Source organism: Candidatus Zixiibacteriota bacterium (assembly GCA_034003725.1).
Classification (GTDB): Bacteria; Zixibacteria; MSB-5A5; order GN15; family FEB-12; genus WJMS01.
The window spans coordinates 57,672-288,357 of the sequence record JAVEYB010000003.1; the positions used below are offsets into that span (position 1 = coordinate 57,672).

Annotated in this window: 195 protein-coding genes, 2 tRNA genes and 1 pseudogene (2 of these 198 only partly in view); 122 read left to right on the forward strand and 76 right to left on the reverse strand. The window is 59.5% G+C overall.

The annotated features are described in order from the left end of the window. Together RBT76_05020 and RBT76_05025 are read right to left on the reverse strand one after the other, a co-directional pair. Positions 1-232: the 5' portion of a response regulator gene (locus RBT76_05020; protein ID MDX9857128.1), read on the reverse strand. It extends 170 nt beyond the left edge of the window; 232 of the gene's 402 nt are visible here — the first part of the coding sequence; it begins with the start codon at positions 230-232; its stop codon lies beyond the left edge, outside the window. Positions 233-322: 90 nt separating this feature from the next. Next, positions 323-721 carry a response regulator gene (locus RBT76_05025; protein ID MDX9857129.1) on the reverse strand — a complete coding sequence of 133 codons (399 nt, stop codon included), beginning with the start codon at positions 719-721 and terminating at the stop codon, positions 323-325. Positions 722-905: 184 nt separating this feature from the next. Here RBT76_05025 and smpB point away from each other — a divergent pair, with 184 nt between their 5' ends. The 4 genes from smpB to RBT76_05045 are packed head-to-tail and all read left to right on the forward strand — an operon-like array spanning position 906 to position 4,363. Further along, the gene (gene smpB, locus RBT76_05030; protein MDX9857130.1) at positions 906-1,376 is read left to right on the forward strand and encodes an SsrA-binding protein SmpB; all 471 of its coding nucleotides are present in this window, start codon (positions 906-908) and stop codon (positions 1,374-1,376) included. Then, positions 1,377-2,882, forward strand: a complete 1,506-nt coding sequence (locus RBT76_05035) for an N-acetylmuramoyl-L-alanine amidase (protein MDX9857131.1) — start codon at positions 1,377-1,379, stop codon at positions 2,880-2,882. Positions 2,883-2,895: 13 nt separating this feature from the next. After that, positions 2,896-3,711, forward strand: coding sequence for a glutamate racemase (gene murI, locus RBT76_05040; protein ID MDX9857132.1), 816 nt, complete (start codon positions 2,896-2,898; stop codon positions 3,709-3,711). A gap of 28 nt (positions 3,712-3,739) precedes the next feature. Beyond that, the gene (locus tag RBT76_05045) at positions 3,740-4,363 is read left to right on the forward strand and encodes an XTP/dITP diphosphatase (protein ID MDX9857133.1); all 624 of its coding nucleotides are present in this window, start codon (positions 3,740-3,742) and stop codon (positions 4,361-4,363) included. Positions 4,364-4,430: 67 nt separating this feature from the next. Here the strand turns inward: RBT76_05045 and ligA are convergent, their stop codons facing one another. The 8 genes from ligA to RBT76_05085 all read right to left on the reverse strand — a co-directional run bounded on the left by ligA (position 4,431) and on the right by RBT76_05085 (position 11,733). Next, positions 4,431-6,443 (reverse strand): NAD-dependent DNA ligase LigA, encoded by a 2,013-nt coding sequence (ligA, locus tag RBT76_05050; GenBank protein MDX9857134.1) that lies wholly within the window; start codon positions 6,441-6,443, stop codon positions 4,431-4,433. A 45-nt stretch (positions 6,444-6,488) separates the two neighbouring features. Then, positions 6,489-7,016, reverse strand: a complete 528-nt coding sequence (locus tag RBT76_05055; GenBank protein MDX9857135.1) for a hypothetical protein — start codon at positions 7,014-7,016, stop codon at positions 6,489-6,491. A gap of 4 nt (positions 7,017-7,020) precedes the next feature. Then, a complete protein-coding gene (gene ybgF, locus RBT76_05060; protein ID MDX9857136.1) occupies positions 7,021-7,797 on the reverse strand; it encodes a tol-pal system protein YbgF in 777 nt (258 codons plus the stop codon). Positions 7,798-7,836: 39 nt separating this feature from the next. Next, positions 7,837-8,352: a peptidoglycan-associated lipoprotein Pal gene (gene pal, locus RBT76_05065; GenBank protein MDX9857137.1), complete on the reverse strand. Its 516-nt coding sequence runs from the start codon at positions 8,350-8,352 to the stop codon at positions 7,837-7,839. Between the two features lie 193 nt (positions 8,353-8,545). Further along, the gene (tolB, locus tag RBT76_05070) at positions 8,546-9,862 is read right to left on the reverse strand and encodes a Tol-Pal system beta propeller repeat protein TolB (protein ID MDX9857138.1); all 1,317 of its coding nucleotides are present in this window, start codon (positions 9,860-9,862) and stop codon (positions 8,546-8,548) included. A gap of 10 nt (positions 9,863-9,872) precedes the next feature. Then, the gene (locus tag RBT76_05075) at positions 9,873-10,619 is read right to left on the reverse strand and encodes a TonB family protein (protein ID MDX9857139.1); all 747 of its coding nucleotides are present in this window, start codon (positions 10,617-10,619) and stop codon (positions 9,873-9,875) included. A gap of 2 nt (positions 10,620-10,621) precedes the next feature. Then, positions 10,622-11,044 (reverse strand): biopolymer transporter ExbD, encoded by a 423-nt coding sequence (locus RBT76_05080; GenBank protein MDX9857140.1) that lies wholly within the window; start codon positions 11,042-11,044, stop codon positions 10,622-10,624. Next, complete coding sequence (locus RBT76_05085) at positions 11,041-11,733, reverse strand: MotA/TolQ/ExbB proton channel family protein (protein MDX9857141.1); 693 nt, start codon at positions 11,731-11,733, stop codon at positions 11,041-11,043. Before RBT76_05085 ends, RBT76_05080 begins: the two co-directional genes overlap by 4 nt. 233 nt (positions 11,734-11,966) lie before the next feature. Here RBT76_05085 and RBT76_05090 point away from each other — a divergent pair, with 233 nt between their 5' ends. Next, entirely contained in the window at positions 11,967-12,236 is a 270-nt protein-coding gene (locus tag RBT76_05090) for a hypothetical protein (GenBank protein ID MDX9857142.1), read from the forward strand. A gap of 70 nt (positions 12,237-12,306) precedes the next feature. Here the strand turns inward: RBT76_05090 and RBT76_05095 are convergent, their stop codons facing one another. From RBT76_05095 to RBT76_05105, 3 genes are read right to left on the reverse strand one after another with little or no spacing between them, the layout of a single operon-like run. Beyond that, a complete protein-coding gene (locus tag RBT76_05095; GenBank protein MDX9857143.1) occupies positions 12,307-13,428 on the reverse strand; it encodes a hypothetical protein in 1,122 nt (373 codons plus the stop codon). Positions 13,429-13,453: 25 nt separating this feature from the next. Then, positions 13,454-14,200, reverse strand: a complete 747-nt coding sequence (locus tag RBT76_05100; protein ID MDX9857144.1) for a hypothetical protein — start codon at positions 14,198-14,200, stop codon at positions 13,454-13,456. A gap of 44 nt (positions 14,201-14,244) precedes the next feature. Next, positions 14,245-16,104, reverse strand: coding sequence for a glutamate mutase L (locus tag RBT76_05105; protein ID MDX9857145.1), 1,860 nt, complete (start codon positions 16,102-16,104; stop codon positions 14,245-14,247). A gap of 439 nt (positions 16,105-16,543) precedes the next feature. On the opposite strand from RBT76_05105, the gene RBT76_05110 reads away from it, so the two are divergent. From RBT76_05110 to lipB, 24 genes are all read left to right on the forward strand, one after another. Then, a complete protein-coding gene (locus tag RBT76_05110) occupies positions 16,544-17,800 on the forward strand; it encodes a fibronectin type III domain-containing protein (GenBank protein ID MDX9857146.1) in 1,257 nt (418 codons plus the stop codon). 1 nt (position 17,801) lies between these two features. Further along, the gene (locus RBT76_05115) at positions 17,802-18,449 is read left to right on the forward strand and encodes a hypothetical protein (GenBank protein MDX9857147.1); all 648 of its coding nucleotides are present in this window, start codon (positions 17,802-17,804) and stop codon (positions 18,447-18,449) included. A 1-nt stretch (position 18,450) separates the two neighbouring features. Continuing rightward, complete coding sequence (locus RBT76_05120; GenBank protein ID MDX9857148.1) at positions 18,451-19,461, forward strand: hypothetical protein; 1,011 nt, start codon at positions 18,451-18,453, stop codon at positions 19,459-19,461. A gap of 17 nt (positions 19,462-19,478) precedes the next feature. Then, the gene (locus RBT76_05125) at positions 19,479-20,126 is read left to right on the forward strand and encodes a hypothetical protein (GenBank protein MDX9857149.1); all 648 of its coding nucleotides are present in this window, start codon (positions 19,479-19,481) and stop codon (positions 20,124-20,126) included. Positions 20,127-20,140: 14 nt separating this feature from the next. Beyond that, positions 20,141-21,397, forward strand: coding sequence for a fibronectin type III domain-containing protein (locus RBT76_05130; protein ID MDX9857150.1), 1,257 nt, complete (start codon positions 20,141-20,143; stop codon positions 21,395-21,397). Positions 21,398-21,399: 2 nt separating this feature from the next. After that, positions 21,400-22,077 (forward strand): hypothetical protein, encoded by a 678-nt coding sequence (locus RBT76_05135; protein MDX9857151.1) that lies wholly within the window; start codon positions 21,400-21,402, stop codon positions 22,075-22,077. Continuing rightward, a complete protein-coding gene (locus RBT76_05140) occupies positions 22,074-23,033 on the forward strand; it encodes a hypothetical protein (GenBank protein ID MDX9857152.1) in 960 nt (319 codons plus the stop codon). The genes RBT76_05135 and RBT76_05140 overlap by 4 nt, the downstream gene beginning before the upstream one ends. Then, positions 23,030-23,833, forward strand: coding sequence for a hypothetical protein (locus tag RBT76_05145; protein MDX9857153.1), 804 nt, complete (start codon positions 23,030-23,032; stop codon positions 23,831-23,833). Before RBT76_05140 ends, RBT76_05145 begins: the two co-directional genes overlap by 4 nt. Positions 23,834-23,878: 45 nt before the next feature. Continuing rightward, positions 23,879-25,492, forward strand: a complete 1,614-nt coding sequence (locus RBT76_05150; GenBank protein ID MDX9857154.1) for a hypothetical protein — start codon at positions 23,879-23,881, stop codon at positions 25,490-25,492. Between the two features lie 13 nt (positions 25,493-25,505). After that, entirely contained in the window at positions 25,506-26,156 is a 651-nt protein-coding gene (locus tag RBT76_05155; protein MDX9857155.1) for a hypothetical protein, read from the forward strand. A gap of 12 nt (positions 26,157-26,168) precedes the next feature. Further along, positions 26,169-27,044, forward strand: a complete 876-nt coding sequence (locus RBT76_05160) for a hypothetical protein (GenBank protein ID MDX9857156.1) — start codon at positions 26,169-26,171, stop codon at positions 27,042-27,044. 6 nt (positions 27,045-27,050) lie between these two features. After that, complete coding sequence (locus RBT76_05165) at positions 27,051-27,860, forward strand: hypothetical protein (protein ID MDX9857157.1); 810 nt, start codon at positions 27,051-27,053, stop codon at positions 27,858-27,860. Between the two features lie 435 nt (positions 27,861-28,295). Then, on the forward strand, positions 28,296-28,649 hold the full coding sequence (locus tag RBT76_05170; protein MDX9857158.1) for a hypothetical protein: 354 nt from the start codon (positions 28,296-28,298) through the stop codon (positions 28,647-28,649). A 135-nt stretch (positions 28,650-28,784) separates the two neighbouring features. Then, positions 28,785-31,619, forward strand: a complete 2,835-nt coding sequence (ppdK, locus tag RBT76_05175) for a pyruvate, phosphate dikinase (GenBank protein ID MDX9857159.1) — start codon at positions 28,785-28,787, stop codon at positions 31,617-31,619. Positions 31,620-31,840: 221 nt separating this feature from the next. Beyond that, on the forward strand, positions 31,841-33,952 hold the full coding sequence (locus tag RBT76_05180) for an acetate--CoA ligase family protein (protein ID MDX9857160.1): 2,112 nt from the start codon (positions 31,841-31,843) through the stop codon (positions 33,950-33,952). 64 nt (positions 33,953-34,016) lie between these two features. After that, positions 34,017-34,745: a DUF3566 domain-containing protein gene (locus RBT76_05185; GenBank protein ID MDX9857161.1), complete on the forward strand. Its 729-nt coding sequence runs from the start codon at positions 34,017-34,019 to the stop codon at positions 34,743-34,745. Continuing rightward, entirely contained in the window at positions 34,742-36,196 is a 1,455-nt protein-coding gene (gene gltX, locus RBT76_05190; protein MDX9857162.1) for a glutamate--tRNA ligase, read from the forward strand. Before RBT76_05185 ends, gltX begins: the two co-directional genes overlap by 4 nt. A 16-nt stretch (positions 36,197-36,212) precedes the next feature. Beyond that, positions 36,213-36,713 carry a ferritin family protein gene (locus RBT76_05195; protein MDX9857163.1) on the forward strand — a complete coding sequence of 167 codons (501 nt, stop codon included), beginning with the start codon at positions 36,213-36,215 and terminating at the stop codon, positions 36,711-36,713. A gap of 55 nt (positions 36,714-36,768) precedes the next feature. After that, positions 36,769-36,963, forward strand: a complete 195-nt coding sequence (locus RBT76_05200; protein MDX9857164.1) for a hypothetical protein — start codon at positions 36,769-36,771, stop codon at positions 36,961-36,963. An 18-nt stretch (positions 36,964-36,981) separates the two neighbouring features. Beyond that, positions 36,982-37,506: a peroxiredoxin gene (locus RBT76_05205; GenBank protein MDX9857165.1), complete on the forward strand. Its 525-nt coding sequence runs from the start codon at positions 36,982-36,984 to the stop codon at positions 37,504-37,506. 58 nt (positions 37,507-37,564) lie between these two features. Further along, a complete protein-coding gene (locus RBT76_05210; protein ID MDX9857166.1) occupies positions 37,565-38,668 on the forward strand; it encodes an NAD(P)/FAD-dependent oxidoreductase in 1,104 nt (367 codons plus the stop codon). A 2-nt stretch (positions 38,669-38,670) separates the two neighbouring features. Continuing rightward, entirely contained in the window at positions 38,671-39,750 is a 1,080-nt protein-coding gene (gene nadA, locus RBT76_05215) for a quinolinate synthase NadA (protein MDX9857167.1), read from the forward strand. 113 nt (positions 39,751-39,863) lie between these two features. Then, positions 39,864-41,258 (forward strand): dihydrolipoamide acetyltransferase family protein, encoded by a 1,395-nt coding sequence (locus RBT76_05220; GenBank protein MDX9857168.1) that lies wholly within the window; start codon positions 39,864-39,866, stop codon positions 41,256-41,258. Positions 41,259-41,269: 11 nt separating this feature from the next. Next, positions 41,270-41,974, forward strand: coding sequence for a lipoyl(octanoyl) transferase LipB (gene lipB, locus RBT76_05225; GenBank protein ID MDX9857169.1), 705 nt, complete (start codon positions 41,270-41,272; stop codon positions 41,972-41,974). Here lipB and lgt read toward each other — a convergent pair. The 4 genes from lgt to RBT76_05245 are packed head-to-tail and all read right to left on the reverse strand — an operon-like array spanning position 41,971 to position 45,201. Then, the gene (lgt, locus tag RBT76_05230) at positions 41,971-42,771 is read right to left on the reverse strand and encodes a prolipoprotein diacylglyceryl transferase (protein MDX9857170.1); all 801 of its coding nucleotides are present in this window, start codon (positions 42,769-42,771) and stop codon (positions 41,971-41,973) included. The two genes, lipB and lgt, sit on opposite strands and share 4 nt — an antisense overlap. After that, positions 42,761-43,672 (reverse strand): phosphatase PAP2 family protein, encoded by a 912-nt coding sequence (locus tag RBT76_05235; protein MDX9857171.1) that lies wholly within the window; start codon positions 43,670-43,672, stop codon positions 42,761-42,763. Before RBT76_05235 ends, lgt begins: the two co-directional genes overlap by 11 nt. Beyond that, positions 43,669-44,382, reverse strand: a complete 714-nt coding sequence (gene rsmI / locus RBT76_05240) for a 16S rRNA (cytidine(1402)-2'-O)-methyltransferase (protein MDX9857172.1) — start codon at positions 44,380-44,382, stop codon at positions 43,669-43,671. Before rsmI ends, RBT76_05235 begins: the two co-directional genes overlap by 4 nt. 9 nt (positions 44,383-44,391) lie before the next feature. Further along, positions 44,392-45,201 (reverse strand): NAD+ synthase, encoded by an 810-nt coding sequence (locus RBT76_05245; GenBank protein MDX9857173.1) that lies wholly within the window; start codon positions 45,199-45,201, stop codon positions 44,392-44,394. A 123-nt stretch (positions 45,202-45,324) separates the two neighbouring features. Here RBT76_05245 and RBT76_05250 point away from each other — a divergent pair, with 123 nt between their 5' ends. Together RBT76_05250 and RBT76_05255 are read left to right on the forward strand one after the other, a co-directional pair. Then, positions 45,325-45,756, forward strand: a complete 432-nt coding sequence (locus RBT76_05250) for a single-stranded DNA-binding protein (protein ID MDX9857174.1) — start codon at positions 45,325-45,327, stop codon at positions 45,754-45,756. A gap of 193 nt (positions 45,757-45,949) precedes the next feature. Further along, positions 45,950-46,528 (forward strand): hypothetical protein, encoded by a 579-nt coding sequence (locus tag RBT76_05255; protein MDX9857175.1) that lies wholly within the window; start codon positions 45,950-45,952, stop codon positions 46,526-46,528. Positions 46,529-46,534: 6 nt separating this feature from the next. Here RBT76_05255 and lpxD read toward each other — a convergent pair whose 3' ends face one another. The 4 genes from lpxD to rplU are packed head-to-tail and all read right to left on the reverse strand — an operon-like array spanning position 46,535 to position 50,963. After that, positions 46,535-47,557 (reverse strand): UDP-3-O-(3-hydroxymyristoyl)glucosamine N-acyltransferase, encoded by a 1,023-nt coding sequence (gene lpxD, locus RBT76_05260; GenBank protein MDX9857176.1) that lies wholly within the window; start codon positions 47,555-47,557, stop codon positions 46,535-46,537. Beyond that, entirely contained in the window at positions 47,550-48,089 is a 540-nt protein-coding gene (locus RBT76_05265; GenBank protein ID MDX9857177.1) for an OmpH family outer membrane protein, read from the reverse strand. The genes lpxD and RBT76_05265 overlap by 8 nt, the downstream gene beginning before the upstream one ends. Positions 48,090-48,125: 36 nt before the next feature. After that, positions 48,126-50,630 (reverse strand): outer membrane protein assembly factor BamA, encoded by a 2,505-nt coding sequence (bamA, locus tag RBT76_05270; GenBank protein ID MDX9857178.1) that lies wholly within the window; start codon positions 50,628-50,630, stop codon positions 48,126-48,128. A gap of 18 nt (positions 50,631-50,648) precedes the next feature. Continuing rightward, entirely contained in the window at positions 50,649-50,963 is a 315-nt protein-coding gene (gene rplU, locus RBT76_05275) for a 50S ribosomal protein L21 (protein ID MDX9857179.1), read from the reverse strand. Positions 50,964-51,176: 213 nt separating this feature from the next. On the opposite strand from rplU, the gene uvrB reads away from it, so the two are divergent. From uvrB to RBT76_05290, 3 genes are all read left to right on the forward strand, one after another. Beyond that, the gene (gene uvrB / locus RBT76_05280) at positions 51,177-53,225 is read left to right on the forward strand and encodes an excinuclease ABC subunit UvrB (GenBank protein MDX9857180.1); all 2,049 of its coding nucleotides are present in this window, start codon (positions 51,177-51,179) and stop codon (positions 53,223-53,225) included. 28 nt (positions 53,226-53,253) lie between these two features. Beyond that, a complete protein-coding gene (locus RBT76_05285; protein ID MDX9857181.1) occupies positions 53,254-54,177 on the forward strand; it encodes a hypothetical protein in 924 nt (307 codons plus the stop codon). A gap of 186 nt (positions 54,178-54,363) precedes the next feature. Beyond that, positions 54,364-55,179 carry a prohibitin family protein gene (locus RBT76_05290; protein ID MDX9857182.1) on the forward strand — a complete coding sequence of 272 codons (816 nt, stop codon included), beginning with the start codon at positions 54,364-54,366 and terminating at the stop codon, positions 55,177-55,179. 87 nt (positions 55,180-55,266) lie between these two features. Here the strand turns inward: RBT76_05290 and RBT76_05295 are convergent, their stop codons facing one another. Next, complete coding sequence (locus RBT76_05295; GenBank protein MDX9857183.1) at positions 55,267-56,424, reverse strand: acyl-CoA dehydrogenase family protein; 1,158 nt, start codon at positions 56,422-56,424, stop codon at positions 55,267-55,269. Positions 56,425-56,662: 238 nt separating this feature from the next. Here RBT76_05295 and RBT76_05300 point away from each other — a divergent pair, with 238 nt between their 5' ends. Continuing rightward, entirely contained in the window at positions 56,663-57,274 is a 612-nt protein-coding gene (locus RBT76_05300; protein ID MDX9857184.1) for a DUF1579 family protein, read from the forward strand. 58 nt (positions 57,275-57,332) lie between these two features. Here RBT76_05300 and RBT76_05305 read toward each other — a convergent pair whose 3' ends face one another. From RBT76_05305 to RBT76_05315, 3 genes are all read right to left on the reverse strand, one after another. Then, positions 57,333-58,070, reverse strand: a complete 738-nt coding sequence (locus tag RBT76_05305; protein MDX9857185.1) for a class I SAM-dependent methyltransferase — start codon at positions 58,068-58,070, stop codon at positions 57,333-57,335. A gap of 89 nt (positions 58,071-58,159) precedes the next feature. Next, complete coding sequence (locus RBT76_05310) at positions 58,160-58,816, reverse strand: TusE/DsrC/DsvC family sulfur relay protein (protein ID MDX9857186.1); 657 nt, start codon at positions 58,814-58,816, stop codon at positions 58,160-58,162. An 80-nt stretch (positions 58,817-58,896) separates the two neighbouring features. Beyond that, complete coding sequence (locus RBT76_05315) at positions 58,897-59,595, reverse strand: porin family protein (GenBank protein MDX9857187.1); 699 nt, start codon at positions 59,593-59,595, stop codon at positions 58,897-58,899. A 199-nt stretch (positions 59,596-59,794) separates the two neighbouring features. Here RBT76_05315 and RBT76_05320 point away from each other — a divergent pair, with 199 nt between their 5' ends. After that, complete coding sequence (locus tag RBT76_05320) at positions 59,795-60,760, forward strand: CPBP family intramembrane glutamic endopeptidase (GenBank protein MDX9857188.1); 966 nt, start codon at positions 59,795-59,797, stop codon at positions 60,758-60,760. A gap of 3 nt (positions 60,761-60,763) precedes the next feature. Here RBT76_05320 and acs read toward each other — a convergent pair whose 3' ends face one another. Beyond that, positions 60,764-62,731 (reverse strand): acetate--CoA ligase, encoded by a 1,968-nt coding sequence (gene acs / locus RBT76_05325; protein MDX9857189.1) that lies wholly within the window; start codon positions 62,729-62,731, stop codon positions 60,764-60,766. Between the two features lie 498 nt (positions 62,732-63,229). Between acs and RBT76_05330 the strand changes: the two genes are divergently transcribed. Further along, complete coding sequence (locus RBT76_05330) at positions 63,230-71,227, forward strand: T9SS type A sorting domain-containing protein (protein ID MDX9857190.1); 7,998 nt, start codon at positions 63,230-63,232, stop codon at positions 71,225-71,227. Between the two features lie 69 nt (positions 71,228-71,296). Here the strand turns inward: RBT76_05330 and RBT76_05335 are convergent, their stop codons facing one another. From RBT76_05335 to dtd, 8 genes are read right to left on the reverse strand one after another with little or no spacing between them, the layout of a single operon-like run. Then, complete coding sequence (locus tag RBT76_05335) at positions 71,297-71,764, reverse strand: 23S rRNA (pseudouridine(1915)-N(3))-methyltransferase RlmH (GenBank protein MDX9857191.1); 468 nt, start codon at positions 71,762-71,764, stop codon at positions 71,297-71,299. Further along, positions 71,757-72,152 carry a secondary thiamine-phosphate synthase enzyme YjbQ gene (locus RBT76_05340; GenBank protein ID MDX9857192.1) on the reverse strand — a complete coding sequence of 132 codons (396 nt, stop codon included), beginning with the start codon at positions 72,150-72,152 and terminating at the stop codon, positions 71,757-71,759. Before RBT76_05340 ends, RBT76_05335 begins: the two co-directional genes overlap by 8 nt. Continuing rightward, on the reverse strand, positions 72,152-73,075 hold the full coding sequence (gene ftsY, locus RBT76_05345) for a signal recognition particle-docking protein FtsY (GenBank protein ID MDX9857193.1): 924 nt from the start codon (positions 73,073-73,075) through the stop codon (positions 72,152-72,154). Before ftsY ends, RBT76_05340 begins: the two co-directional genes overlap by 1 nt. Continuing rightward, positions 73,072-76,746: a chromosome segregation protein SMC gene (smc, locus tag RBT76_05350; GenBank protein MDX9857194.1), complete on the reverse strand. Its 3,675-nt coding sequence runs from the start codon at positions 76,744-76,746 to the stop codon at positions 73,072-73,074. The genes ftsY and smc overlap by 4 nt, the downstream gene beginning before the upstream one ends. 18 nt (positions 76,747-76,764) lie before the next feature. Further along, on the reverse strand, positions 76,765-77,352 hold the full coding sequence (locus RBT76_05355) for a hypothetical protein (GenBank protein ID MDX9857195.1): 588 nt from the start codon (positions 77,350-77,352) through the stop codon (positions 76,765-76,767). Further along, entirely contained in the window at positions 77,349-78,317 is a 969-nt protein-coding gene (locus RBT76_05360) for a DUF4115 domain-containing protein (protein ID MDX9857196.1), read from the reverse strand. Before RBT76_05360 ends, RBT76_05355 begins: the two co-directional genes overlap by 4 nt. 10 nt (positions 78,318-78,327) lie before the next feature. Next, positions 78,328-78,942, reverse strand: coding sequence for a Maf family protein (locus RBT76_05365; protein MDX9857197.1), 615 nt, complete (start codon positions 78,940-78,942; stop codon positions 78,328-78,330). After that, positions 78,932-79,375, reverse strand: a complete 444-nt coding sequence (dtd, locus tag RBT76_05370; protein ID MDX9857198.1) for a D-aminoacyl-tRNA deacylase — start codon at positions 79,373-79,375, stop codon at positions 78,932-78,934. Before dtd ends, RBT76_05365 begins: the two co-directional genes overlap by 11 nt. Positions 79,376-79,592: 217 nt before the next feature. Here dtd and iorA point away from each other — a divergent pair, with 217 nt between their 5' ends. From iorA to RBT76_05395, 5 genes are read left to right on the forward strand one after another with little or no spacing between them, the layout of a single operon-like run. Further along, the gene (gene iorA, locus RBT76_05375; GenBank protein ID MDX9857199.1) at positions 79,593-81,374 is read left to right on the forward strand and encodes an indolepyruvate ferredoxin oxidoreductase subunit alpha; all 1,782 of its coding nucleotides are present in this window, start codon (positions 79,593-79,595) and stop codon (positions 81,372-81,374) included. A gap of 3 nt (positions 81,375-81,377) precedes the next feature. Continuing rightward, positions 81,378-81,983 (forward strand): indolepyruvate oxidoreductase subunit beta, encoded by a 606-nt coding sequence (locus RBT76_05380; GenBank protein ID MDX9857200.1) that lies wholly within the window; start codon positions 81,378-81,380, stop codon positions 81,981-81,983. Between the two features lie 8 nt (positions 81,984-81,991). Next, a complete protein-coding gene (buk, locus tag RBT76_05385; GenBank protein ID MDX9857201.1) occupies positions 81,992-83,059 on the forward strand; it encodes a butyrate kinase in 1,068 nt (355 codons plus the stop codon). Then, a complete protein-coding gene (locus tag RBT76_05390; protein MDX9857202.1) occupies positions 83,056-84,075 on the forward strand; it encodes a phosphate acyltransferase in 1,020 nt (339 codons plus the stop codon). Before buk ends, RBT76_05390 begins: the two co-directional genes overlap by 4 nt. Continuing rightward, positions 84,072-85,007, forward strand: a complete 936-nt coding sequence (locus RBT76_05395) for a phosphate acyltransferase (GenBank protein MDX9857203.1) — start codon at positions 84,072-84,074, stop codon at positions 85,005-85,007. The genes RBT76_05390 and RBT76_05395 overlap by 4 nt, the downstream gene beginning before the upstream one ends. Before the next feature lie 158 nt (positions 85,008-85,165). On the opposite strand, the gene RBT76_05400 is transcribed toward RBT76_05395, so the two are convergent. Further along, a complete protein-coding gene (locus RBT76_05400; GenBank protein MDX9857204.1) occupies positions 85,166-85,759 on the reverse strand; it encodes a hypothetical protein in 594 nt (197 codons plus the stop codon). 187 nt (positions 85,760-85,946) lie between these two features. On the opposite strand from RBT76_05400, the gene RBT76_05405 reads away from it, so the two are divergent. Together RBT76_05405 and RBT76_05410 are read left to right on the forward strand one after the other, a co-directional pair. Beyond that, positions 85,947-87,113 carry an ImmA/IrrE family metallo-endopeptidase gene (locus RBT76_05405; GenBank protein MDX9857205.1) on the forward strand — a complete coding sequence of 389 codons (1,167 nt, stop codon included), beginning with the start codon at positions 85,947-85,949 and terminating at the stop codon, positions 87,111-87,113. After that, positions 87,110-87,610 carry a DUF4411 family protein gene (locus tag RBT76_05410; GenBank protein ID MDX9857206.1) on the forward strand — a complete coding sequence of 167 codons (501 nt, stop codon included), beginning with the start codon at positions 87,110-87,112 and terminating at the stop codon, positions 87,608-87,610. Before RBT76_05405 ends, RBT76_05410 begins: the two co-directional genes overlap by 4 nt. Positions 87,611-88,121: 511 nt before the next feature. On the opposite strand, the gene RBT76_05415 is transcribed toward RBT76_05410, so the two are convergent. Next, positions 88,122-88,808 (reverse strand): hypothetical protein, encoded by a 687-nt coding sequence (locus tag RBT76_05415; GenBank protein ID MDX9857207.1) that lies wholly within the window; start codon positions 88,806-88,808, stop codon positions 88,122-88,124. A gap of 175 nt (positions 88,809-88,983) precedes the next feature. Between RBT76_05415 and RBT76_05420 the strand changes: the two genes are divergently transcribed. The 28 genes and pseudogenes from RBT76_05420 (at position 88,984) to RBT76_05555 (ending at position 118,001) form a co-directional block, all read left to right on the forward strand. Beyond that, positions 88,984-90,063, forward strand: a complete 1,080-nt coding sequence (locus tag RBT76_05420; protein MDX9857208.1) for a sugar phosphate nucleotidyltransferase — start codon at positions 88,984-88,986, stop codon at positions 90,061-90,063. Beyond that, entirely contained in the window at positions 90,038-90,676 is a 639-nt protein-coding gene (locus tag RBT76_05425; GenBank protein ID MDX9857209.1) for an SPOR domain-containing protein, read from the forward strand. The genes RBT76_05420 and RBT76_05425 overlap by 26 nt, the downstream gene beginning before the upstream one ends. Beyond that, on the forward strand, positions 90,594-91,808 hold the full coding sequence (locus tag RBT76_05430; GenBank protein MDX9857210.1) for an L-threonylcarbamoyladenylate synthase: 1,215 nt from the start codon (positions 90,594-90,596) through the stop codon (positions 91,806-91,808). The genes RBT76_05425 and RBT76_05430 overlap by 83 nt, the downstream gene beginning before the upstream one ends. Then, positions 91,795-92,631: a DUF3108 domain-containing protein gene (locus RBT76_05435; protein MDX9857211.1), complete on the forward strand. Its 837-nt coding sequence runs from the start codon at positions 91,795-91,797 to the stop codon at positions 92,629-92,631. Before RBT76_05430 ends, RBT76_05435 begins: the two co-directional genes overlap by 14 nt. An 81-nt stretch (positions 92,632-92,712) precedes the next feature. Beyond that, positions 92,713-94,215: a glutamate formimidoyltransferase gene (gene ftcD / locus RBT76_05440; protein MDX9857212.1), complete on the forward strand. Its 1,503-nt coding sequence runs from the start codon at positions 92,713-92,715 to the stop codon at positions 94,213-94,215. A gap of 3 nt (positions 94,216-94,218) precedes the next feature. Then, entirely contained in the window at positions 94,219-95,055 is an 837-nt protein-coding gene (locus RBT76_05445) for a PHP domain-containing protein (protein MDX9857213.1), read from the forward strand. Between the two features lie 8 nt (positions 95,056-95,063). After that, the gene (locus tag RBT76_05450; protein ID MDX9857214.1) at positions 95,064-97,160 is read left to right on the forward strand and encodes a hypothetical protein; all 2,097 of its coding nucleotides are present in this window, start codon (positions 95,064-95,066) and stop codon (positions 97,158-97,160) included. Beyond that, positions 97,157-97,693 (forward strand): hypothetical protein, encoded by a 537-nt coding sequence (locus RBT76_05455; GenBank protein ID MDX9857215.1) that lies wholly within the window; start codon positions 97,157-97,159, stop codon positions 97,691-97,693. The genes RBT76_05450 and RBT76_05455 overlap by 4 nt, the downstream gene beginning before the upstream one ends. Beyond that, entirely contained in the window at positions 97,681-99,720 is a 2,040-nt protein-coding gene (locus RBT76_05460; GenBank protein MDX9857216.1) for a hypothetical protein, read from the forward strand. Before RBT76_05455 ends, RBT76_05460 begins: the two co-directional genes overlap by 13 nt. Positions 99,721-99,743: 23 nt before the next feature. Then, positions 99,744-100,361: an HDIG domain-containing protein gene (locus RBT76_05465; GenBank protein MDX9857217.1), complete on the forward strand. Its 618-nt coding sequence runs from the start codon at positions 99,744-99,746 to the stop codon at positions 100,359-100,361. Further along, the gene (locus tag RBT76_05470) at positions 100,361-101,698 is read left to right on the forward strand and encodes an MFS transporter (GenBank protein ID MDX9857218.1); all 1,338 of its coding nucleotides are present in this window, start codon (positions 100,361-100,363) and stop codon (positions 101,696-101,698) included. The genes RBT76_05465 and RBT76_05470 overlap by 1 nt, the downstream gene beginning before the upstream one ends. Then, positions 101,679-102,764, forward strand: a complete 1,086-nt coding sequence (locus RBT76_05475; protein MDX9857219.1) for a histidinol-phosphatase — start codon at positions 101,679-101,681, stop codon at positions 102,762-102,764. The genes RBT76_05470 and RBT76_05475 overlap by 20 nt, the downstream gene beginning before the upstream one ends. A 2-nt stretch (positions 102,765-102,766) precedes the next feature. Further along, a complete protein-coding gene (locus RBT76_05480) occupies positions 102,767-103,162 on the forward strand; it encodes a hypothetical protein (GenBank protein ID MDX9857220.1) in 396 nt (131 codons plus the stop codon). Positions 103,163-103,359: 197 nt separating this feature from the next. After that, the gene (locus RBT76_05485; GenBank protein ID MDX9857221.1) at positions 103,360-103,716 is read left to right on the forward strand and encodes an NADH-quinone oxidoreductase subunit A; all 357 of its coding nucleotides are present in this window, start codon (positions 103,360-103,362) and stop codon (positions 103,714-103,716) included. Then, positions 103,707-104,171 (forward strand): annotated as a pseudogene (locus tag RBT76_05490) (NADH-quinone oxidoreductase subunit B family protein). The gene RBT76_05485 and the pseudogene RBT76_05490 overlap by 10 nt, the downstream one beginning before the upstream one ends. A gap of 134 nt (positions 104,172-104,305) precedes the next feature. Next, entirely contained in the window at positions 104,306-104,800 is a 495-nt protein-coding gene (locus tag RBT76_05495) for an NADH-quinone oxidoreductase subunit C (GenBank protein ID MDX9857222.1), read from the forward strand. Continuing rightward, complete coding sequence (gene nuoD / locus RBT76_05500) at positions 104,800-105,975, forward strand: NADH dehydrogenase (quinone) subunit D (protein MDX9857223.1); 1,176 nt, start codon at positions 104,800-104,802, stop codon at positions 105,973-105,975. The genes RBT76_05495 and nuoD overlap by 1 nt, the downstream gene beginning before the upstream one ends. Then, a complete protein-coding gene (gene nuoE / locus RBT76_05505) occupies positions 105,972-106,448 on the forward strand; it encodes an NADH-quinone oxidoreductase subunit NuoE (GenBank protein MDX9857224.1) in 477 nt (158 codons plus the stop codon). Before nuoD ends, nuoE begins: the two co-directional genes overlap by 4 nt. Next, the gene (nuoF, locus tag RBT76_05510) at positions 106,445-107,782 is read left to right on the forward strand and encodes an NADH-quinone oxidoreductase subunit NuoF (GenBank protein MDX9857225.1); all 1,338 of its coding nucleotides are present in this window, start codon (positions 106,445-106,447) and stop codon (positions 107,780-107,782) included. Before nuoE ends, nuoF begins: the two co-directional genes overlap by 4 nt. Before the next feature lie 8 nt (positions 107,783-107,790). Continuing rightward, positions 107,791-110,340 carry an NADH-quinone oxidoreductase subunit NuoG gene (nuoG, locus tag RBT76_05515; protein MDX9857226.1) on the forward strand — a complete coding sequence of 850 codons (2,550 nt, stop codon included), beginning with the start codon at positions 107,791-107,793 and terminating at the stop codon, positions 110,338-110,340. A 4-nt stretch (positions 110,341-110,344) separates the two neighbouring features. Further along, complete coding sequence (gene nuoH / locus RBT76_05520; GenBank protein MDX9857227.1) at positions 110,345-111,349, forward strand: NADH-quinone oxidoreductase subunit NuoH; 1,005 nt, start codon at positions 110,345-110,347, stop codon at positions 111,347-111,349. A gap of 22 nt (positions 111,350-111,371) precedes the next feature. After that, positions 111,372-111,878, forward strand: a complete 507-nt coding sequence (nuoI, locus tag RBT76_05525; GenBank protein MDX9857228.1) for an NADH-quinone oxidoreductase subunit NuoI — start codon at positions 111,372-111,374, stop codon at positions 111,876-111,878. Further along, on the forward strand, positions 111,875-112,462 hold the full coding sequence (locus RBT76_05530) for an NADH-quinone oxidoreductase subunit J (GenBank protein MDX9857229.1): 588 nt from the start codon (positions 111,875-111,877) through the stop codon (positions 112,460-112,462). The genes nuoI and RBT76_05530 overlap by 4 nt, the downstream gene beginning before the upstream one ends. Before the next feature lie 2 nt (positions 112,463-112,464). Next, a complete protein-coding gene (gene nuoK, locus RBT76_05535) occupies positions 112,465-112,767 on the forward strand; it encodes an NADH-quinone oxidoreductase subunit NuoK (protein MDX9857230.1) in 303 nt (100 codons plus the stop codon). A gap of 13 nt (positions 112,768-112,780) precedes the next feature. Beyond that, positions 112,781-114,718, forward strand: a complete 1,938-nt coding sequence (nuoL, locus tag RBT76_05540; protein ID MDX9857231.1) for an NADH-quinone oxidoreductase subunit L — start codon at positions 112,781-112,783, stop codon at positions 114,716-114,718. A 3-nt stretch (positions 114,719-114,721) separates the two neighbouring features. Beyond that, positions 114,722-116,302 (forward strand): NADH-quinone oxidoreductase subunit M, encoded by a 1,581-nt coding sequence (locus RBT76_05545; GenBank protein MDX9857232.1) that lies wholly within the window; start codon positions 114,722-114,724, stop codon positions 116,300-116,302. Continuing rightward, positions 116,299-116,511 (forward strand): glutaredoxin family protein, encoded by a 213-nt coding sequence (locus tag RBT76_05550; GenBank protein MDX9857233.1) that lies wholly within the window; start codon positions 116,299-116,301, stop codon positions 116,509-116,511. Before RBT76_05545 ends, RBT76_05550 begins: the two co-directional genes overlap by 4 nt. Before the next feature lie 38 nt (positions 116,512-116,549). Further along, positions 116,550-118,001: an NADH-quinone oxidoreductase subunit N gene (locus RBT76_05555; GenBank protein ID MDX9857234.1), complete on the forward strand. Its 1,452-nt coding sequence runs from the start codon at positions 116,550-116,552 to the stop codon at positions 117,999-118,001. A gap of 70 nt (positions 118,002-118,071) precedes the next feature. On the opposite strand, the gene purF is transcribed toward RBT76_05555, so the two are convergent. After that, positions 118,072-119,469, reverse strand: coding sequence for an amidophosphoribosyltransferase (gene purF / locus RBT76_05560; protein ID MDX9857235.1), 1,398 nt, complete (start codon positions 119,467-119,469; stop codon positions 118,072-118,074). A 275-nt stretch (positions 119,470-119,744) separates the two neighbouring features. Between purF and RBT76_05565 the strand changes: the two genes are divergently transcribed. Continuing rightward, on the forward strand, positions 119,745-120,524 hold the full coding sequence (locus RBT76_05565) for a histidine kinase dimerization/phospho-acceptor domain-containing protein (protein MDX9857236.1): 780 nt from the start codon (positions 119,745-119,747) through the stop codon (positions 120,522-120,524). On the opposite strand, the gene RBT76_05570 is transcribed toward RBT76_05565, so the two are convergent. The 3 genes from RBT76_05570 to RBT76_05580 form a co-directional block, all read right to left on the reverse strand. Then, positions 120,482-121,330: an alpha/beta fold hydrolase gene (locus tag RBT76_05570; protein ID MDX9857237.1), complete on the reverse strand. Its 849-nt coding sequence runs from the start codon at positions 121,328-121,330 to the stop codon at positions 120,482-120,484. The genes RBT76_05565 and RBT76_05570 overlap by 43 nt on opposite strands. A gap of 113 nt (positions 121,331-121,443) precedes the next feature. Next, positions 121,444-122,160: a hypothetical protein gene (locus RBT76_05575; protein ID MDX9857238.1), complete on the reverse strand. Its 717-nt coding sequence runs from the start codon at positions 122,158-122,160 to the stop codon at positions 121,444-121,446. Positions 122,161-122,196: 36 nt separating this feature from the next. Then, positions 122,197-123,345, reverse strand: coding sequence for an FAD-binding oxidoreductase (locus RBT76_05580; protein ID MDX9857239.1), 1,149 nt, complete (start codon positions 123,343-123,345; stop codon positions 122,197-122,199). A gap of 182 nt (positions 123,346-123,527) precedes the next feature. On the opposite strand from RBT76_05580, the gene RBT76_05585 reads away from it, so the two are divergent. Together RBT76_05585 and RBT76_05590 are read left to right on the forward strand one after the other, a co-directional pair. Beyond that, complete coding sequence (locus RBT76_05585) at positions 123,528-125,267, forward strand: chloride channel protein (GenBank protein MDX9857240.1); 1,740 nt, start codon at positions 123,528-123,530, stop codon at positions 125,265-125,267. Between the two features lie 70 nt (positions 125,268-125,337). Beyond that, positions 125,338-127,650: an HlyD family efflux transporter periplasmic adaptor subunit gene (locus tag RBT76_05590; GenBank protein MDX9857241.1), complete on the forward strand. Its 2,313-nt coding sequence runs from the start codon at positions 125,338-125,340 to the stop codon at positions 127,648-127,650. Positions 127,651-128,277: 627 nt separating this feature from the next. Here the strand turns inward: RBT76_05590 and RBT76_05595 are convergent. From RBT76_05595 to RBT76_05685, 19 genes are all read right to left on the reverse strand, one after another. Beyond that, a complete protein-coding gene (locus RBT76_05595; GenBank protein ID MDX9857242.1) occupies positions 128,278-131,256 on the reverse strand; it encodes a serine/threonine-protein kinase in 2,979 nt (992 codons plus the stop codon). A 12-nt stretch (positions 131,257-131,268) separates the two neighbouring features. Further along, entirely contained in the window at positions 131,269-133,071 is a 1,803-nt protein-coding gene (locus RBT76_05600; GenBank protein ID MDX9857243.1) for an ATP-binding protein, read from the reverse strand. Positions 133,072-133,167: 96 nt separating this feature from the next. Further along, positions 133,168-133,785, reverse strand: a complete 618-nt coding sequence (locus RBT76_05605) for a DUF4390 domain-containing protein (GenBank protein MDX9857244.1) — start codon at positions 133,783-133,785, stop codon at positions 133,168-133,170. 40 nt (positions 133,786-133,825) lie between these two features. Beyond that, complete coding sequence (locus RBT76_05610) at positions 133,826-135,574, reverse strand: BamA/TamA family outer membrane protein (protein ID MDX9857245.1); 1,749 nt, start codon at positions 135,572-135,574, stop codon at positions 133,826-133,828. A gap of 130 nt (positions 135,575-135,704) precedes the next feature. Then, on the reverse strand, positions 135,705-137,048 hold the full coding sequence (locus RBT76_05615) for a sigma-54 dependent transcriptional regulator (protein ID MDX9857246.1): 1,344 nt from the start codon (positions 137,046-137,048) through the stop codon (positions 135,705-135,707). A 3-nt stretch (positions 137,049-137,051) separates the two neighbouring features. After that, on the reverse strand, positions 137,052-138,485 hold the full coding sequence (locus RBT76_05620; GenBank protein ID MDX9857247.1) for an ATP-binding protein: 1,434 nt from the start codon (positions 138,483-138,485) through the stop codon (positions 137,052-137,054). A gap of 5 nt (positions 138,486-138,490) precedes the next feature. Continuing rightward, entirely contained in the window at positions 138,491-139,060 is a 570-nt protein-coding gene (locus RBT76_05625) for an NUDIX hydrolase (protein MDX9857248.1), read from the reverse strand. Further along, positions 139,032-141,308: a PP2C family protein-serine/threonine phosphatase gene (locus RBT76_05630; GenBank protein ID MDX9857249.1), complete on the reverse strand. Its 2,277-nt coding sequence runs from the start codon at positions 141,306-141,308 to the stop codon at positions 139,032-139,034. Before RBT76_05630 ends, RBT76_05625 begins: the two co-directional genes overlap by 29 nt. A gap of 38 nt (positions 141,309-141,346) precedes the next feature. Continuing rightward, positions 141,347-141,769: an ATP-binding protein gene (locus RBT76_05635; protein MDX9857250.1), complete on the reverse strand. Its 423-nt coding sequence runs from the start codon at positions 141,767-141,769 to the stop codon at positions 141,347-141,349. 89 nt (positions 141,770-141,858) lie between these two features. Beyond that, entirely contained in the window at positions 141,859-142,200 is a 342-nt protein-coding gene (locus RBT76_05640) for an STAS domain-containing protein (GenBank protein ID MDX9857251.1), read from the reverse strand. A 232-nt stretch (positions 142,201-142,432) separates the two neighbouring features. Then, a complete protein-coding gene (locus RBT76_05645) occupies positions 142,433-142,870 on the reverse strand; it encodes a 4Fe-4S dicluster domain-containing protein (GenBank protein MDX9857252.1) in 438 nt (145 codons plus the stop codon). Next, on the reverse strand, positions 142,867-143,646 hold the full coding sequence (locus RBT76_05650) for a 2Fe-2S iron-sulfur cluster-binding protein (GenBank protein MDX9857253.1): 780 nt from the start codon (positions 143,644-143,646) through the stop codon (positions 142,867-142,869). Before RBT76_05650 ends, RBT76_05645 begins: the two co-directional genes overlap by 4 nt. 10 nt (positions 143,647-143,656) lie before the next feature. Next, on the reverse strand, positions 143,657-145,513 hold the full coding sequence (locus tag RBT76_05655; GenBank protein MDX9857254.1) for an NADH-ubiquinone oxidoreductase-F iron-sulfur binding region domain-containing protein: 1,857 nt from the start codon (positions 145,511-145,513) through the stop codon (positions 143,657-143,659). 1 nt (position 145,514) lies between these two features. Further along, positions 145,515-145,970, reverse strand: a complete 456-nt coding sequence (locus tag RBT76_05660) for an NAD(P)H-dependent oxidoreductase subunit E (GenBank protein ID MDX9857255.1) — start codon at positions 145,968-145,970, stop codon at positions 145,515-145,517. Further along, positions 145,967-146,542: a 2-oxoacid:acceptor oxidoreductase family protein gene (locus RBT76_05665; GenBank protein MDX9857256.1), complete on the reverse strand. Its 576-nt coding sequence runs from the start codon at positions 146,540-146,542 to the stop codon at positions 145,967-145,969. Before RBT76_05665 ends, RBT76_05660 begins: the two co-directional genes overlap by 4 nt. Beyond that, positions 146,542-147,312 carry a thiamine pyrophosphate-dependent enzyme gene (locus RBT76_05670; protein ID MDX9857257.1) on the reverse strand — a complete coding sequence of 257 codons (771 nt, stop codon included), beginning with the start codon at positions 147,310-147,312 and terminating at the stop codon, positions 146,542-146,544. Before RBT76_05670 ends, RBT76_05665 begins: the two co-directional genes overlap by 1 nt. A 3-nt stretch (positions 147,313-147,315) precedes the next feature. Beyond that, the gene (vorB, locus tag RBT76_05675) at positions 147,316-148,443 is read right to left on the reverse strand and encodes a 3-methyl-2-oxobutanoate dehydrogenase subunit VorB (GenBank protein MDX9857258.1); all 1,128 of its coding nucleotides are present in this window, start codon (positions 148,441-148,443) and stop codon (positions 147,316-147,318) included. A 19-nt stretch (positions 148,444-148,462) separates the two neighbouring features. Beyond that, complete coding sequence (locus RBT76_05680; protein ID MDX9857259.1) at positions 148,463-148,696, reverse strand: 4Fe-4S binding protein; 234 nt, start codon at positions 148,694-148,696, stop codon at positions 148,463-148,465. 30 nt (positions 148,697-148,726) lie between these two features. Next, positions 148,727-149,440, reverse strand: a complete 714-nt coding sequence (locus RBT76_05685; GenBank protein MDX9857260.1) for a hypothetical protein — start codon at positions 149,438-149,440, stop codon at positions 148,727-148,729. Between the two features lie 237 nt (positions 149,441-149,677). Between RBT76_05685 and RBT76_05690 the strand changes: the two genes are divergently transcribed. The 3 genes from RBT76_05690 (at position 149,678) to RBT76_05700 (ending at position 152,121) form a co-directional block, all read left to right on the forward strand. Continuing rightward, positions 149,678-150,541: a hypothetical protein gene (locus RBT76_05690; protein ID MDX9857261.1), complete on the forward strand. Its 864-nt coding sequence runs from the start codon at positions 149,678-149,680 to the stop codon at positions 150,539-150,541. Between the two features lie 23 nt (positions 150,542-150,564). Beyond that, on the forward strand, positions 150,565-151,329 hold the full coding sequence (locus tag RBT76_05695) for a citryl-CoA lyase (protein MDX9857262.1): 765 nt from the start codon (positions 150,565-150,567) through the stop codon (positions 151,327-151,329). A gap of 402 nt (positions 151,330-151,731) precedes the next feature. Beyond that, positions 151,732-152,121: a hypothetical protein gene (locus RBT76_05700; GenBank protein ID MDX9857263.1), complete on the forward strand. Its 390-nt coding sequence runs from the start codon at positions 151,732-151,734 to the stop codon at positions 152,119-152,121. A 1,092-nt stretch (positions 152,122-153,213) separates the two neighbouring features. Here RBT76_05700 and RBT76_05705 read toward each other — a convergent pair. Next, the gene (locus RBT76_05705; protein ID MDX9857264.1) at positions 153,214-153,603 is read right to left on the reverse strand and encodes a DUF5684 domain-containing protein; all 390 of its coding nucleotides are present in this window, start codon (positions 153,601-153,603) and stop codon (positions 153,214-153,216) included. 70 nt (positions 153,604-153,673) lie between these two features. Here RBT76_05705 and RBT76_05710 point away from each other — a divergent pair, with 70 nt between their 5' ends. The 15 genes from RBT76_05710 (at position 153,674) to RBT76_05780 (ending at position 172,747) form a co-directional block, all read left to right on the forward strand. Beyond that, positions 153,674-154,843: a Xaa-Pro peptidase family protein gene (locus tag RBT76_05710; GenBank protein ID MDX9857265.1), complete on the forward strand. Its 1,170-nt coding sequence runs from the start codon at positions 153,674-153,676 to the stop codon at positions 154,841-154,843. Further along, positions 154,840-155,658, forward strand: coding sequence for a fibronectin type III domain-containing protein (locus tag RBT76_05715; GenBank protein ID MDX9857266.1), 819 nt, complete (start codon positions 154,840-154,842; stop codon positions 155,656-155,658). Before RBT76_05710 ends, RBT76_05715 begins: the two co-directional genes overlap by 4 nt. Positions 155,659-155,784: 126 nt before the next feature. After that, positions 155,785-157,341: an OmpA family protein gene (locus tag RBT76_05720; GenBank protein MDX9857267.1), complete on the forward strand. Its 1,557-nt coding sequence runs from the start codon at positions 155,785-155,787 to the stop codon at positions 157,339-157,341. A 74-nt stretch (positions 157,342-157,415) separates the two neighbouring features. Next, positions 157,416-158,654 carry a BamA/TamA family outer membrane protein gene (locus tag RBT76_05725; GenBank protein MDX9857268.1) on the forward strand — a complete coding sequence of 413 codons (1,239 nt, stop codon included), beginning with the start codon at positions 157,416-157,418 and terminating at the stop codon, positions 158,652-158,654. A gap of 2 nt (positions 158,655-158,656) precedes the next feature. Next, complete coding sequence (locus RBT76_05730; GenBank protein MDX9857269.1) at positions 158,657-160,396, forward strand: hypothetical protein; 1,740 nt, start codon at positions 158,657-158,659, stop codon at positions 160,394-160,396. After that, positions 160,386-161,654 (forward strand): hypothetical protein, encoded by a 1,269-nt coding sequence (locus RBT76_05735; protein ID MDX9857270.1) that lies wholly within the window; start codon positions 160,386-160,388, stop codon positions 161,652-161,654. The genes RBT76_05730 and RBT76_05735 overlap by 11 nt, the downstream gene beginning before the upstream one ends. Before the next feature lie 4 nt (positions 161,655-161,658). Further along, positions 161,659-162,510, forward strand: coding sequence for a phosphatase PAP2 family protein (locus RBT76_05740; protein MDX9857271.1), 852 nt, complete (start codon positions 161,659-161,661; stop codon positions 162,508-162,510). Positions 162,511-162,842: 332 nt separating this feature from the next. After that, the gene (gene hppD / locus RBT76_05745) at positions 162,843-163,982 is read left to right on the forward strand and encodes a 4-hydroxyphenylpyruvate dioxygenase (GenBank protein ID MDX9857272.1); all 1,140 of its coding nucleotides are present in this window, start codon (positions 162,843-162,845) and stop codon (positions 163,980-163,982) included. 36 nt (positions 163,983-164,018) lie between these two features. Beyond that, positions 164,019-165,182 carry a homogentisate 1,2-dioxygenase gene (locus RBT76_05750; GenBank protein ID MDX9857273.1) on the forward strand — a complete coding sequence of 388 codons (1,164 nt, stop codon included), beginning with the start codon at positions 164,019-164,021 and terminating at the stop codon, positions 165,180-165,182. 119 nt (positions 165,183-165,301) lie between these two features. Next, positions 165,302-166,414: a histidinol-phosphate transaminase gene (hisC, locus tag RBT76_05755; protein ID MDX9857274.1), complete on the forward strand. Its 1,113-nt coding sequence runs from the start codon at positions 165,302-165,304 to the stop codon at positions 166,412-166,414. 32 nt (positions 166,415-166,446) lie between these two features. Then, complete coding sequence (locus RBT76_05760) at positions 166,447-167,466, forward strand: fumarylacetoacetate hydrolase family protein (protein MDX9857275.1); 1,020 nt, start codon at positions 166,447-166,449, stop codon at positions 167,464-167,466. A 4-nt stretch (positions 167,467-167,470) separates the two neighbouring features. Then, positions 167,471-168,436, forward strand: a complete 966-nt coding sequence (locus RBT76_05765) for a flavin reductase family protein (GenBank protein ID MDX9857276.1) — start codon at positions 167,471-167,473, stop codon at positions 168,434-168,436. Between the two features lie 52 nt (positions 168,437-168,488). After that, on the forward strand, positions 168,489-170,432 hold the full coding sequence (locus RBT76_05770; GenBank protein ID MDX9857277.1) for an acetoacetate--CoA ligase: 1,944 nt from the start codon (positions 168,489-168,491) through the stop codon (positions 170,430-170,432). Between the two features lie 113 nt (positions 170,433-170,545). Further along, entirely contained in the window at positions 170,546-172,402 is a 1,857-nt protein-coding gene (locus tag RBT76_05775; GenBank protein ID MDX9857278.1) for an aromatic amino acid hydroxylase, read from the forward strand. A gap of 15 nt (positions 172,403-172,417) precedes the next feature. Further along, positions 172,418-172,747, forward strand: coding sequence for a 4a-hydroxytetrahydrobiopterin dehydratase (locus tag RBT76_05780; GenBank protein MDX9857279.1), 330 nt, complete (start codon positions 172,418-172,420; stop codon positions 172,745-172,747). Positions 172,748-172,815: 68 nt separating this feature from the next. On the opposite strand, the gene RBT76_05785 is transcribed toward RBT76_05780, so the two are convergent. The 4 genes from RBT76_05785 to RBT76_05800 form a co-directional block, all read right to left on the reverse strand. After that, positions 172,816-173,508, reverse strand: coding sequence for an SDR family NAD(P)-dependent oxidoreductase (locus RBT76_05785; GenBank protein ID MDX9857280.1), 693 nt, complete (start codon positions 173,506-173,508; stop codon positions 172,816-172,818). Beyond that, positions 173,505-174,728 (reverse strand): 6-carboxytetrahydropterin synthase, encoded by a 1,224-nt coding sequence (locus tag RBT76_05790; protein ID MDX9857281.1) that lies wholly within the window; start codon positions 174,726-174,728, stop codon positions 173,505-173,507. The genes RBT76_05785 and RBT76_05790 overlap by 4 nt, the downstream gene beginning before the upstream one ends. A gap of 17 nt (positions 174,729-174,745) precedes the next feature. Further along, on the reverse strand, positions 174,746-175,315 hold the full coding sequence (folE, locus tag RBT76_05795; GenBank protein ID MDX9857282.1) for a GTP cyclohydrolase I FolE: 570 nt from the start codon (positions 175,313-175,315) through the stop codon (positions 174,746-174,748). Between the two features lie 186 nt (positions 175,316-175,501). Continuing rightward, positions 175,502-178,360 (reverse strand): FlgD immunoglobulin-like domain containing protein, encoded by a 2,859-nt coding sequence (locus tag RBT76_05800; GenBank protein ID MDX9857283.1) that lies wholly within the window; start codon positions 178,358-178,360, stop codon positions 175,502-175,504. A gap of 512 nt (positions 178,361-178,872) precedes the next feature. On the opposite strand from RBT76_05800, the gene gatE reads away from it, so the two are divergent. From gatE to rfaD, 3 genes are read left to right on the forward strand one after another with little or no spacing between them, the layout of a single operon-like run. Continuing rightward, positions 178,873-180,873, forward strand: a complete 2,001-nt coding sequence (gene gatE, locus RBT76_05805) for a Glu-tRNA(Gln) amidotransferase subunit GatE (protein ID MDX9857284.1) — start codon at positions 178,873-178,875, stop codon at positions 180,871-180,873. Then, positions 180,866-182,251 (forward strand): Glu-tRNA(Gln) amidotransferase subunit GatD, encoded by a 1,386-nt coding sequence (gene gatD, locus RBT76_05810; GenBank protein MDX9857285.1) that lies wholly within the window; start codon positions 180,866-180,868, stop codon positions 182,249-182,251. The genes gatE and gatD overlap by 8 nt, the downstream gene beginning before the upstream one ends. A gap of 48 nt (positions 182,252-182,299) precedes the next feature. Next, positions 182,300-183,256 carry an ADP-glyceromanno-heptose 6-epimerase gene (rfaD, locus tag RBT76_05815; GenBank protein ID MDX9857286.1) on the forward strand — a complete coding sequence of 319 codons (957 nt, stop codon included), beginning with the start codon at positions 182,300-182,302 and terminating at the stop codon, positions 183,254-183,256. Positions 183,257-183,320: 64 nt separating this feature from the next. Here the strand turns inward: rfaD and RBT76_05820 are convergent, their stop codons facing one another. Next, positions 183,321-184,586 carry an arginine deiminase family protein gene (locus RBT76_05820; protein ID MDX9857287.1) on the reverse strand — a complete coding sequence of 422 codons (1,266 nt, stop codon included), beginning with the start codon at positions 184,584-184,586 and terminating at the stop codon, positions 183,321-183,323. 732 nt (positions 184,587-185,318) lie between these two features. Between RBT76_05820 and RBT76_05825 the strand changes: the two genes are divergently transcribed. Then, the gene (locus RBT76_05825) at positions 185,319-189,827 is read left to right on the forward strand and encodes a DUF4397 domain-containing protein (protein MDX9857288.1); all 4,509 of its coding nucleotides are present in this window, start codon (positions 185,319-185,321) and stop codon (positions 189,825-189,827) included. A gap of 110 nt (positions 189,828-189,937) precedes the next feature. Here the strand turns inward: RBT76_05825 and RBT76_05830 are convergent, their stop codons facing one another. Continuing rightward, positions 189,938-191,179, reverse strand: coding sequence for a mechanosensitive ion channel (locus RBT76_05830; GenBank protein MDX9857289.1), 1,242 nt, complete (start codon positions 191,177-191,179; stop codon positions 189,938-189,940). Between the two features lie 336 nt (positions 191,180-191,515). Here RBT76_05830 and RBT76_05835 point away from each other — a divergent pair, with 336 nt between their 5' ends. The 4 genes from RBT76_05835 to RBT76_05850 all read left to right on the forward strand — a co-directional run bounded on the left by RBT76_05835 (position 191,516) and on the right by RBT76_05850 (position 195,624). Continuing rightward, positions 191,516-192,040, forward strand: coding sequence for an Rrf2 family transcriptional regulator (locus tag RBT76_05835; GenBank protein MDX9857290.1), 525 nt, complete (start codon positions 191,516-191,518; stop codon positions 192,038-192,040). Positions 192,041-192,069: 29 nt separating this feature from the next. After that, positions 192,070-193,002, forward strand: coding sequence for a hypothetical protein (locus RBT76_05840; GenBank protein ID MDX9857291.1), 933 nt, complete (start codon positions 192,070-192,072; stop codon positions 193,000-193,002). Then, positions 192,995-194,608: a (Fe-S)-binding protein gene (locus tag RBT76_05845; GenBank protein MDX9857292.1), complete on the forward strand. Its 1,614-nt coding sequence runs from the start codon at positions 192,995-192,997 to the stop codon at positions 194,606-194,608. Before RBT76_05840 ends, RBT76_05845 begins: the two co-directional genes overlap by 8 nt. A 122-nt stretch (positions 194,609-194,730) precedes the next feature. Beyond that, complete coding sequence (locus RBT76_05850; protein ID MDX9857293.1) at positions 194,731-195,624, forward strand: hypothetical protein; 894 nt, start codon at positions 194,731-194,733, stop codon at positions 195,622-195,624. Positions 195,625-195,718: 94 nt separating this feature from the next. Here the strand turns inward: RBT76_05850 and RBT76_05855 are convergent, their stop codons facing one another. Further along, complete coding sequence (locus RBT76_05855; GenBank protein ID MDX9857294.1) at positions 195,719-196,729, reverse strand: metal-dependent hydrolase; 1,011 nt, start codon at positions 196,727-196,729, stop codon at positions 195,719-195,721. A 229-nt stretch (positions 196,730-196,958) separates the two neighbouring features. Between RBT76_05855 and RBT76_05860 the strand changes: the two genes are divergently transcribed. Both RBT76_05860 and RBT76_05865 read left to right on the forward strand, forming a co-directional pair. Further along, complete coding sequence (locus RBT76_05860; protein ID MDX9857295.1) at positions 196,959-197,663, forward strand: SIMPL domain-containing protein; 705 nt, start codon at positions 196,959-196,961, stop codon at positions 197,661-197,663. A gap of 328 nt (positions 197,664-197,991) precedes the next feature. Continuing rightward, on the forward strand, positions 197,992-198,438 hold the full coding sequence (locus RBT76_05865; protein MDX9857296.1) for a hypothetical protein: 447 nt from the start codon (positions 197,992-197,994) through the stop codon (positions 198,436-198,438). Positions 198,439-198,493: 55 nt separating this feature from the next. Here the strand turns inward: RBT76_05865 and RBT76_05870 are convergent, their stop codons facing one another. Beyond that, the gene (locus tag RBT76_05870; protein MDX9857297.1) at positions 198,494-199,210 is read right to left on the reverse strand and encodes a DUF1573 domain-containing protein; all 717 of its coding nucleotides are present in this window, start codon (positions 199,208-199,210) and stop codon (positions 198,494-198,496) included. Positions 199,211-199,398: 188 nt separating this feature from the next. Between RBT76_05870 and crcB the strand changes: the two genes are divergently transcribed. Continuing rightward, complete coding sequence (crcB, locus tag RBT76_05875) at positions 199,399-199,749, forward strand: fluoride efflux transporter CrcB (protein ID MDX9857298.1); 351 nt, start codon at positions 199,399-199,401, stop codon at positions 199,747-199,749. A 207-nt stretch (positions 199,750-199,956) separates the two neighbouring features. Further along, a complete protein-coding gene (locus RBT76_05880; protein MDX9857299.1) occupies positions 199,957-202,494 on the forward strand; it encodes a serine/threonine-protein kinase in 2,538 nt (845 codons plus the stop codon). 16 nt (positions 202,495-202,510) lie between these two features. Here the strand turns inward: RBT76_05880 and RBT76_05885 are convergent, their stop codons facing one another. From RBT76_05885 to RBT76_05905, 5 genes are all read right to left on the reverse strand, one after another. Continuing rightward, positions 202,511-203,242 carry a hypothetical protein gene (locus tag RBT76_05885; GenBank protein MDX9857300.1) on the reverse strand — a complete coding sequence of 244 codons (732 nt, stop codon included), beginning with the start codon at positions 203,240-203,242 and terminating at the stop codon, positions 202,511-202,513. Positions 203,243-203,429: 187 nt separating this feature from the next. Beyond that, positions 203,430-204,203, reverse strand: a complete 774-nt coding sequence (locus tag RBT76_05890; GenBank protein MDX9857301.1) for an SDR family oxidoreductase — start codon at positions 204,201-204,203, stop codon at positions 203,430-203,432. Between the two features lie 108 nt (positions 204,204-204,311). Next, positions 204,312-204,385: transfer RNA gene (locus RBT76_05895), tRNA-Arg, on the reverse strand. A gap of 102 nt (positions 204,386-204,487) precedes the next feature. Beyond that, on the reverse strand, positions 204,488-206,431 hold the full coding sequence (locus RBT76_05900; GenBank protein ID MDX9857302.1) for a methylaspartate mutase subunit E: 1,944 nt from the start codon (positions 206,429-206,431) through the stop codon (positions 204,488-204,490). After that, on the reverse strand, positions 206,428-207,168 hold the full coding sequence (locus RBT76_05905; protein MDX9857303.1) for an amino acid racemase: 741 nt from the start codon (positions 207,166-207,168) through the stop codon (positions 206,428-206,430). The genes RBT76_05900 and RBT76_05905 overlap by 4 nt, the downstream gene beginning before the upstream one ends. 829 nt (positions 207,169-207,997) lie before the next feature. On the opposite strand from RBT76_05905, the gene RBT76_05910 reads away from it, so the two are divergent. Further along, entirely contained in the window at positions 207,998-208,498 is a 501-nt protein-coding gene (locus tag RBT76_05910) for a c-type cytochrome (GenBank protein ID MDX9857304.1), read from the forward strand. A 31-nt stretch (positions 208,499-208,529) separates the two neighbouring features. Here the strand turns inward: RBT76_05910 and RBT76_05915 are convergent. Then, positions 208,530-208,603: transfer RNA gene (locus RBT76_05915), tRNA-Pro, on the reverse strand. Between the two features lie 125 nt (positions 208,604-208,728). On the opposite strand from RBT76_05915, the gene rlmN reads away from it, so the two are divergent. From rlmN to RBT76_05930, 3 genes are read left to right on the forward strand one after another with little or no spacing between them, the layout of a single operon-like run. Continuing rightward, positions 208,729-209,787, forward strand: coding sequence for a 23S rRNA (adenine(2503)-C(2))-methyltransferase RlmN (gene rlmN / locus RBT76_05920; GenBank protein ID MDX9857305.1), 1,059 nt, complete (start codon positions 208,729-208,731; stop codon positions 209,785-209,787). Next, the gene (locus tag RBT76_05925; GenBank protein ID MDX9857306.1) at positions 209,777-211,180 is read left to right on the forward strand and encodes a hypothetical protein; all 1,404 of its coding nucleotides are present in this window, start codon (positions 209,777-209,779) and stop codon (positions 211,178-211,180) included. Before rlmN ends, RBT76_05925 begins: the two co-directional genes overlap by 11 nt. 3 nt (positions 211,181-211,183) lie before the next feature. Then, a complete protein-coding gene (locus RBT76_05930; GenBank protein ID MDX9857307.1) occupies positions 211,184-211,636 on the forward strand; it encodes a hypothetical protein in 453 nt (150 codons plus the stop codon). Between the two features lie 74 nt (positions 211,637-211,710). Here RBT76_05930 and RBT76_05935 read toward each other — a convergent pair whose 3' ends face one another. Next, positions 211,711-213,522 (reverse strand): S41 family peptidase, encoded by a 1,812-nt coding sequence (locus RBT76_05935; protein MDX9857308.1) that lies wholly within the window; start codon positions 213,520-213,522, stop codon positions 211,711-211,713. Between the two features lie 348 nt (positions 213,523-213,870). On the opposite strand from RBT76_05935, the gene RBT76_05940 reads away from it, so the two are divergent. The 4 genes from RBT76_05940 to RBT76_05955 are packed head-to-tail and all read left to right on the forward strand — an operon-like array spanning position 213,871 to position 216,977. Continuing rightward, positions 213,871-214,656: a hypothetical protein gene (locus RBT76_05940; GenBank protein MDX9857309.1), complete on the forward strand. Its 786-nt coding sequence runs from the start codon at positions 213,871-213,873 to the stop codon at positions 214,654-214,656. Beyond that, entirely contained in the window at positions 214,656-215,324 is a 669-nt protein-coding gene (locus RBT76_05945; GenBank protein ID MDX9857310.1) for an HAD family hydrolase, read from the forward strand. The genes RBT76_05940 and RBT76_05945 overlap by 1 nt, the downstream gene beginning before the upstream one ends. Continuing rightward, positions 215,321-215,824: a methylated-DNA--[protein]-cysteine S-methyltransferase gene (locus tag RBT76_05950; protein MDX9857311.1), complete on the forward strand. Its 504-nt coding sequence runs from the start codon at positions 215,321-215,323 to the stop codon at positions 215,822-215,824. Before RBT76_05945 ends, RBT76_05950 begins: the two co-directional genes overlap by 4 nt. Before the next feature lie 52 nt (positions 215,825-215,876). Continuing rightward, entirely contained in the window at positions 215,877-216,977 is a 1,101-nt protein-coding gene (locus RBT76_05955) for an aminopeptidase (protein ID MDX9857312.1), read from the forward strand. A gap of 80 nt (positions 216,978-217,057) precedes the next feature. On the opposite strand, the gene RBT76_05960 is transcribed toward RBT76_05955, so the two are convergent. Further along, positions 217,058-219,436, reverse strand: coding sequence for a S8 family serine peptidase (locus RBT76_05960; protein MDX9857313.1), 2,379 nt, complete (start codon positions 219,434-219,436; stop codon positions 217,058-217,060). A gap of 358 nt (positions 219,437-219,794) precedes the next feature. On the opposite strand from RBT76_05960, the gene RBT76_05965 reads away from it, so the two are divergent. The 9 genes from RBT76_05965 to mtnA form a co-directional block, all read left to right on the forward strand. Continuing rightward, the gene (locus RBT76_05965; protein ID MDX9857314.1) at positions 219,795-220,301 is read left to right on the forward strand and encodes a prepilin-type N-terminal cleavage/methylation domain-containing protein; all 507 of its coding nucleotides are present in this window, start codon (positions 219,795-219,797) and stop codon (positions 220,299-220,301) included. Positions 220,302-220,588: 287 nt separating this feature from the next. After that, positions 220,589-221,638: a type IV pilus assembly protein PilM gene (gene pilM / locus RBT76_05970; protein MDX9857315.1), complete on the forward strand. Its 1,050-nt coding sequence runs from the start codon at positions 220,589-220,591 to the stop codon at positions 221,636-221,638. A 6-nt stretch (positions 221,639-221,644) separates the two neighbouring features. Then, positions 221,645-222,391, forward strand: a complete 747-nt coding sequence (locus RBT76_05975) for a PilN domain-containing protein (GenBank protein MDX9857316.1) — start codon at positions 221,645-221,647, stop codon at positions 222,389-222,391. Between the two features lie 12 nt (positions 222,392-222,403). Continuing rightward, positions 222,404-223,027 carry a type 4a pilus biogenesis protein PilO gene (gene pilO / locus RBT76_05980; GenBank protein MDX9857317.1) on the forward strand — a complete coding sequence of 208 codons (624 nt, stop codon included), beginning with the start codon at positions 222,404-222,406 and terminating at the stop codon, positions 223,025-223,027. A gap of 14 nt (positions 223,028-223,041) precedes the next feature. Further along, positions 223,042-224,403 (forward strand): hypothetical protein, encoded by a 1,362-nt coding sequence (locus RBT76_05985; protein MDX9857318.1) that lies wholly within the window; start codon positions 223,042-223,044, stop codon positions 224,401-224,403. A 38-nt stretch (positions 224,404-224,441) separates the two neighbouring features. Further along, complete coding sequence (locus tag RBT76_05990) at positions 224,442-225,716, forward strand: secretin N-terminal domain-containing protein (GenBank protein ID MDX9857319.1); 1,275 nt, start codon at positions 224,442-224,444, stop codon at positions 225,714-225,716. A gap of 129 nt (positions 225,717-225,845) precedes the next feature. Continuing rightward, positions 225,846-227,936 carry a hypothetical protein gene (locus RBT76_05995; protein MDX9857320.1) on the forward strand — a complete coding sequence of 697 codons (2,091 nt, stop codon included), beginning with the start codon at positions 225,846-225,848 and terminating at the stop codon, positions 227,934-227,936. A 134-nt stretch (positions 227,937-228,070) separates the two neighbouring features. Further along, positions 228,071-229,777: an AMP-binding protein gene (locus RBT76_06000; GenBank protein ID MDX9857321.1), complete on the forward strand. Its 1,707-nt coding sequence runs from the start codon at positions 228,071-228,073 to the stop codon at positions 229,775-229,777. A gap of 120 nt (positions 229,778-229,897) precedes the next feature. Further along, positions 229,898-230,686: the 5' portion of an S-methyl-5-thioribose-1-phosphate isomerase gene (gene mtnA, locus RBT76_06005; protein MDX9857322.1), read on the forward strand. 213 nt of this gene lie beyond the right edge of the window; 789 of the gene's 1,002 nt are visible here — the first part of the coding sequence; the start codon lies at positions 229,898-229,900; its stop codon lies off the right edge, out of view.

A 230,686-nucleotide genomic window follows, 5' to 3' on the forward strand; every position in this document is an offset into this window, starting at 1 on the left:
CTTTTTTGAGTTCGTTGCAGATGCTGTAGCCGTCGACCTGCGGCATCATGATATCGAGCAGGACGAGGTCGGGTTTGAATTGGCGGATGGTGTTCAGCGCGTTCTGGGGCGCGTTTTCGACACTCACCGCGTAGCCCGACTCGGTCAGAAAGGTTTCGACGATATCGGTGATTTCCGGCTCATCGTCGACAACGAGAACGCGGGCCTGCTGTGTTGCTACGTTGTTGGCCATCTCGGATCCTTACTGGTCTGATGCAGGACAGTCCCTTGTCTTTCCTTGTTTATATCGGCGGCTGGGCGCAGACACTTGAGGCGTGATCGGTCAGTCCGAAACCGACATCAGGGTCACCCGGACGAGGTCCTTGAGCTGCCTCGGGGAGAACGGCTTCCGTATAAACGCCAGTCCCCCAGTGGAAAAGGACCGACCGCCATCCTCCGCCGGCGGGCGTCCGGTGAGGTATATCACGGGCGTATCACGGAGCGCCGTATCCTCTTTCAGCTGCCGGGTAACCTCGTATCCCGACATGTCGGGCATGGTGATGTCGACAAAGATGAGATCGGGCGATAACGCGCGAGCCTGCGACAGCCCCTCGCGTCCGCCGTTCGCCGTATGGATGACATGACCGTCCGATTCAAGCACGGTCGCCACCAGCCGGGTGATCATCGGATCGTCGTCGATGACCAGGATCGATGCTTTTTTCGCAGCGGAGTCCTGACGCATGCTCGCCCCTCCTTGGTCGTATCTCGATGGAACTCGTGTCCGTATCGATTTTTATCGACAGGGCGCCGGATTTCCTGACACGATTCGGCAGTTTCGTTCGATTTGCGGCGTTCTCCTGCCGCGCGGCGATGTCGTGGGGGCGTTTTACATTGCCAAGCAGGGCCCGTTTTTCTATTCTCCGTCGATGGAACAGCGGACGCCACAGATTCGGATGATCGCCCAAAACCGGCGCGCCCGGCGGGATTTCGAGATCCTCTCGACGGTCGAAGCCGGCATAGAACTGCGCGGCAGCGAAGTGAAGTCGCTTCGCGAGGGCAAGGTCAATCTTGCCGACGCCTACGCGGCGATCGAAGGCGGACAGGTTGTCCTGCGCAATCTGCATATTCCGAAGTACAAGATGGCGACGCACGATACGCTCGATCCAGACCGTCCGCGACGGCTTTTGCTTCATCGGCAGGAGATCCGCAAACTGACCGCGCGGACGGTGCAGCGGGGCATGACCCTGATACCGCTGGCGTTGTATTTCAAGGGCAAGCGCGCCAAGGTCGAACTGGGACTGGCGGTCGGGCGTAAAAAGTACGATAAGCGCGACGCGATCGCCAAAGCCGAGGCAGATCGTCGCATCAAGCAGGCACTGAAAAAGGACCTTCGATAAATGACTCCTTTCGTGACGCGGTTGTTGTCGTTGCTGATGGTCATGGCGCTGTCGGCCGGTCCGGCGTTCGCGCGGGACGTCAAAGTCTCCATTTCGGGCGGCTATGAAAAGGTGGAGGCGATCGAAAACAACCGGATCATTTATGTCTCGCTGTCGCAGCTGTCGGAGATACTGGGCGGGTCGCTCGACTGGGAGATGATCGGCCATCGCGTGATCTACACGCAGAACGACGTAGCGTTCACGCTGATAATCGGCGCGCCGTACTTTCGGATGGCCGACAGCCTGTTCAACCTGACCTACCCGGTGGACTTTCGCGACGGGCAGGTGTACGTGCCGGCGATGACGTTTATTCCGTTCCTGGACCGAGTCGTGGCGCAAAACGTGTCGTGGAACTCCGACAACGAGACGATACGAGTCGACTCCGACTATTTCAACGTGACCGATCTCGGGATCAGTCCGAAAGCCAACGGCTTGTTGATCGAGATTTTTTTGTCCAATGCCCTTGCGTACGAGCTGTTTGTCACCGAAGGGAACTGGGTGAACGTGTCGATCCGCGACGCGCGGCTCAACCGCGCGAGGATCGAGTCGCGACGCGACAGCCGGTACATGTACGATCTCAAGACGCACCAGGTGGAAAACACGGGGCAGGTGTCGTTCCGGCTTCGCCGGGGGATCGGCACGCTGAACCACAAGCTGGTCTATAATCCGCCGCGCATCCAGATTTCGATCGCCGATACCGATTTCGAATTCGATACGACGCCGAAACCGGCGGTGGGGCCGGACGACAAGATCGACGTGATCGTTATCGACGCCGGTCACGGCGGCAAGGACTACGGGGCGGTCGGGGCGGACGGCACCCGCGAGAAGGATGTGGTGCTCGATATTGCGCGGGAGCTGGCCAAGCAGATCCGCAAGGAGAAAGAGTTCAAGGTCATCATGACGCGGGACCGGGACAAATATGTGTCGCTGGACGAGCGGGCGAAAATCGCCAACGAGGCGGGAGCGGATTTGTTCATTTCGATTCACGCGAACGCGTCGCCGAAAAAAAATGTCCGGGGCTGGAACGTCTTTTTCCTCGCGCCCGCCAAAAACGACTCGGCGCGGGCGGTCGAGCAGTTCGAGAACTCGTTTTTCCTTCGGGAACTGGCCGACTCGCAGGACCGCGATCACGACGAGTCGTTTTCGCCGGGGCTCGATCCGATCAGCGATATACTCAACCAGATGATCATGACCGAATTCCAGGTCGAGTCGCATGATTTTGCCATGATGGTCGACCGGGAGCTTCGCCGTCGCCTCAAAAGCCCGGCGCGCGGCGTGGACCAGGCGGGGTTTTTCGTGCTCAATAAAGTGTATACGCCGTCCATCCTGGTCGAGGCGGCTTTTATCTCGAACAAGACCGAGGAGAAGCTGCTCCGCGACGGCGATTTCCACAAGGACGTTGCGGACGGCATCTACCAGGCAATCAAACGCTTCAAGGCCAAGTACGAGCTGGCCGCAAAGCAATAACACGGTACAACGCATGGATGCACCAATCGGCATTTTCGACAGCGGTGTCGGCGGACTGACGGTGGCCCGCGAAGTTTTCAAGCTGCTGCCGTACGAGGACGTGGTTTATTTCGGCGATGTCGGCCGCACACCGTACGGTCCGCGTTCCAAGGAGATTATCACCCGGTTTACGGCGCAGGATATCGCCTTTCTTCTGGAGCAGAAAGTCAAGTTCATCGTGTGCGCCTGCAACACGGCGTCGTCGGTGGCGCTGGACCAGATCGCGGGAAACTACACGATCGATATGGTGGGGGTCATTCATCCCGGTGTCGCGGCCGCGCTGGAGAAAACGAAAAACGGCCGGATCGGCGTTATCGGCACCAACGCAACGATCAGCTCAAACGCCTACGCGCGCGTTATCCATGAAAACGACCCGGATATCAAAGTCTTCTCGCTGGCCTGTCCGCTGTTCGTGCCGCTGGCCGAGGAAGGATATATCAAAAAAGCGACCTACCTGATCGCGCAGGACTACCTGCAGACGATGCACGATGTCGAGATCGACACGCTGATACTCGGCTGCACGCATTATCCGTTGCTGAAGGACGTGATTGCCGAGGTGATGGGGGACACGGTCGTGCTTATCGACAGCGGCGAGGAGACCGCGCGGGTGGTGTACCGTCGGCTGACCGAATCCAGCCTGCTGCATTCGCGCGCGTCGCAGCATCCCCGGGTGGAGGGGGAGCACAAGTTCTACGTGTCCGATGTTCCGGAGAAGTTCACGCAAGTGGCGAGCCGGTTTCTGGGGTGGAATATCGACAAGGTGACGCGGATAGATATAGGGCAGTACTAGGCAGAGTCTCGATTACACGGAACCGTAGATGCAACTCGTTCTGGCGACGAATAACAAAGACAAAATCCGGGAGATCAAAGACCTGCTCGATGATCTGCCGATCTCGATTTTCACCCGCGATGACTTTCTCGAGTTTCCCGATCCCAAAGAACACGGCGCGACGCTCGAAGAAAACGCGATTATCAAGGCGACCGCAATCCGCGACTTCTGCGGGATGCCGTCGCTGGCCGATGATTCCGGGCTCGAGGTGGACGCGCTTGACGGGGCGCCCGGCGTGTACAGCTCCCGTTACGCAGGGGAGAACTGCACCTATGCGGACAACAACCGCAAGCTGCTGCGCGAGCTGACCGGGGTGCCGGACCGCAAGCGCACCGCCCGATTCTGCTGTGTGATCGCGATTGCGTGGGTCGACGGTTCGGTGGAGACGGTGGAGGGGGTCGCCGAGGGGAGAATTGCCGAAGATGTGACCGGCCGCGAGGGGTTTGGATACGATCCCGTGTTTTACTATCCGCCGGCCAAGAAGCGGTTCGCCGAAATGACGCTCGACGAGAAAAACCTCGTCAGTCATCGCGGCATTGCGCTGGAGAAAGCACGCGACCTGTTGATCGAGCGTCTCAACGAGAACCTTCCCGACGACATCTACGAACTCTGATGATCCGGTGACGTAAGGCGGGGGAGAGGACGCTAGAGGTCTTTACCTTGATGCGCGTAAGGGGGGATCACTTCAGCAGCTTTTCGAAAGCGTCCTCGTCGAGGACGGTGGTCCCGAGTTTTTTCGCCTTGTCGAGTTTGGAGCCGGGGTCGGCCCCGCACAGGAGATAGTCGGTATTCTGGGAGACCGAGCCGGTGACGATGCCGCCGTTTTGCTCGATCACGTTTTTGAAGTGGGAGCGGGGGCGGGAGAGGGTCCCGGTGATGACGAAGGTCTTGCCGGCGAGCGGCCCGCCGGAACGAACGCTTTTGTGCTCAGGGAACACGACGCCGCCATCGCGCATCTTTGCAAGCATTCTGCGGGTATCCTCGTGGGCAAAAAACTCGTGGACCGTGGCGGCGATGACCGGACCGATGCCGGGAATGGAGACGAGGTTTTCAGCTGTAGCATCGGCGAGTTTTTCGATCGTCCCGTACTGCGCCGCGAGCAGTCGGGCGGCGGCCTCACCGACACCGAAGATGCCGAGGGCATAGACCACGCGGGGCAGGTCCGCGCTGCGGGAATGGTCTATTGCGGCGATCAGGTTGGCGGCGCGTTTCTCGGCCATCAGGTCAAGCGGCAGCAGTTGTTCTTTGGTGAGGTAGAACAGGTCGGCAGGGTCTTTCACCAGCCCGGCGAGAATCAGCTGGCGGGCGAGTTTGTCGCCGAGGCCCTCGATATCAAAGCCGCCTTTCGATGCAAAGTGAATCAGCCTGCCTTCGACCTGCGCCGGGCAGGCGAGGTTGAGGCATCGCCACGCCGCTTCGCCTTCGGGGCGGACAAGCTCGGAACCGCACGACGGGCAGTTTTTCGGGAATATGATGGGCCGGGCGTTTTTGGGGCGTTTTTCGCGAACGACTTCGACCACCTCGGGGATGACATCGCCGGCACGGCGAATGACCACCGTGTCGCCGATCCGGGCGTCGAGCGCATTCACCTCGTCCTCATTATGCATGGAGGCGTTCGACACGGTGACCCCCGCCACCCGCACCGGTTCCAGCTTGGCGACCGGCGTTACCTGCCCGGTGCGGCCGACGGAAAACTCGACATCGTTGAGCACGGTTTCGGCAAGTTCGGCGGCGAATTTCCATGCGACGGCCCATCGCGGCGCGCGTGAAATCTGTCCGAGCGTTTCCTGATCGGCGAAATCATTCACCTTGATCACCATGCCGTCGATCTCGTAATCCAGCGTGCGGCGCCGGTCGGTGAGTTGTTCGAATACTCGTTCAACCGCATCGACACCTTTCGGGTAGGCGACCAAATCATTCACACGGAATCCCTCGTCGGCCAGGAACGCAAACACGTCGCGCTGTGACCGCAAACCATCGAGACGCCAGTCGGAAATGCCGTACGCATAAAACAACAACGGCCGTGACGCCGTGATTCTGGGATTGAGCTGTCTGAGGGAGCCCGCCGCGCCGTTGCGTGGATTAGCGAGCGGCGGTTTGTCTTCGGCGCAAAGCTTCTCGTTGATACGATGGAAATCGGACAGCCGCAGGATGACTTCGCCGCGCACCTCCAGGAGGGGATACCGTCTGGCGGCCGCATCGGATAACCGCAGCGGGATGCTGTGGATCGTGCGGAGGTTGGGGGTGATATTCTCACCCGTGGCGCCGTCACCCCGGGTCGAGCCGAGTACGAACACGCCGTTTTTGTAGACCAGTTCCACGGCAAGACCGTCCAGCTTGGGCTCGGTGACGTACTCGATGTCATCCGTCCGTTCCAGACCCTCGGTCACTCGACGGTTGAAATCCTCGAATTGCTCCCGGCTGGTCACTTTCTGGAGGGACAGCATGGGCACCCGGTGTTCGACCGGTTCGAATTTCTGCGACGGCTGGGCGCCCACCCGCTGAGACGGGCTGTCGGGCGTTACCAGTTCCGGGTATTGCGACTCGATTTCGAGCAGCCGGTCGAACAGCCGGTCGTACTCGGCGTCGGAGATACTCGGGTTATCCTCGACATAGTAGCGTCGGTTGTGTTCGTGGATTTGGGCGCGCAGTCGTGCGAGTTCATCGCGCAGTTTCTTGTCGGGGGATGCCATGCCGTAAAGTATCGACGGCGGTCGGGGGTGTCAATCACAAGTCGTTTATGCCTGCGGAGGGGGATCGGGCCGGCTTTTCCGGAAGGCGGCGATGTCCTGCCCGGCGAGATCGTCGACGATATCGGTGACCCAGATGCGGGCCACGCATCCGGTGTCATCGCAATCGACAATCACCGACCACGCGGGCTGATAGCTCGATGTGGCGGGCCGGTCGCTGAACTCGACCATGAGCAGGTCGCGGTCCGGATTGGTGAAGAAACGCGCCGGGGGCAGCGCCGCGCGGAAGTCCAGCCACCGGATATCGGACGGCTGCGCGTAATGGGGGACGGTCAATTTCTCGACCACCTCCCAGCGTCGCCGCGCCTCGCGAATTTCCACAAACAGCAACATCCCGTGTTTGTCGAGGTCGAACCGGATGAGATCGGACTCGAGGTAATTGAAAAAGCGGTGCGCCGGATCGTACGGGGCAAGCTGGACGTACAGCGTGTCTTCTTCCAGTTGATAAAAACCCCGGCCGATGGGGATTTCATCGGCCGGGGGCATAATGCTGATTTCCAATCGCCCCGTGTCCACCGGGTTATAACTCCTTGAGACGGTCCTTCGCTTGTGGCGCTTCAGGAGACTCGGGATAGTCGCTGACGATCTTCTGAAACAGGGTACGCGCCTCATCCTTCCGTCCGAGTTCCTGCTTGGCGCGTCCGATCTTGTACATGGCCGAGACCAGCTTGGATGACTTCGGATAGGTCGCCACGAGGTGTTCGAATTCCGGCACGGCCCGATCATATCGTTCCTGCCGGTAGTAGCATTCGCCGATCCAGAAATAGGCATCGGATACGTTGCTGTGCGTGCCGCACTCGGCCAGGAAGTTCCTGAAGCCGTCGATTGCACGGTCGTACTGCTCGGCCCGGACAAGCAGGAATGTCTCATCGTAGGTCGAGTCGCAGTTGTACAGAGTTGTCACCGGCGGCGGAGGCGGCGTGCCCGGAGCGGCGTTGGTCGGGCCGGTGTGGGTCGCATCGCCGACCGATCCTCTCAGCACCCCGCGTGACTCGAGTTGCCGCCGCATCTGGTTCAACTCGTTGACCAGCTGGTTGTAATTTTCCAGCAGGGTCGAAATCTGCTGCTGCAGCTCGGCCATCGAAAGGCGCACGTCGGAGCGAAGCGCGTTGTTGGATGCGGTCGACGTCGCGATCAGTGAGTCCACGCGCTCGACGATATTGGCGTTGGTGCGATTCTGGGACTCGATCCGCGTCAACTGGTCTTTGATTTCTTCGACGTCGCGCTTGGTTGCGCACGAGGAGAACAGCAGGCCGACAAGAAGAACCGCCGTCAGGACGACGGCGGTTCTTGGCATATGTCTTACACTAAACATGATTGCCACCACAAATCGTGGCTACTGCGAGATAATGCGGAACTCGACGCGACGGTTCTTGGCCCAGGCGGCCTCGGTGTGGCCGTTGTCGGCCGGACGCTCTTCGCCATAGCTGATCGTCGACAGGCGAGCCGCATTGATTCCGCGGTCCACGAGGTATTTCTTCACCGCGTTGGCGCGTTTCTCGCCGAGCGCGATGTTATACTCGACGGTGCCGCGCTCATCGCAGTGTCCCTCGAGCATCAGCATCGCATTCGGAAATTCCACGAGTTTCTCGTAGTTTTTATCCAGCGACGTCATTGCATCGGGGCGGAGGTTGAACTTGTCGAAATCGAAATACACGGTTTCGAGCTGTGATTCTTTCAACTCCGGCGGCGGCGGTGGCGGCGGCGGCGGAGGCGGCGGCGGTTCCGGAGTCGTATCCTGTACTACCGGAGTAGGTTCTTCGGGCGGCGGCGGAGGGGTCTTCCCCGGGCAGCCGGCGAGAACCGCCATCAGAAAAGTGGCACCCAGTAACAGAAAAAGCGCTTTCTTCATACTTCCCTGCCCTTCCTAGCGGGTATAGCGTAAAGTTATCTGTGTCAAGCCAATAACGGCTCGAATCTATACAACGAGCACGTCCGGGTCAACAAAAATCGACCAAACATTCCCCCCCGGGACAGTCTCTGCGTCGGGATACCTCGGACCCCGGAAGGCGGCCGAGGGTACCGACAGGCGCCCCTGCGGCGTGTCACCGCCTCGGAAGCGGCCCCCAGGCCGGATTTGTGACGTTTCCTTCGGAAGTCAGTCGCCGCTGGTTGCGTCCCGACAAATCCATCGTAAAAATATCTCCTCCGCTCAGGCGTGTGGAACTGAAGACGATGTGCTTGCCGTCGGGGGAGAAGTGGGGATTTTCGTTCGTGCCGAGCTGGGTCATGATGCGGTAGTCGTATCCTGACGTATCGATCGAGGCCAGGTCGAACCGTCCGCGCGGCGTGCGAGAGACAAAGGTGATTCTATCACCGCGATGCGACCAGATCGGCGAGTCGTTATATCCTCCGGCGAACGTCAACCGACGCGTCTCGATACCGTCGGCGTCCGAAATGTAGATCTGGGGCGATCCCGTCCGGTCCGACGAATACGCGATATAACGACCGTCGGGGGACCAGGTGGGAGACGACTCGATTGCCGGATGTCGCGTCACACGCTTGATGATACGACCTTCGAGATCCAGCACGTAGATTTCGTGGTCGCCGTCTTTCGAAAGTACACAGGCGATTTTCTTGCCATCGGGCGAAACGGACGGCGCGGTTACCGATCCCGGGAAATCGCCGATTTTCCGTTCCTCGCCGGTATTCACATCGACCCGGTACAACTGCGGCGAACCGCCTTTGTAGCTGGTGAAATAGACGTGTTCGGCGTCGGGGGCGAAGGCGGGAGACACGTTGATCGATTTATTATTGGTCAGTTGCTTTTCGTTGGCCCCGTCGTAGTCCGCCATAAACAGCTCTTTGGCCTGGCCGATCTTTTTGATATACGCGATCTTCGTGCGGAAAATGCCCGGGTCGCCGGTCATTTCCTGCACCACCTGATTGGCGACATCGTGAGCCAGCAGTCGCCAGAACTGGCGATGATAGTCGAAATGACCGTCGGCGATCTCCCGTCGAGAGCGAGTATCATACAGCCGCCATGTGACGCGCATGTTGGCGCCGGGGAAGGAGCCGTCGAGCTTCACGACATAATCAGCGCCGAGGCGCTGCCATCCGCCGATATCGAGCTCGGTCAATTCGTACGTTTCCATGTAGAACGGATCGAGCGGGATCAGCTCGAAGTCCGCGTAGAAATCCAGGTCGTTTTGAATCACACGCACCACGTACTGCATCAGCAGGGAGTCGTCGGCGGAGATCGGATCCGAGGTCGCGGGTTTCATGTTGTCAACCGCCACCGGGATGGCACGGAAACCGCCGGAGATGGTGTCAAAGGGAATGGTGCGGACGCTCGTGTCCTGAGCGGCTGCGCTGCCGGCCAGGATGACGAGTGTTGCCCAGACTGCCAGACCGAATTTCATTACGAGTCCTTTACCTGTTCGTAAACGGTACGGTAATCCCGATGATTTCGTCGCGGAATTCCCTCGGGAGCGGGGTGAACGGTTTGGAGCGCTCGATCGCCGCGACGCAGGCGTCATCAAAGGCCGGGACGCCGCTGGGCGTCTGCACTTTGATTTCGAGCACCCGGCCGGAGCGAATAACCTGAAAATAGACCACGCACACGAGCTTGGCGTCGGTATTGATCGGGTTCTGGAAATTGTTCGCTATCTGTGTGAACGCCAGGTCAAACCAGTACGGATAGTCGAACGAGGCGTTGTCGACGCGAGCGCCGGCGAACGGCGATCCGGAGGCGCTCACTTCGACATCGGTAGAGCCGTCGGCCGTGCCCGCGCGGCGCGTATCGCCGGTCACGGCGTCGAGGTTTTTCTGTGTCTTGTCGGGTTTTTTCTGTTCCGGCTTTTTGACGGGCGCGGGCTTCGTCTCCGGGATTTTCACCGGCTTGGCCGTGACCGGGTCATCGATCGGAATTACTTCCGGTTCCGCTTCCATCGCTTTGGGAATCGTCAGCGGCTTGATCGGCTGCGGCGGGGCGTCGGGCTGGACCGGCAGCGGCGGCGCGGAGATCAGTCTGACGGAGATGACGTTGCCGAGCGTGTCGGGCCGCGAGGCGAAGGTCACGGGAAGAAACGTCGATGCGACGATCATCACGTGCAGGATCACCGACAGCGTGATGTCTTTCGAGGAGAGGTCGGTGCGTATGGAGGCTGCTTTTCGCACGGCTATTTTCGCCCGCCTTCCTCGTGTCCGGTGACCAGGCCGATCGCCTCGATGCCCATTTCTTTCATGCGGCCGATGATGTCGATCACCGCCCCGTACGCGACCGCGGAGTCGCCGCGCACGTATACCGACCCGGTGTTCTTACTGACCATTTCCGCTTTGAGGCGCTCTTCGAAATTGGTCGGGTTCGAGAAAACGTCGTTGATATACACGCCGCCTTTCTTGTCGACCGTAATCACCACGCCTTCGGCTTCTTCCTCGATGGCCGCGGCTGTCGTTTTCGGCAGGTCGATTTCAATACCCGACTGCAGCAGCGGCGCGGAGATCATGAAGATGATCAGCAGCACGAGGACCACGTCAACGAGATTGGCGATATTGATATCGGCCATGGTGTGGTACGAGCGGATATGGCGCCGACGGATCATCGCGATTCCTTCTTTGCGCGGGCGATGAAATCGAGCACGAAGGCGTTGGTGTGGTCGGTCAGCTGTCGCATGAAGTTGTTCGCCCAGTTGTAAGCGATCACGGCGGGGATGGCGGCGCCGAGTCCGACGATAGTGGCCAGCAGCGCTTCGGCAATACCGGGTGCGACCACCGCCAGCGACGCCGACCCGCGCTCGCCGATCGACCAGAACGAATCCATGATGCCGACGACCGTACCGAGAAGGCCCATGAAGGGGGCCGAAGATCCGGTGGTGGCCAAAAAGACGTTTCGTCGTTCGAGCCGCGACAATTCATCGGTGCCGACCTTCTGCATGGTCATCTCGACGATCTCGAAGTCATCGTTGTCGAGTCGATCGAGTTGGTTCTGGAGTCCGCCGCCCTCGTTTTTGAGTTCGCGCAGCCGGGTCATCTCTTCATAGCCGGCGGTATACATGGTGGCCAGCGGAGAGAGGGCGTACGATTTGGCCTGACCGATCGAATCCGCCAGGCGTCGCGAACGGCTGAACTGGGCGCGGAACTGCGCGTCGGCGTGCGACACGGCGCGAAACAGGCGCCACTTGTGTCCGATAATGGCCCATGACACCAGTGACATGGTGACCAGCACAATCAGGATAAAGACGCCGAATGTGGACGTCTGTTTGATAATCTGCCAAATCGAGATGCTCTCCATACCGGTTCTACACGCCTTTCAGAACAAAGTTTACGCCGCGACAGGCGGGCGGCGGGAAAAAATTACCCGAATTGTAATCATTAGACTCATGTGCAAAGACTGTCAACAACAATAGCCGAACCGGCAAAAAAAGTCCGCGGGTGCGACTAAAAACTTGACTTGTTTTGCGGGACGGTCCTTTTTGACGCAGTTAGTTGTAAACTGTCTCGTTCAGTCGTAAGGAGTCCGTACCCATGAAGAAACTGCTGATACTGCTGTTTTGTTCAGTGCTGGTGATCGCCGTGGTTGCCAGTTGCGGTCAGAAGAAGACCGAGGACGGCGACATGTCCGCCGGCGGTCACGCCGACGAGATGGCCGATACCACGCGGATGCACGAAGGTGTGGTTGACTCGCTGATCGGCGAAGGGGAAGCGCTGCTTGATTCCGCCGCCGCTGCGGGCGAGCAGATGATTGACTCCGCCGCTGCAGCGGGCAAGAAGATGATCGAAGGCGCCGGACACTAAGAGCGAACTACCGAAATTGAAAGGCCTCCCGTCATCAGGCGGGAGGCCTTTTTTCATTTGATCGATCGAATCAGCCTTCGATCATCTCCACGTTGGCGCGTGGTACGATTGCCCGGGAGCCGTCGGCAAACTCGACTTCGAGGATTCGCGCGCGTGATTCAGATTCAAGCGTCTGGAGCGGCGCCGGCAGATCGGTGACGAGGCCCAGTCGGCCGAAGTGGGGGTGGCGGATGACGCGGATGGGCGACCCTTTCTGCAGGCCGAGTACCTCGCCGCTCTGTTCCGCCTGCGCCACATGTTCGGTCTTGGTGGGGATGACCACTTCCGGGCGAATCACGCCCGCCCTGATCTGGGTGGCCCCGTTCATACAGGCCAACTCGCCCTCGTGACGTTTCAGAAGGGAAAAGGTCTTCTGGGCCATGTCGATTTTGCCGAATCCTTCGGTCACGACAAGCGTCACGCCGATCTCTTCGGAGCCGGTGATGGCGACCCCGATGTCGTAGCCGAGGAAGTCGCGAAGGTCTTTGTCGTCGAATCCGCCGGTGACGATTCCCTTGACGCCCGCCTTGATGGCCTTCTTCAGCGCGGCCGCGGTGACCTGGGAGCCGCCGACGATGATTTTGCCCTTCATGCTGTCGTTGATCATGTTTTCGTCGAGCACGGTCGAATTGTCCGGGGTGGCCATCATAATGGGGCCGAACGTCTCTCCACCGATGCCGAAAATGCCCTGAACGAAGGACCCGATACAGGTCACGACCACGCCCTCGTTGGGGATGACTTCGGTCACTTCCCCTTTGACGTACGCCTTGACTTCGACCGGAGTCGGGTGCCCTCGCTGCAGCACCTGGCCGGTGACGCTTGAGACGGACTCGATAGAGCCGTCGATGGTCGCGGCACAGCGCGACTTGAATATCCACAAGGAGACCGACAGCGCGATCTCTTCGCCTTCCTTGATCGGATCGCCCGCCTTTTTGGTCATCACCAGCTCGAGGTCTTCGGGCGGGACGCCGAGTTTGTTGGCGACGTTGATCGGGACCACCTGACCCGGCAGGTGCGTGCGCGCGACCACCGTCTGCGGCTCGACCTTGTCACCGACTTTGACGATTACATCACCCTTGAGCGGGAGAATGCGCTGCTTTTTGATGACGACTTGATCCGTTACTTTCAGACCGGGCGTATACGCGTGACCCATGGGGGGTACCCTTCCCTATATCGAACTACTCTTTCTCGTGTTGGTTGCGTCGTTTGCGACGCGCTGCCAGCGCGATGATGATGATCACCACCGCGGCTGTGGGTATCACCACCGTCGTTTTCGAGACCCCGGAGGCGCCGTCCCGCTTCTGCAGGTGCTCGGGGTCGGCCAGCTTGACACTTTCACGCGGCATTCGCTGAGCCACGTCTTCGGTGGAAAACGACATGAGGATGTCATAGAACTGCGGACGGTATTCGTCAAAGGTCGAGTCGGGCGCAAAGAAGTAGAAATGTGCGGTCCCCTTTTCGTAGAACCGCAGGCAGTAGAGGTGCTTCTTGAATCCCTGCTGTTCATCGCCTACGTCGGTCAGACGGATGAACAACATCCGATCCCGGTCATAGGCCGGGCGATCGACCTCCAGCGCCGCGAAAGACTCCTGAATTGGTCTGTATTGGACTTCCTCGCCAAACAGGTCGGCCAGCTCGGCAACGACAGAATCGCGCGCCCGCCGATCCATTTCGCCGCTCGTGTCCACGGTGACGATGAGGTACTCATAGTCGTGGAACGGTGCGAGCTTGCGGGCCGAAAACACGGCGTCGTAATCATAGGTGTCGGGGTCGGCCTGAAGTTGCTGCAGGTAGTAGTCTACCGTCTGGTAGTCGACCTGCCACCACTGATCCGGGTACTCGATGTAGAACCCACCGTTCAGCGAGACGAACACTTTGGCGAGTGCGCCGGTCGAGAGTACGATGACAGCGAGCAAACCGACCACAACAGCAAGCCGGCTTGTTTTCCGTAGGGGGGAACTCTGCGTGCTCATTTTACGTGCTTCAGAGCTCCTTCGGGGTAAATATTCAGTTCGGTGGCCCAGGAGACGAGATGCGACACGCGCTCGTGTTCGCTCAGCGACGACAGGTCAAACGGTCGTCCGCGCCCGTCGAGAATGATACCGACCACGCCACCATGAATTTCGCGCTCAACGGTTTTGCCGGGTCCGGCGCCGACATCGAAGTTTCGTTCCGGTTCAAACCGCGCCTTCGCCCTCAGCGGCAGGCTGTCCGGTCCCATCCCGAGTTCAAACCGCTTCATTTCCAGGAAGTTGAGCGTGCCGCTCACCTGGCCGGAGGGGAGGTCAATCGAGTACTTCATGACCGGTCCGCCCTTTTTGGACACCCCGGCGGGGGCGATGCAGGTGCCGAGGTGAATCAGGCAGTCTTTCTCGAACACTTCAGTCGCGGCTTTCGGCTGAACCTCGGTGAGTACGCCGAGCTGCGGCATCATGAAGATTGAATCCACGGCGAGCCGGGTGATCCCCTCGGGTAAGAAGGAATCGATCATCATGAGCGCCGACTGCTGGCGGCGCGGCGCGTGTGAGAGCACTCCGCCGGAGCCGATCAGCATGTCGAGCGTCATCATATTGACGATCGTTTTTCCGGAGGAGCTCTGGTCGAACGCGTCGGCGATCGTCCGTTGCTGCTGGACGCCTTTCAGCACGGTGGCGAAGTTCTTATGCTGGACGAAGGCCAGGCGCAGCGCCTCGCGCGCAATGGCCTGCTCGAAAATCAACTCTTCCATCGACTGCGGAATGGTCGTCGGGCGAATCATTTTGTTTTTCACGCGGTTGCGCAGGTCGCGCTCATCCATGATAAACGGAACCCATCGCATGACCATCGGCAGCGTCGCCTCGGCAAACACATTCGAGATCGAATAGGACATGCCGAGGTTCGCCGATACCGTGCGGTTGAAGACCGGCTGGTCGTCGGGACGGAAAACCGAGAACACGTCGGTTGTCGCACCGCCGATATCGACCCCGACCGCTTCGATGTTATATTGTCTGGCGATAGTCTGGATGATCAGGCCGACCGCGCCCGGAGTCGGCATGATCGGGGCGTCGGTCCACGACATCAGCTTTTTGTATCCGGGCGCCTGCGCCATCACGTGCTCCATAAACAGCTCGTGAATCTCTTCGCGGGCAGGTCCGAGGTTTTCACGCTCGAGGACGGGGCGGAGGTTGTCGACCGACCGGAGGTCCACTTTATCAGCCAGCACTTTTTCGACATCTTTGGTGGCGTCCCGGTTACCCGCATAAATGATCGGGAGCTTGTAGGATGATCCCAGGCGGGGGCGCGGGTCGGCCGCCGACACGAGCTCGGCGAGTTCAACGACGTGAGTGGTCGTTCCGCCGTCGATACCGCCGGACAGAAGGATCATGTCGGGGCGCAAGTGCCGGATACGTTCTATTTGCTGATGCGGCAGGCGCTTGTCGTTGGACGCGATCACGTCCATGACAATCGCCCCGGCCCCCAGCGCGGCGCGTTCAGCGGATTCGGCCGTCATCGACCGCACCACTCCCGCCACCATCATCTGAAGACCGCCGCCGGCCGACGACGTCGAGATATACACGTCGGTGCCGACATCACCTCTCGACGGTGTGATGAACTTACCGTTTTCGTCGAGAATTTTGCGTCCGGAGAGCTCCTCGAGTTCGCCGACCGCGTTGAGCACGCCCATGGTAACGTCTTCGAATGGCGCCTCAACAGTCGTCGGCGCTTCGCCACGGGTGGTCTGGCGATACTCGCCGTTGATATACTCAATGAGAATGGCTTTGGTGGTGGTGGATCCGCAGTCGGTTGCAACGATGATCTTAATGTCGTCCGGATTATCGAATTTAGCCATCTGAAAACCGCTATGTGAGAAAGTGTATTGTTCTTCTATCTTATTGTCTCTCTTCGAGGTATAGGCGGTTGTTGCCGCGTTACCCCGACTGAATCAGACAACGAGTATAACATACCCTGCAAAGTTTGTAAAGCGCCATTTTACCTCGGAGGCCCGCTTCAGTCGGAAGAGCCGGAGGCCCGGAGTCATGGCGAAACGGACCCGCAAGCTGTTGTGTGGCAGGAAGATGGCGGCGACAGCCGATTTTTTCGCTTGACTTGGTGGTGGAGCGCTTCTTAATTACCACCTTTCGCTGGGAACGGTAGTGCAATTCCCCGCTGGTGAGGCTGACGGGACCGGGGCACTTCGGTTAATCACTGTTTGATAAACGGTCCGGATCAGCCGTCTCTCCAGAAAGTGCCGGCACGTGCGGACTGATATTCGGTAAGGGAGCCTGAGCTTGACATTGCCACCTACGAGGTCCACCTCCCGCGCGATTGTTTCGCTTCTACTGGCGATTGTACTCGCCTGGGCCCCGCCATTGGCCGCTCAGGATCAACCCGGCGTTCCTTCCGACACTATTCTTTCAGACACTACTCTGCAGATTCTTCTGCCGCGTCCCGTGCCCGCGGTGACCGTCAAGGATACGCAAGACGACGGCGGCGGCTCGATCACGGTAACCTGGGAGGCATCGGCCGATGACGGCGATGGCGGGATCATTAACCGGTATGTGATCTACCGGGCGACATCGGCGGAAGGCCCTTTTGAAGAAGTGGGCGATGCCACCAACAACGCCACGACCTTTTCCGACGGGAGTGCGGAAGACGACGTGGCGTATTTTTATCGGGTAGTTCCGATGACGCTGGCGCTGGCCGGCCAGCCGGTGCCCCCGGCGCTGGTCGAGGGCGCGATGGTTGCCGGTCCGGTGAGTTCGTCGGCCCAGTGGCTTGACTGGCGGCGGATCAACGTACTGGTTGGCGTGCTGCTGCTGTGCGTTTTCATTATCTACTACATCAATCAGGCGAAAGCCGGCAAGTCGTTGTTTATCCGCAAGATTGCCGGACTGGAAGCGGTGGACGAAGCGGTCGGGCGCGCCACCGAGATGGGCAAAAAGATTTACTATATCCCCGGCACGCAGGACATGGACAATGTCCAGACGATTGCGGGCGTCACCATTCTGGGCCGGGTCGCGGAGCTTGCCGCTCAATACGAAACATATCTGCAGGTGCCGGTTTCGCGTTCGCTGGTGCTGGTCACCGCTCGCGAAATCGTCAAGGAAGCCTACTCGAAGGCGGGGCGCCCGGATGCCTTTCAGGAGGATCAGGTTCATTACCTGACCGACGATCAGTTCGGTTATGCCGCCGGTATCGACGGGATGGTGGTGCGGGAGAAGCCCGCCACGATTTTCTTCATGGGAGCTTTTTACGCCGAGTCGCTGATTCTCGCGGAGACGGGCAATTCGATCGGGGCGATTCAGATTGCGGGCACCGGGATGCCGTCCCAGTTGCCCTTTTTCGTCGCGGCGTGCGACTACACGCTGATCGGCGAGGAGTTGTTTGCGGCCTCGGCGTATTTGTCGCGCGAGCCCAAGCTGCTTGGATCGCTGAAAGGGCAGGATATGGGCAAGGCGGTCATACTTATCGCGATAGTCGTCGGGCTCGTTCTCGAGACCTTCGGTATATGGAGCTTCTCCAGGCTTTTTTCGGTGATACAGTAGCATGCGTAGAGAAATTCCTCTGATCATAACGGGCATCGTGGGCATCGTGTTCGTCGTCCAGTACTTCATTCCGCACTGGCCGTTCAACCGCATGAATGCCTGGTTTTCGGACTGGTTCTCTATCGTGCAGGCGTGCGCAATCTGGCTGGGCGCGCTGAACCTGCTGAAGATTTCGCTGGAGAAAATCGCGCGGCGCAAGTCAGACTGGGGCTACGCGGTCGTGATCATCGTGAGCTTTTTGCTGATCGCGATTATCGGGTTCCTCGAAGGCGAGGCGTTCCGTGACCCCGGCACCAAGTTTACGTGGCTGTACGATTTCGTGTACACGCCGCTGTCGTCGACCATGTTTGCAATCCTGGCGTTTTTTGTCGCGTCGGCGTCCTACCGCGCCTTCCGGGCGCGCAATTTTGAGGCGACCCTGTTGCTGCTGGCGGCCTTTTTCGTGATGCTCGGGCGGGTGCCGGTCGGCGACGCGCTGACGGCGTTTATGCCCGAGGGATGGCGATTGACCGACCTGGCCACCTGGATCATGAACTTCCCGCAGACGGCCGGACAGCGCGCCATCATGATCGGTATTGCGCTGGGCATCGTGTCGACTTCGCTGCGGATTATTCTCGGGATCGAGCGGTCTCACCTCGGAGGCGATTGACATGAGCACTCGCGTGAAAGAAATCCTTGTCGTCGTCCTGGTGTTGCTCTTCAGCGCCGTGATCTATGCCGGCAAAGTCTCCGGCTGGATGACGGGGGTCAGCTTCTCGCCGGCGGTGTCTGTATTAGTGATCGTCGCACTGGCGGCGTCGCTGATCGTGATCCTGGTGATGACTATCAAGGGCCGGCTGGTGGGCCGGCGCACGGTCTTTTTGTATGTCGGCTTCGCCGTGGCGCTGCCGTTGTTCATGTCCATCAGCCAGTACATACCGACATCGCCCGAGGTTCGTTCGCTTTACGAAGGGCTGGAGTCGCTTCCCGACGGTTCCAAAGTGCTGGTTTCATTCGACTACGATCCGCCGTCCGCGCCCGAGTTGCAGCCGATGGCGGAGTCGTTTTTCCGGTACGCGTTCGATCGTAAGTTCAAAGTCATCATCATGGGGCTCTGGCCCCAGGGACCGCTGCAGGCCAACCAGGCAATCGAGCGCGTGATGCAAGACGAGAAGTACGCGTCGCTCGGCCTGCAATACGGTGTGGATTACTGCAACCTGGGTTTTCAAACCGGGAACGAATTCGTCATTCAACGCATGGGATCGGACTTCCGGTCCATGTTTCCGACCGACTACAGCGGGACGCATTACGAAGACCTGCCGATCGTGAGAAACGTCAAGAATTTCTCGAACGTCGATTACGTGTTCAATCTCTCGGCCGGTTACCCGGGGACGATCGAGTGGGTGCAGGTGGCGGTTGACCGCTACGGGGTCAAACTCGGCGCAGGGAACACCGCGGTGCAGGCGCCCCAGTGTTATCCGTACCTGCGGTCGGGACAGTTAATCGGCATACTGGGCGGGATGAACGGCGCCGCCGAGTTCGAGAAGATGACCGGTCATGAGGCGAAGGGCACGAAGTTTATGCTGTCGCAGTCGTTTTCGCATATGATCGTGATCGCGTTTATCATCATCGGCAACGTCGCGTTTTTCATGGGCGGCCGGAAGAGCAACCTGTCGGCATGACGGTGGAAGGTCAGTAGATGTTCTGGGAACACTTTGCACTCTGGGTCGCCGCGTTTCTGACGCTCGGGATCTACTCGTTCCTGTACAAGGACAACCCGTGGTACAAGCTGTGCGAGTCGATCTTTGTCGGCATCTCGGCCGGCTACTGGTTTGTCACGCTGTTCTGGGATAACATCTACGGCAAGTTCTGGGTCGGCGTGTTCCCGACCGGAGACGCCCAGCCCGATTACTGGCTTTTGGTGGGCGCGGCGCTGGGGCTGTTGATGCTGTTGCGCCTGATTCCGAAGATCGGCTGGGTGTCGCGCTGGTCGCTGGCCTTTATCGTGGGTGCGACCGCCGGATTTTACCTGATCAATTATTTCTCCTCGAACGTCATGCGCCAGGTGCAGGACACCGTGATGCCGCTGTTCGGGCCGGGCTTCAATGCCTCCGCGTATGTCATCATCGGCAACATCGTCGTGGCCGTGGGCACGTTTACCGGGTTGGTATATTTCTTCTTCTCGAAGGAGCACAAAGGGGCGTTCGGGGCATCGGCGAAGATCGGGATATTCTTTCTGATGGTCACCTTCGGCGCGTCGTTCGGCTACACGGTGATGAGCCGTATGTCCCTGTTGATCGGACGTATAGACTTTCTTCTGAGCGACTGGCTGGGGTTGATTCGCTAGTGCGATTCGCGCCGATGACAGACGGGGGACGTCGCACTCGCCTCACGGTCGTTGTCCTCGCAGCGTGCTTCACCATCAGTATTATCGCCGTCTCCGTATCGGGGCAGTCGGAGACCGTTTCCATCGCGCCCGCCGATACCGCAATCGCGGTTCGCCCGCCCGCGCCTCCGACCTCGGTGGTTGCCGAGGACTACAAGTACGACAACGCCAAGCATCTCGTCTTGTCGTGGGTGCCCTCGATTGACGATCAGCCCGGCCGCACGCTGGTCCTGGGCTATCGCATTTTCCGTTCGTCGGGCGGCGGGGCTTTTATGCCTGCGGGCTCGGCGCTGCCCGGCGCGTCCTCGTTCCGCGACGAACGATTGAGCAAAGATTCCAGCTACGTGTACTATGTCGCGGCGGTATCCGCCACCGATACGGTGGCGTCGATCAAAACGCAGGCGATTTCGCCGAAGCGCGAGTATCTGCATCTCGATCTGGTCTGGCTGTTCGTGATCGCGTTCTGCATATCTTCGTCGGTCATCTACTTCATCTGGAAAGCGCGCGCGGGCAAGAAGCTTTTTGTCCGCAAGATTGCGGGGTTGGACGCGGTCGACGAGGCCATCGGCCGCGCGACCGAGATGGGCCGCCCCATACTGTTTATTCCAGGCATACAGGACATGGACGACGTACAGACGATCGCCGGGCTGACGATACTGGGGCGGGTCGCCAAGCAGATCGCCGACTACGACACGCGCATCCGCATGCCGGTGTCGCGTTCGCTGGTGATGACGGCGGCGCGAGAGACGATCAAGGCCGCCTACCAGATCGCGGGCCGCCCCGACGCGTACTCCGACGACATGGTGAATTACGTGACCGATGAGCAGTTCGGGTACGTGGCCGCGGTGGACGGTATCATGGTTCGCGAGAAACCAGCCACGATCTTTCTGCTCGGCGCGTTTTTCGCCGAATCGCTCATTCTGGCCGAGACCGGAAATTCTATCGGCGCAATCCAGATCGCCGGCACCGCGCGACCGGCCCAGCTGCCGTTTTTTATCGCCGCGTGTGACTTCACGCTGATCGGCGAAGAGCTGTTTGCGGCGTCGGCGTATCTTTCCGGCGAGCCCAAGCAGCTTGGCTCGCTGAAGGGTCAGGATGTCGGCAAGGGACTGGCCATGGCGGCCATTCTGCTGGGTGTGCTGTCCGTGACGCTCGGGCAGGCGTTTGATATCGGCTTCTTCAACTGGCTGGCCGACGGTCTGTCGACCATCTTCTCGGCGGCGGTGGAATAGTCATGAAACGCCAGGTACCCCTGTTCATCACGTTTTTCGTGGGCACGCTGCTGATCGTGTCGGTGTTCAGCCCGCCTATCGAAACGCTGGGCGAAGATTTCTCCGTGTTTTTCGATATCATCGCGGTGTTCGCCTTTTTCCTCGGCGGCGGCAATCTGCTGCGCGTGCATTTGACGAAAATCTCGCGCCGGAAGCACGACTGGGCGTACTCGATCGTCACGCTGGTCGGATTCGTCGTCATGCTCTGGGCCGGGTTGTTCAAGGTGTGGAACGAGGGCGGCATCGCCGCCTCGGTGACGGCCGAGGAGTCCCTGTTCGGGATGATTTTCAACTCGGTGCTGATTCCGCTTCAGTCGACCATGTATTCGCTTCTGGCGTTTTTCATCGCCTCGGCGTCCTATCGCGCGTTCCGGGCCAAAAACCGTGAGGCGACGATTCTGCTGGTGGCCGCCTTCATCATTCTGCTCGGTCGCACCGCGTTCGGCACCATGTTGACCGCGTGGATGCCGTCGAGCCTGTCGGCGATGGAGATCCCGAATCTGGCTATCTGGATCATGAATTCACCAAACCTGGCCGGACAGCGTGCGATCCTGATCGGAATCGGGCTGGGTGTCGTTTCGATGTCGCTGCGTATTATTCTCGGCGTCGAACGGACGTACCTGGGGGATGACGGCAAATGATCTTCGACGTCCCCCTGCTGCTGCTGGCCGCCGGTAGCGAGGCTACCGCAGGTACCTATGTGTCTCTGCTCGTCATCGGGCTCGGCCTGCTCGCGCTTCTCTACGTGTCAATCAAGGCAATCGAAGTCGACCGCCGCGTCATCTTCTTGTTTATCTTCCTATCCGTTTCCGTGCCGATTCTCTTTCCGATCACGTTCGAGGAACAGGCGACGCCGGTCGTAAAGCGGGCGTTTGACCATATCGAAAACCTTCCCGAGGGTTCGCGGGTGCTGCTGTCGTTCGACTTCGATCCCGCCATGGCGCCCGAAGTACAGCCGATGGCGGACGCAATCATGCGCCATGCCCTCGCGAAGAATCACAAAGTTATCTTCATGTCTCTCTGGGCGACGGGGCAGGGGCTGCTCGATCAGACCATGCGTCGTATTCTACCTGTCGAGTTTCCCGACAAGATCGACGGCAGAGATTACGTCTCGGTCGGATACACGGCCGGCAACGAAGGCGTTCTGAACGTGATCGTATCGGATTTCAAGAAGATGTTCCCGTCGGACGTCAACTCGGTTCCGCTCGACAGTATCGAGATTTTCGAGGGTGTTTCATCGTGCCGTGACCTTGACCTTGTCGTCACCTTCGGCGGCGGAAAGCCCGGCGCCAAGGAGTGGGTGCTTTTTGTCGGAGACCGTGCCAGCGTACCCGTTGCGGTCGGGGTGGCCGCCGTGGTGGCGCCGCAGATGTACCCGTATTTCCCCGACCAGGTGGTCGGCATTCTGGGAGGCATCAAGGGTGCGGCGGAGTACGAGTCTGAACTGATCAAGCAGTATCCGCAGTTCGCCGAGCGCGGCACGCCGGGTCTGGTGATGATGGGGCCGCAGACGCTGGCGCACGTCGTTATCATCGCCTTCATCGTATTCGGCAATGTCGCTTACTTCGTTGGGCGAAGAAGGGAGATGAAACGGTGAAACGGTCATCGATCGTCATCCTCAGCGCCGTTGTCGTTTTGTTTCTGGTCAGTTGGATTTTGAAGGGCGCATCGTTCAGCGGCGACGACAATCCCTATCTGCGCGGCTTCCTGACAACCGCGGCGGCGTTTTTGACGTTGGCCGTGTTTTCGTTCCTGTACCAGGACAATCCGTTTTACAAGTTTGCGGAGCACCTGTTTGTCGGCGTTTCCGCCGCCTACTGGATGGTGCTCGGGTTCTGGCAGACGCTGGTCCGCAATTTGATTCCGCGTTTGTCCTCCGATTTGGCGGCCTGGTTCGAGACGCCGTCCAAAGACATCAGTCTCTGGTACATCATTCCCGTCATTTTCGGGTTGCTGTTGTTGATGCGACTGTCCAAGTCGGCCGGCTGGATCTCGCGCTGGCCGCTGGCGCTGATTATCGGATACACCGCGGGAATCAACTTCGTCGGCTACATGCGCTCCGACTTCGTAAATCAGATTGCGGCCACGTTTGTGCCGCTGCTGGTGAACTGGCAGGGGACAGGAGCGTTTTTCAGCGACTTCTCGCTGGCGATCGACGGGCAGTTCGTCATGATGCTGTCGAACTGGGTGATTTTTGTCGGCGTCATGTGCGGTTTGATTTACTTCTTCTTTTCCAAGGAGCATACGGGCCTGTTCGGATCGGCGTCGAGGGTGGGCATCTGGATTCTGATGATCACGTTCGGTGCGTCGTTCGGTTACACCGTCATGGGCCGCATCTCATTGCTGGTGGGACGGCTCACCTTCCTGTTCAGGGACTGGCTGGAACTGATCGGCTGATTGAGGATATTACACGCAGGTACTCTTCATGACTGTGGAGGGACTATGACATATGTGCTACGGGCGTTCCTGGTCTTCGTGTGCCTGACGGGCACCGTGATCACGGCGCAGACCGACCCGCCGCCGGTGGATACGACGGCAGTGGAGGTCGCCGCGATCGCGCCGCCGGCGCCGGTGACCGGGCTTGTGGGCCGGGACAGGAACAACGATCACGGCCATGCCATCGACCTGAGCTGGACACCGTCGGTCGACGATCTGGAGAGTCCCGATGGGGCGAAGTCGGTCGTTCGGTACCGGATCATGATGTGGAAGCCGGCGTATGCGTATCACGTGGATACGCTCCGCCAGATGTACGAGATGGCGCGCAGCAGCCTGCCGCCCATTCGCGTCTACAAGCCGCTGGTCGACTCCGCCCTGTCGCTGCTCAGCAAGGGCGTCGCGAGTGTCGCCGAACTGCCGTTTGCGGTCGCACTTCCCGAGGGGGTCGATTTCTCGGACACGACCGTGAACTGGATGGACCAGGTGCGGAGGTCGCTCGAGGACACGCTGGCCGCGATGACCGGCGAGGTTGAAATATCCAAGGATTCCGTCAAGAGCTTCCGTCGGGCCTTTCTCGCGGCGGTCGACTCGTTGCCGGCCGCCTACGGCGCCGCCGGCCCGTCGACCGGAGGCGGCCGCTGGGATTCGGTGGGGGCTGAAGTCCCCGGTGCGACCGGTTTCCGGCACTCCGGTTCCAAAGACGAGGTCTCACCGGATTTCCTGCCCGATTTCACCGACCTGTATTACCGGGTCGACGCCGTGACGTCGGATGCCGCCATCTTTACGCCATCCGAGGGGTACGGTCCGGTGCAGGCATCCGGACAGTGGTATAACACGGGGCGTACGGTGGTGCTGATTTCGGTGCTCATTTTCACTATTCTGACGGTGACGTTCGTGTCCCATGCGCGCGGCGGCAAGCAGTTGTACGTTCGACCGCTGGCGGGAATCGAAGCGGTTGACGATGCGATCGGCCGCGCCACCGAAATGGGCAAACCGATCCTGTACGTGCTTGGCCTCGGCACGGCGGCCGATATCGCGACGATCGCGTCGTTCACGATTTTGAGCCGCGTCGCCAAGCGTGTCGCCGAGTACCAGACGCAGTTGATCGTTCCGACCTACGACCCGATCGTCATGACGGTCGCGCAGGAGGTCGTGAAGTCGGCGTATCTTGACGCCGGTCGACCGGATGATTACAACGAAGATATCGTGTACTTCGTAACGCAGTCGCAGTTCGCGTACGTGGCGGCGGTCAACGGCGTGATGCTTCGCCAGCTGCCCGCGACGAACGTGTACATGGGACGGTTCTATGCCGAGTCGCTGATTCTCGCCGAGACCGGCGCGCTGGCCGGGTCGATCCAGATTGCCGGCACCGACGAGATCGCGCAGATTCCGTTCTTCGTCGTCGCCTGCGACTTCACGCTGATCGGCGAGGAGCTCTACGCGGCGTCGGCCTACCTCGGCGGCGAGCCGGTGCTGCTTGGATCGCTCAAGGCGCAGGATTACGCCAAGGCGCTCTTTGTGACCTGTGCGGTGCTGGCCTTTGTCGCCCTCGTAGTGGGGGATCTCACCGGCGCCGAGTGGATCGCACAATTCAAAGACTGGTTCAGAGTGTCGGATTAGGAGGACATGACTGATGAGACGACAACTACCTTTCATACTTGTCTTCCTGGCCGGCTTCTTCATGATCTTCCAGTATTTCGTGCCGCACGAAAGATCGGAGTTCGTGTACGAGTTTCTGCTGGACTGGTTGACGATTATCGGCGGATTCGCCATGGCGCTCGGCATCTGGTCGTTGATCCGTGTCTCGACGGACAAGATCAGGCGCAAGCGTGAAAACTGGGGCTATTCGATTATCACCCTCGCCGGTCTGTTCTCTATGATGTTTTTCGGCATCACGAACTGGGAGGACGGGTCGTTCGGGTTCTACATCTACACGGCTGAAGGCCTGAGCAATTCGATGTTCCGGCATTTCTTCGATTATATCCTTATTCCGATCCAGGCGACGATGTTTTCGCTGCTGGCGTTTTTCATCGCCTCGGCGGCCTACCGCGCCTTCCGCGCCCGCAGCGTGGTGGCGTCCTTGCTGCTGCTGGCGGCGCTGATCGTGATGATGCGGTTTAATCCGATGTTCGGGGCGTGGATCGAGACGGTCGCCAACTGGCTGATGAACGTGCCCAATCTCGCCGCCCAGCGGGCGATCGTGATCGGCATCGGGCTCGGCATCGTGGCGACCGCGCTCAAGATCATCCTCGGGATCGAACGCGGCTACATGGGACAAGGGTAAGGAGAGAAGACTATGAACTTTTTTGATCGGTTAATGAGACTTGACCGGCGCTGGGTCTTTCTCTTCCTCACCGTGGTGTGTGTGGCCGGCTATTATGTCGACTACTCCATACCGATCCGCGTGACCAAGGAGACCCGGTCCATCTACGACTTCATCGATTCGTTGCCGCCGGGTGATATCGTGTTTGTCGCGATCGACTACGATCCGTCGAACCAGGCGGAGCTGCACCCCATGACCTACGCGATCATGGAACACGCATTCCGCAAGAACCTGCGGATCATTTTCACGGCGCTCTCGCAGAACGGCCCCGGCATGGCGGACCAGGCGATTCGGGACATCACTGACTCGGTCGCACTCGACCGGACCTACAACGGGATCGAATACAAGGGACGGCAAATCGTCAACGGCGTCGACTACACGTTTCTCGGATACAAACCGTACTTTTCGATTATCATCCTGAGTATGGGGCAGAACTTCCGGATCTCGTTCCCGACCGATTATTACGGGACGCCGCTGGATTCCATTCCGATGATGCGTGGCGTGCTCAACTACGACAACGTGGCCTGCCTGATCGACCTGTCGGGCGGCAATATCACCGATGCGTGGATTTCGTACGGGCAGGGGCGTTACAATTTCCCGCTGGCGCTCGGTCTGACCGGCGTCATGACCGCGCAGTACTATCCGTACCTCAATTCCGGGCAGGTGTTCGGGATTATGGGCGGTATGCTTGGCGCGGCCCAGTATGAAAGACTGGCCGATAATCCCGGGCTGGCGATTGACGGTATGCGGGTGCAGCTGCCGGCGCATATCGTTATCCTGCTGTTTATCATCATCGGGAACATCGGCTACTTCGTCACTCGGCGCAAAGTACAGCTGGAAGGGAGGTAACGAGGTATGGACTTCACAACATTCTTGTGGACGACCCTGGGCGCCTTCCTGACGCTGGCCACGTTTTCCTTTTTGTATAAGGACAATCCCTTCTACAAGCTGGCCGAGCATCTGGTTGTCGGCGTGTCCGCCGGGTATTTCGTGATAATCGTGTGGCACGGCACCATGGTGCCGAACCTGTTCCAGAAGCTGGCCGACGGCGACTGGTTCATGTTGTGGCTGAATTCAACGCAGCCGTGGTATATCGTCCCGGGGATCCTCGGCATTCTCATGTGGACGCGCTTCTCCCGGAAGTACGGCTGGTTGTCGCGCTGGCCGATGGCGCTGTATATCGGTATTGCTGCCGGTGTGGCAGTGCCGCTCGAGATGTCCAACAAGGTCAACAAGCAGCTGGTCGCGACCATGGTGGACATCAACTGGTCCAACTTCATGGGCACCGGCTTTTTTGATCCTTTCTCCGGACTGGCGAACCTGCTGATCTTTATCGGGGTCATCGCCGGGCTGATCTACTTCTTCTTCTCGAAAGCCCACACGGGCGCGGTCGGAGGAGTGGCCAAGCTTGGGATCTGGACGCTGATGATCGGATTCGGGGCGTCCTTCGGATTTACCGTGATGGCGCGTATATCGCTGTTTATCAACCGTCTGCAGTATCTGGATAAAAACTGGCGGGAGGCGGCATTTGATTCGTCGAACCCGAACTACGGCGCCGGATTCCAGATCGTGTTCTGGCTGATAATCGCGCTGATTGTGGTTTACGTCGTGCGGGAAATAATGACTCACCTGAGTCACAAAAAGGCCAATTCGGCGACTGAGTAAGTCCTCGCACGGAAAAACGGGACTGAAAAAAACTGCCCGGAAATAGTACCGGGCAGTTTTTTTATGTGGCATTTTTGAATCAGTGGAAGTATAAGATTGAGGTTTGAGTGTACTGACGGGCCGATTCCCCGATCGGCCTACGGGGGGCAGGCGACGGGCGGCCGGGCAACATCTTGGGCCGCAACGCCGTAGCGAGAAATATCGCCATCCCGTAACAGGTTATCCCACAAGAGCTTACGACCGGATCAACTTCCTCTCGTGGGAACTCATTTACAGTCTGGGAGTTACCCGACTTTTTTTCGCTGTCAAGCAAAAAAGTACTTGACAGTCCGGCAAATTTTTCCTACCATGGCGGCGGAGTGAGGGACCTTCACAAGACAACACTTTAGCCACGGAAAGGGTAGCAACCGCAACACATGGAAAGTGAGGTGGCTCATGCCGCGGACGAAGAAGAGTGCCGAGGCCGAAGCCCTAGCCGACTCCGTGTCAGACGGCACTTCAGCCCAGGATGAGCAGAAGCCGAAATCAAAATTGTCGACCGCAGAAGCCCGACGCGAGTATCAGCGGCGGTATTATCAGATGCATAAGGAAAAAGCAAAAGAGTACCAGCGGCAGTATAACCTGACGCACAAGAAAAAGGCGCGCGGACGCGGAAAATCCAGTTTTTCGGCGCCCCGTGAGGTCGTGCGGTCTACTTTCAATACGTCGGACATCATGCACGCACCCGTCGAGAAGACGGTTCGCATGTTGGAGCAGATCATCCGGGGTGATCGATTCTTCACAATGTGAGCTGGGTTGCGACAACCAGATCTGAGGCGGCCGGAATCAGGAGGTTTCGGTCGCCTTTTCTGTTGCCTCACAACGTTTTTTTCTTAGATTGTTGGGACTTTACCAGAGTTTTTAAGTCCTAACTTGGGAGAACGTATGCCCGCGAAGAAAGGCGCCACTGCCAGGAAGGCATCGGCCAAACCAACAGGTAAAAAGACGGCGAAAAAGGCCGCGGCTAAGAAGCCCGCAGCCAAGAGCGCTGACACAAAGACCGCCTCAGCCGCATCCAAAGTATCGGCTGTCAAAAAGGCATACTACTTCTTTGGCGGCGGTAAAGCCGAGGGTCGCGCCGACATGAAGGACCTGCTCGGCGGCAAGGGCGCAAACCTCGCCGAAATGGTGAATGCGGGAGTTCCTGTCCCTCCGGGGTTCACGATCACCACGGAAGTGTGTACCGCGTACTATGAGAACGGTATGGAGGTGCCGAAGAAGATCGACGCCGAGCTGGAGTCGATGATGGCGAAGATCGAGAAAGAGACCGGCGCCAAATTCGGCGATGCCAATAACCCCCTGCTCGTATCGGTCCGCTCCGGCGCCAAGTTCTCCATGCCGGGCATGATGGACACGGTTCTCAATCTCGGATTGAACGAACAGACGGTCGAGGGCCTTGCCAAAAAGACCGGCAATGCACGTTTCGCCCTGGACAACTACCGCCGGTTCATCCAGATGTTCGGCAACGTCGTGCTTGGCATAGACAAGGACCAGTTTGAAGAAGTCATCTCGAAGCTGAAGAAGGATCGCCGTATCAAGCAGGACAGCTCGCTTCAGGAAGGCGATCTTCGCGAGATCATCAAGAAATTCAAGGGTATCGTAAAGCGCAAATCGGGCGAGGCGTTTCCCGATGATCCGTACGTGCAGCTTCGCATGTCCCGCGACGCGGTGTTCCGTTCGTGGAACAACCCGCGTGCGATCACGTATCGCCGGCTCAACGACATTCCCGCCGATCTCGGCACCGCCGTCAACATACAGGCGATGGTGTTCGGCAACATGGGAACGACCTCGGGCACGGGAGTCGGGTTCACGCGCAATCCCTCGACCGGCGACAAGGAGTTCTACGGCGAGTACCTGACCAACGCGCAGGGTGAAGACGTGGTGGCCGGCGTGCGTACGCCGCAGCCGATTCGCGAGCTGGCGACGGATATGCCCGACATCTACAAGCAGCTCAACGCGATCACCACCAGGCTGGAGAAGCATTACCGCGACGTCCAGGATTTCGAGTTTACCGTGCAGGAAGGCAAGCTGTACATGCTGCAGACCCGCACCGGCAAGCGCACGATCCAGGCGGCAGTGAAAATCGCGGTGGACATGGTCAAGGAGAAGCTGATCACCAAGGAAGAAGCGCTGATGCGGATCGATCCCACTCAGATCGACCACCTGTTGCATCCGCGCATCGATCCCAACGCGAAATACGACGTGATCGCCAAGGGGCTGGCGGCCTCGCCGGGCGCAGCCTCGGGTAAAGTCTATTTTACCGCCGAGGAGGCCGTCAAGCACAGCGCCAAGGGCCCCGTGATTCTCGTGCGCGAGGAGACCAATCCCGACGATATCGAAGGGATGTCGGTTGCGAAGGGTATCCTGACCGCGCGCGGCGGTATGACGTCCCATGCGGCCGTGGTCGCCCGGGGGATGGGAAAATGCTGTGTATCGGGCGCCGAGTCGATCCGTGTCAGCGCCTCGAAAAAGCAGTTCCAGGTCGGCAAGCTCACGGTCAAGGAAGCCGAGATGATCACCATCAACGGCTCGACCGGCGAAGTGATTCTCGGCGAGGTATCCACGATCGACCCCGAGTTTTCGCCGGAATTCAACGAGTTGATGACGTGGGCCGATGAGATTCGCACGCTACGCGTCCGCACCAACGCCGACGTTCCGCGCGACGCCCGACAGGCGATCGAATTCGGCGCCGAGGGGATCGGCCTGTGCCGCACCGAACACATGTTTTTCGCCGAGGATCGTATCCCGATCGTGCAGGAGATGATTCTCGCCGACACGCCCGAGGACCGGCAGGCGGCGCTCGACAAGCTGCTGCCCTTCCAGAAGAGCGATTTCAAGGGGCTCTTCGAGGCGATGGACGGATTCCCGGTGACGATCCGCACGCTGGACCCGCCGCTGCACGAGTTTCTGCCGCGCCGCGACGAGATCCAGGCGAAGATCGACAAGCTCGACAAAAAGAGCGATGACTACGAAGAGGACCTCGAGCGGCTGCAGAAGACGATCAAGCGGATCGACGAACTGCAGGAGCTCAACCCGATGCTCGGTCATCGCGGCTGCCGGCTCGGTATCGTGTATCCCGAGATCACCGAGATGCAGGTGCGCGCCATTATCGAGGCGGCCTGCGAGCTGACGAAGGCCGGCAAGAAGGTCAAACCGGAAATCATGATTCCGCTGGTCGGACACGTCAACGAGTTCAAGAACCAGAAGGAACACGTGCACCGGGTCGCGACCGAGGTGATCAACCGGTACAAGATCCGCAAGCTCGAGTACCTGGTCGGAACGATGATCGAGATCCCGCGCGCGGCTTTGACGGCCGACCAGATCGCGCAGGAAGCCGATTTCTTCAGCTTCGGGACCAACGACCTGACGCAGATGGCCATGGGCTTCTCGCGCGACGACGCCGGCAAGTTCCTTCGCTACTATGTCGATCACGGAATCCTGCCGCAGGATCCGTTCGTGTCGATTGACCGAGAGGGTGTCGGCCAGCTCGTGCGCACCGGCAAGGAACTCGGTCGCAAGGCTCGTCCCGATCTCAAGATCGGTATCTGCGGAGAGCACGGCGGGGACCCGAAGTCGATCGATTTCTGTCACGAGGTCGGTCTCGACTATGTGTCCTGTTCGCCGTTCCGTGTGCCGATCGCCCGACTGGCGGCGGCGAGAGCGGCTATCCAGCAGGGCGCCGGGTCGACCGGAAAGAAGACCGGGAAACCCAGGAAATAGTCCGGTCATTTGTGCGCTTATTTTTGCGGGCTGTCGCCGTTCGGCGGCAGCCCGCTTTGCTTTGGGCCGAAGCGGGATGTTTCGCTTGACTTTCAAGGGGCTTTATGTTCATTCGGTGTGACATCGCCGGCCCGGGGCGCACCGCTGCGCGATAACTCGGCCTCGCCGCCGGAAGCGTCTATGAACGGAGCAGTACCGGCCGTACGGGCCGTTGGTCTGGTATGAGACACGAACTCGATTACATTTTCAGTCCTCGTTCGGTGGCCGTGATCGGCGCATCGACCCGCAAGGGGAGCATCGGCCGCGAAACGCTGCATAACATTCTGACCGCGGAGTACAACGGCAAGGTGTTCCCGGTCAATCCGACCACGCAGGTGATCCATTCCATCAAGGCCTATTCCACCGTGCTCGATGTTCCCGACGCGGTCGATCTCGCCATCATCATCATTCCCAAGGAAGGCGTTAAAGACGTCGTCCGGCAGTGCGGTGAGAAAGGCGTGAAAGGACTCGTCATTATCACCGCCGGTTTTTCGGAGACCGGGCCTGAGGGAAAAGCACGCGAAATGGAAGTGCTGAGAGTCGTACGCGATCACCACATGCGCATGGTCGGACCGAACTGCTTCGGCGTGGTCAACACCGATCCCTCCGTCAGCCTGAACGCAACGTTCGGCAAGACGTTTCCCAAACAGGGCAAGATCGGCTTCATCACCCAGTCGGGCGCAATGGGTGAAGCGATCATGAGCCAGGCCAAGGAAATGGGGATCGGCTTTTCCGTGGTCGCCTCGATCGGCAACAAGGCCGACATCTCGTCGAATGACATGCTGGAGTATTTCAAAGACGACCCCAATACGGACGTCATCCTGATGTACCTCGAGAATTTCGGTAATCCGCGCAATTTCACGCGCATCGCGCGCGAAGTATCGCAGGTGAAGCCGATCGTGGCGGTGAAATCGGGACGTACGAAGCTCGGCGCCAAGGCCGCATCGTCTCACACCGGCGCGCTGGGCGGTCTCGACGTGGGGGTCGACGCCCTGTTCGAACAAACCGGCATCATGCGAGTCGACACTGTCGAGGAGTTGTTCGACGTTGCGATGGCGCTGTCGTCGCAGCCGATTCCCCGGGGCAATCGCGTGGTGGTGGTGACCAACGCCGGAGGACCGGGGATCCTTGCGACGGACGCCCTGATCAACGAAGGCATGGAGATGCCGAATCTCACGCCGCAGACGATCAAGGAGCTTCGCACCTTCAGTTCGACTGAAGCGTCGTTTTCCAACCCGATGGACATGGTGGCGGGCGCCGGACCAAAAGAGTTCCGGCTCACGCTCGAAGCGATCAAGAAAGACAAACATTTCGATACGATCCTTCCGATATTCGTGCCGCCGGTGACGATCGATCAGGCCGAGGTGGCGCGCAATATCAGCGAGGCGCTCGAAGATACGGACAAGACCGTCCTCGCGTGCTTCATGGGGGCAGGCGGAGGGTCGGCCGGTATCGAACATCTCAAAAACCACGGCATACCGGTTTATATTTTCCCCGAAGCGGTCGCCAAGACGCTGGCCACGATCCACAAGTACAAAGAGTGGCGGTCGCGCAAGCGCGGCAAGATCCTGACGTTTGACGTGGACACGGACCGGGTGCAGAGTATCGTGGCGCGGGCGCTGCACGGCAAGGAGGGAGCTATTGTCGGCGACGACGCGATCGATATTCTGGCCGCGTACGGTATCCCGGCGGCCTCGTATCAGTATGCGTCGACCGTGAAGGATGCAGTCGCGGCCGCCAACCGGATCGGCTATCCGGTGGTGCTCAAGATCGCCTCGCCCAAGATTCTGCACAAAACCGAGATGGGCGGCGTGAAAGTTGACCTTCGTTCCGACGCCGAAGTCCGCAGAGCCTACACGGAGCTCGAGACGGCGGTCGGCAAACTGAAAAAAGGGCAGTCCTTCTCCGTGGCCGTACAGCAAATGATTTCGGGCGGAGTCGAGACCGTGCTCGGCATGACGACCGACCCGTCGTTTGGCCCGCTGATCATGTTCGGACTCGGCGGGATCTACGTGGAGATCATGAAAGACGTGGCCTTTCGCATTCACCCGCTGACCAATCGCGGGGCGCGCGAGATGATCGAGTCCATTCGCTCGTATCCGCTGTTGACCGGGTTCCGCGGCGCGCCGCCGGTGGATCTGGCAATTATCGAAGAGACGTTACTTCGACTTTCACAGTTGGTGAAGGATTTCGACAACTTTTTGGAGATCGATATCAATCCGTTTATTGCCTCGCCCGAGCCCGACAAGTGCAAGGCGGTGGACGCCCGGTTTATCGTACGCGGCGCACGCTAGCGACGGCGCCGGGTCGTTTCGGGTGTGGGGGCAAATGAAGCACGCCACGTGTTGAGACAAGCCTATGCGGTATGAAATTCGCTCTATCAGTGTCTGGACCACGATCAAGGTCGGTTTCTTTCTCAATTTGATTACCGGCTTCGGGCTGGGTGTCATGTACGCATTTTTCAGCATGGTTACGCTGGCGGTCAGCTCCGGGCTGATGGGGTATGCGATGGGATTCAGTGCGATGACGCCCGAGCAGATGCTGCTGATGCTTCCGCCGCTGTTCGCCTTTGGGAATGCGTTTTTCGGAACGCTGCTTCTGGCGTTTATCGCGCTGTTTTACAACCTGATCGCGCGGCTGCTCGGCGGCGTCGAATTGGTTTTGGTGGCGGATACGGAGCGCTCGGTCGCGTCGGCGCCTCTGCGCCGCCCGGCCGCTGAGACGACACGATCAGCCGTGTCCGGCAGTTTGATGACGCCTCCTCCTCCTCCTCCTCCGGTGATCGGTTCCCGCCGCGACACGGGCGAGACACGGTCCGAGGCACGTACCGCCGAGACTCCGCCTCCCTTGCGGCCGGCGATTGAGACATCGACGACCTCAGGCACGCCGGACACCGTTGAGAAACCGAACGATCCTCGCCCGGACGAAGCGACCTTCACCTGGCCCGAGCAGGTGAGCGCGATCGAGCCGGGCGACCGCGGTGCCGAGTTGTCGCAGGAGGATGTCACCGACGGTGCGGAAGCACCTCGCGAGGACGACGAAGCCGGGAATTCGGCCGACGACGAGGACAGGAAACACCACGAATGACTGAGAGCGCGCCCGTTCGAGTCCGCATAGCGCCGTCGCCTACCGGCTACCTTCATGTCGGCACGGCCCGCTCGGCGCTGTTCAATTATCTGTTCGCCCGCCACCACGGCGGCAAGTTTCTCGTTCGGATCGAAGATACCGACCTGGAACGTTCACGGGCGGAGTTTATCGAGCCTATCCTCGACGCTCTTCGCTGGCTCGGACTGGAGTGGGACGAGCAGATCGTCTACCAGTCCCAGCGGCTGGATTTGTATCGATCGTACGTGAACACCATCCTGCAGTCCGGCCATGCGTACCGGTGTTTTTGTACGGTCGAAGAGCTGGAGGCGGAACGCGAACGCGCACGGGAGGCGAAACTGCCTCCGCGATACAGCGGACGGTGTCGGCATCTCACCGAGGCGGAAATCGAAGATCGACTCAGCGCGGGGATGCCGTTTACGGTACGTGTGAAAATCCCGGAGGGCGTGACGACATATCGTGACATGGTTTCCGGCGAGTTGAGCCGGCACAGCGACGATATCGAGGATCTCATAATTGCCCGCTCTGACGGTTCCGCGACCTACAATTTCGCGGTGGTGATCGACGATCACGAGATGGGTATTACGCATGTGATCCGGGGCAACGACCACATCACGAATACCTTCAAGCAGATCCACATTTACCGGGCGTTCGACTGGGCGGAGCCGCAGTTCGGCCATGTGCCGCTGATTTTGCGCCCGGACAAGAAAAAGGTCTCTAAGCGGTTGGGGGATAAGGACGTAGGCGAGTATCGCAACGACGGTATTGTCCCCGACGCCATGTTCAACTATCTGTGCCTGCTGGGCTGGAACCCGAAAACGGAGCAGGAGATCTATTCGCGCCGGGAGCTGATTGAGCGTTTTACCGAGGACAACCTCAATCCGTCCAACGCGGTGTTCGACGAGGAGAAGTTGATCGCCTTCAATAAGGCTCACATCATGCGGATGTCGGACCATGACCTGGCGGTCCTGGTTGCGCCTCTGCTGGTGGAGGCAGGCGTCACCACGAAGTACTGGCTGGAGACGCGCTGGGAGTATCTTCGATTAGTCATCCGACTGCTCAAGGAGCGGGTGCGAACGCTGCACGATTTTGTCGGGCTGGGTGGATATTTCTTCAGTTTTGATTATACTTACGAGGAGACCGCGGCCGCGAAGCAGTTCGTGCCCGAGACCGCGGAGTTGCTTGCGGCACTGGCGGCCCGTTTTGAGGCGCTGGCTGAGTTCAGTCACGATACTCTCGAATCGGCGCTCAAGGGTCTGGCTGCGGAGCGGGCGGTCAAACCGGGTGTCCTGATCCACCCGACCCGCCTGGCGGTGAGTGGGATGTCGATCGGTCCCGGCCTGTACGACCTGTTACAGGCGTTAGGCAAGCCGATTGTCCTTGATCGGATGAGAAAAGCAGTGGAGTTTATAACCAGGAAGAATCCGGCCTGACGGCTGGTGAGGGATTATGGCGACGACGAAACAACAAATCGGCGAAGTGCTGAAGCGGGCCATTAAGGGCGAAGAGGACGGCCACAAGTTTTACGATCTTCTGGCCAAAAAGGCAACCAACCCGGACGCGCGCCGCAAGCTGGAGAATCTGCGTGACGACGAAATCCGTCACAAGCAGACGCTGATGGAAATCTACGCCACGCATGTCGGCGGACCGATGGGCGAGCTTCCGGAGCACGGGATCAACGCGCTCGCGCAGGTGTTCCGGAAGGGTCGGCTCGAGGAACGGAAGACCGAAATGGAGTTCATCAACCTCGCCATCGAGGCGGAACTGGCGGCCACCAGGTACTACCAGGCCGAGCGGGATCTGGTCGATGACCCGACTTTTCGGGAGATATTCGATCAACTCGCCGAGGAAGAGCACCTGCATTTCGAACTGCTGCAGGCGGAAAAGGACGCCCTGGGCGGAAATTACTCGTGGTTCGGATACGATGAAAGTACTCCGCTGGAACACTGACACCCGACGGTGAACCGGCTGCCGGAAGCAAAATAGATGTATGACAGGTGACCCCATGGATCAGTGGATGTGTTCGATTTGCGGCTACGTGCATGATGATGAAGAGCCGCCGGATATGTGCCCCATTTGTGCCGCGCCGTCAAGCAAGTTTGTCGAGTACCTGCCTGATGAGGACGATGAAGACTCGTTCCGTCGCCCGGGAAAGCCGGACGATGACGACGAGTTCTATGGTGAATTCGACGAACCGTAAACGGCGGCGAGCTCTTTCATGACGACCAGCGTCAGACACGCGACAACCACGCTCGCGATCGGAGATCCGGCCCCCGATTTTTCGCTGCCGACTCACAACGAAGGCGAGCTGAATCTCGGGTGGTACCGGGCGCGCAAAAATGTCGTGCTTGCCTTTTACCCGGCCGACTGGACACCCGTCTGTGCCACGCAAATCCCGGGCTACCAGCAGATCATCGACCAGTTCGACAAGTACGACTGCCAGCTGCTGGGCATCTCGGTGGATTCGGTGCCCAGCCATATGGCCTGGGCCAGGTCGATGGGCGGTCTGTCGTTTCCGCTGATGTCGGACTTCTGGCCCCACGGCGAGATCGCCCGGCGTTACGGCGTGCTGACGGCCCGTGGATTCGCCGAACGGGCGGTCCTCCTGATCGACAAAGCGGGAATCATCCGTTATATCGAGATTGTCGATCCGGCCGTGCTGCCCGATACGAAGAAGCTGTTTGACGCCATCAAGGCGCTTCCGTCGGGACCCGAACGAACCGACGACTTTCTCCGCAAATGACCGGTTCCCGGGCACATCGGGCCGGTTCACGTGTTGTACTAAAGCTATGAGCGACGCAATGACGCGAACGACAGCGGAAGACGGCCTGTACGATATCACATTCGTGGGGGCCGGTCCCGTTGCCCTCTACGGGATGTATTATGCGGGCCTGCGCATGACCCGATTCAAAGCCATCGACATGCTCGACGAAGTCGGCGGCGGTCTGATGGCTCTGTACCCGGAGAAATATATCTACGATGTCGCCGGCTTCCCGAAAATCCTCGCCAAGGACCTCACCCGCCAGATGCAGCAGCAGGCGACCCAGTATCCGCACACGATGTGCCTCGGCGAGAAAGTGGTGCACATACGGAGAACGGACGCCGGCATAATCGAATTGACCACCGACAAAGGCATGCACCTGTCCAAAACCGTGATCATCTGCGCCGGGCTGGGCGCGTACATCCCCAAGAAGCTCGACATTCCCGAAGTGCACGAACTCGAAGGGCGGGGCATCTTTTACTCCGTACGCCGTATCCGCGATTTCGCGGACAAAAACGTGCTGGTGGTCGGCGGCGGCGACTCGGCGTTCGACTATTCCATGATGCTGGAACCGGTCGCGCGCAAAATAACGCACATTCATCGCAACGACTTCTTCAGCGCTCACGAAGATTCCGTACGAAAAGTGCGGGAATCCTCGGTTGAGTTGCTCGTTCCGTTCTGGGAAGTGAAGCGGATCGAAGGCGACGACTGGGTCTCTCGCGTGACGATCGTGCAGACGCGAACGGGCGAGGAACGGGTGCTGGATGTGGACGCGATCGTGTTTAATATCGGCTTTCTCACCAATCTCGGCCCGATCGAGCAGTGGGGATTGAAGCTGGATAAAAACGCCATCGCCGTGGACAGCCGCATGCGTACCAATATTGAAGGCGTCTATGCGGCCGGTGATATCGTCACTTACGACAGCAAGTTGAAACTGATTTCGACCGGCTGCGGCGAAGTGGCGATTGCCGTGAACAACGCCAAGAACTATTTGAACCCAAAAGCAACCGTGAGCCCGGGGCACTCGACCGACAAGCATGAACTCGCCCAGCAGAGATGGGCCAAAAAACAGGCGGCGGCCCAGACTGCTCAAAAATCGGAAAACCCGCCGTCGACCCCGACATCTCACGAGACCGGAAGATAACCGTGTATTTTGCCCTGCCGAAAGAATATCGCGAGGCGCCTGTCGATGAGTTGAAAGAGCGCATCACCGCGGCCCGACAGAAACTCGGCAGCCGCCTGATGATCCTCACTCACCATTACCAGCGGATGGAAGTCGTGGCGTTCGGCGACCACGTCGGCGACAGCTACGGTCTTTCCAAAATCGCCGCGGCCCGCAAGGACGTCGAGGTTATCGTTTTCTGCGGCGTGCATTTCATGGCCGAGTCGGCCGATATTCTCACCGCCGACCACCAGACGGTCTTTTTGCCGAATCCGCTGGCGGGCTGTCCGATGGCCGACATGGCGGAAATGGCCGACGTGCTCGAGGCCTGGGAGTATCTCAAACCGTTCGGCGCCGAGCGGACGATTATGCCCGTTTCGTACATGAACACGGCCGCCGGCTTGAAGGCCTTTACCGGCAAGTACGGCGGGTTGATCTGCACGTCGTCGAACGCCAAAGCCGCGCTTTCGTACGCCTTGTCCCGCCGGGAAAAAGTCTTCTTCTTCCCGGACGAAAATCTCGGCTACAATACCGGCCATGCGTACGGTTTGAAGCCGGACGAGATGGTCATCTGGGATTTCCGTAAAGACCGCGGCGGATTGTCCGAGCAACAAATCGAGCGGGCGAAGATCATTCTCTGGAAGGGCCACTGTCACGTCCATACGAATTTCACGGCCGCGCATGTCGCGCAGATGCGGATGGACTATCCGGGCGTCAGGGTTGTGGTTCACCCGGAGTGCCCGCCACCGGTCGTGCAGGCTGCCGACGCCAACGGCTCGACCAAATTTATCGTCGAGTATTGTCGCAAAGCCGAACCGGGTTCCGTTATCGCGATCGGCACCGAAATCAACCTGATCAATCGGATGGCCCACGAGCATCCGGACAAGACGATCCTCGAACTGTCGGGGCAGACCTGCCCGGTCTGTGCCAATATGTACCGCACGACCGTGAACGATTTGGCATATTGTCTCGAGAACTACGCCGATCTCAAGCCGATCCGGGTGCCGGAGCCGACTCGCTCCGAGGCGTTGCTGGCGCTGGAGAAAATGCTGGAGATCGCGTAGATAATCGGTCCAAATTGACGCCGCTGCTTGACGGGCGCGCGTATGAGAGTGTATATTCAAGTCTGTATTACATTTCCGGCGAAAACAACCAACGTACGATAAGGAACTCGGTTATGGTGTCAGACGTCCTCGTCCCGCAGATGGGCGAATCAGTGCTGGAAGGAACGATCCTCGAGTGGAAGGTCAAGGTCGGCGACAAGGTCGAAATCAATCAGCCGCTCGTCGAGCTGATGACCGACAAGGTCAACGTGGAGATTCCCGCCGAAACCGCCGGCGTCCTCACCCAGCAGTTTGCCCAGGTCGGCGAGGTCGTGCCGGTAGGGTCGCGAATCGCGACGATCGACGACGGCAAGGAAAGCGCCGCCGCGCCCGACTCCAAGGGGGGCGCAACCTCGGCCCCGCCCAAACCCTCGGCAGCGGCAACAAAGGCCGCCGCCCCGCCGGCTAGCCGGCCGGTCGTCCCGCCTCCGCCCCGTCCTGAAGTCAAAGGGACGGCGGCCGCCGGCAAGGGAAAGATGTCGCCGAAAGTCAGGATGCTGGTTCGCGAGTACGGGGTCGATCCCAAGGCTATTATTCCGACCGGCAAGGACGGCCTGGTGACGGTTGATGACGTCATGCGGACGGTCGAGGATCGGTCGGTATCGGCCGGGTTCACGATGGGTCCGATTCCCGCGCCGCCGCGTCCGATGACGATGGGTGTCGCCGCCCGAGAGGCTGCCGCACCGGCCCCGGGAACCGCGCCGGCCGCGCCGCCGAAGCCGAAAGTCGACGTGACTATTCCGAAGTTCGAACCGCTTCCGGCCGCCCAGCGCGAAACGCGCAAGCCGCTGGTTGGCGTGCGAAAACTAATCGCCGATCATATGGTGCGGTCCGTGCAGATTTCGCCGCACGTTACGACGTTCGAAGATATCGACATGACGGATCTGGTCCGTTACCGCGACGAGATAAAAGCCGATTTCAAGGCGACCTACGGGGCCAACATCACGTTCATGCCGTTTATCATCAAGGCGGCCTGCGTGGCGCTTAAGGAGTTCCCGACGATCAACGCGTCGCTGACCGAAAAAGAAATCATCCTGAAGAACTACTACAACATCGGTATAGCGGTCGCTCGCGATGAGGGGCTGATCGTTCCCGTCATCAAAGACGCGGACAAGAAAACGATTGTCGAACTGGCGGTCGAAATAGCCTCGATCGGCGAGAAGGCGCGTACCAACAAATTGACGCCGGACGACGTATCCGACGGCACTTTCTCGCTCACCAACGCCGGGATGTTCGGCGCGACGGCCTCGACACCGATCATCAGCCAGCCGCAGGTGGCCATTCTCGGCATACATCAGATTGTCAAGCGGCCGTGGGTCGTCGACGGAGAAATTGTCATCCGCGACATCTCCAGTTTCGGCATGTCGTTCGACCATCGGTTGATCGACGGTCACACGGCGGTGCAGTTCCTCCACCGCGTGCATGAATATCTCGCCGATGCGCGCCGGCTTCTGATGAACCTGCGCTGAACAGACGGGGCATGAAGACGGTTTCCGCCGAAACGACATACGGGTGGGTACTGAGACTGGACCGGGCCGACTACGGCCGGGTCCTTTCGTTTCAGCGGGGGCTCGTGCGGATGCGCAAGGACGGTTTCGCGCGCGATACCATCATATTTGTCGAGCACCCGCCGGTGGTGACCGTAGGGCGCAACGGCCACGAGGAAAACTTCAAAGGGCTCGCGGTAGAGCCCTTTTTCATCGAACGCGGGGGAGACGTCACCTACCATGGACCCGGGCAGCTCGTGGTCTACTTCATCTTCAACCTCGCCCGCCGCGGTCGCGACCTGCACCTGTTTATGGATCAGATACAGCAGGGCGTGATCCGGGCTCTCGCCGAGTACGGACTCGCCGCCCGTAAAGACGACACCAATACGGGGGTCTGGGTCGGCGACAAAAAGATCGCGTCAATCGGAATCGCCGTAAAAAACTGGATCACGTATCACGGAACGGCGATCAATGTCACGACCGATCTCGCCGACTTCGCGGCGATCAATCCGTGCGGGCTCAAAGCCGACGTCATGACCACGCTGGCCCGGCTGACCGGCAGGGACGTGACGGTCGATCAGTTTGCCGACGTCATCCTCGCCCGCTACAGCGACATTTTCAGGACGGTGTTTACGCCGGTGACGCTCGAAGAACTGGCCGAAGATGTAGAGAGCCAGACGGGCGGCAACGAAGTCTAAGGGCGCCGAGCCGCCCGCCGCTGCACCAGGTAGATCGCCAGTCCAAGCAGGAACAGCGAGATCGATATCGCCTGGTTGTAGGTCGGATCGAGTCCGAAAATCGAAAAGTACATCTCATTCTCGTAATACCTGACGTACTCGATTCCGAAGCGGAAGACCGCCTCAACCATAAACAGAACCGCCACGACCTGCCCGCTGAACGACTGGTGTTTCAGCATCTTGTGCAGCACGAGAAACAGCCCCAGACCGTACAGGGAGCTGTAGATCTGTGCCGGGTGCAGGTGAGCGTCTCCGAAGACGTAGTAGGGGATCGAACTCGCCGGGAATGACACCCCCCAGGGAAGGTCGGTCGGCGTGCCGAAACAACAGCCGTTGCAGAAGCAGCCGATGCGCGTGAAAAACAGGCCGATGCCCATGGTGGGCGAGAAGTAGTCGAAGACCTCCAGCACCGACAGCCCTTTGATACGGCAGTAGACGAAGGCCCCGACTATCGCAAGGACTACTCCGCCGTACAGGTTGAGACCGGCGATGCCGAATGAGCCCGAATGGAACGGGTTGATCGCCGCGCCCCAGTTACCCGCGAACTCCTCCAGATGGAAAAGCACATAGGCAAGCCGGGCGCCGATAATGCCGCCGAATATCAGTATGTACGCTATCGCGAGGTATGGCTCGAAACGCTTGCCGTCCCGCTGGGTTGCCCGGTACACATAGTAGACTCCCAGCAGAAACGAGACGGCCAGCATGAGGCCGTACATCCGGATCGGAAACGGGCCGATTCTGAAGAGCTCAGGCAGCATGTGACACTGGTACCTTCGATGTTGAGTTTTGTTTCCGGCCGACCGGGTCCCACCGGTCATACCATTTCCAGACGACAACGGTACAGGCAACCGCGATAGCGACGCCGACAACGACGTCGGAGACATAGTGGAACCGTCCCCACACGGTGCCGATCGCGAGCCCGATATTGATCGGCAGCAGCAGCCATCCGAGCCGGCGGTAATGCCTGAAGCAGAACAGCAGGATTACCAGGGCGACGGCGACATGGGTCGACGGCACGCAGCCGCCTCGGACGGCTCCGTTTTCGATGACGATGTTGACCAACTCGCGAAAGACCGGCCCTTCAACGGCGTGCGTATACTCCTCGGCGAAATGCCAGCGCGGCCCCTGGACCGGGTACAGGAAGAACAGCGGGTACGACACGAAAAACGTGAGGCAAATCGCCGATATGCCGCGCTTGAGGATCTCGTAGTCCTTTCGAAAGAAGGCATACAGCGTGAAGCCCGGGATCATGAAATAGTAGCAGAAATAGCAGAACATTACCGCCTCGGTAAACCATACCGCAGGCAGGAGCCGGTCGATGTACATTGTCGGATTTACGCCGAAAAGCGCTTTTTCGAATTCCGTAATCCGCCCGTCGAACCACCCCTCATGCAGAAGGAAAATAGTGCCGCCGGTCATTTTGTAGAAAAACGTAAACAGAAGCACCGGGTACGCATAGCGAACCAGTGCCATCAACCGACCCCGTGACGGGTCGACAAAGCGAGCGACCGCAAACGGCAGCGCCGCCATTAGTCCGTAAAAGGCCAGCTCGTCGACGTAGCCCGGCAGCGGCCGGCCGACGATCAGCAGCAGCAGCGCCATTCCGACGCTGTACCCGATGACGATTATATCAGTGGGGAGGAGGCGCCGAAACGTCATGTATGATCCTGCGTATCGATCAGTTTCGGGTTGTTGCCGGCCACCACGACCACAATCTCACCCTTGACGCTTCGCCCGGCGAATCGCTTGATGATATCCGAGAAGGAACCGCGCGCATACTCCTCGAATTTCTTGGAGACTTCCCGGGCCACGCAGGCCGGCCGGTCACCGAACACCTCGCGCATATCCTCGAGACATGCGAGCAGCCGGTGCGGTGATTCGTAGAATACGAGCGTGTGCGGGTAGTCGTGCAATTCGCCGAATCGGCGCTTGCGCGCCGACGTTTTCGGCGCGAGGAACCCCTCGAAATGGAAGCGGTCGGTGGGAAGCCCGGAGGCCGTGAGCGCGGGCAACAGCGCGCTTGCGCCGGGAAGCGCAACCACGTCGATGCCGGCGTCGATCGCGGCCCGCACGATCCGGTACGCCGGATCGGAGATTCCCGGGGTGCCGGCGTCGGTCACCACGGCCACGGATTTCCCTGAGGCGATTTCCTGCGCCAGCGACCCGGCCTGCTGCCGCTCGTTGTATTCGTGGTAACTGATCAGTTTCTTCTTCAGGTTGAAATGAAACAGCAGCTGACCCGTTGTCCGCGTGTCTTCACACGCCACCAGGTCAACCTCGCCGAGCACGCGGAGCGCGCGCTGCGTGATATCTTCGAGATTGCCGATCGGCGTCGGCACCAGATACAACTTGCCTTGTTCGGAGTCCACCACGCGTCCTTACGTGTCGAGATTGAGTCGCTCGGGGACCGGCTTTTTGCCGAGCGGCGCGATGTCCGGCAATCTTCTCTTGAACGCCGTACGATTGAGCATCGACACGACCCTGCTGGCGTCGGCGCCGGACAATCCGGCCGCTTCGATGTGCGCCAGCGACGTCACCCCTTCGTCCACCAGCATCGTCAGCAGCCTGTCGATGGTGTCGTACGTCACACCGATCTCTCCCTCGTCCGTCTGCCCCTGCCACAAATCGGCGGTCGGCGTTTTTGTAATGATGCTGTCGGGAATGCCGATCGCCTTTGCAATCTCGCGCACTTCTGTTTTATACAGCTCGCCGATCGGATTCACCGAACACGCCGAATCACCGTACCACGTGGTGTATCCGAGACAAATCTCCGTGCGGTTGCCTGTGCCGAGGACCAGTCGATTGGTTTCGTGAGCGATATCAAACAGGATGCTCATCCGTTCGCGCGCCATCTTGTTGCCCGCCCGTACGCGGTTGGACTGGTCGATGGTCGGGAAATACGCGTCGATCATCGGCGAAATATCCACGCGGCGAAAACTGATGCCGAGCTGATCGATCAACGCGCGGGCGTCCGCTTCCGATCGAGCGGACGACGTCCGGTAGGGCAAAAGCACCGCGAGCACCCGGTCCGCGCCGCAAGCTCGCACCGCCAGCGCGCAGGAAACCGCCGAATCGATCCCCCCGGACAGCCCGACCACATACCCGCTCAGGCCGGAACGCAACAGCTGCCCCGTGATAAACCGCTGCATGGTCGTGATGGCCGAATCACGATCGAACCTGTAAGTCATTGTCACACTCCGTTGATTGCAGACAATAGCCAATTCACCGGGGGCTTTCAAGTCAAATATGCGATTGACAAAGCCCACGATTGCCTCTATCGTTTGCTATTTCCAAAACACGGAGAAGCGACCATGAGTGTAAACAAAGCGATCCTTATCGGACGGCTGGGCCGGGATCCCGAGTTACGGTATACCCCCGGGGGGAAGGCTGTGGCGAGCTTTTCGCTCGCGACCACGGAACGCTGGACCGGTCAGGATGGTCAGAAAAACGAATCCACCACCTGGCATAATATCGTCGCGTGGGGACGGCAGGCCGAAGTAATGAAAGAGTATCTCGCCAAGGGACGCCAGGTGTACATCGAGGGGAGGATCGATAACCGGAGTTATGAGGACAAGGAAGGCAACAAGCGGTACATTTCCGAAGTGGTCGTGCAGAATTTCCAGTTCCTCGAGTCCCGGGGCGACTCCCGCGGCGGGACCGCCTCCTACGATCAGACCCCGCCCCCCGATCTTCCGCCCGACCGGGGAGCCGGCGGCGGTCAGGATGATGACCTCCCGTTCTGATCACGGCATGCACAGACAAACCGCTAAGGCCCCATCGGATGGGGCCTTATTTATTGCTCAAATTCCGCGCCCGGTTTGTTCAAGAGTCGGGCTCAGTTTGGCCCTCCGGTCTGCCGTCTTCCATAATAGATAACAGTAGTGGCACGGCCCGGCTTTGTGTTGCCGGCGCCGGAAGATGGAGGTTGAACCACCTATGTCTGCTCAAGTACAACCGATTGACTCCCCGGCCCAGATCAGTGCGGGCAAGCTGCAGCTGTACAAGGCGATCGTACTTATGGCCGGTACCGCCGTATTCGTCTCGGCGGCCGTGATCATCTACTTCGATCAGATCGTCTCGCAGCAGGTCACCGAAGGGCTGGCCGGCCGGCTGAACCTGCTCGCAATCACCCTGATGCCGTACCTGATTTCCGCGGCCGTCGCGGCCATGACGGCGATCGGGATTCTCGCCCTGCTGCCGTCTGCGCGGCTGTATGATCCCGCCCAGACTCTGCTTCTGCGGCTGCGGGAACTGCGCCATGGCGATCTGTCCAGCAGGGTCGCCCTGACTCATCCGCAGCTCAAGATTCTCGCCATGGAACTTAACGACGCGGTCGGAACACTGGGCAGCCAGTTGACCAGTTTGAAGGTTCTCAACCGGCAGCAGTGGGAAGTCCTCGGCCGCATTCGTGCCGCAGCGGAGATGAACGGTTGCAGGGAGGTTCTTTCGCACGTGGAAGAGATGGAACGCAACTGGGCGAGGATTGCCGAGGTCGAAGAGCGCCTGATTACCTGAGCGAACTCAGCCGCCGACTTTCTTCTCGAGGGCGGCGAGACGGCGCGCGAATTCCGGGAGCCGGGACAGCGACGCCTCGATCCGTTTCGCCTGCATGAACTCACGAGCCGGGGAACCGAACACGACGGTACCCGGCTCGACGTCTTTGGTGACTCCGGATTGCGCCGCTACCGTTACCTTGTCGCCCAGTTCGATGTGTCCTATCAAGCCCACCTGCCCGGCCAGGATGACGCCGTTGCCGATCTTCGTGGAGCCGGAGATACCTGCCTGCCCCGCAACGAAGCAGAACATGCCGATCTGCACGTTGTGGGCTATCTGCACGAGATTGTCGAGCTTGGTGCCCCGACCGATACGCGTTGCGCCGAGCATGCCGCGATCGACCGTCGTATTGGCGCCGATCTCCACGTCGTCCTCGATCACCACCGTCCCGACATGCTGAATCTTGTGGATCCCGCCCTCGCCCGGGGCGAATCCAAAACCATCCGAGCCGATCACGACGCCGGGTTGAAGAATGACGTTGTTTCCGATCGTGCACCGGTGGAGTATGCGCACCCCGGGATGAAGCACGCAGTTCTCTCCGATTGTCGTCTGGGGACCGACGTGAACCGATGACACCAACTGGGTGCCGGCGCCGATGCGCGCCCCGGCCTCGATCACACACAGCGGACCGATACCCGCGTTGCCGTCAACCGCCGCGGACCCGTCAACCACCGCCGACCCGTGGATACCGGCGGGGACGATCCGGGCGACGGGGTGGAGGATGTCGATGATGCGGGCGAACGTCAGGTACGGGTTCGGATGCCGAAGAGCCGGACGCCCCGACGAGTCGGTCTCTAAATCCAAAACCAGGGCCGAGGCCCTGGTTTCGGGGATGAACTTCCGGTATTTCTTGTTGTGAACAAAACTCAACTGCCCCGGCCCGGCGTCGGTAATGGTGTTGACGCTATGGACGGCGACACTGCCGTCGCCGTCGATCCGGGCGCCGACCCGATCCGCGAGATCGGCCAGCGTATGCGATCGCTTATTCATCGAGTGTTTCGAGACGCTCGAGTACTTTGTCCGTGAGGTCGTAGGTTTCCTTGATGTAGCCGAGCCCGCTTTGCATGGTGAAAACGACGTCGTAATTCCCCTCGACCGCGATCAGCTCGATCGCCTGGGTCACCCGCTCCAGCAGCGGAACAATCAGCGTCTGCTGCGTCCGCTCGGCCGTGCCGTTGGGGCCGTATATCTGGCGCGTGTAAGCGTCAAGACTCTCCTGCTTGGTGCGGATCGCTGCTTCGCGCTCCCGCCGTTTGTCTTCGGACAGAATGAGCTTCTGTTTCTCATACTCGGTCACCATGTCCTGCAGCTCCTGCTGCTTGGTCGACGCTTCATCCTCCCACGCCTTCTGTTCCGTCTCCCATTGCTCCTGTGCGCGCTGCCAGGCCTTGTAATTGTCTTTTATGACGTCGTCGCGGACGAAGCCGATTTTCATGCCCTGGGCCTCAACCTGCGTCGAGAGACCGACTATCACGCCGGCTGCAACAAGGAGTGCGATAAACGTGCGCTGTACGAGTCGCATAATTCTCACCCTCTGTATTCCTGTTTCTTTGTGTCGTTATCTAAATGTGGTGCCGACCTGGAAATGCGGCTTCCAGCCCTGCTTGTCATTGCCAATAAACTCATCAAGCGGGTACCCGAAGTCAAACCCAATTGTACCGATTCCGGGCACGAGCAGCCGGAACCCGAATCCAAGGCTCTTATACAATTTTAACTTCGTGTTGAGGTCTTCGTGGCGCAAAAAGGCATTACCCGCGTCGAAAAATCCCAGCAGGTACAACTGCTGGGGAATGATCGGGAACTGCAACTCGATATTGGTAACCCACATGTAGTTGCCGCGCACGCGCGTGCGGAACGAACCCGGCAGAATCGTGGAGTCGGGAACACCACCGGGAGTGAGCCGGTAATACACCGTGTCCCCCTGCGTGACGGTGGAGTCCGGCGTCAGCTCGCCGTCATCGTATCCTCGAACGATCCCGTCATAGGCAGTGCCGCCGGGGGTGAACCGATCCGAAAGCAAAATCCGGTCGTCTCCCTTCGGCGCGCGGATAGCCCCAAACTCGGTCTTGGCGGCCAGCGCCAGATTCCCCCAGATCGGGATGAATTTGGCTATCTCGAGCTGATGCTTCTGGTATTCCCAGAATCCGCCCAGCGGACCGCCGGTCTGCTCAAACGTGTACGAAATGCGTGATCCCGAAGTCGCGAACTCCGGCAGGTTGCGGGAGTCCCGCAGGATCGTCAGCGAAATGCGCGAGGCCGAGTTCCATTTCTCGTCGTACTTCAAAATCGAACCGGGATAGGGGCCCAGGCTCGTGGCAGTGAGGGTGTCGGCCTTGTACACGGTATTGCCCTCGGAGTCGAGGCTGTCCGATCGCTGCCAGCCGACTTGTCCGTTGGTTTCGATCCAGTCGTATCGGGTGAATGAGTTTTGCGCTACGAAGGCGTCATCGAAATCGTCATAGCGGGTGCGCTCCAGCCGGTACGCCGCATATACCCGGAAGTAGTTGTCCGGCCATCGCAGTCGCCGACCCACCCGAACGGCTCCGCCCTGCCGCGCTTCCGTGTACTCGTCGTACCACCGTCGGTTAATCGAGTACAAGTCGGTGCCAAGCGATGTCGGGCGACCGAACAGCCACGGTTCCGTAAACGACACCGAAAACGAGTTGCGGTTGCTGCCGAACTCCACATTGAAACTCAGGCTCTGACCCATGCCCCGGAAGTTGGGTATCCCCATGCCGACCGTGCCGACCACCTTGTCCTGGCTGTTGTATCCGGCGCCCGCCGAAACCTGCCCGGTTTGTTTTTCCTCCACCTGGAATTCCAGATCGACATCGCCGTTGGGCAGATCGACCGGCACCGGCGCGACGTTGGCGAAGTAGTTCAGCGCCATGACGTCACGTACGGAACGGATGAGCAACGAGCGGTTGAACGTCTGACCCGGATACGATTTGATCTCGCGGCGGATCACGTGGTCCTTGGTGCGGGTGTTGCCGACGATTCGGACCATGTTGATTTTCGACGGCAGTCCTTCGCTGACCGTGTACGTGATATCGAGGATGGAATCGGCCCGGGTCGTCCGCTCGTCGTTTATCCGGACATGCAGATGACCGATTTCCTGGTATGCCGTATACAATTCGAACAGCGACTCTTCGTACACCTCGCCGTTGAACACCTCGCCTTCGTCATATTTGAGCTTGTCGCGAAGCAGTTTCTCGGGCAGGACGGAGTTCTCCGCAAACGTCGCGTTGCCGAAGTAGTACTGTGGCCCTTCGTATACCGTCAGGAAGATGGTCATCCGGTTGCGGACGCTGTCGATTGACATCGAGTCATCAACGAGGTAGGCGTCGATGAACCCCCGCTTGTTGTATTCCGCGATGACCTTCTCGAGATCCTCTTCGTACTTGTCCTGTGCGAAATCGGACGAGCGAAGGAACCCGCGCTTGCGGTTTCGCATCTTGCCGACCAGATCGCCGTCCCGGACCCGTTCGTTGCCGAGTATCTCGACATGCTCGACTTTGACCTTGGACTTCTCATCGATTTCGTAGACGAGGGTGGCTTCGGTCGAGTCGGCGTTGTACTTGAGGACCGGGGTGATCTCGGCCTGGAAGTACCCCTTCCCGGCGTACAGCTGCCGGATCTCCTCCATCTTCTGGTGAATGAGGTAGGGGGAGATATAGCCGCCGACACCCAGATTCAGTTTCTCGCGAAGATCGTCGTCGCTGATTTTGCCGTTGCCGTCAAAGTTCAGGTTCGCCAGTTTCGGCAGTTCGCTGACCACGATATAAATGTGCAGTCCGCCGGGCACTTCCTCGGCATCGATGCGAACATCCCGAAAGATGCCGAGCGAATAGAGCCGGTGGATAGACTCCTGTACGGCGGTGGGCGACAGAGGGGAACCGAGGTCGATCGCCGCCACCCCCAGAATCAGCGATGGGGTGGCGATGCGATTGCCGATCACGTCGATTTTGACCACCCGGGGGCTTTCCTGGGCCGCCACCCCGGCCGACAGGACGAAGAGCGACAGGCAAATAACGAGTAGAGCTTTCCCTGCTCCCAGCCTCATGCGGGCATCACAATCGCGTTAAGGGGTGACAATCTTGTTGATTTTGATCTCGGTAAAATCCTGGCGGTGGCCCTGGCGGCGGCGATACTTGGTCCGGCGCTTATATTTGTAGATTTCGACCTTCTCGCCTTTGCCGTGCCGAAGGACTTCGGCCTTGATGCTGGCGCCTTCGACAAACGGTGTACCGACGGTCGCGGCGTCCTTATCCTGTACCAGGAGCACGTCGGTCAGATCCAGCGATTCGCCCTGACCGACTTTCTGAAGGGGAATCTGAAGGACCTGGCCTTCTTCCGCCCGATACTGAAAGCCGGATACCTGAAACACTGCGTACATGCATATCCTCCAATTAGGTAGAAGTCGTTACCTGCTTTCGAGATAGACCACGCAAGGTAGCACATCCCACCCGCAAGTCAAGGCCTTTCTTTCGCCGCCTGACTGTTGTTATACCCTGGCGCCGGTTAGTCCGTTTCCGTTTAACACGGAGCGGGAATGTGATTTGGCGACCACGGGAACGTTTTGTATACTAACACGGTAGTAGCTACTATCATGAAGTCGATGAAACCTCTCTCACACCCAACCGGGCCGGCAGGCTCGGCCTTTCAACTTAAGACCAGCTACGAACCGCGGGGTGACCAGCCCCGTGCGATCGAAGAGCTGACGCGAGGAGTTCTCGACAGGCGGCCGTACCAGACTCTGCTCGGCGTCACCGGATCCGGAAAAACGTTCACCATCGCCAACGTGATCGCGAACGTCGGCAAACCGACGCTGGTCATATCCCACAACAAAACTCTGGCGGCGCAGCTGTACGGCGAACTGAAGGCCTTCTTCCCCAATAATGCCGTCGAGTTTTTCATCAGTTATTACGACTACTACCAGCCGGAAGCGTATCTGCCCACGACCGACACGTATATCGAAAAAGATACGGCGATGAACGAGGATATCGACCGTCTGCGCCTTCGCGCCACGGCATCGCTGCTCGAACGCGACGACGTTATCATCGTGGCGTCGGTCTCCTGCATTTACGGACTGGGTTCGCCTCAGGAGTACAAAAAGCAGTTGCTGTTTCTCGAAGTCGGCGCCGAACGGGACCGGGACGAAGTGATCCGCACCCTGATCGGCATACACTACAACCGGAACGATATCGATTTCAGCCGGGGCAACTTCCGCGTGCGCGGCGACACGATCGAACTGATTCCGGCCTATCGCGAGACCGCGATCCGCATGGAGTTTTTCGGCGACCAGATCGAGCGGATTACCGAGATCGATCCGCTGACGGGCGAGATTATCGCCGAGCGGGACCGGGTCGCGATCTATCCCGCCAAACACTTCGTTACCTCGAAACCAACGCTCGAATCCGCCATCGAAGAGATCAAGCAGGAGCTTGCCGAACAACTGGCCCTGTTCCGAGGCGAAAGCAAACTGCTCGAGGCGCAACGATTGGAGATGCGCACGAAATACGATATCGAGATGCTGCAGGAGATCGGGTACTGCGCGGGCGTCGAGAACTACTCGCGCTTTCTGACCGGCCGCAAAAAAGGAGAGCGTCCGTACACGCTGATCGACTTCTTCCCGGACGACTTCCTGACGATCATCGATGAATCTCATCAGAGCGTGCCGCAAATCCGGGGGATGTTTGCCGGCGACATCAGCCGCAAGGAAGTGCTCGTCTCACACGGTTTCCGTCTGCCGTCGGCGCTGGACAACCGGCCGCTGTATTTTGACGAGTTTGAGCGACTCGTGCCGCAGATCATTTTCGTTTCCGCCACCCCGGCCGACTACGAACTGGAGAAATCCGAGGGTGTGATTGTCGAGCAGGTGATCCGTCCCACCGGGCTGCTCGATCCGCTGATAACCGTGAAACCGCTCGGCACGCAGGTGGACGACCTCATCGAGCAGTGCAAGCAGCGCGTGGCGCGCGGGGAGCGGGTCCTGGTGACCACCCTCACCAAGCGCATGTCCGAAGACCTGACCGACTACCTGTCCAAAATCGGTATCCGGGTGCGCTACCTGCATTCCGAAATCGATTCGATCGACCGCACCGAGATTATCCGCGACCTCCGGCTGCGCGAGTTCGACGTGCTCGTGGGCATCAATCTTCTGCGCGAGGGGCTGGACCTTCCCGAGGTGTCGCTGGTGGCGATTCTCGACGCCGACAAGGAGGGGTTCCTTCGGTCGGAGCGGTCGCTCATACAGACAGCCGGTCGCGCCGCTCGAAACAAGGGGGGCGAGGTCATTTTTTATGCCGACAAGGTCACGGATTCGATGCGCAAGGCGATCGAGGAGACCAACCGCCGGCGCCTGAAGCAGGCCGCATACAACGAAGAACACGGTATCGATCCCGAGACGATCTTCAAGACCCGCGACGAAATTCTCAGGTCGACCCTGTTCGCGGACAGCAAAACAATCGAGGAAAAGACCTTTGAGAAGCCCGACCATTTTGATATGATGTCCCGTGAGGACCAGCTGGCGTTTATGCTGAAGGCCATGAAAAAGGCGGCCGAAAACCTCGATTTCGAAACCGCCATTGCCATCCGCGACGAAATCACCCAGCTCAAGGCCGACATGAAAAAGTCTAAGACGAAAAGGCGGAAGTAACCGTCAGTACTGACGGAGGCACACGCACATGAACCGTACCCTCGGACTCATTTCCGGCGCGCTGATCGCGCTCGTTGTCCTGCTGTCTGCCGGATGCGACGAGCGCGATGTCGAGGGTGTGCTCGATGCCGATGAAATCCGTCGATTCATCGCCACCACCGAGATTGGCCGGGAGCTGTTTCGCACGGACAGTCTCATCGTGCCCGACCCGTACCTTCGGCCCGGTGACACCACAATCTATTCCGACACCGTTATCGCCCTCGAACGGACCATCGACATCGATACGATATCGTCCGGCGCATCCGGTAGTGACCTCGCCAACTGGGGAGCGCTCGGGCTGCTTCGCGAAGGTGTCGCCACCGTGCAGGACCGCTTCACCGTCGTTACCCGCAAACTCAATATCCCCGGCGCCGCCGCCGACACCACGACCCGTACGTTGGTGCGAATGGGTCTGTTCCTGAAGCTGCTCAACGACAGTTACCCGTATCTCGGCTGGGACCTCTGGGCGTTTAACGGCACCGGTACGGTGTCCTCGAGCCAGACGCCTCTTCGAGTCGGTGTGACCGTTGAGAACGACGCCGGGGTCGAACTCGACCAGTTCCGCGGCGATGAAGACGCCTACACCATCTCGCCGCGAAAGATTCGCACGACCGTGCGGTTTATCGAAACTCGCCAGATTCCCGTCACCGTCGGCGGCGTGCGGTTTATTGTCGACACGGACATCCGCAACACGCAGTCTCCGACCCGCTACTACAGCCTGCTGTCGGGATCCGGACCCGATCGCATCTCCATGCAGATGATGAATCAGATCGATCGCGCCACCTATCTTGACACCGTTTTCTCACCGAGTCCCAACCCGCGCCTGTGGAATATCATGTTCCTGCAGGCGATCAACGACACGATACACCAGTTCCAGCGGAGTTGGGTGATACCGTATCGAGTGCCGCAGTAGTGCCGGCGCGGTCAGCCGCGACTGCAATTTTCCGCCCGTTGCGACGCTTTTCTCTCACCTGTCTCAGAACCATCACGCCCTTCGCCCGATTTTACTTGAATACCGACTCCGTGCGGGTGTATCTACAAAGAAACGCACGATGAGACATTTCTCAGGACACTGTTATATCATGAGGAGGAAGAGACAATGAAAAAGGAACGGATTCGCGCACTGCCCGTGCTGATGGTCGCATTGGCAGCCCTGCTGATGGTTGGGTGCGGCACCCAGGTGCCGTCAGGACACCGGGCCGTGTTTTTCAGCAAGTTCGGCGACGGTACGGAACTTGGCAAGATCTATCCGGAAGGGTTCAACTGGCACATGCCGTGGAACTCTATGATCGTGTACAAGATTCAGATTCAGGAACAAATGGAAAACCTCACGGTGCTGTCATCCGATGGCGCATCGATCCAGATGGAAGTCTCCATCTTGTATCGTCCGATCATGGAGAAGATCGACTCACTTCAGGTGACGATCGGACCGGGCTACTACGATGTCAAAGTTGCGCCGACGCTGCGGGCGATCGCCCGGGGTATTGCCGGACGTTACAAGCCCGAAGAAATCTACTCCACGAAACGCGAGGAAATGGCCAACGAGATTCGCGACGCGCTCATCACCCAGATGCAGAATAATTTTATCGAGATTGAAAATGCCTTGATTCGCGATGTCCAGATTCCAGCCAAAATCAGCGAGGCGATCAATTTCAAGCTGACTGCCGATCAGGAAGCCCAGCGCATGCAGTTCACGATCGAGAAGGAACGGCTTGAGGCTGAACGGAAACGAATCGAAGCCAAGGGAATCTCCGACTTCCAGCAGATCGTCTCTGCCGGCATCACGCCGTCGCTGCTGAAATGGAAAGGGATCGAGGCAACCATGAAGATCGCCGAGTCGCCCAACACCAAGATAATCGTTGTGGGCAACGATGCCGGCTCGCTGCCGATTATTCTGAGCGGGGAAGACAAGTAGCGCAAACCGGTCTCAAAAGAGAAACGGGCGACCTGCCGTCTGGTCGCCCGTTCCCCAATGCGTCGAGTAGCTAACTGTGCCTTTCGGCTACTTTTCTACCGCCAACTCCTTCAATAGTTCCCGGGCAATCACGATTCGCTGTACCTCGTTCGTACCCTCAAATATCTCGCAGAGTCGGACGTCGCGGTAAATCCGTTCTACGTTGTACTCGTGGGTATAGCCGTACCCGCCGAGGATTTGCATGGCCTGATGTGCGATTTCCGTTCCGACCTCAGAGGCGTACATTTTGGCGATCGCGGCGTCCTTGATGACCGAAAGCCCTTGGTCTTTTCTCCACGCCGCCTCATACGTAACTAGCCGTGCAGCATGGAGTTTAGCCTGCATATCGGCCAGCTTGAACTGGATCGCCTGGAATTTTGCCAATTCCTGACCAAACTGCACCCGCTGCTGTGCGTAAACGGTGGCAATTTCCAGCGCCCGCTGCGCCATCCCCACTGACTGCGCACCGACCGAAATCCGGCCGTGGTTCAGCGTCTCCATGGCGATATTGAACCCCCGGCCGACCTCGCCGATTCGGTTAGCCTTGGGCACCCGGTACTCGTCAAAAACCAGTTCCGAGGTCGGGGAAGCCTTGAAGCCCATTTTGACCTCGTTTTTCCCGACCGAAAAACCCGGCCGGTCCGTCTCGATCACAAACGCCACAATCCCTTTGGTTCGGTGCTCTTTGCCGATCGTGGCGAAAACGATGATGTAATCGGCGATCGAGCCCTGCGTCACCCACAACTTGGTTCCGTTGAGTACATAATCGTCGCCGTCCTCGGTGGCCAGAAGCGACAACGACGCCGCGTCGGAACCCGAACCCGCTTCGGATAACGAATACGCGGCCATTTTTTCTCCCGCGCACACGGGCGGCAGGTACTTCTTCTTCTGATCCTCGGTACCGAATTCGAGCAGCGGCATGGCGAACAGCGAACCATGGACAGCGGCCACCAGCGCGTGCGAGGCGCAGCCGCGCGCCAGTTCTTCAATGGAAATCGTATACGCGAGGTTGCTCAAGCCCGTGCCGCCGTACGCTTCGGGCACCTTCACGCCCATCAGCCCCAGCTCGGCCATCTCGCGGATCACGTCGCGGTCAAGCTCGGCGTTTTTGTCGAACTCCCCGGCTCTCGGAAACAACCGCTCGTCGGAGAATTTGCGTGCGACATCACGTACGTATTGTTCTTCTTCGGATAAATTGAAGTCCATACGGCTCTCCCTGATTGGTGACGATTATGCTCATACGCTATATACGCAACCGAACCCGCACGCACCAGTCTTTTGCGCGCCGGTGAATCGTGGAGGCAAGGCGCGGTCCCGGCCGAAATCGGTTGGACAACCTTCGTCCATTTGTGCATATTCCCTGCGACCGGAGACTCTGCCAATCACTACCGCTCATTCATTCGTGTCGTCGGAACGTGAAAACAAGCCGCGGAAGGAGACGTTTATGCACAGGTCGAGAATCACACTCTGGCTTTTTGCCGTTCTCGTGATCATGGTGGCGCCGGGAAGCGCACAGGAATCGACGAGCGAACAGGAGATGCAGGCGATGTACGAGCGGGCGATGATGCTCGCGCAGCCGGGACCGGAACACGAGAAGCTCGCCCGCTATGTCGGGACCTGGAACATGGAAACCAGATACTGGGCGTCCCCGGGAGCCGAGCCCATTGTCAGCGCCGGCGTTTCCGAATCGAAGATGATCCTCGGCGGCCGATTCCTCGAGTCCGTCTGGACCAGCGGGGAAGGCGAGACGGCGGCGGAGGGCAGGTCTATCATGGGGTTCGACCGCCGTCACGAGGAGTACACCGTCGTCGGATTTGATACCTGGGGAACCTACTGGGTGTCCGCTCAGGGGCCGTACGACGACGAGACGAAGACGATCACGATGTACGGCGAAGACAACGACCCGGTCTTCAAGAGCGTCCAGCAGTACGATTTCCGCATGACCGAGATTGACGACGATACCTTCACGTGGGAGGTGATCTTCTACAACCCGGAGATTACGCAGGGCAGAGACGAATTCAAAATGGCAGAGATTCTCTATACGCGAAAGAAGTAGCCGTCGCCCGCGGCGCGCCGCGTGTGCCGCCCCGGCGAGTCCGGGGCGGCCGGTCTTCTTATACGGATCCCGCCGCGTTCCCTTTGCGCAGCACTATCGTGTAGCCGGTCTTCTCGTAGGGATAGACGCCGAGCGCGTCGAGCACGCGCTTGGGTACCTGAATCAGAAGATCGAGCCACCGGTACCGCGAGCCCCAGCCGTCGTTCATATCCCGCCTGGACAGATAGCGGAAGACCAGGTCGGCGACCGTGTACCCGGTGGAGATTGACTCCGACGAACGGTTGCGCCCCGGATCGCAAAGATAATGGATGAAGACTCCCGGATTGTACGGCCGGACATGGCTCAGGTCGCTGTAAAAGCCCGCCCACAACATCGGTGTCGATATTACCATCACGCCTCCCGGCAGCAATACCCGATCGATTTCCCGGAGCAGGGCGAGCAGCTGGTCGGGACCGAGGTGCTCGACCATATGGCTGCTGTGTACCAGGCTTACCGATCGGTCGTCAAACGGGAGCCGATCGGGCGCCCGGTACAGGAGTACACGCTCAAAACGCGATGACAGCGCGCGAACCGTTTCCGGGTTAGCGTCCAGCAGATATGTCCGGTCGTTTCGTGCCGTCAGCTTCAGATGATCGACAAAGCCGCCGTCGCCGGAACCGATATCCACGATGATCGCCTCCGCCGACGCCGGCACATACCTCGCCGCGATCTCGTAGTACCGCCGCCGATCCATCGTGCTGTACGTCGCGCGCTGGCTGTACCCGGCGCTCCAGGATTTGACCTTGTCGGATAACATCGATCTTCTCCCACGCATTGAAATGGTAAATCAGCGCCGCAGATGATCTTTTCCCGTTGCCCGGTAACTAATGATTCAGATACTAGTATTTATCGGACGTGAAGCCCGGCGATCTTCACCGCTCCCCGGTGGTACCCGTCGGGAAACAACCGCTGAAATCTCTCCAGGTTGAGTCCGTTGTCCGCGCAGGTTTCATAGATCGTCGGTACCGTGCCGGTTGCGGTGAACCTGTCCCGAAGATAGTAGATGATCTGCCAGTGATATTGTGTCAGGTACTCCGGCATCTTCAATTCGTACGCCTTCAGCAGGGCGAAGCGCTCGTCCCACTGGCTCGGGTCCGTGAGAAACCCCTGGTAGTCCACGTTGTACGTCTTTTTCTCGTAGACGTACTCGTGATGTTTCAGGTTTTCCTCGATCCAGTAATGCTGGAACATACCTTCGCGGTAGGTGATACCGGCCAGTTTGCAGGCGCCCCGCAGGTAGCCGGTGGGGAAGAGCTTTTCGAGATCGCCCAGCCCGAGGTCGTTGTTTTTGCAGGCCACATACACCAGCGGGCAGATATTCATGCGGTCGAATTCCTGCCTGATGAACCGTATCACGCGCCAGTGCGCCTCGGTCAGGCCGCCGGTGATCTTGACGGACTCCGCCATCCCCTCGGCAAAGCCCTCATCCCAATCTTCCGGATTCAGCAGAAATCCGTGAGAGTCCACCTTATATTGCTTTCCGGAATGTTCGAATATGGCCATCGGTACACCTACCCAGTTGTGTTGTCGCAACCATGGCGGCGTCGCGACCGGCCAAAGCCGGCCTCCGTCGCGTCGCCGCTCTAGAACGTATATCCCAGCATAATCAGAAACGACTCGTTTGTCACCTCAACCGCGCCGCCCGAGGCGGCGTCACTGAAATCAAACTGGTAAACAAACTCGGCGACTATCGCGCCGACCGGTCCGTAGCCGTACTCGAGTCCGATGCCCGCCGATCCGCCGTACACAAACGTCTCGTACATCCGGGCAAGTATCGACGAGGACTCGGAATCGTCGTTGATCTTCCAGTCGATCCGTGGACCCGCGAGCACATACGGCCGATACTTCGCCGCCGGCAGAATTGCTTTAACATGCACGGGAAACACGATATAGTCGACGCGGTCGTCGAGCTTCAGTGATCCGATCGGCTCTGGCGATGTCTCCGACGTCCGTATCAGCTCGACAGAGCTGCCCCGCTGGACGAACCCCAGTTCGGGCTGAAGCGAGAGCACCGGTGTGAGATTGAATTCCGCCAGGACCATCACGGCCAGACCGGTTCGCGGATCACGCTCGAATGCAAGTGTGCCGTTGTCGTACTCGTAATCCTGGTTTGAGATTGACAACCCCGCCTTGGCGCCGAAAATGACGGGCCCGGCGCCGGCCGGCACGGCCGCAGCGCCACAGGCCAGTGCGACGAAAACCAGTGCCCTGGTCATTCGACGAGTACGACTCGAGCGGCTGCCGCTCCGGCCGCGCGGATTGGAATCGTTGGCGTTTTCCATTGTGCACCTCCCGGCGACAGTGTAAGAATACCCCGTCTGGTTCCGTTGTCAACAAGTTATAGACGAATCGACTCTCGTCTCGACTTATCCTTGTTACGCGCGTGATATTTTTGTTTTACGCGGTACACGCAGCGATTATCTTCGTTCCGGTTATCGCGGCGTCCTGACTCCATTTTAGCGAGCTATGGGACAAGCGCATATGAGTGAACAAGTGCCTCACAGCGGGTCGACCGCGCAGGCGGACATGCCGCAGGATTCAACTGTCCGCCCCGCCATCCCGTACGGATGGCTTCGCGCGTTGATCTATTTCGTGGTCTACCTGGTTGCCACCATCGCGATGTCCATCGTTGCGGTTATCGCCACCGGAGCAACCTCCAACGAGGAATTCGTGGCCCTCCTGGACAAGCCCGTGATGATCGGGCTCGAACTCATGCAGATAGTGGCGGCGCTGGTTCTCACATGGCTGTTTCGGCGGTTTCTCGACCGCCGGAGCTTCGTGTCACTCGGGTTCTCTCTGCCGCGCTGGGCGAGAATCGATCTGATTGCCGGTCTGCTCTGGGGCGTCGGTTTGGTGACGACAATCTTTCTGATTCAATGGATTCTTGGATGGGTGCGTGTGGTCGGGGTGTCGTGGCCGGTGGGTTCGCTTGCGATCATGGCGCTGGTCATCGCGATGGCCGCGTCACGCGAGGAAATCATCATGCGCGGCTACATGCTGCACAACGTCATGCAATCCGCCAACAAGTACGTCGCGCTGATGCTGATAGCGGCGCTTTTCGCGCTCTCTCACGGTTTGAATCCGAACATATCATTCATCGGGCTGGCCAATATCGTAATCGCCGGGTTGCTGCTGGGAGTCTACTATATTCACCGCGGCAACCTGTGGTTCCCGATCGGCCTGCACGTCGGCTGGAACTACTTCCAGGGGGCGGTCTGGGGCTCGCCGGTGAGCGGTATCACCCTGCCGGGTATCGTGCAGATCGAGTTCACCGGGCCCGAACTGTGGACCGGCGGCTTGTTTGGTTTCGAAGCGTCGCCGATCACGACAATCGTCACCGTGCTGGCGACCATCATGATTCACGTTCGATACCGGGCGGAGGCCGGTGTCGGCGCGATTGCACCGTCGCGACAAGACACTGACACCCCTCCGCCGATGCCTCGTTGATCGTCAGTCTTCTTCGTACTGCCGCTTCAATCGGTCGATAACCGCCGGATCGGCCAGCGTCGTGGTGTCACCCATCACTCGACCGGTCGCGATATCACGGAGCAGCCGACGCATGATCTTTCCCGAACGCGTTTTCGGCAGGTCCGGCGTACATACCATCTGGTCGGGTTTGGCGATCGCGCCGATCTTGCGCGTGACGAAATCGACGAGCTGGTGACACAGACGGTCGTTGCGTTCAACCCCGTCCTTGAGCGTTACGAACGCCGCCAGCGCCTCGCCTTTGATCTCGTGCGGCACGCCCACGACCGCGGCTTCCGCCACCGACGGGTGTCCAACCAGCGCCGACTCGACCTCCATCGTCGAGATACGGTGCCCGGCCGTATTGATCACGTCGTCAACCCGGCCAAGAATCCAGTAGTAGCCATCCTTATCGACCCGCGCGCCGTCGCCGGGGAAATACACGCCGGGCCATTTCGACCAGTACGTGTCCACGAACCGCTGGCGGTCGCCCCAGATGCCGCGAAGCATGCCCGGCCACGGTTTGGTGATGGCAAGGTAGCCGCCGCCGTTGCCGATCTCGTTTCCGTCGTCATCGAGTATCTTCGCCTCGATCCCCGGAAACGGCTGCGTGGCCGAGCCGGGCTTCGTGGACGTAACGCCCGGCAGCGGCGAGATCATGATATGCCCGGTCTCGGTCTGCCACCAGGTATCGACGATCGGACAGTTCTTGCGCCCGATTACGTCGTGATACCAAACCCACGCCTCGGGATTGATCGGTTCGCCGACCGTGCCCAACAGCCGCAGCGATGACAAATCGTGCTTGTCGGGCCACTCCCGACCCCAGCGCATGAACGCGCGGATAGCGGTCGGCGCGGTATAAAACACCGAGACGTTCATTTTTTCGACAAGCTGCCAGAAGCGGTCCTGGTCCGGCCAGTCCGGCGCGCCCTCATACATGACCTGCGTCACGCCGTTCGCCATCGGACCGTAGACGATATACGAGTGCCCGGTTACCCAGCCGCAGTCGGCCGTGCACCAGAAAACATCGTCCGGCTTCAGATCAAATACCAGTTTACTGGTGGCATACACGCCGGTCAGGTACCCGCCGCAGGTGTGCACGATCCCTTTCGGCTTGCCGGTCGTCCCCGACGTGTACAGGATGAACAACGGGTGCTCGCTGTCGACATACACCGGCGGGCAGTACTGATCGGCGTCCTGCATGAGACGGTGAAACCAGTGGTCGCGGCCTTCCTTCACGCGAAGCAGGAAATCTCCGCGTTTGATGATAATGACGTGCTCGATCGACGGGCAGTCGGCCAGCGCGACATCGGCGTCGTGTTTCAACGGAATAATCTGCCCGCGCCGGTAACCGCCGTCGGCCGTGATCAGCAGCTTGCACTGCGAGTCGTTGATCCGCTCCCGCAGCGACTCCGGCGAGAAACCGCCGAACACCACCGAATGAATCGCGCCGATCCGCGCGCACGCCAGCATCGAGATCACCAGCTCCGGAATCATCGGCAAATAGATCGCGACCCGGTCACCTTTGGATATCCCGAGCGACTTCAGTGCGTTGGCCAGCTTGTTGACCTGGCGATACAGGTCCCAGTAGGTGAACGTCTTGCGGTCGCCCGGCTCGCCTTCCCAGATCAACGCCGCCTTGTTTTTGTTGCCGTTGGTCAGTTGACGGTCCAGACAGGACTCGGTGACGTTCAGCTTTCCCCCGACAAACCACTTGGCGTCCGGCGCCTTCCACTCCAGCACCGTGCTCCACTTTTTCTTCCATACCAGCTCGCGGGCCATCGTGGCCCAGAATGCCGTCGGGTTTTTGGCCGCTGTACGGTACAGGTCGGTCTTGTTGACGAGGGCCTGTTTGACGAATGAGGGAGACGGTTTGTAACGGCGATTCTCTTTCAGCAGCGTGTCGATCGTCGCCGGTTTGGGGGCGGACTTGGCGCGGGACGCACGGGGCATAGCGATCTCCTGTAACTCGGGTTTAGCGAACAATATGTATATATCTTGTCCATATTGTCAAGTCCCTCGGGGAGACGCGATACGGGCTGGCGAATCATCCGAGATCGGGCCCCGGCAGCCCGCCGTCACCACCCGGTTAGGCAACGGTTAGCACATTTTAGAACGGCAACTTCATAATCCGTCCGTCCCGGACGCGGAATCGTTCTGAACTTGTTTGACGGCAGACAGATAAGGGACAGGTACGGGTTGGCCCGGTTCTTGCAGTGAAGGGGGCGAACTCAAGGCTCTTTCGCCTTGACTAAGATGGTCTTTATGATATATTACCAGCGACTTAGGAGAGCTCGTTTACCACAACGAATTACTGCATTTTTTCAAAGTCTTCGGTTAACAGATCAGACACCATGCCGCAGTTATTGCGGAAGTGGGGGCCGCACCCGCTATCAGTCTGTCCCGAAGGCCATTAGTGCGAGTTAGACATTGATCTCATCTGGAGGAAAGATGAAGAGGTTAGGGTCATATCTTGCCATCCTCACCATTGTATTTTTTGCCTCTGCCGGCATTGCCAGCGCCGATCCCGAGTGGGTTCCGAACCTGACCGTTCCGAACGACAGCTCGGTTGTTTTTTGCCTGCCCGATTCCATCTGTTTTGAAATCGCCGGCTACGACGAGGATGTCGAGGATACACTGCGCCTGACGATCATTCAGCCCGACGGCACGCGGCTGTATGAAAAGTACAACACAAACGCCTTTACGCGCCAGATCTGCTTCGAGCCGGATACCGCCGGCGTCTACATGTGGCGTTTCAGACTTCGCGACCGTTATGATCGCTGGGTGGAAGACACCGTTTCGTATACGGTGTCGTTCAACGAACCGCCGACTATTGTCTGTCCGCAACCGCAGACGTTTTATACCTGTACCGTCGATACGTTCTGCTTTACGGTTGACGCGATGGACCCGGAATTCGGCCTGCTGACGTTTAACGTCCTGTCCGGTAACGCGACGATCGATGGCAAGACGGTCTGCGTGATCGGCGGCGAGGACGCGCAGTTTGATGTCGTGGTTGAGGTGGTTGATGAGTGCGCTCACGCCGACACATGCGTCGTGCCCGTGACCATCCAGGGCAACCGCCCGCCCGTAGTCAGCCTGCCCGCCGACTTCGAAGTTGCACTCTGTACGGGCGAGGAGATATGTATCCCCAACGCCTACGCCGATGACCCTGACTTCGATCTCGAGTCCGTGTTTACCAACGTCGGGTACTACGACGATCAGTCGAACCGTGTCTGCTTTACCGCCGACACCACCGGCCTGTACACCATCACGCTGACCGCCGTGGATTCCTGCGGCGCTCAGGATGAAGACACTATCCTCGTAACCGTTACCGTTGCCCCTTCACCGGTGATCGACCTCGGGCCCGACCGCTCCATCACGTTGTGCGAGTCGGGTGAGATCTGCCTCGATGGAATCGTCATTGACGGCGACTTCTCAACGCTGTCGATCGGCTACGGTGAATATGATCCCGAAGCCGGTACGATCTGTTTCGCGCCGGACACGTCGGGCGTGTATACGATTTTCGTGTTCGGCCGCGATCAATGCGAACGCGAGGTGGCCGACACGGTATACGTCACGGTCGAGCTCAATGCCCCGCCGACTATAAGCGATTTCGACGATATCGCGATTCACCTGTGTTCTCCGCAGCAAGTCTGTCTTGAGCCGACGATATTCGATCCCGACGGCGACATCGTGTCGGTCGTCCCGAGTGTCGGACAGTATTCCGACGGAAAAGTCTGTTTCTACCCGTACAGCAAGGGCCTGTATACGGTCGTCCTGACCGTTACCGATTCCTGCGGCCACGTCACAACCGACACCGCGCTCGTCACCGTGACCACCGATCAGGACATAAACCTCGTATGCCCCGGCGACACGACCGTCTTTTTGTGCAGCCCGGACACGCTTCGGTTCCCTGTCGGCGGCATCCCTGACAACGCTACAGTGACGGTCGGCGGCACCAACGCCAACTGGGACCCCGAAACCAACGAAATCTGGTTCTACTCCGACTGCTGCCTTGAAAACGAGTTGACGGTCACGGCGACCACCGAGTGCGGCTCCTACTCGTGCAGTTTCGTCGTGTATGTCCAGACAAACTCCGCGCCGCTCGTGACGCTGCCGCAGGATACGTCGATCGTCGCCTGCGACCCGCTTGACGTTTGCCTGCCGGTCGGTATCGGCGATATCGATAACAACATCGAGTCGGTCGTCGTCTCGGGCGTCGAAGGCGCCTATTACGATGACTATCGCGGAACGATTTGCTTCAGCGCTCCGGAATCCGGCGTTTACTCCTTGACGGTGGAAGTCACCGATGCATGCGGCGAAGCGCGCTCCCGGTCCATCGACGTTACGGTCGCCCTGAACGGAGCGCCGTCCATCAGCGTCGAGAATACGCAGGTGACTGTCGTCCAGTGCGAACCCGCCGAAGTTTGCGTGCCGTTTTCGTACACCGACGACGGCTCGTTCGAAATCACCACCTCGTTCGGTGAACTCCAGCTCACCGGACCGGGGATGGGCCAGATCTGTTTTACGCCGGAATCAATTCCCGGTACGTTTCCCATTGGCCTCGTCATTACCGATGACTGCGGATCCGCGGACTCGGTCACCGTTACTGTCACTATCGACCAGGCGCCGTCCACCGAGATTACGTGCCCCGTCGTAGAGCCTGTCTATCTTTGCGATACCGCCACCCTCACTGTCCCGGTCGAGATCACCGGCTACACCGGAGATGTCACCGCCACATACGGCCAGTGGGCCGACGGCGTCCTCAGTTTCCTCGCGGATACCAGCGGCACCTATGAAATCACCATCGTTGCCAATGCCGACTGCAACACCGACACGTGTCTGCTCGTGGTGACGGTCGATATCACCGACCCCGTGGAGATCGTCTGCCCTGAGAACCGGAATTTCTTCTTCTGCGAGTCGCCGCAGACAATCGAAATCCCGCTCACGATTAACGGCGTCGCCGATGACATCACTATCCTGCCCGAAACGGCTGAGTATGTCGACGGCATGATTCGTTTGAACGTGACGGAAAGCGGCGAGTATGGATTTACGGTCATCGCCTCGAATACGTGCAATACGGATACCTGCGAGTTCACGGCGACCGTCGACTTCAATGTCGCTCCGCAGATCGTGCTGGCCGATGACACGACAATCGTCCTGTGTGAACTGCCCGCCGAGATCCAGTTTCCGTATCACGTGATCAACCCCGACGACGGCCTGATCGAAGTGCGTACCACCCTGGGGATCGTCAATGACAGCATCATCCGGTTCAACGCCAACGAAGCAGGCGTGTATGAGATGATCGTCTCGGCCATTGACGACTGCGGCCTCGTCGCCAAGGATACCGCGTATATTACGATTGAGCTGGGCGAGACGGTTGTGCTCGACTGCCCGCAGTCCCCGATCAATATCGATGTAGTCGTCCCGGAAACCATTCGCGTGCCCCTCCTTGGACTGTCGCCCGCTGATGCCGTCGTGACAGTATCCAACGGCGGAACGTACGACCCCCAGACGGGCGAGCTCGTGTTGCGCATTGAAGAGTATGGCACAACCGTGTTCGCAGTCTCCGCGACATCACCCTGCGGCGAAGCGAGCTGCGAGATTGTCGTCAATGCGGGCCAGTATATGCCGCCGATGGTCTTTTGCCCGGACGACGTCGACACCGCTCTGTGCTTCTCCGAAACGACCCAGGATGTCTGTCTGCCGATTACTATCAGCGGAATGTATACCGATATCGTGATCGATCCGATCGGGACTTACGTCGACGGCGCCATCTGCATCCCGGTCGACACGCTCGGCACGTATCTGATTTCCGTGAAAGTGCTCAACGACCGTGACACCGCCTCCTGCAGTTTCACGCTGACCAACCGCGAGGGAATCCTGCCGGCTATCGAACTGGTCGCTGAGTATACGGCCGAATTGTGCGGACCGGATACTATCTGTCTGCCCTATTCGATTACGGCCGGAGATTTCCCGATAGAGTCCGTAACCCCGACCGGCGGATACCTCAGCGACGGCAACCTGTGCGTCGTGATAGGAGAGACCGGCACCTACAACGCGAGCATTGCGGTCGTCGACTCCTGCGGTAATCGGGTCACCGCCAGTGTTACCATTACCGCCGAGGTAAACCAGCCTCCGGTCGTACAGCTTCCCGACGACTTTGAGACCCTGATCTGCGCCGGTGACAACCAGATTTGTATTGATGCGGTTGTTACCGACGGCAATCTGACCGATGTCACAACCAGCCTCGGTACGTACGACGCTCAAACCGGACAGGTGTGCTTCATGACCGAAGGTCCCGGGCAGTACACTGTATTAGTGACGGCCACCGACGCCTGTGGGGCTACGGCTTCCGACGAAGTAGTCGTTACGGTCAGCACCAATACCGCTCCGACCGTCAGTATCGACCCGTCCGATACCACCATCTTCGTGTGCAGCCCGTCGCAGATTTGTCTCGACGTCGCGGTAGACGACGCGGAAGGGAATATCGCCTCGGTCACGACTAATCGCGGTAAGTACGCCAATGGCCAGGTCTGTTTCTTCCCGTATTCAATGGGTACCTACCAGATCATCGTGACGGTAACCGATGAGTGCGGCGAACAGGCCGTGGACACGGCCACCGTGCAGGTCCAGACCGAGCAGAACGTCAACCTGAGCTGCCCCGGCGACACGAGTGTCTTCCTCTGCGAACCTGATACGATTCGCTTCCCGATCGGTGGAGTCCCGGCCGGCGCTCAGATCACCCTCCAGGGAACCAACGTCCACTGGGATGCCTCGACCAGCTCGGTATGGTTCTATTCCGACTGCTGTATCGAGAACACCATCCGCGTCACTGCCACGACGGATTGCGGCAGCTACCAGTGCGAATTCACCGTGTACGTGCAGACCAACAGCGCGCCGCTCGTGACGTTGCCGCAGGACACCACCATCGTCCAGTGCGAACCGGAGCCGATCTGTATCCCGGTCGGCATCAGCGATATCGATGACAACATCGTCTCCGTGTCGGTGAACAACCCGGCCTTCACCTACGACAGCTACAACGGCGCCATCTGCTTCACCCCCGACACGGCCGGCATGTACCTGCTGGCGGTGACGGCTGTCGATGATTGTGAAGTGTCGCGCACCGCCACCATGAGTATCTCCGTAGCGGGCAACCGTCCTCCGACCGTGGTTTTTGACGGCCAGACGACCCAGTTTAAACTGTGCGATCTCGAGCAGATCTGCCTGCCCGTCGTGGTTGACGACCTGGATCTCAACATCGTCAGCCTGACTGTATCGCCGTCCGGGTTCTACAACGGTGAGAGCGGAGAAATCTGCTTCACGCCGGCCCAGTACGGTAATGTCTGTGTCTCCGTGACGGTCACCGACGCCTGCGGCCTCAGGGCGACTGATACCCTCTGCATCGAGGTTATCCCCGGCGACTCCGTGCATTTGGCCTGCCCCGAGCAGCCGTACCCGACTGTCTCCCTCTGCAGCGCCCGCGATGCCTGCGTGCCTCTCGAGATCGTTGGAGAGAACTTCGCGGTGGAGACGTCGTTCGGAAGCTGGGTGGAGGGCATGCTGTGCTTCCCGGCCGACACGAGCGGAGTCTACACCATTACGATTTCGGCCGACGCGCAGTGCAACAGCGAGCAGTGTCTCGTGACCGTTCCCGTTGAGATCGTGGAGCCGCTCACCCTGACCTGTCCCGACAACGCGGCCGAGTTCCTGTGCGGTCCGGATACACTCTGCTATGAATTCGAGGTTTCCTCGTCCGCAACGGCGGTATGGGCTGACGGCGGGGCGTTTATCGAAGGCAACACCGTCTGCGTCCCCGTACTGGAGCCGGGCGCAAGGACAATCAGCATTACTGCCGCGAACGACTGCGATACCATCACCTGCTCGTTCACCCTGCAGTCGACCTTCAACAGCGCGCCGGTTGTCGTTGATCAGCAGGACATCACGATGGTCGAGTGCAGCCTGTTCACGGTTTGTCTGCCGTACGATGTCGAGGATGTCGACAACAACATCGCGACCGTCACCGGCCCGGCATTCGGCCAGTTGACCGACTCCGGATTCTGCTTCACGCCCTCCGCGTTCGGCAGCTACGAAATCACTATTGTCGCGACCGATGAGTGCGGCGCCGCCGATATCGGCAGCTACACGTTCACCATCACCGAAGGCGAGTATGCCGCGATCGGTTGTCCCGATGATCCTTACGTATCCATTTGCGGCGCCACCACCGTGTGCATTCCGGTCATGATCGAGCCGGCCGACGCCGAGGTCACCATTCTTCCGGCCTCCTACGACGGCTACTACGACGCGGAAGACCAGACCGTCTGTCTGAATATCAATCAGGGCGGCGCGCATCCGATCACCGTGATTGCCGCAGCCCAGTGCTATACCGATACCTGCAGGTTTACGGTCAATGTCGATCTGCAGCAGCCGCCGGTCCTGACCTGTCCGGGAACGATCGATACCCTGCTCTGCCTTGCCGATCCGACCCAGGTGTGCTTCCCGGTAGGCGTGCAGGGGACCGGGGTGCAGGTTACGGTAAAACCGATCGGCCAGTTCTCCGCCGGTCAGGTCTGCCTGCCGGTAGACACGGCCGGAACCTACAACCTGACGATCATCGGAACCGGACCCTGCGGCGTAGACACCTGTCTTACGACCGTCGTTGTCACGGCGGACCAGGAGCCGGTCATAACGCTGCCTGAATTCATGACCTTTGAACGGTGCCCTGAAGATGAGGACGCCATCTGTATCTCCGGTTTCTCGGCCGCTGACGCCGAGTCGGACGTGCAGTTGAGCCTTACCTGCGGTACCGCCGACTTCAATCCTTCGACCGGTATTCTGTGCTTCGTGCCCGACTCACTGGGCATCCACGAGTTCTGTCTCACCGCCGATGACGGCTGCCACACGGTCACCGCGACCTATCAGGTGGACATCACGCTTCGGCCCGACTGCGACGTCTGCGTGCGGTTCTCGATCGACGGCGGTCAGTGTACCCCGGTCGGCATGCGCAAGCGCGTGGCCATGAACGTCGAGACCAATGACGAAATCGGCGGTTACGACCTGCTCGTGAGCTACGATGCGTCGGTCCTGACATTCTCCGGAGCCACGATAGCCGGCACCGAAACGGAAGACTGGGAGTATTTCCGCTATTCGCTCAACAATGCGGCGTGCGGCGGCGCCTGTCCGTCGGGTCTGGTCCGGTTTGTCGCTATTGCCGATCAGAACGACGGGCCGAACCACCCGCCGTCCGGCGCTTACACGCCCCAGGGTGTGCTCTTCTTCATGGAATTCCTGGTGGCCAATGATCAGAATCTCGGCAACAACTTCATACCGATCCGATTCGTGTGGTATGATTGCGGTGACAACGCCGTATCCAGCCGCACCGGGCAGATCCTCTTTATCGACATCAGGATGTACAACTCGGAAAACATCCTGATCTGGGATGAAACCGACGACGTCGCGTATCCGGAATCATCGCGGCCGTTCGGAATGGGCGCCGAAGACGCCTGCCTCGACCTGAGCGATAAGGCGGAGCCCCTGCGGTGTATCGAGTTCTTCAACGGCGGCATCTGTATCATCGATCCGGAAGAAATCGACGATCGCGGCGATGTGAACCTGAACGCTATCGCCTATGAAATCGGCGACGTGGTGACCTTCACCAACTACTTCATCTACGGTCTGTCGGCTTTCAAGATCAGCATCCCCGGACAGACGGCGGCGACCGACGTGAATGCCGACGGCCTCACGTTGACCGTGGCCGACCTGACCTACCTGATCCGTGTGGTTGTCGGTGACGCCTTCCCGATCCCGAAGACGAATCCGTACGATGACGCGCTTGAAATCGTCACCACGCAAAACGGCGGCGTCGCGACCGTCAGTACCGACGCGGTGTCGACGATCGGCGCGCTGCATCTCGTCTATGAGATTCCCGACGGCGTGGCTGTTGATGCTCCGGCGCTGGCGGCGGCAGCAGCGGGAATGACGCTGGACTACACCGTCACCGACGATGAAGTTCGATTGCTCATTTACGACGTCGGTCACGATAGGATCGAATCGGGCCACCATACCATTCTGACTATTCCATATTCGGGCGCCGGTGAACTCGTGCTGACGACGGCCGAAGCCGCCGACTATAACGGACAGCCGTACGTCACGCAGAAAGGCTCGGCGCTGCCCGATGGATTCATGCTCAATCAGAACTACCCCAACCCGTTCAACCCGACCACGACCATCAGTTTCGATCTCCCGGCTGCGATGGCGTGGAGACTGGAAATCTACAACATCACCGGGGCGGCGGTCCGGTCCTATGAAGGATCGGGAGTCACCGGTCAGGTCCAGGTCGTCTGGGATGGCTGTACGGAACGCGGGGAACAGGTGGCCTCGGGCGTGTACCTGTACCGTCTGCAGGCGGGAGAGTTCTCCGAAACGAAGAAGATGATGCTTCTGAAGTAAAAGTCCCTCCTTTCTTTCCTCCTCCAGGAAAGGCGCCTCGATCCGGGGCGCCTTTCTTATTGACGGCTCTTACTTGTGGTAGTCGGTTCCGTGAAGGATACTGAACCCGCGATAGAGCTGTTCCAGAAGAACGAGCCGAACCAACTGATGGGAGAAAGTGAGGGGAGATAGCGAAAGAACTTCGGTCGCCCCCGAAAGAATTGACTCGTCAAGCCCGTAAGCTCCGCCGATCAAGAAGGTCACCCGCCCGCCGCCGGTTATAGAATACCGCTCGACCGTCTTCGCAAATAGAGGCGAGTCACAAATCTTACCGGTGTCTGCAAGGGCGATACAGACGCCGTCACCGAGGTGCGGCCGAAGCGCGTCGGCCTCGAGTCTTTTGACTTCGACGGGGGAGAGGGAAGCGGCCGTTTTTACGACAGGCGTCAGTATTCTGACCGAGGCCCATCGCGAGAGCAGCTTCGTGTAGTGTGCGACGCCGTCGCTGACCCACCGGTCCTTGTCTTTGCCGACGGCTACAATCGTTATCTTAACCACCGCTGATCTGAACGTACGCCGTCCGGCGGCGCGGACCGTCGAATTCGCAGAAGTAGATCCCCTGCCACGTACCGAGCCGGAGATGTCCGCCTTCTATGATGACTGTTACGGAACTCCCTATCAGAGACGCCTTGACGTGGGCGTCGGAATTGCCTTCGCTGTGCAGGTAGCCGTCCTGCCGGGGGAACTCCGTGCCCAGCTTGTGCAGGATGTCACGCGTGACGTCGGGATCGGCATTCTCGTTGATGGTGATACCCGCCGTCGTGTGAGGTACGAAACAGACGGCCAGCCCTTCGCTTACACCGCTCGACATCACGACATCATGTACCGCGCGCGTGATATCGAGCATCTCCTCCCGCCGTGAACTTGTCACTGCCAGTGTGGTCATCAGGAAAACAGGGCGTCGGCGAACCGCTGCGGGTCGAACGGCTGCAAATCGTCGATTCCCTCGCCGAGCCCGATAAAATCCACCGGGACGCCGAGTTCCTCGGCAACGGCGATCATAACACCGCCCTTCGCCGTGCCGTCCAGCTTCGTAACGATCAACCCGTCGCAACCCACAGCGTCGGTAAATACTTTGACCTGCGACAACGCGTTCTGACCGGTGGTGCCGTCGATAATGAGCTTGCTGAGCACCGGCGCGCCCGGCGCCGCCTTTTCAACTACCCGGCGGATCTTCTTCAACTCTTCCATCAGATTCGCCTTGGTATGCAGCCGCCCGGCCGTATCCACCAGAAGAATATCCACACCTCGCGCTCGTGCGGCGCTCGCCGCGTCGAACGCGACCGAGGCCGGATCGGCGCCGTGCTGCGAGCGAATCATCTCGACGCCCGACCGCTCCGCCCAGATGCCGACCTGTTCGATCGCAGCCGCCCGGAACGTGTCGCAGGCGGCTATCATGACCTTTTTGCCTTCCGTGGAAAACCGGGTGGCGACCTTGCCGATCGTGGTCGTCTTGCCGACCCCGTTAACGCCGACAATCAGCCAGATCACCGGTTTCGAACCCTCGGCGGACGCCGGCAAGCGCCCGTCACGCGCCAGAATCGCCGTGATCTCTTCCTTCAGCAGTCCGATCACGTCGTCTCCCTCCGTCAACCGACGTTCCCGGGCCTTTTCCTTGACGGCCTCGATCAGCCGCATGGTCGCCTTGACGCCGACATCGGCCTCAATGAGAATCGCTTCGAGTTCGTCCAGCAGGTCGTCGTCGATTTTTCTCCGCTTCACGACCTGCGTGATCTTGCCGACGAGCGTATCCTTGGTGCGGGAGAGCGACTGCCGAAGCTTTTCGAACGGATTGAAGGCAGCGGTCACTCGCGCGGCTCCTCGTTGGGCTGAAGCGTAACGTTCGACGTCATGCGATTTCTGATCGACTCGGGGATCTCGTCGCCGTCCGCCCCTTCCGCCGTGTCTGTTGATGACGCGTCAGCCTGATCGACCAGGTCACCGCCTTCGTTGAATCGCACCGCAACGAGCTTCGACACGCCCGGCAACTCCATCGTTATGCCGTACAGATTGTCGGCCGCTTCCATCGTGATTTTGTTGTGAGTGATCGTGACGAACTGTGTCTGCCCCGAAAATGCCCGGATCATCTTGAGGAACCGGTGGCAGTTGGCGTCGTCGAGCGGTGCATCGATCTCGTCCAGAATGCAGAAGGGCGACGGTTTCACCAGGTACAGCGAAAACAGCAGCGAGATCGCCGTCAGGGCGCGCTCGCCGCCCGACATCTGCGCGATCGACAAAAGCTTCTTGCCGCGCGGCCGCGCGACGATGTCGATCTCGGATTCCAGCGGGTCGGAAGGATCCACCAGCGTGATATCCGCTTCACCGCCCGAGAACAGTTCCACGAACAGATTCTTGAAATGTCCCCGCGCGACATCGAACGTCTTGAGGAACAGCTCCTTCGCGGTGACGTTGATCTTTGAGATCGTTGCCTGCAGATCCGACTTCGCCGCCTGCAGATCGTTTATCTGCTCGGACAGGAACTTCTCACGCTCCGCCGACGTGCGGTACTCTTCGAGCGCCAGCAGGTTGACCGCGCCGAAATTCCGCAGCCGGTCCTTCTGCTCGTGCAGGTACTCGGCGGCCTCATCCACCGTCATCGCGTCGTTTGGCCGCGTGACGTCGACCGTCAGGATATCGAGCTGATACTCCTCCAGGAGCCGGTCGCGGATCGTCTTGATCTCGTTGTTGATCGTGTTGATGCGGATCTCGAGCTCGTGCACCTGCTCCGCGAGCGACTCCCGCGCGTCGCGCACCCGCTTGATCTCGCGCTCGCGCGAAGTGACCTGTTCCATGATCTCGGCCTGCACGCCGCGCAAGCTGTTCTGCCGCTCGGCGAGTTTCTCCCGATGGTCGAACAGCTCTTTCAGCCGGACTTCGCCCTCGGCCACGCGCTGGTCGCACAGGCCGATCTCCTCGGTCGCCGTCTCGATTTCCTCGGACTTCACCGCGATCGAGTTGGTGATTTCCGAAAGCAGCTCGCCGGTGTGTTTAATCTGACTCTCGATTTGTTCTGCACGGCTGCGCGCTTCGATCACCGCAACCTGAAGGTGCGACACCCGTTCGGCCGTGGTGGCGGCGGCCGCTTCAAAATCGCCCAGACGGCTGCCGACTTCGTTCATGCTGCTGACCAGCTCGTCCTTGAGAGACTTCAGTTGCCCGAAATCGAGCCCCAGCGACGTCTGGCGACTGCGAATAGTCTCCAGCTTGCCCATCAGCGTCCGCCGCTCTCGCTCGAGCCGCTCGAACTCGCTGACCAGACTGCGGCGCTCGAAATCGAACTCGCCCACCCGCTTCTGCGTCTCCTCGATCTGCTCGGCAAGCTCTTCCTGGCGCGTGACGAGCTCCGACGACTCCGCACGCAACGACGCCATATTCGCGATTACGTGGTTTCGGTCGTCGCGCACGCCGCCGAGCCGCACCGTGAACTCATCGATCATCTGCTGCTGCTGCTGAACCTTCTCGCGACGGCGGAACAGCGGGAAGCTCTCTTCCGAGCCGCCCGTGATGAGATTGCCGTGGTACAGCATTCCGTCGGTCGTTACCGCTGAGAAGCCGAAGGGGAGATGCGGGAGGATCTCGTCGGCATTCAACCCCGGCTTGAACACCGCGGTTCGGGACAATATCGCGCCCTTGAGCGTCTCGAGCCGTGGCTCCGCCGACACCAGGCTGTCGAGCCAGCCGACGAACAAATCGTGCTTGATCTCGGGCCGTTTTACCGCCGCGTTCAGCGTTCCCGGATCGGGCACGAGTATGCCGATCTTGCCTTTGTTTTCGCTTCTCACGTATGCGATAATCGAGGCCGCCGTCGACCGGTCGACACAGATCAGGCACCGGGCCAGATCGCCGAGCGACCGCTCCAGCGCCGTTTCCAGCCCCTCCTGCGGAACGAACGAATCGGCAACCGTCCCCACAATTCCGTTCCAGCGTTCGCGCTGCTCCATGACCGTCACCAGGCCCGCGCCGTGTCCCTCGAAATGCAGGATCATGTCCTCGAGCAGCTTGCGCCGCGCCTCGCAGGCTTCGATCGACGCCGTCAGCGTCGCGGTTTCTTCCGCCAGTTCGTCGCTGCGCGTCCCCAGCGTTTCCATCTCCTGCTTCAGCGCGGTCTGGCGTCTGACTATAGCGCTTCGTTCCGCCGTCAGCCGGTCGAGCTCCTGCTGGTGACGCTCCAGTTCGCCGAGAAGCATCGTTTGCTGCGGAGAGTTGGACGTAATCTGTCCCTCGATCTTCTCAATCTGGGTCGACAACTCCGTCTGCTGCTCCTGGAGATTACTCACCTCGGTCCGGCCCGATGAAAGCCTGCCCTCGAGTTCTATCAGGCGCTGGTTCTCCTGCTCACGGGCACGACGCACCGCCAGCAACTGCCGGTCGGCCTCGTCCTGCGCGGACTCCGCGTCGTGAAGCTGTGCTGTCAGGCTCTCCAGCTTCGACCGCACTTCCGCAAGTTCGCCCGTGAAACGAGTCGACTGCTCGCCCAGAACTTTCGAGCGCTCTTCCAGCGCGGCGATATCACTCCGGTTCTTGTCGATCAGATGGGTCGCATTCGAACGTCGCTCCCGGTCAACCGAGATCTGCCGCTCGATAGCGTGCACGTCCTCGGTCACCTTGTACACGGCCTCGCCGACCTCGCTCAGGTTGCGCTCGATATCGAGCTGCTCCTTGCGCGCCGCCTCCAGCTCCGCGCCGTACTGGGTAAGCCCGGTATCGCTCTCCTGGCGTCGCGTGGTCAATTCATCCAGCCGCGCTTTGTGCTCGCGGCGATCCTGGTCGAGTTCCCCGATCCGCTCCTTGCCCAGGAACAGCTCCCACTCCTTGATCTCGTCGCGGATGCGCTGGTATCGCTCGGCCTTCTTGTGCTGACGATACAACGAATTGACCTGCGTCCGCACCTCGGCGTGAATGTCCTTGAGCCGCAGAAAATCCTGCTCGGTCGCCTCGAGCTTCCGGAGCGCCGCCTTCTTCCGCTGCTTGTACTTCGTGATGCCGGCGGCTTCCTCGAACAGGAAACGCCGCTCCTCGGCCTTGCTGGACAATATCGCCTCGACCATGTCCTGCTGGATCACGGAATAGGAGTGCGCTCCCATCCCCGTGTCCACGAACAGGTCGATGATATCCTTGAGACGGCACGGAACCTTGTTGAGAAGATACTCCGAATCCCCGGAACGGAAGAGCCGCCGGGTCACCTGCACCTCGCTGTATTCGGTCGGAAGCACGCCGCGGTTGTTCACCACGGTGAGTGTGACCTCGGCCATGCCGAGCGGCTTGAGATCGCGGCTGCCGTTGAAGATCACTTCTTCCATTTTGCCGCCGCGCAGCAGAGAAACTTTCTGCTCGCCCAGCACCCAGCGCAGGGAGTCGAGTACGTTGGTTTTGCCGCACCCGTTGGGGCCGACAATGGCGGTCACGCCGCTGGAAAACGCAATCGTCGTCTTCTGGGCAAATGATTTGAATCCCAGTATATCGAGCCGCTTGAGATACACGTTGCCTCCGTTTTCGGTCTAGTGCCGTACCTGGCTGGCGCCGGCAGTGTCAACCGGGCGCTTCATGATCGATCCGAGCGTCTCCAGAAGCGAGCGGTAAATGTTGCGCTCGTCGCGAAGATACCGGGTCTTGATTTCGAGATTGTAATACGGGATACCGAGATGATTGCCGCGACCGACCCTGACCGCCGACGGGAAATTGAGCAATATCGCGGAAGTGAAAAACGATCGATCCAGATTCAGATCGAGTATCATGTCGTACTTGTAGTCGATCAGGCTCGTAAGAAAACTCTTCTTCGGCAGACCCGACCAGGTCAACTGGTCGGCCGTCGGCATGAGGATTTGCACCCCCTTGCGCGGAAACATGTCCGCGACCTTGACCCCCGGCACCGACAGCAGCGTCAAATCCGCCGACTTGAACAACGTGTTGACCGCCGGAAGCAGCGACTTGACCAGCGTCAACTCGCGAAGGTTGCCCGGCAGACACACCAGCACATGCTTGGGTGAGAGCAAATCAGCCGGAAAACTGAACTGCGCCGGCTGCATCCGCTTGCGCATGCCGCTGATCTGCCATCGCGCCACCATATCGCGAATCTTGTTCATCATTGCTGCCCGCCCCCTCCGGCGTCCTCTCCGCCGGTCCCGCCCGCTGACGGCGTTGTCGTCGCCGTCGTATCACGGCCCGGGCCGGGTCGCGGCGACTGCTGCTGCACAGGGGTTGCCGGGCGGCTCTCGCGCGGCTCAGATGAGGGCTGCGTCACCTCGCTCTCGTCGAGCGTACGCTGAAGCAACGACGCCAGGTTCACCTGGTCGATCTCGACACGCGAAATCCGTCGCGACACCGGGTCGCGGAGATCAACAGCCTGCCCGTTCAGCGAAATGTCTACCACGTCGGGATGCGCTACCGACGCCATGATCCGATACCGCGCCTCGACTTCGTACTCTCGCCACGGCACCAGCGATCGAAACACCACCGTATCGCCGTCCGCCAGTACCGTCGCCCAGCTCTCTCCGCGAGCCCGCATGACCATTTTGATCGGTTCCGGTTCGCCGGACGGCGGTTCGTCGAAATCATACTCGGCCAACGCGACCTTCACCTGTTCTTCCTCCGGAGCCGTCGCATTGGAACCCGGGGCGCCGGGCAACGAAGATCCCGTGACGAATAGCTTGTAGAGCGCTATAAACAGCGCCAGCGCCGCGATAATGCCGACAAAAAGCCAGATCAGCTTTTTGCGAAAACCATACTTGGCTTCCTGCAAACGGCGCGCCTCCTCGGCCGCTCGGCGAGCCTTCTCCTTTTCGGGAGCCGCCGTGGCCGCCTTCTGCTCCGCGATATCATCGGTAATCGCCTGAACGGTCGCTTCGAAGTCTATTCCCAGAGCTTCCGCATACGACTTCGAAAACATCTTGAAATACAGCTCCGCCGGAAGCTTCTGACTCTCGCCGTTTTCGATAAACTGGAGGTTTTCCTCGGAGATCTTGAGGCTTTCGGACAGATCGGGAAGTCTGAGACCCTTGCGTTCGCGCTCAAGTCGGAGCAGCTTGCCGAGCTTAACGTATATTTCATTCATGGACAGAGGGTTACCTCTTTCTCAATTTTATCAGGACGTCCCTCGCCAAGCTGTCCAATAAGTTACGGGGGAGACCGATCACAGTATCGAGATTTCCGTCGATTCTGTCAACCAAAAAGGAGCCCATTCCCTGTATCCCATAAGCCCCGGCTTTGTCCATCGGCTCGCCGGTCCCTATGTATTCCTCTATCTGCCGGTCGGTGATCTCGTTAAAGAAGACCTTTGTCGTATCGTATGCCGACACCAGCAGCCGCTCCTCTTGTACAAACGCAAGCGCCGTACAGACGACATGCTGTTTTCCCGAGAGCGTGCGAAGGCACCCAAACGCTTCGTTTGCGTTCGCGGGTTTCTCCAGAATGCTGTCACCCAGCACGACCACCGTGTCGCAGCCCAGCGCTATCGCACTGGGAAGCAGGCCCCGACCCACCATCAACGCCTTGTCCTCGGCCAGCCGCACCGCGTAATCAAACGGCGGCTCCCCCGGATCGCGGACTTCCTCGAGGTCGGGCACAATGCGCTGGAACGGAATGCCCAGTTCGGTCAACAGGTCGAACCGGCGCGGCGAACCCGACGCCAGCACGAGTGGATGCGAATGAGCCAGTTCCCGCAGGTGTCTATACGTCATGTTCGAGAATGATTGTCACCGGGCCGTGGTTGTTGAATCGTATATCCATCCGGGCCCCAAATACACCGGCGCCGGTCCTGAGTCCCGATGCCGCCACCAGCTCGACGAACCGATCGTACAGCTTCTGCGCCTCGACCGGATCCTGTGCCTGGTCGAACGATGGCCGCCGTCCTTTCCGGCAGTCAGCGTACAGCGTGAACTGACTGACGACCATGATTTCTCCGCCGACATCGAGCACCGAGCGATTCATCTTGCCGTCGTCATCCTCGAATATCCGTAGATTGACGGTCTTGTCCGCCAGCCACCCGCACGAACCTTCGATGTCACCGGCCTTCGTGCCGAACAACACAAGCAGACCGGGCCCGGTTTTACTGTGGCAGGCGCCGTCGATCCAGACCTCGACTCCCGATGTCCGCTGAATGACAAGTCGCATAGTTTGTCAGTACCGTTCTCGCAATCCCGCGGAATATACGGGGGAGAGGAGCAAATACAACGGTTTTGTACGGAGTGCAACCAGCCCCCGCGCCCTGCCGACCAAAAATCGGTTGCCCGGCAAGCCGATGAGCCGTATTATTCGTGAAAATATTCACAGGCCTTCGGGCCGGATCCGCGCAGGAACGAATGCTGCAGCTACCAATAGAGGGTCACACATGAGAGAACTGATGTCCGGCAACGAGGCGGTCGCCCGAGGCGCGTTTGAAGCCGGGGTCAAACTGGCCGCCGCTTACCCCGGGACCCCCTCCACCGAAATCCTGGAAACCCTGAGCGCCAAATACCGCTCGATCTACTCGCAGTGGTCGCCCAATGAGAAAGTGGCGTTTGAAGTCGGTATCGGCGCCTCCATCGGTGGAGCCCGGGCGCTGGTCACTATGAAACATGTCGGCCTCAACGTCGCCGCCGACCCCCTCATGACGTTCGCCTATACCGGCGTCAATGGCGGGTTTGTGCTGGTGTCGGCTGACGATCCCGAAATGCACTCATCGCAGAACGAGCAGGACAATCGCTATTTCGCCAGGTTCGCGCAGATTCCCATGCTCGAACCGTCCGACTCGCAGGAGTCGAAAGACATGGTGGTCACCGCGTTCGAGATGTCGGAGATTTTTGACACGCCGGTCATGCTCCGCATGACCACGCGTATCTCGCACTCCAAAGGAATCGTGGCTCTCAACGAGCCCGTCGCCGGGCCCGACAAACGCTTCGTCAAGGATCCGGCCAAGTACGTCATGATCCCGTCGAACGCCCGCATCCGCCACGTCGTGGTCACCGAACGCCTTGAACGGCTGCGTCACTTCACCGAGGAAACGCCGTACAATTCGATCGAGGACAACGGGTCACGCGTCGGTATCATCACCGGCGGCGTCTCCTACCAGTACGCCAAGGAAGTTGCCCCCCATTTTGACTATCTCAAACTGGGATTGAGTTACCCGCTGCCTCTGAAAAAAATCGAGCAGTTCGTCAAAAGCCACGACAAGGTGATCGTGGTCGAAGAACTCGAACCGTTCTATGAAGAGCAGATAAAAGCCGCCGGGATCAAAGTCGAGGGAAAGAAGTTTATGGGACAGCTCGGCGAGCTGTCTCCCAAACGGGTAGCCGAAGGCTTCCTCAAGGCGGGTGTGATCGACCACGTCAATGTCGCTTCCATCTCGCCCGAGCAGGACATGTTTCCCAGGCCGCCCGTCCTGTGCCCCGGCTGTCCTCACCGAGGCGCTTTCACGGCCTTGAAAAAACTCAAGGTCACCGTCACCGGCGATATCGGATGCTACACCCTCGGCGTGATGAAACCGCTGAACGCGCTGGACACCTGCATCTGCATGGGCGCCTCCATCGGCAACGCCATCGGCATGGAACGGGTCCAGGGCTCCCAGAAGGGAACGGTTGCCGTCATCGGCGACTCTACCTTCTTCCACTCCGGCCTGACCGGCATTCTCGACGCCGTCTATAACCAGAGCAACGTCACGACTATCATCCTCGACAATCGCGCCACCGCCATGACCGGCGGTCAACAGCATCCCGGCACCGGTCTCACCCTGATGGGTGAGCACCCCGGGCGCGTCGAGATCGATGAGGTTGTTCGCGCGCTTGGCGTCAAGAATGTACGCAAGCTCGATGCGTACAACCTTGATGAAGCGCTCGATGTTATCAAAGAGGAAATGGCCAAGCCCGGACCGTCCGTCATCATTACGACCCGGCCGTGCGTGCTGATGCCGAAACGCATCATGGATGAACCCTACGTGGTCGACCAAGACGCCTGCACCGGGTGCGGCGCGTGCTTCCAGATTTCCTGCCCCGCCATTTCCGCATCGGAACGAACCAACAAGCACGGTCATCCCCTTGCGGTGATCGACGACACCACCTGCACCGGATGTACTCTCTGCGCACAGGTCTGCCCCGAAGAGTGCATTATCCTCAAGAGCCACTTCGTGGAGGCATGAGAGATGACAAACGAAACCACACAGAATATCCTCATCGTCGGGGTCGGCGGACAGGGCGTGCTGCTGGCCAGCGAAATCATCTCCGCCGCGGCCATGAACGGTGGACTCGATGTCAAAAAGTCCGAGGTGCACGGCATGTCGCAGCGCGGCGGAGTCGTCTCCTCGCACGTGCGGCTCGGCCCCCGCGTCTACTCCCCGGTGATCGAATACGGCCAGGCCGACATACTCATGGCGTTCGAGCAGGCCGAAGGGCTCCGCGCAATCGACTGGATGCGCTCCGACGGTGTTGCGGTGATCTCTCTGACACGACTGGTACCCGCGATCGTCACCTCGAGCAAGGCGTTCCATTACCCCGAAGACCCGATCGCGGACATGCGACGCAAAGCCAAGCACGTCATCGCGGTATCGGCGGACAAGATCGCGGCCGAACTCGGCAACCCGCGCCTCGTCAACACCATCCTGCTCGGCGTGTGCTCCAACTACATGCCGTTTCCGACCGAACTCTGGCAGGACATGATCCGGATGAAAGTCAAGGACAGGTTCGTCGACATAAACCTCCAGGCATTCGCCCGAGGTCGCGAGGTGAAACTGGCGGCAGCCGGCGCGTGAGGGCGGACGTGACCAAGTACATGCTCATCATCAATCCGGGATCGACATCGACCAAGATGGCGCTCTTCGACGGCTTCCTCGAAGTGTCGTCGGAAACCATCAGGCACAACCCCGAAGAACTGACCGGATTCGACAACGTCGCCGATCAGTTCGAGTATCGCATGAAGGCGATCGACCCCTGGATAGAGTCGCTCGCGACCCCGATGACTGAACTGAGCGCGGTCGTCGGGCGCGGGGCGCCGGTAAAACCGCTCGAAGGCGGCTCGTATGCGATATCTGATCGGATGATCGACGATCTCAAGACCATGCGCTATTCCAACCACGCCTCGAATCTCGGCGCCATCATCGCCCGCCGTCTCGGCGAGCGCTACGGCGTCCCGTCGCTCATCTCCGATCCGATCACCGTCGACAACTTCACCGACATAGCCCGTATCTCCGGCGTCCCCGAAATCGAACGCAAGTGCCGCGTGCACGCCCTCAACATCAAGGAAGTGTCCCGGCGCGAAGCCGCAAAAATCGGGCGACGCCTCGACGAGGTCAACTACGTCACCGTCCACATGGGCGGCGGCGTCTCGGTCGCCTCCCTCGAGAAAGGACGCGTGGTCGACGTCAACGACGCCCTGCTCGGCATGGGACCGTTTTCTCCCGATCGCGCCGGCGCCCTGCCGATCGGCGGACTCGTCAAGCTCTGCTACAGCGGCAAGTTCACGGAAAAGGAACTCACCGCCAGGCTGTCCAAACAGTCCGGCCTGGTCGCTTATCTCGGCAAGGCGGACCTTCGCGAGGTGGAGCAGATGATTGACTCAGGCGACCAGCGCGCCCTGCTTTACTTCCGCGCGATGGCCTACCAGATCGCCAAGGAAATCGGCTCCGCCGCGACCGTGCTCAAAGGCGATTTCGAAGCTATCATCCTCACCGGCGGCATGGCCCACTCCGGACGGCTGGTCGCGGAGATCCGCTCGTATATCGATTACCTCGGCGCCGTCATCGTTGTGCCGGGAGAGTTCGAGATGGAAGCTCTCGCTGCGGCCGGCGTCCGATTCCTCAACGGCGAGGAGCACCTGAAGGAGTATTGACGGCGCGGGCACGGGCCGCGCGGCTCGACAACCACACTCTGTTTATCGAGGACTACATGGCGTTCAAACCCATTCACACGGCCCGGCAGCTGATCGACCACGCGATCCTCATCGCCGAACAACACCGCCGCACCCGGGTTGCGGTCGCCGCGGCACAGGACGCCGATGTCATCAGCGCCGTGGCCCAGGCGCAGCGCGACGGTTTCCTGAGCGCCGTACTGGTCGGCGACGCCGACCGGATCAAGAGCATCGCCGCCTCCGAATCGGTCGACATCTCCAACCTCGAAGTGGTCAACTGCGTCGACGTCTCCGAGGCCGCGCACGAGGCCGTGCGGATCGCCGCCAACGGCGACGCCGACGCCATCATGAAGGGCTTTCTACCCACCTCGGCGCTGTTGAAAACCGTCCTCGACAAGGACTACCACCTGCGCGCCGCGAACACCCTGTCGCACTGCGCGGTGCTGGAAATCCCCGGATACCACAAGCTGTTGAACTTCACCGACGGCGGCATGGTGGTCAAACCCGATATCGAGCAGAAAGTGCAGATTCTCGAAAACGCCGTCCTCGTGGCCCGCGCGCTCGGCCTCTCGCCGGTTAAAGTCGCTCTCTCCGGCGCCAGCGAACGGATATCCGACGCCTTTCCGCACACCTTCTCCGATGCCGAGTCGGTGAAACCGGAGGCCGGTCGCCGACTCAAAGACGTCGTCATCCAGGGGCCGCTCCCGTTTGATCTGGCCACCTCCAGAACCGCCGCCGAGTATCGCGCCTATGAAGGCCCGGTGCTGGGCGACGCCGATATCTATCTGGTCGACTCGATCGAGGAGGGCAATATCGTCGCCAAGAGCCTGATCCAGTTCGCCGGCGCGATTTTCGCCGGCGTCATCGTCGGCGCCAAAGTCCCCGTCTCGCTGGTCTCGCGCACCGACACCGTCATGAACAAGAAAGCCTCGCTGGCGCTCGCCTGTGTTGTCGCCGACTACTACAAACGCGAAAACGTGTGGGGAGGCAAACGATGAATCCCGGTTTCCATATCCCCGAGGTCCACACCTTCGCGCAGATTCTCGAGCGCGCCAAAGCCAAAACCGCCGAACGCCGCGTGCGCGCCGCATTGGTCGATATCAACGATATCACCATCCTCAAAGCGTTCGCACGCGCAGAAGCCGAAGGGCTGATCGACGCCGTCATCTTCGGTGACAAAGGCCTGCTCGAAAGCACCTGCGAACAACAGCAGATCGCTTTCCGCAACGTCCGTATCGAACACGCTTTCCAGCGCGATCTCGCCGTCATCAACGCCGCCAAGATGGCCTTTGACCACCATATCGACCTCATCGTCAAGGGCCGAGTCCTCACCGCCGATATGCTCACCGTGCTGTTCGACCTCGGCTCCTACTTCCTCTCGCGCGAGAGGTGCGTTTCCCATGTCGCCGTGCTCGCGCCCGAAAAATACGCCAAGCTGCTGCTGCTGTCCGACAGCGCCGTGATCGTCCAGCCCGATATGAAAACCAAGGTGCAGATGATCGGCAATATCGTCTCGGTCGCACGGATGATCGGTATCGACATGCCGCGCGTCTCGCTTCTGGCCGCGGTCGAATCCGTCTATCCGCAGATGCCGGTCACGACCGACGCCGCCATTCTCTCCAAGATGGCCGAGCGCGGCCAGATCAAGGGATGCTATGTCGACGGTCCGCTGTCCTTTGACATGTCGGTCGACATGGCCGCCGCGCACGCCAAGGGTGTGACGACCTCGATGGTCGCCGGACAGGCCGATGCCATGCTGGCGCCGAATATCGAAGTTGCTAACGGCGTGTACAAAGCGATGTCGCTGTTCGGCAAGTGTGCGATCGGGGGGGTGGTGGTCGGCGGACGCGTGCCGATCGCGCTCGGCTCCCGGGTCGACTCGGTCGATGCAAAGTTCAACTCCATCGTCCTCGGCGTCCTTGCGGCGTAGTGGGCGGATGTGGGGGACAAGCTTCGGGGTTCTGAGAATCGGCGGCCCGAACTGAAGGGGTCTGGGCCAGCCGAATCCAAAACTAAAAAGTCATTGTACAAGGCTGATTACCTTGTGATTACGGGGAAATGGCTTTGTTTTGTCATTTTAGGGGTTCCCTAGCCTTTCTTTTCTTTCCGTTCTCTTTCCTCGACAGCTTGCTGCCGTCGGCGACGGTATTGAATCTGGTTCAGAAGCCGATGGGCACGAGTGAGTTGGCGATCGAGACGGAGTTCGTACCGGAGGAGCCTGACGGACTCTGAGTCGGCGGGGAGCTGGCTGGAGTTGATGAAGTTCGTGCGACGGCGGGCCAGCTCGGCGCGGTATGTTTCGCGGCCCTGTTCAGAATCGAGGTCAGGGCGGTCGGCAAGGCGGGCGAAGTCCCGGTTGTCCAGACGGGAGAGATTGGATTCAAGCGAGCCGGTTTCAGCGCGGATGACACGTCTGTACCGCCACATGGCGTTGGCGATTTTGTGGACGAGGTGGTGTTCGAAAACGCCATCGGGTTCAAGTTCCCAGATGAGGGAGGCGAGCAGGGTCTGGTACTCTTTGGGGTCTTCGGAGTAATGGGGAGATTCGATGACGATGCGGGTGGAGTGGAGGCCGTGGGTGACGGCGTTTTGTGCGACCATGGCTTTGCCCTGGTCGGTAATGGGCCCGGTGGACTTCTGGGCGTTTTTGCGGTTGGCAATAGTCTGTTTTGAGAGAGGCATAATGATTTCCTCCGATGAAACGCCACTGTGTGACGTTTCGGTTTTAAGGGGCTCTTTATATAGGGGGAGGAAAAGTTTTTACCTGCGGAGTGGTAGGGAAAGTGGAGGGGGGTAGGAATCACTCTGGACAGATTCGCGCATTTGTGTATCTTGGGAAGGGGCCGCCATGGGCAAGGGGAGGAGATTAATGAGGCAGCTGAAATTGAGTAGAATAGCAGTCAAGGAACTAGTATTACGCTGGGCGATTGACCGAAGTGGTCGGACTGTCGAGGATTTGAGAGAGAAGTTTCCAAGAATCGAAGACTGGGTTATAGGTGAAAGTCAACCTACTCTTCGGCAACTAGAATCTTTGGCAAAGGCAACGCTGACTCCACTCGGTTATTTCTTTCTAGCGAGGCCACCGGAAGAAAGACTGCCTATTCCTCACTATCGAACTATCCGCGAAGATACTCCCACCAGACCCAGTCCGGATTTGATTGAAACCGTACAGATAATGCAGCGAAGACAGTCCTGGATGAGAGACTTCCTAATGGACCAAGGTGCGGATGAGTTGACAATAGTACGGGCAGTAAACTCACGTGCGCGAGCAACGGCAGTTGCGGACAGAATGCGCCTTGCGTTGGGACTTGATAACAACTGGGCATCCAAGCATCGCACCTGGACCGAGGCTCTTTCTGCCTTGCGTGAAGCTATTGAAGCAAGTGGCGTTCTCGTAGTAGTCAACGGAATTGTTGGTAACAACACACATCGGAAGCTGGATGTTGAGGAATTCCGAGGGTTTGTACTCGTAGACGAGTTTGCACCGCTCATCTTCGTCAACGGGGCCGATGGAAAAGCCGCTCAGATGTTTACTCTCGCGCATGAGCTAGCTCATGTCCTCTTCGGCCGCAGTGCGGCTTTTGATCTCAGGAGATTGCAGCCTGCTGATGATGCTATCGAAAGAGCATGCAACGAAGCTGCAGCTGAGTTTCTCGTACCTGCTGACTCTTTGCGAGAGATTTGGGCTACTCTCGATCAATCTCATGTTCTATTTCAAGACGTTGCAAGACATTTCAAGGTTAGTCAAATTGTTGCTGCTCGCAGGCTACTGGACCTCGATTTGATAGACAGGGTTCGCTTTTTCACTTTTTATCAGGAGTACACGGACAGGATCCGAGAGACTTCTCAGAAGAGTGACGGAGGCGATTTCTACGCAACCCAGAATCTACGGCTCGGTCGTCGCTTTTCGCGAGCCGTTGTCCAAGCCACGCGCGAAGGTAAGCTGCTGTTTAGTGACGCATACAAATTGACTGGGTTACACGGAAGCACTTTCGAGCAGTATGCGGATCGCCTCGGGTTTGGGGTGTCACGTTGAATGACACGGTTTCATATGTGCTCGACGCTAACGTGTTTATAGAGGCTGCCCGACGGTACTATGCCTTTGATTTGGCACCCCGTTTCTGGCAGAGTTTGATCGACTGTGCGGCCGCTGATCAAATAATGAGCATTGACAGAGTGGCCGATGAATTGGCAAAGGGCAAGGACGAACTGGCCGACTGGGCAGAAAGCAGATTCGCGAGTGCATTCGCATCCACTGACAGCACTGACGTGACTCAGGCCTATGCTGATATTATCACTTGGGTCACCGGACAGGCTCAATTCTCAGACGCTGCCAGGGCTGAATTTGCACAAGCCGCAGATGGTTGGCTTATAGCCTTTGCCAGAGCCAATGGGTACACAGTGGTTACGCATGAGGAACTTGCCCCTGACGTAAAGAGAAAAGTGCCGATACCGAATGTGTGCAACGCGTTCGGTGTCCCGTATATCAACACTTTCCAGATGCTGAGGGCCCTCGGTGTTCAGTTTAGATGACGTTGACAGTCAAAGCGCCATTCAGTAGTGAGTTGTGCGGCATGCAATAGTACCATAAAGTCCGCCGGGTTTTCCTTCTGCGGACACGCAATGACATTGCGAGAAATCGCGCTTGCACAGCGAGACACGTGTACTTATTCCTCTCGGCAGGGCCGTTTCGTTCGCCGTAGGCGAACTCGGGTGATGCCCCAAGTTCCAAAGTAGTGACCGGCCTGACAGGTCTTCGGATCGGTACTTCCTGCCGAGCCGTAGGCCAAAGCAGTCTCACACCATCGACATACACGCCAGGTTCTGTTTGCACAAAGACTCACGCCACGCACGAGCGGTGCATGGTGATGTCAGCGCCGTTTGCGGGGGAGGTTTGCCTGGATTGTCGGGTGGGTGGATGTGCAAACGGAGCGGACCTACCAATCAATGGACACCCGCTTTCGCGGGTATGGCCCGCCAGGGCTGCCAGGTTCACCCAGGTTTGCAGGTTAGCTGTCAGGCGGGGTCGCCTGACAGCACGAACTCACACCAGCTTCAGCGGCTGGACGCCGTACTCGGCAAACTCGGCTTCGATCGCCTGTGCGATATGCGCGCCCGGCTTCAGGGATGCATAGACGCGGGGGAGAAGATCAACCGAACTCGACATGTTGTAAAACGGGATGTCGATCTTCGCAAACGCCTCCGCCACGCTCAGACCGTCGTCGCGGCGCTCCATCCGGTTGGTCAGGCTGATGACGGCGCTGATCGCGATACCGGCGTCCTTGAGCGCACTCACCGTAGTCATCGTCGAGCCGCCGGTCGTGGTGACGTCCTCGAGTACGACCACATTGCCTTTCGGCATGCCGACGAAGTACCTGTCTTTCGGCGCGCCGTGGTCTTTCGGTTTGGCGCGACCCATCGCCAGCACGTGTGACCCCCGGCCGTAGCCGCGCTGCTGTTTCGCCCAGTGAAACTGGGTCAGCACGCCGAGTTTGGTCGCGCCTTCGGGGACGCCATAAAAGGTGTCCACCGCGATACGGTTGGCGCGGACGAAGTCGATCACGAAGCCGACGAGGCGCTCGGTGCGCCAGACGTCTTCGACCACTGTCCGCCAGTTGGCATAGAAGTGTGACTTCCGACCGGACTTGAGCGTAATTGCCTGGTCGAAAAACCCGTACACGCCGTTGTCGATGACAAACGAATCGAAAGCCTGTTGATCGAAACCCGCCATACCACCACTCACTTCCGGCGCCGCAGGCGGCGCGTTGCGGACGATTTTTCGCTTCAAAGTACACGGCGAATGTTCTTGCGCAAGACCGAAATGCGCCAGCGGGCAATCTTCCCTTGACGACCCCATTTAACTCGCGTATTATCAGCTAATTACAGCAAATTCGGGAGTACTGCACGTGAACTATGCCATCATCATGGCCGGCGGCCGGGGGGAGCGTTTTTGGCCTCTGTCGCGCGGCTCACGCCCAAAGCAGTTTTTGAAACTGACATCGGACAAGACCATGCTCGAAGAGACCATCGAGCGGGTCGAGCCGCTGATCCAGGTTGAGAACCTGCGGATTGTCACCACCGAAGCGATGACCCGCCAGGTTCAGTCCGAGATGCCCCATATCCCCAAAGAGAGCATTCTGGTCGAGCCGATCGGTCGCAACACCTGTCTGGCGATCGGCCTGGCGGCGGTCCACCTTCGTCACGACAACAACCATGCGGTGATGGTGGTGCTGTCGGCGGACCACCTGATCCGGCCCGCCGCCAAGCTCCTGCAGATCCTTCGCGACGGTATGGCGATCGCGGCGATGGAGGAGGTGCTGATCACGATCGGAATCGTGCCGACCCGTCCGGACACCGGGTACGGGTATATCAAGTTCGGCAAGCTGTACCGCGAAGAGGGACAGAGCACGGTGTACGACGTGTCGGCGTTTGCGGAGAAACCGAAAGCCTCGCTCGCGCAGGAATACTACTTCACCAAGCAGTATTTCTGGAACTCGGGCATGTTCATCTGGTCGGCGAAAGCGATCATGAACGCGATCCACCGCTGTGTGCCGGAGATGGGCGAGCAGCTCGAGACGTACGCGAAGACGATCGGCACAAGCCGGGAGCTGGAGGCGCGAGCCGAGTTGTACCGGGTTGCGACCAGCATCTCGATCGACTACGCGGTACTCGAACACGCCGACAACGTGAAGGTGATCAAGGGCGACTTTATCTGGGACGACGTGGGAAGCTGGAACGCGCTCGAACGGTATAAGGACAGGGACAGCGATAATAACGTCCTGATCGGCGAGACGGTGCAGTTGAATACGTACGAGACGACGGTTTACAACGATGCCGAGGGGCTGGTGGCGTGTATCGGCGTCTCGGATATCGTGGTGGTGCGCTCCGGTGAGACGACGCTGGTGGTGCATAAGACAAAGACGGCCAGCGTGAAGGAGCTGCTGGCGAAACTGGCGGAAGATGAGAAGTACAAGAAGTATTTGTAGTGCGCTGTTGATCGGCGCCGTTGTTGCAGCTCTGGTGGGATGCGGCCTGCCCGGCGGGGAACCTGCGGAAGAGCGGCCGGACAGTTCGCCGGGCGTGGTGGATCCGCGCGGCGTGGATCCGCTGGAACTGCCGTCCGATCGGGAGGTGGTGCCGGCGGTGCAGCCGCACGCGGGTGATATCACCGGCCAGGATGCGCTGGTCGTGCGCGATGACGATCTTACCGATTCGACGGCGGTCGATGAGTCCGAGACGGCGGCGGGGGCGGATTCGCTCAATGCGCAGGCGTACCGGGTGCAGTTGTTCACGGGCAAGTTGTTCAGTGAGGCGCGTACGGAGGTGGCGGTCGCCGAGGAGATTTTCGACCAGCCGGTGTATCTCGATTATGAGGTGCCCTACTTCAAAGTGCGGGTAGGCGATTTTGCCGGTCGTGACGACGCCGAGCGGTACCGGCAGCGGGCCAAAGGCGCGGGTTATGCCAATGCCTGGGTGGTGTTGGTGAATATCAACGTGCGGCAGGCTGCGCCGCTGTATGAGGGGGCGCCGTCTCGACCGATTGACAGCACAGCCGCGAGACCCGCGGTTGAGCCGGAAGCAGGCCCCCCGGAGGAGTAGGCTGGAAGTTCGACGGATCACCTACGGCAGTCCGCAGGCCGATGTTATCGCGAAGGCCGTCAACGTGTTGCGGGGGGACGGTCTGGTAGTGGCCCCGACCGAGACTCGATATGGGCTGCTGTGCCGGGCACAATCTTCCAACGCCGTAGCCGGTTTGGTACGCGCCAAGGGTCGAGATCCCCATCAAGCCATGGCTGTGTTTGTAGAGTCGATTGGCGATTTGTGGCGGCTCGGAGAGCGGACAGTTGCTGCAGAGAGACTGGCGGAGTCGTTCCTGCCGGGACCGCTGACGCTGGTGCTTCGAGCGCGAGTGGACTGGCCGGCGCCGGTGGTCGTGGACGGAAGGATCGGTTTGCGCCTGACGGACGCACCGGTTATATTAAAGATTCTGCGCGAGATCGGCGAGGAGCTGACCGCAACCTCGGCCAACCGGTCCGGTTCGGCGGACCTTGTTTCGATCAATGAAATCGCGGCCGAGCTGGGGAACGCAGTCGATCTGTATCTCGATGCAGGGACGCTCGACAAGCCGCTGTCGACCGTGGTCGACGGGTCGGTGAACCCGCCGGTGGTTCTGCGCGAAGGGGCGATTGCCCGCGCGCGGATTGAGACAGCTTTAGAGACAGGACCGCAGCTGATGTCAGACAAGTACGTAATCCTGTTCGTGTGCACCGGCAACACGTGCCGATCGCCCATGGCGCACGGCGCGCTGCGAGTGCTTTTGGAGAAGGAACGGCCCGGGAAGTTCGAGATCGAATCGTCGGGCATCGCGGCGGCGGCCGGATTTCCGGCGACCATGTACGCCATTGAAGCGGCGCGGATGTGGGACGCCGACCTCCGTACGCACTCCTCGCAGCCGTTGTCGCGCGCGCAGATCGACCGCGCCGACCTGATACTCGGGATGTCGCCGGAACACGTGCGCGAGATTATCCGCCAGGTGCCCGGCGCGGCCGACAAGACATACTTGTTCAAAAACTTCCCGGATCACGCGAAAAACGGCGAACCGGTCGATGATCCGATCGGCCAGTCGCTCGACCGATACAACGAGACTTTCCTGGAGATCGGCGAATATATGGGCAAATACCTGCCCGAGATTGTAAAAAGGATTGATGCGAAGACCAATGCCGAAAAGTAGCCTGCTGCAGAAGATCATGGTGGTGATGGTGGTGCTGGCCGGTATGATGCCGGTCGTGTTCTTCGCATCGATCGAGATGGGGATCGCCGAGCCTACGACGCCCGCCCCGACTCCCGGCGCCGCGACCGGGGTCGATCGGTTTGTCGACAATATCGCGTTCGGGGTGGGCGAGAAGCTGTCGTTCGACGTCAACTACGGATTCATCAACGCCGGGACCGCGTCGCTCGAGGTGCTTCGATTGATCGAATACGAGGGGCGCCCCAGTTACCAGATCGTCTCCCGCGCCCAGTCCAACAGTTTCTTCTCCACTTTTTTCAAGGTGGACGACCGGATCGAGTCGATCATCGATGCGGTCGGTCTTTTCAGCTGGCGGTTCGAGAAAAGCCTTCGCGAAGGAAACTACCGGGCGGACCGGCAGTACGCATTCGACCAGCGTAACAATTTTACCGTGTACAAAGACGATACGATTGCGGTGGAACCGTGCGTGCAGGACGCGCTGTCGTCGCTGTATTTCGTCCGGACGCAGCCGCTGGAAGTGGGGAAGTCCGTGTTCGTGCCGGTGTTTGTCGACGGCCGCAAAATGGACATGGAAGTGAAGGTCCATCGCACGGAGCAGATCACGGTCGGCGCCGGGACGTTTGACTGCCTGGTCGTGGAGCCCATGACATCGTCGGTGGGCGTCTTCAAGAACGAAGGCAAGCTGACCGTGTGGTTGACGAACGACCGGCTTCGCATGCCGGTGCTGATGAAATCAAAGGTGCTGGTCGGCTCGATCAGCGCCGAACTGACTGATTTTACGCTGGGAGAGATCGGCAATTTCTAACCGCCGCGCCGCCGTGGCTCCGCTGAATAACACCGTGTTTGCCGCTGGAGACGGACGGGATGGAAGGACGGAGATTCTTGTATGGCCAAGTTAGTCGAGTGTGTTCCCAATTTTTCCGAAGGGCGTCGGCCCGAAGTCATTGACGCAATCTGTGCCGCCATCACGGCCGACGACGGCGTGATTTTGCTCGACCGGGAGATGGACGCCGATCACAACCGCGCGGTCGTGACGTTCGTCTGCAGCCCCGACCGCGCTGTGGATGCGGCCTTTCGGGGGTATCAGAAAGCCGCCGAGCTTATCGACATGACCACGCACAAGGGCGAGCATCCCCGCATGGGCGCCTGCGATGTCTGCCCGTTTATTCCCATATCGGAGATGGCGGTCGAGGATGCGGTCGAACTGGCGCACCGTCTCGGGAAACGGGTCGGCGAGGAATTGAATATACCGGTTTACCTGTACGAAGACGCCGCCACGTCGAAGAAGCGCAAGAATCTCGCGCAGGTTCGCCAGGGGCAGTACGAAGGCATTCGCGACTCAATCGAAACCGATCCGTCGCGCAAACCCGACTACGGGCCGGCCCGGATGAATCTCAAAGCGGGGGCCACCGCGATCGGCGTTCGGTTCCCGCTCGTCGCCTTCAATGTCTATCTCGGCACCAACAACAAAGTGATCGCCGACAAGATCGCCGACGCCGTTCGGTCGCTGAAGGGCGGCTACCGGTTCGTGAAGGCGCTGGGCTTTGAGATCAAGGAACGCAACCAGGTGCAGATTTCGATGAACCTGGTCAACTATACCAGGACCCCGATTTTCCGCGTGTTTGAAACGATCAAGAGCGAAGCGGCCCGCTACGGCGTGGCCGTGACCTCCTCGGAAGTCATCGGCCTGCTGCCCAACGACGCAATCGTCGATGTCGCCGATTTCTACCTGCGGCTGGAGAATTTCTCGAAGAACCAGATTCTGGAAGAGAAGCTCCGGCAGGCGGGAGGGGGCTCTTCGGGCGGCGGCGGGCAGCAGTCGTTTGTGGACGACGTGGCGTCATCCTCGCCCGCGCCCGGCGGCGGGTCGGTCTCGGCGTTCGCCGGGTCACTGGCGGCGGCCCTGGCGGCGATGGTGTGTCGCCTGACGGTCGGCAAAAAAGCTTATGCCGCGGTCAAAGAGGAGCTTTCCGACGTACGAGACCGTGCCGACGCGCTGCGGTCGGAGTTGACCGCGCTGGTGGTGAAAGACAAGGAAGCTTTCGAGGCGGTGATGGCCTCGTTCAAGGTCGGCGGCGAACAACTGGAGAAAGCGACCAAACACGCCGCGGAAGTCCCGCTGACGGTGATGAAGAAGTCGGTCGCGGCCATGGAACTCGCCCTGCTGGTCGCACAAAAGGGAAACAAGAACTCTATCTCCGACGCCGGCGTGGCGGGTCTTATGGGTCATGCGGCGATCGAGGGTGCGGGGTACAACGTCCGGATCAATCTGGGCTCGCTGAAGGATACGGCGATCGTCGAGGCAATGAAGGCCGAGGTGACGCAGCTTCGCGCCCGAGGCGAACAACTGGCGCGCGAGATCCGGGCGACGGTCGAAGCGGCGTTGTAACGTATGGCGGATACAATCGACCTCCACATGCACACCACGATGTCGGACGGCAAGAAGTCGCCGGCCGAGCTTCTGGAGTTGGTGCGTCGTTCGGGGGTCGTCGCGTTCTCGGTCACCGATCACGACACGCTGGAAGGATACCGGGAGACGCGCGCGCTTCTTCAGGCAGACGATCCTGAACTGGTACCGGGGATCGAGTTGTCGGCAAAAATCGGCGAGCGTGACGTTCACCTGCTGGCCTACCTGTTTGATCCCGATCACGCCGCTCTGAACAGCGCGCTGGGCGATTTTCGCGCCAAGCGGGAGCGCCGGGGCCGTATGATCGTGGAGAAGCTCGAAGCGCTGGGAGTCACGGTGCCGTTCGAAGCGGTGGAACTGGCGGCGGGCGACGGCGTGATCGGTCGGCCGCATATCGCCGACGCCATGCTGGCCAGCGGGGCCGTCCGAACGTACGAAGAGGCTTTTCGCAAATACATCAGCAACGGCGGCCCGGCGTACATTCCCAAGGCCAAACTGACGCCGCAGGAGGCGATCGACTTGGCGCACGATGCAGGTGGCGTAGCGGTGCTGGCTCATCCGTTTATCGACGACATGTACGAGCATTTGTCCATGCTGGTGGATCTCGGACTTGACGGTATAGAGGTGTACCATTATTCGCACAAGGCAGCCGATGTAGACCGGGCGCGCGAACTGGCGCGTCGCTACAACCTGCTGCCGTCGGGCGGATCCGACTTTCATGGGAGAGAGAGCAGGAATTCCATCATCGGCACCTGGCCGGTTCCGACGGCGTTCCTTGACGGTCTGAAAACACGGGCACAAGCGATTCGAGGCAATACGTGAAGCATGTCATGATTACTTTGCTGGTGTGCGCGATTGCGGGGTACGCATCGGCCGCCGATCGACTGTTTACCGAGAAGCAAACCGAAGACATCATCGCCAACGGCCTCTGGCTGCTCGGCCGCAGCGAACAACCCTCCGATACGCTCGCAGCGTACCTGCACGAACACGAAGACAGCGACTACCCGCTGTTGAAATGCGGAACGCCGATGCTGATGGATTTGAAGCTTGTGGCCACGCAGGAGCGCCGCGCCGAGCTTGCCTCGATGCTGGCCAATCCTCGTCCCGACGGCCTCGAGTTCACCTATGATTCCCCCGGCGGCGCGTTCAAAATCCACTACACCAAAACCGGCCTCAGCGCGTGTTATCAGCCAACGGTGGACAGCGACGGCGACGGCGTGCCGAACTATATCGAGAGCATGGCGGCGATCGCGGATTCGGTGCACAATCGCATCGTAAGCGTGATGGGCTACCCGGCCCCGCCCGACGATTCGTTTTATCCGGAGGGGGGAGACAGCCGGTACGATATTTACGTCCGCAACCTGCCGTCATCGATCTACGGCCAGACCGTTCCTGATTCTATCAGTCTTGCGCCCGGACCGGACGCCCAGCGGGCGACGTCATTCATGGAACTGGACAACGACTACTCACACGTGGCCGCCTACAGGCTCCGGCCGCTCGACGCGGTTCGCGTGACTATGGCGCACGAGTATTTTCATTCCGTTCAATTCAGCATTGATTATTTCGAAGCCGAGTTCATCCCGATCGGCGGCGGGCAGGTGTTTGTCTCCCGCTACTGGATGGAGATGTCGTCCGTCTGGATGGAAGAGCACATATACGACGCGATCAATGATTACTACGCCTATCTGCCGGTGTTTTTCAATAACCCGCTCACGTCGATTCAGAGTTTCCGGACGGCGTTCGACCTTCACCCGTACGCATCGGGTATATTCGGCGTGTTTCTCGAGGAGCGGTACGGGGCGAGTCTCATCCGCAACATCTGGCTGCGCTGCGGCGAACTTGGCCCGGGACCGGACCTCACGGTGGCCTCGCAGCAGATCATCGATTCCGCCACAACGGGCGCGCAATCGTGGGTGAGTACGATGCGTGAATTCGCGCTGTGGAACTATTTTACGGGCAGCCGCGCGTCATCGGCTCCGGCCGGGATCGGTTACTCCGAGCGGAGCGCGTACCCGGCTATTCCCGATACGAGGATTGCGCGGCATTTTGATTACCCTCTGAGCATCCTCAATTCAGACAATGATTATCGTCCGGAACACAACGCCGCGGCCTATGTCCGGTTTGAGGAGGTAGCGGGAACGCTTACACGATTCTGGACCTGCAACTCCGGACCGTTCAGCGGCGGGTGTACCGACTCGACCGAAGTATTCGACACGACCGGGTGGGACCCGCTGTCTGAATTCAATCGGATCGATACCGGTTTTTCGGTGCGACTTCGCTACGACACGAACGGATTCTCGCGACCGTGGGGATTCACGGTCGTGACGCAGCTCGACGCCGATCCCGCGGTGTACGAAGCCGAGCAGTTTGTTTTGCCGGTCACCGATACGTTGAATTTTGCGACCGTCGAAACCGCCGGTTCGGCGCGCTACCGGTCGATCCTGTATATCCTGTCGTGGGCGTCGGAAGACATTACCATGTACACAGCCGGCTCCGATACGGTGTTTTTGAGTTACGCAGTGCGTGAAAACAGCGCCATCGATTCCAACCTGATCAACGTCCCCTCGGCCGTGCTCACGCCGTATCCGAATCCCGCCGTGATAGCGGAGATGTCGCTGCCCGAGGTGCGGTTTCGATTCATCGTGCAGACCGACAGCACCAGCGCGCCGATCTATGACTTCCCGTTGATGGTCGTCGATTTATTCACTATTGCGGGCGAGTATGTCGCGACCGTCGAGCGTGCGGTGACCGATCCGCAGATCGATCGTAACAACCGGGGCGAGTACACGATCAACTGGGACATGAAAAACAGTTCCGGCGCCGACGTGGCCTCAGGCGCGTATATCGCGTTTGCACGGCTGTACAACGACAGCCGGAAGTCCGAGCTGCTGGCCGAGGACAAGGTGAAGGTGGCGATTATCCGATGATATCCGCGCCCCGGTTGCTTGCCCGGATTGCGCTGTTTTCGGCCCTGGCATACGTGGTCGGCTGGGCCTGCTACTACATACCCAACGTCAATCTGATCTTTTTCGTGGCATTCTCCGCGGGCTTTTTGTGGGGCGTGCTGCCGGGGGTGGCGGTGGCGATTGTCGGCGAAGCGTTGTTCAGCGCGTTTAATCCCGGCGGGCCGGCCGACCCGGTGGTGTTTGCGGCGCAGGTTGTCGGCATGGGGTTCAGCGGCCTGATCGGCGGGCTGTTCCGTGCGGGCCGTTGGCATGAACGGCTGCGACCGGTCCGTATCGGGGCGCTGGCGGTCGCGGCGGCAGTTGTCACGATCCTGTTTTATCTGCCGGTCAACAGCGCGGACGCGTGGGTGTATCAGCCGTTCTGGCCCCGGTTCACGGTCGGCCTGGTGGCGGCCATTCCGACACTGGTATCCAACATGCTCGCTTTCCCGTTGCTTTTCGGTATCACCCGGCACTTATATGACCGAGAGCGGGTCAACGCATGGTCAAGATAGTTATCACATGTCTGGCGTTTTTCGCGTGTGCCGCGCCACTCTCCGCACAGGTTACTGCCGATTCCAGCCGCGTGCCGGTTGATACGGCGGCGGTCCCGACGGACACGGCGCGCGACGCCGTCCCCCCGCGGCCCGACACGACCCGGTCGGATACGCTGACGGATGTCGAGAAAGCGCAGCAGCGGTTCGAAGAACGCTATCGGCAGGCCCAGCAGGAGCGCGAGCAGGAACGACCGTACGTGCTGCCGGTCAGCTATTTCGATTCGCTGGCCGGATATTTCGCGCCGCGACGGCTCGACATGCGCGAGGTGATCGACCGCTCGTTTTACCATGACGCCGGCGACTACTTCCGGTTTTCGCCGGGTTTCTTCCTCGTGGACCGGCAGGTGACCCCGATGCGCAAGACGGTGCAGCCGTATACGCTGGCGGGGAACCGTTTGAATGTGCTGCACGACGGCACGCAGTTGCACCCGTTCGAACACACGATCGAACCCGACGGGCTTGTCGATATGAATGATATCCCCACGGCGCTCGATGGGCACGTGTTCGTGTTGCACGGACCATCGGGTGCGTTGTTCGGTGGACGCCAGGGCGTCGCCTCGCTGCTGACGCTTCCGCAGCGATACGACGATTACGACGCGCACAGCGCGTTCCTGGTGGACAAGGGGAGTTACGGATATTCGTATGCGCGCGCGCGCTATCAACGGCGGTTCGAAGACGGACGAGATCTGGGATTCTCGATCGGGTACCGTCTTGCCGATGGTCCGTACTTTCAGACGTCGGACGACGTCTACCATTACACGGGTGATTTCTATATTCCGCTCAGCGGCAAAGTCGCGCTGCTGGCGCAGGGCAGGCTGTACAATCGCGACGGGCCTCTTCGGATCGAGCCCGACATTTCCGGCGCCGTCGTTCAGCGCGACCGGTTCGATCGGAGTGGGGAGGCGGGCGTGCAGATCAACGATGGCGACGGCAACGGCAACTGGCAGGCGCGGTTCCGGTACCAGCGAGGCAGTTCCGACGTCAGTGGCGTCTACCTCGGGCGGTTCAACCAGACCGGGCACGGTGCAGCGCTCGTGCGGGAATGGGCCGACAGTACACGGGCGGTCCGGCTCGAAGCAACAGTTGATCGGCTGACGTACGACGAAGGGAGCAGTGCGTACGAGCGAACCGAAGCGGGAGCGTTCGGGAATATCGCGGATCTGTCCGACGGGTGGCGGTACGCCGTTCGCGCCGGCGCGCTCTGGGACGACGAGTACGATCTGCTGCCGTCGGCGTCGGCGACACTGATCCGCGAGTCACGCGCTCTTCTGGTTATGCTGTCCGCCGGGTATATCGTGCGACAGCCGTCACTTCATGAACTTCACCTGCCGTTTCGCCGTGCGACCATCTACCCGCTCGGTACGCTCAACTATGCGGACCGGGGAACCGACAGCCTGTCGGAAGAGACACAGATTACCGGGTCGGCGACGGTTCGGTGGGGGACTGATCGGATCTCCATGACGCTGACCGGAACGGGCGGAAAGATACTCGACGGGATCGACTGGAAGCAGACCAGCGAGGTGATCGACGGCAACCTTACCCGGGTGTTCAGCCCGATCAACGGCGATATCGATTTCGCGAGTGTGTCGGTTGAACCGTCGCTGAAGATCTGGGATCTGATTCGTTTTTCCGCGGGTGGCGCGTATCATTACACCAGCTATGCGGCGTACGAAGGCGAGACGCGCCCGTACGCGCCCGACTATCAGTTCTGGGCGGGCGGGGAGTTGCACGTGTACTGGCCCCAGAAACTGATTCACCTGTTCGCGTACGGCGAGATCGTCTATACGTCGTCTTACGACGGGTACTACGAGTTGAATCTGGGTCAGGACCCGGTGTTCAATGCGCGGCTGAGTCTGCAGATGGGGCGGTTCCGGTTCCACTTCATATTCCAGAACGTTCTCAATCGCGTGTACCAGTCGCGCGAGAACAGCAGTTTTCTCGGCCGCTTCAATTCCTACGGTTTCACGTGGAATTTTCTTAACTGACGCGGCAGCAGCAGCAGGACCGCATGGTGGAGCGGAAAGCTCTACTTGACAGCCCGGCGTTCCTTCGGCAGATTGGTATCCTGATGGAAACGACACTAACGCGCGAAGCGGCTCATCGGATGGTGCTCGACAAGATCGGCCGCAACAACCTGCTCAAGCACGTCCTTGCGGTCGAGGCAGGCATGCGGGCGGTGGCCGATCGCCTCGGCGAGGACGTGGAATACTGGGGGCTGGTCGGACTCATTCACGATCTCGATTATCACGAGACAATGGACGATCATCCGAGACACACCTACCTCACGCACGAGTGGCTGGATTCCTACGGGCTTCCCGACGAGGCCTGGCACGCGATTCACGCGCACCCGGGACACATCCCCTGTCAGACGCGGCTCGACTGGGCGTTGTATGCGGTGGATCCGTCCACGGGTTTTATCGTGGCCTGCGCCCTGATGCATCCCGACAAGAAGCTAGCCCCGATCGACGAGGAGTTTATGCTTCGCCGCTTCAGGGAGAAGCGCTTCGCGGCCGGGGCCACGCGTGAAAACATGGCGGCCTGCAGCAATCTCGGGCTGGAACTGGGCGAGTTCCTGCTCGTGGTCAGAAGCGGCATGATGACTATCGCCGACGAACTGGGGCTATAGTGTCGCCGACCACCGGCTCGCTCTGGCGGCGCGACATTGTCGGCTGGTCCCTGTACGACTTCGCCAACACCATCTATTCGATGAACATCGTGTCGCTGTACCTGAAAAGGTACATCGTCGAAGACCTCGGATACGGCGACCGGTACTACGACATCCCGTTTTCGATTTCGATGGCGTTCGCCGCGCTGGTGTTGCCCGCGCTCGGCGCCATGTCCGACCACGCGACGCGCAAGAAGCTGTTCCTGCTGCTGTTTACGATCAGTTGCTGCGTGGCATCGGGACTGCTCTCAATCGTCCCGAGCGGGATGATTGTGCTGACGCTGGCTCTGTTTATGATCGCGAATTTCTCCTACGAGGCGGGGCAGCCGTTCTATAACGCGCTCCTGTACTCCGTAGCGGAGGGACGTCAGGCGCGGCTGGTCTCGGGAATCGGCGTTTCGCTCGGCTATGTGGGGTCGATACTCGGCATGATTCTCGTCCTCCCCTTTGTCACCGGCGAGTTATTCGGCTGGGATGTTCCGTTCCTCGACGCCGGCGGAAAAGTCGCCGCCTTTTTGCCGACCGCCGTTCTGTTCTTTCTGTTCGCGCTGCCGGTCTTTCTGTGGGTGCGCGAACGGCCCCTGGAACTGCCCGGCCCCATGACCATTCGCGCCGGGTACCGTGACGTGTGGGAAGGCATCCGGGAAACGAAGAAGTACCCCGGCGTGTTACGCTTTTTGATAGCGGACTACTTTTTTGAGGACGCCGTGGCGACCGTGATTATCAATATCGGCCTGTATTGCTCGCTGGTGATCGGGATGACCGATGAGGAAATCACACTGTTCCTCATCGTCTCGACCGCGTCGGCAGTGATCGGGTCCTACGTGATCGGCCTTATCAGTCGTGCGGTTTCGCTGAAGCGCCTGGTCCGTGCGATCGTGGTGGGGTGGATCGCGGCGCTGCTGTTGTTTGTGGCGGTGGAGAATCGGACGGTGATCTGGCTGCTCGGCTCCGTGGTCGGTGTGCTGCTGGGGGGATTGTGGACGACGACGCGCCCGATGCTGGGCGAACTGGTGCCGCACGATCGACTGGGACGCTTTTTCGGGCTGTTTTCACTCTCCGGGCGCGCCGCCGCCGTCGTGGGACCGCTGATCTGGACGGCTGTCGTGTACTTGTTTCATCCGGCGCAGCCGCTGGGGGCGAAAGTCAGCGATGTGCTTAACCTTCCACCCGATTCCCTGTGGCTGCCGTACAAAACGGCCGTACTCGCGCTCGCGTTGCTGATGGCAATCGGGCTGTTCATTTTCCGCAAAGTACCCGACACGCATCGAGGACCGCATGCCCAGACAGCACGGTGACTGGCACTACTATTCAGGCGCAATCCACGTCCATACCACCGAGTCGGATGGGACGAAGACGCTCGAGGAAGTGGCCAAAATCGGCAGTGACGCCGGCTGCGACTTCATTTTGTTTGCCGATCATATGACGCTCAGCAACCGGGACGCCGGGCGCGAAGGCTGGTACCATGACTGCCTCGTGCTGGTCGGATACGAACACAATGACGCCGAGGACAAGAATCACTTCCTGATTTTCGGCTCCGCCGGGGTGTACCCCAACGAGTTGTCGGCGCGGGAGTATGTCGCGGCCGCACGGGCCGACGGCGCCCTGGGTATCATGGCGCATCCCGATGAGGTCCGGGCAGTCATGGCGCAGTACCCGCCGTACGAGTGGACGGACTGGTCGGTGGACGACGTGGACGGTATGGAACTATGGAACCAGATGTCCGAGTGGATGGAGCGCCTCACGCCGGCCAATCGACTGGTGATGATCTGGTCGCCGCGCAAGTCGATGATCGGACCGACCGACCGAGTCTTTCGCAAGTGGGACGAACTCAACCGCCGGCGCAAATGCGTCGGGATCGCATCGGTGGACGCCCACGGTTTCCCGGTCGGTCTCGGACCGTTTACGTTCCGCATCTTTCCTTATAAGGTGCATTTCCGTACGCTCCGGACGCATCTCATTTTGCCCGAACCGATGTCGCACGATCTCGACACCGCCCGCAAACAGGTGTACGACGCCCTGCGCGACTGTCGCGCATTCGGATCAAATATCCGCTGGGGTGACGCCGACGCGTTCGAGTTTTATGCCACGGCCGGCGCAGAAAAAGCTATAATAGGTGGGAGTCTTTCAACCCTGAAAGATGCACAACTGCACGTTCGGCTGCCCGACCGGGCCGATCTCAAATTGGTCGGAAACGGAGTCACGATACTGGAGACGACCGCCGAGCGTTTCGATTACCACGTGGACCATCCCGGCACCTACCGGGTTGAGGCGTGGAAACGGGGTCGGTGCTGGATCTTCTCGAACCACATCCGGGTCGGCACGCGCGGCATGACACAATTGGATACGGACCAGATCGGATGAATATGGCCATTGTCGATTATGCCGGTCTGACCGCCGGTCAGACCGATTCGGATATCGGTAAGATGATCTGCAAGTTCGTGATCCTCGAGAAGTCCGGAAGTCTTTCGCTGGTCATGGGTCCGGTGACCCGGTTCCGGTACCATGCCGGTCTGCTGGACCATTACTGCCGGGACCACGGTATCCCCGCTTCGTGGGCGAAAAAGCCCGATCTGGTCGAAATCCACGATTCGTCGGTGGTCCTGCACGGCGGCGGCTGGATGGAGGTCGACATGGATAGCTCGAAGGCCCGGCTGTACGGAACATCGACTGCTTACGGTCCGTACCGGAGCGATCTGGCGCGCCGAATCATAGCAGATCATCCCCATTTTGCCCGCTTTCGGGTGACGTACTCACGGTAGCTTCTCGGCAACCGCTACGCTCCCCGACTATCTTGCCTGCCAATCTCTTAGGGGCGAGTCTCGAAATGCGCGGGCGCGTGGGACGAGGGCCTCGGCGGTCGGCCGAAAAGACCAAAAAGGTGTTGACTTTGATACGTAGTAAGGTTAGAGTTGAGGCAAAATTCTGTAACCCCGGCTGGGCAACGAGGCGGTAAGGTATGTTTGATCAGTTGTATCCGATCCTGTTTCTGCTGGTGGTCGCCGCGGTTCTGGCGGTGGTCATGGCCGGCGCCTCGATCTATCTGGGGAAACGGACGCGGCTTGGGCGGAAGGCACAGGCCTATGAGTGCGGTATTGAACCGGTCGGTACGACCAAGGACCCGATCCCGGTAAAGTTCTTCCTGGTAGCGATCTCGTTTATACTCTTTGACCTGGAAATCATCTTCCTTCTGCCGTACGCGATGGTTGCGCGCGACCTGGGCGTGTACGGTCTGCTGGCGATCTCGTTCTTTGTGCTCATCATTTTGATCGGTTACATCTATGAACTCGGTCGCGGAGCGCTCAAATGGGGTTAGAAGAGAAGATCCCTGATTCCATAATCCTGACAAGCCTCGATAAGATGGTCAACTGGGCGCGGAAGCGCTCCATGTGGCCGCTGGGATTTGGCTTGGCCTGTTGCGCAATCGAGATGATTTCGACCTTTTCGGCGCACTTCGATCTTTCCCGGTTCGGGATGGAGGTCATGCGGCCGTCGCCGCGCCAGGCTGACCTGATGATCGTCGCGGGTCGGGTGTCGATGAAGATGGCGCCGGTCGTCAAGACGCTCTACGAGCAGATGCCCAATCCCAAGTGGGTCATCGCGATGGGTGCGTGCGCGTCGTGCGGAGGCGTCTTCAACAACTACGCGATCCTCCAGGGAGTCGATCGGATTATCCCGGTCGATATCTATGTCCCCGGCTGTCCGCCTCGCCCCGAGCAGTTGATGGACGGAATCATAAAGCTTCATGAAAAGCTCCAAAGCGAATCGGTCAAAGATGCGCGTGAGGAGTGGGGGCGCAAGATCGGCTGAGCGAATTCGCTCCCACCGGACAGCCTCAGATGCATAAGCCGTTATTGTGAAATTTGGAACAAGCAATGGCGTTTGAAGATCAAGTCAGAGAGTTCATGAAGAGCACGCTGGGCGACGCTCTGTTGAAAGAAGATACGTTTCGAGATCAGCTCTCGTTTTATATCAGGCCCGAAGCGATTTTCGACCTGTGCCAGGCGTTCCTCGAGGACTCTTCGCTCGATATCCGCTATCTCAAAGACATCTGTTCGGTCGACTGGTACGGGCATGCCGATGAAGAGGCGGTCGGCCGCTTTGAGGTCGTATACAACTTCTATTCGCTCAAGTACAAGGGCCGGTTCTTCGTGAAAGTCCGCCTCCCCGGCGACAACCCCGAACTTCCATCGATTTCCGCCCTGTTCAACGGCGCCAACTGGCTTGAGCGCGAAGTGTGGGACTTGATGGGGATCGCGTTCACCGGGCACCCGGACCTCACCAAAATCCTCACGCCCGACGATCTCGAAGGGCACCCGCTCCGCAGGGACTTTCCGCTGACCTGGGAGCAACCGAAGTTCTCCTGGAACATGGATGATCCGCCGGAGGTGATCAGGTAATGGCTCTCGAAGAGAGAACCCTCCACATCAACATGGGTCCACAGCACCCGTCGACCCACGGCGTACTGCGGGTGGAACTCGAGGTTGACGGCGAGACCGTGATCCGCGCGAAGCCGGTGATCGGCTATCTGCACACCGGCATCGAAAAGACCATGGAATCGAAATTGTACTACAAGGCGATTCCGTGTACCGACCGGATGGATTATCTCGCGCCGATGTCCAACAACCTGGGGTTCTGTCTGTCCGTCGAAAAGCTGATGGACATCGAAGTGCCCGACAAAGTCAAGTGGGCGAGGGTCTGTCTTACCGAACTGACGAGGCTGAATTCCCACCTCGTGTGGGTCGGCACGCACGCGCTGGACTTGGGGGCGATGTCGATGCTTTTGTACGCCTTCCGGGAGCGCGAGTCGATCCTCGACGTATACGAGGCCTGTTCGGGGCAGCGTATGATGTCCACCTATTTCCGGATCGGCGGGCTCGCCAAAGACCTTCCGCCCGATTTCGACAAGAAGATCCGCGCGATAATAAAGGACTTTCCGGCTCGCATCAACGACTACGAGACGCTGCTGACCAACAACCAGATCTGGATCAACCGCACCAGAAACGTCGCGGTGATTTCGGCGGAGGACGCCATCAACTGGTCGTTGTCCGGGCCGATGCTGCGCGGCAGCGGCGTCAAACACGATCTCCGCAAGGACAACCCGTACAGCGGCTACGAGAATTTTGACTTTGAAGTGCCGATCGGACGAAACGGCGATGCGTACGATAGATACCTGGTCCGGCTGGAAGAGATGCGGCAGTCGCTGCGGATTATCCAGCAGTGCCTGGACGGCATGCCGGAGGGTCCGTTCCGCGCTCACGTTCCCGGCGTTGTATTGCCGCCGAAGGAAGACGTACTGCACAAGATGGAGTCGATGATCTTTCACTTCAAGATCATCACCGAGGGGTTCCGAGCGCCCAAGGGCGCCGCGTATGTGGGGATCGAGTCCCCGAAGGGCGAGCTGGGGTTCTACATCCAGGGTGACGGCTCCAACAGGCCGGTCCGCATAAGGGTGCGCCCGCCGTCGTTCGTCAACCTCGCGGTCCTGCCTGCGCTGGTGGAGGGGCATCTGTTTTCCGACGTCGTGTGTGCGATCGGTTCGATTGACATTGTATTGGGAGAAGTGGATCGATGATCCTGACCGACGAGTCAGTCAAAGCCATCAAGGAGCGGGTGACGATGTATCCGCAGCGCAGGTCGGCGATTTTGCCGGCGCTGACGATCGCCTACCGCCAGGTGGGCCATTTGAGCGACGAAATATACCGGGAGATTTCGAAGGTTACCAGGATACCGTACGTGGAAATCGCCGAGGCGGCGACATTTTACACGATGTTCCCCAAGGCGCCGCGCGGCAAGTACCTGATCCAGGTCTGCCACAATATCTCGTGTGCGCTGCTGGGCGCCGACAGCCTGATCGGCTATCTCGAAAGTAAGCTCGGCATCAAAAAAGGGGAGACCACGCCGGACAACAAGTTTACGCTGATATCGGTGGAGTGTCTGGGATCGTGCGCCACGGCGCCGATGATGCAGATCAATCACGATTTTTACGAGAACCTGACGCGGGAAAAAGTCGACGCGATACTTGAAGAGTTGAAGGCCAGGGCATGAGTTTCTACTCCCCCGTCATAACCAACGCCGCCGAAGTCGCGACCAGCGACTCGCTGCACCTGTTCAAGTATGTCGAGGATCCGGAACAGTACCGGATCGAGACGTTCGAAAAGCACGGCGGCTACCGGGCCTGGAAGAAAGTGTTGACGTCGATGAAGGCCGAGGACGTGATCGGCGAGGTGAAAAACTCCGGCCTCCGCGGCCGCGGAGGCGCCGGCTTCCCGACCGGTATGAAATGGGGGTTTGTCCCCAAAGACTCGCCCAGGGCGCGCTATCTGATCTGCAACGCCGACGAGTCCGAACCCGGAACCTGCAAGGACCGGGTGATCATGGAGCGAGACCCGCACGCCATGATCGAGGGAATGGCGATTGCCGCATATGCGATCGGGTGCCACCTGATGTTTGTCTATATACGCGGCGAGTTCGGCCACTGTATCGAGCGGGTCGAAGCCGCCGTGAAGGAAGCATACGCGCGGGGCCATCTGGGGAAAAACGTGTACGGCTCCGGTTACGACCTCGACATGGTCGTCCATTCCGGAGGCGGCGCGTATATCTGCGGCGAAGAGACCGCGCTGTTGAATTCACTCGAGGGAGAGAAAGGCCTCGCGCGCATCCGGCCGCCGTTTCCGGCGATCGCGGGGCTCTATGCGTCGCCCACGATCGTGAACAACGTCGAAACGCTGACGGCAGTCCCGCACATCATCAATCGGGGAGCCGCCTGGTATAAATCGATGGGTACCGAAAAATCGGCCGGCAGCAAGATTTTCTCGCTGTCCGGGCATGTCAATCGTCCCGGCAACTACGAAGTTCCCCTCGGTTTCAATCTGAAGACGCTCATTTACGACGGAAAATACGGCGCCGGGATCCGGGGCGGCAAAAAACTCAAAGCGGTGATTCCGGGCGGCGCGTCCACACCGTTTTTGACTCCCGACATGATCGATATCGGTCTCGACTATGAATCGCTGGCATCGGTCGGTTCCATGCTCGGTTCGGGCGCGATCATCGTGCTCGACGAGAATACCTGCGTCGTCTGGTCCATCATGAAGCTGATCCACTTCTTCCGCCACGAGTCGTGCGGCAAATGCACGCCGTGCCGGGAGGGCACGGGCTGGCTCGAACAGCTGATCACGCGGATCGAGCGCGGCGAAGGGCGCCCGGGCGATATCGAAAAAATCGATGATTTGTGCGGCAATATTCTCGGCCGGACCATCTGTCCGCTCGGCGACGCCGCGGTGATGCCGATACAGTCGACGCTGAAGCTGTTCCGCGACGAGTGGCAGTACCATATCGATCACAAAAAGTGCCCGTGTCCCAACAACCATGAGTTCAAGTGAGAGAATCGGTGGCTACTGAGACACAAAAAGTGACTTCGACGGTGACGCTGACGATCGACGGTCGGCAGGTGACGGTGCCGAAGGGGACGACCGTGCTGGAAGCCGCGCTGGGCATGGGCATCCATATCCCGACTTTCTGCTGGCACCCGAAATTGAAGTCGGTCGGCGCCTGCCGCATGTGCTATGTCGAAATAGAGAAGATGCCCAAGCTGGCAGTATCGTGCGCGACCGAGGCGATGGACGGTATGGTCGTGCACACCGATTCCGACCTGGTCAAGCGCGGCCGAAAGGCCATCATCGAGTTTATCCTCGCCAACCATCCGCTCGATTGCCCGACGTGCGACAAGGGCGGCGAATGCGACCTGCAAAACCTGACCTACAAGCACGGCTACGACGACAGCCGATTCGACTTCATGAAAATGCGCTTCACGGAGGGCGCCGAACACACGACCTTCGACGACAAGCGCATCGGCCCGGAAATCATTCTCAATCGAAACCGCTGCATCCTGTGTTACAAGTGCGTCCGGGCCAACAAAGAAGCGTTCGGCGAATACGACCTCGGCGCGTTCGAGCGCGGCAATATCACCGAGATCAACGCCGCGCCGGGCCGCGAAGTCACCAATCCCTTCTCAGGCAACCTCGTCGAGATCTGCCCGGTCGGCGCTCTCACCAACACCGACTGGCGATACAAGATACGCGTCTGGCTCACCGGGCAGGCCAAATCGATCTGTCCGTTCACGTCGTCCGGCACCAACACCCTCCTGTGGAAAGAAGACCACCAGCAGAAGATCTTCCGCTGCACCGCGAGGCGCGACGACTCGATCGACGACGGGTGGATCGCCGACCTCACCCGCTACGGCTATCAGTTCGTCATGGCCGACGATCGGCTGCAGACGCCGCTCATCAAAAAGGACGGCAAACAGGTCAAGGCCACCTGGGACGAGGCGCTGGCGCTCGTAGCGAAGCGTCTGAAGGAGATAGACGACACCAAGGGCAACGTCTGTATCGGCGGATTGATCGCCTCTCATCTGGACAACGAGTCGCTGTATGCGTTCAACAAATTCATGCGCGTGACGATAGGCGCCAACAACATCGATCACCGCCTGGATTACCCGATGCTGCCCCCGGAAGGCGGCTCGGCCTATCCGGTGCTGTCCTCGCGGCCGTTTTCGATCGCCGACATCGACACTTCCGACGTCATCGTCTCGTTCGCGTCCGACATGCTCAAGGAGCATCCCAACGAATACCTTCGGATGCGCAAAGCCTGGTTCTTCCGTCAGGCGAAAGTAATCACGATCAATCCGTACGGGGTCAACAACTCGGATATCGCCGCGGTTGACGTCGTCTATACGCCCGGCACCGAAGAGAGTGTCATCAGCGCGCTGTGCCTGGCCGCGATCGAGGCGAAGATGGTCGACGCTTCCCGGGCGCAGGGATTGGCCGCGAAACTCCCGTACAAGACCGCATCGGACGCCGCACGGGCGGCCGGAGTCGACATCAAAGATATCACGTTGATTGCGCGTTTTCTCGCCGGCGGCAAAAAAGTCACCTTCATGGTCGGCGAACTGCTTGCGCGGTGTGCGCACCGGGAGGCGGCCGCCGCGGCGCTGGCCAACCTGAACCGCCTTTTTGATCTCGATGCCAGAGGACAGATGGCCCGGCTGGCTCGATTCGCCAATTCCAAGGGCGCGGAGAAGCTCGGTGTGACGCCGTTCCCGGCCCCGGCCGTCCGGACCCGGCTCGAGTCCGCGTTCGGTTCCTGGCCGTCCAGCGAGCCGCTCACCGCCGACAAGATGCTCGTTCAGATGAACAAAGAAGCGATCAACGCCGCTCTCGTAGTCGGCGCCAATCCGGTCATGTTGTATCCGGACCGCGAGTTCGCAACCGAATGCCTCGAAAAACTGGACTTCCTGGTCGTATGCGATCTGTTTGAGACCGCGACGACCGCCCTTGCGGACGTTGTGTTGCCGCTGGCGAGTTTCGCCGAGTATGCCGGCGATTATGTGAATCTGGAAGGTCGCGTTCAGTCGACCGAGGCGGCCATCAAGCCTCGTTTCCAGTCCAAACCCGCCCGCGAAGTGATCCGGCTTATCGCCGATGAGCTCGGCAAACCGCTGGCAACCTCGCCCGATCAGCTTCGCACCGAGGCGGCGTCGATCCTCGAAGCCGATCATGTGCTGACCTGGCCTGCGGCGTATGTCGATGTACCGGCCGAGCCGGTGTCCGCAAAAGAAGGCTTCGACATTCCGCTCTTCGTCGGTGATGATCCGCACCACTGCGGCCATCTGACCGAGAAGTCGGTGTCCCTTTCGAATTTCTGTGCCGAAGCGTACGTGGAGATGTCCGCCGACCTCGCGGCGTCGCTCGACGTCAAAGCCGGAGACTCCGTCCGGGTCGAGTCGCCGGTGGGCAAGATAATCGTGCCGGTGAAAGTTTCCGATTGGATCGACACGCCGGTGGTGTTTATTCCGAGGAACTTCTCCTCGACGCCGGTCACGTCGCTGCTCATGCGCAAGGAGCGCGTCAACCGGGTCAAGATAACCAAGGTGGCGGATTAAGAATATGCTCGAAATGATCCTGATATCATCGGCGAAAGTCATCGCGGTTATCATCGCGGTCCTCACGGGCTGCGCCTACATGACGTACATGGAGCGCAAGGTGGTGGCGCACATGCAGCACCGGATCGGCCCCAGCTACGCCGGCCCGTACGGGTTGCTGCAGCCGATCGCCGATGCCATCAAGCTGGCCTTCAAGGAGGACATCGTCCCCGACGGCGTCGAGCGAATCACCTATGCCATCGCGCCGATCGCCAGTTTCGTTCCAGCCATGCTCATATTCGCCGTGATCCCGTTCTCCAACGGTTTTACCGTGTTCGGCTACGACATCCCCGGTGTCATTTCCGATTTGAACGTGGGCGTGCTGTATATCTTCGCGATGACCTCGCTCGGAGTATACGGCATCGTCCTTGCAGGCTGGTCGTCTCCTTCGAAATACTCCCTCATGGGCGCGATCCGATCCTCCGCACAAATGATCTCGTATGAGATCAGCTACGGGCTGTCCATTGTCGGCATCCTGATAATCAGCAACTCACTTTCGCTGACGCAGATCGTGGCCGACCAGGCCGCCGAGTCGTGGTTGTTTTTCGGCAACTGGTACATCGTCAAACAGCCGCTGGGATTTCTGCTGTATCTCACCTGCGCGATCGCCGAAACGAACCGCGCTCCCTTTGATCTGCCCGAGGCTGAGTCGGAACTTGTGGGCGGGTACCACACGGAATACTCATCGATGCGTTTTTCGATGTTCTTCATCGCAGAGTACGCTTACATGATCGGGGTGGGCGCCGTCGGCACGACGCTCTTTCTCGGCGGCTGGAACGGGCCGTTTCTGCCCCCGGTCGTGTGGTTTTTGATAAAAATGTTTTTGTTCATGTTCTTTTACGTCTGGCTCCGCGCCACATTCCCGCGCTTCCGGTACGATCAGCTCATGCAGTTCGGCTGGAAAGTGCTGTTTCCGCTGGCGGTGCTCAATACCATGGGTACGGCGGTATGGGTGGTGCTGTTCGGATAGAAACGGCAGAGTGTAGGACGGTATGAAAGATATCATCAAAGCGATCGGCAACGTCTTCGTCAAAATGCCGCAGGGATTCTGGGTCACGTTCAAACACCTGTTCAAGAAGCCCGTGACGCTGGATTACCCGCGCAAGAAGAAACCGATGGCCCCTCGGTATCGCGGCAAGCACTACCTCGAGCGCTACGACGACGGTACCGAACGCTGCGTATGTTGCGGTCTGTGCGCGGCCGCGTGCCCGGCCGACGCTATCTACATGGAGCCCGAAGAGACCGAGAAGGGCGAGCGAAAGGCGAAAGTCTACGAGATTAATCTGCTCCGATGCATCTTCTGCGGTTTCTGCGAGGAAGCCTGCCCGGAGGAAGCGATCTTCCTGGGGCAGGAGTACGAGTTCTCGGCCGACGCCCGTAACAAGTTTCTCTGGACCAAGCAGGACATGCTGGTCCCGCATCCGCGCAAGGACAATCCGTTCAAGCGCATCCTTCGACGGGTGCGCAAGGTCTATGGAGTTCCCGAGGCGACGCGATGACGCCTGATTATGCCATCTTTTTGATTTCGGCCGCGGTAGCCGTGTTCGGCGCGACCATGATGATCATGCAGCGCAACCCGGTTGCATCGGTATTGTACCTGATCGTCTCGCTGGTCGCTCAGGCGGTGGTTTACGTGCAGCTCGGCGCCATCTTCATAGGCGCTATCCTGATCATCGTCTATGCCGGCGCTATCCTGGTGCTGTTTTTGTTCGTGATCATGCTGCTCAACCTGCGGGCCGACCCCGAACTGTCCGCCGGTATGCCGCCGCTGAGCTGGTTTACGAAAACGGCGGTCCCGGTACTGCTCATTGTCGAGCTCTATTTCGTCATCGATCGCGTTCTGCTGCCGGAAGCGCCGACCGGGATTGTCGGTGAGGTCGCCGGCGACTTTGGATCCGTCCATAGTATCGCAACCAAGATGTTCACCGATTACCTGTTTCCCGTTCAGTTGACGGGCGTGCTGTTGCTGGTGGCGGTGGTCGGAGCGGTCGTGATCGCCCGGCGTGAATCCGCCGAACCGCGCAAGGACGTCGGGGCAACGGACAACAGAAGCGAACAACGATCAGGTTCGATCGCGGGGTGATGATGGTACCGATTCATGCATACTTGCTTCTGGCGGTCATCCTGTTCGGGATCGGCGCCTTCGGCGTTCTGGTCTCGCGCAATATAATCGTCATGTTCATGTCGATCGAACTGATGCTGAATGCCGCCAACCTGGTGCTGATTGCCTTTTCGCGGGCCCTGGGTGTGGTCGACGGCCACGTGTTCGTGTTCCTCGTGCTCAGCGTGGCGGCGGCCGAAGCGGCGGTCGGACTGGCTATGATCATAACCATTTATCGAAACCGGGAATCGATCAACATCGACCGGTTCAACCTGCTGAAGTGGTAGGGTAGACGGGCTCATGGCGGATTACTTATTCTGGATTCCACTGCTGCCGTTGATCGGCTTCCTCATCAATGGACTGCTGCTGGGCAAACTTCCCCGCCCGGTCGTTTCAGCCGTCGCCTGTACCTCGGTGGGCATGTCGCTGGCCCTGTCGATTGCGGCGTTTTTCGAGCTGAAGGCGCTCGAACCGGCCGCCCGGCAGATCGAGCAGACGCTCTTCACGTGGATTGCCGCCGGCTCGTTTCATGTCAATGTCGCGTTCCTGCTCGATCCGTTGTCGGCGGTGATGATCCTGGTGGTGACCGGTGTCGGCTTTTTGATCCATGTGTATTCGACCGGCTACATGCACCACGACCACGATTTCGGGCGGTATTTCGCCTATCTCAATCTGTTTACATTCTCCATGCTGACGCTGGTGCTGGCTGACAACTTCCTGTTGATGTTTGTCGGCTGGGAAGGCGTGGGGCTGTGCTCATACCTGCTGATCGGTTTTTGGTATCACAAGCAGTCGGCGTCGGACGCCGGCAAAAAAGCGTTTATCGTCAATCGAATCGGCGACTTCGGTTTTCTGCTCGGGATGTTCATCATATTCTGGCAGGTCGGCTCGCTCAATTTCACGGAGGTGTCGGCCAGGGCGCCGATAGTGTTTGCGGCGGGCGGCGGGCTGATAACGGCGGCGTGCCTGCTCATGTTTGTCGGCGCCACCGGCAAGTCGGCGCAGATTCCGCTGTACGTGTGGCTGCCCGACGCCATGGAAGGTCCGACACCGGTGTCGGCGCTGATCCATGCGGCGACCATGGTGACGGCGGGCGTCTACATGATCGCGCGGACCAACGTCCTGTACGTCATGGCGCCCGACGCGCTGATGGTGGTTGCCATCGTCGGCGCGGCGACGGCGTTTTTCGCCGCGACGATCGGGCTCGCCCAGAACGATATCAAGCGCGTGCTGGCGTATTCGACCGTCAGCCAGCTCGGGTACATGTTCCTCGCGTGCGGCGTGGCGGCGTTTACGGCGGGTATGTTTCACCTTATGACGCACGCCTTTTTCAAGGCTCTGCTGTTTCTTGCCTCGGGGTCGGTCATCCACGCCATGTCCAGCGAGCAGGATATGCGGCGCATGGGGGGCTTGAAGAAATACCTGCCGGTGACCTACTGGACCATGCTGATCGCGACCCTGACTATCTCCGGTATTCCCGGGCTGTCGGGTTTCTTCTCGAAGGACGAGATTTTGTGGAAGTCGTTTTCGTCGCAGTACGGCCATTGGGCGCTGTGGCTGATCGGCTTTGCGACCGCCGGGCTGACCGCGTTCTACATGTTCCGCCTGATCTACATGACGTTCCACGGCAAGGAGCGGATGGACGACAAAGTCCGGTCGCACATTCATGAGTCTCCTCGGTCGATGACGGTGCCGCTGATGGCGCTGGCCGTGCTGTCGGTGATCGGCGGGTTTGTCGGCATGCCGCACATTTTCGGCGTTACCAACTACTTCGAGCAGTGGCTGGCGCCGGTCATGCACGGGGCCGGGCACGAGGCCGCCGCGCACGCACTGGCGGCCGCGGGCGGCAGCGCCGCGATGGAGTGGGGGCTGATAGCGGCATCGGTCGCGCTCGTGCTGGTCGCGATTTTCGCGGCCCGCCACTTCTATAATCAGCGCCCGGAGGCGGCCACGGCGCTTGCCGGTCGGCTCTCAGGCCTGAAGACTACGCTCGCGAACAAATATTACGTCGACGAAATCTACGGCGCCACGGTCGTCCGTCCGCTCGTCAACGGCTCCCTGTTTTTGTGGAAGGTCGTGGATGTCGTCATTATCGACGGCCTGATCAACGGGCTGGCGGTGGTCGGGCGCGACGCCTCGGAACTGCTGCGATTCACACAGGGCGGACGGGTGCGCAGTTACGCCACCATTTTCGTTGTCGGCGTCGTGGCCCTGGTAGCCTACTTTATATTCGGATAACCTATGGACTGGTTGACACCGCTCATATTCGCTCCGATCGTCGGCTCGATCATCCTCGCCTTCGTGCCGTCAAAGCACACCGAGACCATCAAGGGCGTCGCGCTGATCGTCGCGCTCATCACGCTCATCCTGTCGCTGTTCGTGTACGCGCAGTTCGACAAGCTCGGCGCCGGCATGCAGCTGACGGTGAACGTCCCGTGGGTCACCTCGCTCGGCATACACTACTACCTCGGTATCGACGGCATTTCGCTGCTGCTGATCGTGCTGACGACGGTGCTCACGGTGCTGTGTATCCTGTCGTCGTGGCGCTCGATCACGCACGGCGTCAAAGGGTATTTCATATCGATGCTCGTGCTGACCAGCGGCATGATCGGCGTGTTCTGCGCTCTCGATCTGTTCCTGTTTTACATCTTCTGGGAAGTGATGCTGGTCCCGATGTATTTCCTTATCGGGATATGGGGCGGCCCGCGGCGGGTCTACGCCGCAATCAAGTTCGTGTTGTTTACGATGTTCGGATCGCTGCTCATGCTGGTGGCGATTCTCTACCTGTATTTGCAGTACCACGCGTATTCCGGTGAATACACGTTTGACATGCTCAAGTTGATGCAGTTGCCGCTGGCGGTGAGTCCGCAGCACTGGCTTTTCGCGGCATTCGCGCTCGCGTTCGCGATCAAGGTTCCACTCTGGCCGCTGCACACGTGGCTGCCGGACGCGCACGTGCAGGCGCCCACCGCCGGTTCCGTCATCCTTGCCGGCGTGCTGCTGAAAATGGGAACCTACGGTTTCATTCGCATCTGCATGCCGATGTTCCCCGATGCGACGCAGACGTTTGTGCCGTACATCTCGGTGCTGGCCATTATCGCCATCATCTACGGCGCGCTGGTTTCGATGGTCCAGAAGGATATCAAGTCGCTGGTCGCGTTCTCATCGGTCTCCCACATGGGCTTCGTCATGCTCGGGTTGTTCGCGCTTAACCAGGAAGGCATGCAGGGAGCGGTGATCCAGATGATCAACCACGGCGTGTCCACCGGTGCGCTGTTCCTTCTGGTGGGCATGATTTACGAACGGCGCCACACTCGGCTGATTTCCGAGTTCGGCGGCCTCGCCAAAGTCATGCCGGTCTTCTCGGCGTTTTTCATGATCGTCATGCTGTCGTCGATCGGCCTGCCGTTCACCAACGGGTTCGTGGGCGAGTTTCTGATCCTGCTCGGTACGTTCAAGGCGAACATGGTCTACGGCATCGTGGCCGCGACCGGCGTCGTGCTGGCCGCCTGCTACATGCTGTGGATGTACCAGCGGGTCGTATTCGGCAAAGTTACGAAACCGGAAAACGAGAAACTGAAAGATATCAACTGGCGGGAGCGCATAATTCTGATCCCGCTGGTGGTCCTGATTTTCTTCATCGGCATCTTCCCGTCGCCGTTATTCGAGCGCACCGAGCCGGCCGTCCGTCAGGTGATCGCGCATATCGAAAAGTCGCGACCGGTGAAGGCCGACTACCTGCCGGCCGATGAAGAAACGCTGGCATTGCGTGAGGGTGATGGTCTCGAAACGAAACCCGCAAGCGAGGGAACCACGCAGTGAGTGATGTCGTCATATATACCAAGACCGGTTGTCCGTATTGTGCCGCGGCAAAGAAGCACTACGCCGACCAGGGAATCGGGTTTACGGAATTCAACGTGACCGACCGCCCGGAATTCAAGAAGAAGGTGCTGGAGCTGACGGGCGGCCAGTCGATCGTCCCGGTCATCGTCGAAGGAAGCAACGTCACCGTCGGTTTTGGAGGCGGTTGAGGTTTTTAACGGACGCGGCGGTCGTCGCGTAAATACCTATGGTTGATTACGTTTCTGCAGTTAATCCCGACTTCGGCATGGTCGCGCCGGAACTGACGCTGTTGATTGCGGCGTCGCTTATCATGCTCTTCATCGGCTGGCGCCGCATGCCCATGCTGGCCCCGGCCATCACCCTGCTCGGCATCGTCGTCGCGTTCGGTTACGCCGTCGGCCAGTGGGGTAACCAGGTCTCGGGGTTTGCAGGCATGGTGACCTGCGATAATTTCGGCGTTATCTTCAAACTGATCTTTCTCACCGCCGCCGGTCTGTCCGTCCTGCTCGTCGGCCAGTACCTCAAGTCGAGGGGTATCGACAAACCGGAGTACTACGCCCTGATCGCGATCTCCACGGTCGGCATGATGGCGATGGCCAACACGACCGATCTCGTGGTGATGTTTATCGGCCTTGAAGTCATGTCGGTACCGCTGTACGTGATGGCCGGTTTCAACCGCCGGTCGCTCGAATCAAACGAGGCCGGCATCAAGTATTTCATCATGGGCGCGTTCGCCACGGCGTTTCTGCTGATGGGAATCGCCTTCGTCTACGGCGCCGCCGGAACCACCAACCTGCGGCAGGTCGTCACCGATTTCAACTACATCGCCGCGGGTCGCGGCCTGTACCTCTACGCCGGAGTCGCGCTCATCCTGATCGGATTCGGGTTCAAGGTCGGCGCGGTGCCGTTCCATTCGTGGATACCCGACGTCTATCACGGCGCTCCGACACCCGTCACCGCTTTCTTCTCGGTCGCTCCCAAGGCGGCTGCGGTGGCCGTGTTGCTGCGTATCTTCCTGTACGGATTCGCCGATGTCGGCCTGGTTTCCCAGGCCTTCTGGGTGCTCTCGGTGCTGACAATGACGCTCGGCAACATCCTGGCGCTGCGGCAGGACAACGTCAAGCGGATGCTCGCGTACTCGTCGATCGCCCACGCCGGCTATATCCTCGTCGCGCTTACCGTCGGGACCGACGAGGCGATCTCATCTGCCATCTTTTATGTCATCGCGTATACGTTTTTCAACCTCGGCGCCTTCACGATCGTAGCGCTGCTCGAAACACGCATGGGGGCGGAGTCGGAGTTCAGCGAGCTGTCCGGTCTGGCGAAAAGCGCACCCGTGCTGTCGCTGCTGCTGGCGGTGTTCATGTTCGCCCTGTCCGGATTTCCGCCGACCGTCGGGTTCTTCGGCAAATTCTATATCTTCCGGGCCGCGATAGAGGCGAACTTCATCAGTCTGGCCGTAATCGGCGTGCTGAATTCGTTTGTGTCCGTGTACTACTACCTGCGGGTGGTGAAGACGTGTTATTTCGACGATGCCGAGCACGCGCCGCAGGCCGTGTTCGTGCCGGCGACGGTCGGCCTCGTGCTGTTCGTGACTACGGTCGGCACGCTTGGATTCGGTCTGTTCCCCCAGCAATTGCTCCAGTTCACCAGACAGGCGATATTCGCCTTCCTCTGATGCAACGGTGTTCCTGATAAAAGAAGGGCCGCCTTCAGCAGCGGCCCTTTTTCGTTTTGAATAAATCGGTTCAGGATCCCAGCCGGAATTTGCCGTTGATGTCCGGCACGGCAATGGGGTACTTGCCGGAGAAGCATCCGTCGCAGAATCCAATCGATGGCAGCGACTTCATCGACAGCATACCTTCGAGCGACAGATACCGCAGGGAGTCGACTTCGAGATACTTCTCGATCTCCTCGACCGTCATATTCGCCCCGATCAGCTCTTTGCGGGTCGGCATGTCGATCCCGAAAAAGCACGGCGAGATGATCGGGGGAGAGGAGATGCGCAGGTGTATTTCTTTGGCCCCGGCGTCGCGAAGCATTTTCACCAGTTTTTTCGAGGTAGTCCCGCGCACGATCGAATCGTCGACCACGACTACCCGCCGGCCCTCGAGGACGCCCCGCACCGGGTTGAATTTCACTTTCACGTCGAGATCGCGGATGTGCTGTTCGGGGTCGATAAACGAGCGGCCCACGTAGTGATTGCGGATCAGGCCGATCTCGAAACGGATTCCCGACTCCTCCGCAAAACCGAGCGTCGCCGTATTGGCCGAGTCCGGGATACCGATCACGATGTCGGCGTCGACCGGATGCTCGCGGGCAAGGCGGCGGCCGAGCCGACGCCTTATCTTGTCGACATTCTCCCCGAACACCTTCGAGTCCGGACGGGCGAAGTAGACGTATTCGAATATGCACGCCGCGTGGCTTTTCCGCCGGCGCACGAATGTCGATTCAAGCCCCCGCTCGGAGATTTCCAGAACCTCGCCCGGCTCGATATCGCGGACGTACTCGGCGCCGATGATATCAAACGCGCAGGTTTCAGACGCGATTGCCCAGGCGTCGCCGAATTTCCCCAGCGCCAGCGGTCGAAAACCGAGCGGATCGCGGGCGGCGATAAGCGAGTTGTCCGTCAGCATCGCCAGTGAAAACGCGCCCCGTACCTTGCTCAGGGCGTCACGGATACGTTCAATCCGCGTCTCCCGCTTGGACGTCGCCACCAGGTGCAGGATGATCTCGGTGTCCGATGTCGTCTGGAAAATCGAGCCGCGAGCGTCCAGCTTCTGACGCATCTCCAGCGAGTTCGTGAGGTTGCCGTTGTGCGCGATCGCCAGGTTCCGCGATCGATTGGTGATAATGAACGGCTGGATATTCACCAGCGAGGACGCCCCGGTGGTGCTGTATCGGGTATGACCTATGGCTTTGCCGCCGGGCAGTCGCTGAATGATCTCCGGGTCGGAAAAGACCTCCGATACCTCGCCCATCCCCTTGTAAAGATGAATGTGCTCGCCATCCGAGGTGACGATTCCGGCCGATTCCTGTCCGCGATGCTGAAGGGCGTACAAACCCAGGTAGGTAAGTTCGGCGGCCCGGTCGCTTCCATAGATGCCGAATACGCCGCACTGATCGTGAATAACGTTCTCAAGCATGGCCAGTCGTCCTCGGCTGCTGGTGCAAAAAGCCTATAATAGGCCGTCGTCCGGCAATGTCAACAGGTTTCATCGGCGGGCATGACTGTGAACGCCGCTGCAGGGTGACCGGTTCCGGCAAGTCCGCCGCCCCCTGGGGGGACACAAAAGTGGTAGCAAAACAGAATGCCGGACAGTATCTTACGGCGTACTTATCGGAATTACACCACCGGCGCTTTTTGTCGCCGTAATGCACCCGGTTTGCTCTGAGGTCTACTGATCGAATCAGAGCTTGTATGGACAACACAGAATTCAACAAGTATGAGATTCTGCAGTCGCTGGCCCGGGCCGGCGCCGACGGGGAGGATGTTGCCGCCTCCGCCCAGACCGCCCTTGCCCGGGTTGCCGGGCTGATCGGTTTGAGCGCCGCCGCCATGTACCTCTGGGATTCGGACATGACGGTTACGCTGCAGGTGGTCCACGCGGAATCCGACGGACACAAGAACCGCCTCGCCGAGCTGGAAGCCGACCTGTTTCTGGGCCTTCGCCAGAAACGGCGCCTGCTGTCCGCGTACCTCTCGTTCGCGGGAGAACCGACTGTCCATACGTTTACGATGCCGCTTCGCCATCGCTCCAGGGTTTTCGGCGCCGTGATCGGTCTGCAGGAAGGAAAACGTACGGTGATTGCCGAGGACCTGTTCCTCGAGGCCCTGGCGGCGTCCATCGCGCTTAATGCGCTGGCGTCGGATCTGACCGGCGGGCAGGCAGGATCGCCCGAGCAAATCGAGGCCGAGCGGCTCGGCGCGATTATTGAAACGGCGGTAACGGTCAACCACGAAATCAACAATCCCCTCACCGCGATACTCGGCAACATTCAGCTTCTGCTGATGAAGAAGGATAATCTGGACGAAGAAACGACGCGTAAACTCCGGGTAGTCGAGCAGTCGGCGCTGAAGATTCGCGATGTCACGCAGCGGCTCCTGCGGATAACCCACGCCCGAAGCGTCGAGTATGTCGAGGGCACCAATATGCTTCAGTTGCCCGACGACGAATCCGAAACGAAATCCGGTTCCTGAGCCTTCAGGCTGTCTTCGGTCGCCGCAGACATTCTCACGGCAAACAACCACGTCAATACATCGGGGATGACGCGCTCATCGGCGTACAGCAGGTCGGTGCCGTGCTGTGAGCCCGGGTAGCCTTTGACCAGCCAGCCGGTATTCTTGCTCGTTGCCAGCATCTGGCAGGTCTCGAATGAGTAGGTGTCGCCGCGACTCGACACAAACAGCACCTCGCCCTTGAAATTCCGAAACGCGTCGGCCGGGCGAAGACCGTGATAGTCCGACCCGGGGGACAGAGCGACGACGTGCGTGACACGGGGGAGAAGTCCCGTCAAAAGAAGCGCGGTGTTGGCGCCGATCGACGCGCCGACAACTATGAGACGAGTCGTGTCGAGTCGATCTCCGTGTTCGGCGTATACGTGGGCGATCAGCGATGCCACGTCGGACGGCATCATCGCATACTCGGCCCGCCCCATCGAACGAAAATCCAGCGTATCCTTGACGCGCGTCCGAGAAGCGCCATGCCCGCGCAGATCGACCGCCAGCATGTGAGGGAGAGGTATCGACGGCCGGGTGGTGTCGGCTTCGAAATATTCACGGACCCGGTTAATGAAGCTTCGGTAGCTGTCGAGCGTTTGTCCGCGCATCGGCAGCAGCACGAGCAGCCCGGCGGGTTCCGGCGACAGCGACTCAAACCACTCCGCGTGCAATCCGAGAGAGTCCGGCGTCGTGATGCTGACAGGATTGCCTGTCGGTTGAGGCTGTGCCACGAGGACCGGCGATATCACTGACCAGAGTACTGCTGCGAGACAACATGAGCGCATGGGTATCCTCCTCACCACTTATACCGAGAATAGCCGATGGCCGCTCACAACTCAATGAAAAACGGCGCCCTCGTAGGCGGGGCGCCGTCTTATGGTCTGATGGGCGTGACTGATTACAGGTAACGCTCGCCGAATTCGGTAACCTGGGCGTTCAGGGCGGCCGCGTGCTCGGAATAAGCGGCCATATCGTTGTTGTCGCAGCATTCCTTCAGTTTCGTGGTGAGCGCCTGGATCGACTCGAACCGCTTCAGGATGTCGTCCTTGCTCCACACCAGAAGGTTCGGCAGGGATTCTTCGTTCAGCGATGCGGCTTTCGTCACCAGCGTTTCAGTGGAGCCGACGATGCCCTCATGGTTGTTTGCGGGAAGATGTTCGTTGACGATCAGTCCCAGCGTTACTTTCAGGGCCTCGAATTCCTTGTAACTGATCGGCATCAGGGCCGCTGCGGAGCGCTCGAACGCCGTGTGCAGGTCCGGCATCAGGGCGTACGCTTTGTCCTTGTCGCCCTCGGCGCAGGCGGCTGCGTACTGCTCTACCAGGTTGCCGAATTCCTTGCGGCATTCGTTGAAGTGCGCTTTTTTCACGTCGCTCTTGAATTCAGGACGCATCGCCTGTATTTCCACGAACGCCTCTTTGAACTTCGGACCCGCTTCAATCAGCGCGTCGAAATTGGAATCCGGATACGCGTGGTGCCAGGCCGGCGCCATTACGTGATGAAATGTTTCAAACCCGCTGTGCCCCATCTCCGCGGCCTTGTCCGCCGGACACTGTGCCGCCGCGCCGGCAGCCACCAGCATTGCCGACATCAACATCACCCAAACCAGTTTCATACTCTCTCCTGAATCGCGGTTATTATTGACCCAACGCTAAATGACGTTTTGTTCTTCGATCAGCTCCCCTTTGGCGAATCGTTCGGGGGAGAGGTCGGAAATGTCAATCGACGGCTTTCGGCCGGTGATGATTTCCATGCTCACGATACCGGCGGCCGGCGCGTGCATGAAGCCGTGCCCGGAGAATCCGGTGACATGAAACATGCCCCCGACCGAGGGTTCCCAGCCGATCACGGCGCGGTGGTCCGGGGTCGTCTCGTACAGGCCGGTCCACTTGTTGGCAACTTCAGCGGTCTCGAGCTGCGGAATGCGGTCCAGCGCCCGCTCGAGAATCGCATCGGTGTACTCCGGCTGAATGGAACAGTCAAACGTCGGCTTGGTGTTTTTGTCGGCCCAGCCGAGCAGGATTCCCTTGGACTCTTTGTGGCAGTAGAGGCCGGAGGCGACGTCGACGACCATCGGGAAATAGGGTTCCATGAAATCGAGTTCGGCGGTGGTGACACATTGCCGTGGGTAAGGCTGGACCCGAAGATCGGCGCCCACCATCTTCGCGACAACTCCCGACCAGGCTCCGGCGGCGTTGATGACCAGCGGGGTCGCGATGTCGCCTTTTTTCGTCCGGACCTTCGCTACCCGGCCGTTGTGCGTATCGATCCCGGTCACGTCGGCCTCGATCTCCAGCTCCACGCCGTTCCGGCGCGCGCCATGCTCGTACCCCGACAAAAACTCCGCGGGATCGCCGAGACCGTCTTCATGGCAGAAGGTGGCGAGCTTGATATCGTCGATACGTACGTGCGGCGCGTACCGACCGATCTCACCCGGCTCGAGCAATTCCGCCTTCAGGCCGAGTGAGCGCTGCAGATCGTACGCGTCTTTGAACAACTTGATATCCTCGTCACGGGACAGCAGAAACATGTAGCCGACCTGGTCGAACAGCGCCGGTCGGCCGGTTTCGGCCTCGAAGTCCGCGAAAATCTTCTCGGACAACATCGACATCTCGATATTCACCCGCGTGGTGAACTGCGCCCTGATGCCGCCGGCGGCCTTGGACGTCGACCCGGAACCGAAGAAGCGCTCCTTCTCCAGCAGGACAATATGACCAAACTTCTCACGCGCGAGGTAGAATGCGGTTGCCATCCCGATGATGCCACCGCCGATCACTACGGCATCCGCTGTCTGTCTCATAATCACCAACCCCTTGGGTTAAATACCTGGCACGCTACGTGAACTTTTTCACGAAAATGCCGCCGTAAAGTAACACATTAGACTACCAAGTCAAGTGCGATCCGGTAATAACGACTTCCGCGCCGCTCCGGCCGGTTTTAAACTTGTGGTCTCTCGAGAGCGGTGTAGATTGCAGTTCACCTATGAAGTTCAAGTCGCTGCAGCTCTCGCAGACCAACTTTCTGATTCTCCTGTCACTGATAGTGGGGACAGCTACCGGTCTGGGCGCCTACGGTTTTCGCGTCCTGATCGAGTATTTCAACCACCTGTTTTTCGGCATGACCGACCAGATCCTCACCACCAGCGTCGCCGGAGACCTCTTCGGCGGCATCAAGTGGTGGCTCCCGCTGATACCGATGGCGGGCGGGCTGCTGGTGGGACCGATTGTCTACAAGTATGCGTCCGAAGCCAAAGGGCACGGTGTCCCTGAGGTCATGAACGCGGTCGCCCGTCTCGGCGGTATTATCCGGCCGCGTGTCGCCGCCGCCAAAACGATCGCCTCGGCCATCTGTATCGGTTCCGGGGGGTCGGCCGGCCGCGAGGGTCCGATCGTCCAGATCGGCTCGGCCATAGGCTCCACCATCGGTCAGTGGTTCCGCCTCTCCGGCAATCGCGTCAAAGTACTGGTGGGCAGCGGCGCCGCCGCCGGCATCGCGGCCGTCTTCAACGCGCCGATTGCCGGCGTCATTTTCGCCCTCGAAATCATCCTCGGCGACTTCGCCGTCAAAACCTTCTCGCCGGTCCTCTTGTCGGCGGTCGTGTCGTCGCTTATCACGTGGTCGCTGGTCGGCAACTATCCCGCCTTCACGGTGCCGGGCTACTCGCTGGTATCCGCCTGGGAAATACTCCTCTACGTGATAATGGCCGTCGGACTCGGCGGAGTCGCGGTCGGCTTCACGCGTATGCTCGACGCCACCGAGACTTTCTTCGACAGGCTCAAGATGCCGAATATGGCCAAACCCGCCCTCGGCGGTCTCCTGCTGGGCGGCATTGCCGTGATCTATCCGCAGGTGCTGGCCGACGGCTACCAGACGATCACCCTTACCCTGCACGGGCAGCTCGACGTTTGGCTGCTGGCCGTTTTGATTGTCATGAAAATACTGGCCACCTGCTTCACGCTCGGCTCCGGCAACTCCGGCGGCATTTTTGCCCCCTCGCTGTTTATCGGCGCCGTGAGCGGCGGCGCATTCGGAGTTCTCGTCAATTACCTCTTTCCGGGATCCACCGCCACGCCCGGCGCCTACGCCCTCGTCGGTATGGCCGGCATGGTGGCCGGAGCAACCCACGCCCCTATCACCGCCATGCTCATCATCTTCGAAATGACCCGGGACTACCGGATCATTCTGCCCCTGATGGTGACGGTCGTCATTTCCACCCTGGTCGCGGGTCGCCTGTTTCCGCACTCCATTTATACGGTTAAGCTTTTCAAGCGCGGAATCGACCTTCGCGGCGGCAAAGACGTCAATGTGCTGCGGTCCCATCGGGTGCGCGACGTCATGGACTCCCGGTTCGAGATCATTCCGACGGCCACGCCGCTGGTGGAAATCTTTCGCCGTCTCGAAGAGTCTCGAGAATCATATTTCGTCGTTGAAGACCGGGCCGGTTTGCTGCGGGGAGTCATATCGTTTCAGGACCTGAGGGCCCATCTCAGCCAGCACGAACTGGATAACCTGGTGGTTGCCGCCGACCTGGTCGCGCCGGGCACGGTGACCGTATTCGACGACGACGACCTCGGAGTCGCCTACGAGATCTTCGGCCAGCGCGACTACACCCTGATACCGGTCGTGACGCGATCCACCCCCGGCAAAGTCATCGGCGTGGTTCGACGCGAAGAACTTGTCGACTACTATAACAAGCGGTTGATTGACACTCTTCGAAGCTGAGGCGGCCGGCCGCGACGACCGCCTTTTTTGAAGGCTTGCGGTCGTCTCGCCGAGCCGGTACTTTTTCGCTATGTCGGCCCATCCAAGACTGCGCCAGGATCTCATCTCATCTCCGACCGTCGTCGACGGCGATACGCTGTACACGATCAAGGACCCGGTCACGGGAAAGTTCTTCCGCCTGCGCGAACCGGAGTTCTGGCTGATCAACAGGCTCGACGGTACGCGGTCTGCCGAGGATGTCGCGCGCCTCTTCAACGAGAACTTCGGCGCCCGGCTGCAGGCTGCCGATGTCCAGCAGTTTGTCGACCTGCTCGGCGGGCTGTGTTTCCTGGAAGACCACCGCTCAGAGCAGGAGTTGATGCGTGCGGCGGGCAGCCGCTTCGCGGCACGGACCCTGTTTGGACGGCTTCTGTACATTCGCTTCAAAGCTTTCAAGCCCGGCAGGACTCTCGACCGGCTTGCGGCGTGGTATCGGCCCTTTCATCGACTGCTCTGGTTGCTTGTCGCAACCGCCGTTATCGTTTTCGGCGTAATCGTGATGTTCGCCAACGCGCGCGAGTTCGCTGCTATCAATATCGATCGCCTGCTGACCGTCGGTCACGTACTGACCATCATGACGGCCCTGTTCGTGCTGATCGTCTTCCATGAGTTTGCCCACGCCCTGGCCTGCCGATATTACGGCGGCTCCGTCCGCGAAATGGGCTTTTTGCTGATGTATTTCCAGCCTTGCTTCTACTGCGATGTTTCCGACGCCTGGCTGTTTCCGGAAAAACGCCAGCGGATAGTCGTGACGCTGGCCGGGCCGTTCATGCAACTGCTGCTGACCGCGATCGCCGTGCTGATATGGCGCGTGACCGTACCCGGGACAATCATCAGCGAAGTGGCGCGCGTCCTCGTGGTCGTCAGCTCGGTCAGCTACCTGTTCAATTTCAACCCCCTGATCAAGCTGGATGGCTATTACCTGCTGTCCGACTGGCTGGAAATCACCAATCTCCGATCGAAATCTTTCGACTATTTCGCCAACGCAGTCAGGCGCCACGTGTTGGGATGGGACATCCCGGCCGTACAGGTCACACGCCGCGAGCGCCGGATTTACCTCCTCTACGCCGTTGGTGCGCTGGCCTATTCCGCGTTTCTCATTGCCTTTGTACTGTACCTGCTCGGACGGCTGCTGATCGGCGCGTGGGGAGGGGCCGGATTGCTGTTGTTAGCTGCCGTTGTGTTGTTTATCTTGCGCCAACAGTTTGTCGATTTGGCGAAGGGAATCGTCACTCACATTCACCATATGCGCGCCCTGCTCAAACATCCTGTTCGGCTGGCCATACACGTGGCCGTCGCAGCCGCCGTGATCGTGGTCCTGGTGGCGGTGCCGTTTCCGTACCGGGTGTCCGGCGAAGTTATCGTCCGGCCGATCGCCTCATACCGGCTTTCCATGAACGATTACGGCCTGATCGAAAGCAGTCTCCGGCGGGGCGGCGTGAATCCCGACCAGAAGTTCTCCATCCTGCAGATGAACAACGCCGAAATGGGTGTGCTCGAACTGGTGCCGATTGTCCGCGATGGCCAGGTCATTATTGAGGCGGATACGATCGCTATCCTGACCAGCAACCAGGTGGTACAGGAAATATCCGAGGCCGAGGCGGAGCTGGGCCGGCTGCAAAGCGAGCTTGATCTCCTTCGCGCGCCGCCCAAAAAGGAGGAAGTGCAGGAGGCCGAATCGGAGCTGGCCGCCGCGCGTGCCGCATACGAGAAAAAGCGCAGCGACTTGCAGCGCGCCGAGGAGTTGTTCCGCAAAAGCCTGATATCGTCCGAGGAGTTGGAGAACCGCCGATCGGACATGAAAATCGCCCTCGCCGACTGGCAACGACTGGGATCGTCGCTGGATCTGCTCAAGTCGCCGCCTCGCCCGCAGGAAGAGACTGTGCTTGTCCGGTCGATTGACAAGCAGAAAGCACGCCTCCAGTTCTTGCGGTCACAGGGCGACGCGCAGGTTATCACGGCGCCGTTCTCAGGGGTCGTCTCGCGCAATCCCAATGATGCGATCATCATGTCGGTGATCGATGACAATCCGGTTGAACTGCTCGTCCCCGTCAACGACTTCGACATCACGCGCGTAAATGTCGGACAAACGGTCAAACTCAAGGTCCGCTCCTATCCGCACCGGGTGTTTGCCGGCGAAGTGGTAAGAATTCCCGAGGCGGCGACCGTCGCACAAGAACAACAATACTTCCCGGTGACGGTGGTCGTGGACAATTCCGACGGTCGGCTGGCCGACGGCATGACCGGGTACGCCAAAATAGAGACCGGACGGTCTTCGTTACTGGGGCTGCTGTACTACAAGTTTCTCTCGAAAATTCGGGTCGAGTTCTGGTCCTGGTGGTAGGGGAAAATTTTTCCATCTCGCGGTGTGATTCATTCACTCACACAGCTATCTCCATATGCGCTATTGCGTAATGTCACACGTACTGAGCGCGTGTATGGGAGGCTCGTGGGCGGATATTCCTGACGTGCAACTTTGCACCTTGACAAAAAGTCGTTGCGCGGTATTTTATTAGCACATCTTGTCATTCCGTGCGGCCCTTCTTTGTCGCACCCCGCGGCATAGGATGCCGATAACCTATAACCTCAAGCAGGGGAGTTGTCCATGGATTACAAACTCAGTGTCGAAGTCCTGGAAGCTCGCATTGCTCCGATGCCGTTCAGCTTGGGCGGACAGTAATCGGTAGATGCCATGTATCGGGCGCAGTAGTGTCCGAACATGCCGCATGGACATCGCTCGTCAGATCGCAGTGTGCGGAAGCCGGTGTGTGATTTCACCGGCCGAGACGATGAAATCTGCCTCCAATACGGTAAGATATCGTCGCACACCGCGAAGATGCTGCGTGTCGCATGCGGAACCTGAGAATTCAGGTTGACTTCGCAAAGCACATACGATGTGCCAAAGGCAGGAGCTCGCTCCTGCCTTTGTCGTTTTCATACGACTCGTTTCGGGATGGGCGGGGACTAAAGATCAGCGAGACCTCTTGCTCAGCCTGGCGCCAAGATGCTGAACCTGGGTGACGAGATACGTCAGGTGGCGCTGGCTCTGGTAGAGCGCTCTGTCCTCGGGGTCCGTGATCGAATCGGCAACCTGTTTGGCGAACCGCAGACCGTTGCGAAGGTGCTCGTAACAGGCTTCATAGTCGTTCTGTCCCGCGTAGAATCTTCCGAGCAGCGTGTGAATCGTGACCAGCTCCGGGACAAGGCCGCTGCCGGCGGCGTGCGTTCGCGCCGTTTCGAGGTAACGCAGCGCAAGTTCGGTTTCACCGGTCAGGATCATGGCCTCTCCCAGCGCGGCGGCCATGCGGCCCGTTTCGATATCGACGTACTCGGGAAGCGGTTTGCCCGTCGACATGATTGCCTTCAGCGTTGACTCGACCTTCGCTCTGTCGCCGGCTTCAAGTGCCGCTTCCAGTACTGCGAACCACGACAGGTACGCTTCCCGTGGCAAATGCAGTTGCCGGCACAGTTCGAGGACGAGGGCGTGATCGGCTTTGTCCGGGTCGACTCGCAGCGCCAGAAGCAGCGCGTTGAGCCGTTCATGGGCGAGACCGCGTTTCTCCGCCTGCCGGGCTGCATCGAGCGCGCCGTCAAGCGCGAGTTGCCGATCGCCGACCGCATGGCGAAGCGACGCGCGCTGTACCGCAAGGTTGAGCGAATTGATGTTGTCATCGAGCCGTGCCGCCAGTGTGGCTCCATGATCGAACTCCTCCAACGCATCGCAGAGCCTGCCCAGGCGCTTATAGACAATTCCCATGCTGACATGCAGCGCAGCCAAGCTTGGCTGGTCGTCAAGAGCGTCCGCAAGCGTAATCCCTTCGCTAAGATACGAGAGGGATTCGCGAAGGCGGCCGGCGCTGATCATCACGCCCGTGAGATTGTGCAGGTTGAAGAGTATCTCTTTCTTGTTGCCGACGGCGCGGTTGATCTCAAGCGATTCGCTCAGATAGTCGAGTGCCGCCTGAGAGTCTCCGATAATCTTGAGCACGTACCCGAGGTTGTTGAGGGTACGCGCCAGTCCGACCCGGTCGACGATCTGGCGTTGGATAGCCAGCGCATTTTCGAACAGGACTTTGGCGCGGGCGTGCCGCCCCTCAACGAAAAATGCCGTCGCCAGATTACTGAGACTGCTCGCGATGTCGGCTCCGGCGTTGAGACGACGCTGGATGCGAAGCGCCTTCAGGTAGTTTTTCCTGCACGCCCGCCACTCGTTGCGCAGCCAGTGAAGGTTGCCGATGTTGTTCAGCGTGTGCGAGAGTTCGAGTTCGTCGCCCAGGTCCGTGTAAATCTCGCGGGCCTTTTCGAGCGCCGACAGCCCTTCGTCGGTCTGCTGCTTCATCCTGTACACGTCGCCGAGATCCTTATACGACTCGGCGAGCAGCTTGTCGGGCGGACGGCCGTCGTACAGCTCGATCAGTCTCCGGTAAGACCGCAGGGCCGGTTCCGTATCTCCGGCGCGCTTTTCGATATCGCCCCGCGTCATGTACAGCAGCCGTACGTCGAACGACCTGCCGGTCATGTCGGCCAGTGCGAATACCGCATTCAGCACGACATACGCGTGTTTCTGGTCGCCGGCTTTTTCCAGAGCCAGCGCCGCTTGGTCGGCGCATTCCGCAGCGCGTGTGAGATTTCCCGCCCGCAGGTACAGCGATGCCGCGAGTCCGTAGTCACAAGCGGCACTGGCCGCTTCGGCATGAGCCGGGGCCAGCCGCTTTATTGTCGCGGGGCGAAGCAGACCGCCGAGCAACACCGCAAGCGGACTGCCGGTCGGCCGAACGTCGCCGACACTGAACGCCGCCTCCGCTGCCACCGCCTCGCGCACTGTATCCTTTTTCTGCCGGAACGACAGCGCGGCGAACTTCGCGAGCGCCGCTCTCCGCATGCATGCCGGCCAATAAAATCCCCGGCCGACGACATACCGAGCCGCTTCGTAGACGGCCATGCCCCTGCGGAAGGTCGCCGTCAGCGCCGCTTTGAGCGCTTGCGGATCACCGCCCGTGATGCAGTCGATATGGGCGCGGTCCCGGGGGCGTACGTCAATCCACCGATCAAGCATCTCGGCATATCCGGAATCACCGAGCACATGCCACGGCGCAAGCGCCTTTCTAAACGGATAGGTCGCTCCCAGCGTTTCCAAATGCCGGCAGACTTCCCAGGCGTCGGCGGGACGATCCTTTTCATCGACGGCCAAAAGTCGTCGCACCAGATCGGCGAATCCTTCGGACATCTCCGGGCGAAACGGTATCGGGTCGGGGTAATCGCCCTCGCGAACGCGGCTCGATACCCGCACCGGGTCGCTCTCGCCATGCAGGAACGGATGTCTGCCGGTTATCAATTGGTAAGCGATCACGCCGAGCGCAAAGAGGTCGGATCGATGACTCGTCTTTCCGTCAACAATCGTCTCCGGGGCCATGTAGCCGACCGTGCCTGCCCCGAGGCGTGACGTCTCCGGCTCATCGATGCGGCGCCCCAGCGAGAAGTCCGACAGGCGCACGAAAAACAAGCCCCGTCCGATGCGCGCGCGCCAGTCTGGCGGCAGAAAGAAATTGGAGGATTTCAGATCTCCGTGCACCAGTCGAACTGCATGCAGGTATTCCAACACGGCGGCTGCGGCGGAGATCAGGTTGCAGGCGTCGGCAAACGACTCGGCGCGGCCGACCGTATCGAGCGTCGGGCCGCTGCAGAGTTCAAGAAGCAGATAGTCGGGATCGCGATGTGGCGGTTCAAGAATCCGCACCAGGCCGGGATACCGCAGCGAGCCGATCAGCTCGAATTCCCGTTGAGCGAGTCGTGAGAAGTCAACCTCGGCGTTGCCGCCGGCAGCGAGCGGGTATTTGGCCGCCGCCTCGCGGCCCAGGCGGGTCGAAAAGACACGCGCAACATCGGCGGTGCCCCCGCGTCCCAGGGGAGCGATAAATCGAAGGTCGGGGCTCGCGAACGGGGCGTCCATACCGCGCCGCGCCTATTCCGGCCTGGACTGGAAACGGGGGAGGATCAACTGGAACATCGTGCCCTTCCCCGGCGTCGATGACGCCACCAGCTCGCCGCCGTGTCCCTCGACGATCTTCTTGCAGTTGTACAGCCCCAGGCCGTGTCCGCCCTTTTTGGTTGTGAAGTGCAGCGTGAAAATCTTGCTCACCGTCTCCTCGGACATGCCCACGCCGTTGTCCGTCACCTTCACCGACACGGTTTCGTGGCTGCGACGATACTTGGCCTCGATGCCGATTTCCCGTTTGAAGTCCTTGTCGCTTTCTTCGTTCGTCCGCTGATCGATGGCGTCCACCGCGTTGTTCAGCAGGTTCATCAGGACCTGCTGGATCTGACCGACGTCGATCTCCACGTTGGGCAGGTCGTCGGCAAGATCGAGCGTAAAATGCACGGTTTTGAACCTCGGCTGTATCCGCAGCGAGAACAGCAGGTCGTCGATCAGGTGGCGCACGTCGTAACTGATATACTCGGGCTCCGGCTTTGAGAAGTCCATCAGGCTGTCGACAAAGCGCTTGATCTTGAAAACGTTTTCGACAATCGACTTGCTGTTGAACTTCGCTTTTTCATAGCGCTCGTTGGTCAGGTTCATGCCGAGCAACTCGGCGTTGTTCGAGATAATGGACAGGTAGTTGTTCAGCTCGTGAGCCACCGATGCCGCCATCTCGCCGCGTGCGACGAGCTTTTCGGACAAAATAACGTACCGCTCCATAGTCACCTTTTCGGTAACGTCTTCGATCGCCATCACCAGACCGTCGCCGCCTCCCGGTACTTGCGGGATAGGCGACATCTTGATCGAAAGAACCTTCTCGATATAACCGGTGTCGTGGAAAAACCGGGCGTCTGCAAACTCCTCGCCCGTGGCAAACACGGTGTTGATCATCCGGTGCCACCGGCTCTTCTGGTTCGCCGGCAGCAGATCCAGAAAGACGGTCGGCGACTGAGTATCGCCGATCAGCGCCAAATCCTTGCGATTGAGATCGAATATCTCCAGCGCCGCAGGATTGATCGTGGCGATATGTCCCGACGAGTCGATCACGACAATGCCCACCGGCGAGCTTTTCACCACGGAATCCGAATACCGCTTCAGGTGCAGCAACGAATCGTAAATACGAGCGTTGTGCAGCGCGTTCGATACCATCTGCGCGTACAATTCGAACAAGTACAGGTCGGCCTTCAAAAACATCTTCGTCTGACTCGAATTGTCGAGATAGATGACGCCGATCACTTCCGACTTCACCGTGAGCGCGACGCACATGATCGATCGCAAATGCAGCTCGACAACCGACTTCTGCGAAGCGTACCGCTCGTCGGCCATCGCGTCCGACGTATATATGGAGCGCCCGGTGGCGACCACTTCCGACGCCACGCTGGAGGAGATCCGGTAGTCGTCGCTTTGCATCTCGTCTTTGCTGAGGTTGTACGCGGCCCGGGTCTGCAGCTGCCCGTCCTCGTCAAGCAGCATGATCAACCCGCGCTCAGCCTGCATGAACTCGATCGCCTTGTGCATGACATTCTGCAGAACGTCATCGAGCACCAGTGTCGAGTTGATCGCCATGGACACTTCGAGCAGCGCCCGAAGATCAGTGGTATGTGCCGCGCCTCCCTGATCTTCGGTCTGTATACGCGGATTCGCTTCCGCTACCTGATCGAGTGTCGCTTCGAGATCGGCGAACAGATCCGCAGGCATCGGCCCGCTGTCATTCATGCCCCGTTCATCGCGCGATTTCTCGGCGAGGCCCCCCGGATTCCGACGCTTTTCCTCTTGCGTACGATTCATCACCCTTGGCCTCTGTGTATTCGATTGTCTTCTATACAGATATCGGACGAATACCGGAGGGGTTTAACGGGCCGGAAGGATTATTTTGGGCGATGACTACGGTCGAGGCAAAATCTCAGCCGGTGAGAACGGCCGCGACTCTATCTTAAACGTCTCCCGTCCGTATCCGGTGATCTCGAGGAATCCGGAAAACAAGGTGGACAAAAACGACGGGCCCCCGTCGACATCCCCCGGGGCCGGATTGATTCCTATGCCCGCCAACGAGATAGACGTTATCTCCAGCTTCAGAAAATAGCGCCGCTCCGTCTCCAGCGAATCGGCTTTGATCAGTGGGATGGTGATCGAGTCCGCCAGATACTCGGCCAGACCGGCAAGCGACGAGAACGATCTCTCTTCGGTTGAGTCGACCCCCAACGGCCGCAGAACCCAGAGCTCGGTGAGAATCCGATACGACAGCAGCCACGCGCGCCCGGTCTCGGCGGCTTTCACCGCTCCGAACAGTCGCCTCGGCCGATTGAGACTTGCCCGGCACTCGATCGCGTGGTCGATGCCGTCTTCAATTCGCTCGATGACCGGAGTCCGAAGCAGGCCCGACAGATCGACCCACGCCGTTACGGAGTCGTCAACCAGCAGAATATCGAACGCGAAGTCGACCTGCCTGTCATCGGCCCGGACAGCCGCACCGGTGCCCGCGCCTGCCAGCAGGATGGTCAACAGCACGATCTGCAGAGCGGCACGCAGCGGCCGGGCCCGATCAGAAACTGTGCTCGCACCGGGCGTATACCTGGAGATCCTTGTCCTCCGCGCCGTCGAGCCGTTGTGCCAGCGATACCCGGAAATAATCACCAATGTACAGCGCTCCACCCAGCGACTGCTTCCATTCAATATCCCCGTTCAGCGGCGAATCGTTGCTGATCTGTCCCACATCATACAGTACGCCGAGCGCAAAATCCGATTTGGGGAAGCGGAACCGGTATTCGAGATTCGCCAGCCAGAAACGCTTCCCGATGAACTCCTTGTGTTTGTACCCGCGAAGCGTGCCGAGGCCGCCCATATAATAACGTTTCTGCATGGGCAGGTATCCGTCCGAGGCGCCCACCACAAGCCGTGAAATCAGCATGATCCGCGAGTGAATCTCCTGATACCGGGCAGCCGAGAACTGGTACCGGCGATAGTCGTAGTCAGACGACAGCTTGTCGTCGGACCACTCGATCTGCCCGGTCAGGTTCCAGGCCGAAAAATCGTACGGGTGTTTCTCGTCGCGGGTGTCAAACGCCCCCCGAATCACAAGCGCCGCCGTCGTTCCGGTGTCGATTTCCGCGATACCCCGGTCGCGGATCGACGGGTCCACCCGGTGGAAGTTGCGTGGGAACTTCTTGTCGCCGCCGAACAGCGACCAGAGATCACGCTCCGCCTCGAACCAGCGCGTTTCGTCGTACCGGTAACCGGTCTCGATCTGGAGGTATTCGACCGGCTTCACCCGATAGTACAAATATCCGCCCGTGCGTTCATAGTAGTCACGGAAGTCCTCCGTGACCAGCAACGTGTACACGTTGTTCTCGTTTCTGGACAGCAGCCACTCGTCTTCAGTGGCGAGTTCCTTGTACGCGACCCCTCCGATCGCCATAGGCATCTCCCGCCAGAGGGTCTGCTCGACACCGAACCTCAGCCGCGAACGCTTCGACTCGAACGCGTATCCAACCTCGGCTACCACGTTCGGCAGCAGCGAGTCGCGATCCCGATACTCGAATCGCGCCAGCGGCGTAATTCCGTCAACCCGGTTGTAGTACGCCGTGCCGCTCAGTGAACTCTCGTTGATGGAGCGGTAGAACCGGCGGCTGCGACCCTTCTGCTCGGCCGTGCCCGTATAGACGATTCCGTACACCGATGCATCGCGGGCGATTTGCACCTTGCCGGTCACCGATGCAACGTCGCCGCGCGCGACCGCGTCAGGAGCGACATAAATGCCGCCGAACAGCGTTACGATATCCTTGTTGACCTCCCCGAAAACGTCTATATCGCCGGTCACGGAGAAAATGAATCCCCGCACGAACGATCCTTCCTCGACTCGCACGTTGTCAAAAGCGCGAATCATGTTGCCGCGACGGAGCCGGGCGATGTCCGGATCGGCGCTGTCCCCGCGGTAGAAGACGATCGATGTCCCCTCATCGTCGTCAAACACCCGCATGTCAACGATGTCGTCGTACGCGAACGTGGTCCCTTTGATCTCGAGCCCCGTGGCGTCGAATCGTATCCCGCTCGCCAGACGGACCTCTGCCGCGTCGTGCTCAACCGACTCCAGCGGTATCTCGTACGACCGTGTCCCACCCTCTTCAGGAACTGTGATAACGAGTACCTGGTCGTCGAACGCTATCCAGAAGAACTCGGCCCTGGTCGACGCTGCCTGGTATTCTTTGTACTGGGGCTCAGCCGCCGCCGCTATGATGTGCATGACACCGAAGAAGAGCAGCGCAGCTGCCAATGTATTCCTGACGCGATGCATATATCCTCCGTTTTCCCCACTACCAAACAAACCTCGTGCCAAAAGTGCAAGTGTTGAATTGACGGGGGATTGCCCTTTCATGCCAGTGATTTTGTGGCAGAGGAACACGGACGTGCACAGAATTTGTTCTTCACGCCTTCAGGCCGAGGTCTTTGATTTTGCGTGACAGGTTGGCCCGGTCCACACCCAGAATCCGTGCCGCCTCAGAGATGTTGCCGCCGGCCTGTGACAGGGCGTCTTCGATAACCGACCGCTCGAAGCGCGCCAACTGGTCCGCAAGAGATAATATCGGTTCCTTTGCCGGTGACGACGCCACTCCCGCCGGAGTGGACTGGGCGCGAAGTTGTTCGATGCCGACGGTCTGGCCGGAATGGAGGATACAGATTCGTTCGATCAGGTTCTTGAGCTGACGCACATTGCCCGGAAAGGGCTGCACGGTCAGCCACGCCAGCGCGTCGCCGGACAGACGTGTCGAACCGGTCGGGTCGAAGCGATGCAGAAACGCGCCGGCCAGCATCGGGATGTCATCGTGCCGTGCGGAAAGAGTCGGCACGTCGACAAGAAAGACGGAGATCCGGTAGTACAAATCCTCCCGGAAGGCGCCGTCCGCGACCATCCTGCGCAGGTCGCGATTCGTCGCGCAGACCACTCGCACGTCGACACGGCGGTGTCGCTCCGAGCCGAGCGTCTCGATTTCTCCCGTTTCAAGCACTCGAAGCAGCTTCGCCTGGCACGCGCGGGGGAGATCGCCGATTTCATCGAAGAAAATGGTGCCGCCGTCGGCAAGAACAAACTTGCCGGCATGGTCCTTGACCGCGCCCGTGAACGACCCCTTGACATGACCGAACAGCTCGGATTCAAACAACGTCTCCGGAATGCCCGGGCAATTGACTTTTATGAATGGCCTGGTACGGCGGGGACTCTCGAGCACGAGGCGGGTGGCAACTAGTTCCTTGCCCGTGCCGTTGGCGCCCGTGATGAGGACCGTCGTGTCTGCTGTCGCAACCTGGCTGATGGTGTTGCGAAGACGCTTCATTGCGGCTGACTCGCCCACCATCGGCGACTCCCGGTCCAAATCGTCGGCCGCTGCCCGACGCTGGCGGGCGGCCTCCGCAACCAGCAACGCCGCCTTGACCGATGCAATCAGCTTTTCCGGTGAGACCGGTTTCTCCAGAAAGTCGACCGCCCCCAGCCGTACGGCTTCCAGCGCCATCGGTATGTCGGCCTGTCCGGAAATCATCAGCACCTCGACCGGCAGGCGGGTAGCGGATATCTCGCGAAGGCACTCCAGCCCGGACTTCCCCGGCAGCTGGATATCGAGCAGGACGAGATCGACGTCACTTCGTCCGATTGCCGTCAGCGCCTCTTCGGCCGATTGCGCCACCACCGCCTCGTATCCCTCGTCGGCCAGCAGAGACGAAAAGGACCGCGTGATATTGGGTTCGTCGTCGACAATGAGGATTCTCGCCGGCATGGCTCAGGACCTTTTTGTCAGAGAGATCGTCACCGTGGTGCCTTCACCCTCGCGCGAAACGATATCAAGCTGCCCGCCCATCTCTGCGACCGATTTTTCCACGATTGCCAGTCCCAGTCCGTGCCCCTGCGGCTTGGTCGTGAAATACGGAAGGCGCGCCGATGCCAGTGTTGACTCATTCATCCCCGGTCCGTGGTCGGCGACGGCGATGTCCACCCGATGCGGATGCTCGGTCACGCTGACCGTCACGTTTCCCTTTCGGTCGGTGGCGTCCAGCCCGTTCTGAATCAGGTTGTGCAGGGCCTCGCGAAGGTAGGCGACGTCGACCGCGACCACACAGGGCTGCTCCGGCAACTGCGCATCGACCCGGTACGGCGCGTCGGCGTCTCTATACAATGTCAGCAGGTTGCCGACCAGCTCGTTGAGGTCGGTTTCCACTAAGGCAGGTGGCGGCAGTTTGGCGAGGTGCGAGAACCGCTCCGCCAGTTGTTTCAGATGGCGAACCTCATCCGAGGCCGCCTTGAGCGGCTCGTATACCTTGTCGTACTGGTCGCTGTCGATCAGCAGACGCTCCATACGGTAGAGGGAGACGAGAATCGGCTGCAGCGGGTTTTTCAACTCGTGTGCGAACCGGCGGGCCACCTGCCGCCACGCCGCCACCCGTTCGGTCGCCCGCAGGCGCGCGGTCGTGCTTTCCAGCTGGATCGCCATCTGGTTGAAGCGCTCGATCAGGTTGCGGACTTCCTGTTCCCCTCGGGGCTCAACGCGCGCGCGAAAGTCGCCGTCCGCGATGCTTGTCGCCGCATCGCTGAGTTCGGCCAGCGGTTGCGCCAGACTGCGCGCCAGGTGGCGGGAGCGGAGCGACGCAAACAAAACCGTCGCAAGGGCGAGGGTCAAAAACAGTCCGCCGAGAAATATCGTATAGCGCGACTGCAACTCGCGGAACCCGGACCGTCCGGCCATGTCGCGCTGGATCGCCCGCTCGAGCGATCGAAACTGAGTCCCGTGCGCGAACCCCGCCACGAGAAGCCGGTCACCCATCTGGACGGCCCGGTACTGGTAAATCCTGCCCCCGGCGTCGGCGTACCCCTGATCGCGCGAGCGTGCCGCCAGCAATATCGCCGCCGCCGCGTCCGGCCCCACCACGTCGGCGCCGCGGGGAAGTTCCACCACGCCGTCGACTGCTCGAAGCACGAAGTCCGCGGAGACCGCGCTGAGCGTATCGGCCGAATATCGGGAAAGATCATCCGCAAGACGGCTGTACAGCAGCCCGGCATAATACTCCGCCACCGTGTTTCGTCCCTCGTTGTCGTATCCGAAGCTGGACGATCCCGCGTGTACGACGAGATAATACCCCGCCGCCGCGAGAACCGCGGCCGGGACAAGCGAGAAACCCAGAAACAAACGAAAGAGCTTTTGCCCGAACCCGATTGCCATGTCATTTATTTCCGGCGAAACCGTTCATTGTAGTCTGCCAGCGCCTGCACGTGCGCCTGGAACGCGATATTGCGCGGCGTGGCGTCAAACGGAAAAAACACCGCCTCCGACGCATCGTCCCCCGGCGCCAACTCGCCGCCGATCCGGCGCCCATGGTAAAGAATCAACACGGCGTTGTTACGCCAGTCGTCCCGGCCGCTGTACACCTCAAACAGACCCGTCAATTCTATATCCAGCCCCGTCTCTTCCTTCACTTCCCGGATCGCCGTCGTCGTCGGATGTTCATCCCACTCCATGAATCCCGCGGGGATTGTCCAGTCGCCGATTCGCGGCGGGTGGGCGCGCCGGACCAGCAGGATGCGGTCGCCCTCCACGAGGATCGCTCCCGCCGCCGGGATCGGGTTCTGGTAGTAGATGTAATCGCACGATTCGGACGGACAGGCCAGCCGCCGACGGCCGTCGGCGATTACCTCCTGAAGCGGTGTGGCGCAGCGCGGACAATACCGAAACCCCATATAGAGGTCCTTGCGCGCGAAGAGCGCCTGTTCATCGAATGTCTTGTACTTGTCGTTCATCGAGTACGGCCCCCCGCGTGGTCATCTTCAGCGTTATTATCGTGGTGTCGTCCTGCGGCGGCGTCGACGGATCGAACGCCCGCACGTCATCCAGTATTCCTTTCATGAGGTCGTCCGGCTCGAGGTGGCGGTTGGACCGTACGAAGTCGCGTATGCGTTGCTCGCCGTACTCCTGGCCCATCTCATTCATCGCCTCGGACAACCCGTCGGTGAAGAAAAACATCACGTCCCCCGGAGACAGGCCGACTCTCGTCGACTGGTACTCCATAAACGGAAACGCGCCGATCACCGGGCCGCCGATCTCCAGCAACTCGATATCCCCGTTCGAACGCACCAGAATCGGGTAGTTGTGGCCGGCGTTGGCGTATTCGAATTCGCCGGTCTCCCGGTCCAGTTCCCCGTAGAACAGCGTCACGTACTTTTCGGACGACGTCGACAGCGCAATCTGCTTGTTCATGTTCCTCAACATGGCCGCGATCGAATTCCCGTTGTTGACCTCGCTGTGGATGATCGCCTGTATCTGCGCAATCAGCAGGGCTGCCGGCATGCCCTTGCCCGACGCGTCGGCGATCACGATCCCCACCCGCGATCGGCCGTCGATCTGGATGAAGTCATAGAAGTCTCCTCCGACCGTTCGCGACGGTTCCGAGACCGCACAGATCACCGAGCAGGGGAGACTGGGCGGCTGCGACGGCAACAGATCGAGCTGAATCTGCCGCGCCATGGTGACTTCTTCCTGCAGACGGATTCGCTCCAGCGAGTCGACATACAGCCGTGCGTTGGTGAGCGCCGACACCATCTGGTTGGAGAGCACCCCCAGCAGATTGTAATCCTCGGGAGAGTAGCGATACCCGGCCACTTTCGCCGTCAGCGCCAGGAATCCCAAAAGGTGCTCGGTGTCCTTCATGGGAAGGATGAGCTTGACGCGAAGTTCCGTGAGCGTATCGGCCAGCGACGAACCCTCCCCGTAGTCCGCCAGCGACGCATATGACGTCGGGCGGTCGAGCAGGTTGATCCCCCGCAACATCATGTCGTCGCGCCGAACGATCGTGCGACGCGCGTAGTCGTCGCTGGGAAGAATCGCGTATTCGCCGATCTCGTCGTCGTACAATACGAAAAACACTTTCTCGACCAGCATCGCCGTCTTCATCGTATCCTCGATCTTCCGGCGAAGTTCGGTCGGGTCGAAAACCGAGATGATGTCGCGGGAGAACCGCTCGATAATGTTGCGATGGTCGCTGCGGGTGCGCATGAACATCGACCGTATGGCGCCGTCGATCCAGTTCGAAATCGGCTGGAACAGCAGCAGCATCAGGATAATGAGAATGTACCCGACGATCTCCGCCCGCTCGCCGAACAACGGCCGGGTGAATTCGGTGACGCGGACGCCGATCACGATATACAGCCCGACCAGCGCCGCCGATGTCACCGTGTAGATCAGCGACTGGCGAAACACGAGTCGTACGTCCAGAAACTGGTGCCGCACGATTGCATACACCACGAACACCGTCCCCACCAGCGCCGCCGCGAGAAAGATCGCCTCGCGCACCTCTTCGGTCACCGTGCTTGCCGCCAGCAGGCTGCCCAGCAATCCCGCGACATACAGGCCGATTCCCAGCCGCACCGCCCACACCATCGCCTCGGTCTGCGGGACCAGGCGCGGATTCGTCTGCAGCCGCCGGCCGGACTCGAGAAAGTACACCGCCACCGCCACGTACAGCAGATTGATCGAACCGAAGATCGCCGCCTGATTGGAAATGATATACCCGATAAGCAGCAGCATGATCTGCAGGACATAGGCGAACGGCCGCATCAGGGCCCCCGAGAACCCGCCCTGCGCTTCACTCGCCGACACCGTCACCAGAAGCCGGTCTATGTCGAAAAAGAACAGCACCAGAATCAGGTGGATCACCTGGGGGATAAACACGAAATAGCGGAACCGCGGATGACGGAACTCCCTGAGGCGATCGACCGGGAAATACCATGAGAAAACCACGAGCGTGGGGAAGAACAGCTCCCACATGTGGTACAGGTTGTACATGGCCGAGCCGCCCGTTCCCGGCGCCGGCTGCTGCATGATCGAATCAATCGCAACCGCCAGCGGTCCGAGCCCGGCAAAAAACAATACTCCCCCGGTCGCGCGGTTCAGACGGCTGCCGAAGTTGTCCCGGACGACCGTAATCGCCAGAAACACCAGGAAGCCACCCACCACGAAGTGGAGGAGGGTTTTTACCAGCTCAGCATCCATATAAGACTTCTGTCAGGCTTACAGGCGTGCGGATAGTGTCAGGCAATCGCTTTCGAGATGCTGATGGTCGTCCCCCGCTTGCTCACCGCGATGTCGACTTTGTCCATCAGCTGCTCGACGATAAATATCCCGCGGCCGACTTCCTTCAGCAGATTTTCTTCCTTGAGCGGGTCGTCAATCTCGGCCGGATTGAACCCCGTGCCCTCGTCGGCGACATCGATCGTTACCGTGTCGCCCTCTCGTCGCATCGAGACCGTTACCACTCCGTTCGGCGACGCCTTGTTGCCGTGCACGACGGCGTTGTTGACCAGTTCCGACACCGATATCGCGATGTCGGCGATAACGGAGGCGGAGGTGCCCCAGTCGCGCAGCAGGCCCTCGACGAATTCGTCCACATCGGCAAGGAACCGCGTGCTCGAGGGGATGATGATCGTGTTTCCGGATATCTGCGGTTTGTCCATAGATGACGGCACTCCAAAAAAACAGGCAGACATCCGGACGACGCCTACCTGCCATAGGTATGATATTACAGCGATATGATCTGCATCGGCTAGCGTTCGAAGCTTTTGATGGCGTCTTCGACGCTATCGTGAGTCTCAAACACCGTCACCAGTTTGGTGATGGTCAGAAGTGACTGGATCTTGTCGGTCACGTTGGCCAGTTTCAACTCACCCTGGTTGTTGCGAAGCGTCGTGTAGCCCGAGATCAGAATACCGAGTCCGGTCGAGTTCATCCAGTCGACCTGGGCCAGATCGATCACGACGCGCTTCTGGTTTTTCTCGATGTACTCATACAGCTTATCGTGCAGCAGGCTAGCGTCCGGACCGCCCATGATTTTTCCTTTTGGCTCCAGAATCACCACGTCGTCCTGAATGCGGTCACTGAGTTTCATGTCGCCAGCGCCTCCCGAATGTGGTTACAGGTCAGTACGTTACAAACATGGTCGGGTTTCAAGGTCGGGCTGCTCATGCCGATCATCGGCATCCATCCACGTCTCGTCTCACGCGGCTCAGGCATCCCGAAATCCGCCTAACTTGTTAATTAGCTTGGTAGTGGGGGGAAAGTCAAGGGCTTTTCGGGCGGCCGCGCCCCGCCCGAAAAACCCCCTGCGTAGGTCTCGATATCTAGATCGCCGGACGAAGCGCGGTTGCCGTCAACGGCTTGTACTCAAGAGCTTTGGTCGGACAGAACTTTGCACACGCCGGGTCGCCGCCGCACAGATCACATTTGACCACCAGGCCCTGCGGCTCGTCGAACAACGAACACCCGAACGGACAAGCCGCAATACAGGCCATGCACTTCACGCATTTCGCCTGATTGATCTCCATCGCCCCGGTCTCCGGGTTGCGGGCGATCGCACCGACCAGGCACGATTTGGCGCAGGCGGGATCCTCGCACTGCAGGCACGTCACCGGAATGAACAGGTCCTTGAACCCGCCGCCGAGGGCGAAGATGCGCGTGCGTCCCTGCTTGCCGTCTCTGGCGTGCGCGAACGAACACGCCAGCTCGCAGGTGCGACAGCCGATGCACAGCTCCGGCTTCACGACAAACCGATGGGTCATTTCTTCTCCTCCGTGACGCTCCAGCGTGTGATGGCGGCCATCGTCGACACCAGTTCTCCCCGGTGGGATTCGTCGTTTACCCGGAAGTACTCCTTCGGTAGGTCGCGATGCTCGCTCAGATACTCCGCAAACTCCCGGGTGATGGTCGGTCGGCCGGTCTTTTCGCACGTCAGCAGCTCGAATGTCCTGTCCCAGATCTTCCGGGTGGCGCCGTTGTCTTCGTATTTGATATACCGGGTCGGGCACGCTTGTGCGCACGCGAGGCAGCCGACACAGGCCGGCGGCGGCTGGTGCAGCGGCGGCGCCACTTCGCGGCCGTGCCCCCGGTTCACCATCGATATCGCCGAAAACCCCATTTCGTCGCACACGCGCGTACAAATCCCGCACAGAATGCAGTCGTTCGGCTCCGGCACGACCTCGAACGTTGTCTTCGTCAACCCGTGTTCCGCCGCCAGCTTCTGGATGAGCGGCGTATGGGGATTCCGCGCCAGAAACAGATCCAGCAGGCTTTTGCGCAACTCGATTATCGTGTCGCTGTGCGTGCTGACAATAAGGTCCTGTTCGGCGGGGTAGAGGCAGGCGGTCACGTGGTTCTTCCAGCCGTTCCAGGACTCCTTGGTGATCTCCACCATGCACAGGCGGCAGCCGCCGTACGGTTCCACCGCCTCGTGGTGACACAGCGCCGGGACGTCGATCCCCATCCGCCGGATTACGGCGAGCAGGTATTCACCCTTTTCCGCCTGAACGACCTTGCCGTTTATGGTCAGTGTTACCATGCGTTACTCCCTAAAAGACCGCGATCGCGTCCCGGGTGCACGCCGCCACGCAGGCGCCGCACTTGGTGCACAGCTCCTGGTTGATGACGTGCGGTTTGGTTTTCCTGCCCGTGATGGCGTGCACCGCACAGGCGGAAATACAGGCCATGCAGCCGTCGCACTTCTCGGGGTTTATCTCGTACGTGATCAACTCGCGGCACACGCCGGCCGGACACCGGTGGTCCCGAATGTGCGCCAGATACTCGTCGCGGAAATTCGAGATGGTCGACAAAAACGGGTTCGGACCCGACTTGCCCAGACCGCACAATGACCCCAGCACCACCATCTCCGACAGGCGCTCCATCTTTTCGATATCCTGCTCCGTCCCGCGACCTTCGCTGATGGCGATCGCGAGCTTGTGCAACTGGTAGAGCCCCTCCCGACAGGGAATGCACTTCCCGCACGATTCGGAGACGAGGAAGGACAGGAAGTACTTCGCGACGTCCACCATGCAGGTCCGGTCGTCCATCACGATCATGCCGCCCGATCCCATCATCGAACCGTGCGTGGTCAGGGTATCGAAATCGACCGACAGGTCGAGATGCTTCTCGGCCAGACAGCCGCCCGATGGTCCGCCGGTCTGGACGCCTTTGAAGGGACGGTCCTTGAGGAGGCCGCCGCCGATATCGAATACGATCCTGCGCAGCGTCGTTCCCATCGGCACTTCGATCAATCCCGTATGCCGGACTTTGCCGACCAGCGAGAATGCCTTGGTGCCCGCGTTTTTCGGCGCGCCGATCGATGTAAACCACTCGGCGCCGTTGGTGATGATCAACGGCACGTTGGCGTAGGTCTCGACATTGTTCAGAACGGTCGGCTTGTCCCAAAGGCCTTTGACGACCGAGCGCACATACTTGGCGCGCGGCTCGCCGACATTGCCCGCCACCGACAGCATGAGCGCCGAGGATTCCCCGCACACGAATGCGCCGGCGCCCCGGTTGATGTGAATCCGCAGCGAAAAGCCGGTGCCGAGAATGTTGTCGCCCAGAAGGCCGAGCCCTTCGGCCTGTTCGATCGCCTTCTGCAGGTTGATCACGGCCAGTGGGTATTCCTCGCGCACATAGATATACCCGTCGTTGGCGCCGACCGCGAAGGCCGCGACAACCATGCCTTCCAGCACGGTGTGGGGATCGCCTTCCATGATGGCGCGGTCCATGAACGCCCCCGGGTCGCCCTCGTCGCCGTTACAAACGACATAACGAACGTCGGATTCGACCGCCCGGCACGACGCCCACTTGCGGCCCGCGGGAAATCCGCCGCCGCCCCGGCCGCGAAGGTTCGACTTCGTAATCTCGTCGATCACGTTTTCCGGGGTCATGTGCAGCAGCGCTTTCGCCGCGCCGTCGTAGCCGCCGACCCGAATGTAGTCGTCGATATCACACGCGTTGATCTTGCCCAGGTTGCGCAGGGCCAGACGGGTCTGGTACTTGTAAAAGGGAACGTCCGGATACGTCGCGATCGCCTCGTTGCTGTGCGGGTCGTGGTATACCAGCCGCTCGATCACCTCGTCGCCCGCGACTGACTTTTCGATAATCTCCGCGACGTCCTTCACCTTCACCTTGGTGTACAGAATCTGCGCGGGCTCGATCGCTACCAGCGGAGACTTCTCGCAAAACGAATGACAGCCGGTCTTTTTGACCGCCTCCACCGTCACGCCCGCGATCCGTTTCTTCGCGAGTTGTTTCGTGAACTCCTCGCTGATCTGCTCGGAACCCGACGCCAGGCAGCCCGGGCCGTGACACACCATGATCTTCTTGGTCAGCTTCCGATCGGCGTCGACCAGCTTCTTGCGGTAGTCGCGTAATTGTTTTTCGGACTCGATGCGCATATTACCTCTTCGCGACCAGCTTCTTGACCGTGTTCACTTTGCACTGCGGGTGATAGCGTTCGTTGGTCATCACCACCGGCGCCATCGCGCAGGCGCCCACGCAGCCGACCACCTCGAGCGTAAACTTGCCGTCGGCGGTCGTCTCGCCGGCTTTGATCTTCAGCGCCGTTTCCATCTGTTCCTGAATCTGCCGCGCGCCCCGGATATGGCAGGCCGTGCCGATACACACCCGCACCACCGTGTCGCCCTTCTTGTTCAGAGAAAAGGCGTTGTAAAACGTCGATACCGAAAATACCTTCGACAGCGGCACGCCCAGCGACTTCGCCGTCTGTTCCAGCGCCTCACACGGCAGGAAGCTGAACTCCTTCTGGATGTCCTGAAGGACCATGATGAGCGACGACGGCTGCTGGGGATAACGACCGATAATCTCCGGCACCTTCGCAAGGTCGTGCTTCATGCCTTTACCTTCTTTCCGGGGGCGCTCTTCGCGGCTTTTTGTCCCAGTTCGTACCCCGCTTTCATCACGGCGCGGTTGATGTCCAGCAAATCCTTCTTCGACCCCAGCTTCTCTTCCAGCACCGCCAGCAGGTTCTCATACTTGACGACCCCCGTGGCTCCCACGAACGCGCTGAGCATGGCGATATTCGTGGCTTTCGGCGACCCGGCGTCGAGCGCCATCCGGTTGGCCGGCACGAGAATTTCGGTGATATCCGTGCGCTCCGTGGTAACGTCGATCAGCGACGAATTCACTATCAGCAACCCACCCGCCTTTATCCGGGGGCTGAATTTGTCGAACGACGGTCGGTTGAACACGACCGCCGCCCGCGGACTGGATATGATCGGAGAGCCGATCCGCGCGTCCGAGATTACCACCGTGCAGTAAGCCGTACCGCCGCGCATTTCCGGACCGTACGACGGCAGCCACACCACGTTTTTGCCTTCCTTGATGCCGGTGTAGGCGAGAAGCTGCCCGGCGACCATGATTCCCTGGCCGCCGAATCCGGCCCAGAGCACCTCATACTGTCCCATCAGCGCACCCCCGCACTGTCCGGCTGCTTGAAGCAGCCGAGCGGATAGTAGCTGAACATGTTTTTCTCCAGCCATTTGGTCGCTTCGGTCGGCGTGAGACCCCAGTTCGTCGGGCAGGTCGACAACACCTCGACCAGCGAGAAACACGTCCCGGATGTCTGGTATTCAAACGCCCGCCGCACGGCTTTTTTCGCGCGAATGATGTGCATCGGCGAATGCACCGACACGCGCTCGATATACCCCGGCGTCACCAGCGTCGCCAGCAGCTCCGACATGCGGACCGGATACCCGGTCACACTCGTGTCGCGGCCGTGCGGACACGTCGAGGTGATCTGTCCCGCCAGGGTCGTCGGCGCCATCTGACCGCCCGTCATCCCATAAATCGCGTTGTTCACGAATACAACGGTGATTTTTTCGCCCCGGTTGGCGGCGTGCACGATTTCACCCATGCCGATCGACGCCAGGTCGCCGTCCCCCTGGTACGTGAACACGATCATGTCGGGACGGATACGCTTGAATCCGGTGGCCAGCGCCGGCGCCCGGCCGTGCGGCGCCTCCAGAAAGTCGCAGTTGAAGTAATTGTAGATCAGCACCGAGCATCCCACCGGCGCCACGCCGACCGCACGTTCGCGAAGCCCCAACTCGTCCAGCGACTCCGCCACCAGCCGATGAATGATCCCGTGCGTACAGCCCGGACAGTAATGGGTCACGGTCTCGGCAAGCGACTCCGGTCGCCGGAATATCGTTTTGTGTGCCTGTTCGATGTGCATAGGTTATCCCTTGCGCGCGCGCTTCGAAACCGACCCGGTCGTCCGCCCGACCTTCGCCCGCGCCGACTTCTTCAACAGGTTCTTGATCTGCTCTTTCGCTTCCTCGGGCGACGGCACGATTCCGCCGGTCCGCCCGAAAAATCTCACCGGCTTCACTCCCTGTACCACCCGCTCCACGTCCTCGACCATCTGCCCGCAGCTCATCTCGATCACCAGTATCGACTCGATGTTTTTGGCGTCGACCTCTTCGCGAAGCTCCTTCTCCGGATAGGGGAACAGGCTGATCGGCCGGAACAACCCCACCGAGACGCCCTCACGCTCCAGCTCGTCGATCGCCGTCTGGCAGATACGCGCCATCGTTCCGTACGAAACGATCAGCAGCTCGTTTTTCGGATTGATCTTGTACCGCTCGAACCGCACTTCCTCGGCCTTCATCTGCTCGTACTTGCGGTGCAGAGTCAGCGAGTTCTCTTCCAGCTTGAGCGGATCCAGAAACAGCGACTTGATAATTCTCGGCTTGCGCCCCCGGGCGCCCGTGGCCGCCCACGCCTCGTTGGCCGTCGGATCGCCCGCGTCGAATGTGTCCGGGAACTCCACCGGCTCCATCATCTGGCCGATCATGCCGTCGCCCACGATCATCACCGGGTTGCGATACTTTTCCGCGAGCCGGAACGCGCTCATCGTCAAATCCACGGCCTCCTGGATCGAGGACGGGGCCAGACACAACACGCGGTAGTCGCCGTGTCCGCCGCCTTTGGTCGCCTGGAAATAATCCGACTGCGCGGGAAGTATGCCGCCGAGGCCCGGACCGCCGCGCATGATATTTAGCATGACGCACGGCAGCTGCGCGCCCGCGATATATGAAATCGCCTCCTGCATAAGGGAGATGCCGGGGCTCGACGACGATGTAAACACGCGCCGCCCAGTGGACGCCGCGCCGAACAGCATGTTGCCCACCGCGATCTCGCTCTCGGCCTGCAGGAAGACGCCGCCCACCTCCGGCATGCGCCGCGCCAGATACTCCGCCACCTCCGTCTGCGGCGTGATCGGGTAACAAAAATAGTTGGTCGCGCCTGCCCGGATCGCCGCCTCGGCGATCGCCTCGTTGCCCTTCATCAATATTCTCGCCATACCGGTTCCTCTACGCAGCTCAATACTGGAACAGCACGTACCTCGTCCCGTGCGTGTGAACCTCGATCGCGGCATCGGGACACGTGATCGCACAAATGGTGCAGCCGATACAGCGCGACGGGTCGTGCATCTGCGCGTAAAAATACCCGCGCACCGTGATGTCTTTCGACAGCGACAATATCTGCTGCGGACAGGCTTTCACGCACAGCTCACAACCCTTGCAATGGTTTTTGTCGATTGTAACGCCTGGCATGCGGTCTCCCTTTATCTGCAGGCACTCCCGTCAGGCCCGCTTCTCCCACGGCTTGACCAGCGACCGGTCCAGCGGCAGGGCCGCGAGATCCTTCACACGCGATGTCATCTCTTCGACGATCGGACGGAGGGCGCTGACAAACACGATCGGCAGCCCGGTCGCCTCGCTGACGTGCCGCGTCAGCGACAGCCCCTGCAGCACCGTGTCCGTGGTCGTATATTCGAGCAAATGGGTGTTGCCGATCAGCCCGGTAAACCGAAGCCGCGAGGCCGTCTCGATCTCCCCGATCAGCTTCCGCGTTCCCTCCACCGTCGATGTAAACGGCCGGTTGGCGTTCAGCACCAGAAAAAGCTCGTAGCTGTCCGGCATAAATGCGTCGGCCAGCGAACTCAATACACGCGATCCGACATCGTCGCCGCCGACATCGAGGATCAAGTACCCGTCGTGCTGCTTGATCGCGCTGTGTATTTCGGGGATTATTATCGGCAGGTCGGCATGCACCTGGTCGCCGGGGGGAACGATCGAACGAACACCCAGCGCCGCCAACTGTGATGCCGCCTCACGCGAGCGGAAATACGGATTGACAATATCAAGATCCGCGATAGCCACCGGTTCGGGCTGCGTGAGGGCGAGAAAGCGCGCCAGGTTTACGGACACTTCCGACTTCCCCGAACCATACCCGCCGACAATCACCAGCAGGCGCTTGTTGAACGAAGGAAGTCTATATTGTCCCAATTCAACCATGACACCCTCGGACGTGTACGGCAGCCGCACCGACTCTGTAAGCCGCTGTCCGGTCTGCCCTTGTATAATAGAAACCAAAAACGTCCTAATTACTCTTCGATTACTAATATCGCCCGCCAACCACCGAAAGTCAAGCGCAGTTGTGAAAAAAATAACGAAGATGGTCGCCTTGACAGAGTCGTCGAAGATTATTATGTTGTGCCGCTGTAAATACTTATGCCTTAATAAGGGTACCTAATGGCTCCTGTTTTTCATATAAAATCTGTCGCCCGCCGTCGCGGCCAACAAATCACCTTCATCTGGATCGCCGTGGTGTCGCTCGTCTGCCTCGGTTTGCTTTTTGTCTCCTGCAGCCGGGCTGAGAAACGCGGTGACCGGCCCGCTCCCGACGGACCATCGATTTACGACGACCCGAAATATGCGGGATGGCAATTCTACGAGTGCGGACAGGTGAAACTGTTTCATCCGCCTTTGCACCTGCACGAGGCCGAGTTCCCCGATCGGTGCACGATGTACAACCGCTCCATTACTAACATCAGCGAGATCCTCGGCATCACCCGCCCGTGGGACACGCTGGTCGTGTTCACGTACACCGGCTACGGTCAGGGGCGGGAACTCACCGGACGTCTGTACCCGTTCGCACAGGACAGCATCATCCACTTCTGGGTCCCGTCGTTTGTCGGACCGACCCTGACCGACTGGATGATCCCGCACTGGGCGCCCGGCACGCCCAAGTACGGGTTCTGGCGCCACGGTCTTCGCGCGCTGTTTGATTTCTCCGGCCAGAACTACCACCGCGGCGTCTATGACCTGATCGAGGCGGGCCGATTCATCCCGCTGGACAGCCTCGTCCGCGACACCTCGATCGACAGCGATACGGAGCGGGAGCAGTCCGCCGAGGCGGCCTCGTTTATCGCCTATGTCCTTGCCGATTTCGGTCCCGCGACCCTGCGCCGCGCGTATTCGTCGAAACTGATCTTCAACGAGATGGTCATCCGCGAGTTCAACCGCACGACCGATTCGCTGCAGGCCGACTGGCTCGCCTTCGCCCGCGAGTACGTGCCCGACTCCATCTGGCAATCCTATAAAAACGTGAGATAATCTTTCGCATAAGGGGTGTATGTATGGCCGAGGAAAAGTGGCGTACGTCGATCACCGATATCGGGCCCGGCAAAATAAACGTCCGGGGCTACCGGATCACCGATATCATGGAACGGCTCTCCTACGCGGAGACGGTCTATCTCATTCTCAAGGGAGAACTGCCGAACAAGGCCGAGGCGGCCCTGATGAACGCGATCCTCGTTTCATCGGTTGACCACGGTGCGTCACCGCCGTCGGTGCTGGGGACCCGCACTGTCGTCTCCGGCGGCAATTCGCTCAACGCCGCGCTCGCCGGCGGCGTCCTCGTCATCGGCGACTCGCACGGCGGCGCGATCGAGCAGTCGGCAAAAATCATGCAGGAGTGGGCCAAAAAGGACGGCGACCCCGCACACCTCGCATCACAGATCGTCGACTGGCTCTCTGAAAAGAAAATCCGCATGCCCGGTTTCGGACACCGGCTGCACAATGTCGATCCGCGCACCGGCAAGCTCTTTGATATCGCCGCCACGCACGGCTACTCCGGCCGACACATCGAGTTGTGCAAAGCGATCGAAAAAGCGCTCAACGATAAACTCGGCAAGGCCCTGCCGATTAATGTCGACGGCGCTATCGCGGCCGTGATCTCCGACATGGGCTTCGACTGGCGGCTCGGCAAGGGCTTTTTCATCATCTCGCGCATGCCGGGTCTGCTGGCCCATGCGTATGAGGAGATGACGAGGGAGAAGCCGATGCGCAAGCTCGGCCCGATGCCGTTCGAGTACGACGGCCCGCCGGAGAGAGGTATGTAACGGGTGGCCCACCCGTCTCGGGTGGGAATGACAAGGCTGAAACGCAGGGAATACCACTCGGTCGCCCACAGCTTGCTGTGGGGACTCAACTTGGGCAAACAATGTGCGTGGCCCGGGTGGCCCACCCTTTGGGTGGGTTTCTTCTTCAGTTTGTGCGTTTCTCAACATGGGTAACAGATGAGACTCACTACATGGGTAACCCTTTTGTGGCCCGAGTAGCCCACCCGTCTCGGGTGGGAATGACAAGGCTGAAACGCACGGAATACCACTCGGTCGCCCACAGCTTGCTGTGGGTACTCAACTTGGGCAAACAATGTGCGTGGTGTACGTCCTCGTGCACCACGCGACTGAACGGTCGGGCGGGTCCGTCTTCGAACCCGCCATAACACACTGAACATCACCATGCACCACTTCTCGACCATCATCAAACTCTCCCGCACCGCGGTGCCGCTTAACATGCTCCTGCTGATGGCGATCATTCTCGTCAGCGCCGCCGGACCATCGAAAAAGCTGATTCCCTGGGGCTTCATCGCCTTCGCCGCACTGATGGCCGTCGTGTTTACACTCAATGTCGTCACTATGCTGAAAATGGGACCACAAACCCGCCGACTCCGCGAACTCTTCCGCCTCGGCGGACTGATCGCGACCATCGGTCTGGCGCTCTATTTGCCCGCAGTCGCGTTTACGTCGCAGCAGTTCCTCACGAATACACTCAATCCCGCTGTCGAGTCGATTGCGTTTGCTGCCGTCTTTGTTGATCTGATGGTCCTGGCGTCCGTCGGCAGAGCGTAGCCGAGTAGCCCACCCGTCTCGGGTGGGGTCTTTCTTCCCGGGTGGCCCACCTTCCAGGTGGGTTCCCGTGAAACGATTCTGTTCCAACCGAGTAGCCCACCCCTCCGGGGTGGGCTCGACTCACCCCCAACCGAGTAGCCCATCTCCTATGGGGTGGGTTCGACTCGCCCAAACCGAGTAATCCCGCAAAGAAGTTCCGTCGGGTGCTAGTCCGCCGAAGGCGAACGACACCCGACGGCATCTCATCGCTTTTCAGAAACGTTCCGCCGCATGCTCGGTCGACTGCGACAAGCCAAAACATTGAAAGAAGCGCTGTCGGGCGGGTCCGTCTTCGAACCCGCCATAACACACTGAACATCACCATGCGCCCGGGTGGCCCACCCTTTGGGTGGGTTTCCTTTCATCCTTGTGCGTTTCCGTCCACGTGCACCACGCGACAGAACGATGGCATCCGGCGCCCGCCCATTGCCTCGTTCGCCATTAAAACGTAGGCCCAGTCTGTCTTTGAACCCACGGCCCGACGTTGGATTACCGGCGACCCCTCGCCTGAGCGACAGGCCCTGACACTCGCGCCCCCGGCCCACGCTTTCACTACAGCATCGATGGTTTTAATTGCGCAGCCCCCTCTAGTAGAGAGGTCAGCCACGGACACGAGGACTGTTGTATGTCGCCGTACGGCACACGGATAGATACTAACCGCAACTTCATCAACACGATCCGGCGGAGAATCAAAAATGGGGGCCCCCATAAAATGACAAAACGAACCTATTTCTCTGTAACCGTATTGGGGACATGCAACTACAGCGAATTTTTCGTTTTTCGCGCCCCGCGCTTCACTGGTGACGGACCAGCCGCGGACCGCTCAGGCAGTCGAACGATCCCGCCCCGACACGCGTCTATAGACTGCCTCGGGTGTGAAAAGCATCTGAGGTGGCACACACGTGAGGGAGGGATGCCCGCGTCGTATGTCGACACCTGCCGCGCCGCAGTCCGTGTCGAGACAAACGGATCTGTCCGTGCCCCGTGCTGCGCGGCAGAAAAAAAGGCGAACCGCTTTGGTTCGCCTTTTGTGCGATAGATGTCGCCGACCGCTTACGCCACAGACTGCGGCTGGCGCGGCTGGCTCGGGCTCTTCGGCGGGAACGGGCCCTCCCGGTTGTCCGAACCGGTGAACGCAAGAATGCCCACCGTTACGAGATTGACCACCGGCACGAGCGTACAGAATCCGAGGAACCCGGATTTGCCGACGGCTTTGGCCACGTCGATCCACAGGATGGCGAAAATCACGATGTTCACCAGCGGCACCAGCATCAGCAGGAACCACCACATCGGCTTTCGCGCCATCTGAAGCAACAGCAGGCTGTTCAGGATCGGAATGAACGACCACCAGGCGTTATTGCTGCAACCGACCTTCTGAGCCAGCTTGAACTGGGCATACGAGTCGCCAACCCCCGGCCGGTCGCCCGCTCGGGATTGTTGCAAAAATGAACACGGGCTGATACCCGCCAGTTAGCTGTTGTTCGACCGCCCGATTCGGCCTATACTCGGATTCATGGCCATTGTCGCCGAAAAGATCAGCCAGACCGCCGGCATTCTCGACGAACTCGACCTTGACCTGTGGCTGGTGTTTGTCCGCGAGACGCGGATGCTGGCCGACCCGGTCTGCGACCTGGTGGTCGGTCACGACGTCACCTGGCAGTCGTTTTTTGCCTTCACCCGCGCGGGTCGGTCGATTGCCCTTGTCGGCAACTTCGACCGCGACATCTTCACCCGCGACGGATACTACGGCGACGTGCGCACGTACACCGAAGGCGTGGGAGAGTCGATCCGGAGGCTGCTGCGCGAGCTGGACCCGTCGACCATCGCGGTCAACTACTCGATCGATAACCCGGCCGCCGACGGTCTCACGCACGGGATGTATCTCGCGCTGTGCGAATACATGAAAAATACGCCGCACCGGGATCGGCTGGTGTCCGCTCAGGCCGTCTGTTCGGCGCTTCGCAGCCGCAAGACGCCGACTGAAATCGCTTGCCTCACGGCGGCGGCCGCGATGGCGGTCGACGTCTGGAACGAAGCCGGGCCGCAGATCGCCGTTGGCATGTCCGAGCGGGACGTGGCCGCGGTGGTCGACGGACTCATCCACGCACGAGGCGCAAAGACCTCATTCGAGACAGCCGTCAACGCCGGCGACAAGACCAGTCCGGGGCACGGCCTGCCCACCGACGCCCGACTCGCGCACGGCGACCTCATGCATATCGACTTCGGCGTCGAGCTCGACGGCTACTGCTCGGACTTGCAGCGGCTGATCTATTTCCGCCGACCCGGCGAGGCCTCTCCGCCCGGGGAGCTGAGCGACGCGTTTGAGACGGTCAACCGCATCATTACGGAGACCGCGCGAGTCACCCGCCCCGGGGCGCGCGGCTGCGAGATCGACGCGCTCGCGCGGAGCATGCTGCGCGACGAAGGGTATCCTGCGTACGAGCACGCACTCGGACATCAGCTCGGCCGATCCGTTCACGATGGCGGCGCCATTATCGGCCCCGAGTGGGAGCGCTACGGCTCGACTCCGATGATGCCGCTCGAAGAAAATAATGTCTTTACGCTCGAGCTCGAAATCCTGCTGCCGGGGATCGGCTGCGTGGGGCTCGAGGAAGACGTACGTGTAACCGGTCGCGGCGCCGAGTTCCTGTGCCCGCGACAAGTGGAGTTGATTATCAGATGAAACGGCTTATTCCGCTTGTGTGTCTTCTGCTTCTGGCGCTGTCATGCGGCGGCAAGAAGGAAGTTGCTGATGAAACGCGGCCGACGATTCAGCCCGTTAACGTGCGCGTCGAGCCCGGACATGAAAAACTCACCGTCACCTGGGAAAAACGCGGCGACGGCCTGTTCAGCGGCTATAACATCTACATCAGTCAGACGCCGCTGGCGTCGCTGTCGGGACCATACCCGGAGCCGTTCAATCCGGCGCCCTCCCCGGGCGATACCGATCCGACCGACAATATCGAACACTTCGAAGCAGCCGGCCTTACCCAGGGTGCCACATATTATGTCTCGGTCCGCGCCGTCTATCCCGACCGCACCCTGTCGGCGCCGTCCAACGAGGTGATGACCGCGACCGGCGGCCGTGGCGTCATGGACCTCGGCATGCGGTACAACGCTCAGCAAGACGGCTTCTCGTTCGTGTCCGACGGCTTTGTCGAAGCCGACGATTTGGCTAACGATCTCTACTACTACAACGCCGCCGGATCGCACTTTCTGGCCTCTCCCATCCGGCTCAACGGGTTTCTGCGCAACTCCCGGCTGTACAAGCTGCCGGTGCGTGGTTCGCTCGATGACGCCCGCGCGTCGCTGGCCGACTACACCGGCCGTCCTGCCGATGATCGCGTGGAGATAACGGTCGGGGACTGGGTGCTCGTGCGCACCGACGACAACACGCATGCCCTGATCAATGTGACCGGAGTCGCGGGCGCCGGTCCCGATGCCATCGTGCAGTTGTGGTACGCCTACTGCTCCCTTCCCGACGTACTGCTGTTTTAGGCTGCGCGACCGCCCCCGGCAGCGGGCTCGTCGATAATCCGGGTCCACTTATTGCTTGCCCGGACGGACGGTTTTGCGTACTTCTGGGATGTCATACAACCGACCACACAATCCGGGAGCAGGATTATGAAAACCATATCTGCGGGATTATATGCCCGCCTGCTGGCAGTGTGTCTCGCCGCGGCGTGCGTCGCTGTGTCGTCGGCGGAGGCCGTCAGCCTGGACGAACTCGCGACACTGATTGACTCGGCGCGCGCGGTCGAAGCGCCGGTGTTCGCCCCGAAGACCTTCCAGAAGGCGCTCGACAAATACGACGACGCCAAAATGCAGGCCGAGCGCGGCAAGGTGCAGACGGAAATCGACAAGTACGTCGCACAGTCGCAGGAATTCGTGGAAAGCGCCTTCAAGGCGACCGAAGTCGCGCGGCTGATGCTCGCCGATTATGTCGGCCCTCGCGCGAAAGCTCGCGACGCCCGGGCGCATGAGCTGGTACCGGAGTTGTATCAGGCAGCCGAAATCCAGTTCATGAAGGGGACGGAGAAAATCGAAGCGGGCGGCGTCAAGGACGGTCTCAAAGAGGCCGAGAAGGCAGTGGCGCTGTTTGACGCCGCGGAGCTCGCCGCTATCCAGGTCGATCTGCTGGGGACGGCCGACCGACTGATCTCCGAGGCGGTCAACGATGAGGCGGTCAAGTATGCGCCGGTTACGTTGGACAAGGCGCGGTCGGCCCGCGCCAAGGCCGACTCGGTGCTGCTGTTCAACCGGTACGACCGCGTTCAGGCGACCGTTCATGCCGAACGAGCCGAATATGAGGCGCGCCACGCATCAAACATCGCCCAGAGCGTCCGCTCCCTCAATCGCAATGATCAGGCGTGGGAGAAACTGATGCTCGTGTACGAGATTGAGATGGACAAGATCGGCTCCGCCCTCGGCTACGAGCTCCTGCCGTTTGACCGGGGGCCGTCAGCCGCCGCAGATTCGGCGAAAGCCGGTATCGCACGCCTGCAATCGCAGCATCAGCAGTTGAGCGCCGCCGACGATCAGGCGTCGGAGACCATGGCCGCTACACTCCATCGACTGGGCGCAGAACCGGGCGGCGACGACGATCTTGTCGCGCGGGCGACCCAGCTTGATGCGCGCGTATCCGATCTGCTCGACCGTACGAGCGAACTCGCGAAGACGATCGAGACGGAAAAACAGCGCCTGTCGGAGCTGTCGCAACAGCACGAGCAGGTCTCGGCCGAACTCGAGGTGCGTCAGCAGCGCGAAGCGAAAGTCAGGATGGCCAAGGCTATCATCAACCCGTCCGAGGGTGATGTGCTGTTCAACGCGTCAGGCGACATCGTTCTTCGGCTGCACGGTCTCGCCTTCGACGTCGGCAAGTCCGACATCACCGATAAGCAGGCTCCGCTCCTCCAGAAAGTGCAGGAAGTGGTGGCGATGTTCCCCGAGGCGCGTCTGCGAATCGAAGGTCACACGGACGCTACGGGCAACGAAACAACCAACCAGCAGCTGTCTGAGAAGCGGGCGTACGCGGTGATGCAATACCTTCGTCAATCCATGTCGCTCGCCGCGGAAAACGTGACGGCCGTCGGCTACGGTTCGGAAAAACCGGTGGCTTCCAATCAGAGCGCGGAAGGTCGCGCGAAAAACCGACGGATCGATATCATCATAATGCAGTAGCGGGGCGCGAGCGCGACGTGAGCGGAAACATCGTTAAAAGAGCATCGTGGGTTGTCCTTTGTCTGACCCTTGCAATGTCCGGACCGGCATCCGCTGTTGAGAGTGCGGACAGCACGCTGGCGAGGGAGCCGCAACCCCGGCGAAAGTCGCTCGGCGACGTACTTCTGGCCGTTCCCAGTACGTTGATCACCATACCCGCATACGCGCTCAAAGGACTAGCGTGGGGGGTGGTCACGCTGACGACGCAGGACACCTTTGTCGGCGAGATCGTGAGATACTTCTCCCGGCCGCAGGCGACGGTTGCCCCGCTTGTATCCTACGAGGCTAACGAGGGACTTGCCGGAGGCGTCGCAGTTCGGCGGTGGAACACGTTCGGCAACGGGGATCGCACGCGTTTGAAGCTGCTTTATTCGTGGCATGACTACAGCACCGCGGATCTGAAGTACACGCACCTCGGTGCGGCCGACAGCGCGCTTCGAATCGGTTTCAACGCTTCGTACGACCGCATGCCCCGCGAGACCTATTACGGCCCGGGAAACGGTGCGGCCGAACATGATGAAGTCGCGTTCACGATGGAACGCACCCGGGTTCGCGGTAACGTGTCGCTGTATCCGTCTCGTGGCTGGACTATCGGGGCATTTGCGGGTTACAGCGATTACAACATTTTCGACGGTCGCGATCCCGACCGGCTCGGCGACCTGGCTGCGATTCGGGAGCGCTTCAGTCTCTCGTCGGCCGATACCCGGTCGACACAGTTTGTCACGATCGGCGGCGGGCTCGAATCCGACAACCGCAATAGCGGCGGGCAACCGTCGCGCGGAGGTCGCCGCTCGCTCGATGTAAGTTACCACACGGGAGTCGGCAGCGACGACGATATCGAATTCGTCCAAACGCGGTTCGAGGCGAGCCAGTACATCGATCTCTTTGAGAAGCGCATCCTGGCCATTCGCGTGATTGCCCAGGACATCGACCGCTCCCGCAGCGCATCGCCGAACCCGTTCTACCTGTTGAGCTCCCTGGGAGGCGCGGAGTCTTTGCGGGGTTACCGGACCAACCGCCTTGTCGACCGCGACATGGCGCTGGTCACGATCGAGTATCGCTATCCAATCTGGGATGTGATCGATGCGTTCCTGTTCCTTGATGAGGGACGTGTCTTTCATTCGATCAGCAACGAACTCAGTCTGCGCGACTGGAAGTACTCGGCCGGATTCGGTCTGCGTGTCTGGAATCCCGATGAAGTTGTGGTGTCGGCCCAGATCGCCAAGAGTGACGACGGCGTGCAGTTTTTCTTCCACGCGGGCCAGGACTTCTGAGTATGCATTCCAATCGACTGCGGTTGCGGCTTCGACTAATGTTCGCCGTCGTGTCATGTGTAACGGCGCTGGCCGTTGTCGGCTGCGGTGGGCCGCCCTCGATTCGGCCCGATCTGGCGTATGCCCGCGACGCGGACGATCGCCCGGTTGAACAGATGGAGTCGCGAGATCCGTCTTTGGAGTGGGAGACGGTGGACCGCACGTTGTTCGTGCAGGCCGAGCAGGCGCTTGATCTCAGGAGGGGATTCGGCAGCTTCTGGGGATCACCGATCCAGGCCGCGAACATGAATCGGTTCGACGACGTGCCCGACTGCGCATGGTTCACGAACAGACACGGGCGGTCTCCACTTACGCCCGACGACATCCGCACCGGCATTGCCTTGACCCCGGGCCCCGATACGACCGGGCCGTGGCTCGTGTTTCGACCCAAAATTCAGGGGGCAACGGTCGGATTCTGGATTCAGGACGCCCGGGGAGACGAATACATTATCAAGTTCGACCCCGTCGGGTACCCCGAGTTGTCCACCGCCGCGGCTGCGATGGGGGCACGGTATCTTCATGCCTGCGGCTACAACGTGCCGCAGGAAACGATCGTCTACTGGCGGCCGGAGTGGCTGTCAATCAAGGATGGGGCCACAATCACGGATGCCGACGGAACGAAGCGTCTCATGACCCGCGCCGACGTCGACAGCATTCTCGCTCGCGTTCAACATCAGCCTGACGGATCGATTAGATCGCTGGCATCGTTGTCACTCGCCGGGACCGGCACTCTCAAAGGTCCGTTCAGTTATGACGGCCGGCGCGACGATGATCCAAACGACTGGTGCGATCACGAGGACCGTCGCGAACTTCGCGGCCTGTACGTGATCGCTTCACTCATCAACCATTATGATCTCAAGGACCAGAACACGCTCGATGTGTTTGTCCGGACCGACGGCGACCGGGGCTACCTTCAGCATTACCTGATCGACTTCGGCTCTACTTTCGGCTCCGACGGCCGGGGCCCAAAACATCCGCGCAAGGGTTACGCCAACGGGTTCGATCTCAAAGACGTGCTGATCTCCTGGGCGACGCTCGGACTGAAGCGCTGGGCGTGGCAGGACAACGTGCCCAGTCCGTATCCCTCGATCGGTATGTTTGAGTCCGAGAATTTCCATCCGGGGACTTTCGATCCGATCGTTCCCAATCCCGCATTCGACAACATGACCGACCGCGACGCGTACTGGGGAGCGAAGATTGTCATGGCATGGCGCGATGAACATCTCAGGGCGCTGGTGGCATCCGGTGAGTTCTCGGATTCCGCGGCTGCCGAGTACCTCTTCCAGCGGCTGGTGGAGCGGCGCGACAAGATCGGGCGCCACTGGTTCTCACGAGTGAATCCGTTGGATTATATCGAGGTCCTCGGCGGCGGGCATGGGATGTTGATTTCGTTCGATGACTTGTCGGTGCGATACGGACTCGAGCCGGAGGTCGGCAATCGCTATCACTATGTTGTCAAATATGACGGCAACGAGGTGGTGTCAGGAGTGAGTGAGGAGTCCGCCGTAGTTCTGTCGATTACCGATCTGGCGTCGATGGCCGAAGTGTATAAAGCGGGGAACGAGGACAAGGACCATCTGTATCGACTGGAGATTCGCACCGAGCGACCGGGGAAGAAGCTGAGTAAGCCGACGGTTGTCTGGCTGTGGTACGACGATCAGGAATCGTCTTTCGAATACGTGGGATTGGAGCATGTCGATTAGGTACTCCCGTCGACTCGTGCTGCCGACGCTGCTGCTCGCAGTATCAATATCATTCGGATTTGGCATTCCCGCGACCTCTGAAACGATTACGGGAACGCGGTTCGAGCAGTACACGCAGTGGCAGAACCTGCCGCTTCAGGAGTATCTCCGTGTCATTCTTGCTGACGAGGAGGGGGCCGTGGCTCTCGGGCCACTCGATCCGTTGATCGCGACGAAACCGCACAGCTTCGGCTATCACGAAGTGCGCGTGCTGTGTGCCGATTTGGAGGCGGCGAGAAATGCGGTGGAATTGATCAAGGCGGGTGATTCGTTGCCGGTGCACCGAGTCTTCTGGTATCAGGACAAGGTTTCGGAGCCGCCCCCGAATGGGCTCAGGGCGGCACTCGTGACCTTCGAGAACGGCCCGTCAATTGTCGTGACAACAATTAATCAGATGCGATTCTTGGTTTGGGCGAGAGAGACGCTCATGGAATCGCGCCTGCAGGTTGATCCGGAGGCCCTTCGCGAGTATGCGAGAGCAGTTTCGGACTACCTGTTCGCGCTCGACAAGGGCTTTGATGAGGCGTCGGCCCCGATAGCGACAGAGTACAATCTCCCTGAGGAAGTTGATTTCTATGCGCGGCCGCCCGACTATGTCATCGAGGGCTACCAGAACTACAAAGATTTCCTCGGTGTTCACGCCCCAATCCACACCGACTATGCTACTGGGATCCTGTCATTTGTCCCGGGTGATTCCCTGCTGCAAGCGATCAAGGCGGGCGCACCGGAGGCGCTCTTCCCGAACAAGGAGGCGCCGATGTTTCAGGAGGAATATCGCAAGTTCCTCGAACGCGGGGGGGATGTTCGCACTCTGAAGACCCTCACGCGCGAGGGATTCGATACACTCCAGGCGGGCGAATACTTCTTCGCAGTGGGTGCGAACGGGACGGTTCGGTTCGGGCGGGAACTGCTCCGCGATGAGGTCGAGCGAATCGAGCAGGAGACCGGGCGCAAGGTACCTCGTGCGAACCATGCCTTCCTGTTTCCCGGCGAAGCTATCCTGACGGCGGGAGCGTTTTTCATCGCCCGCGACACGGTTCCCCGTATCGTCGAGGTCAACGCGCAGTCCGGGCATTACTTCTACAGCAACGTCTCGGCTACCATACGAGATGATATAGCGGTGCGGTCCGACTACTATCTCGGAACGCTCGGACACTTCTTTATTGCGCTGGACAGCCTGGGAATTCCCTATGACGGGGTTCTCATCAGCAAAATGTGACGCCATGAACTCATCCCATGTTGTTCGACGACTCACCCGGGCCTTTGCAGCGGCCCTGCTGGCTGTCGCATGCTCGGCAGCCGCCGACACGCGAACGTACATGAGCGGGGGAAAGGTGGCGCTTGTGGGAATCGGTTCGGCGACGGTGTATGGGGTGGGGCACTTCGTGAAGAGCGCCGATGCCGCCGCCGTGCCGCGCTGGTCGCGCCCCGGCGGATTGGAACGACGCCTTCAATACGTGCTCGGCGGCGGTTTCCATGCCGGCAAGACCAACTTCCTCGATTCGGACGCCGGCTCTGCGCTGACTCCGGCGATGGGGCTGATCACCGTCGGTCTCGCCGATCTCACCTGGCCTCAGGGCGATCGCGAAAAGACGTTTCTTCAGGATCAATTCCTGATTTGGTCCGGGCTGATCGCCACGAAAGGGATCACCGACCTGTCAAAAGGCTTGTTTCGCCGCACGCGCCCGGTAGTCGCTTTGGAGCCGGATCTTGCTCCGCGCGGGATGAGTCCGCGCTACCGACACCAGTCCTTTTTCTCCGGCCATGCATCGAGCGCCTTCTTTTCGATGGCCTACACCAATATCAGGATTCGATCGATCATGCGCAGCCGCCTCTCGGCCGCAGAGTATCGTGACTGGCGGTGGCTCCCGCCGACCGTGTTTTTCTCCTGGGCCGGGTATGTCGGCTGGAGCCGCATTCATGCGTTCAAACACTACGTGTCCGATGTGCTGGCCGGGTCGCTGGTGGGATGGCTGCTGGCTGAGCTTTTTCACGCGCTGGGAGAAGAAGACGCTGTATCCGACTCACACACGGCCCCGACCCCCATGGTTTTCCAGGTGAGCATGACCTTCTGAGGCCTGTTGGCAGGATTCTCCTGTCGGCCGCGAATGTGTATCGCTGCGGTCTATGATTCAATCGCCGAGATTTTTCGGGCGCCCCGTAATTTCTTGTTAATAAGCAAGTTAAGCGAGGCCGAATGGAGGCGGCATTGTCCGGCGTGGCGGAATCAGAATCAATACAGCCAAAAGCGGTTGCCCCTCGACATTCGCGATACTATCTTGACCTCACTGCAGGATCCGGGGGCCGGGCACTTTCCTGATCGTGCGACGCGTAAATGGGGACCATCTGACTCCATTTCGCGTTATGCAGATAGACGAGTGTGACCCATGTTGACAAGGAGTGAGCCATGAGCAAAGGACTGGCAATCCGGGGATACGATTTCGTGGAGTTTTATGTCGGATCGGCCAAGATGGTCGCCTACTGGTATGCCAAAGCCCTCGGAATGGATATCACCGCCTATCTCGGCCCAGAAACCGGCGTGCGCGACCGCGTTTCCTATTACCTGACCAAAAATAACGTCAAGTTTGTCGTGACCTCACCGGTGCAGCCCGGCTGCTACGACGTGTACGGTTTCCTGCAGCAGCACGGCGACGGCGTAAAGCGCTGGTCGGTGGAGGTTGACGACGTGGATGAAGCGTTCCGTTATGCCACGGCGAACGGGGCCGTCATGGTCTACCGGCCGGTAAAGCTGGAGGACCACCATGGCTATGTCGAACAGGCCGCCATCCGGCTCTATGACGACACGGAGCTGGTATACATCAATCGCGACAATTACGATTATCTCTTCAAGCCCAAGTACTGCGAGCCGCCTGTGAAGCTGAATATCGAGACGATAGACACCGGCATCCAGCAGATCGATCACATCGTCGGCAACGTGCGCGAGAACGAAATGAACCTGTGGGCGGACTATTTCAACAAAACCATGAACTTCGAGACGTTCGTCGATTTCAAGGCCGGGGATATCGGGACGAAATACTCGGCGTTGCTTTCCAAGGTCGTACGGACGCGCGACTCGAAAATCCGCAACCCCATCAACGAGCCCTTCGAGGGGCTCAAGAAGTCGCAGATCGAAGAATACATCGAGCAATATCACGGTTCCGGCGTGCAGCACATCGCGATCGCCACCGACGATATCATCTCGACCATCGATGCGCTTCGTCGCAACGGCGTCGAGTTTCTCCGTGTGCCGGATACCTACTACGATATGCTCCGCAAGCGCGCTGATCTGAACATCAACGAGAGCATCGAGGATTTGCAGCGGCTCGGTATCCTGTGCGATCTCGAAGGAGACGGATATTTGCTCCAGTTGTTCACGAAACCGACCGGCGACCGCCCCACGTTTTTCTTTGAGTTCATACAGCGGACCGGCAATTCGCAGGGCTTCGGCAAAGGCAATTTCCAGGCTCTTTTCGAATCGATAGAGCTTGACCAGCAGCTCCGGGGCAACCTCGAGAGAGATCCGAGCGAGGTTATGCCGCCGTGCTGAACCAGTATCCGACAGTGACAGGAAGAAAGGACGACGATGCCGTTTTACCATAAGGTGGGGGACATTCCCCGGGTCAAACATACCACCTTCTACAAGAAGGATGGGGCCTCGCTCTACCGCGAAGAACTCTTTTCGAGCAAGGGCTTTTCCGGCGTCTATTCGAACAAGTATCATTATCATCTTCCCACCGCCGTGAAGTCTTCGAAGCCGATCGACCTCCATAAAGACGTCACGTGGCCCGACGCGCCGGTGCTGTACCTTCATTTCTTCACGGACAACCGGAAGACGCCGGGTGATTTCGTGACCTCGCGCAACGTGTTCCTGTACAACCCGCAGTGCATCGTCTCTACCGCTCACCCCACCGAGGACACGGACCGGTTCTACCGCAACGCCTATGCGGCCGAGTACGTCTTTGTGCATCGCGGCAGCGGGGAGTTTCTCAGCGAGTTCGGACGCATCTCGTTTGAACCCGGCGACCAGTTCATTATTCCCCGTGCCGTCACGCATCAGTTCAAATTCGACTCATACGACGGCGACAACAAGCTTCTGATCGTGGAATCCGGAACGGCCTATGAGATTCCGAGTCATTACCGCAACGACTATGGTCAGATGGAAGAGCATGCCCCGTACTGCGAGAGGGACTTCAAGACTCCCGAATACATGCAGCCGCACGACGAAACGGGCGAGTTCAGCATAATTCTGAAAGCCGGCCACCGGTTTTTCGAGCACATCGTTCCCCACCACCCGTTTGATGTCGTGGGGTGGGACGGCTTCTTGTATCCCTTTGCGTTTAATATCAAGAGCTATCACCCGAAGGTTGGTCGCATTCACTTGCCGCCGCCGGTGCATTTGGCCTTCAACACCCAGCATTTCGTGATCTGCAATTTCAATCCGCGGCCCTTCGACTGGCACGAAAATGCGATTCCGGCCCCGTATTTCCATTCAAACATCGACAGCGACGAAGTCCTGTATTATGTCGAGGGAGACTTCATGTCCCGGAAGGGCGTTAAAGAGGGGTCGGTCACGCTTCACCCCGGGGGATTGCCCCACGGACCGCAGCCGGGCAAAACCGAGGCCTCGATCGGCGCCAAGGGGACCGACGAGTACGCGATCATGATCGACACGTTCGCGCCCCTCGTGCCGACCGTGAATGCCCGCGACACGATGGACCCCGCATATGCCCGCTCGTGGCTGGAGTAATCGGTCGATGATTCCGCTTGACGGATTCGGGGACAGACGTGACCTTTAGTGTACGAGTAAACGCGTCGACGTCCACCCGAATCGGTCGGTTGAACTGCCGCCGGCCAGCGAGAGACACCATGGTGAAGATACCGAAGCACACCCGGGACCTGAAACCGTACAAAGAGGGCAAGCCGATCTCCGAACTCGCTCGTGAGAAGCAGCTTGCCCGTATCGTCAAGCTTGCCTCCAACGAGAACCCGCTGGGCCCGTCGCCCATGGCGCTGACCGCGCTGGCCAAAGCCGCCGGTGAGCTTCACCGGTATGTTGATCCGCGCGCGGCCGACCTTGTCGCCAAACTGGCTCCCCGGATCAACAAGTCGCCAAAACAGATCATCTTCGGCCACGGCACCGATGCCCTGCTCGGGTATATCGTCAACGCCTTTTCATACGAGGGTGACAAGGTGTTGACGTCGGAAGGCACGTTCATCGGTATCTACGTCAATACCACCAAGCTGGGCCGACGCATTCGCCAGGTGGCGCTGAAGAACTACGGGTTTGATCTCGATGCGATCGCTGACGCCATTTCTGGCGACACTCGCATCATTTACCTCGCGAATCCCAACAACCCGACCGGAACCATGTTTACGGATCGTGAATTCACGGCGTTCATGGACCGCATCCCGTCCGATATTCTCGTGATTCTCGACGAGGCCTACGCTGCCTACGCGATGGAACACGAGGGATATCCCGACGGGTTGTCGTACGACTATGAAAACGTGATCGTCACGCGAACGCTTTCCAAAGTGTACGGGCTGGCCGGTCTTCGTGTCGGCTATGCGGTCGGACCGGAAACGCTTATACAGGATCTGTACAAGGTCAAACTGCCGTTCGAGCCGAACAGCTTTGCGCAGGCCGCAGCGATTGCGGCGCTCGACGATGAGGAGTTTTTGCGGCGAACGCTGGAGACCAACCGACGGTCGCTGGCCATGTTGAATGAAGGACTGGATCGGCTCGGCCTGGAGCATGTTCCGACCTACGCCAATTTTATCATGCTGCTGCTGCCGTCTCAGGAGACGGCCCGCCAGTTTTACGAGCACTGCCTCGATCGAGGGCTGATCATCCGCCCCATCGCGCCGTTTGGTATTCCCAACGGTATCAGGATTAACTCCGGCACGGAAGAGGAGACCGAGTTTGCCCTCACCGTGCTTGAGGAAGTGACCGCGCTCCTTCTGCATCCGGTGGGAGACTAGAGTCCGGGCAGAACCAGCAAAGGACTACGAGCATGAAGTTTGTCTCTTTTAGAACGACTGCGGGTGAAGAACGTCTCGGGCTGCATGTCGACGGCAAAGTATACGACATGCAGGAGAATGCACGTATCGTGAACAAGACACTGCCGTCGACGATGAGCGAGTTTCTCTGGGGCGGCGATCGATTAATGGATGAGGCGCGCCGCCTGCTCGAGGATATCCTCCGAGGGAAAGCCGATCTCGTCGTTCAGACGTACACACCGATGGCGCCCGTGCCGCGTCCGACTTCCTGCCGCGATGCGTATGCGTTTCGACAGCATGTCGCGGCCGCACGGCGAAATCGCGGGGTCGAGATGATTCCCGAGTTCGACCAGTTCCCCATATTCTACTTCACCAACCACAACAGCATCATCGGCGAGGGAGACTGTCTGGTCGAATGCGACCACCTGCAGAAACTCGATTTCGAGCTCGAAGCCGCCGTGGTAATCGGCAGGAAGGGTAAAAACGTGGCGGCGGAAGAGGCCGATTCGTTTATCGCCGGGTATACGATCATGAATGACTTCTCTGCCCGGGTCCTGCAGATGGAAGAGATGAAACTCAACCTTGGACCGGCCAAGGGCAAGGACTTCGCGACCGCCATCGGCCCGTGGCTCGTGACGCCCGACGAGTTGACCGATCGACGAATCGACACGCCTTTCGGCCGGCAGCACGACCTTCGAATGACCGCGACCCACAACGGCAAACTGGTCTCGGACGGCAACCTGAAGGATATGACCTTCACGTTCGCGGAAATCATCGAGCGCTGTTCCTATGGCGTCGAGATCTTTCCCGGCGATGTCATCGGCTCCGGCACGGTCGGTACGGGATGTTATCTGGAATTAAACGGCACCCGGGCTCGTGAAGCCGCCGAACAGGGACACGCGTTCGAGCCGGTGTGGTTGCAGGACGGCGATACGATTGAACTCGAAATAGAAAACCTCGGGTCGCTGACAAACCGGATCGTCAGCGCCGACCGCCAATACTCAATTCTCGCCAGGAAGAAGAACGTCGGGTGATTTTATGATTCATGTCGAGCCCCGGGAGTTGTCGGTTCGCGACGTACACTGGCTGTTGCTCGGCGGCGTGGCGCCGCGTCCAATCGCGCTGGTGTCCACGATTTCCGCGTCCGGCACGGTCAATTTGTCCCCGTTTTCGTTTTATAATGCATTCGGCGCCAATCCCCCGGTGGTCGCGTTCTCGCCCTCGACACGGGGAAGGGACGGTACGAAAAAAGACACGTATCGAAATATCATGGAAACACGGGAATGCGTCATTCAGGCCGTGACTTATGATCTCGTCCAGCAGGTCTCGCTGGCGTCGACAGAGTTTCTCCCCGAGGTCGACGAATTTGTCAAGGCCGGGCTGACGCCGGAACCATCCGATCTGGTTCGGCCGCCGCGCGTCAAGGAATCACCGTTCCAGATGGAGTGTCGGTTGATGCAGATGGTGCCGCTCGGCGACGGCCCGGTGTCGGGAAATCTTGCGATCTGCGAGGTTGTGAAATTTCACGCCGCCGACGACTTGTTCGAACGCGGGATCATCGTGCCCGACCGTATCGACCTGGTCGGCAGAAACAGCGGCAACTGGTACACGCGGGCGAGCGGCGCGGCGGTCTTCGAGGTTCCGAAACCCACCGAACGTCATGGTATCGGGGTCGACCGCCTGCCGGATCATATCCGGACATCTCGCATCCTCTCGGGCAACAACCTCGCTCAACTGGCGGGAGTCGAGGCGGTACCGACCGCAGAGGAAGCCCGGCGCGTGCTGTCCGGGCTCGATCGAAGTGTTGCGCCCGAAGTCTCGGCGGAAGCGTTCAGTCGTGCCGCGCGGAGAAACGACTTCGAGGCTATGCTGGCCATCGCAGCCTCGATGACGGATCTGCCCCGTGACGAACGGCGTCACCTGCTCGAACTGACCGCGAAAACGGCGCTGGATGAAGGCGACGTTTACTTCGGATGGGCCGCCCTGTTGCTGATCGTCGACTAGCGGTCGGCGCACAAGCCTGCACGATCCACGCAACGGAGGGAGCGCTGCGGATATGAAACCGCTCTGGGAACCACCTGCCGATTACATCCCGAGAACCGAAATGAGCCGCTATATGGGCTGGCTTGCAGATCGCCTCGGCCGGCATTTCAACTCATACGCCGAGCTGTACGATTGGTCCATCAATAACGTCGAGGCGTTCTGGCAGTCGATATGGGAGTTCATGGAAATCGTCCACTCGCGTGAGTTCGGTGAAGTCCGGACCGGATCGGAGATCTGGAACAGCGTGTGGTTCGAGGGGGCGCGGCTGAATTTCGCCGAAAATCTCCTGCGATACCGCGACAACCACACGGCGATCGTCGCCTGTGCCGAAGACGATACCGCGCGACGCCTTACGTACGCTCAGTTGTACCGGCAAGTGGCAGCCTGTGCCTCCGGTCTGAAACGGCTCGGCGTCGGTACCGGTGATCGGGTGGCGGCCATCGTTCCGAACAGCGCCGAGGCCGTTATCGCCATGCTCGCGACAACTTCTCTCGGCGCCATATGGTCCTCCTGCTCGCCGGATTTCGGTTCTCAGGGAGTACTGGACCGCTTCGGGCAGATTGCTCCCAAAGTCCTGTTTGCCGCCGACAGCTGTCGATACAACGGCAAAAATATCGACATCACTGACCGTGTCGCCGAAGTGATAGCGAAAATTTCCAGTATCGAACGCGCCGTCGTTTTTGATCATCTCGGAGAGCAGTCGGGACCGCTCCCGCCGAAGTCGATCTCCTGGGACGGCCTGATGGATCCCTCGGCGAAAGAGGTCACCTTCGAACAACTGCCATTCGACCAACCTGTCTACATCATGTATTCGTCGGGAACGACCGGGAAGCCGAAATGCATCGTCCACGGCGCCGGGGGAACGTTGCTCCAGCACGCCAAGGAACATCGGCTGCATACCGATATCCGGCGGGACGACGTTGTGTTCTACTACACGACTTGCGGATGGATGATGTGGAACTGGCTGGTCGGCGTGCTGTCGTCTGGCGCCACGATCGTCTTGTACGATGGATCGCCGTCCCACCCGACGTTGGGGACTTTGTGGAAACTGGCGGAACAGGAGAGAATCTCGGTATTCGGGACTTCGCCGAAGTATCTGACGGCATTGGAGGATCGTCACGTCCGACCGGGCGAGAAATTCGACCTGAAAGCGCTGCGCACGATTCTATCCACGGGTTCACCGCTGGCGCCGGCCAATTTCGAATACGTGTATCGACATATCAAGCCCGACATCCAACTGGCGTCCATTTCCGGGGGCACCGATATCATTTCCTGCTTTATGCTTGGATGTCCCATCCTGCCGGTGTATTCCGGCGAGATACAGTGCCGGGGCCTGGGGATGAAGGTCGAGACGTTCAACGACCGGGGAGAACCGGTTCTCGATGAGGTCGGCGAACTGGTCTGCACCGCACCGTTCCCGTCGCGGCCGGTGTTCTTCTGGGATGATGCCGACGGCGCCAGGTATCGCAACGCTTATTTCGACCGGTGGCCCGGAGTCTGGCACCACGGCGACTACATCCGTATCACGCCTCGCGGCGGGGTTATCGTATACGGGCGGTCCGACGCCACCTTGAACCCCGGCGGGGTTCGGATCGGTACGGCGGAGATATATGGTCCGGTCGAGGCGCTGCCGGAGATCGCCGACAGCCTCGCTGTCGCCCAGCAATGGGGCAGCGACGTTCGAATCGTGTTGTTCGTTGTGCCCGCCGAAGGGGTGACGTGCGACGACGCGCTTCGAGGGAAAATCCGCGACGCCATCCGTACGGCGCGGTCGCCGCGACACGTACCCGCCAAAATAATCGCGGTCAAGGACATCCCCCATACGCTCAACGGCAAGAAAGTAGAGATCGCCGTCACCCGGATCATTCACGGCTTCGATGTCGCCAATCGTGAGGCGCTGGCCAACCCCGGGTCACTGGAGCAGTTTCGTTCGCTGCCGGACCTTCAGGAACCGTGAGTTCGAAACTCCTTGCCTCACCCGGGCCCCGGGAATATATTGTGAAATGGACTTTTTGGACCGATTCAATCGAATAAAATACCGTATTCACATGAGGCTGGAGGATTGATTCCATGACGCGCGGGACCACGCGATTTACCGACGGCTTTTTCCGGGCGCCCGGGGTAGACCGTACAGGCGCCGGACCGATCGCCAGCGAGTACGTCCCCATCTGGGACGTGGTCGACAATGAGAATCTCAAGAAACTGCCCAGACATCTCAAACAGTTTGTCGTCGATCAGCAATACGAAAAGTACACACCGGTCGACCACGCCGTCTGGCGGTACGTCATGCGCCAGAATTTCGCCTTCCTGAAAGATCACGCTCACGAGTCGTACACGGAGGGGCTGAAGAAGACCGGAATCGGAATCGAGAAGATTCCAAGCGTCTACGAGATGAATGACATCCTGTCACGAATCGGCTGGGCCTGCGTGACGGTCGACGGTTTCATTCCTCCGGCCGCCTTCATGGAGTATCAGGCCTACCGTGTGCTCGTAATCGCCGCCGACATGCGCCAGATCAATCATATCGAATACACCCCGGCTCCGGATATCATCCACGAGGCGGCCGGACACGCCCCCATTATCGCGGATCCGGAATACGCGGAATACCTCCGGCGGATCGGTGAAGTAGGCGCCAAAGCGATGTCTTCGAGAAAAGACTTCGAGTTGTACGAGGCCATCCGCCACCTGTCCATCCTCAAAGAACTGCCGAATCCCGATCCGGAAGAAGTGAAGGCGGCGGAGAATGCCGTGGAGTACGGCCAGGCGAATCTCGGCACGCCGTCGGAGATGGCGCTGCTGAGTCGCCTGCACTGGTGGACTGTGGAATACGGCCTGATCGGTACCCTTGACAATCCCAAGATATACGGCGCCGGTTTGCTCTCATCGATCGGGGAATCCGCCAATTGCGTAACGCCGAAGGTAAAAAAGCTCCCGTACAATCTCCAGACTGCGGACTTTGCCTTTGATATCACGACCCAGCAGCCGCAGCTGTTCGTTACGCCCGATTTCCGGCACCTGATCGACGTACTCGAGGAATTCGCCGACGGGATGGCATTTCGTACGGGCGGCGTTTCGGGGCTGACGAAGGCAATCGAGTGCAACAACGTTTCGACCGCCGTGTATTCTTCGGGCCTGCAGGTTTCCGGCGTTTTCACCGGCGTGACGGTTGACGAGCACAATCGCCCCGTGTACATCAAGACGACCGGCGCCACCGCCCTCGCGGTCGAATACAAACAACTCGAGGGACACGGCAAAGTCTATCACGCCGACGGATTCGGCTCGCCGGTAGGCAAGCTTAAAGGCGTGGACCAGCCGATTGAACGCATGTCCGACGGCGACCTGCGGTCGCACGGGCTGGTTCCGGGCCGGCGGAGCAACTTCACGTTCGAGAGCGGAATCACCGTTGACGGATTGCTGGAGCGGGTTGAACGCAGAAACGACAAGGTCGTCCTGCTCGTCTTTTCGGACTGCTCCGTCAATAACGGTTTGACCGTATTGTTCGATCCGACGTGGGGCGCCTACGATATGGCGGTCGGCGCCGAGATCGTTTCCGTCTTCTGCAGCGCCGCCGACAAGGACGCCTACGAGCAACCGTCGCTGGTGCCGAAAGAACGCACCGTCAAACTCGACTACGACGACAAGACCCGCGCCCTGCAGAACATATACGCCATTATTCGCGCCTATCGCACCGAGAACAAAACAGATGATTCCATCGTTGCGTTGTATGAGTCGCTGAGAGCAGAACACCCGAACGATTGGCTGGCGTCGTTGGAGATTCTCGAGATTCTCGTTTCGAGAGGAATTTTCGCCGACACTGCGGACCGGATTCGGGATGAGTTGAATCGCACGGCGACTGCGCAGGAACACCTGCGGAAACTGATCACCGACGGGCTGTATCTCGTCGATAACCCGTTCAAGAAGGTGTAAGCGAGGCGGTTTGCGATGCAGAATCTCAGCCGGAAACGGTGTGTGCCCTGCGAGGGCGGAATTGACCCGCTGACCCGAGACCAGTTTGAAGTTTATCTCGAGCAGTTGCCGGACTGGACGGTGCTCGACGACAAGTCTCTTGAGCGGGAGTTCCGTTTCAAGGATTTCGTCGAGGCTATGGCGTGGGTCAATAAGGTAGCAGAAATCGCCGAGGACGAGGGACACCACCCGGACATCTACATCCACGGGTGGAACAAGGTCCGGATCACGCTCTGGACGCACGCGATCGGCGGTCTGTCGATCAACGACTTCGTCGTCGCCAGCAAAATCGACCGCATCAGGTAAGCCCGATTCATGTGGAGACAGATGGGGAGACGTTTGTCGGCGTCTCACTTTGTCCCTGATACACAGGGTTACAACGTCCCGGCTATATTGCCCACACGGATAGAGTCTATGAGAACGTCGGACGGCCGCGAGAGCGCAAATGCGACCGCCTCGGCCACTTCATCCGGATTCAGCATCTTTTCGCGCGGGAAATCCCCGGAGACGCTGTTCCACAGGGCGGTATTGGTTGCGGACGGCGTGACGGTGATGACGCGGATACCGCGCGGGCGAAGTTCCTCGCGCAGCGCGCGAGAGAATCCATCCAGCGCAAACTTGCTCGCGCAGTAACTGCTCCAGTTCGCAAATCCCGATTCCGCGGCGATCGAGAGAATATTGACAATCGTCCCGCCTGAAGTCATAAAGGGAACGAGATTCTTTACGAGCAAAAACGGCACCGTGACGTTGATATCCAGCGTGCGACGCCATTCGTCTTCGGTCAGCTCTTCCACCGGCTTGACAAACGCCACGCCGGCATTGTTGACGAGTACGTCGAGGGGACCGGCGCCAGCCGCGTCGACAATCGATTGGATCCCGGCCTCACCGTGCAGGTCGGCGAAGATTGGAACGCCGGTTGCCCGTTTCGACTCGACCAGCGCCGCGGTCTTCCGCAGGGCGTCCTTGTTGCGGCCGTGTACATAGACCGTCCTGCCCTCCCCGGCCAGCCGGACCGCGATTGCTCTCCCGATGCCCTGACTCGCGCCCGTAATCAGAATACGTTTCAACGAGAATCTCCCTGTCTTCGTACGGTGAATCGATTGTTCGGAGTCTCCCACAGCCGTGTCCGCCACAGACGATCGTCGAGGGCCTTCTGCAGACGCGGCCACAGTGTTGTTACCATGTTTTCGGCGGTGCTGGGTCGGTCCCGGAAGTCATCAGTGTCGAGATCGAGATGGCGGAATCGCCACGGCTCGAGGACAGAGTCCACGGACTTATAGGCGCGATCGAGGTCGAACAGCGTCCCGCTCCGCTCATCGAGCGTACCACCGACAGTTGCTTCGAGTCGGTACAAGTGCCCATGCCCGGCTGCGTTATTGCACTTGTCATACACCTCGACGTTTTCAAGCTCAGTCAACCGGGAGCTGTGCAACCGATGAGCCGCATGGAAACTGCTCTCGATTCCCAGGAAAGTGATACCGCCACGATGAAATTCCGCGAAGAATCGGGGATTTTCGTGCAGTCGCACGCGATTGACCGGCAGCGAGGCGCCAAGTCGTTCGAAGGCGTACCGCGCGAGTGTCTCGGTGGTCACCGGCAGGCTTTTTAGTCCCGAGACTTCATCATTCAGGTAGTGATGGTCCAGTTCTTCATAGAGCGACGACAGCGCCCGCTCCGACTCCGACGGAGGAACAATCATGCCGTAACTGCCGTCCACCGGACCATCCAGCGTAACACGCACGCGATAGCCGTGACCATGTATGTTGACGGCCTTTCCAAACAGCTCCCGGTTCTGCTGATCCGTCAGGTGTGGTGACACGGTTCTCCGGGCGGCGGAGAAATCAATCGTGAAGTGCCGTTCGATCCGTCCGCCCGCGTACGCGGTTGCCGCCGAAGTGTCGGTCTCCTCCAGATGACACACCACCGGCTGCGCCGACTCACCCGAAAAGGCGGAGCGGATATCTTCGAACAGACAGGCAACGAGATTCTCCGGCGTGGGGGGAATGGAATCGAACGGCGACGTATCGACATTGAGAAACTTGTGGTCGTAGCGGGCTGAGAGGATATCGTTTACACGTTTTTTGATTGTCGTTACGTTGATGATCATGCCGTCCCGCGCATCGACAGCGCCGTGGAAAACGGTGTACAGCGTGAAGTTGTTGCCGTACCCGTGCGGGCCGCCGATCCTGCGGCCGAAAAACTGTCGGTTTTTCTGCGGGTCCCAGTCGGGGACGTAGTATCGATGCGATGACGAGAATTCGAACCGCTTGCTCAAGGTCAGATACATAGGGTCATCTAACGCCGCTACATCCCGCGACGCCCGCTGATTCCGCGTATCAGGCTGAAAAACTCAGCCCGGGTTGCCTGATCGTCGTGGATTTCACCGAGCACACAAGATGTCGTCATTACGGAGTTCTGCTTTTGCACGCCGCGCATCATCATGCACAGATGCTGCGCCTCGATGACCACCCCGACTCCCTTCGCATTCGTGTACCGCTGAATCGTGTCGGCAATCTGCCGGGTCAGATTCTCCTGGATCTGCAGGCGGCGGGCAAAGACGTCTACTATGCGGGCCAGTTTCGACAGGCCGATAACTTTGCCGTTGGGCAAGTACGCCACGTGCGCTTTGCCGAAAAACGGCAGCAGGTGATGCTCACACATCGAGTACAACTCGATATCCTTGACCACCACCATCTCACTGGTATCCGACTCAAACACGGCGCTGTTAACAATCTGTTCGACATCCGCCGAGTATCCCTGTGTGAGAAACTCCAGCGCCTTGGCGGCCCGTTTCGGTGTGTCCCGAAGACCCTCGCGATTCAGGTCCTCCCCGATTCCGCTGAGCAACTGCCGGTAGGCTTCCTGTAACGACATGATCTGCGATTCCTCTTTATAGTACGGAATGCGGCTTTGATTGCCGTACCGTCCTGCTTTACAACGATTCCGGACAGTATTGGTTCCGGATTACATCGTGGATATCTACGCCTATGGTACGATGCGCGTTGGTTCGGTCCAAGTGGTTTGTCCGATGAGGGGATTCTCACCGGCCGTGTGGACGTACTATCTCAAAAGAAGCATCTTCCGGCTGACATCGGTTCCGTCAGTCCTGAGTCGATAGAGATAAACGCCGGACGCGGCCCGATTGCCGCTCTCGGTTGTGCCGTCCCAGACGACCGTGTGTATCCCGGCCGGCCGGTAGTTGTCGACCAACGTTTTGACCCGCTGTCCAAGCACGTTGTAGATAGCAAGTCGCACGTGACCCGCCGATACAACACTGAACCTGAGGGTTGTGGTGGGATTGAACGGATTGGGGTAGTTCTGATGCAGTTCGACCGACGAAGGAAGCGGCGGTTCGTCCGGGTCTTCGCTCCCGGTGGGGACGCCAAGCATGAACCAGTCGACAAGGGATCGCACGCCGTCCGTATCCAGGTACCAGAGGTGTTCCGCGATTGCCATGGCGCGGCCCTGCCCGTGTTCCTTCAGAACCGCGCACGGATGACCATGCACCCGGGAAGTGGCCGGATACCGGCTTTCGAACGCAAAGACGACCGCTGAGGAATCGGAAACCCCGAATGCCGACGCCATAGCCGCCGATGTGGTCGGCCAGTAACCTTCCATACCCCCAAGAAGGGGATAAGGGAGAGAGTCATACAGCAAGAATGGCAGAGACGCGTTTTGGGGGACCGCCCGCACGAATCCGAGCATGCTGTCGATCAACGGCGGATCGGTGTTAGTGGCGTACCAGCGCAGGCCGGTCTGGAAAACCGAGTCAACTCCAAACAACCGCTCCATCGCGCTGTCCACGGACCGATATGCCGGTGCTGCGCCAAACCAGTCGGCGCCCGTCTTGCCGAAAAACGAACCGCAGTATATTACGCTCCCGCCCGCGTCGAGAAGGTCATGGATTGCGGTCGGCGGAAGCATGTTCAGGGCGTAGTCTCGAAGGCCGTCATCGATAATCACGCAGCGGTAGCGCAGAAGCTCACGCCACCAGAGGGAGTCGGTAATCTGATTCTCGGGCAGTGAGAGATTGCGGATCTCATACGAATACCGGGAGAGGACGTCGTCATAGAAAGAGGTGACAGTCTCCAGAGCCACTCCCTGCCCGTAGGGCGATGAGTACGTGAGCACGCCGATATCGGCGGTCACCGCGGGTCGCTCAACCGCGCGTGCGGGCCGCGAAAACCACGATTCAAAACCGTTCCGATCGGTGCCCGCCACGACATACAGGCAGCCGTGTATCGGCGAATCATCCGCAAATGAGAACGTGTTGCCGTCAACCTCTGCATAACTGTCACGCTGATAGTAGTAGTAGGTGATTCCGTCGACCACCACCGTATCACGGGCGGTACGGAAAGCCAGAGACTCGCCGGTGTCATAATAAGAGTGGAAGCACGTTGTGTCCGGATCGCCCGGCTCAAAGCGATAGACCGAAAAATGATCAAACATCGACGGCTCGTCGTGCGACCACGTGAGTACGGCCGGATCACCCGGTAAGTACAGTACTCTCGACCGATCGAATTCCGGGGCGGTCGCGCGAGCCCCGGCTCGTGCCGGGACAGGTTCCGTTCGTTCGCCTTCGCCAAGGGCAGTGATGTGACTCACAGAAAGATAGTAGAGGGTGTCAGGGCTGAAAGTCGTGATCGTGTACTGCCGCTCGGGACCAATTTCATCGACGAGCATCAGTGATTCGGGTTTTACCCAGGGAGCAATCGCTCCCGGATGAGGGAAATCGGTGAACGGCACACCGCCGGCAAAAACGCGATACCCGGTTACCTCGGGCAGACCCCAGGGATCCCAGCTAAGTACAACGGAGTCGATCGATTCATGCGCCACGGCGAATCCCACCGGGGGCTGCATCGGATCGATCAGTGCCTCGGCCAGAAGCCGGGCGTTTGCCGATGTGGCCATCGCGTCCGACATGTTCAGGCTCATGCGGTACAGGTCCGGGTAGTCAGGCAGGAATTGAAGGATAGTAGGATCACGGTGTACCCATCGCCCCACAAACATAGTGTACAACAGCCGGATGCTTGAGTCTGCGGGAAGGTCGAACGGGCCGGTCGACATCAGGAACCGAATATCGCCTCCGTCGTAGAGGTCAAGCGCTGCGGCGGCCGGCGGCGCCATCCAGATGTCGTCGTCCGTACCTATTTCGGTGATGTACCACTGGTCGTAATCCCACTCGGGGAAACGTAACATATGGTATTTGTTCTGGTCGCCGTACGGTTCTCCTGTGCCTCCCGTACCGTAGTCATGGTAGACAGTGTCCCGTCGACGAGGTCCGAAGTCATCCGCTCCCCCAAGTGTATATACCCGCCACCAGTTGAAGCTTGTGTCTCGGGCAGTGAATGAACTGCCGAGAAATTGAAAGGCGAATAACCGGGTTGGACTTCGCCCCGTGAAATCCCCCGACTGCGGATCGCCGTCATTGTCGACGACATATGCCATACCGCTCGATCGGAGCGATCCGATCATATCATCTTCGAACCCGTATGTGGACTCGTACATTATGTCCGCGTCGAGGAAGATGCCAACATAACCGTCGGTAATGTCGTTGCGGCTGATATTCGTGATTACCATGTCGTACACGACAGCCTTGTTGTGACCGGCATCGTACCGAACGTGGGAGCGGTTTGCGATCCTCAATCCGAGCGGGATGTGGTTCCGGCCGCTGGCATCGGGCACGACTCCGGTTGTTGCCGTGTCATAAAACTCCGCCCGCAGTCCGAAGTCCGCCGGGGTCGGTATCGTTGTCACCGACCGAAAAGAGGCTGTCGGCGGAGACATTTCGTTGGAAAGTGGAAAAGTGTTGTCCCTGCTCGCCGACACCAGCGTATCGCCGCCGCTGATACCACCGATCCAGATGCCGCCCGCGAACAGGTAGATGAGGTCGCTTCCCTCCGGTGATTCGAATGCCATGCAGCTGTTCCCGGCGCTGCAATTGCCCGGACAATCTGACCGAGCCGACATAAACGTCCCAAAACAATCAAACGTCGTGCTGATTTCGGATGTGGTCTGGTTTCCCGAACAGACCGGCCACTGGATGCCCGTGGAATCGCTTGTAAGGCTTGCAGATAGCGTGTCTTTGCTACGATCGCTGTCATCTCCGATTCCGCGCGCACGTGATATCACCCGAAGATGGCCGATTACCATCAGCGCGCACAATAGAACTGCCGCCCACCACCGAACCCTCATCGGCACGCCCTCGTAACTCCCTGTTTCCAGCCGGCCCGCTACGCTCTCGGAGATGAACTGGCGATTGGTTGTCGACCGACTCCGGCCACACAAAATGGACGAAACTGAAGACCGTCCGTTCAATGTCCAAAGAATCGTTCCCGTGTCACGGGTTACGACAAAATCGCTTGAATTGTCGATGCTGCCCCGTTACTTTACCGCCCGTTACCGAACCGTGAGGATGAAAGGGACAAAACGTGTCACGTCCGACCACCCGGAACTCCGGGCTGACAGCCGCTGAAAACTACAAGAAAACCCGTCGATTGGTCGGTTATGTCCCGCGTCGCGAAGCCACCCGGGAAACGTACCGCCAGCTCGGCTTCAAGTGCGGGCTCGAAATCCACCAGCAGCTTCTCACGGAAAAAAAGCTCTTCTGCCACTGTCCCGCCGGCTTCTACCAGGCACCCGGGGAGTTCGACGCCGAACTGGTTCGGCACATGCGGCCGACGCTGTCCGAGTTGGGAGAATACGACGGCACGGCGCTGATGGAGTTCCGGACCCGAAAGAACATCATTTACCGGATCAAAAACGAAACCGCCTGCACGTACGATATCGACGACACGCCGCCGTTTCGCATAAACCGTCAGGCGCTCGATATCGCCATTGAGATAGCGCTTATGCTCAAGACCAATGTCGTCGGCGAACTGCACATCACGCGCAAGCAGTATCTCGACGGCTCCATTCCGACCGGGTTTCAGCGCACCGCGATTGTCGGTATCGAAGGGGAAATCCCGATCGCCGAGAAAAAAGTGCGGATTATCCAGCTCAGTATCGAAGAAGATTCCTGCCGCGAAGTATCGGATATCGGTCATTACCGAACCTACACGACCGACCGCCTGGGGATGCCGCTTATAGAAATGGTCACCTATCCTGACATGCTCACACCGGACGAAGCGGCGGAGGCGGCGAATTACCTGCGGTTTCTCACGCGCAGTTCGGGCAAGGTTCGCACGGGGATCGGAGCTGCCCGCGAAGACGTCAACGTGAGCGTGACCGGCGGTACCCGCGTGGAAATAAAAGGGGTATCGCACATTCGCTGGATTCCGGAACTCACGCACAACGAAGCCTACCGGCAATGGGCGCTGCTCCGGATCGCCGAACAACTTCGGGAACGAGTCGCCGATCCAATCTCGTGGAAAATCACGCACCGGGAGATCACGCCGGATATGATCGGCGCGGATTGTGCGCCTGTCGAAGCGGCCTACGCGGCCGGACAGCATATCGTCGCCGTCAATCTCCCGCATTTCGCCGAATACCTGTCGTTTTTTACCGGACCCGGGCGGAGCTTCGCCGACGAAATATCGGACCGACTTAAGGTGATTGCCTGCCTCGAAAAGCCCAATATGACCTCGTCGGAAGCCCTGTCGCCGGTGATCGACAGCGAAGGATGGGCAAATATCCGTTTCCTGCTGGGCTCTGCCGATGACGATGCCCAGATCATATTCTGGGGCCCCGAAGCGGACATCGCAACCGCGCTCCTTACGATCGAAGAGCGATGTCAGCTCGCCTATAAGGGCGTCCCGAACGAAACGCGCAAGTCGCTGCCTGACGGGACGACGGTCTTCGAACGCGTGCTCCCCGGGCCGGACCGGATGTATCCCGATACTGACTCAGCCCCGATTCCGATTACCGGCGAACAGATCGAAACTATTCGCGCGGGCTTGGCGGTCGACGTCTCAATGCGTGCGGCCCAGCTTCACCGATGGAAAGTCCCCGCACACATGCACCCGTTCCTTCTCCGGTACAATCTCGTGCCCGTTATCGAGTCGATTGTCGAGAACCACGCGTTTGCACCGCGGATGGTCGCATGCCTGATGGGTCAGGTGCTCAGAAACATCCAGGGAGCATGTGTGGGCCGCCCGGTGCCCGACTACCAGACGCTCGGTACCCTGTTTGCGGAGACAGCACGGAGAAACCTCGTACCCGAGATACTGAAAGACCTGATACCGCTGTGGTACCGCTACCCCGGCGATTCCTTCGACTCCCTGCTCGAGCAGGTGAGTTACCGGCAGGCGACTTCGCGCGACGCAGCCGATGCGATACCTTCGCTTCGTGCCGAGTTTGAGGCGCACCGACCCGAGCGTCAGCCCGACGCCGAAATAGACTGGATCGTCGGCCGGCTTCGCCCGATTGCGCTGGGTAATGTGCCGCTTGCTGAGGTCCGTCGCATGGTGGCCGAGGAGGTGTCCCGTGGCTGAGAAAGCGATGGAGGGCTACAAGGGCGAGGCGCTGGCGACGCTGGAGAAGTTCCACTCGCGGGTATGGAGCGAGTCGCTGGTCAGTACGACGCGCGGCGACTTCACCGGCATTATTCTGCCGCGGTCGGAAAACGACGACGACCGTCACATCGTCTTGAAACTGGTGACCGGTTACAACATCGGTATCGCCGTCGATACGATCACCAACATCACCGAGCAGGGATACAAGCAGGCCCACTACAAAATCCCCGAGAAGCAGTTCCCGGTAACCGAGGGTCTGCCGCATGTCAAGCTGCTCGGTACCGGAGGCACGATCGCGTCGCGACTCGATTATCGCACCGGTGCCGTAATCCCGGCCTTCACACCGGGGGAATTGTACGGCGCCGTCCCGGAACTTGCCGACATCTGCAACCTGACGACCGATAAGCTGTTCGCCGTATTCAGCGAGAATATGGGTCCCAGCCAGTACAAAGAACTCGCGATCGCGATCGGCCGCGAGATTGAAAACGGGATCGACGGAATCGTCATCGGGCACGGTACCGACACCATGCATCACACGGCGTCGGCGCTGGCCTTCATGGTCCAGGATCCGCCCGTCCCGATCGTGCTGGTCGGCTCACAGCGTTCGTCGGACAGGCCGTCATCCGATGCGGCGCTGAATCTCATTCATGCGACCAAAACCGCGGCGGAATCGGACATCGCCGAAGTCATGGTCTGCATGTTCGGGCCGACATCGGACAAGTACGGCCTGCTGCATCCCGGCACGCGTGTTCGCAAAATGCACTCTTCGTATCGCTCGACCTTTCGGACGATCGGCGATATTCCCATAGCGACCGTCGACCGAAACAAAATCACACCGCTGAAGGACACCTACAAACGACGTCGTCGGGACCGGCACGTGAAGATCACGCCGGTGTTTGAAGAGCGGGTGGCGATGGTCTACTATTACCCGAACATGCACCGCGATATCATCGATTCGCTTGTCGACAACGGATACAAGGGGATCGTGATTGCAGGAACCGGGCTCGGGCATATCAACAAGCCGGTCTATCCGGCGATCGAGCGTGCCGTCGCAAACGGAGTCGCGATCTACATGACCGTGCAGACTCTCTGGGGATACGTGCACATGTTCGTCTACGACACCGGTCGCGATCTCATGGCCAAGGGGATCATTCCGGCCGAGAACATGCTGCCGGAGGTCGCCTATATCAAGCTGGGCTGGGCATTCGGGCAAACCAGCGATCTCGATGAAGTCCGCGAGATTATGCTCACGCCCATCGCCGGCGAAATCACCGAACGCGAACCATACAACGGCTATGTCGTGCTGCAGGGCGGGCTCCCCGAAGTGGAGAAGTTCCTGCATTCGATTCAGATGTAGCGCCGGGCGGAACGCATAACCCGTATTCGAACTAACAGGGGATCCGTCATGTACGTAGTCACCGGCGGCGCCGGATTCATCGGCAGCCATATCGTCAAGGAACTGAATAACCGGGGCATAACGAATATCCTCGTGGTCGATGACATGACCGACGGCGACAAGCATGTCAATCTTGCCGATTGCACGATCACGGATTACATGGATACCGATGAATTTCTGGAAGAAGTCAGTGCCGGGCTGTTTGAGGCTCCGTTGACGGCGATCCTGCACCAGGGGGCGTGCACTGATACGATGAACAACGACGGCCGCTTCATGATGGCCAACAATTTCACCTACTCCAAGTATCTGCTCGAATATGCGCTGGCCAACGAAATCCCGTTTGTGTACGCCTCGAGCGCCGCAACCTACGGCGCGCAGCGATCGTTTGCCGAATCGCCCGCAAACGAGCGACCGATCAACGTCTACGGGTATTCGAAGCTGGCCTTCGATCAATACGTTCGCACCCGCCTGCCGCGCGCGGAAAGCACGGTCGTCGGACTGCGCTACTTCAACGTCTACGGACCGCGCGAAACCCGCAAGGGGCGCATGGCGTCGATGGTCTACCAGTTGTACCGCCAGCTGAAAACCGAGGGAATCTGCCGGTTGTTCGAGGGCACCGATGGTTACGGCGACGGCGAACAGCGCCGCGATTTCGTGTCTGTAGGTGACGTGGTGAACGTCAATCTGCATTTTGCGGCGACCCGCAAGGTCAAAGGGATCGTCAATGTCGGCACGGGCAGGAGCCGGAGTTTTAACGACGTGGCAACGACCCTGATCGCGCTGCTTGGCTCCGGATCGATCTCATACGTTCCGTTCAACAAATCGCTCGCCGGCAAGTACCAGAGCTTCACCGAGGCCGATCTCACCAATCTTCGCAAGATCGGCTACGAAGGTGAGTTCACGGAGCTGGAAGACGGTGTCCGGCAGGCGGTCGAAGGATATGCCGCTTTCGAGATGAACTCCTGAGCATCGCACGGGCGCTCAAATTCTTTCGCCCTCGGTCCGTGGAATCAGCAATACCCTGGTAGAGTCACGATCGGGACACCGGCATGGTCATACACCGTGCGCCGCCCCGCCCCCGAGACAACTCAGCGCCCGAGAGCGTGACCAGGGTGCGATCCACAGTCGCCGGATCAGTCTTGAGAAACTGCGACGGTGAGAGCACGTTGTAGCCGTTCTTCTGAAATGCACTGATCGTCTGCGTGTTCCGTTCGTAGATGAACGCCACCCGCGGCCGCGCCGCAAACAAATTGGCGCCGTCCGTCCATTGCTCCCGGGTCTGGTAGTGGGGGATATCTCCTCCGCACGGAACCCGGTTGGGGAACGCATATCCGAGCCGCTCCAGGGCCGAAAACAGGCCGCGGGGCGCGGTCTGATCCACTACCGTCAACTCACCGTCCGATAATTCGTAGGTAATGCAATTCAGGGGAGATGCTCCCGTCCCCTCGCTGAAAAACGGTGGATAGTACACGCAGTCATCGCGGCCGATTATCGTGAAGACGGTATCGAGATGCATGGTTGCCCGGTCGCGCGGCATCAACACTTTTATTAACCTTTTCGCCATACCGTTCGTCAGCAGGCGGCGCGCCAGCAATTGTATCGCGCTGTCGGAGGTTCGTTCACTGGACCCGACGAGAATGGTATCGGAATCCAGCACGATCACGTCTCCTCCCTCCAAATGAACGTGACCTGCGAACGCATGCTCGGTGGCGTCATCGAGCACATCGACAATCTGTATATCCGCAAACATGGGGTGATTGCGGAAAATGTACCGTGCCAACAGTCCCTCACGTCGACGTATACCCTTGGCGGGGTGGCTCAGGACTACGGTATCGCCGAAGAATATCCCCAGGTCGCGGGTAAACATCAGGTTCGGAATCGGCGGGAAAAACACCCGGTACCCCTGGTGGGATCGATCACCCGGTCGAAAGGCGCCGGCCACCAGCAGCAAGGCCAGCTCGCGCGGCGCAAGGTTCTCCGACAACAGGTAATCATGCGTGCCGATTCCCACGCCCTCCAGCGCCGATACGGCGCCGACCACGTCCGAGCAGACCTCCCGATCGGAAAGTATCTCTGCAAGCAACTCGGTGAACTCGACCACACCGCCCGGACCGGCGGCGTGACGGAGGCAGTCGGAAAACTCACGGTGGTCGCTGGCCGCCCGCTGGGTAAACAGGACATCCTCGATAAGGTACTTCTCCGGCATGTCGTGCTCAACTGTCACCAGATTCCACTCGTAACCGGGCTCATGAATCACGACTCGTTTCAGCGGCTCGTATTCCGTATGAAGCGGCACGGATACTCCTTGCTTCAGGTTAATCGGGGTTCGGTGCGGGCCACCGACCGATGGTCCGCGGACGTGCGCTAAGGTAGACAAACGGGTGGTCGCAATCAACTCTATTTCCGGTGCCATGCGCCGGACGACGGCGGTCGAGGCTGCGGCCACCGGAAGTCCGTCGGAGGGGCTGTCCAACCTCAACGGTACCACCGTCTTATGATGACATTGCACATCCGATTCCCCCGGCGAGTCTATCTACTGATAATGGGCAGGGGGAAACCGGTTGCGCACGGGTCGCGAGGTGGTATATTACGCGCTCGTGCGAAAAAGGTCGCTCCGCCGGACGTCCGACGGCAGCCGCCACGGCCCAAACCGATTGAGGCAAAATGGCTTTGAGCGGAGAAATCACGGCGAAGGCACTTGACACTCCCGGTCCAATGATGCTCTTTAGGGGCTGTGATTCTCCCGACCCGGTTCGGGACTGGTTCGATATGACATAAATGACGGCACACGCATGGGCCGTCTTACGTGTATTTTGGTTGGGATGTGTTCTCAGTGTCAGTGCCGATGTGGCTACCGTCAGACCGTGGTCCGGTCAGACGAGCGTTCCGGAACGGACCAATGGTTCCTGCGGGGGAGGACCCGGCCCCCGGGCGATACTGATGCCCGGGCGGCAGTTCCCTGTCCAGAATACCTGCCCGGATATTGATGCCAATGTGTGATAAAAGTGGAATGTGAGGAACGAACACCATGCAAAAGACCTTGCTCTCGAGTCTGTTTGTATTGATGGCACTCGTCGCCGCCTTGTTCTTGGCATGCGATGATGATGAGCCGCCGGTTGGATCGGGGAGCCCCCGGGCGAATGTCCGCGTGATCCACGCGAGCTTCGACGCGCCTGATGTCGACATCCGCGTCGACGGCGCCGTGGCCGTCGCCGGGCTCGGGTATGGCGCCACTTCCGGCTATGCCCAGGTTGATCCCGGTGCGCGCAATGTCACCGTGACGCCCTCCGGCGCGACAACACCGGTCGTGCTGGATCTCGATGTGAACGTTACCGTCGACAAGTTCTACACCGTAGTGGCGCTCGACGAAATGAGTACCATTGACGCCGTCTTCCAGGAAGACCTCCGTTCCTCCAATCCCAGCAAGGCCAAGGTACGCTTCATTCACGCCGCTCCCGACGCGCCTGCTGTCGACATCAAGGTCAACAGCGGTACCGGAGCCACCGTGTTCTCGAACCGCGCCTTCAAGTCCGTTTCGGACTACATCGAAGTTGACGCCGGCGCGTATACGTTTGCCGTCACGGCCACCGGCTCGACCGCCGAAGAAGCCTTGTACAAGCCGATCGGACTGCAAAACGGCAAGGTCTACACCATTGTCGCCCTTGGCACGCTCGACAAGACCGACGCGTACCCGTTCCGGGTTCGCGTGTTCACCGATAACGACGATGGTGCGGCGTTCGCCGACCTGCTCGATGCCGATCTGCCGGACGCCACCGTTCGCGTTCTCCACACCAGCTACGATGGCGGGCCGGTCGACGTGCTGGTCGATGATGCCGTCGCGTTTGCTTCGCTGACCTACGGTGAAGCCGCCGCGTATTCCGTCGTAACGGCGGGAACCCGCAATATCAAAGTGACGCCCGCCGGCGTATCCTCAACCGTCCTCGTGGAAACGGACGACGAATTTCGCTCGGGCAATGAATACACGCTTGTAGCCGTGGATGAAGCCGCGGACCTCGATTTGCTCATTGGCGGCGACAATCGGACTCCCAACCCCGACCAGGCCAAGGTGCGATTTATCCACGCGTCGCCCGATGCGCCCCGCGTCGATGTCCGTCTGAACAGCGGTTTCGGACCGAAGCAGTTCCCCAACGTGGCATTCAGGACTATCGGCGCCTATTCGTCCGTCGATGCCGGTGACTACGTGTTCGTTCTGACCATGGCCGACTCGACGTGGGAACTGATTGCGTACGAGCCGATCGCCCTCGCGAACGGCCAGGTCTACACGCTGGTCGCTCTGGGCACGCTCGACGACGGTGACGCGTATCCGTTCACGCTGCGGCTGTTCTCCGATAACGATGACGGTACGTCGTATACCGACCTGACCGTCGAGCCGCGCACGAAGGCCGACTTCCGCGTCATGCACCTGAGCTACGACGCGCCGGCCGTCAACGTCCTCGTCGATGGATATGCGGCGATACCGAGTCTGGCTTTCAAGGGCTCGTCGAAGTACACGGAATTGAACGCCGGGACCCGCAATATTCAGGTTCAGTCCGCCGCTGGTGGGCCATCTGTGATCGATGCCGATCTTGATTTCGTGGCCGGCGCGGAGTACACGATCTTCGCCGTCGACCGTCTGACCACGATTGCGGCGCTTTTTGAAGAAGACGACCGCGCGCCGGTCGCCGACCAGGCTAAGGTCCGGTTCGTGCATGCGGTGCATGATGCCCCGGCGGTAGACATCAAGCTCGAGACCGGTACCGGCGCCGCCGTATTCAGCAATCTTTCCTTCAAGGATATCACCGATTATCAGATAATCGACGATACCCAGTATCGGTTCGTCGTGACCGCGGCCGGGGATACGAACGAAGTCCTCGTGTTTAACCCGGTTGCGTTGTCGCCCAACACCACGTACACCATTGTCGCGCACGGTACGTTCAGTCTTACGGACACCGTCCAGTTTGGTGTGCGCGTATACACCGACAACGGAAACGGAAACCAGTTTGTTGACCTTACGATCGCCAAATCGCCGGTTCGACTGATCCACGCCAGCTACGACGGGCCGGTGCTCGACGTGCTCTCCGACGGCGTGCGGCAGATACAGGCCGTGCCGTACCGCGGCACCGCCGGGTATGCCCAGTTGAACGCGGGCACGCGGAACATCCAGGTCGTCCCGGCCAACCAGACCTCACCGGTGCTGATCGAAGAGACCCGGCTGCTCGACGAAGACGTGTACTACACGGCCTTTGCGTTTGACGAATTGGCGTCCATCGAAGGCGTATTTGTCGTTGATGATCGGGTCTTGAGCGGGACACAGGCCAAAGTCCGTTTTGTCCACGCAGCCCCCGATGCCGGCCCCGTTGACATCAAGGTCAATTCGGGCTCTGGCGCCGCCGTCTTCGCGGCCGCCAACTACAAGGACATTTCGTCCTACGTGAGTGTTGATCCCGGTGCATACGTCTTCGCCGTTACCGCGGCGGGCAATACCGACGAGATCGTCGTCTTCGATCCGTTCGCACTCCAGACCAACAGTCTCTACACGATCGTCGCGTTCGGCACACTTGACACGCTCGATCAATATCCGTTCGGTGTTCGAGTGTTCCGTGACAACGGCGACGGCAACATCGTGAACGACCTGACGATCAACGAGCCGTCCATTCGCGTTATCCACGCCAGTTACGACGCCCCGGCTGTCGAGGTACGCGTGGATGACGTCCTCAAGTGGGATGATACGATCCAGTATGCAGGCACCAAAGGATACAGCGAAGTTGATCCGGGTGTCCGCAATATCAAGGTCGGCCCGGTGGGCGGTGCGGCCGTTATCGACATCGACCTCAACCTCGCGTTCAACACTGACTACACGATCTTTGCGATGGATCAGCTCGCGCTGATCGATCCGGTGTACGATATAGACGATCGCACGCCGAATCCTTCGGCGCCGAAGGCCCGGTTCGTGCATGCTTCACCCGATGCCCCGGCGGTCGACGTCAAGACCGTGTCGGGAACGGGGGCGACTCTGTTCGGTAACGTGTCCTTCAAGGGCATTACACCGTACCAAACCCTGTCCGCTGGCGCCACCCAGCTCGTGATAACGCCGGCCGGCAGCTCCAGCGAGGTGCGAGTGTACCTGCCGTTCACCTTTGCCAACAATACGGTCTACACGATCATGGCGTTCGGTACGCTCGCCGACGGCGACGGGTATCCGTTCCGTGTCCGCATCTTTACGGACAACGGCGCCGGCACAGGTAGTTCGGAACTTACCATCGCGGCCTCCAAGCTGCGCGTGATCCACGCCGGTGTCGACGGCTATCCGATTGAAACCCTCGTGGGAGACTCCATCAAGCATACGAACGTCGCGTATGAAGGAGCCGGCGGGTATCTCGACGTCGGACCCGGTAATCGTAATATCAAGGTCCGTCAGTCCGGCTTTGCCACGCCGCCGGTGATCGATACAACGGTCGAGCTCGGCTTCCGCACCGACTACACGCTGCTTGTCCTCGATTCGCTGAGCCGGATGAGCGCGGTCGTTGCTTCGGATGCCCGGGCCACGATCACTGACTCGGTCAAGCTCCGCTTCACACACGCGGTCCTCGACATGCCGGCGGTCGATATCCGGCGCGACAATCCGACCGGGACGCTCTTGTTCGGCGACTACGCCTTCGGGGAAGTATCGCCTTACCTGGTGGTGAGCAACGGGAGCTACGTCTTCTCGGTTGTTGAAGCGGGTACGACGAACGAAGTGGCCCGGTTTGACGCCACCACACTCAACACCTCGTCGTCCTACACGCTCATAGCTCTGGGGACGGCCAATCAGGCCGACGCCAGTCCGTTCACGGTTCGCCTCTTCACGGATAACGGTCCCGGCAACCAGTCGACCGCGTTGACCGCCAAGACCGGTAAGGTCCGCGCGATTCATCTCAGTCAGGATTCTCCTGCCGTGGACTTCACGCTCGACGGTGTCTCGCAGGCGACCAATATCGACTTCCGCACGCCGACCGCTTATGTGAACGCCACTCCGGGTACGCGCGCCCTGGCATTGCTGGAGACCGGCACGGCCAACGTCGTGGTGGATACTAGCGTCATAGCCGCGCCTGACGCGAGCTACACGCTGTGGGCCTTTGACTCAACCGGAACGGCCGTCGCGGGAAGAATCAGCACCGACGACCGGGCGGTGGTCACCAATCCGAAGGTGCGTTTTGTCAACGCGGTCTCTGACGCGCCGGCACTTACGCTCCAGAACTTTACCTTCGGGTTCCCGCTGCCGATGAACAGCAACGTGAGCTTCAAGACGGTGTCGACGTACACGTCGACCCTCACCGCAAGTCCCACCTTCGTATTCCAGGTGGCCGACGCCGGTACGCTCGCTGTCGTCGTGCTGTTCCAGCCGGTGAATATCACCGGCAGCACCGTCTACACCATGGTGCTGACGGGTACACTCGACACCGGCGACGCCTATCCGCTGCAGGGTCGCCTGTACATCGATAATGGTACCGGCAGTCAGGTGGTGGACCTGGTGCCGACCGTCAAGTCGGGAGAATAGCGATGCGATCGACACCCGTGCGATAGCGCAACCGTTGGTCGAATCCGACAATAACAAGCCCGGTCACGTCAGGTGACCGGGCTTTTTCATGCGCTGATCGACTGAAGACTTCAGTGTGATTCGCCCGCCAGCCGACGGAAATCCGATCCGGTCGGATGCTGGAATGCGCGCAGGTCGAAGTAGGGGAGAACCGCAAGGATGTGATCGAAAATGTCCGCCTGGATGTTTTCGTAGTTCGCCCACACCAGGTCGTTGCTGAACACGTAGACCTCCAGCGGCAGGCCGTTGTCGCCGGGAGCAAGGTAGCGGATGAGAAAGGTCATGTCCTGGTGCACCTTGGGATGGTTGCGAAGGTACGCGGCGACATAGGCGCGGAAGGTCCCGAGATTCGTCATGTGGCGGCCGTTCACCAGATACGTCGCGTTGACGCCCCGTTCCCGGTTGTACGCGGCGATTTCCTCTCTTCGGCTACGCACGTAATCCGTGATGAGTTGATACTGCTCGAAACGATCCAGCATCTCCTTCGTGCAGAACTTCACGGTCGACATGTCGATATTGACTGCCCGCTTGATTCGCCGCCCTCCCGACTCCTGCATCCCGCGCCAGTTGCGAAAGGAATCCGAGATCAACGCGTACGACGGAATTGTCGTGATCGTCTTATCCCAGTTCTGCACCTTGACCGTATGCAGCGTTACATCGATCACGTCGCCGTCGGCCCCATACTTGGGCATCTCGATCCAGTCGCCTATCCTGACCATGTCGTTTGTCGTGAGCTGAACGCTCGCCACCAGACCGAGAATCGTGTCCTTGAAGACCAGCAGAAGGATAGCCGTCATGGCGCCGAGCCCCGTCAACAGGGGCCAGGGGTCGCGATTGATCAGCAGCGCGACGACATAGACGCCGACAAATATCGCTATGATTATCTGTACAAGCTGTACATACCCCTTGACCGGGCGGTGTCGGGAGATATCGTAAGAATTGTAGATGTCGACAAACGCGTTGAGCAAAGCGTTGAATACGAATACGCCGACCAGGATCATGTATACGTATGACAGTCGCTCGATATGCTGCTGGTAGGCCGGAAACATCGATGCCGAAACGAAAACCACGACTGCCGGCGCCAGGTGTGACAACCGGTGGAAGACGCGGCGTTGAAGCAGGGCGTCATCCCAGGTCGTCGACGTTCGGCTGACTACCCGCTTGACTGTCTCGAGTATGATCCTGCGGAAAACGTAATTCGCGACGACTGCAAGCACGATGACGATCACGCCTACAACCAATCGACGAAGACTCAGGGCCCAGCTCTCCGAAAGCCCCAGTTGTACCAACCACTGGTAAATAGTCTCTTCCATCGTTACTCACTACCCTTCATGTGCGCGCTGTGTACCTGAATTGATTAATAACGGTTGGCATCGGACCTTCGCAACCCATAACCGAGGCCCCGAATCGGCCGAAAGTCCCGAAACGCACTATTATATATGTATCAGGGGCGTTAGTTTCTCCTGCGACAATAGCGTGATTCCAGTCAAAATGCTATAAATCAATATGTCGCATAGACATGATGAGAATTATGCGTTTTCGAACAAAGTGCATATTGTCCGCCTTATTGTGATAAATTTCACTTGACATTATTATCCTTATCAGTTTACTATACTTTGAACCGATAATCTGCTGAAGCTGGGTGATGTATGAAGTTCTCCACCAGGGCACGTTATGGCCTGCGCATGATGGTCGAGCTGGCTCGACTCCTTGAGCACGAACACCTTGTGCACCTCGGCCGCATCGCCAGAATCACCGGACTGTCCGAGAATTACCTCGCTCAACTGGCCATATCGTTGCGCAACGACGGACTGCTGATCGGCGTTTCCGGGCAGAGGGGGGGCTACCAGCTGGCACGTCCGGCGTCGCAGATTCGGGTCGGCGACATCATCAAGGCCCTGATCGGTCCGATCAGCCTCACCGACTGCGTTACCAATCCAAACGTCTGCATGAACAGCGGCGCCTGCGAAACACGAACGGTCTGGGCGATCGTCAACCACCGCGTCCAGGAAACCCTCGACAGCATGTCGCTGGCCGATCTGATACGCCGTGACTGGTTGTCGGACATGCAGCAGAAACACGCCGACCTGGCGTTGCTTTTTCCCGATCGGATGGTGGCTGCACTGGCGGAGGACGCATCGGCGGGATGTCCGGGCAAAAAAGACGTGAGATGATTCGACATATTCCGGGAGGTTTGTAACTCATGCTGGAGCTACAGATTGTCACCTACGCAGCGGTCGCGGTTTCGGTGATTGCCATGCTGGCGAAAATCATCAGGTATGCCACCGCACCCGAACACATGCGCTGGGAATTGTACCCGGTTCCACACGAAAAGGGACGGGCGGAGTACGGCGGTTCGTATCTCGAGGAGCTCGACTGGTGGACGAAAAAACGACACACCGACACGGTCAACGAGCTGAGAGAAATGGCCGCTGAGGTGCTCCTGCTGAAAGGGGTGTACCACCACAACAAGACCGTCTGGACCTGGTCGCTCCCGTTCCATGTCGGGCTGTATTTGTGCATCGGCTGGCTCGTGCTTCTGCTGATGGGTGCGGTTCTGACCGCCCTGATCGGGTCGCCGGGTCCCGATGCCGCATTCGGCGGTAAGGCAATTCACTACCTCACAGTCCTCTGCGGGTACGCCGGGCTTGGTCTGTCCGGGATCGGTGCGCTCGGGCTGTTCGTCTGGAGACTGTCCGACCGCGATCAGCGCAAGTACAACTCGCCGATGGAGTATGTCAACCTGCTGTTTTTCGTCGTCGTCAGCGCCGTGGCAATCGCCGCGCAGGCGACCCTCGATCCCTCGTTTGTCGCCTTGCGACAGTTCGTACACTCGCTGGTGACATTTGCGTCGTTCGATTCGCCGGGCGCGCTGTTCAGCGCGGAAGTCGTCCTTGTTTCCGTGCTGATCGCGTACATACCGCTGACCCGTATGTCACATTTCGTGGCCAAGTACTTCCTGTATCATTCAGTCCGATGGAACGACACCCCCAACGAGCGCGGCAGTAAAATGGAAAAGCGGGTCATGGAACTGCTGAACCAGAAAGTCGGCTGGAGCGCCCCGCACATGGGGGCGGGCAAGACCTGGGCCGATGCGGTCACGGTCGAACCGAAGAGAGAGGCCGGCAATGAGTAACCGCGACCTCAAGCCGCAGGACATCGCGCGCAAGACCGACCAGCTCGTTCATATCGATCCCAACGAGCTTCCCCGGCTGCCGTATCCGTATCAGGACTGGATTGACCCGGAGATCGAGGCGCTCTCCGAGGCGAAGCGGAAAAACCGTGATGTCTCCCTCGACGGTGTCACCAATCTCAACGTCCCTGTCCCGGCGACGGACGAAGAGAAAGAAAAGCTGGTAGCGAAATTCCTCGACGGCCTGCACAAGCTGCTTTCGAAAGAGAACAACTGGACATTCCTGCAGCCGCTCATGCTGTCGCTGGAAAACTGCGTCAAATGCAACACCTGCTCGGCGGCCTGTCCCATTTTCAACGAGAGCGGCCGAATCGAAGCCTATCGCCCGATCTTTCGCTCCGAAGTCCTTCGCCGGATAATTGCCAGGTACGTTAAGCCCGGCGGCCGCCTGATCGCGCCGTTTACCGGCGCCAATATCGATCTCAACTGGGAGACGGTCGCCCGGCTGGCCCAGTTGTCGTACCGCTGTACGCTCTGTCGCCGGTGCGCCCAGGCCTGTCCGATGGGAGTCGACAACGGTTTGCTCTCCCGCGAGATTCGCAAGCTGTTCAGTCAGGAGCTGGGGATCGCCCCGCAGGAATTGCATGAAGACGGGACGATCAAACAACTCGAAACGGGATCCTCAACCGGCATCACGCCGTTCGCGTTGGCCGACCTCATGGAATTCATGGAAGAGGACATCACCGAACGAACCGGCCTGTCGGTCAAGATGCCGTTCGACCGCAGTGATGCGGACATCCTGCTCATCCACAACGCGGGAGAATTTCTCTCCTGGCCGGAAAACATCCAGGCCTTCGCGATCATCTTCGAAGCTGCAGGACTGAAATGGACCATGTCCAGCGACCTCGTCGGTTACGACTCCGTCAACTACGGCTTGTTCTACGATGACGCCCAGTACGTAAAGGTCACGCTGAAACACGCCGAGGTCGCCCGCAAACTCGGCGTGAAGAAAGTGGTGCTCGGCGAATGCGGACACGCCTCGAAGTCGGCGATCGCGATCGGCGACCGGACCTGGCTTGCCGACGCCAACATCCCGCGCGAGTCCGCCATGGTCACGCTTCGCGATGTCGTGTTGAACGGCAGGGTCAAAGTTGATCCCGAACGGAACAACTTCCCCGTGACCCTTCACGATCCCTGCAACCTTACCCGTGCGATGGGCATCATCGAGCCGCAGCGCGAGGTGCTCCGCAGGATCGCCCCGCAGTTCCGCGAGATGACCCCCCACGGCGTGGAAAACTACTGCTGCGGCGGCGGATCAGGGTTCGCGATCATGCAGTCGCACAATTTCCCCCAGTGGCGCAACGCCATCTCGGGCCGGCGGAAGTTCGCCCAGATCCTCGGCGCGTTCTCCCGCGACGAACTCGATCCAGCTGTCAACAAGTACGTCTGCGCTCCCTGCTCCAACTGCAAGGGCCAGATCCGCGACATGATAAACTACTACGACGCCTGGGAACGATGCCACCTGCAATACGGCGGACTTGTCGAGCTGGTCGTCAACTGTATGGCCGACGTTCCCGAAGGCTTTATTGAATGGGATGAATTCCACTGATTGACCTCGGTCAATCGCCACGTACAAACCGGCCGGCTCTCACGCCCGGCCGGTTTTTTTTCGGTTGTCCATTCGAGCTGGGGCGTCGTATATTGTCATTAGCTCAAAACTCCGGGGGAAATATGGTCACACGATTCCGCTACCTGTTTGTAATCTGCATTCTCGCTCTATGCGTCTCCATCGCGTTCGCCGGCCCTGGAAGTAAGGGGAAGAAACGTACGGCGCCTCAAATGCCGTTGGCGGGCGACACCACGGCCCGGTGGCAGACGCCCCATCCGTTCATGTACCTCTATACCTCGCTCGACGAGAAACCTTCGCTGGTCTCGGCGCCGGAGTTCATATTGCTCCCCGATTCTGAGGTTTCAGACACTGCGGACCTGCGAGGCGAGTGTCTGATCGAGATTGATCACAAGGGAGAGGTCTGCGCATTCCTGACTGAGCGAACGACTGGGGATCCGAAGGCCGACAGCCTCGCTATCGGCCTGCTGTTACAGAGTAGGTTCAAGCCAGCCTGGTACCGTGGGGGACCGGTGCCTGCCGCGATGCAGGCGAAACTGGCTTTCATCCCGAGCGACTCGGGGTACGCAGTCGATTCGAAGTTCATCGCAACGACAGGCTCAGGCGAGAACCCTTCGCCTGACAGCGTGCGGTCCGAGGAGCAAACGGATTCGCTCAAAGGAACGGATGTCGAGACGGACTGGTGGATTCCAGCGGAATGGGACACCCTTGTCGAGTTGCCTGAGATGACACAGCAGGGTCGACCGGGGATGCCTGAGGACTTCAGGCGGTCCGTCAAGCCGGGAGAAAGGGCCGATGTATGGGTGAAAGCATATATCAGTGGGATTAAGGAGACACCGCTGTTGGTGCAAATCGCCAAGTCCAGCGGCTGGGTCTCATGTGACATCGAAGCTCTGAATGCCTGCCGCCAATGCCGCTTCAAACCAGCCCGGAGGGCTGACGGTACCCCACAGGCCTGTTGGGTGACGTTCAACTATACCTTCTCGGTCTCCCGGTGAACAGGCTGGCGTGGATTTGCAGTTGTCGACTTGCGGGAGGAAAGATGACCAGTCGTAACCAATGGCTGCCGCCGGCGGCGTGGAAGCGGCCGAATCACTTCCCCCGAATCCGATCCCACAGGTAATGCATCGCCTCGCTCGCATTGTCTATATCCGGTTCGAGTTGTGCGAAATGCGTACCCGACGAATCGGTCGTAACCTTCCAGTTGAACATGTACTGCCCCCGCGACTCCGATCGCGTGTGAATTTCGCCGAATCGCAGGTCGCTGAACACGATCGAACTGTCCGAGCCTTGCTCAACGGCATACCAACCGTCGGAGAACCAGAGCAGCTGCCGCACCGCTCGCGTCTCACGAAGACCGTTGAGAAGCCACTCATTACGGGGCACGAACGTGAACTCGATCTCCGCACGTGTATCGAAAAGCGAGTAATACCCGACTCTGTAGCCTCCCGGAACCTCGGCTGTCGCCTGCCACAAAACCGAATTGAATAGTGTCGGTGCGGTCATCAGCCGGTCGTACTCGATCTGCTGTCTCTGCAGCGATTCCTCGAAGACGGATCCGACATACTCCTTGATGACAATAGTCGCCCCCATGTAGGCCGTGCTGAGTCCCAGCCCCATGAGAATAACCGCCTTGCGCGCGGTCAGCGACCGCCGGATAAACGCTACCGCCAGTACCGCCGCCAGCAGCGGTACCGTGAATAGCGGGTCTATGATCGAAATATTGTTGAACCCCACCTGGTAGTTGCTGAACGGCTGGAATAGCTGCGTTCCATAAACCGTAAAGCAGTCCAACAGGACCGCCGACAGCAGGCAGGCCATCGAAAGCGCGATCCACCCGCCAATCGATGCCCGTCGTCCGTTGATCCGGTACAGAACCCACCCGAGCACCGGGGCAAACGCGATATTGAACAGCAGGGAATGCGAGATGCCGCGGTGCCAGCTCAGCTGTGCTGCCGCGTCCATCAGCGGATAAAACAGCACGTCGAGATCGGGAATCGTCCCCGCCACCGCTCCCCACAGCAGCGCGCGGTTGCCGACCTTCTCACCGAGTGTGACCTCTCCGACTGCCGCCCCCAATACAAGCTGACTCAGCGAGTCCATTCGGACCAATCTCCCTTGATCGTTCTACGTACAACTCTTTCAGGCGCCCGCATGGTTCCTTATCTCCGGTCCGTCGACTTATCGGGGCGTCGGATCGAATCTCCCTTGACGTTTTTTCCGATGGCCCGTAGCCTTGCGGACGTGTATAATGTCAATCTGACGGGTCGTGTCCGTCAACATAACACTGACGACGACAAATGTCTTTTTGACACAGCAGAAAGGGAAATTCTTGAGAACCGCCCACGCACTCATACTCGCGCTCGGCGCCGTTGTGGCGGCCGCCGTATTCGGCATGTACTTTCATGACGCCCGTTCGCCGCAGCACGATATCGCCGTCACCGGCTATGCCACGATGAGTTTCGAGGCTGATATCGTCAAATGGCGCGTCACCCTCCAGCGGTCGACCGGCCTGACTGACCTGGTCGACGGCTACCGGAAGATCCAGGGCGACGTCGAGTTGTTCAAACGCCTTCTCATCGATCAGGGGCTCGCCGAGGAGGATATCTCGGTCCAGCCGATCAACACCTATCAGAATTACGGCCGTGAAGGGCAGGTGACGGGCAACACCATTCAACAGGCGTTGTTTGTCATATCGTCGAATATCGACGCCATTGAAACCTTGGCTCTCGACCCGTCAAAACTGATCGAGAGCGGCGTAACCGTCCAATCGTCGCAACTGGAGTTCTTCTCCTCGAAACTGGCCGACATCAAACAGCAGCTGCTCGCCGAAGCGACCAGAGACGCACAGAAGCGGGCTCAGGAAATCGTGACCAGCGCCGGCCGAACCCTCGGTAAGGTCATTAGCCTGCGCTCGGGCGTCTTCCAGATAACGGAGCCGTATTCCACTGAAGTGTCCGGCTATGGTATGTACAATACGCAGACCAGGCAGAAGGACATCACGGTTACCGTGCGAGCGTCGTTCCTGATCGACTGATAGACGCCGTTCCCCAAAAACTAAACCGGACGGCCTCTGAAAGACCGTCCGGTCGGTTAAACTGTTGGGATTTACTTAGAGTGTCCCAACCAAAGGCGGGACCGCTTCTAAGTAGCAGCCACCTCGGTAAAGTCTGTTTTTATAATAGGACCACCTCCTTTCCACCGTACTTCCAATAACAGAAAACCGGGCCGTTTTGTGCAACATAAAAATCAGAAAATGTCAGGTTGGGACACCCGTTCCAGCGTCGAACGGGTACCAAATTCAGCGATCTCCCTATGCACCGCAGCCATTGCGTTCGGCACGCTGTAAGATGTAGCTTCCCTGTATGGTTGCCATTCGAATCGTCCTGCGCGATCCCAAAGCCGTCGCCTGGCTGGTCCTGCTGACCGCCATATCCCTGCACGTTATCGACGAAGCCTTGACGAACTTCCTGTCTGAGTTCAACGCGCTGGTACCGCTCGCCAGGTCACTGACCGGGGTTGCCGCCATCCCGCACCTGTCCGGGGAAATCTGGCTGGGCGGGGTGCTGATCCTTCTCGTGGCCGGCCTGGCGCTCACTCCGATTGTCCATCGCGGTCACCTGCCGATTCGTGTGGTTGCGACCGCACTCGGCGTTCTGATGATTCTGAATGCCTGTGTGCATATTGCATGGTCAGTGGCTTCGGGGAGTCTGATGCCCGGTGCGACAACGTCACCGATCCTCGGGGCGGCGGGCGCCTTTATGGCCGTCCGCGGGTTAAACGGCCGCTATTGGCGACACGGTTCCACGTGAGCGACCGGAGACGCAATACGAGCCACGCCCGCACCAGCTCAGTTCTGTGTTTCGCCTACTCGGCGGATGACGAGGCGTCTGTCCCGAAAATGGTCCGTTTAATCGGTACGGTAAACCGGGTACCGCGGTCCTCACCCACGGAAAACGTGAATGACTTCTCAAATGACTGTTTGATAGCTGAGTCCGTGAGACTGATTCGCGCCGTCACGCTTTTGCTTGCCCCAATCCGGTCAGGCATCTCCAGCGTGATATACTGATCCGGAACATCGATCGGAGTCAGCTTCACCTCGCGATTCGAGAGATTACGGATGGTGAATTCCAGTTCCGTTCGCGCCTTCGCCCCGAACTGTGAAATGTCCAGTATGTGGGGGCTGATCGTGACCGGCCGGGTCTCATCCGGTTGCGGTACAACATTGGCGCTGAACCCGATCAAATGAGAGGCCGCCGTATCGTTGGCGTAAATGTAGGCCCCTTTGGTGAGTGATCCGCGGTAATGCTTGCTTTCGAATATCAGCTCGACCCACGTTGAGTCGCCGGGAGGCAGAGTGTTTCTCTCCAGCGGAGCCCTGGTGCAGCCACAGCCGAGCCTGATATTTTTGATTTCGAGTACGGCGTCGCCGGTCGACCGAAGCAAAAAGCGATGGCTCACCACCGCATTCTGCGGCAGATAACCGAAATCGAAGCTTGATGACGGCAGGGTCAGTTCCGGAGCGGCCGTCGCCGTCCCCGCAAGCAGTAGGAACACCACCCAGTACCGGCTGGCCGGTTTCATATATCCTCCATACTGTAAGGCAATCTATCCTCGCTCCTGCTATTATACCGAAATGCCTGTTTCGCCGCTTGTAAGAATATTAGTGGGTCGCTATTTTCCTGTTATTATGGACACGCATCCGGATGGGCGAGTGCAGGGAAATCATGTACAAGCTCGCGATTGTCGGTCTCGGCGGGTGAGTCGGCGCAATTGCACGCTACTCACTGTCGGGGCTTATCCATCGCCTGTCCGGCAGTGCATTCCCGTGGGGAACGCTTGTCGTAAACTTGATGGGTTGCTCTCTGATCGGTGTACTGATGGTGTGTTCTGAAGACCGTGACCTGATTTCGCCGGAGCCCCGTCTGTTGTTGGGAATCGGACTTCTGGGAGCATTCACGACTATCTCTACTTTTGGCTATGAATCGTTGGAACTTCTTCGTGACCGTCAACTGCTGTACTGTTCCATGAATCTGTTGGTCGGTGTCGTAGGTGGCCTGGCCGCCGTCTGGGCCGGTCGCCTTCTGGGCCGCCACTTGTTTCTGTACGGTGAGACCGACTAGCAGCACGGGCCCCGGGACCGCCGGGCACCACGACCGCGCAATCGCGGTTACAGGCAGTAGGCGCCTTCGAAAATCTCCGACCGGTGATCGAACTACGGCAGCCCGGTCGGACATCAGTGTCGATAGTGTGCCGACCATGGCTGACTGACGATACATGGACAAAGCCAATCCCTTTTAGCGCCGGACGATTTCCGGTGATTCGTGTGTATGGACCAGACGCGTTGGAAACAGATACAGTCGCTGTTCGAACAGGCGCTCGACCTCCCTCCGGATGACCGCGAACACTTCGTCCGCATCCACTCCGGCGGCGATCGCAACCTGTGCGACGAGGTCCTCAAGATGCTGCGGGCCGATCAGCGGGCGCACAGCCTGTTCGGCGGCGGGGCCGCCGACGCCCTCGGTCTGCCGAAACAGCTCTCTTTGGCCGGACGAAGAATCGGCGCGTTTGAACTCGTACGCGAAATCGGCGCCGGCGGTATGGGTGTCGTCTATCTTGCCCGACGAGTCGACGGCCAGTTTGAACAGCATGTCGCCGTCAAGCTCATCAAGCGCGGGATGGACACCGAGCAGATCCTCAAACGCTTCCAGATCGAGCGACAGATTCTCGCGCGCCTCGAACACCCGAATATCGCGCGGCTGCTCGATGGCGGCGTCACCGAGGAGGGTCTGCCGTACTTCACGATGGAGTACGTCGAAGGTGAGCCGATCGACCGATACTGCGACACGCACCGCCTGACAGTAGAACAGCGTCTGGTCCTGTTCCTGACCGCCTGCGATGCCGTTGCCTACGCCCAGCGGTGCCTTGTCGTGCACCGCGATCTGAAACCGGCCAATATCGTAGTGACGGCGGCCGGGCAAGTCAAATTGCTCGATTTCGGCATCGCCAGGGTACTCAGCGATGATCCGCAATTTGCCGTCCACGAACCGCTCACCCGCACCGGCTTCCGCGTCATGACCCCGGGATATGCATCCCCCGAACAGGTGAGGGGAGAGCCTGTAACGACGGCGAGCGACGTCTACTCGCTTGGTGTCGTTCTATATGAGCTGCTCACCGGCCGAAAACCCTACGAGGTCACAGGCGAATCGATCAAGCAGATCGAAGAAGCCATCGTGTCAACCGATCCCAAAAAGCCAAGCACGGCCGTGGTCACCTCCCCAACATCCGTTAAAACCCGCTCCCCTGAAACCAGTGATCCCAGGGCGCGAAGTGAGGCGCGCGGCTGCAGCCCCGAGCGGCTTCGGCGACGACTATCCGGCGATCTGGACAACATCTGTCTGATGGCGCTCAGAAAGGACCCCGCCCGACGCTACGAGTCCGCTGAGCAGTTTCGCGAAGATATCCGCCGGCACCTCGCCGGGCTGCCGGTTCACGCCCGACCGGAGACCCTCAGCTATACGCTGTCGAAATTCATCCAGAGACACCGCGTCGCCGTTTCCGTCGCGGCGTTTGTCGTTCTGCTGGTCACGGCACTAGTTGCGTTTTACACCGTGAGACTGTCGGAAGAACGAGACCGGGCTCGCGCCGAAGCGCGCAAGGCCGCCGAAGTAGCCTCGTTTCTGACTGACCTCTTCGAGATTGCCGACCCGATCAACGCCAGCGGCGAGACCATCACCGCCCGCGAACTGCTCGATCGCGGCGGCGAGCGCATTGATGTCGAGTTGGCCGGCCAGCCTGATGTGCAGGCGAATCTTCTGCACGTGATAGGCAAGGTGTACTACAACCTCGGGTTGTACGACGCTGCCGCCGACGCCCAGCGGCGAGCGTACGAACTGCAATCTGCGCTGTACGGCGAACGCAGCGAAGAAGTCGGGCTGACCTTGATGGAACTCGCCGCGCTCGCCGATATCGACGGTCACTACGACTCCGCTATCGCCTGCAATCGACGGGCTGTGGACATCTTCACTTCTCAGCGGGGAGAAAGAGACACACTGACCGCAACGGCCATCAACGATCTCGCGATCGGCCTGCGCCACAACGGTGAACTCGATGAGTCGGAACGATATTACCGCCGGGCGTTGCAGCTGCGCAAAGAACTGCTCGGCAGTCGTCACGCCGATGTCGCCCATACTCTGAATCACCTCGGAAGACTCCTCCAGTCTCAGGGAAGACTTTCCGAAGCCGAACAGTTGTTTCGCGAGGGTCTGGAGATCCGGCGCGAGTACTTCGGAACCGATAACTATGCCGACGTTGCGGCCAGCTATGCGGCGCTCGCGGGCTGTCTGGCCGCTCAGAAGCGATACGAAGAATCCGTCGAGATGTACGCTCGGTCACGCGAGTCATTCATGGCCGTTTTCGGCGAGGATCATCCCTACACGGTAGGTGTCATCGCCAGCCGCGGGCGAACGCTGATGGAGCTGGGACGGTTCCGCGAAGCCGGGCAGTCGATCCGCCGCGCAATCGATATCCAAAGCCGAATCCTGCCCGACGATCATCCTCACCGGAGCAACACACTGTATTATCTCGGTGAGTTGTACCTTCGGCAGGGGTTCGCCGATTCCGCCGAAACGATCTTTCGTCGAACGCTGGCCATTCGCGAGCAATCCCTCCCACCGGACAACTGGCGTATCGCGCAGGTCCGGAGCAGCCTCGGAGAGTGCCTGCTCGATCAGGGACGGATCACCGAAGCCTCGCCGCTGATTCGCGAAAGCTACGACCTGCTGCTCGAGCAATTGGGAGACAGCAGCCTCACTACCCAACTCGCCGGCGAAAGACTCCTGCGGCTTCAGCAAGCCCTTCACCCGTAACCCGCACTGCGGCTCTTCAGAAGTCTACCGATGCTCCGAGATGAACTGTGAACAGATCGGTTTTCGATCTGCGCACATCGTACGTGACCGTCGACCCCGTTTGAGTGATACTGCCTTCCTTCAGGTAGTCCGCCTCGCCGCCGAATATGTATCCGGCCCGGAGATCGATGAATACGTTGTACCCTCGCTTGCGCGCGATCCCGTCGTACACCCGGATCATCGTTCCTCCTCGCACACCGTAGCTATAGGCCCAGTCGTCGAAATTGGTCGATCCGATATCCACCTCGTCTCCGCCGGAGTCGTAGATATCGTCGATTGATGTCCGTGTATAGAGATACTTGAATCCGACCAGTGCGTCGGCGTACGGCCGGAAGCCGCCGTGACGGTAGCCCACACGGAAGAACAGGTGCGTCTGCACGATATTGTTGGTCGTCGAGACATCGACCTGGATGTCGGGAATCGTCGATGACAACGGCTCACGCCGCGTCTGATCCCCGTACAGCAGATACTCGAAAGACAGCCCGATTCCGAACGGCTGCTGCTGCGGGCTCCAGACACCGTCGATACATACACCGAACCCGTCGTCTTCGATTTCGTCCTTGAATTCTCCGGCCGGCACCGCCCCGGCAAATGATATCCCCGCCTGCCAGTTTGGGCGCGCAGCTACCGACGACACTTCCAGTAAGACTGCAATTGTCAGTACCCCGGCTGCCCTTACGCACGCCGCCATACCCCTGATTCGTTTCATGGAACCTCCGGGCTGTTCGTTGTCAACAGTCGCTCTGCTCGCTACATCCGCCGCACGATAATACCGCATCGCTATACGAATGGCAATGTGGGATGTTCAGTTTCCTCTGACCGCAATCACTGCGCGCGTGATCTCTTTGGTCACACGGCCACTGGTGGCAAAACCGGGACCGTAGTGTCTCCGGTCGCTAGCCCTGCAGCTTCTTGACGATTTTCCGAACCATTGAACGCGGCGACACGCGGATTGCCGGCGGAGTCAGCTTGTTCCTGATACCGGGGAGAATGACCACCTGTCGATTCCTGAAGCCCCGCACCCCCGCTTCGGCAACTTTGCGAGCATCCGCCATCCCGAGCCTGAACAGGGTAGAGGTATCCAATCCGGCTATTTCGGCAAACTCGGTTTTGGTGGGACCGGGACAGAGGCAGGAGACCGTGACCGATGTCTCCGCCAGCTCCTCGGCCAGCGCCTCTGTAAACGAAAGCACATACGCCTTACTGGCATAGTAGACGGCGACCAGCGGACCCGGTACAAAAGCCGCCGTCGAGGCCACGTTTAAGACGCCGCCCCGATCGCGGCGCACCATGCCGGGCAGAAAGAGCCTCGTCAAATGCGTGAGTGCTGCGATATTGACGGCAATCATGTCAAGGTGTCGATTGACGTCGATCCGGTCGAATCGTCCGGCTTGCCCGAAACCTGCATTGTTGACCAAAACATCAATCTCAATCCCCAACGCTTGCGTCTTTTCCAGCAGTATCTGCGGGGTATCAGGTTCGGACAGATCGGCGGGAATGGCGACGGTATCGATGACAAACTCATCTCGGAACTGCTCCGCGAGCGCGGCGATTCGCTTTTCACGCCGTGCTGCGAGGACGAGATTTGATCCCTCGGCGGCAAAGACCCGGGCGAGTTCCATACCGATTCCCGACGACGCGCCGGTGATGAGCACGGTTTCGGCAGGCATAGCTTCATGAACTCCGAATCGTATGTGATTGAGATGGTACCTTGACTAGTCGAATGCAGGGGTGCTGATTGATCATAGTGCGACGCCCCAGTGAATCGCAAAAACATATACCCCCGGCAGGATTCGAACCTGCTACCCTCTGCTTAGAAGGCAGATGCTCTATCCGAATGAGCTACGGGGGCAAGTCTTGTTGTTGTGCAACGGGTTAATGATGCACTAGGCCTGATCCAATATTGAAACAGGGGCTGGGTTTATCAAGAGAAAAATGAGGACAAACAAATCCCCTACGCCACGTAGCAGCCGTCAAGCGGCCACCGGACGTAATCGCCCTTCCAGATCCGGGTCAGATCCCGGTCGATTATCTCCGACGTCTTGTTGAGCCGCTCGCCCACCATGCGCCGGTGCATACGCTCAAGATGGAAGTCCGTCGTCTCGACATCAAACGGCAGTAATTCCGGGTTCACGAACCGAATCGCGCCGTCGCAGTCACGAGCCGTGATCAGCCGGTTGCGGTTGTACCGGCTGGGGGAGAAGGGGATGTCAAGGATGCCCTCCTGGAACGCCCGGATCGCTCCCCGCGCCAGCGAGCCGTTGCCAAGCGTTTCAATCGCCGTCATGATGGACGTGACTTCGGATTCCAGCAGCCGGCATTCGCGCTGCACGCCTGCCCGGTCGACCTGCATGTCCGAGGCGCGGGCGACGCCGTCCTGAGTCAGGCGAAGGGCCGCTGCATTGTCGAACCGCGTGGGGATCTTGTACGACTCGACCGGTGTCTTGATCATGAACCGGGTCGCTTTCGCCAGCGCGCCGGTCGTCGATGAGTTCAGTATCAACTGCTCCGCTTTTTGCGGGTCGGCGGGGAACGCCGCCATGTAATGATGATACACGGTCGACACCGTGCACTGAGTGAAGCCGTACTTAGCCAGATACCGACGAGTCATGCGGTTGATCGTCTGGATCGCGGCGATATCCTGGACCCGGTTGCCCTGCTCCGCAAGTCCGACACTGATACACCGTACTCCCGATTTGGCCGACAGGACCGCCTGTACGATATTGATGCAGATCGGAATCGACGGCTCGATCAGGCTGGTCGTCAACGGTCCGAAATACTCGCGATTGATCGTTATCCCGTACGTCGACTGGTACATGCCGGACAGCTTATCGACATACTTCCAGTACCTCAGATTTGTCGTCGGCGACGTTCGCTTGTCGTACGGGTAGAGGTAGCAGATAAAGCCCCCCTCCAGCGAACTGGCGCCGCCGGCAAGGGCGATTTCGTGCACCAGACGATGATCCGGGGAACCGGCCCTGATCTGGAACGGGGTCGTGATCGATGAGAGTATCTGTTTCACGCCCGGTACGCCATGCACCTCGACCGGGTAACCGTTCAGGAATGAGACACCACCCGGTTCGGAGCGCCGTACCCCCTCTTCGGCCTTTGCGTACATGTTCTTTCGGCTGGCCGCATCGAGTTGAATCGAAGACACATTCATGCCGTTCGCTTCGAGCAGTTTCAGAATCTCTATCTCGTCGGCGATATGTGCAACGCCGGTTCGCGGCTGCAAGAGGGGTGCGTAGGTTTTCGCATTCAATCGCGCTGCCGTGATGTGGTGGAGATTCTGCGACGGCTTCGCGTGATTACCGGTGATATCGGCATCGAGTACCTGCGAACCGGTCGGCCACGACGATAGCACCTGCTGGCGCGTCGTCGCAAACTCCTGGTCGGACATCGGTTCGTCGGTCACCTCGTGTAGGTCGTCAATCGCCGGCATCTCGTCGAACGCAAGGCGATCGAGACGCCGCGGCGTGATTCCTTTCTCGTGAAAATCCTTTCTCAGGTTGTCGAGTACATGCTGCCACCCCACCGGTTTGGCTGCGACATAGTCAAATCCCCGGCCGCGGTACTTGCGGACAATGGTGTCATTCGCTTCCTTGACCGACAGATTCCCGCCCAGATACCAGAGTTTCGGCTCATCGTTGCCGAGTCGATAGCGCTGCAACAGCTGCGGAAAATCCTCGAGATACAGGTCGGCGTGACCGTTGTTGCAGGAAATGAGGACGGCGTCGCAATCATCGGCAAGGTGGAAGAAATCGTCGAGCGTATTGCCGATGCCGAGATTGCGGACCGCCATGCCGGATTCCCGAAGCGCCAGCGTCAGCAACGCCATGCCGACCGAGTGGATGTCGTCCCCGATCGACCCGATAAGCAGCCGATAGGTGCTGTTCATGACTTGCGAAGCTCGCCGGTGCGGACCGGTCGGTCGATGCATTTGCTGATGGCCGCGTTACAAATACAGTCGATCGAGTCAATCAGCGGGATCGACATATCGTCCTGGCTGAGTACCAGCGGTATCTCACTGCACCCGCCGACTATGGCGTCGGCGCCCAGTTCCCGAAGACGCTCGACCGCTTCCAGAAAACGCTCCCGAGGCTTTCCGGTGATGTTGCCCGCCTTGATCCCCCACGGTTCGTAGATGGGGTCCATGAAGTAATACTGCTGATCACGGTCGTCGAAAACGACCGAACGAATCCCGGCTTCTTCAAATCGGGACTGGAAGAGGTTGCACTTCAAATTTCCGGTCGATGCGAGTATGCCGACCGCCTTTGCATCGGGGAAGTACGACGTGCAGTACTCCACCGATTCCCGGATACCGTCGATAAACTCCGCCCGCGAATTTCTCTGCAACTGGGGGATGAAGTAATGCGAGGTCATGCAGGCAAGGGCAAGATATGATGCACCAAACCGGTTGCAGATCTCGACCGAGCGCTGCAGTTCAGGCAGCGGCGACGGTCCGCCGTACAGAATGCCCTGGGTGCGATCCGGTATCCCGGTGTTGTTGTGAAGGATAACTTCGATGTATTCCTGGTCCTTCTCGGTGGGCGTCAACTCTACCAGTCGCTTAAACATGTATGCCGCAGCCACCGAGCCCATGCCGCCGATGATACCTAGCTTTTTGCCTGCCACGTTCGGATCCTGTGACTTATGTTGATAATTATTTACAGCCGAGGGGCGCTTGCCCAGGGCCGACCGGTCTTTGCTCATATCGGCATGACCGATCCGCCTTTCCACCCTGTACGCGTACTAAACTGTAACCATAAACTGACACGAGTGTTCCTTGTCGCCATTACCGCCGTTTGTCTGTCGTCAGCGGGACCGATCGTACCTCGCCGGCGGGGCGGATAAATCCTGCCGCCATCCCTATCCTATTGTGGTCCAATACGCTCCATATCTCTAACGGCTCGGCATGGCCGGCCCGGGTGGCTTCCCCGTGTCCTACGATTCCAATTCCCATGAATCCCCGACCCGCCACTGGCGATTATCGATATCCGCGCCCGCCGGGAGAATCGGAGAAAGACTCGTTTAGAGTGCCGAGCGACTGCCGTTCGGCTTTGTGTGCCGGGATACTATTGATATTCCGGCCCGAGAACGCAATCGAAATCTTGAGGGGCGCTGCCGCGCAGCTTGCGCTTATTACGGCGGAGCCGGACGGCCGACACGCGTCCTTTGACTGTCCCCATATATCGTTGACTAACAAGTCCACGAGCCGTACCGGAGGGCCGACGCGGTGACCGACCGGACCGTATTCAGACAGGGTTTCGCCGTATGGACTTTCCGTTGTTTTTTCTCTATGACATCGGCAATCGATTGATGTTCGCTACCATCGCCGTGACGCACGTGCTGATAAACCATCCCCTCGCTGTCGGCGCCTACCCGCCCGCAGATCCGACGCCTCTTCTATCGGATAACGCTCTACGCCACGGCTGCGCAGGTAGCGTTCGGCCCGCTGCTCTTCGTGACGCTCCCGTCCGTCGGAGTATCCTTCGCGCTGCTCGTGTTGATCATGACCGGAGTCGCCGTCGCCGCCGTGATTCTCGGATTGCTCTGGCGGGAAATCAACTTCCCCGACGACCGTATCGGACGGCGGTTCGCCGCCGTGGTCGCGCTGTTTAATGCCGTCGAGCTGGCGACGCTCATGCGAATAGAGGCGGGCCTTGGCGCCGGCGATGCCATGGCTGCCGGTCCCACCGGCAAGAGCGTCTTTCGCAATTGCGCGGCCTGCCATGCGGTCGATAAGGTACTGGCCGGACCGTCGTTGCGCGAAGTGTACACCATTTACAGGGACAACCCGCAGGGCATCGTCGATTGGGCGAAAAATCCCGGCAAGAAACGCCCGGAGTTCGTGCAGATGCCCTCAATGGCGCAACTGGGCGACGACAACCTCGCGCTGGTGGCGGACTACATGCTGGAACTCGGTGCGATGGAAAGCCTGCCGGCTGAACCAGAGCAGATGTGATCTGCTCGCACAGTAGGTTCGAAGTAATCTATCGGGGTGAGAGGATTTGAACCTCCGACATCTTGCTCCCAAAGCAAGCGCGCTACCAGGCTGCGCTACACCCCGAGTCTGCGGCTTCCATGATACCCGACCGGACCGCCCAAGTCAAGGCGATTAGCCCGCCTCTGCCGCGTGCTGCCGCCCCATTGCACCCTTGCGCATTTCCCGCAATGTGCTACATTGGGGCTGCTATGGCGAAAACCAATCTGATCGGCTATACCCGGGCACAACTCGAATCGCTCTTTGCGGATCTCGGCGAAAAACCCTTCCGTGGCCGCCAGCTCTACAAGTGGATCTACCAGATCCGACAGACCGATTTCGCGGCCATGACCGATCTGACCCGGACCCTCCGCGAGCGACTCGCCGCCGACTACACGATCGACGGCCTCTTCGTTGAACACCGCGCCCGCTCGGCCGACGGCACCGAGAAGTTCCTGTTCAGGCTGCACGACGGCCACCCGGTCGAGTCCGTCCTCATTCCCGACGACGAACGCGGCCGCTCCACCGTCTGTATTTCGTCACAGGCCGGATGCGCGCTCGCCTGCCGGTTTTGCGCCACCGGCACGATGGGGTTGATCAGGGATCTGACAGTCGGAGAGATTGTCGGCCAGCTCCTCTTTCTCCGCGATCTCTACGGACACGACTGTTTCACCAATGTCGTCTTTATGGGCATGGGGGAGCCGCTGAACAACTACCACAATCTCATCGAGTCGCTCCAAATCATGAAAGATGAACTGGGGCTCGGTATCGGGGCGAAACGTATCACCGTTTCAACCTCCGGTGTCACCCCCAAAATACGCAAGCTTGCTGACTCCGGCCTCAAAGTGCGGTTGGCCCTGTCCCTGCACGCCGCCACTCAGGAGAAACGGATCAGGCTGATGCCGATCGCGCAAACGTTCGGTTTGGACAAGCTTATCGACGCCGTGCGCTATTACGCTGAACAAACGAAAGACCGCGTCACGTTTGAATACGTACTGATCGACGACTTCAACGATACGATGGACGATGTCCTCGCGCTCGCGCGACTGATTCAGGGCATCCCATGCAAGATCAATTTGCTGGCCTACAACCCGGTGCCGGGGCTGCCGTACCGCCGTCCGTCCGATGAAAAGGTCGACTGGTTCGGACGGCAGTTGTATCCCCGTGCACCCGCGGTTACCGTGAGAAAGAGCCGGGGCCGGGATATCGAGGCCGCCTGCGGCCAGCTCGCGGCTCGCAAAATCGACAGCGGAGTGGCGTATGAATCGTAGCCTGCAGGCCGCCGCGATACTGGTACTCGCATGTGCGGCGTCGGTCGTCCCTCAGACCAAAACGACCGACATCACGTTTGGCGCTTTCGATGTCCCCCTGGCAAGGTGGGGAACCCAGACCGGGACGCTCGAGGTCACCAACGAAGCAACCTACCTGAAGTTCCTGAAAGTCGAAACCAACCTTCGCTTCGAAGGGGAGTACCTCAACCCGAATCGACTCGTGCAGTTCAATTACATCCTGCCGCCCGGTGAACACCGTACTATCGAGTTTGACATCTCGGTCCCCGGAAACTTCGGCAAGGCGATCCTGGATATCAGCATTCACGATGTCGTGGACACGCTCGATGATGTTTTGCCGGGGCAGGACGTGTTTCGCCAGTCCGGACAGATACGCTTCAAACCCGAAAACACCATCCTTCCGTACATGCAGGAACGTCTCACTGTTCCGCCGCGCGTGGAGACGTCTTACGATTTCGACTACGAATTCTCCCGCCTGCTGGTTCTGATGCTCACGGAAGGGAAGACCCCCGAAGAGATCGCGACGCTGGCCGACGTCGATGTCGCTTATGTCCGGTCGGTGATCGACTCGATGACGGCGCAGCAATACCTCGCGTCGACTGCCGAGGGCCCGCGACCGACGTTTCCCGTCCTGCGACTGGAACAGGTCCAGTTGCTCAAACCGGTCGCCGACGAGTTCGCTGCACGATTGGCGGCTGTTATCTCCGAAAACCTGACAACATTGCGGCCGGTCCTCGAACAGATGGTCGCGCAGGGGAATCTGTCCTCCGACAGTAATGATATTCTCGATGGCGGCACGATCCTTTACCGGCCCTATCCGGTCGTTGGCGCTCTTCTGCTCTGGTTTGACCTCGGGCAGGAATTCATCTCCGATCCCCGCCCGCTCGAGATTTTTCAGGGAAGCGATCCGTGCAACGCCCACATACCTCGATACATGTACCTGGTGCAGGGGGGAGCGCTGTTTAACGGATCGCATTTCTACAACCTCCTGTTGGCCCAGCGAAACATGATGATTGACTGGTCCGATTCACCGCCCGATCTGGAGTGCGTCCCCGGCTATCACTTGCTGACACACCAATTGCGGGATCGTCGCGACTGGCGCTATCCGCAGTCGCAGTCGCCCGAGGTTCATGTGCTCGACACCGCGAAAGTGTACGTCGGGCTTCGTCACCTTCGCCGTGGCGCCCCGGAAGTGCTTGTTGATCTCTCGGCGCGCTTGCAGGCAATTGGCGCAGATGGAACCTTGAACTTCCGCCACTTCGGCTTTCGCTATTGGTTCTGGAACCTCATCGCCACCCGAACACTTACGTTGCTGACCGAGCAGGGCGCCGTTGTACGCGCCGGCAACGGGTTCTACCGGTTCGAAGGAAGGTAACTGATGAAACGTGCCGTATTAGCCGTCGCCATAGTGGCTCTGTTCGTCGCGTGCGGCAAAGAGACGACACCGTCGCGCGACCACTATCCGGTGCTCAGGGAGAAAGTCTTCCGGCTGCAGCAGGCCGTGGCCGCTAAAAATCCCGCCGCCATCGATTCGCTGATGTCCGCCGAAGTTGAAGACCTCAACCTCGGTCCCGACTCGCTCCTGTCGTTCGTGTACGGACCGTCCGGCGCTCTCGCCTTCGAAACCTTCGGCGACTGCGAAATTCTGTACACCGACAAGAAAGCCCGAATCGACTGCTGGATCATGGATTCGACCCACGCGCAGGATCGCCCCGTAACCTTCACCTTTGTGAGTTCTGACGACACCCTCTGGCTGCTCAAGCGGTTTGAGATCACTCCGCCCGTTCGCATCGATGATGTCGATTCGATTCCCCCTGACACCACACGATAGTGAACCTGAATTACGGGAAAAACGAAGGGCGCCCGTGGGGCGCCCTTTCTTCATTCGACAGTGGTCTGGCGCGCCTACAGCTCCGCTTTCTTCTGGCCTTCCTGAATCAACCGCCCGTACTCCTTGGGCGTCTGCAGCAGGCGAAGCGCGTCCTGGACCGCCTTATCCTGCTTCAACACGATCTCATTGTAGACGCCCGTCTCGCCCGCGATGGACGATACTACTTCCCGCTTGATCGCCCGTTTGATGTAATCCATTGAGTTGTCGAAATCGCGCGCTTTCTCTTCGTCCACAAGGCGGCGCATCTCCGCAAGCGCGGCGTCGAACGACGTCGTCCGCTCCTGATCGTTGATGGTCTTCTCCATATCCTCGAGCGCCACTTGCAGCGAAGACTTGTAGGAGAAGTCCCGATCCTTCAGGAACTGACGGAATTCCGATACAGTCTTGTCATCCACTTCGAAATCCGGCTTGACGTCGGTATGTTTCGCCACGTAATCGATCGCGAAATCAAAAAACATCGACTTGCGTTCCAGATTGATCTCGATCGGCTTCCAGGTTTCGCGCTCCACATCGATATCGGGCACGATCCCGCCGCCCCCGTAAACGATCCGACCGCCGTTGGTGTAATACACCTCGCGATCGGCCAGCTCCACCGAATCAGCCACTTCCGCCTCGTCACCGTCTTCGGAGACCTGCTCGCGGTGAGGGTTCTTGCTTTGCGTTTCCGGCTTCTGGATGCACCGGCCCGACGGAATGTAGTACTTGGCCGTCGTCAACTTCAAGGCCATGGAACCGTCGCCGCCGATCGGGAATATCTGCTGTACCAGCCCCTTGCCGTAGGTTGTCGACCCCATGATCAACCCGCGATCCCAGTCCTGGATTGCCCCGGCGACGATCTCCGACGCCGACGCGGTGCCTTCGTCGACAAGGATAATCAACGGCTTGTCGGGGAACAGCGGCGGCCGCTCCGAGTAGTAGTGCCGTTCGCTGTCTTCAAACCGCCCCTTGGTATAGACGATCTGCTTGCTCTCCGGGAGAAACAACTCGGCTGTCTCTTTTGCCTGGTCCAGCAGGCCGCCACCGTTCGAGCGAAGATCGAAAATCAGCCCGGAAACATTACGCTCGTTGAGATCGCTGATGGCCTGCCGAAGTTCATGCGATGTCTCCTCGGCAAATCGCGACAACCGGACATACCCGATATCAGTCCCGGGTACGACCCCCGCGTAGTTGACCGATTTGAGCTGAATAATCGCGCGCTCCACCGAAAATTCCAGGGGTTCCGGCAGACCCGCACGCTTGATCGTGAGCTTGACAGCCGTCCCGGCCTCTCCCCGCATCAGTTTCGCCGCGTCCGACGACTCCATGTCATAAGTCGACTGACCGTCGATCTCCATAATGATGTCGCCTGCACGGAGCCCTTTCCGATAGGCCGGAGTGCCTTCTATAGGAGAGATAATGACGATATGATTTTCCCGGGCGTCGATCTGCATGCCCAGACCCTCATACTTCCCGTGAGTGCTCTCCATCAGATTGTCGTACGCTGACTTCTCCAGCAGGACCGAGAAGCGATCCAGATCCGATAACATGCCGGCAATACCCGATCGAATCAGTTCGTCCGAATCGATGTCTTCCATGTAATTATTGCGAACCTGGAACGCGGTCTGGGTGAGTTTCTTCACTTCATTCAGAAACGTATCACGCTCGGAGAGCTCCGGGTTGACCGGCTTCTGTTCGGTGTCGTTGAGATTGATATGAACTGTGTCAGCCCACAGCACGGGCTCGTTGTCCAATCCTGAAGACTGAACGGCATCTCCGGGGGCGGCAAACCAGATCAGAGCAAGTGCAAATAAGGTAACGCCAAATAGTTGTGCAGTGAAGCGGACCATGGGAGCCTCCGGGTTTTTATCTCAAAACGAAACCGTTTGCGAGTAACTCTATCGGAAGGGAGCCGACGAAACGTCGCACACCTCTATGTTGTTGAACTTTTAACACTTATCCGGCACATTTGGTTTCAGCCGGACTCACGTCCGCCTACGGATCATAGCCGTGCCGACTTCCACCCGCCTAACATATCAACAAGCGGGCCGAATGAACAAGAAACTTTTCTCCCGCCGAACCGTTGATAATCTTTATTGAGGTCTGGTAACCCGTTTCGTATTATCGATTTATTCCGAGTTCGCAAACCCTGCGGGCCCGAACGCCTCTGCGTACCTTATATACACGGATGACTACCCGTGAAGTTTCATGCCAAACATGCCCGTTGGTTTGCATACCTGTTGCACCTGCTTTTGCCCGGACTCGGACATTTCCTCTGGCGCGACATGCTCTTCGGCGTCTTCATCTTCCTGATCATGCTCATCGCCTCGGCACTGTTTTTTGTCGCTTTCTTCGTGCCCTTCGGATGGCTCGCCAAGGGGGTCCTGTTCGGCATGCCGCTGCTCTTCTACGTCTTTTCGTTCTTTGACCTCGCCCGAACCATGAAATCACGGCAAAACAACCAGCCGCCGTCCGCCCGACGCAGGCTCCTCCTGCTGATCGTTGGGCTGGCCTATTTTTTCTTCGTCCCGTTCGCCCCCGGGCCGTTCCTCATACACAATTCCCCGATACCCCACAAGATCGATGATGACTCGGTGAGCCCCCGGTACGCAGCGGGCGATGTCGTCCTCGTCAACCGCCTGAGTTATTCCGCCGATCTGTTCTTTCTCTCCCGGCCGGTCGTTTATGCGCTCCCTGAGCGGTTCGATGTGGTCCGTGTTGAGCTCTCCGACGGTTCATGCATCGATGCGTTCATGCTTGGCGCCCCCGGAGAAGCGGTAGAAATGATAGATGGCGTCGCCTGGGTCAACGGAGTCCCCGAACCACCCGACCCGTCCTCTGCGGTGCCGCTCGCCGGCGACTGGCCGTTGACACCGGTGGGCGCCGGGTCTATCTTGGTCGTAACCGTACGCAATGGAACACTCGATCATGTCTACGACATCCCGTTGGAAAACCTGGTCGGGCGCGTCACACGGGTATTCTGATGCCGGGCAGATACGTCATCTTTGACCTCGATGGTACCCTGATCGACTCCTCAGCCGGGGTAGTCCAGGCCACTAACTACGCGCTTGGGATGCTGGGCCTGCCGACTCGCGATCCCGCCGAGATCGTCACATATATCGGGTATCCTCTCGATGTCATGTTTGCCGATTTTACCGACGCTCCGTACCCGGAATTGGCCCGGCACTTTCAGGTCAAGGCAAGGGAGACGGTGGTCGAGTCCACGACCGCGCTGCCGTTCGCGCACGAGACGATTGTCGATCTCCACCGCACCGGGTACCGATTGGCCATCGCCACCACCAAGATCAGAATCCATATCGACCTGATCCTGGCGAAATGCGGTTGGCGGCAGTATTTCGCCGCGACGGTCGGCGGCGATGAAGTGGACGCCGTTAAACCGGCGCCCGATGCTTTTACCCTGGCCCTGCAACGCCTTGGCGCCAACGCCCGCGACACGGTCGTCGTCGGCGATACCGTCAACGATGTTCTCGCCGCCACTGCCGCCGGGCTCCCGGTTGTCGCAGTCAAATCGCCCCACGGACATAACGGCCATTTGCAGCAGGCCGCGGCAACTTACTACCTGGAGTCACTCTCCGCTTTGCCGACGCTGCTGGCCGACCACTTCGCCCATGGACGGGAGCACGCACGATGATACTGTACCTGGCCGAATTTGACTCACCCATCGGACGGTTTCACACCGCTGCAAGCAGCGACAAACTGCTGATGCTGGACCTCCCGGAAAGGTCGTTCGATGAATTCCGTGCCGCCGTGGCAACCCGGTTCCCGGGTGCGACCCTTGCCCCCGGCGGAAAGATCGCGCAATGGGTCGAGATGGAAGTGCACGAGTACCTCGAACGACGCCGTACGCAATTCACCATTCCCTGCCGACTGGAAGCCCCGCCCTTTCACCGTATGGTGCTGGAGCGCGTGGCTGCAATCCCGTACGGACACACCCTGACCTACGGCGCCATCGCGCGCGCCATCGGCAAGCCCGGCGCCGCACGGGCCGTCGGCGCGGCGAATGCACGAAATCCACTGCCGTTATTGATCCCCTGCCACCGGGTCGTCGCCTCGAACGGCCTCGGAGGATACGGCGGCGGCCTGGCCATGAAACGCAAATTGCTCGAACTCGAAGGGCTGTCCCTGCTGTAAGCGGCATATCCGACAACCCATCGACCACAACGCATACTAGGGAGACCCGCTCATGGATCCACGTGTCACCAAACTCGCCCGCCTGCTGGTTCATTATTCCGTCAAGGTGCAGAAAGGTCAACTCGTCCGTATTCAGGGAGATCCGGTGGCCCTGCCGTTGATCGAGGAGGTCTACCGGGAAGTGGTCGAGGCCGGGGCGCATCCCTTTACCGATATCCAGCCCTCCTCGCTGCAGGAAATCTTCCTCAAGAAAGCCACCGATGAGCAGTTCAACTATATCAGCCCTATCGCCCACACGATCGTCAATAAAATCGACTGCCTCATTCACATCTGGGCCGACCAGAATACCCGCTTCCTTTCCGGTGTCGATCCCGAACGCCAGGGCCGGGCACAGAAAGGCCGTCGACCGCTCTCCGAGCGCCTGTTCAAACGAATTGGAAAGGGCGAGGTCAAGTGGGTCGGAACGTTGTTCCCCACACAGGCCAACGCCCAGGACGCCAATATGTCGCTGTCCGACTACCGGGAGTTCGTCTACCGCGCGGGACACCTCCACGCCGCCGACCCCGTCAAACACTGGCGGTCGGTCGAAAAAGAACAGACTCGCCTCAAGAAAATCCTCGACCGCGCCGAACGGATCCACATTCAGGCCGCCGACACTGATCTCAAAGCCAGGGTCAAAGGACGAAAGTGGATTTCCTGCCACGGCACGGAGAACTTCCCCGATGGCGAGATATTCACGTCACCCCTCGAAGAGTCCACCGAGGGTGTGATCCGCTTCTCCTTCCCGGCCAACTACGGCGGACGGGAGGTCGAAGACGTCAGGCTCGAATTCAAGAAGGGAAGAGTCGTCTCCGAGCGCGCCGTTCGCAATATCGAGTTCCTGCAGGCGATGTTGAACCTCGACGAGGGTTCGCGGCGCGTGGGCGAGATCGCGATCGGCACGAACTACGAAATCAAGCAATTCACGCGAAACACGCTCTTCGACGAAAAAATCGGCGGCACCTGCCATCTTGCCGTCGGCGCCTCGTTCCCCGAGGCAGGCGGCAAGAACAAAAGCTCCCTCCACTGGGATATGGTCTGCGATCTCAAAAAAGACTCCCAGATTACGGCCGACGGAAAAGTCATCTACCGAAACGGCAAATTCACGATCTGACCGATCCCGTCATCAATCGAAAAGCGCCGACCCGAATCGGGTCGGCGCTTTTTTCATCACGTGCCGCTGTTTCAATGGCCCTACGGCGTCTGAGGCGCCGGTCCGCCGAGAAACAGGAAGTTTGCCAGATAGATCAAATCCGACAGGTCGCTCTGGAGATCCGCGTTGGCGTCACCGTGCTGGACCGTCAATGTGCCCGGTCCGCCGAGATACAGGTGATTCACCAGGTAGATCAGATCCGACAAATCGAGGGTGGCGCTGTTGTTGGCGTCGCCGCGCATCACCCACGTCGTCCCGACCGAGCCGGGGTTCACGCGCGGTACGTACTCGACCATCGGAGACTTCACGCTGACCGAATAGCTCGTCGTCGACATCGTGTCTATCAGGTTCTGCAGTCCGCCGAGCGCCAGCGGGTCGGTTCTGACAAATATCTTCAGGACTTCGCCCTCGCCGGGGGGCAGAGGAAGGGCGCCGCCGCCGTCATCGGCCTGCAGACGAACCGTGAACAGATTAGCCGTCGGATTGTACGTCAGGTACGTCAACTGCTCGAAATACTCGGTCCGCGATCCGCGAGACACCGAATCGAACGTGACATTGATCGGTGTGTCGAGCATCCGGAACGGGAACGTAAGCGACTCGACCTCCAGTGCGTTCGTCAGATTCACCGACACCACCGCCTGCTGGCCCGCGTAGGTCTCCGCGTTCGAGATCGTCAGCGTATCGCCCAGCGCCACGACATATGAAAGCTTCTGAGTAATCAGTTCACCGTACTCGGCGGTCTGCACCGTCAGCGTGACCGTGTACGCGCCCGGATCGACAAACTCATGCGCCGGGTTCTCATCGGTCGACTGATGGCCGTCGCCGAAATCCCACAGCCACGATGATACGGTGAGGGTTGAACTGTCAAAGAATTGCACCGTGAGCGGAACGTCGCCAACCGTTACGTCTGCGTAGAAATTCGCGCCCCAGCTGAGCGCGGCGTCAAGGTTGACCAACCCCCAGCCGTACGAATTGTCGGGGTTGTTGGCCCGATCGGCGGTTTCCATCAGCGCGGTACGGATCATGTCCGGCGTAAACGTCGGCCGGGCCTGCACCAAAACGACCGCCGCGCCGGCCACCAGCGGAGTCGACAGCGACGTGCCGTTGACCGCAGTGTAAGACGCATCGCTGCTCGACGAGGCGCAATAGGTCGAGACGCCGCGCGCCACAACCTCGGGTTTCGTCCGACCGTCGAAACTCGGCCCGCGCGACGAGAACGATGCTATGCTGCCTGAGGAGCTGACTGCGCCGACCGAGATCGATGCGAACGCGTCGGCAGGAGCCGTCAGCGTCCCCGTCGCCGGTCCGCTGTTGCCCATCGATGTACACACGAGAATGCCGAGATCGTGCGCCGTATTGGCGGCAATCGTGATCGCCGCCGTCTCACCGTCAAAATCGGCGTAGGTATACCAGTCGGAGTACCCGAGCGACGATGTAATCACGTCTGCTCCCGCCGAGTCCGCCCATTCCACGGCCGCCACCCAGTTGTCTTCCTCAACCTGGGTTTCGCTGCGGACATCTTCGGTCTTGGCAAGCAGGAACGATGCTTTGTATGCCGGGCCGTATATCGCGCCGTCGAGGTACCCGGCCGAGGTGGACCAGATATACGTGCCGTGATTCCACTGGCTGCTCCAGTCCGCGGCCTCGTTGGCCGTGTTGCCGTCCTCGAAAACAAAATCCCACTCGCCGAGCACACGACCTTCGGCATAATGCTGGGCGAACGCCTGGTGCGTTTTGCGATAGCCGGTGTCAAAAATAGCAAGGGTCACTCCCTCGCCGTTGTAGCCCTTTTCATGGACAGGAATGACATTGATCTGGTTCAATTGATCGAACGACGACCCGTAGTTCAAATCGGCTCCGGGCGTCAGGTCGTCGGTGGATTCCGGGCTCATCCCGCCGTCGACAGACTTCTCGACATCGGGTTCTGTGCGAACAAACGTCGCCATCGGCTGAATCCGGGCCACGAAGGGAAGAGCAGCAATACGGTCCAGATCGCTCAACGATACCTCGAAACTGGCGGCATTCAGGTACTTCGACACGCGACGGACGGCCGCCCCGGTAGCTTCCACCTGATCTACATACGTCTTGACCACCGGCAGATCGGCAAACAGGACCCGGTCCAGGCCCACCTTCGACCGGCGCTGCATTACCTTCTCCGACACGTAGACGGATCGGGCCGCCGTGGCAAATTGTGCCTGATCGGCGACGCCCTTGTCGGTGAAGAAGACCCAAACCTTCACCCGCTCCAGGCCGAGCGTCGTAAGGTACTGCCGGGACTCAGCCGACACCGGCTGGGCTGCTTTCTCGATGACCACCGGCTGCGGCTGCAGCGCGGGAAGTTCCGCGGCGCCGGCACTGCAGACGGCAACCGCGCACGCGAGTGTGAGGGAGCGCATGATGAAACGGAAGCGCGTTGACATGCTCAGATTCCTCTTGTATATGTTTCGACGTATCTGTCGATCCGGGTAAGACTGTCTGACATCGACAATGTAATTTCAAACCTCTAAATGTCAAAGAGATCGTTTGGGGCTCACCCATTAGTGTTGGGACAAGCCCATATTCTTCGATCCTCCCGTGTCTGAGCCGACCGCCCCTCCGGTCAATTTCGACTTCGTTGGTTTTGTCTAACTCCAATAACAGTAACGAACTGCGCATGGTTCTGTGCAGTCGACCGACGACCGCTCTTTCAAGGCACGGCGTATGCTTGACCCGAACGTGTCGTCCGATCCTTACCGACGGGCGCCGGTCCGAAAAACACAGAAAGACTGGGTATCGATTATGGAATACAGATGCAAATCCGCGTCGGGCTTCACGCTCCTCGAACTGATGATTACAACGGTCATTATCGGCATCGTCGCCGCGATGGCGGTGCCGCGCTTTCAGATCGCCTTTGAGCGCATGCGGTTTCGCTCCGAGGCTCAGGAGATGACCTCCATCATGAAGCTGGCCCGATCCATGTCCATTACCGACAAGCGCCAATACGGCGTCCATTTCGATAACGTCGGCAGAACCGTAACTCTTTTTATGGATCTGGTCAACACCGGCGGCCAGGACTTCGTCTCCGGAGACTCGGTCCTGCGCGCCGATACGCTGCCCCCGTCGTTTACCTATCTCAGCACCGATTGCGAAAACCACGTTATCCTGTTTCAGCCTAACGGCTCCTGCCGTTTTGTCGGGGGCGGCCGGATTACTTCGATGGCCGTCACGCCGGAATTGATCGGGATCCACCAGAGCCGAATACTGGGCTCGACCGGGCGAGTCGAAACCGAAGCTTATTATTATTGATAGACAACCATTTCGCTCCTATTCTCCGTCCCTCGGGGCCACGGTAACCTGCCGTGGCCCTTTGCCTTTCCCCGATTCCGGCAAGATTCTGCACATCAACAGTAAAGGCCCACTTTCCCGCCTCCGATAACATTGCAGGGGACCGGCTGCCAGCGGCTGCCTGCCACCGGTGCAGATCCGGGGGGTGAAGAGACATTCGCAGTAAAATGAAGGCCCGTTTTGCCGATAGAAACAGTATTGGAACGCAGGCAGTTCGATAACCATGAAGCCGAAACGAGTTTCTAGTTATGTTGTCACGAAGGAACAAAAGCACCGTCGGCCTGGATCTCGGCTCCAGTTCGATCAAGCTCGTCCAGCTTGATCATACCAAGAACGGGTACGCCGTGTCCGCCATCGGCATTCGCGAGCTTCCGCCCGAAGCCATCGTCGCAGACGAAATTCGCGACCGCGAAGCCGTCATCTTCAACGTCCAGTCATTGATCGATCAGACGGATCCGAAGATCAAAAATGTCGTGGTGTCCGTATCAGGCCACGGCGTGATCACGGACAAATTCACCATCGACAAAAAGACGGGCCCCGAGGCCGAACAGGCTATCCTCTTCGAAACCGAACAACGCGCCCCGTTCGATGTCGACGACGTCACGCTCGATTACCACATCATCAAGACGGACGACGAAATCAACAAGATGGACGTGCTCCTCGTGGCGGCGCGTAAGGAATACCTGCAGACGTACCTCGACCTCATTGAAGACTGCGGCCTGCGTCCGGTGGTGGTCGATGACGATGCGTTTGCCATCTTCAACGCCTATGAAAACAACTACGAAGTTGACCCCTCCAAGGTCACCGCGCTGGTAAATATCGGGTACGACGTCACCAACGTCACCTACCTGACCGACGGTATGTTTAACGCGACCCGCGACGTTTCGGCCGGAACGCGTGAAATCTACAACGCCATCCAGCGCGAGTTCCGTCTCAATCCCGAGTTGACCTCCAAGGCCATCAAGGGCGAGATGAACGACTCGGTCGACCAGGATATGCTTAAGGCGACCATTATCTCGGCGACCGAAGAATTGATCTCCGGTATCGAACTGGCCTTTGCTTACTTCAAGTCGCAGGCGAAGGTTGACGCGATCGACTGGATCGTTCTCTCCGGCGGCGGTGCCCTGTTGCCCTACCTGCCGGAATACCTGCAGTCGAAACTGAACATCCCGCTCGAGATCGCCAACCCGTTACGAAATATTGATTACGATCCGGAACTGTTCCAGTACCTCCAGCCGGAGAAGATTGCCCCCCTGCTGACCGTTGCGGTCGGTCTGGCGATGCGAAAGTCAAGGTAGGAAACCATGATTGAGATAAACTTACTTCCCAAGAAATACCTCAAGGGATCACGCGGTCTGCAGCTGGGCAAGAGCGGACTCTATGTCGCCGCCGGCGCCGTCGCCGTGATCCTCATGCTGGTCGGTATCACCGCGTTCCAGATCTATCAGCTCGGGAAGCTCGAAGCCGATATCAGCAAAGCCAAACAGCGCGCCGACGTCCTCCAGAAGGACATTAAACTGGTGGATGCGCTGACCGACGTCAAGCAGAAGGTCGCCAACCGGATGACTGCGGTCGAACGCCTCGATCGCAACCGCTCGGCATACGTCCGCGTCCTCGAGGACATCGCCAAAAACGTCCCCGAGTTCGTCTGGCTCGGCGCTTACAAGGAAAAGCCGGTGAAAACCGCTGCCGCTCCCGCCAAGTCCAACAGCAAACAGCCGGCCGCCAAGACCCCGGCCGATTCCGCCGTCGCCCCGGTCGGCTCGAGCACCCTGCCGCCCGTCCGGCCTGTCGAAATCGAGGGGTACGCCTTCACGCTCAATGCCCTGGCGGCCTTTATGATCAATATGATGAAGTCCGATTACTTCGACGAAGTCCAGCTGGTGTCTACCAACGAAAAGAAGTTCCAGGACGCCGAACGTGCCTACAACTTCGTCCTCTCCTGCAACGTGCATTTCCTGTCGGACGAGGAACTGCGTAACCTCTTAGCCGCCTCCGGTGACGACCAGGAGTCCAAAGACGCCTCGGCCACCCACCGCGCGCTCAATTAGGAGACTGATCTCATGGACTTCAGGGATCCGAAGACACAGAAGATCGTGATCGGCGCGCTGGCCTTCCTGATCGTCGTCTACTTCTGGTATACCCGGGCGTACGAAACCTACGACTCCAAAATCACGCTCAAGACCCAGGAGTTCGAAACCATCACGACCAACCTGCGCAACGTGGAAATGAAGGCGAAATCGCTCGATGCGCTCCAGTCCGAATACGGCGAGCTGCTCGACCGCTATCATGAGATCGAGGCCCTGCTGCCCGAAGTGCAGCAGATCCCGTCCTTTCTCGTCCAGTTGCACACCGCGTCGTCGCTGACCGGTACCAAGATTACGAAAATCCAGCCGATGCCGATCGCCGCGGAGGAGTTCTATAATATCGCCTCCTTCGAAATCGAAATGACCGGCACCTATCACGATTTCGGCAGCTTCGTCAGTTACGTGGCCAACTTCCCGTTTATCGCAAACCTCTCCCGCATGGACGTCGTGGCGAAAAACATCGCCATCTCAAAGGCGCCCGAAAAGGAAGATACCCGGACACAGGAAGTCGGCAAAAAAGAGGAAACGGTTACGGCCACCTTCGTCCTCTCCACTTACTTCGTGAGAGATGGCGAGCGGCTTGAGGAAGTGGTCATATAGGAGCTCGTGTGACGATGAAACAAACAGTAATACGGATTACGGTCCTGGCGCTGCTGGTCGCCTCGTCGGCGCTCGCCTCCAGCGTCACCGACATCGAGTTGCGTCACGAGGACGGCGGCGTCGCCGCTTACATCGCTGTCGACGGCACCGTACGCTTCATTCATCAGGTCGAGCCTCCGAAAGACGGCAAGCCGAACCGGGTGATTGTCGACGTGCTGTCGGCGACCCATGCCCTGGGCCAGCGCAACTACAGCGAACTGCCGGCCGGATGCAACATCACCGCCATCCGCACCAGCCAGTACGCCGTGCAGCCCGAAAAGATGGTCCGCGTCGTCTTTGACATGAAAGACACGCCCCTCTATTCGGTGACCGCCCAAAACGGCGCGGTCAAGGTCTTTTTCACCGACAACACCGTGGCCCCCTTCCAGACATGGAAAAGCTCGGCCTACGGCACGCCCGTGAAGAAACTGCCGACACCGGCAACTCCGACCGCAGCCGCCGCTGCCGATACTAAACCGACGGCCGACGCCAACAAAGCGATCGAGAACGACCGCCTGGCCAGCCTCTCCACTGAGCCTCAGCCGCCGGCCAGGACGCCAACCGTCGTGGCCGCTCCGGCCGAACCGGTCGCTGCGCCGAATACGCCGACAACTCCCAAGGCACGGCCTACCGTCGTTGCCAAACCGAAGTCAGACGATGCTGCGGCCAAGCCCGCCCGTCCGACAGTGGCCGCGACCCCGAAGGTCGAAACCAAAACTGACGTTCCGTCTGAGCCGAGTGTAAAAGCTCAACCGGCCGCGAAACCCGCGCCGGCCCAGGCGGTCGCCAAGTCAACCCCGGCCACGCCTCCGGCGTCCACCGCCGCTCCGAAACAGGCGCAGCCCAAACCGGTCGCCGAGAAACCGGCCGCGACCGAATCCGCGTCGACCCCGGCTGCAGCCGAGGCATCGGCCCCGCAGATTGATGCGCCCGTGCCGCCGCCGACCCAGACCTCGCGGTTCCGCCGGACCCCCACCACGCCCAGCAAGTTGAAAGGAACGATGGTGGCGGAGTTCCCGAAACGCCTTGTCATTAAGTACAAGGCCACCCGGTACCGCGACCCCTTCGCGACCCTTATTAATGAAACGCGGACCAACGATAACCCGATCGAACAGCGCGTGCCGAATATCGAAGGCCTCCGCCTCGTCGGTATTATCGAAGCGGTCGACGGCGCCAATCGCGCCCTGTTCCAGGACAAGGAAAACTACAGCTATATCCTCAAATCCGGCGACAAGGTCAAAAACGGCTACGTCCTCCGGGTTGAGAGCGATCGCGTCTACTTCCAGATCTTTGAATACGGCTGGAGTCGGACCGTCGCCCTGCAGATCGAAGAATAACAATGCACGTGAAAGGCGGTTGCAATATGCTGTCTCGTATGTTCAGAAAATCTCGCCTGTTGCCGGGGCTGTTCATCTTCGTTCTCGCAGCGTCGGCAGTCGTTTCCGCCCAGGAAACACAGGATCCAACTCAGCCGATCAAGAACCTCCAGTTCCAGTCAGCCGACATCCGTTCGGTACTGACCTTCCTGGCTGATTACGGCGGCGTCAACGTCGTGGTTGCTCCCGACGTCGAAGGTACCGTCACCATCCAGCTGCGGAACGTGATGTGGCGCGACGCCCTGACCATCATCGGCCGCACCTATAACCTCGCCGTCGTCGACGAAGAGGCCGGCTACCTTCGCGTGCTGCCCGAAGAGGATTACCGCAAGGAAGTAACCGAGGCCAACAAGCATAACCTCGAACAGCGCCAGCTCGCCGAGCTGCAGACGCGCATCGTCAAAATCTCAAACTCGACCTCCGATGATATCGTGCGCGCCGTCCAGTCGCTGATGACCGACCGCGGCAAAGCGACCTCCGACCCGCGCTCGAATTCGATCATCATTCAGGAAGTTCCCACCAACATGGAAAACGTCCTGAGTTACGTCGAGCAGCTCGATAAACCCGCCGCGCAGATCAAGATCTCCGCGCAGTTGCTGGAGATTTCATCGCGCGGTCTCGAAGAATTCGGCGTCCGCTGGACGGCCGAGGGAGCCTATGTAACGGAGTCCGGCCGCAGTTACACCCAGAAAGGCGAAGTGCTCGCCGATCGCGGCACCGACCCGGCCGCCCGCTACTCGGTAACCGCCCTCAACAACGACTGGTCCGTCGACGCCGTCATCGAGGCGCTGGTCTCCAGCGGCAAGGGCAAGATCATCGCCCATCCGGAGATCACTACTCTCGACAACAAAGAAGCCCGCATCCAGATGGGCCAGAAAGTCCCGATCAAGCAGTTCGACGAGTCCGGCAATATTATCACGAAGTTCGAGGAAGTCGGTACGATCCTCGCCGTCACCCCGCATATCACTGCGGAGAATCAGATTCTGATGCATCTCAAGCCGGAACGCTCGACCTATGAGTTCGACGCCAACGGCGTGATCATCAATACCAACAACGCTGAGACCCACGTCATCGTGGCCAACGGCCAGACGGCGGTCATCGGCGGTCTGACGACGCAGGACGAAGTCGAGACCAGCACCGGCGTGCCCGTGCTGAAAGACATTCCGCTGCTCGGAGCGCTCTTCCGCTACAGCGAAAAACGCACCGAAAGCCGCGACCTGGTGATCTTTGTGACGCCGACGATTGTCGAAGCTGAGCTTGCCCTCGAAGGCTAGCCCGATTGTGTGAGCGCCCCTCGCCGCAAGCCGGCGGGGGGCGCCTCGCTGATGAACGATCGACGCCGCCGCGCGTCGGATCGCAAAGTCGAAAACAGTAAACATTATAATCGATAGGCGGGAGAGAGCATGAACTCCAGAATTCTGAAATCAGCAGGGACGCTGGTGCTGCTGCTGACGGCGTTGAGCGCGCTGCTGCTGACCGGGTGTGAGTCTAAAAGCACGGCCGATGATTCGCCGAGCGGCATGACCATTTCGGTCAGCGCAAGCCCCAGCACGCTCGCGACCGGCAACACGACCGTTGTTGAAGCCACCGTGCGCAACGGCGGATCGCCCGTTGCCGATCAGGTAGTGATGTTTGCCGCAGCCGGCGCCGGTGACGGGTACTTCACGCCCGCGTCCGACACCACCGATGCTTCCGGCGTTGCAGCCGCCGTTTTTACCGCAACCTCTTCAGGGTCGGTAACGGTTTCTGCCGGCGTCCAGGGCACATCCCTGACCTCCACCGTCGGCCTCAGCATCCAGTCCAGCAGCGAGGGGAGTGGTAACATCAACGTGACCGTCACCCCGAGCCTCCTGCTCGCCAACGGCTCCGACACGGCGGCGGTCACCATCGCCGTGCGCGATGCGCTCGGACAACCGGCCCCCGACGAAACCGTCGTCAAGCTCGCGGCCGGCGAGAAATTCGTCGACCTCGATGAAAACGGCTACTGGTCGCCCGGCATCGACTCGCTCGTCTTTGACGCCAACGCCAACGGCCAGTGGGATGCCTTCGGGTTGATACCCTCGACCGTCCAGACCTCCGGCGGCACGGGCAATGCCACCGTCAATTACATCTCCGGCAGCGATGCCCTCACCGTCTACATCAAGGTAACGGTCGATGATAATGGCATTACGGGAACACGCGACGTCCAGGTCCAACTTACGCCGGACGCGTCGATCTCGTCGCTCTTCCTGTCATCGGATTCCATGCAACTGTCCGTCAAACAGACCGGCGGCATCGAAACGTCCTGGCTGCGCGCCGTGGGCTATGACGGAAACGGTAATCCGGTTCCCGAAGGCCTGACCGTCAACTTTGTTATCACTGACGGCCCGGGCGGCGGAGAGCACCTCGGAAACGTCGGCTACGGTCCCTACACCGCGGTCACGAACAGTCAGGGTGTCGCCTCCTGTCCGATCAGCTCCGGTACGGTCTCCGGTACCGTTCGAATTCGTGCCTATGCGGACACGGTTTTGTCCAACGCGACACAGATCCTGATTTCGGCCGGACCGCCCCAGTATATCGTCGTCGGGGCCGAAGAATGTAACGTGCCCTATTGGAACACCGTCGCCTTTGAAAACCCCGTCGTCGCCGTCGTCTCTGACATCTATCTCAACCCGGTGAACGACTCAACCGTCGTTTATTTCTCGACGGACGAAGGGACAATGAAGTCCCATGAAGAGCGGACGATGGACCACGAGGGTATCGCCAAGAGCGTTTGGTTCTCCGGCAACAACGTCGCAACCGCCGACGGCCGCGTTTGGATCTATGCCGAAACGGCCGGCGGCACCGTCCTCGACTCCTCGCTGTTCTTCAACAGCTGGCACACCGACACTCTCATCGTGACCGGTGTCCCCGCTTCGATCTTCGCCGATGGAAACACCGAGTACGTAGTGTACGTGGTTGGTCTTGACGTGAACGGCAATCCGGTCGATGACGGTACGACATTCGACGGTGAAGGCCTGTATGTCGATGTCACCGGCGGGACATTGAGCGATGGATGCGTGACCGCGTCCGCTCGCGTCAAAGTCAAATCCCAGACCCTCGACATGGACTACTCGACTACCGGTGGCAACGATAACGGCATCGGCGCCGTCGGCTTGGTCCAGTACTGGGCGTTCGGATCGTCGGTGACCTCCATTCCGGTCACCATCCAGACCGGCAATGCCTACTCCGGGACGTCCGTCCTCAGCGGTGTCAGTTCTGCGGCCCCGGGCGAAGTGGTTAATCTCAGCGCCTCCATCAAGGACCGCTGGGGCAACCCGCTCGGCGATCACACGCTCAATATGACGGCCTCAGGCGGAGCGGTCTCCGGTGCATCACAGGAAACCGACGCCTACGGTGAAGCCAACGGCTTCGTGTGGACCGCCCCGGCCGGAGCCGGCGACTACACGATTACCGTTACCGACACCGATCCCCGCGGCGGTATCATTCTCTCGACTACCGTCACGGTTGAATAACGTCGGTCCTGCAACTGACTTCTCAAACGCCCGGCGATTTGTCGCCGGGCGTTTTCTTTTGTCCGTTCCTGTCCGTATCTGCGACCACCCACTTTCCGCTTTTTCTGAATGAGACTTTGCCGTACAATACCTGCATGCACGCGTCGACTGAATCACACGTGGCCGCAGCCGACAACCTCTTTGCCGAGATCGCCGCAGTGGCGGCCCGAGACCCCGACCGGCTCGCTACCGTCGGCTTCGGCGGTCGCGGTAACCGATACACCTATCATGATGTTATCGCTCGCGCTCGCTCGCTTGCCGATCATCTCAACGGCGATACGTACCGAGACCGGGAATATATCGGCCTGCTCTCCGAAAACCGTCCCGAGTGGTCCATATGTTATCTCGCCATTGTGGCCGCAGGAAAAACCGTAGTCCCGATTGACGCCAACCTCAAGCCCAGCGAGGTTGCCGCGATTGTTGCGCACGCCCGACTCGAATGCGTGATTGCCTCCGCCCGGTGCGACACGTTGCTCGACGCCGTTCAAAACGCGCTGACCATCATCCCGCTCGACCAGCCGGCCTCCCGCGTCGACGAGTCGCCGCACTCATACGATGAGACGTTCGCTGTCCTGAGCGCCGACCGACAGCACGAGTCTCACGAACCGGGCAATAATAGCGACGTCGCCGCCCTTATTTACACCTCAGGAACCACCGGGACTCCCAAAGCCGTGATGCTGACCCACACCAACCTCGTCAGCAACGTCAAGCAGGCTATTGCGTCGCTGCACTTCAGCCACGAAGACGTTTTCCTGTCGGTTTTGCCGCTGCATCATACTTTCGAAGCCACCTGCGGCTTCATGGCGGCAATGATGGTCGGGGCCACGATAGTCTACGCCCGGTCGCTCAAATCCAAGGATATTCTCGAAGACATCGGCGCCAACGGCGTTACCGTCATGTGCGGCGTCCCGCTGCTGTACGAGAAAATGTACCAGTCCATCCAGCGCAAGCTGGAGTCCGCGCCCGCTCATCGACGCATTCTGTTCCAGACTCTGTATCAGACCTCGAAAATCGCCTGGCGGTTGAATCGAAGGGCCGGCGTTACGCTGTTTGCTTCCGTACGCCGTCGTGCCGGGCTCGGTACGGTCCGTATGTTCGTCTCCGGCGGTGCGGCGCTTCCGCCTCAAATCGCCGAATTCTTCAACCTGATCGGCTTCACCTTCCTGCAGGGTTACGGCATGACGGAGTGCTCTCCCGTCATCTCCGTGAACCGCCCCGAAGACATCGAATTCGGCTCCGTCGGCCCGCCGCTTCGCGATGTTGAGGTGCGCATCAACCAGCCCGATGCCTCCGGAGTCGGTGAGATAATCGTCCGCGGTCCCAACACCACGCCGGGCTACAAAGACAATCCCGAAGCCACCGCAGCGTTGCTCCGTGACGGCTGGCTTTTCACCGGCGATCTCGGTCGAATCGACGCTCGTGGGCATCTATGGATTACCGGCCGGGCCAAAAACGTCATCATATCGGCCGCCGGCAAAAACATCTATCCCGAAGAACTCGAAGAACGCCTCGTGTTGACGCCGTCCATCGTCGAGGCGGTTGTCTTCGGACGCAAAAAGTCCGGCAAGCAGGGCGAGGAAGTGCGCGCCGTCGTTGTGCCGGACATGGAATACTTCACCACCGTACACGGCGTCAACGCCGATTCTCCAGATCATGAGAAAATCCGCGGCATCATCGATGCCGACATCAGCCGGGTGAACAGCCAGGTCGCCGACTACAAACGCATTTCAGGCTATGAAATCCAGTTCGAAGAACTGCAGAAGACATCTACGAAAAAAATCAAACGTTTCCTGTATCACTGAGCGGCGGACAACCGATGACCCGGACCTCGGAACTCGAATTCAAAAACAGCACGGCCGACGGAATCACCGCAGTCGCAGCAACCATCCGGCAGGCTGTCGGCATACTGGGAGAGTGACATCATGCCCGTTCAGGCACTCAAGCGCAACGGCAACGCCATCGATCTCCTCGATCAGACCCGACTCCCCGCCGAGCTTGTTTACCGGCACATCGAGGACTACCGCGATGTTATCACCGCCATCAAACGCCTTGAAGTGCGGGGCGCGCCGGCTATCGGCATCGCCGCCGCATACGGGCTCGCGCTGGGCGTCCAGCAGGCCGCCGACGATTCCCCCGAGCGAATACAAAACATTGCCTCCGATATCAAAAACGCGCGCCCTACCGCCGTCAATCTCTCCTGGGCGATCGACCGGGTCCTGCGCCGCCTGGACAACGAAAGACCCGCCGGTCTGGAAAAAACTCTGCAGCTGCTCTGGGACGAAGCAGAGACGATCCACGATGAAGACCGGCGGCTCTGCCGCAGTATCGGCGAACACGGCGCAACTCTGATCAAATCCGGCGACACCGTTCTCACCCACTGCAACACCGGCGCTCTGGCCACCGGGGGAATCGGCACCGCCCTCGGCGTAATCTATGTCGCCGCCGAACAGGGCAAACAGATCTCCGTCTATGCCGATGAAACCCGGCCGCTGCTGCAGGGCGCCCGCCTGACCGCCTGGGAACTCAAACAAGCCAACATCCCCGTCACCCTGATCGCCGACTCCGTCGCCGCCATGCTAATGCGGCAGGGGAGAGTACAAATCGCCATCGTCGGCGCCGACCGGATCGCAAAAAACGGCGATGTCGCCAACAAAATCGGCACCTACTCCGTTGCCGTGAACGCCCGACAGCACAACGTCCCGTTTTACGTC

Excerpts from the sequence above, each read along its gene's own strand:
- RBT76_05025 (MDX9857129.1), bottom strand. The coding sequence starts at position 721 with ATGCGTCAGGACTCCGCTGCGAAAAAAGCATCGATCCTGGTCATCGAC.
- smpB (MDX9857130.1), top strand. The coding sequence starts at position 906 with ATGGAACAGCGGACGCCACAGATTCGGATGATCGCCCAAAACCGGCGC.
- RBT76_05035 (MDX9857131.1), top strand. The coding sequence starts at position 1,377 with ATGACTCCTTTCGTGACGCGGTTGTTGTCGTTGCTGATGGTCATGGCG.
- murI (MDX9857132.1), top strand. The coding sequence starts at position 2,896 with ATGGATGCACCAATCGGCATTTTCGACAGCGGTGTCGGCGGACTGACG.
- RBT76_05045 (MDX9857133.1), top strand. The coding sequence starts at position 3,740 with ATGCAACTCGTTCTGGCGACGAATAACAAAGACAAAATCCGGGAGATC.
- ligA (MDX9857134.1), bottom strand. The coding sequence starts at position 6,443 with ATGGCATCCCCCGACAAGAAACTGCGCGATGAACTCGCACGACTGCGC.
- ybgF (MDX9857136.1), bottom strand. The coding sequence starts at position 7,797 with ATGCCAAGAACCGCCGTCGTCCTGACGGCGGTTCTTCTTGTCGGCCTG.
- pal (MDX9857137.1), bottom strand. The coding sequence starts at position 8,352 with ATGAAGAAAGCGCTTTTTCTGTTACTGGGTGCCACTTTTCTGATGGCG.
- tolB (MDX9857138.1), bottom strand. The coding sequence starts at position 9,862 with ATGAAATTCGGTCTGGCAGTCTGGGCAACACTCGTCATCCTGGCCGGC.
- RBT76_05080 (MDX9857140.1), bottom strand. The coding sequence starts at position 11,044 with ATGATCCGTCGGCGCCATATCCGCTCGTACCACACCATGGCCGATATC.
- RBT76_05085 (MDX9857141.1), bottom strand. The coding sequence starts at position 11,733 with ATGGAGAGCATCTCGATTTGGCAGATTATCAAACAGACGTCCACATTC.
- RBT76_05090 (MDX9857142.1), top strand. The coding sequence starts at position 11,967 with ATGAAGAAACTGCTGATACTGCTGTTTTGTTCAGTGCTGGTGATCGCC.
- RBT76_05095 (MDX9857143.1), bottom strand. The coding sequence starts at position 13,428 with ATGGGTCACGCGTATACGCCCGGTCTGAAAGTAACGGATCAAGTCGTC.
- RBT76_05105 (MDX9857145.1), bottom strand. The coding sequence starts at position 16,104 with ATGGCTAAATTCGATAATCCGGACGACATTAAGATCATCGTTGCAACC.
- RBT76_05115 (MDX9857147.1), top strand. The coding sequence starts at position 17,802 with ATGCGTAGAGAAATTCCTCTGATCATAACGGGCATCGTGGGCATCGTG.
- RBT76_05120 (MDX9857148.1), top strand. The coding sequence starts at position 18,451 with ATGAGCACTCGCGTGAAAGAAATCCTTGTCGTCGTCCTGGTGTTGCTC.
- RBT76_05125 (MDX9857149.1), top strand. The coding sequence starts at position 19,479 with ATGTTCTGGGAACACTTTGCACTCTGGGTCGCCGCGTTTCTGACGCTC.
- RBT76_05130 (MDX9857150.1), top strand. The coding sequence starts at position 20,141 with ATGACAGACGGGGGACGTCGCACTCGCCTCACGGTCGTTGTCCTCGCA.
- RBT76_05135 (MDX9857151.1), top strand. The coding sequence starts at position 21,400 with ATGAAACGCCAGGTACCCCTGTTCATCACGTTTTTCGTGGGCACGCTG.
- RBT76_05140 (MDX9857152.1), top strand. The coding sequence starts at position 22,074 with ATGATCTTCGACGTCCCCCTGCTGCTGCTGGCCGCCGGTAGCGAGGCT.
- RBT76_05150 (MDX9857154.1), top strand. The coding sequence starts at position 23,879 with ATGACATATGTGCTACGGGCGTTCCTGGTCTTCGTGTGCCTGACGGGC.
- RBT76_05155 (MDX9857155.1), top strand. The coding sequence starts at position 25,506 with ATGAGACGACAACTACCTTTCATACTTGTCTTCCTGGCCGGCTTCTTC.
- RBT76_05160 (MDX9857156.1), top strand. The coding sequence starts at position 26,169 with ATGAACTTTTTTGATCGGTTAATGAGACTTGACCGGCGCTGGGTCTTT.
- RBT76_05165 (MDX9857157.1), top strand. The coding sequence starts at position 27,051 with ATGGACTTCACAACATTCTTGTGGACGACCCTGGGCGCCTTCCTGACG.
- RBT76_05170 (MDX9857158.1), top strand. The coding sequence starts at position 28,296 with ATGCCGCGGACGAAGAAGAGTGCCGAGGCCGAAGCCCTAGCCGACTCC.
- ppdK (MDX9857159.1), top strand. The coding sequence starts at position 28,785 with ATGCCCGCGAAGAAAGGCGCCACTGCCAGGAAGGCATCGGCCAAACCA.
- RBT76_05180 (MDX9857160.1), top strand. The coding sequence starts at position 31,841 with ATGAGACACGAACTCGATTACATTTTCAGTCCTCGTTCGGTGGCCGTG.
- RBT76_05185 (MDX9857161.1), top strand. The coding sequence starts at position 34,017 with ATGCGGTATGAAATTCGCTCTATCAGTGTCTGGACCACGATCAAGGTC.
- gltX (MDX9857162.1), top strand. The coding sequence starts at position 34,742 with ATGACTGAGAGCGCGCCCGTTCGAGTCCGCATAGCGCCGTCGCCTACC.
- RBT76_05195 (MDX9857163.1), top strand. The coding sequence starts at position 36,213 with ATGGCGACGACGAAACAACAAATCGGCGAAGTGCTGAAGCGGGCCATT.
- RBT76_05200 (MDX9857164.1), top strand. The coding sequence starts at position 36,769 with ATGGATCAGTGGATGTGTTCGATTTGCGGCTACGTGCATGATGATGAA.
- RBT76_05205 (MDX9857165.1), top strand. The coding sequence starts at position 36,982 with ATGACGACCAGCGTCAGACACGCGACAACCACGCTCGCGATCGGAGAT.
- RBT76_05210 (MDX9857166.1), top strand. The coding sequence starts at position 37,565 with ATGACGCGAACGACAGCGGAAGACGGCCTGTACGATATCACATTCGTG.
- RBT76_05220 (MDX9857168.1), top strand. The coding sequence starts at position 39,864 with ATGGTGTCAGACGTCCTCGTCCCGCAGATGGGCGAATCAGTGCTGGAA.
- lipB (MDX9857169.1), top strand. The coding sequence starts at position 41,270 with ATGAAGACGGTTTCCGCCGAAACGACATACGGGTGGGTACTGAGACTG.
- lgt (MDX9857170.1), bottom strand. The coding sequence starts at position 42,771 with ATGCTGCCTGAGCTCTTCAGAATCGGCCCGTTTCCGATCCGGATGTAC.
- RBT76_05235 (MDX9857171.1), bottom strand. The coding sequence starts at position 43,672 with ATGACGTTTCGGCGCCTCCTCCCCACTGATATAATCGTCATCGGGTAC.
- RBT76_05245 (MDX9857173.1), bottom strand. The coding sequence starts at position 45,201 with ATGACTTACAGGTTCGATCGTGATTCGGCCATCACGACCATGCAGCGG.
- RBT76_05250 (MDX9857174.1), top strand. The coding sequence starts at position 45,325 with ATGAGTGTAAACAAAGCGATCCTTATCGGACGGCTGGGCCGGGATCCC.
- RBT76_05255 (MDX9857175.1), top strand. The coding sequence starts at position 45,950 with ATGTCTGCTCAAGTACAACCGATTGACTCCCCGGCCCAGATCAGTGCG.
- lpxD (MDX9857176.1), bottom strand. The coding sequence starts at position 47,557 with ATGAATAAGCGATCGCATACGCTGGCCGATCTCGCGGATCGGGTCGGC.
- RBT76_05265 (MDX9857177.1), bottom strand. The coding sequence starts at position 48,089 with ATGCGACTCGTACAGCGCACGTTTATCGCACTCCTTGTTGCAGCCGGC.
- bamA (MDX9857178.1), bottom strand. The coding sequence starts at position 50,630 with ATGAGGCTGGGAGCAGGGAAAGCTCTACTCGTTATTTGCCTGTCGCTC.
- rplU (MDX9857179.1), bottom strand. The coding sequence starts at position 50,963 with ATGTACGCAGTGTTTCAGGTATCCGGCTTTCAGTATCGGGCGGAAGAA.
- uvrB (MDX9857180.1), top strand. The coding sequence starts at position 51,177 with ATGAAGTCGATGAAACCTCTCTCACACCCAACCGGGCCGGCAGGCTCG.
- RBT76_05285 (MDX9857181.1), top strand. The coding sequence starts at position 53,254 with ATGAACCGTACCCTCGGACTCATTTCCGGCGCGCTGATCGCGCTCGTT.
- RBT76_05290 (MDX9857182.1), top strand. The coding sequence starts at position 54,364 with ATGAAAAAGGAACGGATTCGCGCACTGCCCGTGCTGATGGTCGCATTG.
- RBT76_05295 (MDX9857183.1), bottom strand. The coding sequence starts at position 56,424 with ATGGACTTCAATTTATCCGAAGAAGAACAATACGTACGTGATGTCGCA.
- RBT76_05300 (MDX9857184.1), top strand. The coding sequence starts at position 56,663 with ATGCACAGGTCGAGAATCACACTCTGGCTTTTTGCCGTTCTCGTGATC.
- RBT76_05305 (MDX9857185.1), bottom strand. The coding sequence starts at position 58,070 with ATGTTATCCGACAAGGTCAAATCCTGGAGCGCCGGGTACAGCCAGCGC.
- RBT76_05310 (MDX9857186.1), bottom strand. The coding sequence starts at position 58,816 with ATGGCCATATTCGAACATTCCGGAAAGCAATATAAGGTGGACTCTCAC.
- RBT76_05315 (MDX9857187.1), bottom strand. The coding sequence starts at position 59,595 with ATGGAAAACGCCAACGATTCCAATCCGCGCGGCCGGAGCGGCAGCCGC.
- RBT76_05320 (MDX9857188.1), top strand. The coding sequence starts at position 59,795 with ATGAGTGAACAAGTGCCTCACAGCGGGTCGACCGCGCAGGCGGACATG.
- acs (MDX9857189.1), bottom strand. The coding sequence starts at position 62,731 with ATGCCCCGTGCGTCCCGCGCCAAGTCCGCCCCCAAACCGGCGACGATC.
- RBT76_05330 (MDX9857190.1), top strand. The coding sequence starts at position 63,230 with ATGAAGAGGTTAGGGTCATATCTTGCCATCCTCACCATTGTATTTTTT.
- RBT76_05340 (MDX9857192.1), bottom strand. The coding sequence starts at position 72,152 with ATGACCACACTGGCAGTGACAAGTTCACGGCGGGAGGAGATGCTCGAT.
- RBT76_05355 (MDX9857195.1), bottom strand. The coding sequence starts at position 77,352 with ATGATGAACAAGATTCGCGATATGGTGGCGCGATGGCAGATCAGCGGC.
- RBT76_05360 (MDX9857196.1), bottom strand. The coding sequence starts at position 78,317 with ATGAATGAAATATACGTTAAGCTCGGCAAGCTGCTCCGACTTGAGCGC.
- RBT76_05365 (MDX9857197.1), bottom strand. The coding sequence starts at position 78,942 with ATGACGTATAGACACCTGCGGGAACTGGCTCATTCGCATCCACTCGTG.
- dtd (MDX9857198.1), bottom strand. The coding sequence starts at position 79,375 with ATGCGACTTGTCATTCAGCGGACATCGGGAGTCGAGGTCTGGATCGAC.
- iorA (MDX9857199.1), top strand. The coding sequence starts at position 79,593 with ATGAGAGAACTGATGTCCGGCAACGAGGCGGTCGCCCGAGGCGCGTTT.
- RBT76_05380 (MDX9857200.1), top strand. The coding sequence starts at position 81,378 with ATGACAAACGAAACCACACAGAATATCCTCATCGTCGGGGTCGGCGGA.
- RBT76_05395 (MDX9857203.1), top strand. The coding sequence starts at position 84,072 with ATGAATCCCGGTTTCCATATCCCCGAGGTCCACACCTTCGCGCAGATT.
- RBT76_05400 (MDX9857204.1), bottom strand. The coding sequence starts at position 85,759 with ATGCCTCTCTCAAAACAGACTATTGCCAACCGCAAAAACGCCCAGAAG.
- RBT76_05405 (MDX9857205.1), top strand. The coding sequence starts at position 85,947 with ATGAGGCAGCTGAAATTGAGTAGAATAGCAGTCAAGGAACTAGTATTA.
- RBT76_05415 (MDX9857207.1), bottom strand. The coding sequence starts at position 88,808 with ATGGCGGGTTTCGATCAACAGGCTTTCGATTCGTTTGTCATCGACAAC.
- RBT76_05425 (MDX9857209.1), top strand. The coding sequence starts at position 90,038 with ATGAGAAGTACAAGAAGTATTTGTAGTGCGCTGTTGATCGGCGCCGTT.
- RBT76_05430 (MDX9857210.1), top strand. The coding sequence starts at position 90,594 with ATGAGGGGGCGCCGTCTCGACCGATTGACAGCACAGCCGCGAGACCCG.
- RBT76_05435 (MDX9857211.1), top strand. The coding sequence starts at position 91,795 with ATGCCGAAAAGTAGCCTGCTGCAGAAGATCATGGTGGTGATGGTGGTG.
- ftcD (MDX9857212.1), top strand. The coding sequence starts at position 92,713 with ATGGCCAAGTTAGTCGAGTGTGTTCCCAATTTTTCCGAAGGGCGTCGG.
- RBT76_05445 (MDX9857213.1), top strand. The coding sequence starts at position 94,219 with ATGGCGGATACAATCGACCTCCACATGCACACCACGATGTCGGACGGC.
- RBT76_05450 (MDX9857214.1), top strand. The coding sequence starts at position 95,064 with ATGATTACTTTGCTGGTGTGCGCGATTGCGGGGTACGCATCGGCCGCC.
- RBT76_05455 (MDX9857215.1), top strand. The coding sequence starts at position 97,157 with ATGATATCCGCGCCCCGGTTGCTTGCCCGGATTGCGCTGTTTTCGGCC.
- RBT76_05460 (MDX9857216.1), top strand. The coding sequence starts at position 97,681 with ATGGTCAAGATAGTTATCACATGTCTGGCGTTTTTCGCGTGTGCCGCG.
- RBT76_05465 (MDX9857217.1), top strand. The coding sequence starts at position 99,744 with ATGGTGGAGCGGAAAGCTCTACTTGACAGCCCGGCGTTCCTTCGGCAG.
- RBT76_05475 (MDX9857219.1), top strand. The coding sequence starts at position 101,679 with ATGCCCAGACAGCACGGTGACTGGCACTACTATTCAGGCGCAATCCAC.
- RBT76_05480 (MDX9857220.1), top strand. The coding sequence starts at position 102,767 with ATGGCCATTGTCGATTATGCCGGTCTGACCGCCGGTCAGACCGATTCG.
- RBT76_05485 (MDX9857221.1), top strand. The coding sequence starts at position 103,360 with ATGTTTGATCAGTTGTATCCGATCCTGTTTCTGCTGGTGGTCGCCGCG.
- RBT76_05495 (MDX9857222.1), top strand. The coding sequence starts at position 104,306 with ATGAAGAGCACGCTGGGCGACGCTCTGTTGAAAGAAGATACGTTTCGA.
- nuoD (MDX9857223.1), top strand. The coding sequence starts at position 104,800 with ATGGCTCTCGAAGAGAGAACCCTCCACATCAACATGGGTCCACAGCAC.
- nuoE (MDX9857224.1), top strand. The coding sequence starts at position 105,972 with ATGATCCTGACCGACGAGTCAGTCAAAGCCATCAAGGAGCGGGTGACG.
- nuoF (MDX9857225.1), top strand. The coding sequence starts at position 106,445 with ATGAGTTTCTACTCCCCCGTCATAACCAACGCCGCCGAAGTCGCGACC.
- nuoH (MDX9857227.1), top strand. The coding sequence starts at position 110,345 with ATGCTCGAAATGATCCTGATATCATCGGCGAAAGTCATCGCGGTTATC.
- nuoI (MDX9857228.1), top strand. The coding sequence starts at position 111,372 with ATGAAAGATATCATCAAAGCGATCGGCAACGTCTTCGTCAAAATGCCG.
- RBT76_05530 (MDX9857229.1), top strand. The coding sequence starts at position 111,875 with ATGACGCCTGATTATGCCATCTTTTTGATTTCGGCCGCGGTAGCCGTG.
- nuoK (MDX9857230.1), top strand. The coding sequence starts at position 112,465 with ATGGTACCGATTCATGCATACTTGCTTCTGGCGGTCATCCTGTTCGGG.
- nuoL (MDX9857231.1), top strand. The coding sequence starts at position 112,781 with ATGGCGGATTACTTATTCTGGATTCCACTGCTGCCGTTGATCGGCTTC.
- RBT76_05545 (MDX9857232.1), top strand. The coding sequence starts at position 114,722 with ATGGACTGGTTGACACCGCTCATATTCGCTCCGATCGTCGGCTCGATC.
- RBT76_05555 (MDX9857234.1), top strand. The coding sequence starts at position 116,550 with ATGGTTGATTACGTTTCTGCAGTTAATCCCGACTTCGGCATGGTCGCG.
- purF (MDX9857235.1), bottom strand. The coding sequence starts at position 119,469 with ATGCTTGAGAACGTTATTCACGATCAGTGCGGCGTATTCGGCATCTAT.
- RBT76_05565 (MDX9857236.1), top strand. The coding sequence starts at position 119,745 with ATGGACAACACAGAATTCAACAAGTATGAGATTCTGCAGTCGCTGGCC.
- RBT76_05570 (MDX9857237.1), bottom strand. The coding sequence starts at position 121,330 with ATGCGCTCATGTTGTCTCGCAGCAGTACTCTGGTCAGTGATATCGCCG.
- RBT76_05575 (MDX9857238.1), bottom strand. The coding sequence starts at position 122,160 with ATGAAACTGGTTTGGGTGATGTTGATGTCGGCAATGCTGGTGGCTGCC.
- RBT76_05580 (MDX9857239.1), bottom strand. The coding sequence starts at position 123,345 with ATGAGACAGACAGCGGATGCCGTAGTGATCGGCGGTGGCATCATCGGG.
- RBT76_05585 (MDX9857240.1), top strand. The coding sequence starts at position 123,528 with ATGAAGTTCAAGTCGCTGCAGCTCTCGCAGACCAACTTTCTGATTCTC.
- RBT76_05590 (MDX9857241.1), top strand. The coding sequence starts at position 125,338 with ATGTCGGCCCATCCAAGACTGCGCCAGGATCTCATCTCATCTCCGACC.
- RBT76_05595 (MDX9857242.1), bottom strand. The coding sequence starts at position 131,256 with ATGGACGCCCCGTTCGCGAGCCCCGACCTTCGATTTATCGCTCCCCTG.
- RBT76_05600 (MDX9857243.1), bottom strand. The coding sequence starts at position 133,071 with ATGAATCGTACGCAAGAGGAAAAGCGTCGGAATCCGGGGGGCCTCGCC.
- RBT76_05610 (MDX9857245.1), bottom strand. The coding sequence starts at position 135,574 with ATGCATCGCGTCAGGAATACATTGGCAGCTGCGCTGCTCTTCTTCGGT.
- RBT76_05615 (MDX9857246.1), bottom strand. The coding sequence starts at position 137,048 with ATGCCGGCGAGAATCCTCATTGTCGACGACGAACCCAATATCACGCGG.
- RBT76_05620 (MDX9857247.1), bottom strand. The coding sequence starts at position 138,485 with ATGGCAATCGGGTTCGGGCAAAAGCTCTTTCGTTTGTTTCTGGGTTTC.
- RBT76_05625 (MDX9857248.1), bottom strand. The coding sequence starts at position 139,060 with ATGAACGACAAGTACAAGACATTCGATGAACAGGCGCTCTTCGCGCGC.
- RBT76_05630 (MDX9857249.1), bottom strand. The coding sequence starts at position 141,308 with ATGGATGCTGAGCTGGTAAAAACCCTCCTCCACTTCGTGGTGGGTGGC.
- RBT76_05635 (MDX9857250.1), bottom strand. The coding sequence starts at position 141,769 with ATGGACAAACCGCAGATATCCGGAAACACGATCATCATCCCCTCGAGC.
- RBT76_05640 (MDX9857251.1), bottom strand. The coding sequence starts at position 142,200 with ATGAAACTCAGTGACCGCATTCAGGACGACGTGGTGATTCTGGAGCCA.
- RBT76_05645 (MDX9857252.1), bottom strand. The coding sequence starts at position 142,870 with ATGACCCATCGGTTTGTCGTGAAGCCGGAGCTGTGCATCGGCTGTCGC.
- RBT76_05650 (MDX9857253.1), bottom strand. The coding sequence starts at position 143,646 with ATGGTAACACTGACCATAAACGGCAAGGTCGTTCAGGCGGAAAAGGGT.
- RBT76_05655 (MDX9857254.1), bottom strand. The coding sequence starts at position 145,513 with ATGCGCATCGAGTCCGAAAAACAATTACGCGACTACCGCAAGAAGCTG.
- RBT76_05660 (MDX9857255.1), bottom strand. The coding sequence starts at position 145,970 with ATGAAGCACGACCTTGCGAAGGTGCCGGAGATTATCGGTCGTTATCCC.
- RBT76_05665 (MDX9857256.1), bottom strand. The coding sequence starts at position 146,542 with ATGGGACAGTATGAGGTGCTCTGGGCCGGATTCGGCGGCCAGGGAATC.
- RBT76_05670 (MDX9857257.1), bottom strand. The coding sequence starts at position 147,312 with ATGCACATCGAACAGGCACACAAAACGATATTCCGGCGACCGGAGTCG.
- vorB (MDX9857258.1), bottom strand. The coding sequence starts at position 148,443 with ATGGCGAGAATATTGATGAAGGGCAACGAGGCGATCGCCGAGGCGGCG.
- RBT76_05680 (MDX9857259.1), bottom strand. The coding sequence starts at position 148,696 with ATGCCAGGCGTTACAATCGACAAAAACCATTGCAAGGGTTGTGAGCTG.
- RBT76_05685 (MDX9857260.1), bottom strand. The coding sequence starts at position 149,440 with ATGGTTGAATTGGGACAATATAGACTTCCTTCGTTCAACAAGCGCCTG.
- RBT76_05690 (MDX9857261.1), top strand. The coding sequence starts at position 149,678 with ATGGCTCCTGTTTTTCATATAAAATCTGTCGCCCGCCGTCGCGGCCAA.
- RBT76_05695 (MDX9857262.1), top strand. The coding sequence starts at position 150,565 with ATGGCCGAGGAAAAGTGGCGTACGTCGATCACCGATATCGGGCCCGGC.
- RBT76_05700 (MDX9857263.1), top strand. The coding sequence starts at position 151,732 with ATGCACCACTTCTCGACCATCATCAAACTCTCCCGCACCGCGGTGCCG.
- RBT76_05710 (MDX9857265.1), top strand. The coding sequence starts at position 153,674 with ATGGCCATTGTCGCCGAAAAGATCAGCCAGACCGCCGGCATTCTCGAC.
- RBT76_05715 (MDX9857266.1), top strand. The coding sequence starts at position 154,840 with ATGAAACGGCTTATTCCGCTTGTGTGTCTTCTGCTTCTGGCGCTGTCA.
- RBT76_05720 (MDX9857267.1), top strand. The coding sequence starts at position 155,785 with ATGAAAACCATATCTGCGGGATTATATGCCCGCCTGCTGGCAGTGTGT.
- RBT76_05725 (MDX9857268.1), top strand. The coding sequence starts at position 157,416 with ATGTCCGGACCGGCATCCGCTGTTGAGAGTGCGGACAGCACGCTGGCG.
- RBT76_05730 (MDX9857269.1), top strand. The coding sequence starts at position 158,657 with ATGCATTCCAATCGACTGCGGTTGCGGCTTCGACTAATGTTCGCCGTC.
- RBT76_05735 (MDX9857270.1), top strand. The coding sequence starts at position 160,386 with ATGTCGATTAGGTACTCCCGTCGACTCGTGCTGCCGACGCTGCTGCTC.
- RBT76_05740 (MDX9857271.1), top strand. The coding sequence starts at position 161,659 with ATGAACTCATCCCATGTTGTTCGACGACTCACCCGGGCCTTTGCAGCG.
- hppD (MDX9857272.1), top strand. The coding sequence starts at position 162,843 with ATGAGCAAAGGACTGGCAATCCGGGGATACGATTTCGTGGAGTTTTAT.
- RBT76_05750 (MDX9857273.1), top strand. The coding sequence starts at position 164,019 with ATGCCGTTTTACCATAAGGTGGGGGACATTCCCCGGGTCAAACATACC.
- hisC (MDX9857274.1), top strand. The coding sequence starts at position 165,302 with ATGGTGAAGATACCGAAGCACACCCGGGACCTGAAACCGTACAAAGAG.
- RBT76_05760 (MDX9857275.1), top strand. The coding sequence starts at position 166,447 with ATGAAGTTTGTCTCTTTTAGAACGACTGCGGGTGAAGAACGTCTCGGG.
- RBT76_05765 (MDX9857276.1), top strand. The coding sequence starts at position 167,471 with ATGATTCATGTCGAGCCCCGGGAGTTGTCGGTTCGCGACGTACACTGG.
- RBT76_05770 (MDX9857277.1), top strand. The coding sequence starts at position 168,489 with ATGAAACCGCTCTGGGAACCACCTGCCGATTACATCCCGAGAACCGAA.
- RBT76_05775 (MDX9857278.1), top strand. The coding sequence starts at position 170,546 with ATGACGCGCGGGACCACGCGATTTACCGACGGCTTTTTCCGGGCGCCC.
- RBT76_05780 (MDX9857279.1), top strand. The coding sequence starts at position 172,418 with ATGCAGAATCTCAGCCGGAAACGGTGTGTGCCCTGCGAGGGCGGAATT.
- RBT76_05790 (MDX9857281.1), bottom strand. The coding sequence starts at position 174,728 with ATGTATCTGACCTTGAGCAAGCGGTTCGAATTCTCGTCATCGCATCGA.
- folE (MDX9857282.1), bottom strand. The coding sequence starts at position 175,315 with ATGTCGTTACAGGAAGCCTACCGGCAGTTGCTCAGCGGAATCGGGGAG.
- RBT76_05800 (MDX9857283.1), bottom strand. The coding sequence starts at position 178,360 with ATGGCATTCGAATCACCGGAGGGAAGCGACCTCATCTACCTGTTCGCG.
- rfaD (MDX9857286.1), top strand. The coding sequence starts at position 182,300 with ATGTACGTAGTCACCGGCGGCGCCGGATTCATCGGCAGCCATATCGTC.
- RBT76_05825 (MDX9857288.1), top strand. The coding sequence starts at position 185,319 with ATGCAAAAGACCTTGCTCTCGAGTCTGTTTGTATTGATGGCACTCGTC.
- RBT76_05830 (MDX9857289.1), bottom strand. The coding sequence starts at position 191,179 with ATGGAAGAGACTATTTACCAGTGGTTGGTACAACTGGGGCTTTCGGAG.
- RBT76_05835 (MDX9857290.1), top strand. The coding sequence starts at position 191,516 with ATGAAGTTCTCCACCAGGGCACGTTATGGCCTGCGCATGATGGTCGAG.
- RBT76_05840 (MDX9857291.1), top strand. The coding sequence starts at position 192,070 with ATGCTGGAGCTACAGATTGTCACCTACGCAGCGGTCGCGGTTTCGGTG.
- RBT76_05845 (MDX9857292.1), top strand. The coding sequence starts at position 192,995 with ATGAGTAACCGCGACCTCAAGCCGCAGGACATCGCGCGCAAGACCGAC.
- RBT76_05850 (MDX9857293.1), top strand. The coding sequence starts at position 194,731 with ATGGTCACACGATTCCGCTACCTGTTTGTAATCTGCATTCTCGCTCTA.
- RBT76_05855 (MDX9857294.1), bottom strand. The coding sequence starts at position 196,729 with ATGGACTCGCTGAGTCAGCTTGTATTGGGGGCGGCAGTCGGAGAGGTC.
- RBT76_05865 (MDX9857296.1), top strand. The coding sequence starts at position 197,992 with ATGGTTGCCATTCGAATCGTCCTGCGCGATCCCAAAGCCGTCGCCTGG.
- RBT76_05870 (MDX9857297.1), bottom strand. The coding sequence starts at position 199,210 with ATGAAACCGGCCAGCCGGTACTGGGTGGTGTTCCTACTGCTTGCGGGG.
- RBT76_05880 (MDX9857299.1), top strand. The coding sequence starts at position 199,957 with ATGGACCAGACGCGTTGGAAACAGATACAGTCGCTGTTCGAACAGGCG.
- RBT76_05885 (MDX9857300.1), bottom strand. The coding sequence starts at position 203,242 with ATGAAACGAATCAGGGGTATGGCGGCGTGCGTAAGGGCAGCCGGGGTA.
- RBT76_05890 (MDX9857301.1), bottom strand. The coding sequence starts at position 204,203 with ATGCCTGCCGAAACCGTGCTCATCACCGGCGCGTCGTCGGGAATCGGT.
- RBT76_05900 (MDX9857302.1), bottom strand. The coding sequence starts at position 206,431 with ATGAACAGCACCTATCGGCTGCTTATCGGGTCGATCGGGGACGACATC.
- rlmN (MDX9857305.1), top strand. The coding sequence starts at position 208,729 with ATGGCGAAAACCAATCTGATCGGCTATACCCGGGCACAACTCGAATCG.
- RBT76_05925 (MDX9857306.1), top strand. The coding sequence starts at position 209,777 with ATGAATCGTAGCCTGCAGGCCGCCGCGATACTGGTACTCGCATGTGCG.
- RBT76_05930 (MDX9857307.1), top strand. The coding sequence starts at position 211,184 with ATGAAACGTGCCGTATTAGCCGTCGCCATAGTGGCTCTGTTCGTCGCG.
- RBT76_05935 (MDX9857308.1), bottom strand. The coding sequence starts at position 213,522 with ATGGTCCGCTTCACTGCACAACTATTTGGCGTTACCTTATTTGCACTT.
- RBT76_05945 (MDX9857310.1), top strand. The coding sequence starts at position 214,656 with ATGCCGGGCAGATACGTCATCTTTGACCTCGATGGTACCCTGATCGAC.
- RBT76_05950 (MDX9857311.1), top strand. The coding sequence starts at position 215,321 with ATGATACTGTACCTGGCCGAATTTGACTCACCCATCGGACGGTTTCAC.
- RBT76_05955 (MDX9857312.1), top strand. The coding sequence starts at position 215,877 with ATGGATCCACGTGTCACCAAACTCGCCCGCCTGCTGGTTCATTATTCC.
- RBT76_05960 (MDX9857313.1), bottom strand. The coding sequence starts at position 219,436 with ATGTCAACGCGCTTCCGTTTCATCATGCGCTCCCTCACACTCGCGTGC.
- RBT76_05965 (MDX9857314.1), top strand. The coding sequence starts at position 219,795 with ATGGAATACAGATGCAAATCCGCGTCGGGCTTCACGCTCCTCGAACTG.
- pilM (MDX9857315.1), top strand. The coding sequence starts at position 220,589 with ATGTTGTCACGAAGGAACAAAAGCACCGTCGGCCTGGATCTCGGCTCC.
- RBT76_05975 (MDX9857316.1), top strand. The coding sequence starts at position 221,645 with ATGATTGAGATAAACTTACTTCCCAAGAAATACCTCAAGGGATCACGC.
- pilO (MDX9857317.1), top strand. The coding sequence starts at position 222,404 with ATGGACTTCAGGGATCCGAAGACACAGAAGATCGTGATCGGCGCGCTG.
- RBT76_05985 (MDX9857318.1), top strand. The coding sequence starts at position 223,042 with ATGAAACAAACAGTAATACGGATTACGGTCCTGGCGCTGCTGGTCGCC.
- RBT76_05990 (MDX9857319.1), top strand. The coding sequence starts at position 224,442 with ATGTTCAGAAAATCTCGCCTGTTGCCGGGGCTGTTCATCTTCGTTCTC.
- RBT76_05995 (MDX9857320.1), top strand. The coding sequence starts at position 225,846 with ATGAACTCCAGAATTCTGAAATCAGCAGGGACGCTGGTGCTGCTGCTG.
- RBT76_06000 (MDX9857321.1), top strand. The coding sequence starts at position 228,071 with ATGCACGCGTCGACTGAATCACACGTGGCCGCAGCCGACAACCTCTTT.